The sequence below is a fragment of the Georgenia yuyongxinii genome (assembly GCF_006352065.1).
GTDB classification, from domain to species: domain Bacteria; phylum Actinomycetota; class Actinomycetes; order Actinomycetales; family Actinomycetaceae; genus Georgenia; species Georgenia yuyongxinii.
On record NZ_CP040915.1, the window covers coordinates 3,940,388 to 4,166,986 of the forward strand.

209 protein-coding genes, 5 pseudogenes and 2 riboswitches (1 of these 216 running past the window's edge) are annotated in these 226,599 nt (G+C 72.0%); of the genes and pseudogenes, 95 read left to right on the forward strand and 119 right to left on the reverse strand.

Annotated features, from left to right (window positions below; all coding sequences use genetic code 11):
• Positions 1-436, reverse strand: the 5' end (the start) of a protein-coding gene (gene pdhA / locus FE374_RS17945) for a pyruvate dehydrogenase (acetyl-transferring) E1 component subunit alpha (RefSeq protein WP_139930780.1). The gene continues 713 nt to the left of window position 1, outside the view; 436 of the gene's 1,149 nt are visible here — the first part of the coding sequence; it begins with the start codon at positions 434-436; its stop codon lies beyond the left edge, outside the window.
• Between the two features lie 313 nt (positions 437-749).
• On the opposite strand from pdhA, the gene FE374_RS17950 reads away from it, so the two are divergent.
• A complete protein-coding gene (locus tag FE374_RS17950; protein WP_139930782.1) occupies positions 750-1,679 on the forward strand; it encodes a YwiC-like family protein in 930 nt (309 codons plus the stop codon).
• Between the two features lie 106 nt (positions 1,680-1,785).
• Positions 1,786-1,971 carry a hypothetical protein gene (locus tag FE374_RS17955; protein WP_139930784.1) on the forward strand — a complete coding sequence of 62 codons (186 nt, stop codon included), beginning with the start codon at positions 1,786-1,788 and terminating at the stop codon, positions 1,969-1,971.
• A gap of 10 nt (positions 1,972-1,981) precedes the next feature.
• On the opposite strand, the gene hisC is transcribed toward FE374_RS17955, so the two are convergent.
• On the reverse strand, positions 1,982-3,088 hold the full coding sequence (gene hisC / locus FE374_RS17960) for a histidinol-phosphate transaminase (RefSeq protein ID WP_139930786.1): 1,107 nt from the start codon (positions 3,086-3,088) through the stop codon (positions 1,982-1,984).
• A 110-nt stretch (positions 3,089-3,198) separates the two neighbouring features.
• Between hisC and FE374_RS17965 the strand changes: the two genes are divergently transcribed.
• Positions 3,199-3,579 (forward strand): phage holin family protein, encoded by a 381-nt coding sequence (locus FE374_RS17965; protein WP_139930788.1) that lies wholly within the window; start codon positions 3,199-3,201, stop codon positions 3,577-3,579.
• A 19-nt stretch (positions 3,580-3,598) separates the two neighbouring features.
• On the opposite strand, the gene FE374_RS17970 is transcribed toward FE374_RS17965, so the two are convergent.
• Entirely contained in the window at positions 3,599-5,242 is a 1,644-nt protein-coding gene (locus tag FE374_RS17970; protein ID WP_139930790.1) for a hypothetical protein, read from the reverse strand.
• The gene (locus FE374_RS17975; protein ID WP_139930792.1) at positions 5,239-5,505 is read right to left on the reverse strand and encodes a hypothetical protein; all 267 of its coding nucleotides are present in this window, start codon (positions 5,503-5,505) and stop codon (positions 5,239-5,241) included. The genes FE374_RS17970 and FE374_RS17975 overlap by 4 nt, the downstream gene beginning before the upstream one ends.
• Positions 5,506-5,679: 174 nt before the next feature.
• Here FE374_RS17975 and FE374_RS17980 point away from each other — a divergent pair, with 174 nt between their 5' ends.
• Positions 5,680-6,471, forward strand: a complete 792-nt coding sequence (locus tag FE374_RS17980) for a fructosamine kinase family protein (RefSeq protein WP_230978383.1) — start codon at positions 5,680-5,682, stop codon at positions 6,469-6,471.
• A 175-nt stretch (positions 6,472-6,646) separates the two neighbouring features.
• Here the strand turns inward: FE374_RS17980 and hemQ are convergent, their stop codons facing one another.
• The 3 genes from hemQ to FE374_RS17995 all read right to left on the reverse strand — a co-directional run bounded on the left by hemQ (position 6,647) and on the right by FE374_RS17995 (position 9,985).
• The gene (hemQ, locus tag FE374_RS17985) at positions 6,647-7,366 is read right to left on the reverse strand and encodes a hydrogen peroxide-dependent heme synthase (RefSeq protein WP_139930797.1); all 720 of its coding nucleotides are present in this window, start codon (positions 7,364-7,366) and stop codon (positions 6,647-6,649) included.
• 112 nt (positions 7,367-7,478) lie between these two features.
• A complete protein-coding gene (locus FE374_RS17990) occupies positions 7,479-8,594 on the reverse strand; it encodes a ferrochelatase (RefSeq protein WP_139930799.1) in 1,116 nt (371 codons plus the stop codon).
• Entirely contained in the window at positions 8,591-9,985 is a 1,395-nt protein-coding gene (locus FE374_RS17995; protein ID WP_139930801.1) for a glutamyl-tRNA reductase, read from the reverse strand. The genes FE374_RS17990 and FE374_RS17995 overlap by 4 nt, the downstream gene beginning before the upstream one ends.
• Before the next feature lie 38 nt (positions 9,986-10,023).
• On the opposite strand from FE374_RS17995, the gene hemE reads away from it, so the two are divergent.
• The 6 genes from hemE (at position 10,024) to hemL (ending at position 17,164) form a co-directional block, all read left to right on the forward strand.
• The gene (hemE, locus tag FE374_RS18000) at positions 10,024-11,079 is read left to right on the forward strand and encodes a uroporphyrinogen decarboxylase (protein ID WP_139930803.1); all 1,056 of its coding nucleotides are present in this window, start codon (positions 10,024-10,026) and stop codon (positions 11,077-11,079) included.
• Complete coding sequence (locus FE374_RS18005; protein ID WP_230978384.1) at positions 11,076-12,488, forward strand: protoporphyrinogen/coproporphyrinogen oxidase; 1,413 nt, start codon at positions 11,076-11,078, stop codon at positions 12,486-12,488. Before hemE ends, FE374_RS18005 begins: the two co-directional genes overlap by 4 nt.
• A 167-nt stretch (positions 12,489-12,655) precedes the next feature.
• Positions 12,656-13,783 carry a hydroxymethylbilane synthase gene (hemC, locus tag FE374_RS18010; RefSeq protein ID WP_139930805.1) on the forward strand — a complete coding sequence of 376 codons (1,128 nt, stop codon included), beginning with the start codon at positions 12,656-12,658 and terminating at the stop codon, positions 13,781-13,783.
• Positions 13,780-14,583, forward strand: a complete 804-nt coding sequence (locus FE374_RS18015) for a uroporphyrinogen-III synthase (RefSeq protein WP_139930807.1) — start codon at positions 13,780-13,782, stop codon at positions 14,581-14,583. The genes hemC and FE374_RS18015 overlap by 4 nt, the downstream gene beginning before the upstream one ends.
• Before the next feature lie 69 nt (positions 14,584-14,652).
• Positions 14,653-15,684: a porphobilinogen synthase gene (gene hemB / locus FE374_RS18020; protein ID WP_139930809.1), complete on the forward strand. Its 1,032-nt coding sequence runs from the start codon at positions 14,653-14,655 to the stop codon at positions 15,682-15,684.
• A gap of 109 nt (positions 15,685-15,793) precedes the next feature.
• A complete protein-coding gene (gene hemL, locus FE374_RS18025; protein WP_139930811.1) occupies positions 15,794-17,164 on the forward strand; it encodes a glutamate-1-semialdehyde 2,1-aminomutase in 1,371 nt (456 codons plus the stop codon).
• Positions 17,165-17,168: 4 nt separating this feature from the next.
• Here hemL and ligD read toward each other — a convergent pair whose 3' ends face one another.
• The 4 genes from ligD to FE374_RS18045 all read right to left on the reverse strand — a co-directional run bounded on the left by ligD (position 17,169) and on the right by FE374_RS18045 (position 20,203).
• Positions 17,169-18,131: a non-homologous end-joining DNA ligase gene (ligD, locus tag FE374_RS18030; RefSeq protein WP_139930813.1), complete on the reverse strand. Its 963-nt coding sequence runs from the start codon at positions 18,129-18,131 to the stop codon at positions 17,169-17,171.
• A 97-nt stretch (positions 18,132-18,228) separates the two neighbouring features.
• The gene (locus tag FE374_RS18035) at positions 18,229-19,080 is read right to left on the reverse strand and encodes an HAAS signaling domain-containing protein (protein WP_139930816.1); all 852 of its coding nucleotides are present in this window, start codon (positions 19,078-19,080) and stop codon (positions 18,229-18,231) included.
• An 86-nt stretch (positions 19,081-19,166) separates the two neighbouring features.
• Positions 19,167-19,517 carry a PadR family transcriptional regulator gene (locus FE374_RS18040; RefSeq protein WP_139930818.1) on the reverse strand — a complete coding sequence of 117 codons (351 nt, stop codon included), beginning with the start codon at positions 19,515-19,517 and terminating at the stop codon, positions 19,167-19,169.
• 95 nt (positions 19,518-19,612) lie between these two features.
• Positions 19,613-20,203, reverse strand: coding sequence for a histidine phosphatase family protein (locus FE374_RS18045; protein ID WP_230978385.1), 591 nt, complete (start codon positions 20,201-20,203; stop codon positions 19,613-19,615).
• Positions 20,204-20,391: 188 nt separating this feature from the next.
• Between FE374_RS18045 and purB the strand changes: the two genes are divergently transcribed.
• On the forward strand, positions 20,392-21,828 hold the full coding sequence (gene purB, locus FE374_RS18050) for an adenylosuccinate lyase (protein ID WP_139930822.1): 1,437 nt from the start codon (positions 20,392-20,394) through the stop codon (positions 21,826-21,828).
• 70 nt (positions 21,829-21,898) lie between these two features.
• Here the strand turns inward: purB and FE374_RS20135 are convergent, their stop codons facing one another.
• On the reverse strand, positions 21,899-22,027 hold the full coding sequence (locus FE374_RS20135) for a hypothetical protein (RefSeq protein WP_269142048.1): 129 nt from the start codon (positions 22,025-22,027) through the stop codon (positions 21,899-21,901).
• Positions 22,028-22,152: 125 nt separating this feature from the next.
• Between FE374_RS20135 and FE374_RS18055 the strand changes: the two genes are divergently transcribed.
• Positions 22,153-22,839, forward strand: a complete 687-nt coding sequence (locus FE374_RS18055) for a DedA family protein (RefSeq protein ID WP_230978602.1) — start codon at positions 22,153-22,155, stop codon at positions 22,837-22,839.
• A gap of 86 nt (positions 22,840-22,925) precedes the next feature.
• Here FE374_RS18055 and FE374_RS18060 read toward each other — a convergent pair whose 3' ends face one another.
• Positions 22,926-23,852 (reverse strand): Ppx/GppA phosphatase family protein, encoded by a 927-nt coding sequence (locus tag FE374_RS18060; RefSeq protein ID WP_139930824.1) that lies wholly within the window; start codon positions 23,850-23,852, stop codon positions 22,926-22,928.
• A 103-nt stretch (positions 23,853-23,955) separates the two neighbouring features.
• Here FE374_RS18060 and FE374_RS18065 point away from each other — a divergent pair, with 103 nt between their 5' ends.
• From FE374_RS18065 to FE374_RS18080, 4 genes are all read left to right on the forward strand, one after another.
• Entirely contained in the window at positions 23,956-25,509 is a 1,554-nt protein-coding gene (locus tag FE374_RS18065) for a hypothetical protein (RefSeq protein WP_139930826.1), read from the forward strand.
• A gap of 291 nt (positions 25,510-25,800) precedes the next feature.
• On the forward strand, positions 25,801-26,082 hold the full coding sequence (locus FE374_RS18070; RefSeq protein ID WP_139930828.1) for a metal-sensitive transcriptional regulator: 282 nt from the start codon (positions 25,801-25,803) through the stop codon (positions 26,080-26,082).
• Between the two features lie 29 nt (positions 26,083-26,111).
• Positions 26,112-26,357: a heavy-metal-associated domain-containing protein gene (locus FE374_RS18075; RefSeq protein ID WP_139930830.1), complete on the forward strand. Its 246-nt coding sequence runs from the start codon at positions 26,112-26,114 to the stop codon at positions 26,355-26,357.
• Positions 26,358-26,411: 54 nt separating this feature from the next.
• Entirely contained in the window at positions 26,412-28,841 is a 2,430-nt protein-coding gene (locus FE374_RS18080; protein ID WP_168205746.1) for a heavy metal translocating P-type ATPase, read from the forward strand.
• Positions 28,842-28,926: 85 nt separating this feature from the next.
• Here the strand turns inward: FE374_RS18080 and FE374_RS18085 are convergent, their stop codons facing one another.
• Positions 28,927-29,340 carry a type II toxin-antitoxin system VapC family toxin gene (locus FE374_RS18085; RefSeq protein WP_139930832.1) on the reverse strand — a complete coding sequence of 138 codons (414 nt, stop codon included), beginning with the start codon at positions 29,338-29,340 and terminating at the stop codon, positions 28,927-28,929.
• Positions 29,337-29,573 carry an AbrB/MazE/SpoVT family DNA-binding domain-containing protein gene (locus tag FE374_RS18090; RefSeq protein WP_139930834.1) on the reverse strand — a complete coding sequence of 79 codons (237 nt, stop codon included), beginning with the start codon at positions 29,571-29,573 and terminating at the stop codon, positions 29,337-29,339. Before FE374_RS18090 ends, FE374_RS18085 begins: the two co-directional genes overlap by 4 nt.
• Before the next feature lie 202 nt (positions 29,574-29,775).
• On the opposite strand from FE374_RS18090, the gene FE374_RS18095 reads away from it, so the two are divergent.
• From FE374_RS18095 to FE374_RS18105, 3 genes are read left to right on the forward strand one after another with little or no spacing between them, the layout of a single operon-like run.
• Positions 29,776-30,387 carry a hypothetical protein gene (locus FE374_RS18095; RefSeq protein WP_139930836.1) on the forward strand — a complete coding sequence of 204 codons (612 nt, stop codon included), beginning with the start codon at positions 29,776-29,778 and terminating at the stop codon, positions 30,385-30,387.
• A gap of 39 nt (positions 30,388-30,426) precedes the next feature.
• Positions 30,427-32,433 (forward strand): sensor histidine kinase, encoded by a 2,007-nt coding sequence (locus FE374_RS18100; RefSeq protein ID WP_139930838.1) that lies wholly within the window; start codon positions 30,427-30,429, stop codon positions 32,431-32,433.
• Entirely contained in the window at positions 32,430-33,062 is a 633-nt protein-coding gene (locus FE374_RS18105) for a response regulator transcription factor (protein WP_139930840.1), read from the forward strand. The genes FE374_RS18100 and FE374_RS18105 overlap by 4 nt, the downstream gene beginning before the upstream one ends.
• Positions 33,063-33,082: 20 nt before the next feature.
• Here FE374_RS18105 and FE374_RS19595 read toward each other — a convergent pair whose 3' ends face one another.
• Positions 33,083-33,475: an HAD family hydrolase gene (locus tag FE374_RS19595; protein WP_223173575.1), complete on the reverse strand. Its 393-nt coding sequence runs from the start codon at positions 33,473-33,475 to the stop codon at positions 33,083-33,085.
• 131 nt (positions 33,476-33,606) lie between these two features.
• Positions 33,607-34,125, reverse strand: a pseudogene (locus FE374_RS20350) (hypothetical protein); the annotation flags it as partial.
• Between FE374_RS20350 and FE374_RS18115 the strand changes: the two are divergent.
• From FE374_RS18115 to FE374_RS18140, 6 genes are all read left to right on the forward strand, one after another.
• Positions 34,040-34,792 carry a CPBP family intramembrane glutamic endopeptidase gene (locus FE374_RS18115; protein WP_456319104.1) on the forward strand — a complete coding sequence of 251 codons (753 nt, stop codon included), beginning with the start codon at positions 34,040-34,042 and terminating at the stop codon, positions 34,790-34,792. The pseudogene FE374_RS20350 and the gene FE374_RS18115 sit on opposite strands and share 86 nt — an antisense overlap.
• 208 nt (positions 34,793-35,000) lie before the next feature.
• The gene (locus tag FE374_RS18120) at positions 35,001-37,730 is read left to right on the forward strand and encodes a lysylphosphatidylglycerol synthase transmembrane domain-containing protein (RefSeq protein WP_139930845.1); all 2,730 of its coding nucleotides are present in this window, start codon (positions 35,001-35,003) and stop codon (positions 37,728-37,730) included.
• Between the two features lie 270 nt (positions 37,731-38,000).
• Complete coding sequence (locus tag FE374_RS18125; protein WP_139930847.1) at positions 38,001-39,560, forward strand: DUF2079 domain-containing protein; 1,560 nt, start codon at positions 38,001-38,003, stop codon at positions 39,558-39,560.
• On the forward strand, positions 39,550-39,999 hold the full coding sequence (locus FE374_RS18130; RefSeq protein WP_230978386.1) for a CrcB family protein: 450 nt from the start codon (positions 39,550-39,552) through the stop codon (positions 39,997-39,999). Before FE374_RS18125 ends, FE374_RS18130 begins: the two co-directional genes overlap by 11 nt.
• Positions 39,999-40,361 carry a fluoride efflux transporter FluC gene (locus tag FE374_RS18135; RefSeq protein ID WP_139930851.1) on the forward strand — a complete coding sequence of 121 codons (363 nt, stop codon included), beginning with the start codon at positions 39,999-40,001 and terminating at the stop codon, positions 40,359-40,361. Before FE374_RS18130 ends, FE374_RS18135 begins: the two co-directional genes overlap by 1 nt.
• A gap of 81 nt (positions 40,362-40,442) precedes the next feature.
• Positions 40,443-41,072: a copper resistance CopC family protein gene (locus FE374_RS18140; RefSeq protein ID WP_139930853.1), complete on the forward strand. Its 630-nt coding sequence runs from the start codon at positions 40,443-40,445 to the stop codon at positions 41,070-41,072.
• Positions 41,073-41,159: 87 nt separating this feature from the next.
• Here the strand turns inward: FE374_RS18140 and FE374_RS18145 are convergent, their stop codons facing one another.
• From FE374_RS18145 to FE374_RS18155, 3 genes are all read right to left on the reverse strand, one after another.
• Positions 41,160-41,714 carry a gluconokinase gene (locus FE374_RS18145; protein ID WP_230978387.1) on the reverse strand — a complete coding sequence of 185 codons (555 nt, stop codon included), beginning with the start codon at positions 41,712-41,714 and terminating at the stop codon, positions 41,160-41,162.
• A 123-nt stretch (positions 41,715-41,837) separates the two neighbouring features.
• Positions 41,838-42,311, reverse strand: a complete 474-nt coding sequence (locus FE374_RS18150; protein WP_139930855.1) for a VTT domain-containing protein — start codon at positions 42,309-42,311, stop codon at positions 41,838-41,840.
• 10 nt (positions 42,312-42,321) lie between these two features.
• On the reverse strand, positions 42,322-43,017 hold the full coding sequence (locus FE374_RS18155) for an SGNH/GDSL hydrolase family protein (RefSeq protein ID WP_168205747.1): 696 nt from the start codon (positions 43,015-43,017) through the stop codon (positions 42,322-42,324).
• A 70-nt stretch (positions 43,018-43,087) separates the two neighbouring features.
• Between FE374_RS18155 and FE374_RS18160 the strand changes: the two genes are divergently transcribed.
• Positions 43,088-43,573: a YdeI/OmpD-associated family protein gene (locus tag FE374_RS18160; protein WP_139930859.1), complete on the forward strand. Its 486-nt coding sequence runs from the start codon at positions 43,088-43,090 to the stop codon at positions 43,571-43,573.
• Between the two features lie 11 nt (positions 43,574-43,584).
• Positions 43,585-44,127, forward strand: coding sequence for a DUF488 domain-containing protein (locus FE374_RS18165; protein ID WP_139930861.1), 543 nt, complete (start codon positions 43,585-43,587; stop codon positions 44,125-44,127).
• Here FE374_RS18165 and FE374_RS18170 read toward each other — a convergent pair.
• Both FE374_RS18170 and FE374_RS18175 read right to left on the reverse strand, forming a co-directional pair.
• Complete coding sequence (locus FE374_RS18170) at positions 44,117-45,127, reverse strand: Gfo/Idh/MocA family protein (protein WP_139930863.1); 1,011 nt, start codon at positions 45,125-45,127, stop codon at positions 44,117-44,119. The two genes, FE374_RS18165 and FE374_RS18170, sit on opposite strands and share 11 nt — an antisense overlap.
• Positions 45,128-45,182: 55 nt before the next feature.
• Complete coding sequence (locus FE374_RS18175; RefSeq protein WP_139930865.1) at positions 45,183-45,848, reverse strand: histidine phosphatase family protein; 666 nt, start codon at positions 45,846-45,848, stop codon at positions 45,183-45,185.
• A gap of 102 nt (positions 45,849-45,950) precedes the next feature.
• Between FE374_RS18175 and FE374_RS18180 the strand changes: the two genes are divergently transcribed.
• Complete coding sequence (locus FE374_RS18180) at positions 45,951-46,553, forward strand: protein-L-isoaspartate O-methyltransferase family protein (RefSeq protein WP_139930867.1); 603 nt, start codon at positions 45,951-45,953, stop codon at positions 46,551-46,553.
• Positions 46,554-46,698: 145 nt separating this feature from the next.
• Here FE374_RS18180 and FE374_RS18185 read toward each other — a convergent pair whose 3' ends face one another.
• Positions 46,699-47,646, reverse strand: coding sequence for a helix-turn-helix transcriptional regulator (locus FE374_RS18185; protein WP_179957390.1), 948 nt, complete (start codon positions 47,644-47,646; stop codon positions 46,699-46,701).
• Positions 47,647-47,715: 69 nt separating this feature from the next.
• Here FE374_RS18185 and FE374_RS18190 point away from each other — a divergent pair, with 69 nt between their 5' ends.
• On the forward strand, positions 47,716-48,756 hold the full coding sequence (locus tag FE374_RS18190) for an ATP-binding cassette domain-containing protein (protein ID WP_223173578.1): 1,041 nt from the start codon (positions 47,716-47,718) through the stop codon (positions 48,754-48,756).
• A complete protein-coding gene (locus FE374_RS18195; protein WP_139930872.1) occupies positions 48,753-49,538 on the forward strand; it encodes an ABC transporter permease in 786 nt (261 codons plus the stop codon). The genes FE374_RS18190 and FE374_RS18195 overlap by 4 nt, the downstream gene beginning before the upstream one ends.
• 358 nt (positions 49,539-49,896) lie before the next feature.
• Here FE374_RS18195 and FE374_RS18200 read toward each other — a convergent pair whose 3' ends face one another.
• The 3 genes from FE374_RS18200 to FE374_RS18210 form a co-directional block, all read right to left on the reverse strand.
• Positions 49,897-50,916, reverse strand: a complete 1,020-nt coding sequence (locus tag FE374_RS18200) for a glycine betaine ABC transporter substrate-binding protein (RefSeq protein WP_139930874.1) — start codon at positions 50,914-50,916, stop codon at positions 49,897-49,899.
• A gap of 166 nt (positions 50,917-51,082) precedes the next feature.
• A complete protein-coding gene (locus FE374_RS18205) occupies positions 51,083-51,790 on the reverse strand; it encodes an ABC transporter permease (RefSeq protein ID WP_139930876.1) in 708 nt (235 codons plus the stop codon).
• A complete protein-coding gene (locus FE374_RS18210) occupies positions 51,787-52,452 on the reverse strand; it encodes an ABC transporter permease (protein ID WP_139930878.1) in 666 nt (221 codons plus the stop codon). Before FE374_RS18210 ends, FE374_RS18205 begins: the two co-directional genes overlap by 4 nt.
• A gap of 56 nt (positions 52,453-52,508) precedes the next feature.
• Between FE374_RS18210 and FE374_RS18215 the strand changes: the two genes are divergently transcribed.
• On the forward strand, positions 52,509-53,522 hold the full coding sequence (locus tag FE374_RS18215) for an ABC transporter ATP-binding protein (RefSeq protein WP_139930879.1): 1,014 nt from the start codon (positions 52,509-52,511) through the stop codon (positions 53,520-53,522).
• Positions 53,523-53,569: 47 nt separating this feature from the next.
• Here FE374_RS18215 and FE374_RS18220 read toward each other — a convergent pair whose 3' ends face one another.
• The 8 genes from FE374_RS18220 to FE374_RS18255 form a co-directional block, all read right to left on the reverse strand.
• Entirely contained in the window at positions 53,570-54,790 is a 1,221-nt protein-coding gene (locus tag FE374_RS18220; protein ID WP_139930881.1) for a pyridoxal phosphate-dependent aminotransferase, read from the reverse strand.
• Positions 54,791-54,941: 151 nt separating this feature from the next.
• Positions 54,942-55,661: a DUF3618 domain-containing protein gene (locus FE374_RS18225; protein WP_139930883.1), complete on the reverse strand. Its 720-nt coding sequence runs from the start codon at positions 55,659-55,661 to the stop codon at positions 54,942-54,944.
• Positions 55,658-56,110 carry a phage holin family protein gene (locus tag FE374_RS18230; protein ID WP_139930885.1) on the reverse strand — a complete coding sequence of 151 codons (453 nt, stop codon included), beginning with the start codon at positions 56,108-56,110 and terminating at the stop codon, positions 55,658-55,660. The genes FE374_RS18225 and FE374_RS18230 overlap by 4 nt, the downstream gene beginning before the upstream one ends.
• Positions 56,107-56,952 (reverse strand): hypothetical protein, encoded by an 846-nt coding sequence (locus FE374_RS18235; RefSeq protein ID WP_139930887.1) that lies wholly within the window; start codon positions 56,950-56,952, stop codon positions 56,107-56,109. Before FE374_RS18235 ends, FE374_RS18230 begins: the two co-directional genes overlap by 4 nt.
• A gap of 150 nt (positions 56,953-57,102) precedes the next feature.
• Complete coding sequence (locus FE374_RS18240; protein WP_139930889.1) at positions 57,103-57,336, reverse strand: hypothetical protein; 234 nt, start codon at positions 57,334-57,336, stop codon at positions 57,103-57,105.
• Between the two features lie 151 nt (positions 57,337-57,487).
• Entirely contained in the window at positions 57,488-58,426 is a 939-nt protein-coding gene (locus FE374_RS18245) for a carbohydrate ABC transporter permease (RefSeq protein ID WP_223173579.1), read from the reverse strand.
• A complete protein-coding gene (locus tag FE374_RS18250) occupies positions 58,423-59,379 on the reverse strand; it encodes a carbohydrate ABC transporter permease (protein WP_139930892.1) in 957 nt (318 codons plus the stop codon). Before FE374_RS18250 ends, FE374_RS18245 begins: the two co-directional genes overlap by 4 nt.
• Positions 59,380-59,382: 3 nt before the next feature.
• Positions 59,383-60,786, reverse strand: a complete 1,404-nt coding sequence (locus FE374_RS18255; RefSeq protein ID WP_139930894.1) for a type 2 periplasmic-binding domain-containing protein — start codon at positions 60,784-60,786, stop codon at positions 59,383-59,385.
• Between the two features lie 293 nt (positions 60,787-61,079).
• On the opposite strand from FE374_RS18255, the gene FE374_RS18260 reads away from it, so the two are divergent.
• The 7 genes and pseudogenes from FE374_RS18260 (at position 61,080) to FE374_RS18285 (ending at position 68,656) form a co-directional block, all read left to right on the forward strand.
• Entirely contained in the window at positions 61,080-62,603 is a 1,524-nt protein-coding gene (locus FE374_RS18260; RefSeq protein ID WP_139930896.1) for an FAD-dependent oxidoreductase, read from the forward strand.
• Positions 62,604-62,747: 144 nt separating this feature from the next.
• Positions 62,748-62,909: pseudogene (locus tag FE374_RS18265) on the forward strand (DUF255 domain-containing protein); the annotation flags it as partial.
• 251 nt (positions 62,910-63,160) lie between these two features.
• Positions 63,161-63,922 (forward strand): helix-turn-helix transcriptional regulator, encoded by a 762-nt coding sequence (locus FE374_RS18270; protein WP_168205748.1) that lies wholly within the window; start codon positions 63,161-63,163, stop codon positions 63,920-63,922.
• Positions 63,923-64,613: 691 nt separating this feature from the next.
• Positions 64,614-65,357: a S1 RNA-binding domain-containing protein gene (locus FE374_RS18275; protein WP_139930900.1), complete on the forward strand. Its 744-nt coding sequence runs from the start codon at positions 64,614-64,616 to the stop codon at positions 65,355-65,357.
• Between the two features lie 2 nt (positions 65,358-65,359).
• Positions 65,360-65,530, forward strand: coding sequence for a hypothetical protein (locus FE374_RS19310; RefSeq protein ID WP_168205749.1), 171 nt, complete (start codon positions 65,360-65,362; stop codon positions 65,528-65,530).
• Between the two features lie 478 nt (positions 65,531-66,008).
• Positions 66,009-67,577, forward strand: a complete 1,569-nt coding sequence (locus FE374_RS18280) for a DUF3696 domain-containing protein (protein ID WP_139930902.1) — start codon at positions 66,009-66,011, stop codon at positions 67,575-67,577.
• A complete protein-coding gene (locus FE374_RS18285) occupies positions 67,574-68,656 on the forward strand; it encodes a hypothetical protein (protein ID WP_139930904.1) in 1,083 nt (360 codons plus the stop codon). Before FE374_RS18280 ends, FE374_RS18285 begins: the two co-directional genes overlap by 4 nt.
• A gap of 45 nt (positions 68,657-68,701) precedes the next feature.
• On the opposite strand, the gene FE374_RS18290 is transcribed toward FE374_RS18285, so the two are convergent.
• Together FE374_RS18290 and FE374_RS18295 are read right to left on the reverse strand one after the other, a co-directional pair.
• On the reverse strand, positions 68,702-68,983 hold the full coding sequence (locus FE374_RS18290; RefSeq protein ID WP_139930906.1) for a hypothetical protein: 282 nt from the start codon (positions 68,981-68,983) through the stop codon (positions 68,702-68,704).
• 5 nt (positions 68,984-68,988) lie between these two features.
• Positions 68,989-69,237, reverse strand: a complete 249-nt coding sequence (locus FE374_RS18295) for a helix-turn-helix domain-containing protein (protein WP_139930908.1) — start codon at positions 69,235-69,237, stop codon at positions 68,989-68,991.
• Positions 69,238-69,342: 105 nt separating this feature from the next.
• On the opposite strand from FE374_RS18295, the gene FE374_RS18300 reads away from it, so the two are divergent.
• Complete coding sequence (locus tag FE374_RS18300; protein WP_168205750.1) at positions 69,343-70,059, forward strand: helix-turn-helix domain-containing protein; 717 nt, start codon at positions 69,343-69,345, stop codon at positions 70,057-70,059.
• Here the strand turns inward: FE374_RS18300 and FE374_RS18305 are convergent.
• Together FE374_RS18305 and FE374_RS19600 are read right to left on the reverse strand one after the other, a co-directional pair.
• Positions 69,996-71,801 (reverse strand): ATP-dependent DNA helicase, encoded by a 1,806-nt coding sequence (locus FE374_RS18305; protein ID WP_223173580.1) that lies wholly within the window; start codon positions 71,799-71,801, stop codon positions 69,996-69,998. The genes FE374_RS18300 and FE374_RS18305 overlap by 64 nt on opposite strands.
• A 127-nt stretch (positions 71,802-71,928) precedes the next feature.
• Positions 71,929-72,543, reverse strand: a complete 615-nt coding sequence (locus tag FE374_RS19600; protein WP_223173581.1) for a relaxase domain-containing protein — start codon at positions 72,541-72,543, stop codon at positions 71,929-71,931.
• Positions 72,544-72,892: 349 nt separating this feature from the next.
• On the opposite strand from FE374_RS19600, the gene FE374_RS18310 reads away from it, so the two are divergent.
• From FE374_RS18310 to FE374_RS18320, 3 genes are read left to right on the forward strand one after another with little or no spacing between them, the layout of a single operon-like run.
• Positions 72,893-75,592: a DNA methyltransferase gene (locus tag FE374_RS18310; RefSeq protein WP_179957391.1), complete on the forward strand. Its 2,700-nt coding sequence runs from the start codon at positions 72,893-72,895 to the stop codon at positions 75,590-75,592.
• The gene (locus FE374_RS18315) at positions 75,589-77,568 is read left to right on the forward strand and encodes a DEAD/DEAH box helicase (RefSeq protein ID WP_139930914.1); all 1,980 of its coding nucleotides are present in this window, start codon (positions 75,589-75,591) and stop codon (positions 77,566-77,568) included. Before FE374_RS18310 ends, FE374_RS18315 begins: the two co-directional genes overlap by 4 nt.
• Positions 77,565-78,755 carry a GIY-YIG nuclease family protein gene (locus tag FE374_RS18320; RefSeq protein WP_139930916.1) on the forward strand — a complete coding sequence of 397 codons (1,191 nt, stop codon included), beginning with the start codon at positions 77,565-77,567 and terminating at the stop codon, positions 78,753-78,755. Before FE374_RS18315 ends, FE374_RS18320 begins: the two co-directional genes overlap by 4 nt.
• Positions 78,756-78,844: 89 nt before the next feature.
• Here the strand turns inward: FE374_RS18320 and FE374_RS18325 are convergent, their stop codons facing one another.
• Entirely contained in the window at positions 78,845-79,975 is a 1,131-nt protein-coding gene (locus tag FE374_RS18325) for a hypothetical protein (protein WP_139930918.1), read from the reverse strand.
• A 168-nt stretch (positions 79,976-80,143) separates the two neighbouring features.
• On the reverse strand, positions 80,144-81,262 hold the full coding sequence (locus tag FE374_RS18330; RefSeq protein WP_223173582.1) for a site-specific integrase: 1,119 nt from the start codon (positions 81,260-81,262) through the stop codon (positions 80,144-80,146).
• Positions 81,263-81,674: 412 nt separating this feature from the next.
• Between FE374_RS18330 and FE374_RS18335 the strand changes: the two genes are divergently transcribed.
• On the forward strand, positions 81,675-83,648 hold the full coding sequence (locus tag FE374_RS18335) for a thioredoxin domain-containing protein (RefSeq protein WP_139930922.1): 1,974 nt from the start codon (positions 81,675-81,677) through the stop codon (positions 83,646-83,648).
• Between the two features lie 192 nt (positions 83,649-83,840).
• On the opposite strand, the gene FE374_RS18340 is transcribed toward FE374_RS18335, so the two are convergent.
• A complete protein-coding gene (locus FE374_RS18340; protein ID WP_139930924.1) occupies positions 83,841-84,566 on the reverse strand; it encodes a hypothetical protein in 726 nt (241 codons plus the stop codon).
• 146 nt (positions 84,567-84,712) lie between these two features.
• Between FE374_RS18340 and FE374_RS18345 the strand changes: the two genes are divergently transcribed.
• The gene (locus tag FE374_RS18345) at positions 84,713-85,564 is read left to right on the forward strand and encodes a DUF2231 domain-containing protein (protein ID WP_168205751.1); all 852 of its coding nucleotides are present in this window, start codon (positions 84,713-84,715) and stop codon (positions 85,562-85,564) included.
• Positions 85,565-85,615: 51 nt separating this feature from the next.
• Here FE374_RS18345 and ctaD read toward each other — a convergent pair whose 3' ends face one another.
• The 12 genes from ctaD to FE374_RS19320 all read right to left on the reverse strand — a co-directional run bounded on the left by ctaD (position 85,616) and on the right by FE374_RS19320 (position 96,826).
• Entirely contained in the window at positions 85,616-87,406 is a 1,791-nt protein-coding gene (ctaD, locus tag FE374_RS18350) for an aa3-type cytochrome oxidase subunit I (protein ID WP_139930928.1), read from the reverse strand.
• Positions 87,407-87,557: 151 nt separating this feature from the next.
• Entirely contained in the window at positions 87,558-88,667 is a 1,110-nt protein-coding gene (locus FE374_RS18355; protein ID WP_139930930.1) for an NAD(P)/FAD-dependent oxidoreductase, read from the reverse strand.
• A complete protein-coding gene (locus tag FE374_RS18360; RefSeq protein ID WP_139930932.1) occupies positions 88,664-89,182 on the reverse strand; it encodes an isoprenylcysteine carboxyl methyltransferase family protein in 519 nt (172 codons plus the stop codon). Before FE374_RS18360 ends, FE374_RS18355 begins: the two co-directional genes overlap by 4 nt.
• Positions 89,179-90,273 (reverse strand): type III polyketide synthase, encoded by a 1,095-nt coding sequence (locus FE374_RS18365; RefSeq protein ID WP_139930934.1) that lies wholly within the window; start codon positions 90,271-90,273, stop codon positions 89,179-89,181. The genes FE374_RS18360 and FE374_RS18365 overlap by 4 nt, the downstream gene beginning before the upstream one ends.
• A 47-nt stretch (positions 90,274-90,320) precedes the next feature.
• Positions 90,321-91,121, reverse strand: coding sequence for a UbiA family prenyltransferase (locus FE374_RS18370; protein ID WP_139930936.1), 801 nt, complete (start codon positions 91,119-91,121; stop codon positions 90,321-90,323).
• Positions 91,122-91,180: 59 nt separating this feature from the next.
• Positions 91,181-92,062, reverse strand: a complete 882-nt coding sequence (locus tag FE374_RS18375; RefSeq protein ID WP_139930938.1) for a prenyltransferase — start codon at positions 92,060-92,062, stop codon at positions 91,181-91,183.
• On the reverse strand, positions 92,059-92,415 hold the full coding sequence (locus FE374_RS18380; RefSeq protein ID WP_139930940.1) for a lycopene cyclase domain-containing protein: 357 nt from the start codon (positions 92,413-92,415) through the stop codon (positions 92,059-92,061). Before FE374_RS18380 ends, FE374_RS18375 begins: the two co-directional genes overlap by 4 nt.
• Positions 92,412-92,786 carry a lycopene cyclase domain-containing protein gene (locus FE374_RS18385; protein WP_139930942.1) on the reverse strand — a complete coding sequence of 125 codons (375 nt, stop codon included), beginning with the start codon at positions 92,784-92,786 and terminating at the stop codon, positions 92,412-92,414. The genes FE374_RS18380 and FE374_RS18385 overlap by 4 nt, the downstream gene beginning before the upstream one ends.
• Positions 92,783-94,513, reverse strand: coding sequence for a phytoene desaturase family protein (gene crtI, locus FE374_RS18390; protein ID WP_168205752.1), 1,731 nt, complete (start codon positions 94,511-94,513; stop codon positions 92,783-92,785). The genes FE374_RS18385 and crtI overlap by 4 nt, the downstream gene beginning before the upstream one ends.
• Positions 94,510-95,367: a phytoene/squalene synthase family protein gene (locus FE374_RS19315; protein ID WP_168205753.1), complete on the reverse strand. Its 858-nt coding sequence runs from the start codon at positions 95,365-95,367 to the stop codon at positions 94,510-94,512. The genes crtI and FE374_RS19315 overlap by 4 nt, the downstream gene beginning before the upstream one ends.
• Entirely contained in the window at positions 95,364-96,377 is a 1,014-nt protein-coding gene (locus tag FE374_RS18395) for a polyprenyl synthetase family protein (RefSeq protein ID WP_168205754.1), read from the reverse strand. Before FE374_RS18395 ends, FE374_RS19315 begins: the two co-directional genes overlap by 4 nt.
• Complete coding sequence (locus FE374_RS19320; RefSeq protein ID WP_168205755.1) at positions 96,374-96,826, reverse strand: NUDIX hydrolase; 453 nt, start codon at positions 96,824-96,826, stop codon at positions 96,374-96,376. The genes FE374_RS18395 and FE374_RS19320 overlap by 4 nt, the downstream gene beginning before the upstream one ends.
• Positions 96,827-96,917: 91 nt before the next feature.
• Here FE374_RS19320 and FE374_RS18400 point away from each other — a divergent pair, with 91 nt between their 5' ends.
• Complete coding sequence (locus FE374_RS18400) at positions 96,918-97,427, forward strand: MarR family winged helix-turn-helix transcriptional regulator (RefSeq protein WP_139930946.1); 510 nt, start codon at positions 96,918-96,920, stop codon at positions 97,425-97,427.
• Here FE374_RS18400 and FE374_RS18405 read toward each other — a convergent pair.
• From FE374_RS18405 to FE374_RS18415, 3 genes are all read right to left on the reverse strand, one after another.
• Complete coding sequence (locus tag FE374_RS18405) at positions 97,402-98,238, reverse strand: tryptophan-rich sensory protein (RefSeq protein WP_230978389.1); 837 nt, start codon at positions 98,236-98,238, stop codon at positions 97,402-97,404. The genes FE374_RS18400 and FE374_RS18405 overlap by 26 nt on opposite strands.
• 8 nt (positions 98,239-98,246) lie before the next feature.
• A complete protein-coding gene (locus tag FE374_RS18410; protein WP_139930948.1) occupies positions 98,247-99,770 on the reverse strand; it encodes an SDR family oxidoreductase in 1,524 nt (507 codons plus the stop codon).
• Positions 99,771-99,875: 105 nt separating this feature from the next.
• Positions 99,876-102,194 (reverse strand): MMPL family transporter, encoded by a 2,319-nt coding sequence (locus FE374_RS18415; protein WP_230978390.1) that lies wholly within the window; start codon positions 102,192-102,194, stop codon positions 99,876-99,878.
• Between the two features lie 135 nt (positions 102,195-102,329).
• Here FE374_RS18415 and FE374_RS18420 point away from each other — a divergent pair, with 135 nt between their 5' ends.
• Positions 102,330-102,809 carry a MarR family winged helix-turn-helix transcriptional regulator gene (locus FE374_RS18420; protein ID WP_230978391.1) on the forward strand — a complete coding sequence of 160 codons (480 nt, stop codon included), beginning with the start codon at positions 102,330-102,332 and terminating at the stop codon, positions 102,807-102,809.
• 195 nt (positions 102,810-103,004) lie between these two features.
• Positions 103,005-103,481, forward strand: a complete 477-nt coding sequence (locus FE374_RS18425; protein WP_139930951.1) for a pyridoxamine 5'-phosphate oxidase family protein — start codon at positions 103,005-103,007, stop codon at positions 103,479-103,481.
• 23 nt (positions 103,482-103,504) lie between these two features.
• On the opposite strand, the gene FE374_RS18430 is transcribed toward FE374_RS18425, so the two are convergent.
• On the reverse strand, positions 103,505-104,236 hold the full coding sequence (locus tag FE374_RS18430) for a glycosyltransferase family 2 protein (RefSeq protein ID WP_230978392.1): 732 nt from the start codon (positions 104,234-104,236) through the stop codon (positions 103,505-103,507).
• The gene (locus FE374_RS18435) at positions 104,233-104,877 is read right to left on the reverse strand and encodes a hypothetical protein (RefSeq protein ID WP_230978393.1); all 645 of its coding nucleotides are present in this window, start codon (positions 104,875-104,877) and stop codon (positions 104,233-104,235) included. The genes FE374_RS18430 and FE374_RS18435 overlap by 4 nt, the downstream gene beginning before the upstream one ends.
• A gap of 265 nt (positions 104,878-105,142) precedes the next feature.
• Between FE374_RS18435 and FE374_RS18440 the strand changes: the two genes are divergently transcribed.
• The 7 genes from FE374_RS18440 (at position 105,143) to FE374_RS18470 (ending at position 112,784) form a co-directional block, all read left to right on the forward strand.
• Positions 105,143-107,728: a DMSO/selenate family reductase complex A subunit gene (locus tag FE374_RS18440; protein ID WP_139930953.1), complete on the forward strand. Its 2,586-nt coding sequence runs from the start codon at positions 105,143-105,145 to the stop codon at positions 107,726-107,728.
• Between the two features lie 14 nt (positions 107,729-107,742).
• Positions 107,743-108,381 (forward strand): DMSO/selenate family reductase complex B subunit, encoded by a 639-nt coding sequence (locus tag FE374_RS18445; RefSeq protein WP_139930955.1) that lies wholly within the window; start codon positions 107,743-107,745, stop codon positions 108,379-108,381.
• A complete protein-coding gene (locus FE374_RS18450; protein WP_139930957.1) occupies positions 108,381-109,415 on the forward strand; it encodes a dimethyl sulfoxide reductase anchor subunit family protein in 1,035 nt (344 codons plus the stop codon). The genes FE374_RS18445 and FE374_RS18450 overlap by 1 nt, the downstream gene beginning before the upstream one ends.
• Entirely contained in the window at positions 109,415-110,014 is a 600-nt protein-coding gene (locus FE374_RS18455) for a hypothetical protein (RefSeq protein ID WP_139930960.1), read from the forward strand. The genes FE374_RS18450 and FE374_RS18455 overlap by 1 nt, the downstream gene beginning before the upstream one ends.
• Before the next feature lie 9 nt (positions 110,015-110,023).
• Positions 110,024-110,674: a TorD/DmsD family molecular chaperone gene (locus FE374_RS18460; protein WP_139930961.1), complete on the forward strand. Its 651-nt coding sequence runs from the start codon at positions 110,024-110,026 to the stop codon at positions 110,672-110,674.
• Positions 110,675-110,790: 116 nt separating this feature from the next.
• Positions 110,791-111,846 (forward strand): YihY/virulence factor BrkB family protein, encoded by a 1,056-nt coding sequence (locus FE374_RS18465; protein ID WP_139930963.1) that lies wholly within the window; start codon positions 110,791-110,793, stop codon positions 111,844-111,846.
• A gap of 119 nt (positions 111,847-111,965) precedes the next feature.
• Complete coding sequence (locus FE374_RS18470; RefSeq protein ID WP_139930965.1) at positions 111,966-112,784, forward strand: FHA domain-containing protein; 819 nt, start codon at positions 111,966-111,968, stop codon at positions 112,782-112,784.
• Positions 112,785-112,850: 66 nt separating this feature from the next.
• On the opposite strand, the gene FE374_RS18475 is transcribed toward FE374_RS18470, so the two are convergent.
• Complete coding sequence (locus FE374_RS18475; RefSeq protein ID WP_139930967.1) at positions 112,851-113,960, reverse strand: PQQ-dependent sugar dehydrogenase; 1,110 nt, start codon at positions 113,958-113,960, stop codon at positions 112,851-112,853.
• A 60-nt stretch (positions 113,961-114,020) separates the two neighbouring features.
• Between FE374_RS18475 and FE374_RS19325 the strand changes: the two genes are divergently transcribed.
• The 3 genes from FE374_RS19325 to FE374_RS18485 all read left to right on the forward strand — a co-directional run bounded on the left by FE374_RS19325 (position 114,021) and on the right by FE374_RS18485 (position 117,304).
• On the forward strand, positions 114,021-114,182 hold the full coding sequence (locus FE374_RS19325; RefSeq protein WP_168205756.1) for a hypothetical protein: 162 nt from the start codon (positions 114,021-114,023) through the stop codon (positions 114,180-114,182).
• A gap of 192 nt (positions 114,183-114,374) precedes the next feature.
• The gene (locus tag FE374_RS18480) at positions 114,375-115,670 is read left to right on the forward strand and encodes a zinc-dependent alcohol dehydrogenase (RefSeq protein ID WP_139930969.1); all 1,296 of its coding nucleotides are present in this window, start codon (positions 114,375-114,377) and stop codon (positions 115,668-115,670) included.
• Positions 115,667-117,304: an NAD-dependent epimerase/dehydratase family protein gene (locus FE374_RS18485; RefSeq protein WP_139930971.1), complete on the forward strand. Its 1,638-nt coding sequence runs from the start codon at positions 115,667-115,669 to the stop codon at positions 117,302-117,304. The genes FE374_RS18480 and FE374_RS18485 overlap by 4 nt, the downstream gene beginning before the upstream one ends.
• A gap of 48 nt (positions 117,305-117,352) precedes the next feature.
• Here FE374_RS18485 and FE374_RS18490 read toward each other — a convergent pair whose 3' ends face one another.
• On the reverse strand, positions 117,353-117,562 hold the full coding sequence (locus FE374_RS18490) for a hypothetical protein (protein ID WP_168205757.1): 210 nt from the start codon (positions 117,560-117,562) through the stop codon (positions 117,353-117,355).
• A 74-nt stretch (positions 117,563-117,636) separates the two neighbouring features.
• Here FE374_RS18490 and FE374_RS18495 point away from each other — a divergent pair, with 74 nt between their 5' ends.
• Positions 117,637-118,686, forward strand: a complete 1,050-nt coding sequence (locus tag FE374_RS18495) for a zinc-dependent alcohol dehydrogenase family protein (RefSeq protein WP_139930976.1) — start codon at positions 117,637-117,639, stop codon at positions 118,684-118,686.
• Entirely contained in the window at positions 118,683-119,051 is a 369-nt protein-coding gene (locus tag FE374_RS18500) for a DUF5655 domain-containing protein (protein ID WP_139930978.1), read from the forward strand. The genes FE374_RS18495 and FE374_RS18500 overlap by 4 nt, the downstream gene beginning before the upstream one ends.
• Positions 119,052-119,072: 21 nt before the next feature.
• Here the strand turns inward: FE374_RS18500 and FE374_RS18505 are convergent, their stop codons facing one another.
• The 3 genes from FE374_RS18505 to FE374_RS19995 form a co-directional block, all read right to left on the reverse strand.
• Positions 119,073-120,176: a type IV toxin-antitoxin system AbiEi family antitoxin domain-containing protein gene (locus tag FE374_RS18505; protein ID WP_139930980.1), complete on the reverse strand. Its 1,104-nt coding sequence runs from the start codon at positions 120,174-120,176 to the stop codon at positions 119,073-119,075.
• A gap of 224 nt (positions 120,177-120,400) precedes the next feature.
• The gene (locus FE374_RS18510) at positions 120,401-121,270 is read right to left on the reverse strand and encodes an ATP-grasp domain-containing protein (RefSeq protein ID WP_223173583.1); all 870 of its coding nucleotides are present in this window, start codon (positions 121,268-121,270) and stop codon (positions 120,401-120,403) included.
• 117 nt (positions 121,271-121,387) lie between these two features.
• The gene (locus FE374_RS19995) at positions 121,388-122,224 is read right to left on the reverse strand and encodes a DNA polymerase subunit beta (protein WP_139930982.1); all 837 of its coding nucleotides are present in this window, start codon (positions 122,222-122,224) and stop codon (positions 121,388-121,390) included.
• 60 nt (positions 122,225-122,284) lie between these two features.
• Here FE374_RS19995 and FE374_RS20000 point away from each other — a divergent pair, with 60 nt between their 5' ends.
• Complete coding sequence (locus FE374_RS20000) at positions 122,285-123,400, forward strand: carboxylate-amine ligase (protein ID WP_139930984.1); 1,116 nt, start codon at positions 122,285-122,287, stop codon at positions 123,398-123,400.
• On the opposite strand, the gene FE374_RS18525 is transcribed toward FE374_RS20000, so the two are convergent.
• Complete coding sequence (locus FE374_RS18525) at positions 123,397-123,867, reverse strand: lipocalin-like domain-containing protein (RefSeq protein ID WP_168205758.1); 471 nt, start codon at positions 123,865-123,867, stop codon at positions 123,397-123,399. The two genes, FE374_RS20000 and FE374_RS18525, sit on opposite strands and share 4 nt — an antisense overlap.
• A gap of 303 nt (positions 123,868-124,170) precedes the next feature.
• Between FE374_RS18525 and FE374_RS18530 the strand changes: the two genes are divergently transcribed.
• A complete protein-coding gene (locus FE374_RS18530; RefSeq protein ID WP_139930988.1) occupies positions 124,171-124,662 on the forward strand; it encodes an RNA polymerase sigma factor in 492 nt (163 codons plus the stop codon).
• A 106-nt stretch (positions 124,663-124,768) separates the two neighbouring features.
• Positions 124,769-126,217 carry a hypothetical protein gene (locus FE374_RS18535; protein ID WP_139930990.1) on the forward strand — a complete coding sequence of 483 codons (1,449 nt, stop codon included), beginning with the start codon at positions 124,769-124,771 and terminating at the stop codon, positions 126,215-126,217.
• 71 nt (positions 126,218-126,288) lie between these two features.
• Here FE374_RS18535 and FE374_RS18540 read toward each other — a convergent pair whose 3' ends face one another.
• A complete protein-coding gene (locus FE374_RS18540) occupies positions 126,289-127,359 on the reverse strand; it encodes a YihY/virulence factor BrkB family protein (protein WP_168205759.1) in 1,071 nt (356 codons plus the stop codon).
• Positions 127,360-127,513: 154 nt separating this feature from the next.
• On the opposite strand from FE374_RS18540, the gene FE374_RS18545 reads away from it, so the two are divergent.
• Positions 127,514-129,070 (forward strand): patatin-like phospholipase family protein, encoded by a 1,557-nt coding sequence (locus FE374_RS18545; RefSeq protein ID WP_168205760.1) that lies wholly within the window; start codon positions 127,514-127,516, stop codon positions 129,068-129,070.
• Between the two features lie 16 nt (positions 129,071-129,086).
• Here the strand turns inward: FE374_RS18545 and FE374_RS18550 are convergent, their stop codons facing one another.
• Together FE374_RS18550 and FE374_RS19330 are read right to left on the reverse strand one after the other, a co-directional pair.
• A complete protein-coding gene (locus tag FE374_RS18550; RefSeq protein ID WP_168205761.1) occupies positions 129,087-129,929 on the reverse strand; it encodes an SDR family oxidoreductase in 843 nt (280 codons plus the stop codon).
• A complete protein-coding gene (locus FE374_RS19330; protein ID WP_168205762.1) occupies positions 129,926-130,141 on the reverse strand; it encodes a DUF169 domain-containing protein in 216 nt (71 codons plus the stop codon). The genes FE374_RS18550 and FE374_RS19330 overlap by 4 nt, the downstream gene beginning before the upstream one ends.
• Positions 130,142-130,342: 201 nt before the next feature.
• Between FE374_RS19330 and FE374_RS20140 the strand changes: the two genes are divergently transcribed.
• Together FE374_RS20140 and FE374_RS19335 are read left to right on the forward strand one after the other, a co-directional pair.
• Complete coding sequence (locus tag FE374_RS20140; RefSeq protein ID WP_269142050.1) at positions 130,343-130,468, forward strand: hypothetical protein; 126 nt, start codon at positions 130,343-130,345, stop codon at positions 130,466-130,468.
• Positions 130,469-130,858: 390 nt separating this feature from the next.
• On the forward strand, positions 130,859-130,996 hold the full coding sequence (locus FE374_RS19335; protein ID WP_168205763.1) for a hypothetical protein: 138 nt from the start codon (positions 130,859-130,861) through the stop codon (positions 130,994-130,996).
• 71 nt (positions 130,997-131,067) lie between these two features.
• Here FE374_RS19335 and FE374_RS18555 read toward each other — a convergent pair whose 3' ends face one another.
• A complete protein-coding gene (locus FE374_RS18555; RefSeq protein WP_139930998.1) occupies positions 131,068-131,565 on the reverse strand; it encodes a GNAT family N-acetyltransferase in 498 nt (165 codons plus the stop codon).
• A gap of 162 nt (positions 131,566-131,727) precedes the next feature.
• Between FE374_RS18555 and FE374_RS18560 the strand changes: the two genes are divergently transcribed.
• Positions 131,728-132,051 (forward strand): antibiotic biosynthesis monooxygenase family protein, encoded by a 324-nt coding sequence (locus FE374_RS18560; RefSeq protein WP_139931000.1) that lies wholly within the window; start codon positions 131,728-131,730, stop codon positions 132,049-132,051.
• Between the two features lie 115 nt (positions 132,052-132,166).
• Here FE374_RS18560 and FE374_RS18565 read toward each other — a convergent pair whose 3' ends face one another.
• The 3 genes from FE374_RS18565 to FE374_RS18575 form a co-directional block, all read right to left on the reverse strand.
• Entirely contained in the window at positions 132,167-132,832 is a 666-nt protein-coding gene (locus FE374_RS18565; protein ID WP_139931002.1) for a CYTH domain-containing protein, read from the reverse strand.
• 100 nt (positions 132,833-132,932) lie between these two features.
• Positions 132,933-133,502, reverse strand: coding sequence for a TetR/AcrR family transcriptional regulator (locus FE374_RS18570; protein WP_139931004.1), 570 nt, complete (start codon positions 133,500-133,502; stop codon positions 132,933-132,935).
• Positions 133,495-134,328 carry an alpha/beta fold hydrolase gene (locus FE374_RS18575; RefSeq protein ID WP_330998426.1) on the reverse strand — a complete coding sequence of 278 codons (834 nt, stop codon included), beginning with the start codon at positions 134,326-134,328 and terminating at the stop codon, positions 133,495-133,497. Before FE374_RS18575 ends, FE374_RS18570 begins: the two co-directional genes overlap by 8 nt.
• Positions 134,329-134,528: 200 nt before the next feature.
• On the opposite strand from FE374_RS18575, the gene FE374_RS18580 reads away from it, so the two are divergent.
• Complete coding sequence (locus FE374_RS18580) at positions 134,529-136,178, forward strand: FAD-binding dehydrogenase (RefSeq protein WP_139931006.1); 1,650 nt, start codon at positions 134,529-134,531, stop codon at positions 136,176-136,178.
• 72 nt (positions 136,179-136,250) lie between these two features.
• Positions 136,251-136,883, forward strand: coding sequence for a 1-acyl-sn-glycerol-3-phosphate acyltransferase (locus FE374_RS18585; protein ID WP_139931708.1), 633 nt, complete (start codon positions 136,251-136,253; stop codon positions 136,881-136,883).
• Between the two features lie 83 nt (positions 136,884-136,966).
• Here FE374_RS18585 and FE374_RS18590 read toward each other — a convergent pair whose 3' ends face one another.
• Entirely contained in the window at positions 136,967-137,170 is a 204-nt protein-coding gene (locus tag FE374_RS18590; RefSeq protein ID WP_139931008.1) for a cold-shock protein, read from the reverse strand.
• Positions 137,171-137,474: 304 nt separating this feature from the next.
• On the opposite strand from FE374_RS18590, the gene FE374_RS18595 reads away from it, so the two are divergent.
• Positions 137,475-137,924: a GNAT family N-acetyltransferase gene (locus FE374_RS18595; protein ID WP_223173585.1), complete on the forward strand. Its 450-nt coding sequence runs from the start codon at positions 137,475-137,477 to the stop codon at positions 137,922-137,924.
• A 100-nt stretch (positions 137,925-138,024) separates the two neighbouring features.
• Here the strand turns inward: FE374_RS18595 and FE374_RS18600 are convergent, their stop codons facing one another.
• Positions 138,025-138,522 carry a methylated-DNA--[protein]-cysteine S-methyltransferase gene (locus FE374_RS18600; protein WP_139931012.1) on the reverse strand — a complete coding sequence of 166 codons (498 nt, stop codon included), beginning with the start codon at positions 138,520-138,522 and terminating at the stop codon, positions 138,025-138,027.
• A gap of 107 nt (positions 138,523-138,629) precedes the next feature.
• Here FE374_RS18600 and FE374_RS18605 point away from each other — a divergent pair, with 107 nt between their 5' ends.
• Positions 138,630-139,541 carry a cation diffusion facilitator family transporter gene (locus FE374_RS18605; protein ID WP_139931014.1) on the forward strand — a complete coding sequence of 304 codons (912 nt, stop codon included), beginning with the start codon at positions 138,630-138,632 and terminating at the stop codon, positions 139,539-139,541.
• Positions 139,542-139,618: 77 nt separating this feature from the next.
• On the opposite strand, the gene FE374_RS18610 is transcribed toward FE374_RS18605, so the two are convergent.
• Positions 139,619-140,107 carry a GNAT family N-acetyltransferase gene (locus tag FE374_RS18610; protein WP_139931017.1) on the reverse strand — a complete coding sequence of 163 codons (489 nt, stop codon included), beginning with the start codon at positions 140,105-140,107 and terminating at the stop codon, positions 139,619-139,621.
• 102 nt (positions 140,108-140,209) lie between these two features.
• On the opposite strand from FE374_RS18610, the gene FE374_RS18615 reads away from it, so the two are divergent.
• Complete coding sequence (locus FE374_RS18615; RefSeq protein ID WP_139931019.1) at positions 140,210-140,770, forward strand: alpha/beta fold hydrolase; 561 nt, start codon at positions 140,210-140,212, stop codon at positions 140,768-140,770.
• A gap of 104 nt (positions 140,771-140,874) precedes the next feature.
• The gene (locus tag FE374_RS18620; protein ID WP_139931021.1) at positions 140,875-142,383 is read left to right on the forward strand and encodes a gluconokinase; all 1,509 of its coding nucleotides are present in this window, start codon (positions 140,875-140,877) and stop codon (positions 142,381-142,383) included.
• A gap of 67 nt (positions 142,384-142,450) precedes the next feature.
• Here the strand turns inward: FE374_RS18620 and FE374_RS18625 are convergent, their stop codons facing one another.
• The 8 genes from FE374_RS18625 to FE374_RS18660 form a co-directional block, all read right to left on the reverse strand.
• Complete coding sequence (locus tag FE374_RS18625) at positions 142,451-143,137, reverse strand: response regulator (protein ID WP_139931023.1); 687 nt, start codon at positions 143,135-143,137, stop codon at positions 142,451-142,453.
• The gene (locus FE374_RS18630) at positions 143,134-144,951 is read right to left on the reverse strand and encodes a DUF4118 domain-containing protein (protein ID WP_168205513.1); all 1,818 of its coding nucleotides are present in this window, start codon (positions 144,949-144,951) and stop codon (positions 143,134-143,136) included. The genes FE374_RS18625 and FE374_RS18630 overlap by 4 nt, the downstream gene beginning before the upstream one ends.
• Before the next feature lie 77 nt (positions 144,952-145,028).
• Entirely contained in the window at positions 145,029-147,041 is a 2,013-nt protein-coding gene (locus FE374_RS18635) for an APC family permease (protein ID WP_139931025.1), read from the reverse strand.
• A 237-nt stretch (positions 147,042-147,278) separates the two neighbouring features.
• Positions 147,279-150,104, reverse strand: coding sequence for a vitamin B12-dependent ribonucleotide reductase (locus tag FE374_RS18640; RefSeq protein WP_139931027.1), 2,826 nt, complete (start codon positions 150,102-150,104; stop codon positions 147,279-147,281).
• 502 nt (positions 150,105-150,606) lie between these two features.
• Positions 150,607-151,446 (reverse strand): ECF transporter S component, encoded by an 840-nt coding sequence (locus FE374_RS18645; protein WP_223173586.1) that lies wholly within the window; start codon positions 151,444-151,446, stop codon positions 150,607-150,609.
• Complete coding sequence (locus tag FE374_RS18650) at positions 151,443-153,137, reverse strand: ABC transporter ATP-binding protein (RefSeq protein ID WP_139931029.1); 1,695 nt, start codon at positions 153,135-153,137, stop codon at positions 151,443-151,445. The genes FE374_RS18645 and FE374_RS18650 overlap by 4 nt, the downstream gene beginning before the upstream one ends.
• Positions 153,134-154,234 carry an energy-coupling factor transporter transmembrane component T gene (locus FE374_RS18655; RefSeq protein ID WP_139931031.1) on the reverse strand — a complete coding sequence of 367 codons (1,101 nt, stop codon included), beginning with the start codon at positions 154,232-154,234 and terminating at the stop codon, positions 153,134-153,136. The genes FE374_RS18650 and FE374_RS18655 overlap by 4 nt, the downstream gene beginning before the upstream one ends.
• A gap of 32 nt (positions 154,235-154,266) precedes the next feature.
• On the reverse strand, positions 154,267-155,010 hold the full coding sequence (locus tag FE374_RS18660) for a hypothetical protein (RefSeq protein WP_139931033.1): 744 nt from the start codon (positions 155,008-155,010) through the stop codon (positions 154,267-154,269).
• A 135-nt stretch (positions 155,011-155,145) separates the two neighbouring features.
• Positions 155,146-155,222: riboswitch (cobalamin riboswitch) on the reverse strand.
• A gap of 116 nt (positions 155,223-155,338) precedes the next feature.
• Between FE374_RS18660 and FE374_RS18665 the strand changes: the two genes are divergently transcribed.
• A complete protein-coding gene (locus FE374_RS18665) occupies positions 155,339-155,893 on the forward strand; it encodes a cob(I)yrinic acid a,c-diamide adenosyltransferase (RefSeq protein ID WP_223173587.1) in 555 nt (184 codons plus the stop codon).
• 249 nt (positions 155,894-156,142) lie between these two features.
• A riboswitch (cyclic di-AMP (ydaO/yuaA leader) is annotated at positions 156,143-156,293 on the forward strand.
• The gene (locus tag FE374_RS19340) at positions 156,290-157,060 is read left to right on the forward strand and encodes a C40 family peptidase (protein WP_168205764.1); all 771 of its coding nucleotides are present in this window, start codon (positions 156,290-156,292) and stop codon (positions 157,058-157,060) included. It overlaps the preceding riboswitch by 4 nt.
• On the opposite strand, the gene FE374_RS18680 is transcribed toward FE374_RS19340, so the two are convergent.
• The 3 genes from FE374_RS18680 to FE374_RS18690 form a co-directional block, all read right to left on the reverse strand.
• A complete protein-coding gene (locus tag FE374_RS18680) occupies positions 157,044-159,239 on the reverse strand; it encodes a heavy metal translocating P-type ATPase (protein WP_139931037.1) in 2,196 nt (731 codons plus the stop codon). The genes FE374_RS19340 and FE374_RS18680 overlap by 17 nt on opposite strands.
• Before the next feature lie 114 nt (positions 159,240-159,353).
• Positions 159,354-160,610, reverse strand: coding sequence for a sensor histidine kinase (locus FE374_RS18685; RefSeq protein WP_139931039.1), 1,257 nt, complete (start codon positions 160,608-160,610; stop codon positions 159,354-159,356).
• Positions 160,607-161,263 carry a response regulator gene (locus tag FE374_RS18690; protein ID WP_139931041.1) on the reverse strand — a complete coding sequence of 219 codons (657 nt, stop codon included), beginning with the start codon at positions 161,261-161,263 and terminating at the stop codon, positions 160,607-160,609. Before FE374_RS18690 ends, FE374_RS18685 begins: the two co-directional genes overlap by 4 nt.
• Before the next feature lie 151 nt (positions 161,264-161,414).
• Here FE374_RS18690 and FE374_RS18695 point away from each other — a divergent pair, with 151 nt between their 5' ends.
• Entirely contained in the window at positions 161,415-162,635 is a 1,221-nt protein-coding gene (locus FE374_RS18695) for a heparan-alpha-glucosaminide N-acetyltransferase domain-containing protein (protein ID WP_139931043.1), read from the forward strand.
• A 33-nt stretch (positions 162,636-162,668) separates the two neighbouring features.
• Here FE374_RS18695 and FE374_RS19610 read toward each other — a convergent pair whose 3' ends face one another.
• From FE374_RS19610 to FE374_RS18715, 4 genes and pseudogenes are all read right to left on the reverse strand, one after another.
• Positions 162,669-163,016, reverse strand: a complete 348-nt coding sequence (locus FE374_RS19610; protein WP_223173588.1) for a hypothetical protein — start codon at positions 163,014-163,016, stop codon at positions 162,669-162,671.
• Between the two features lie 209 nt (positions 163,017-163,225).
• Positions 163,226-164,026: pseudogene (locus FE374_RS18705) on the reverse strand (slipin family protein); the annotation flags it as partial.
• Positions 164,023-164,805 (reverse strand): hypothetical protein, encoded by a 783-nt coding sequence (locus FE374_RS18710; RefSeq protein WP_179957335.1) that lies wholly within the window; start codon positions 164,803-164,805, stop codon positions 164,023-164,025. The gene FE374_RS18710 and the pseudogene FE374_RS18705, both read right to left, overlap by 4 nt.
• Positions 164,805-167,195: a nitric-oxide reductase large subunit gene (locus FE374_RS18715; RefSeq protein WP_139931713.1), complete on the reverse strand. Its 2,391-nt coding sequence runs from the start codon at positions 167,193-167,195 to the stop codon at positions 164,805-164,807. The genes FE374_RS18710 and FE374_RS18715 overlap by 1 nt, the downstream gene beginning before the upstream one ends.
• Before the next feature lie 401 nt (positions 167,196-167,596).
• Here FE374_RS18715 and FE374_RS18720 point away from each other — a divergent pair, with 401 nt between their 5' ends.
• Entirely contained in the window at positions 167,597-168,154 is a 558-nt protein-coding gene (locus FE374_RS18720; protein WP_139931045.1) for a TetR/AcrR family transcriptional regulator, read from the forward strand.
• A gap of 100 nt (positions 168,155-168,254) precedes the next feature.
• On the opposite strand, the gene FE374_RS18725 is transcribed toward FE374_RS18720, so the two are convergent.
• The 5 genes from FE374_RS18725 to FE374_RS18745 form a co-directional block, all read right to left on the reverse strand.
• Positions 168,255-168,707: a SufE family protein gene (locus tag FE374_RS18725; RefSeq protein ID WP_139931048.1), complete on the reverse strand. Its 453-nt coding sequence runs from the start codon at positions 168,705-168,707 to the stop codon at positions 168,255-168,257.
• The gene (locus tag FE374_RS18730; RefSeq protein ID WP_139931050.1) at positions 168,704-169,603 is read right to left on the reverse strand and encodes a sulfurtransferase; all 900 of its coding nucleotides are present in this window, start codon (positions 169,601-169,603) and stop codon (positions 168,704-168,706) included. Before FE374_RS18730 ends, FE374_RS18725 begins: the two co-directional genes overlap by 4 nt.
• Before the next feature lie 86 nt (positions 169,604-169,689).
• Positions 169,690-170,532: an aldo/keto reductase gene (locus tag FE374_RS18735; RefSeq protein ID WP_139931052.1), complete on the reverse strand. Its 843-nt coding sequence runs from the start codon at positions 170,530-170,532 to the stop codon at positions 169,690-169,692.
• A gap of 121 nt (positions 170,533-170,653) precedes the next feature.
• Positions 170,654-171,343, reverse strand: coding sequence for an aspartate/glutamate racemase family protein (locus tag FE374_RS18740; RefSeq protein WP_139931054.1), 690 nt, complete (start codon positions 171,341-171,343; stop codon positions 170,654-170,656).
• A 4-nt stretch (positions 171,344-171,347) separates the two neighbouring features.
• On the reverse strand, positions 171,348-172,334 hold the full coding sequence (locus FE374_RS18745) for an ornithine cyclodeaminase family protein (protein ID WP_223173590.1): 987 nt from the start codon (positions 172,332-172,334) through the stop codon (positions 171,348-171,350).
• A gap of 197 nt (positions 172,335-172,531) precedes the next feature.
• Here FE374_RS18745 and thiD point away from each other — a divergent pair, with 197 nt between their 5' ends.
• The 3 genes from thiD (at position 172,532) to FE374_RS18760 (ending at position 175,377) form a co-directional block, all read left to right on the forward strand.
• Positions 172,532-173,332, forward strand: coding sequence for a bifunctional hydroxymethylpyrimidine kinase/phosphomethylpyrimidine kinase (thiD, locus tag FE374_RS18750; protein WP_139931056.1), 801 nt, complete (start codon positions 172,532-172,534; stop codon positions 173,330-173,332).
• Between the two features lie 258 nt (positions 173,333-173,590).
• Positions 173,591-174,028: a YciI family protein gene (locus FE374_RS18755; RefSeq protein ID WP_139931058.1), complete on the forward strand. Its 438-nt coding sequence runs from the start codon at positions 173,591-173,593 to the stop codon at positions 174,026-174,028.
• A gap of 62 nt (positions 174,029-174,090) precedes the next feature.
• Complete coding sequence (locus FE374_RS18760; RefSeq protein WP_223173591.1) at positions 174,091-175,377, forward strand: RNA polymerase sigma factor; 1,287 nt, start codon at positions 174,091-174,093, stop codon at positions 175,375-175,377.
• 24 nt (positions 175,378-175,401) lie between these two features.
• Here the strand turns inward: FE374_RS18760 and FE374_RS18765 are convergent, their stop codons facing one another.
• Positions 175,402-175,761, reverse strand: coding sequence for a hypothetical protein (locus tag FE374_RS18765; protein WP_139931060.1), 360 nt, complete (start codon positions 175,759-175,761; stop codon positions 175,402-175,404).
• Positions 175,762-175,851: 90 nt separating this feature from the next.
• On the opposite strand from FE374_RS18765, the pseudogene FE374_RS20435 reads away from it, so the two are divergent.
• A pseudogene (locus FE374_RS20435) lies at positions 175,852-176,459 on the forward strand (alpha/beta fold hydrolase).
• Between the two features lie 36 nt (positions 176,460-176,495).
• Here the strand turns inward: FE374_RS20435 and FE374_RS18775 are convergent.
• From FE374_RS18775 to FE374_RS20145, 4 genes and pseudogenes are all read right to left on the reverse strand, one after another.
• Positions 176,496-176,792 (reverse strand): annotated as a pseudogene (locus tag FE374_RS18775) (DUF4180 domain-containing protein); the annotation flags it as partial.
• An 88-nt stretch (positions 176,793-176,880) separates the two neighbouring features.
• Complete coding sequence (locus FE374_RS18780; protein WP_139931062.1) at positions 176,881-178,539, reverse strand: FAD-dependent oxidoreductase; 1,659 nt, start codon at positions 178,537-178,539, stop codon at positions 176,881-176,883.
• 162 nt (positions 178,540-178,701) lie between these two features.
• Positions 178,702-179,028 (reverse strand): type II toxin-antitoxin system PemK/MazF family toxin, encoded by a 327-nt coding sequence (locus FE374_RS18785; protein ID WP_330998427.1) that lies wholly within the window; start codon positions 179,026-179,028, stop codon positions 178,702-178,704.
• 3 nt (positions 179,029-179,031) lie between these two features.
• On the reverse strand, positions 179,032-179,265 hold the full coding sequence (locus tag FE374_RS20145; RefSeq protein WP_139931064.1) for a ribbon-helix-helix domain-containing protein: 234 nt from the start codon (positions 179,263-179,265) through the stop codon (positions 179,032-179,034).
• Positions 179,266-179,407: 142 nt separating this feature from the next.
• On the opposite strand from FE374_RS20145, the gene FE374_RS18795 reads away from it, so the two are divergent.
• Positions 179,408-180,028, forward strand: a complete 621-nt coding sequence (locus FE374_RS18795; protein WP_139931066.1) for a GyrI-like domain-containing protein — start codon at positions 179,408-179,410, stop codon at positions 180,026-180,028.
• Positions 180,029-180,055: 27 nt separating this feature from the next.
• On the opposite strand, the gene arr is transcribed toward FE374_RS18795, so the two are convergent.
• Entirely contained in the window at positions 180,056-180,481 is a 426-nt protein-coding gene (gene arr, locus FE374_RS18800) for an NAD(+)--rifampin ADP-ribosyltransferase (protein ID WP_139931068.1), read from the reverse strand.
• Between the two features lie 78 nt (positions 180,482-180,559).
• On the opposite strand from arr, the gene FE374_RS18805 reads away from it, so the two are divergent.
• Both FE374_RS18805 and FE374_RS18810 read left to right on the forward strand, forming a co-directional pair.
• Positions 180,560-181,957 carry a cryptochrome/photolyase family protein gene (locus tag FE374_RS18805; protein ID WP_139931070.1) on the forward strand — a complete coding sequence of 466 codons (1,398 nt, stop codon included), beginning with the start codon at positions 180,560-180,562 and terminating at the stop codon, positions 181,955-181,957.
• 261 nt (positions 181,958-182,218) lie between these two features.
• Positions 182,219-182,818, forward strand: a complete 600-nt coding sequence (locus tag FE374_RS18810) for a DUF1349 domain-containing protein (RefSeq protein WP_230978395.1) — start codon at positions 182,219-182,221, stop codon at positions 182,816-182,818.
• Between the two features lie 148 nt (positions 182,819-182,966).
• Here FE374_RS18810 and FE374_RS18815 read toward each other — a convergent pair whose 3' ends face one another.
• From FE374_RS18815 to dnaB, 10 genes are all read right to left on the reverse strand, one after another.
• The gene (locus FE374_RS18815; RefSeq protein WP_139931074.1) at positions 182,967-183,671 is read right to left on the reverse strand and encodes an L-ribulose-5-phosphate 4-epimerase; all 705 of its coding nucleotides are present in this window, start codon (positions 183,669-183,671) and stop codon (positions 182,967-182,969) included.
• Positions 183,668-185,395, reverse strand: coding sequence for a ribulokinase (araB, locus tag FE374_RS18820; protein WP_139931076.1), 1,728 nt, complete (start codon positions 185,393-185,395; stop codon positions 183,668-183,670). The genes FE374_RS18815 and araB overlap by 4 nt, the downstream gene beginning before the upstream one ends.
• A 56-nt stretch (positions 185,396-185,451) precedes the next feature.
• The gene (locus FE374_RS18825) at positions 185,452-186,444 is read right to left on the reverse strand and encodes a DUF4432 family protein (RefSeq protein ID WP_168205765.1); all 993 of its coding nucleotides are present in this window, start codon (positions 186,442-186,444) and stop codon (positions 185,452-185,454) included.
• A gap of 23 nt (positions 186,445-186,467) precedes the next feature.
• Entirely contained in the window at positions 186,468-187,475 is a 1,008-nt protein-coding gene (locus tag FE374_RS18830; RefSeq protein WP_139931080.1) for an ABC transporter permease, read from the reverse strand.
• On the reverse strand, positions 187,472-188,512 hold the full coding sequence (locus FE374_RS18835) for an ABC transporter permease (protein WP_168205766.1): 1,041 nt from the start codon (positions 188,510-188,512) through the stop codon (positions 187,472-187,474). Before FE374_RS18835 ends, FE374_RS18830 begins: the two co-directional genes overlap by 4 nt.
• On the reverse strand, positions 188,505-190,022 hold the full coding sequence (locus FE374_RS18840; RefSeq protein ID WP_139931084.1) for a sugar ABC transporter ATP-binding protein: 1,518 nt from the start codon (positions 190,020-190,022) through the stop codon (positions 188,505-188,507). Before FE374_RS18840 ends, FE374_RS18835 begins: the two co-directional genes overlap by 8 nt.
• Before the next feature lie 62 nt (positions 190,023-190,084).
• A complete protein-coding gene (locus FE374_RS18845; protein ID WP_139931086.1) occupies positions 190,085-191,128 on the reverse strand; it encodes a substrate-binding domain-containing protein in 1,044 nt (347 codons plus the stop codon).
• A gap of 78 nt (positions 191,129-191,206) precedes the next feature.
• The gene (locus FE374_RS18850; protein ID WP_139931089.1) at positions 191,207-191,941 is read right to left on the reverse strand and encodes a cupin domain-containing protein; all 735 of its coding nucleotides are present in this window, start codon (positions 191,939-191,941) and stop codon (positions 191,207-191,209) included.
• A gap of 162 nt (positions 191,942-192,103) precedes the next feature.
• Positions 192,104-193,147 (reverse strand): LacI family DNA-binding transcriptional regulator, encoded by a 1,044-nt coding sequence (locus FE374_RS18855; protein ID WP_139931091.1) that lies wholly within the window; start codon positions 193,145-193,147, stop codon positions 192,104-192,106.
• A gap of 1,318 nt (positions 193,148-194,465) precedes the next feature.
• On the reverse strand, positions 194,466-195,821 hold the full coding sequence (gene dnaB / locus FE374_RS18860; RefSeq protein ID WP_139931093.1) for a replicative DNA helicase: 1,356 nt from the start codon (positions 195,819-195,821) through the stop codon (positions 194,466-194,468).
• Between the two features lie 308 nt (positions 195,822-196,129).
• Between dnaB and FE374_RS18865 the strand changes: the two genes are divergently transcribed.
• Together FE374_RS18865 and FE374_RS18870 are read left to right on the forward strand one after the other, a co-directional pair.
• On the forward strand, positions 196,130-197,512 hold the full coding sequence (locus tag FE374_RS18865) for an MATE family efflux transporter (protein WP_139931095.1): 1,383 nt from the start codon (positions 196,130-196,132) through the stop codon (positions 197,510-197,512).
• A 124-nt stretch (positions 197,513-197,636) separates the two neighbouring features.
• On the forward strand, positions 197,637-198,113 hold the full coding sequence (locus FE374_RS18870) for a VOC family protein (RefSeq protein WP_139931097.1): 477 nt from the start codon (positions 197,637-197,639) through the stop codon (positions 198,111-198,113).
• A gap of 173 nt (positions 198,114-198,286) precedes the next feature.
• On the opposite strand, the gene rplI is transcribed toward FE374_RS18870, so the two are convergent.
• The 5 genes from rplI to FE374_RS18895 all read right to left on the reverse strand — a co-directional run bounded on the left by rplI (position 198,287) and on the right by FE374_RS18895 (position 202,261).
• Complete coding sequence (rplI, locus tag FE374_RS18875; protein ID WP_139931099.1) at positions 198,287-198,739, reverse strand: 50S ribosomal protein L9; 453 nt, start codon at positions 198,737-198,739, stop codon at positions 198,287-198,289.
• A 15-nt stretch (positions 198,740-198,754) separates the two neighbouring features.
• The gene (gene rpsR, locus FE374_RS18880; protein ID WP_123915777.1) at positions 198,755-198,991 is read right to left on the reverse strand and encodes a 30S ribosomal protein S18; all 237 of its coding nucleotides are present in this window, start codon (positions 198,989-198,991) and stop codon (positions 198,755-198,757) included.
• A gap of 59 nt (positions 198,992-199,050) precedes the next feature.
• The gene (locus tag FE374_RS18885) at positions 199,051-199,605 is read right to left on the reverse strand and encodes a single-stranded DNA-binding protein (RefSeq protein ID WP_139931101.1); all 555 of its coding nucleotides are present in this window, start codon (positions 199,603-199,605) and stop codon (positions 199,051-199,053) included.
• Positions 199,606-199,646: 41 nt separating this feature from the next.
• The gene (gene rpsF, locus FE374_RS18890) at positions 199,647-199,937 is read right to left on the reverse strand and encodes a 30S ribosomal protein S6 (protein WP_139931103.1); all 291 of its coding nucleotides are present in this window, start codon (positions 199,935-199,937) and stop codon (positions 199,647-199,649) included.
• Between the two features lie 203 nt (positions 199,938-200,140).
• On the reverse strand, positions 200,141-202,261 hold the full coding sequence (locus FE374_RS18895; protein WP_139931105.1) for a transglycosylase domain-containing protein: 2,121 nt from the start codon (positions 202,259-202,261) through the stop codon (positions 200,141-200,143).
• A gap of 683 nt (positions 202,262-202,944) precedes the next feature.
• Between FE374_RS18895 and FE374_RS18900 the strand changes: the two genes are divergently transcribed.
• Positions 202,945-203,673 carry a PadR family transcriptional regulator gene (locus tag FE374_RS18900; protein WP_139931107.1) on the forward strand — a complete coding sequence of 243 codons (729 nt, stop codon included), beginning with the start codon at positions 202,945-202,947 and terminating at the stop codon, positions 203,671-203,673.
• Positions 203,670-204,749, forward strand: coding sequence for an inositol-3-phosphate synthase (locus FE374_RS18905; protein WP_139931109.1), 1,080 nt, complete (start codon positions 203,670-203,672; stop codon positions 204,747-204,749). The genes FE374_RS18900 and FE374_RS18905 overlap by 4 nt, the downstream gene beginning before the upstream one ends.
• Positions 204,750-204,905: 156 nt before the next feature.
• Here the strand turns inward: FE374_RS18905 and FE374_RS18910 are convergent, their stop codons facing one another.
• Positions 204,906-207,761, reverse strand: coding sequence for a cation-translocating P-type ATPase (locus FE374_RS18910; protein ID WP_139931111.1), 2,856 nt, complete (start codon positions 207,759-207,761; stop codon positions 204,906-204,908).
• A gap of 195 nt (positions 207,762-207,956) precedes the next feature.
• Here FE374_RS18910 and FE374_RS18915 point away from each other — a divergent pair, with 195 nt between their 5' ends.
• Positions 207,957-209,270, forward strand: coding sequence for an MFS transporter (locus FE374_RS18915; RefSeq protein WP_168205767.1), 1,314 nt, complete (start codon positions 207,957-207,959; stop codon positions 209,268-209,270).
• A 347-nt stretch (positions 209,271-209,617) separates the two neighbouring features.
• Here FE374_RS18915 and FE374_RS18920 read toward each other — a convergent pair whose 3' ends face one another.
• Complete coding sequence (locus FE374_RS18920; protein ID WP_139931114.1) at positions 209,618-211,147, reverse strand: CCA tRNA nucleotidyltransferase; 1,530 nt, start codon at positions 211,145-211,147, stop codon at positions 209,618-209,620.
• Positions 211,148-211,159: 12 nt separating this feature from the next.
• Between FE374_RS18920 and FE374_RS18925 the strand changes: the two genes are divergently transcribed.
• The 7 genes from FE374_RS18925 (at position 211,160) to FE374_RS18955 (ending at position 222,034) form a co-directional block, all read left to right on the forward strand.
• Positions 211,160-211,684, forward strand: a complete 525-nt coding sequence (locus FE374_RS18925) for an NUDIX hydrolase (protein ID WP_139931116.1) — start codon at positions 211,160-211,162, stop codon at positions 211,682-211,684.
• The gene (locus FE374_RS18930; RefSeq protein WP_139931118.1) at positions 211,681-213,954 is read left to right on the forward strand and encodes a DUF6049 family protein; all 2,274 of its coding nucleotides are present in this window, start codon (positions 211,681-211,683) and stop codon (positions 213,952-213,954) included. The genes FE374_RS18925 and FE374_RS18930 overlap by 4 nt, the downstream gene beginning before the upstream one ends.
• 2 nt (positions 213,955-213,956) lie before the next feature.
• On the forward strand, positions 213,957-217,952 hold the full coding sequence (gene murJ / locus FE374_RS19615) for a murein biosynthesis integral membrane protein MurJ (protein WP_223173592.1): 3,996 nt from the start codon (positions 213,957-213,959) through the stop codon (positions 217,950-217,952).
• Positions 217,953-218,097: 145 nt separating this feature from the next.
• Positions 218,098-219,096, forward strand: coding sequence for a thioredoxin-disulfide reductase (trxB, locus tag FE374_RS18940; protein ID WP_139931120.1), 999 nt, complete (start codon positions 218,098-218,100; stop codon positions 219,094-219,096).
• 28 nt (positions 219,097-219,124) lie between these two features.
• A complete protein-coding gene (gene trxA / locus FE374_RS18945; protein WP_139931122.1) occupies positions 219,125-219,451 on the forward strand; it encodes a thioredoxin in 327 nt (108 codons plus the stop codon).
• Between the two features lie 177 nt (positions 219,452-219,628).
• Positions 219,629-220,987 carry an aminotransferase-like domain-containing protein gene (locus FE374_RS18950; RefSeq protein WP_139931124.1) on the forward strand — a complete coding sequence of 453 codons (1,359 nt, stop codon included), beginning with the start codon at positions 219,629-219,631 and terminating at the stop codon, positions 220,985-220,987.
• 105 nt (positions 220,988-221,092) lie between these two features.
• The gene (locus FE374_RS18955; RefSeq protein ID WP_139931718.1) at positions 221,093-222,034 is read left to right on the forward strand and encodes a D-alanine--D-alanine ligase family protein; all 942 of its coding nucleotides are present in this window, start codon (positions 221,093-221,095) and stop codon (positions 222,032-222,034) included.
• An 80-nt stretch (positions 222,035-222,114) separates the two neighbouring features.
• Here FE374_RS18955 and FE374_RS18960 read toward each other — a convergent pair whose 3' ends face one another.
• Positions 222,115-223,548 (reverse strand): ParB/RepB/Spo0J family partition protein, encoded by a 1,434-nt coding sequence (locus FE374_RS18960; protein WP_139931126.1) that lies wholly within the window; start codon positions 223,546-223,548, stop codon positions 222,115-222,117.
• On the reverse strand, positions 223,545-224,558 hold the full coding sequence (locus FE374_RS18965; protein ID WP_330998428.1) for a ParA family protein: 1,014 nt from the start codon (positions 224,556-224,558) through the stop codon (positions 223,545-223,547). Before FE374_RS18965 ends, FE374_RS18960 begins: the two co-directional genes overlap by 4 nt.
• Positions 224,559-226,599 lie beyond the last annotated feature (2,041 nt).

The window sequence follows — 226,599 nt, forward strand, 5'->3', positions numbered from 1 at the left end:
GGGCGCCGATGACGAGGGTGTAGAGACCGAAGTTGTGCGCCTTGGGGTCCCAGCCGCCGTGCCGCACGCCGCGGAAGAGCGGCAGCGTCTGGCGCAGGTCCATGCCGCGCACCAGCCCGACGCCGAGCTCACGGTAGGAGGGAAAGGCGAAGTCGCGTGGCGCGAGGGCGTAGGCGGAGCCGATCTGCGCGGCCTCCTGGCCCAGGCACGGTGCCCACAGGCCGAGCTCGCCCTTGCGCTGCAGGGCGGTGGCCTCGGCGTCGAACGCGCGGGTGAGCACCATGTCGCGGTACATCGCGCGCAGGTCGTCGGCGCTCAGCGCGGCGACGTACTCCGAGTACTGGGGTTCCTCGTGGACGAACCCCTGGGGATCGAGAATCTGGACCATGTCATCGGTCCGTGACCCTGTACCCAGCATCTTCTCGAGCTGCTCCATCGAACGGGACCTCCTCCGCGGCGGCGTCCGGTCTGGACACCTGGTGTGTGCGCCTGCCGGCCCGCCACCGGGGGTGGTGGCGACGGGCCGGCAGGAAGCGACCCTGGGATGGTGGGCCACGCAACCTACGCAAGCGTAGGCTACGGGACCGTAAGTTTCAGTTGTGGGCACTCTACAAAGATCGTGGCAGATCCATTGTGGGCCCGCATCATCTGTGGGAGGAAGCCACAAAGGCTGTGCCGGGGTGGGCGACATCACGGTGGAGGGACCAACGTCGCAGGTCATGGTTGCGCGGCGGAGTTAGGGTCCGGCCGTGCCCCGTCCGCCCGTCTCCGCTCCCGTCCCGGTCCCGGTCCCGGTGCGCAGCCGGCGCCGACGCAGCCCGGGCTGGGTGCCGGACCAGCACGGCGCCTGGGCGATGATCACCGTCCCGCCGCTCGTGGGGATGGCCCTCTCGGGGCCGGCCTGGGCGCACGTGCCGTTGCTCGGCCTGTGGTGGGTGGGCTACTTCGCCTTCTTCGCGACCGGGCTGTGGCTGCGCAGTCGCCGGAAGGCGCGCTACCTGGCGCCGGTGCGCGCCTACGGGCTCGCCGTGCTGCCGTTCGCCGCGGCGCTGATGGTCGTGAGCCCGTACCTGGTGCGGTGGGCGGTCCCCTTCGCGCCGCTGGTGGCGATCACGCTCTGGTGCTCGGCGCGGCGCCGTGACCGCTCGCTGCTCAACGACGTGGTCACGGTCGGGGCGGCGGGGTTGATGACGGCGGTGGCCTACGACGCGGGCACGGGGGGTGCCGGCGGGCTGTGGGGCACCGGGTGGCTGGCGGGGGCAGGGTGGCTCGGCAGCGGTGGCGGCGGGCTCGGCGCGGCGGCGGCTCACGCCCTCCCGGGGTCCTCCCCCGACGGGAGCCTCAGCGGCTGGGCGTGGGCGTGGCTGGTGACCGCGCTGCTCACCGCGTACTTCCTCAGCACCATCGGCTACGTGAAGACGAACATCCGCGAGCGGGGGAACCGGCGCTTCCTGCTCGGCTCGGTCGGCTACCACGTGCTGGTCGCCGTCGTCGTGGGCGCGCTGGGCCTGGCTGGCGTGGTGAGCGGGTGGCACGCCGCAGTGTGGGCCGCACTGCTCACGCGCGCCGTGGTCGTGCCGGTGGTGGCCCAGCAACGTGGGCGGCCGGTGCGGCCGCTGGTGATCGGCGTCGGGGAGATCGTCTTCTCGGTGCTGGTGGCGCTGACCCTGCTCGGCTGACCACCGGGGGCAGTGCCGCAACGGGCCCCTGGCTGTGGGGGCTGTGCAGCCGCTGGCGGCGGCGTAACCTGGGGCCACCGTCGGCCCGCCCCGTCGGAGGTGGCCCATGTGGTACTGGATCATCGGCGCCGTGCTTCTCATCCTGGTTGCAGCCGGGCTGTGGTTCGACCTCGGGAGCCGGCTCGGTTGGCGGTCCGAGAAGACGCAGGGGCCCGACCCTCAGCTCGCCGAAGACCTGCGGGACATCCGGCGGGACATCGAGCGCGGCCGGGACGGCTGGGGCGCGTTCTGACGAGCTGGACTCAGGCGAGCTCGAGCACGCCGTCGACGGATCGCTGAACCCACTCGGCGGCGAGCTCGAGGAAGAGGTCGTTGCCCTCGGGCTCCCCGACGGACACCCGCACGCCCTCGCCGGCGAAGGCCCGCACAAGCACGCCGTGCCTGCGGGCGTGGTCGGCGAACGCGGCGGTCCGCCGGCCCAGCCCGAGCCAGACGAAGTTGCCCTGGGCGTCCGGCAGCGTCCAGCCCTGGCTGGTCAGGGCCGTGACCACCCGCTCTCGCTCGGCGACGACCTCCGCGACCCGCTCACGCACCTGCTCATCGGCGCGCAGCGCGGCGCGCGCGGCGGCCATCGCCATGGAGTTGACGCCGAAGGGCGTGGAGACGGCTCGAAAGCCCGTGGTGAGGCGGCGGCGGGCGAGGGCGAACCCCACGCGCAAGCCCGCCAGCCCGTACGCCTTGGAGAAGGTGCGCAGCACCACAAGGTTCTTGTGGTCGGCGAGCAGGGCCGGGCCGTCGGTGCGATCGGGAAGGGTGACGAAGTCGATGTACGCCTCGTCCAGCACCACCATGACCGACGCGGGCACCGCGGCGAGGAACTCGCGCAGCTCCGTCTGCGTCAGGGCCGGCCCGGTGGGGTTGTTCGGGCTGCAGAGCAGGACGGCGCGGGTGCGGTCGGTCACCGCGGCCGCCATGGCGGCCAGGTCGTGCCGGCCGGCGGCGTCCACAGGCACCTGGACGGCACGAGCCCCCGCCACCTGGACCGAGATCGGGTACGACTCGAAGGAACGCCAGGCCATCACCACCTCGTCGCCGGGCTCGCACACCGCCGTCAGGACGTGCTGCAGCACGGCGACCGAGCCGTTGCCGACCGTCACGCGCTCCGCCCCCACGCCGAACTTCTCGCCGATCGCCTCGGTGAGCTCGGTGGCGTACATGTCCGGATACCGGTTCAGGTCCGCGGCGGCGTCGACCATCGCCGCGCTGACCGCCGTCAGCGGCGGGAAGGCGATCTCGTTGCTGGAGAGCTTGTACAGCTGCCGGCCAGGTGCGGGGCGCTCCCCCGGCACGTAGGACGGGAGGGTGTCGACATCCGGGCGCAGGCGGACAGAGGAGCTCTTCGTGGCCATGGTCCAAGTGTGCACCTGACGGCGCGCTGGTCGGTCGTCGGTCCATGTCCCGGCCGGATGCCTGTCCACGTCCGGGGCCCGGTGTCGGCGGTCGATGGCACGATCGGCACATGCGCTTCGTCGTGCGGTTCCTCGTCAACGCCGCCGCCATCTGGCTGTGCACGCTCGTGGTGCCGGGCATCGCCCTGCCCCAGACGGGCTCGACCGGGGCGCTGCTCGTCAACCTGGCGGTGGTCGCGCTGATCTTCACGTTGGTCAACATGCTCGTGCGGCCCGTGGTGAACCTGCTCTCGCTGCCGCTGTACATCCTCACCTTGGGGTTGTTCTGGATCGTGGTGAATGCGCTGATGCTGATGCTCACAGGCTGGATCAGCCGGTTCACCGACTACGGCCTCGAGGTCGACGGCTTCTGGACGGCGGTGCTCGGTGGGCTGCTCATCGCCGTCGCCAGCTGGCTGCTGCACCTGCTCGTCCCGGGCGACAAGCGCTGAGCCCCGCGGCGAGCTGCGCTCACCGGGTCCGGACGATCTCGAACAGCAGTGACTCGGTGTGGGCGCCGGGCACGCCGGTGCCCATGGCCGCCCGGTTCCTGGCCAGCCAGTCCTGGACCCCGGCGTCGTCGATGTCGTCGAGGCGTTGCGCCGCCCGGACGTAGTTCGGCAGCAGGTGCGGTGCGCCCAGGCGAGCCGGCTCGCCGGAGTGCACGGCCACCGTGACGTGGTTGGCGGCCGGCTCGTTCGGGTAGCCGTCCAGGCCCACCGTGGGGTCGTTGACGTCCTCGAGGCTGAGCACGGCGACCGAGGGCGGCAGCTCGACGGCGGCGATCGGGCTGCCGGCCGTCAGGACCGCCTGGACGTCGAAGCGGGCGGTGAACACCGGGTCGGCCACCAGCCGTGCCGCCACCAGCCCGCCCTGGCTGTGCACCGCCATCGCGACCGGCTCACCGGGCGCGATGCCGGCCTGGTCCATCGCGGTGGCCACGCCGATCTCCATGTCGCTCACCACACCGGCCATCGTCCGCAGGTTGGTGTCGTTGTCCATCGGATTGCGTCCGCCGCCGAGCTGCTCCTGCGTGCCCGGGACGACGACGGTCCAGTGGCGCCGTCCGTCCGGAGCCGTCGTGCGCAGCACCTCTACCGCCCCCGCGTTGGCGGCGCGCGCCTGCGCCTCCAGAGCGCCGATGCGAGCGAGGGTCTGGGCAGGCGTGCCGGGTGGACGGCGCACGGGCTGCCCGACGCGCGTGGCCACGACCGCCGTGCCCATGGTGGCGCCGGTCGCCCCCACCGCCAGTCCAGCTGTGGCGAGCGGGGCGGCCACGGATTCCTCGGGCAGCACGGTCGGGGCGGTCACCCAGGCACCGCCGTGCCCCGGTAGGCCGCCCAGCAGGTGCAGCGGCGGGACCTGGGCGACGCTCACGCCGTCGAGCTCGCGTCCGGCGTGCGCCACGAGCGAGACGTTCTCGAGCATCGGCACCAGGCCCAGCGCGGTGCGCTCGACGGCGGTGCGCTCGCGCACGTCCACCCAGTGCATCCCCAGGAACATCCCGCCCATGACGGACTCCGGCCGCGACCACTGCAGCCGGCCGGCGAGCGCGCGGACGTGCTCCTGGGCGACGACAGCGTCGAGCAGCCCTGGGTTCCCGAGCCGCGAGTGAGCGACGGCGGCATGGCCGACGACCGCGGCCACTTCGAGCGCGGTCACCGCGCCACGCACCTTGGGCGGGGCCAGGAGATGGGCGCCGTAGCGCCACCACGGCGGATTGAAGCCCCGGTATGCGCGGGCGTCGGCCTCCTCGTACCACTGCTGCTGCACCTGGAGATCGGCGGCGAGGGAACCGGCCCGGTCGGCGAGCTGCACCATGGACAGCCCGCTGTGAACCACCGCCCGAAGCTGCTCGGTGAGGGCGAACACCGCCGGCACGGGCGGCACGTAGTAGACCAGCGTGCCGACCGCCCGCGTAGCGGCGATCGCGTCCTGGACCAGCGCGGCGGCCCGTCGCATCCGGCCGGCCAGGGCGCCGAGCTCGGCGGTGTCGACTGTGGTCGCGCGCCCGCCGGTGATCATCACCCGGGTGGCCCACGGGCTGGCCCAGGGCGACGGGACGGGGGCAACCCAGGGGGCGCCTGGTTCGCCAGGACCGGTCGCCGGGCTCATGGGCCGGCGCCGCCCGCGAGCGCCGCAGCACGCTGCCGGTCGGCCAGCGCGACGACGGCGTCCGCCTGCCGGAGGCCGGCCATCACCTCCTGCGCGTGGTGCAGCAGGGCGGTGAGCGCGGTGGCATAGGCCTCGGCGCCCGCCCCGCGCCACTGCACCGGGAACGCGGCGCGCAGCTCCGCCTGCGCCAGGGCCATCGTCGAGATGGCGGCCAGCACCTGCGTCCGCGCGGGTGAGATCTCACCCGGCCACGACTCGTTCACGGGTTCCTCCTTCGACGGCGGACCGGCTCGCCAGTGGCTCGGTGGCGGTCGATGGGGCAGTGGCGGCGCGGTGGCTCGTCTCGGGACGTTAGGCGCGGGCGGCCGACGCTCGCGTGCCCCTGCCTGCCGGTTGTGGACGGGCTGTCATCGGGGCGCCTCGACCAGGATGAGGGCGTGAGCAGCTTCCGCAAGGGTGACCACGGCGAGCCGGACTCCGTGCGCTTCGAGGCGGCCGGCCTCCGCTGGCTCGGTGAGGCGGAGGGCGGCGTCGCCGTCGCCGACGTTTTGTCAGAGGGGCCCGGCTGGCTCGAGACCGGGCGGGTGCACCAGAGCGGCGCGACCGCCGCCGCGGCCGAGCAGCTCGGGCGGGCCCTGGCACGTACCCACGCGGCCGGAGCCCCGCACCTGGGCTGCCCGCCTGCGGGGTGGACCGGGGAGGGCTTCATGGGCAAGGCGCAACTCCCGCTGCGGGGGACGCCGGGCACCGATTCCTGGGGCGAGTTCTACGCGGCCGACCGGGTCCTGCCGTACCTGGCCGGCGCCGTCGCCAACGGGGCCATCGACACCGCCGGGGAGAGGACGGTGCGGCGTTGCGCCGATCGGCTGGCCACGGGCGAGCTGGATGCGCCCCAGCCGCAGCTGGTGACCGGTCCGGCCGCGCGCCTGCACGGGGACCTGTGGGGCGGGAACGTGCTGTGGGGCGAGCGGGACGGGATCGTGGCAGCCACCCTGATCGACCCTGCGGCGCACGGCGGGCACGCCGAGTCCGACCTCGCCCAGCTGGGCGTGTTCGGCGCGCCGTACCTGGCCCGGGTCGTCGCCGCCTATGACGAGGTCTCCCCGCTCGCGCCCGGCTGGCGCGAACGGGTCGGGCTGCACCAGCTGCACATGCTCATCGTGCACGCCGCCCTCTTCGGCGGTTCCTACGGGCCGCAGACGGTCCGCACGGCGGCCCGGTACGCGTGAGCGCGGGACGTGGCCCAGGCGGGGTCACCGCACGGGCGGGCGCTCTCGCCGTCCGCGGGTCTTGGCGGCTCGCGCGCCCGGTAAACCGCCCGCGCATGCCGCAAACGACAGCGTGCGGCGGAAGCGGCCGCTCGTGACCGACAGCGTGCAGCTCGAGCGGCCGCCCGCGACGCCGTCAGGCCCGGGGCTGGCGCTCCGCCCACTCGGTCAGCGCGACCCGCGGGCCGGTGAAGAACGGGATCTCCTCGCGCACGTGCCGGCGGGCGCCGACGGCGCGCAGCTCGCGCATGACGTCGACGATGCGGTGCAGCTCGGCGGCCTCGAAAGCGAGGATCCACTCGTAGTCGCCCAGCGCGAACGCCGAGACCGTGTTCGCGCGGACGTCGGGGTAGTCGCGGGCGGCCAGGCCGTGCTCACGCAGCATGGCGCTGCGCTCGTCGGCCGGGAGCAGGTACCACTCATAGGAGCGCACGAACGGGTAGACGCACAGGTAGGCGCCCGGTTCCTCGCCCGCGAGGTAGGCGGGCACGTGCCGTTTGTTGAACTCGGCCTCGCGGTGCAGGCCGACCACCGACCACACCGGCTCGAGGAACGCGCCTAGGCCCGAGGCGAGGAGGCGGTGGTAGGCGTCCTGGACCGCCTCGATCGTGGGGGCGTGCCACCACACCATGAGGTCGGCGTCGGCGCGCAGCCCGGCGACGTCGTACCAGCCACGCACCACCACGCCGGAGCCGGCCACCGCCTCCTCGGCGGCGGCCACGAGCGCCGCCCGGTCCCCGGCATCCGCCGGCAGGGGCGCGGCGGCGGCGAAGACGCTCCACATCGTGTAGTCGATGCCGGTGTTGATGCTCTCGACGTCGGCGCCCTCGCCGATGCGCGGGACGGGCTGGCTCATGCATGCTCCTTGGTCTGGCCGCGTCCTCGTTGAACGCGGCGGTGGGCGGTGGTGTCTCGGCGATGACTTCTCGCCGAGAAGATGACATCTCGCGCGACTGGGATAGGCGCACCTAGGGCGCGGGGGTGGGGGCCTCGCAGGCGGCGGGCACGCCGGAGTCGACGCCGGCGCGCAGGCGGCAGCAGCCGGGCCGGCACGCACCGGGCCACGGGGCCAGCGCCCCGGCGGTCTCCCGCCCGGTCGACTCGCCACGCTCGGCGGCCGCCCGCTCGAGGAGCAGGTCGACCAGCCCAGTGACGAACTGGGGGTCGGTGCCGGCGGTGGCGGCACGCTCCATGCGCATGCCGAGCTCCTCGGCGGTCTCCTTGGCCTCGGTGTCGAGGTCGTAGATGACCTCCATGTGGTCCGAGACGAACCCGATCGGCGCGAGCACCACCTGCTGGGCGCCGTCGGCGTGGAGCGCCGCCAGGGTGCGGTTGACGTCGGGCTCGGTCCAGGGGGTGTACGGCGTGCCGGACCTCGAGCAGTAGGCCAGCTCCCACGGGACCCGGTGGCCGAGCCGCTCGCCGGCCTGAGTGGCGATGACCCCGGCGACGTCGAGGTGCTGGGCGGAGTAGCTCGCCGGCGAGACCACCCCGGAGGCCACCTCCATGGGCGTGGGGATGGAGTGGGTGACGAAGACGAGCGGCGCCTCGGGCGACGGCGCGGCCCCGAGCCGCTCGTACGCGGCGACGACGGCGTCGGTGTTGGCGGCGACGAACCCGGGGTCGTTGAAGTAGGGGCGGATCTTGTCCACGTCGAGGTACCGCCCCTCCTCGGCCAGGGCGGCGAGGGAGGCGGCGATGTTCTCGCGGTACTGCCGGCACCCGGAGTACGAGGCGTAGGCGCTGGTCACCACGGTGAGGACCCGCCGCGCGCCGTCGTCGTGCAGGTCGCGCAGGACGTCGGTGAGGTACGGGTCCCAGTTGCGGTTGCCCCACACGATGGGGATGCCCACACCGCGGCCGGCAAGGTCCTCGCGCAGGGCGGCGAGCAGCGCCTTGTTCTGGTCGTTGATGGGGCTCTTGCCGCCGAACGCGTAGTAGTGCTCGCCCACCTCCTCGAGGCGGGAGTCGGGGATGCCGCGGCCGGCGGTGACGTTGCGCAGGAAGGGCACCACGTCCTCGGGCTTCTCGGGCCCTCCGAAGGAGAGGAGCAGGACGGCGTCGTACGGGGTGAGGCTGGTCATCTGGCTCGTTCCGGCTCGGCCGGCACGGTCGCCGGGGGCGGCGCCTCCGCGGAGGCGAGGGTGGGGTCGGGCGCGGCCACGGCCACGCCGAGCACCTGCTCGAGGGCGCGCAGGTGCTCCTCGGTGCGGCCCTCCCGGCCGGCGGCGCGAGCCCGCACCGTCGGCTCGTGGACGAGGCGGGCGGCCAGCCGGCGCAGCGCCTGTGCGGCGCGCTCGGCGCTCACGGCCCCCTCGGCCGGGAGCCGCTCCAGCTCGGCGTTGACGGCGTCCGCGACCCGGCTGCGCAGGGCCACGACGGCGTCGTCCATGCGGCGTTCGGCGACGGTGCCGTCGAAGGTGCCGATCCCGTCGGCCACGATCGCGCGGGCGCGCTCCACCTCCACGGCGGTGGCCCGTGGCGCGTGGTCACGGACGGTGGGCAGGTCGACGAGGACGACGTCGTCCAGGCCCGCGGCGGCCGGGTCGACGTCGGGGCGCAGCGCGAGGTCGACCAGGACGAGCGGGCCGGCTGCACCGTCGGCGCGGCGTGCGCGCACCCCGGCGGCCACCGTGGCCGCGTCGAGCACGGGGCTGCCCGTGCCGCGGCAGGTGACCACGAGGTCGGCCCGCCGCAGCGCGGTGACCAGGTCCGCCTCGGCGGTGGCCACGCCGTGGGAGGCGGCGAACGCGGGCCCGCGGCCGGAGGCGGACCACACCACGACGTCGGTGGCGCCGCGCTCGCGCAGGGCGGCCAGGGAGGCGCCGGCGTAGGAGCCGGTGCCGACGAGCAGCACGCGGCGGCCGGCCCAGCTCGCGGCGGGCACGGGGTGGTCGTCGGTGGGCCAGGTGCGCTCGGCCCGCTCGCAGGCGTGGCCGGCGGCCCGCGCGGCCGCCAGGTCCAGGGCGACCGCCACCACGGAGCGGCCCGCACGGGCCAGGTCCGTCGCGACGGCGACCTGGCGGGAGGTGCGGGTGGCGTGCTGGAGCGTCTGCTCGAGCAGGGTGGAGGTGGTGCCCTCGGTGCGGGCGGTGGCCAGCGCACGGCGCACCTGACCGGCGATCTCCCGCTCGCCGACCACCATGGCGTCCAGCCCGGCGGCCACCTCGAACACGTGCCGGACCGCCTCGTCCCCGGTCGCGGGCCGCATGAGCCGGGCGACCTCGTGCTCGGGGGTGCCGCTGGCCCGGGCGACGGCGGCGCGGGCGGCGCGGACGGCGACCTCGGGGTCGTCCGCGTCGAGGTAGAGCTCGTACCGGTTGCAGGTCGCCAGGACGACGGCGCCGCGGACGGCAGGCCGGCCGGCCACGACCTGTCGGCCCACGTCCGGGGCGCCGACGCTCAGCCGCTCGATGTCGGCGAGGTCCAGGTCGTGGTGGTTCGCAGAGAGAAGAAGGAGCACCACGGCATCCATAGTGAACCATTTCGTCCGGCGCCAGGCACAATGGCCCGGTGACAAATCCTTCACCCGCCACTGCGGATGTCCCGGAGAATGCAGTCCCGCCGCTGGTCAGGGCGTATTTTGGGGAACGGCCGGACCGCCTGCCGGTGTGGTTCATGCGACAGGCCGGACGGTCGCTGCCGGAGTACCGGGCCGCCCGCGAGGGGGTGGGCATGCTCGAGTCGTGCCTGCGCCCCGAGCTCGCCGCGGAGATCACGCTGCAGCCGGTGCGCCGCCACGGGGTGGACGCCGCGATCTTCTTCTCTGACATCGTCGTTCCCCTGAAGCTCGCGGGTGTCGACGTCGAGATCGTGTCGGGGGTGGGCCCGGTGGTCGCCGAGCCGGTGCGCACCCGGGCCGACGTCGACCGTCTCGTCCAGCACCGTCCGGGCGACCACGACGCCGTCACCGAGGCGGTGCGCCTGACGGTGGCCGAGCTCGGCGCCACGCCGCTGATCGGCTTCGCCGGGGCGCCGTTCACGCTGGCCGCGTACCTGGTGGAGGGCCGCCCCTCGCGCGACCATCTCGCCGCCCGCACGATGATGCACGCCGACCCCGAGGCCTGGCGCCTTCTCATGCGCTGGACCGCCGACATCACGGGCGCGTTCTTGCGCGCGCAGGTCCTGGCCGGCGCCCGGGCCGCGCAGCTGTTCGACTCCTGGGCCGGCGCCCTGTCCCTGGCGGACTACACCGGCCATGCCGCGCCGTTCAGCGCCCGCGCGCTGGCACAGGTGCACGAGCTGGGTGTGCCGGTCGTGCACTTCGGGACCGGCACGTCCGAGCTGTTGGGAGCCATGCGGGACGTGGGCGCCGACGTCATCGGGGTGGACTACCGCCTCCCGCTGGACGAGGCCGCCCGGCGGCTGGGCGGGACCACGCCGTTGCAGGGCAACATCGACCCCGCGCTGCTCGCGGCGCCGTGGGAGGTGCTCGAGGCCCACGTGCGCGCGGTGGTCGAGGCGGGCCGCGCCGCCCCGGCGCACGTGGTCAACCTCGGCCATGGTGTGCCGCCGAGCACGGACCCGGGGGTGCTGACCCGGGTCGTCGAGCTCGTGCACCAGCTGTGAGCCGGGCCGCGGGCGCCGGCACGGCGGGCGGCGAGCGGGCCGACGTCGTCGTCGTGGGGGGCGGCATGGCCGGGCTGACGGCGGCGCACACGCTGACGCGCCACGGGCTGCGGCCGGTGGTGCTGGAGGCAGGTGACGACGTCGGGGGCCTGGTCACGGCGGGGACCATCGGCGGCTTCGAGATCGACCTGGGCGCGGAGGCGTTCGCGCGGCGCCGGCCCGAGGTGGCCACCCTCGCCCGCGAGCTGGGGCTGGCGGTGGACCAGCCGGCGGGCGGCTCGTGGGTGTGGTCGCCCGCCGGCGGCGGACACGCGGTGCCCATCCCGGCCGAGTCGATCCTGGGCATCCCGGGCCGCCCGGACGCACCCGAGGTGCTGCGCGCGCTCGGGCCCGACGGCGCCGCCCGCGCCGCGCGGGACGCCGAGCTGGACCCGGCCGTCGGTGCCGACGCGCCGGACCTGGCGACGCTTGTGCGGGCCCGGATGGGTGAGGCGGTGCTCACCCGCCTGGTCGGCCCGATCGCCGGCGGCATCCACAACGCCGACCCGGCCGACCTGGCGGTGGACTCGGTGGCGCCGGGGCTGCGCGCGGCCCTGGCCGCGTACGGCTCCCTGGCCGCCGCGGTGCGGGCGCTGCGGGCCGCCGCACCGCCGGGTGCGGCGATAGCGACGACGGTCGGCGGCCTGTTCCGCCTGCCCCGCGCCCTGGCCGCCGCGGTGGTGGCCGCGGGCGGCCAGGTCCGCACCGGCACCCGCGTGCGCGGGGTGCGGCCGGTGCCCGGCGGCTGGGAGGTGACGGCGGAGGACGGCGTGCTGCGCGCCGACCGTGTGGTGGTCGCGACCCCCGGCCCGGCGGCCCTGACGCTGCTGGCCGACACCGTCGACGTCTCCGACGTGCATCTGCCCACCGGCAGCACCATCACGCATGTGACCCTGGTGGTCCGGGCACCTGAGCTGGACGCCGCCCCGCGCGGCGCCGGGCTGCTCGTGCCCGTGGGCGCCGGCGTGCGCGCCAAGGCCCTGACGCACGCCAGCGCCAAGTGGCCGTGGCTGACCGCCGTGACTGGGCCGGGCACCCACGTGCTGCGAGTCTCCTACGGCCGGCCCGGCGAGCCGACGGAGGACGTCGACCCGGCCACGGCACTGCGCGACGCCGCCACGCTGCTCGGTGTCCCGCTCGGGCCGGCGGCACTCCTCGACGCGCGGGTGGTGCGGCGGGCGGGCATCCTTGCCGCCGCGACCCCGGACCACGTGGCGCAGGTCGAGCGCGTGGTCGGCCGGGTGCACCAGCTGGGCGGGCTCGACCTGACGGGCGCCTGGGTGGCCGGGACCGGACTGGCAGCCGTGGTCGCCCATGCCCAGCGGATCGCGGCCCACGACGAGCGCCTCCCCCGGCGCGCGACCGCCTGAGCCGGCCGTCCACCGCCCCTGCGGGCGCCGGACGACCTGCCGCCGTGCCTGCCAGCATCTGGCACACGCACCCGGGCCCGCATTACGTGACAATGTGTCAGAACATTTCCGGACAGGCCCACCAAGAATGCGTGAGCCAGCCCACCACAATGTCCTGACGAATTGTCATGAAAAGCCGCTGCCTCGACTTTTGTCCTTCCGGTGCGCAAACTGATGCGGTGAGCACGTCAACCCCTCTGCGTATCGGCACCCGGGGCAGCGAGCTCGCCCTCACCCAGACGACCACGGTGGCGGAGTCGCTCGCAGCCGCCTCTGGCCGCGACGTCGAGCTCGTCACCATCCGCACCGAGGGAGACCGGTCCACCGCGTCTCTCGCCAGCCTCGGCGGCACCGGCGTGTTCGCGGCGGCGCTGCGCGAGGCGGTGCTGGCGAGCACCTGCGACGTGGCCGTGCACTCGCTCAAGGACCTGCCCACCGCCCCTGTGACGGGGCTGAGCATCGGCGCCCTGCCGGCCCGGGCGGACCACCGCGACGCCCTGTGCGCCCGGGACGGCCTGACCCTGGCGACGCTGCCCGCGGGCGCCCGCGTGGGCACAGGGTCCCCGCGCCGCGCCGCTCAGCTCCGCCTCGCCCGGCCGGACCTGGAGGTCGTGGACATCCGCGGCAATGTCGGCACCCGGCTAGGACGGGTGGGCGCCGACCTGGACGCGGTCGTCCTCGCCCAGGCCGGCCTGGTCCGGCTCGGGCTGCTGGACCACGTGACCGAGACTCTCGAGCCGGACGTCATGCTGTCCGCGCCGGGCCAGGGCGCACTGGCGGTCGAGTGCCGAACCGCGGACCTGGCCGGCCCGCTCGGCGAGACCCTGCGCACGATCGATGACCCGTCCACCCGCCTGGCCGTCGTGGCCGAACGCACATTGCTGGCCGCGCTCGAGGCGGGCTGCGCCGCGCCGGTCGCCGCCTGGGCCCGTGTGGTGCCCGGCACGGCGGCCGAGCCCGCCTCCCTCGTGCTCCGCGCCGGCGCCTTCGACCCCGCCGGCCGCGACGCCCGCGTCCGCACCGCCGTCGTGGACCTCCCCGGGTCGCCGGAACGCTCCGGGGCCGCTGCCGACGGCGTCGAGACCGTCCAGGGAGTCGGCGACTCGCTCGCCCAGGACCTCGGCCGGACGACCGCTCTCCGGCTCCTCGACGACGGCGCCGCCGAGATAGCGGGGCTGCCGACGGCCGGCGGCGCGCTCGCCGCCGCGGGCCAGCCCGACGTGCCCGGTGTGCTCGACGGCGACGCCGGCGCATGACGGATCGAGCGCCCTCGCACCCCACCAGCGACCTGCGCGGCGCGCACGTGCTGCTCCCGCGCGCACTCCCGGACGACCCGCTCGCCGCCGCCGTCCGCGCGGCCGGGGGCGTGGCGGTGCCGACCGAGCTGGTCCGGTTCGCCGTCGCGCAACCCTCGGACCTCCTCGACCAGGCGCTGCGGGCGCTGGGCGAGGGCGCACACGCCTGGCTCGCCGTCACCAGCGCAACCACGGTCGAGGTGCTCGCCGGGCGCGCCGCCGACCTGGGCACCACCTTGGCGGCGCTGACCGAGCGGGTGCAGGTGGCCGCCGTCGGCCCCGCAACGGCCGCCGCGCTCCAGAGTGCCGGCGTGCACGTGGACCTGGTCCCGCCCGGGGAGTCCAGCGCCGCGACGCTCCTGGACGTCTGGCCGGCGGCCGAGGAGCGCGCCCTGGTGCTGCTGCCGCACTCGGAGATCGCCGGCCCCACGCTGGCGAGCGGGCTGCGGGAGCGCGGCTGGCTCGTGGACGAGGTCGTCGCCTACCGGACGGTGCCCGTGCGAGAGCCGGACCCGGCCGTGAGCGCGGCGCTGGCCGCGGGGCGCATCACCGTCGTACTGCTCACCTCAGGCTCGACGGCGCGTGCCCTCGTCGCGCTGTACGGCGTCCCACCGGCACGGGTGTGCGCGATCGGCGCCAGCACCGCCCAGGCCGCCGCCGAGGCGGGCCTGACGGTGCACGCCGTCGCCGAGGCACAGACCCCCGCGGGGCTCGTCGCCGCTGCCACCCACCTCATCGCCGAGATGTCCTCCTCTCGGTGACATGTCATCGACATCTCGCCGAGGCGTGGACATCTCGGCAACGCTTTGGATGATCGGAACGGAGCACCTGTGACCACCTCCCCCGCCACGCAGGCCGCGGCGCAGACCACCGCCACCCGCCGGGTCGAGCCGCGCCCGGCCGAGCGCCCGCGCCGACTGCGCGCCACCCCGGCGCTGCGCCGGCTCGTCGCCGAGCACCGCACCGACCCGGCGGACCTGGTGCTGCCGATGTTCGTGCGTGAGGGCATCGACGCACCCGTGCCGTTGGCGTCCATGCCGGGCGTCGCGCAGCACACCATGGACTCGCTGCGCCGGGCGGCGGTGGAGGCCGCCGAGTCGGGCGTGGGCGGGCTGATGCTCTTCGGCGTGCCCGCGGTGCGCGACGCCGTCGGCTCGGGGGCCACCGACCCGGACGGCATCCTCAACGCCGGGCTGCGTGCCCTGGTCGAGGAGGTGGGGGACGCCGTCGTCGTCATGTCCGACCTGTGCCTGGACGAGTTCACCGACCACGGCCACTGCGGGGTGCTCGACACCGCCGGGCGGGTGGACAACGACGCCACCTTGGTGCGCTACCAGGACATGGCGCTGGCGCACGCCGCCACCGGGGCCCACGTGCTGGGGCTGAGCGGGATGATGGACGGTCAGGTCGCCGCCGTCCGGGAGGTGCTGGAGGCCGACGGGCACACCGACACCGCGATCCTCGCGTACTCGGCGAAGTACGCCTCCGCGTTCTACGGCCCCTTCCGCGACGCCGTCGACTCCCAGCTGCGCGGGGACCGCAAGACCTACCAGATGGACCCGGCCAACGGCCGCGCGGGACTGCGCGAGGCCACCCTCGACCTCACCGAGGGCGCCGACATCGTCATGGTCAAGCCCGCACTGAGCTACCTCGACGTCCTGGCCGACGTCGCCGAGCTCTCCCCCGTCCCCGTCGCGGCGTACCAGGTCTCCGGCGAGTACGCGATGATCGAGGCCGCCGCCGCGCAGGGCTGGATCGAGCGGCGGCGCGCCATCGAGGAGTCCGTGGTGAGCATCCAGCGAGCCGGCGCGGACTTCGTGCTGACCTACTGGGCGACCGAGCTCGCCGGCTGGCTGCGCTGACGCCGCGGCTTCCGCACGGCCCCACCTGGGACGGCGGCTCAGGATCGCCGCCCGCGGGCCCACGTCCCATCCTCTGCCGCTCCATCGCACTCGTCACCAAGGAGTAAATATGACCGCCGACCCCATGCACGAGCTGTTCGAGCGCGCCCGCGCCGTCATCCCCGGCGGGGTGAGCTCCCCGGTGCGCGCGTTCGGTTCGGTGGGCGGCGACCCGCGGTTCATCGCGTCCGCCCGCGGGCCGTACGTCACGGACACGACGGGGCGGGAGTACGTGGACCTGGTGATGTCGTGGGGGCCGGCGCTGCTGGGGCACGCGCACCCCGAGGTGGTGGCGGCCGTGCAGGACGCCGCCAGCCGGGGCCTGTCCTTCGGGGCCCCCACCGAGGCCGAGGTGGAGCTCGCCGAGGCCGTGCGTGGCCGGGTGCCCGCCGCGGAGAAGGTGCGGTTCGTCTCGACCGGCACCGAGGCGACGATGACCGCGGTGCGCCTGGCGCGCGGTGCCACCGGGCGTGACCTCGTCGTCAAGTTCGCCGGGTGCTACCACGGGCACGTCGACGCGCTGCTCGCCGAGGCCGGCTCCGGCGTCGCCACCTTCGCCCTGCCCGGCTCGGCCGGGGTCACCACGGCCAGCGCCGCCGAGACCGTCGTGGTGCCCTACAACGACCTGCCGGCCCTCGAGGCCGTCTTCGCCGAGCGCGGCGACCGGATCGCGGCGGTCATCACCGAGGCCGCGCCGGCGAACATGGGCGTGGTGCCGCCACAGCCCGGCTTCAACGCGGCGCTGCGCCGCCTCACCACCGAGCACGGCGCCCTGCTGATCCTCGACGAGGTGCTCACGGGCTTCCGGGTCGGCCCGTCCGGGTGGTGGGGGCTCGACGGCGTCGCGACCGACGGCGCTACGACGGCGGGGGGCGGGACGACGGCGACCGGCTCAGCCCCGTACGTCCCGGACCTGTTCACCTTCGGCAAGGTGGTCGGCGGCGGCATGCCGCTGGCCGGGCTCGGCGGGCGCGCCGAGATCATGGACCTCCTCGCCCCGACCGGCCCCGTCTACCAGGCCGGCACCCTCTCTGGGAACCCCCTCGCCACCGCCGCCGGCCTGGCCACGCTGCGCCTGGCCGACAGCGCGGTGTACGCACACGTGGACGAGGCCGCCCGCACCCTGGGCGACGCCGTCGCCGACGCGCTGGACGCCGCCGGCGTCGCGCACCGCGTGCAGCGGGCCGGCAACCTCTTCTCGGTGATGTTCGGCGAGGCCGCGGCCCGCGACGGCGTGCGCAGCTACGCCGATGCCCAGGCGCAGGAGACCTTCCGGCACCCGCCGTTCTTCCACGCGATGCTCGACGCCGGGGTGGCGCTGCCGCCGTCGGTGTTCGAGGCCTGGTTCCTCTCCGCCGCCCACGACGACGCCGCGATGAGCCGGATCCTCGAGGCGCTGCCGGCCGCGGCCCGGGCGGCGGCCGAGGCGCGCCCCGCCTGACCGGTCAGTCCGCCTCGGGCGGCGCCTGCGCACCCTCGGCCTCGTCCCGCTCGGCCCAGTCCAGGAGCGGGGCGAGGTCGAAGACGGCGGCATCGATGCCCGCGTGGAGGTCGCCGAGCTTGGCGTAGCGGGCGGGCATCGTGGCGACGGTGAAGTCGCGCGGGTCGCAGTCCGGCACCTCCTGCCACGTCAGGGGGGCCGACACTGTGGCCTCGGGCGTCCCGCGGATCGAGTAGGCGCACGCGATCGTGTGGTCGCGAGCGTTCTGGTTGAAGTCGACGAAAACCTTGGCCGGGTCGCGGTCCTTGCGCCACCACGTCGTCGTCGCCTCCTCCGGTGTGCGTCGCTCGACCTCGCGGGCGAAGGCGAGCGCGGCCCGGCGCACGTCATGGAAGCCGTGCTCGGGCTTGATGCGCACGTAGACGTGCAGGCCGTCCCCGCCCGTGGTCTTGGGGAAGCCGGTGGCGCCGAGCTCGTCGAGCACCTCGCGGGCCACGCCCGCCACGCGGCGGACGGTGGCGAAGTCCGTGGAGTCGCCCGGGTCGAGGTCGATGCGCCACTCGTCGGGCTTCTCGACGTCGGCGCGGCGGCTGTTCCACGGGTGGAACTCGACCGTGGACATCTGCACTGCCCAGATCACCTGCGCGAGCTCGGTGACACACAGCTCGTCGGCGTCGCGGTCGTAGCGCGGGAAGTGCACCCGCACGGTCTGCACCCAGTCCGGTGCGCCGTGCGGCAGCCGCTTCTGGTGGACCTTCTCCCCGGTGATGCCCTCGGGGAAGCGGTGCAGCATGCAGGGGCGCTCGCGCAGGGCGTTGACGATGCCGTCGCCGACGGCGAGGTAGTAGGTCGCGAGGTCGAGCTTGGTGTGTCCAGGGCCGGGGAAGTAGACCCGGTCGGGGTTGCTGATCCGGACGACGCGCCCGCCGACCTCCAGCTCGGTCGCGGGTGAGGTCGCCTTGGCCATGGGACTACCTCACCACCGGCCGCGGAACGGCGCCACGGGGCCGCCGGAGACGGCGGTCCCCTCCTCGCGCCCCTGGGCCCGGTGTGCCCCGCTCGACCTAGCGCGCGACCTCGCGCACTCGCGCCTGCCGGGCGCCATCACGCCAGATCCGGACGATCACCACGACGGCCGCGACGGCCGCCGCGACCGCCAGTCCCACGAGGAGCGCCGCACGGCCGGCACCGGACGGCACGAATGTCGCCACGGCGATCGCCACACCGTTGGCGAGCACCAGCCCGGGCACCACTGCCGCACCCACCCACTTCTGCCGTACGGACCACAGCGGGGAGCCCGCGAGCAGGATCATCGCGACGAGCCACGGCGCCGCGACGAGCGGCAGGGGCACGAGCACGCTCCATGCGAGGTCGTAAGAGGTCGGCAGCAACGGGTTCGCGGCTTCCTCGAACTCCTGGGCGGTGGGACCAGCTAACCCCCCACCGGACACGTCCGCCGTCACTTCCACCGACGACGTCACCGCGGAGAACGACACGATGGCGCCGAGCACCAGGACGTAGAGCCCGGCTGTCACAAGCAGCAGCAGCCCTATGGTCGGCGGGACCCATGCCCGCGCAAGGGCGGGCGGCGGAACGTGATCGACCTGCGGCGCCCCGGGGTGGGCCGGCCGAGGTCCGTCCGCCGACCAGGCGGCCTCGGGCCAGCCTGCGTCGACCCGGTCTCGGCGCCCGTCCTCGAGCGCGGCGGAGGCGACCTCCTCGGGCGCGCCGAGCTCGAGCAGCACCTGTTCCACCTCGTCGGAATCCCACGGACGCGCACCGAGCACCGCCTCGATGTGTTCGCGCACCCCGCCGAGAACCTCCGCGCGCAGGGTCGGCTCCACAGGCCGGAGCATGCGCCCGAGATCATCGAGGTACGCCGCGACCAGCCCGTCCGCCTGCATACGTGCTTCCATCGTCCCGCTCCCACCTTCGTGTCCGGCGCCGTCCCGGCGACCGGGACCTGCCGTGCTTCCCTGAGGGTTCTGTGACGACGGGTCGGTCATGTCGGTCCCGCTTCCTGCTCGAGTGTGGCGTCGACCGCGTCGCGGAAGGGGTGCCAGGCGCGGGTGAAGGCCGCCAGGGCGTGCTCGCCGTCGTCCGTGAGCACGTAGTAGCGCCTGGGGGGCCCGGCGGTGGACTCCTGCCAGGTGGTCTGGACCAGCCCCGACTTCCGTAGGCGGGCGAGCAGCGGGTACAAGGTGCCCTCGCCGCTCATGAGGATCCCGTCACGAGTGAGGGTGCGGGCGATGTCCAGGCCGTACCGGCTACCGCTTTGCAGCAGCGCGAGGACGCAGTACTCGAGCGCTCCGCGACGGAGGTTCGAGAGGATGCTCTCCTCACCCGGTACCATGCGACACAAGGTAGTGCTCGCCAGCGGCCTCACACAAGGGCCTCACCAACGTGGGTTCGTCGGGTAACCCTGAATCGTGGCCCGTTGCGACCTGCTCAGGACGTCGGCGGCACGTTCCAGTGCTGCAGCACCGGCAACCCGCGCTTGTCGGTGAGCACCCCACGGTGCGCGGCATCGATAAGGAAGCCGACGCCGTGCTCGGGACCCAGCCCGAGCCAGCGGGCGACGAGCACGCGCGACGTGTGGCTGTGCCCGACGACCAGCACGTCGCCGCGCTCGAGCTCGGCACGCACGCGGACCAGCACGCGGTCCACCCGGGCGCCGACCGCAGCGGCATCCTCGCCCCCGGGTGCGCCGTCGGTGAAGAGCTCCCACGGCCCGAGCCCCGCGGCCTCACGCTCGGCGAGGTACTCCGCCGTCGTGCGGCCCTCGAGGTCGCCGTAGTCCCACTCGGTCAGATCCTCGACGACCTCGATCTCCTCGATACCCGCGAGCTCGGCCGTCCGCCGCGCCCGCTGACGCGGGCTGACCAGCACGGCGGCGAAGGCGCGCTCTCCGAGGTCGTCGAGGAGGTGCCGGGCCTGCTGCTCCCCGCGGGCGGTGAGCGGGATGTCCGTGGTGCCCGTGTGCTGCCCGGAGACGCTCCACTCGGTCTCACCGTGCCGGACCACGATCAGCTCGGACACGTCGGCCTCCCTCGTATGAGTGGACGCCAGCATGGCCCTGCCGACACCACGGCGCCATGGGTGGCGCCGCGACAATGGCACCCGGCACCCGGATCGCCCAGGCTCGAGGCTCGAGGCTCGAGGCTCGAGGCTCGAGGCAAGCACGGACCGACCGACGCGCCCGGCGCTGCGGCTGGAATGATGGCGCCATGACTGCGCGCGTCGACCTGGCCACCCTGACCCCACCGATCGCCCTGGGCCCCCTCGACGGGCGCTACCGCAAGGTGGTCGCGCCGCTGACGAACCACCTCTCCGAGGCGGCGCTCAACCGCGCACGGCTCCACGTGGAGGTCGAGTGGCTCATCCACCTCACCGACCAAGGCGTGCTGCCCGGAGCGCCGCGCCTGAGCGAGGCTGACACGGCCTACCTGCGGGACGTCGTCGCGACGTTCGGCGCCGAGGCCGTCGCCGAGCTGGCCGAGATCGAGCGCGAGACCCTGCACGACGTCAAGGCCGTGGAGTACTACCTCAAGCGGCGCCTCGACACCGCGCCCGCCACCCTCGGCGCGGACACCGCGCTCCCCCAGGTGCACGAGATCGTCCACATCTTCTGCACCAGCGAGGACATCAACAACCTCGCCTACGCGCTGACCGTCAAGGACGCCGTCGAGCAGGTGTGGCTGCCCGCCGCCACGGCGATGACCGACGACGTCGCCGCGCTGGCCCGCGAGCACGCCGACGCCGCGATGCTCGCCCGCACGCACGGCCAGCCGGCCACTCCCACCACGCTGGGCAAGGAGCTCGCCGTGCTCGCGCACCGGCTGCGCCGCCAGCTGCGTCGGATCGGTGCCGCGGAGTACCTCGGCAAGATCAACGGCGCCACGGGCACCTACGGTGCGCACACCGTCTCGGTCCCGGGCGCCGACTGGGAGGCCGTGGCGCGCGGGTTCGTCGAGCACCTCGGGCTGACCTGGAACCCGCTGACCACCCAGATCGAGTCGCACGACTGGCAGGCCGAGCTGTACGCCGACGTCGCCCGGTTCAACCGGGTCCTGCACAACCTCGCCACCGACGTGTGGACGTACATCTCGCTCGGGTACTTCGCCCAGCGGCTGTCCGCACAGGGCTCCACCGGCTCCTCGACCATGCCGCACAAGGTCAACCCGATCCGGTTCGAGAACGCCGAGGCGAACCTCGAGATCTCCTGTGCGCTGCTCGACACGCTCGCGGCCACGCTGGTCACCTCGCGCCTGCAGCGCGACCTCACCGACTCGAGCACGCAGCGCAACATCGGCGTCGCGTTCGGCCACTCCCTGCTCGCGATCGACAACGTCCGGCGTGGTCTGGCGGGTCTGGACGTCGACGGCGCCGCCCTGGCGCGCGACCTCGACGCCAACTGGGAGGTGCTCGGTGAGGCGGTCCAGCAGGCCATGCGGGCGGCGTCCATCGCCGGGGCCACCGGCATGGAGGACCCCTACGAGCGGCTGAAGGACCTCACGCGTGGACGCCGGGTGGACGGGCCGGGGATGCGCGAGTTCATCGCCGGGTTGGGCCTGCCCGACGACGTCGAGCAGCGGCTGCTCTCGCTGGAGCCCGGCAGCTACACCGGCATCGCCGCGGCGCTGGTGCGCCACCTCGACGGCTGATCTCAGTGCCGGTCCGGGTTCGCCGCCCGGGCAGCGCTCCGCCGGCTCGGCCCGCCGGCCCGACCCGCGGTCAACGGTTCGCCTCGAGCGACGCCGCGACGGCGGCGACGAACCTCTCGAGATCACCGAGATCCTCAAGACGCGATCGGAGGTCTTCGACGATCTTCGTCCGCAGCGCCGGTGCGAGCGCTGCCGTCATGGCGTCAATGTGTTCCACGGTCCGGTGAGAGCGCGACGGTTCTGCGAATCGTCGGGGCTGCGACGGCGTCGGGCACCCGGAGTGTGATCCACGACGACGACAGCATCGCGCCGGCCCCCGTACCGTTGGCCTACGTGACTTCCCTGCTAGCCGCCGCGGCCACCTCCGACACCCAGCTCGACGGCATCGCCGCATGGGCGGTCTCCGTGATGGAGACGCTCGGCGGCTTCGGCGCCGCGCTGCTCATCGGGCTGGAGAACCTGTTCCCGCCGCTGCCGAGCGAGGTCATCCTGCCGCTGGCGGGGTTCACGGCGTCCCAGGGGTCGCTCGGCCTGGTCGAGATGATCCTGTGGTGCACCGCGGGCTCCGTGGTCGGCGCCTGGGTGCTGTACGGCATCGGAGCCCTGCTGGGTCGCGAGCGGACGCGGGCGATCATGAACTGGCTCCCGCTGGTCAAGATCGAGGACGTCGACAAGACCGAGGCCTGGTTCCACCGGCACGGCAAGGGGACGGTCTTCCTCGGCCGGATGATTCCGATCTTCCGCAGCTTGATCTCGATCCCGGCCGGCATCACCCGGATGCCGCTGCTCCTCTTCACGGCCCTGACGCTCGCCGGGTCGCTGGTGTGGAACACCGTCCTGATCGTCGCCGGCTACGCGCTCGGCGAGAACTGGCACATCGTGGACCAGTACGTCGGGGTGTTCTCCCGCGTCGTCATCGTCGCGGTGATCCTGGCACTCGCCTGGTTCGTCATCGCCCGGGTGCGCAGCATGCGCGTGCACAAGCACTCCGGCGACGACACCGCCGCCTGACGGCCCGGTCCGCAACGCCGTCGGGCCGGCGACCGCCTGACGGCCCGGCCCGCGCCGCCGCCGGGCTGGTCCGGCGCGCCGCCGGCTCAGTTCAGCTGGTCGAGCCGTCGCAGCAGCACGCCCTCGCGCAGCGCCCAGGGGCAGGTCTCGATCTCGTCGACGCAGAGCACCTTCATCGCCCGCTGGGCCACCAGGCCGCCCGCGACGATCTGGTAGGTCCTCTCCGGCGTGATGCCGGGCAGCTCCACCCGCTGCTCGGCCGGCAGCTTCGCCAGGCGGGGCGTCCAGTCCTTGAGGTCGGCCAGCTGCATGCGCCGGCGCTCCTCCGGGCCCACCACCGCCACCCGCTGCCCGGCCAGCCGCGCCAGGGAGCGGAACGTCTTCGACGTCGCGACCACGTGGTCCGGCCTGGGCTGCTCGGCGATGGCCCGCGCCACCGGCGCGAGCGCCGTCTTGATGTGGGCCTTCAGCGCGGCGAGCTCGTCCTCGGTGGGCGGGTCGGTGGGCAGGAACTCGCGGGTGAGGCGGCCCGCTCCGAGCGGCACCGACACGGCGAAGTCCGGGATCTCGTCGATCCCCATGGCGATCTCGAGCGAGCCGCCGCCGATGTCGAGCACGAGGAGCCGGCCCGCGGCCCACCCGTGCCAGCGGCGCGCCGCCAGGAACGTCAGCTCGGCCTCCTCCCGCCCGCTCAGCACCTGCAGCGGCACACCGGCCACCTCCTCCAGGTGGGCGAGGACCTCCGGACCGTTAGCCGCCTCACGGATCGCCGAGGTCGCGATCCCCATCATCTCCTCCGCCCCGAAGCGGTCGGCGGCCTTCGCGGCCGCGGCGACGGCCCGGGACAGGGCGTCCACGCCGGCCTGGACGATGCGCCCGTCATGTCCTAGGTAGCGCATGAGCCGCACGGCGGTCCGCGCCTCGGTCGCCGGGTCGGGGCGCCCGTCGCGCACGGCGTCGACGACGGCGAGATGGACGGTGTTGGACCCGATGTCGAGGACTCCCAGGCGCATAGGCGCCACCGTATCGGCGCCCGGCTCGGCGCCCGGCCGCGGTCCGCGCCTCACAGCACGTAGGGTCGGAACAGACCCCGTTCCCGATCCCGACAGGTCCGCCATGAGCACCGTCATGCAGAAGGCGATCACGCCGCAGATGTCCGCCGCGTACCTCGAGCGCGGTCTCGATCGGGTGGCCGGCTTCGTGCTGCCGGCGGCCGCCGCCTCCGCGGTGACCACCGCAGCCGCCTTGTTCGAGCTGCACGGCCTGGGCTTCCCCGGCTCACCCTTCTCCCCCGACCGACCGATCGACATCCTGCACCTGCCCGTCTCCCCCACCGCCACGCTGCTGCCGGCCACCGGCGGCACGGACGCGGCCTCTCGTCAGGCCAACGGGGGCAAGTTCCTCGACCGCCCGCCGTTCACCGGAACCGGGTTCGCCACCACCGGCGAGGTCGTCGCGCCGCTGTCCTGGCTCGAGCACACCAGGATCAGCCCCGGCGCCCGGTTGTGGCGGTTCGACCCCGGGGCCGCAGAGCCCGAGCTCGTCGGCACCTACCACGGGGTCGCGTTCGGCTGGCAGAACCACCTGGCCGGGGACGAGCTGCACGCCCTGCCGCCGTCGAAGTTCGTCGGGCACGTGGCCAAGCTCGAGCTCGGCGCCTTCGCGGCGGACGTCAAGACGGACGACGACGGCGGCCCCACCGTCGTCACCCTCGTCACCATGTCCGAGCAGGCGGAGCAGCACGGGTTCACCCGTACCAAGGCGGGCACCTGGGCCAAACAGGTCCTCGCCGCCGACGTCGAGCTGTTCGAGATCCACGCGGGGGCCCGCTGGCACGGCATCCCGGTGCGCATCGTGGACCAGGGTCCCGCGCCCGACGGACAGCAGATGTGCCGCATCACCTCCCTCGCCCACGACGCCGACGTGGCCGAGCGCCTCCTCATGGACAAGGTCGACGCGGGCGTGTACGAGACGACGGCGCCGCTCGCCGACCTGGACGACGTGGTGTACGCCCAGCGCGTGCCGAAGGCGTGGGCGAAGGAGGGCCAGCTCAGCCAGGCTCGGGCGGCCGCGCCGGGCGCCGCCGGAGCCACAGCCGCGACCGGTGCTGCCGCAACCGCGGGCGTGGGCGGGGCTGCCGCAACCGCGGGCGCCGCCGGAGCCGGTACCGGTACCGGTACCGGTACCGGTACCGACGCGACCGCACGGCCCCAGACGGCCGCCCGCGGGCCCGCCTCGAAGCACTCCGCCACGCTCCAGCTGATCGCCTTGGGTCTCGCCCGCGTCGCACCCACCGGGTGGACCCGCGTGCGCGTGCTGTGCCGGATGGTGGGCTCACGCGGGGAGATCCTCGCGGCCGCCACCAACCCCGAGGGCAAGGAGCTCATGCTCCCCGGCCTGCCGGAGGATGTCACCGCGGCCATGTCCCAGCTGCGGCACGCCGGCTACGAGCAGGGCCGGGGCACCTGGTACACCGCGATGGTCACGCTCGTCCCCGACGGCACACTGACCCTCAACGTGGACTACACCAACGAGCCTCGCTGGAGCGGGCAGAGTGGCCCCCTCGACCCTGTGGAGTTCGCCGAGGACGCCAAGCGCTACCCTCGCGACGCCGAGCACACGCCGGAGTGGCTCCAGGCCCGCCTCGCAGAGGCCGGCGCGGCGGAGTAACCCCACCCAACCCAGCGCCACCCAACCCAGCGCGCGAGATGTCATCTTCTCCGTGAGATGTCATGTTTTCGCTCTGCGCCGACAGACCATGTGCTCGTCTGCGGGTCTGCGCGGAGCGTCACGACCTGTCCCGACGGGCGTGACGCGTCGTACCCCCCACCCGGCGAACGACGGGACGTAAGTCCTCCCATCGACATACCCCTCCCCCGTATCGTTGTCACCGATACCCCCTGGGGGTACATTTCGGTTGAGCGTGGTCCGCCCTGGGCCGCCCGGACCTGAGGAGCTGTCGTGCCCGGTTACAGCGGGACCAAGGAGCAGTACACCAAGCGGCTGCGTCGCATCGAGGGCCAGGTGCGCGGCATCGCGCGCATGGTCGACGAGGACGTGTACTGCATCGACGTGCTCACCCAGATCTCGGCGGTCACCAAGGCGCTGCAGGCGGTCGGCATCGGGCTGGTCGAGGACCACCTGGGCCACTGCGTCGTCGACGCCGCGCGGTCCTCCCACGAGGAGGGCCAGGCGAAGGTGACCGAGGCCGCCGAGGCGATCGCCCGGCTCGTCCGTTCCTGACCACCCACCCTGACGAACAAGGAGCACACATGAGCACCACCGAGATCGACCGCACCACCGTCGTCGACGTCGAGGGCATGACCTGCGGCCACTGCGTGCAGCACGTCACCACCGAGCTGAAGAACCTCGACGACGTCAAGAACGTCTCCGTCGCGCTCAACGCCGGCGGCGTCTCCCAGGTCACGGTCGTCGCGGACGTCGTCCTCGACGACGCCGCCCTGCGCGCCGCCGTGGACGAGGCCGGCTACACCGTCGCCGCCATCCACCGCGACTGACGCCGGCGGCCCGCCGCCCGACAGTCCCCCGTTCCGCACCCGAGAGAGGCCCCCGTGACCACCGCAACCGAGACCGGCAGCGCATCGCTCACCGTCGTCGGTGAGGTCGACATCAGCGTCGAGGGCATGACCTGCGCGTCGTGCGTCAACCGGGTCGAGAAGCGGCTGGCCAAGGTGCCCGGGGTCCGCGCGATGGTCAACCTCGCCACCGAGTCCGCCCACGTCGAGCTCACCTCTGACGTCCCCGACAGCGAGCTCCTCGCAGCAGTCGAGGCGGCCGGCTACACCGCGACGGTGACGGGCTCGCGCCGGCGGACCGCCGACGCCGCGGCCGCCCCGACCCCGGCCGGCACCGCGGCCGCCGCACCGGACGCCACCGCCGACACCTCCTCCCCCGCCGAGCGCCGCGCTGCCGACCTCAAGCGCCGGCTGCTCGTCTCCGCCGTCCTGACCGTGCCGGTCACCGCGCTCTCCATGGTCCCGGCCGTGCAGTTCCCGGGTTGGCAGTGGCTGGTCATGGTGCTGGCGCTGCCGGTGGTCACCTGGGGCGCCTGGCCCTTCCACGCCTCTGCCGCGCGGGCCGCGCGGCACGGCGCCTCGACCATGGACACCCTGGTGTCCCTCGGTGTCGCGGCGGCGACGCTGTGGTCGCTGTGGGCGATCACCCTCGGCGGCGCGGGCGAGATCGGCATGCGCATGCAGTTCTCGCTCTTCCCCGCCCAGGGCGGGATGCACGCCACGCCGGAGCTGTACTTCGAGACGGCCGCGGTGGTCACCACGTTCCTCCTCACCGGCCGCTACGCCGAGTCGCGCTCACGCCGCCGGGCCGGGGACGCCCTGCGGTCGCTGCTCTCCCTCGGCGCCAAGGACGTCGCGCGGGTCACCCTCGACGCCGGCGGGAACCGCACCGAGACCCGGGTGCCGATCGACGCGCTCGTGGTCGGCGACCTGTTCGCCGTCCGCCCGGGCGAGAAGGTGGCCACCGACGGCGTCGTCGTCGAGGGCACCTCGGCCCTGGACACCTCCCTGCTCACCGGCGAGCCCGTGCCGGTGGACGTCGGCGCGGGCGACGAGGTGGTCGGCGCGACCGTCAACACCTCCGGCCATCTGCTCGTGCGGGCCACCCGGGTGGGGGAGGAGACCACGCTGGCGCAGATCGGCCGCCTGGTCACCCAGGCGCAGACCGGGAAGGCGCCGGTGCAGCGCCTGGCCGACCGGATCTCCGCGGTCTTCGTCCCCATCGTCATCGTGCTGGCGCTGGGCACTCTCGCGGTGTGGCTGCTGCTGGGCAACCCGGTGCAGTCCGCCTTCACGGCCGCCGTCGCCGTCCTCATCATCGCCTGCCCGTGCGCCCTCGGGCTCGCGACCCCCACCGCGCTGCTGGTGGGCACCGGCCGCGCCGCACAGCTCGGCATCCTCATCAAGGGCCCGGAAATCCTCGAGTCCACCCGCCAGGTCGACACCATCGTGCTGGACAAGACCGGCACGGTCACCGAGGGCCGCATGGTCCTCGGTGAGGTCCTCGCCCCGTCCGAGGTGCACCGCCACGTCGTCGGCGCCGCCGCCGACACCGGCACGGACGACCTGCGCGCCCAGGCCCTGTGGCTCGCCGCCGCCGCGGAGGCGGGCAGCGAGCACCCCATCGCCCGGGCCATCGTCGAGGCGGCCCAGGCCGGGGCGCAGCGGGCCGGCACCGCGCTGGCGCCCGCCACCGACTTCACCAACCACGCCGGGCGCGGCGTCGCGGCCACGGTGGACGACGGCGGTACCTCCCGTCGCGTCCTCGTCGGCCGCCCGTCCTGGCTCGCCGAGCAGGGCGTGGCCGGTGCGGGCGAGGACGACGAGGTGGTCCGTGCGCACCGCCACGCCGAGCGCGACGGCGCGACCGCCGTCGTCGTCGCCTGGGACGGTCGGGCGCGCGGCGTGCTGACCGTGCGCGACGCTGTCAAGCCCACCTCGGCCCAGGCGATCGTCCAGCTCGAGGAGCTGGGCCTGACCCCGTACCTGCTCACCGGCGACAACCGCGCCGCCGCCGAACGGGTGGCCGGCGAGGTCGGCATCGCCGCCGAGCACGTGATCGCCGAGGTGCTGCCCGAGCAGAAGCTGCAGGTGGTCAAGGACCTGCAGGGCCACGGCAAGGTGGTGGCCATGGTCGGCGACGGCGTCAACGACGCCGCAGCGCTGGCCCAGGCCGGCCAGCGTGGCCTCGGGCTGGCGATGGGCACCGGGACCGACGTCGCCATCGAGGCCTCCGACATCACCCTGGTGCGCGGAGATCTGCGGGCCGCCGCGACAGCCATCCGCATCTCCCGCGGGACGCTGCGGATCATCAAGCAGAACCTGTTCTGGGCGTTCGCCTACAACGTCGCCGCCATCCCGCTGGCGGCGCTGGGGCTGCTCAACCCGATGATCGCCGGCGCTGCGATGGCGGCCAGCTCGGTGATCGTGGTGGGCAACTCGCTGCGGCTGCGCCGGGCGGGCTGAGCCTCCCCCCGCCCGCTTCCACCCGCGAGATGTCAACTTCTCCGCGAGATGTCACGGCATCTCGCCGAGAGGTTGCTCTCTGTGCCTAACCGACCACGATCACCCGCGCGCCGACGACCTCGTACGTGCCCTTCGCACGCGCGTCCCGGGTAGCCAGGGTCGCGCCATTCTCTGCCGCGGCCAGTGCGACCAGCGCGTCGTAGACCGCGCCGCCCGCCACGTCGGCACGGCTGAGGACGTCCGGCAGGCGGGCGGCGGTGCCGGGCCGCAGAAGCAGCGGTGGCCCGAACCGCTCGCGTAGCAGGCGGGCCGCATTCGCGGGACTCACCCGCAGATCACCGGGAAGCCGGGTCAGGACCGAGTACGTCTCCGCGAGCGCGTGACCGCTTAGTGCCACGTCCCGGCCGTCCCACCAGCGCGTGACGAGCTGGTGCGCGCTGTGACTCTGCACCAGCAGAGGAATCGCGACGCTGGTGTCGAGCGCGAGCGGCGCGCTCATCTCCGGCCGGTGTCGAGCAGCCGGAAGACGTCCTCATCGTCGATTGCCGTCTCGCCCGCCACGACGAGCGCCCCCGCCTCCTCGACCAGCCGGGCAGTGCGCCCGGTCGGCACCACCTGCAGCCCTGCGCCGTAGCGCGAGATGTCCACGGTCGATCCCTCGCGCAGGCCGAGCGCGTCACGAAGTGGCTTCGGCACCACGATGCGCCCGACGGAGTCCACGGTGGCCTTCATGGGAATACGCTACCAGCGAGATCCCAGTGAGCGGCCGCGAGCCGCCGGGCCGGCGCGGAAGAGGCCGGAAGAGACCGCGAGAGGCGGGAACCATCGGGAGCTGAGCCCCATGCGGCCGGGAATGCCACCCGGGCAGTGTGAGGCACGGCCGGTGACACCCGGCCGCCGGCGCCCGCCGGCATCCCGAGACCCGGAGGTCACCGTGAACCGCTCTCCCGCCGTGCCCCTCACCCTCGCCGGCGCGCTGCTGATCGCGACCGCCGCCCCGTTCGCGCTGGAGCTCACCAGCGGCGACGAGAAGTTCAGCACCACGGCGCTCAGTGGGATGTACCTCGTCCGGATGGCCCTCGCGCTGATCGGCACCCTGGCCCTGCTCGTGGCCATCCCCAGGCTTCGCGCCCTTCCTGGCACCGGTGGTCACCTGCCCGGCTGGTCGCTGGATGCGGCCCTGATCGCCACGGCCCTGACGGCAGCCACACAGTTCGTCCAGCTCTTCGTCGTCCGCTGGTTGGGTGACATCGATCCGGACTTGCTCGACATACCGATGGGCGGCGTCCTCATGGCTTCGATGGTCGCTTCCTGGGTCCTGTACCTCTTGGCCTGGACCATCGTGGGCGGCCTGGCGCTACGTCGGCAGGTAGTGCCCGTCCCGGCCGGCGTCCTGCTGATCATCGGCGCCGTGCTCCAGCCGGTATTCGGTCCCCTTGCCGCGCTGCCGTTCGGGGCGGCACTGCTGATGACTGCACGCGCCGCGCGGGGCTCGACCATCCAGGTCACGGACGCGTCTGCGGCCCCGATCGCCTCCCGTTCCTGACGAGTCGCCCTACAGTTCGGGCGTGCAAAGGGTGTTTACGTGAACCGGGCCGCCGTCGGCGTCGTCCTCGGCATCGACGCCGTGGCGTCGCTCCTGGTGGTGGTCACGCTGGTGACGATGCCGGCGTCCGCGGAGTCGCCCGGCGCCCGGGTCACCCAGCTGGCCTTCGTGCTGGGCACCCTGGGACTGGCCGTCGTCGGCGCCCTCGTGGTGCTAAGACGGCCGGACCAGCACCACATCGGGTGGCTGCTCCTCACGGTCGGTGCCCTGGGCGGCGCCGGCCGGGCCGTCACCGCCCTCGCCCTCCTCGATCCGGCCAGGACCGGGGCGGGGCTGGCGTGGGTCACGAACTGGGCATGGGTGCCCGGCACGACGGCGGTGCTCCTGCTGCTCCTGCGCCTGCCGACGGGCGTGCTGCCCCGGCCGCGGTGGCGATGGGTGGAGCGGGCGGTGCTGGGCTGGGGCGGCGTGACGCTCGTGGTCACCGCCGTGGTCCCCGGTCCGCTGGCCGTCACGCCCCTCGGCCGCGACAACCCCGTCGGTATCGTCTCGGCGCCGTGGCTCACGGACCTGCTCACGCCGGTCTTCCTCGCCCTCCAAGCGCTGGTGGTGGTCTGCGCCTCCGCGCTGGTCGCCCGGTACCGGCAGGCAGATACCGAGGAACGCGCGCAGCTGCGCTGGGTAGGGGCGGCCGTGGCCATCCTCGCCGTCGCCGCGCCGCTCGCGGCGATCAGCTCCGCCTGGGCGGTGGTGGAGGGGGCGGCGTACCTACTGCTGCCCGCGGGGCTCACGGTGGCTGTCCTGCGTCACCGCCTCTACGACCTCGGCCTCGTCGTGCGCCGCACCCTCGTGCACGGCGTGGCCGCGGCCCTCCTCATGGCGCTCTACGTCGCCACGGTGACAGCCGGTCAAGCACTGCTGCGCGGCTGGGCGCCCGACGTGCTGGCGGCGGCCGTCGTCGCCGTCGCGGCGGTCCCGGTGCTCACCGCGGTGCGGCGGGGCACCGAGCGCCTGATCTTCGGCGACCGGCACGATCCGGACCGTGTGGCCAGCGAGCTCGCTGAGCGGCTCTCCGCCACCCCACAGGCACTGCTACCGCAGGTGGCCGAGGAGGTGGGGCGGACACTGCGCCTGCCCTATGTCGCGATCGAGCTGTCCGACGGCACCGTTGCGGCCTGCTGGCCCGGGCACGGGTCCGACGCCGAGGGGCTGCGAGTGCCCCTCCGGCACGCGGGCAAGACCGTGGGCCACCTCGTGGCGGGGCGACGAAGCCCCGCCGAGAGGTTGGACGGCCGGGACCGCCAGCTGCTCGAGCGCGTGGCGGCGCACGCGGGACTCGCGGTGCACTCCGCGCTGCTGACCGTGGCGCTGCACCGGACGACCGAGCGCCTCCGGCTCGCCCGCGCCGACGAGCGCGTCCGCCTGCAGCGCGACCTGCACGACGAACTCGGGCCCGCCCTGGGCGCCATCGCCATGCGCGCCGAGGCGGCACGGAACCTGGTGCGCTCCGGCACCGACCCGGCCCTGGTCGACGACGTGCTCGCCGGGGTCCAGGACGGCGCGGAGGTCGCGGTGGCGGAGGTGCGCCGGATCCTCGCCGAGCTGCCGCCGCAGGTCCTGCAGGAGCAGGGCCTGGTGGCTGCACTCGAGCACGTCGCGCGGACGGCACCGCCTGGACTGCGGGTGGAGCTGGAGGTGGAGGAGCTGGGAGCCCTCCCGCCCGCCGTCGAGCTCGCGATGTACCGCCTCGCCGCCGAGGCCATGCGCAACGTGGTGCGGCACGCCGGGGCCACGACGGCGACGGTCCGCGTGCGCCGGTCGGCTGACGAGGTGGAGCTCCTGGTCGTCGACGACGGCGTAGGCCTGCCCGGGCAACCGCTTGAGGGCGTGGGGCTCGGCTCGATGCGGGCCCGGGCCGCCCAGCTCGGCGGCCGCCTGGAGATCCGAGCGGCACGCGGCAACGGTGAGGCACGGCACGCGGCCGCCGCCCTGGCCGCCGCGACGGGCACGGTCGTCCATGCCCTCATCCCGCTGGAGCAGCCATGACGCTGCGCGTGCTGCTCGCCGACGACCACCCGCTCTTCCTCGACGGGCTACGCCTGCTGCTGGAGACCGCCGGCCTCCAGGTCGTCGGCACCGCCGCCGACGGTGCCACCCTCCTTCAGCTCGCCGAACGGGTGGAGGCAGACGTCGCCGTCGTCGACCTCGACATGCCGGGCACCGACGGGGCCGCCGCCACCGAGGTCCTGGTGGCCGCCCACCCCGACCTCGCCGTGCTGGTGCTGACGATGCACGACGACGCCGCCTCGGTGCACCGGGCGTTGCGGGCCGGCGCCTGCGGGTACGTGCTCAAGGGCGCCGGGCACGGCGCCGTGGTGCGGGCCGTGCGTGCCGTGGCGGAGGGGGACGTCGTGATCTCCGGTGACGTGCGCGGCGCGGCCCTCTCGTCGCAGAACCAGCCGGGTGCCCGGCCCTCCACCGTCCTCCCCGCGCTGACCGACCGGGAGCACGAGATCCTCTCCCTGGTGGCTCGCGGGGACGGCAACGCCGCCATCGCTGCGCGGCTGCACCTCTCCCTCAAGACCGTGCAGAACTATGTCAGCGCCCTGCTCATGAAGCTCCAGGTGCCCAGCCGCGCCGCCGCAGTTGCGCTCGCACGGGACGCCGGTCTCTGAGAGCCGGGGGCGGCGGCGCGCTAGCGCGCCGCGACCAGCCCCTCGAGCAGGTCGACCGTCACCTCGTCGAGGCCGCCCACGCTGACGGCCGCCAGCGCGAGGGCGTCCGCGGCGGGCGGAAACGCCTCGTGCGGCACGGCGACGACCACCATCCCCGCGGCCGCCGCCGAGCGCAGGCCGTTGCTGGAGTCCTCGATGGCCACGGTGCGAGCGGGGTCCACGCCGAGCAGCTCGCAGGCGCGCGCGTACCCGTCCGGGGCGGGCTTGCCGGCGGCCACCTCCTCGGTGGAGACGGTGACCCGGAAGTGCTGGGCGATGCCGAGGGCGTCGAGCGAGGCGTCGATGAGCCGGCGCGGAGAGGATGACGCCAGCCCGAGCGGCCACCGCTGCGCCAGCCGCTCGACCGTCGCCACCGCGCCGGGCCGGGCAGGGCGGGCAGGTGGACGCGGTACCGCTCCGCCATGGCGGCGATGGTGCGTTCGGCGACGTCGGCGGCGTCGCCACGCACCCCCACCGTGGCGGCCATGTAGTCGGACCACTCCGGCGTGCTCATGCCCATCATCGCCTCGGTCGCCTCGCCGGGCCACGGCACGCCGTCCTCGGCGGCAAGCTCGCGCCGCACCTCGTCCCAGATGGTCTCGGTGTCGGTCAGCACGCCGTCCATGTCGAACACAACGGCGGCGACGGGCGAGGGGGTCTGCTCAGGCATGCACCCATCATGCCGATCGCGCTGCTCGGCCATGACGCCGAGCTCCGCTGACCACGTCCGGCCGGGGGCGGGGGACACTGGTCGGGTGAGCCCGCACGATCCTGCGTCCGCCGCCACGACCGCCGCTGCCACCGGCGCCGCTCCGGCCGTCGGCGCTCCCGCCATCGACCCCGGCGTGGGCAATGGGGAGGCGGCGGCGTTCCCGGAAAGTGCGGCTGCCCCGGACGGGGCGGTGTCCCCGGACGGTACCCGCCGGCCCTCCGGCCGAATACGCGCCCGGCTGCGCACCGAGGTGCTCATCGTGCTCGGGCTGTCGCTGGGACAGTCGGCGACGTACGCGGTCGTCAACATCATCGCCCGCCTCACGGCCGGGACACCCCTGGGGCAGCAGACCGCGGCACTGAACGTCTCCCGCTCCGCCCGCCCGTACCTGGACCTGACCTACCAGCTTCTCGGCATCGGCTTCGCTCTCGTGCCGGTCGCACTCGCGCTGTTCCTCCTCGCCGAACCCGGCCGCCGGGCCACCGCACGGATCGGGCTCGACCTGCACCGCCCGTGGCGCAACCTCGCCGCCGGCGTCGGGCTCGCCGCCCTCATCGGCATCCCCGGGCTGGCCGTGTACCTGCTCGGACGCACCCTGGGCCTCACCGTCGAGGTGCAGGCGTCCGCGCTCAACGCGCACTGGTGGACCGTGCCCGTCCTCATCCTCGCCGCGCTGCAGAACGCGCTGCTCGAGGAGGTGATCGTGGCCGGGTACCTCATCGAGCGGCTCGAGCAGCTCGGTTGGCGCCACGGCGCCGTCGTCGCGGCGAGCGCGCTCATGCGCGGCGCGTACCACCTCTACCAGGGCTTCGGCCCGTTCGTCGGCAACGCCGTCATGGGCGTCGTGTTCGCCGAGTACTACCGCCGCCGACGGCGGACCATGCCCCTCGTCGTCGCGCACACGCTGATCGATTTGGTGGCCTTCGTCGGCTACGCGCTGCTGCCGGCGGGGGTGCTGGCCGCGCTCGGCCTGGCCTGATCCCTTCGCCGAGATGTCATCTTCTCCGCCAGATGTCATGACCTGTCGCGGAGCACATGACATCTCGCGAGGGAGGCGGCCGACGGAGCACATGACATCTCGCGACGGAGGCGACCGACGGAGCACATGACATCTCGCAACCTCGGCGGGCGGTCGTGACGGGCTGTCGCGACCGGTCGGCGAAGGCCCGGCCCGTAGAATCCGGGCCATGACGCAGCAGCTGGGCGAGGGCGGCACGACCGTGCCCGCGAGCGCCCCGCGCGAGGAGAGCTCGCCGCGCCGCCTCGTGCTGCTGGTCGACGCCCCGCAGGCGCGGGTGCGCCGGCCCGGCGACCTGCTGGCCCTCATCGCCAGCGCGCTCGGCATCGTCTTCGTGCTGGTCCTGGCGGTCTACGCCAACGCCACCACCGAGGGCGTGACCGAGGACGTGCAGTCCGCGGTCGCCGACATCCTGCGCCAGGCCCTCCTGCTGCCCGTGACGGTCCTCGAGGGCATCGTGACGCTCTTCGTCCCGATCGTGGTCCTGGTGGACCGGCTGGTCCGGCGCAGCTGGCGCTCGGCACTGGAGGCCGCCATCACCGCGGCCGTCGCGGCGCTGCTGGTGGTCCTCGCCCTATGGCTGCTGAACGCCTTCGCGCCGCCGTCACTGGCCAACGGGCTGTCGATCACCAGCGATGGTCGCACCGTCATCGCGCTCAACCCCTACGTGGCTGCCCTCTCCGGGCTGCTCACCGCGGTGGGCGACCGCTCCCACAGCCGGCTGCTCACCTGGACCTGGGGCCTGCTGTGGGTGGTGCTCGGCCTCGCGGTGGTGCAGGGCGAGCAGACCCTGCCCGGCGCTGTCGTCACCGTGCTGCTCGGCCGCACCGCCGGGCTCGGCATGCGCTACGCCTCGGGGGTGCTGCACGAGCGCGCCACCGGCATCTCCCTGGTCCGTGGGCTGCGGCGGTCCGGCCTGGACCCGGTGCGGGTGGTCCGGATGGACCCGCTCGTCACCGGCACGCACGCGCAGGCATGGACGGTGACCACCTCCTCCCCGATCGGCTACACCGAACGGCTGCGCGAGCCCCACGCCGAACGCGTCACGCCCGTCGACCACGAGAGCTGGCCCCACGAGCGCCGCGGGCAGCCGCACGCCCACGACCAGCCGCAGACGCCGGCGGACCTCCTCGCCGCCGTCGACCGGGAAGGGGCGGCGGCGGGCGACACCATCGTCCCCGACGTGCTCACCGACCCCGAGAGGGTCCTCGCCGAGGCCTCCTCCTCCGCGGGCCTGACCCGAGACCTCGAGGGTGTGCACCGGCTCTACGCGGTGTGGGACGTGCGGGGCCGCCGACACGACGTCATCGTGCTCGACGGCGACCGTCACGTGGTCGGCTACCTCACCAGCCTCTGGGACAGCGTGCGGCTGCGCGGGCTCGCCCGGCACCCGGCGCGCACCCTGCGGGAGGCGGGCAACCGGGCGGCCCTGATGTCGCTCGCCACGCAAGCCGTCGGGGTGCGCACGCGGCCGCTCATCGGGATCACCGAGTCGCGGGACTCGGTGCTCATCGTGACCCAGCACCTCGCGGACGCCCGGCGGCTGGACGAGCTCGTCCCTGACGAGATCGACGACCGCCTCCTCGACCAGGTCTGGGAGCAGGTCCGCACCGCCCACGCCCGCGGCATCGCCCACCGGGACCTGCACGCCGGTTCGGTGCTCGTCGACCCGTCCCGGGACGTGTGGATCGTGGACTGGGAGGGCGGGGAGATCATCTCCTCCGAGCTGGCCCGGCGCATCGACCTCGCCCAGCTGCTGGCCATGCTGGCCGTGCTGGTCGGCGAGGAGCGGGCGCTCGCGTCGGCCGAGCGCGCCCTCAGCCGGGACCAGATGGCCTCCATGGCGCCGCTGCTGCAGACAGTGGCACTGCCGGGCCGCACCCGGGACGCCGCGCGGAACCACCGCGACCTGCTCGCCACGCTGCGGCAGCGCCTGATCGCGCTCGTGCCCACCGCCGACGTCGCCCCGCTCCAGCTCAACCGGTTCTCCCCGCGCACCGTCATCACCGCCACGCTCGCCGTCGTCGCCATCTGGGTACTGCTGAGCTCGCTGAACTTCCGCGAGGTCGCGAACGCGGTGACGAGCGCGAACCCCGCGTTCATGGTGCTGGCCTTCGTCATGGGTCTGCTCACCTTCGTCGGCTCGGCGGTAAGCCTCGCCGCGTTCTCCCCCGGACGGCTCGGGCTGTGGCGCACCACACTCGTCCAGGTCGCCGCCTCGGTGGTCTCCCTCGTCGCCCCCGCGGGTATCGGCCCGGCCGCCCTGAACCTGCGGTACCTCAACAAACAGCGGATCACCACACCGATAGCGGTCGCGAGCGTGGGCCTGGTGCAGCTGTCCCAGTTCGTTACCACGGTGCTGCTGCTCGTCGTCGTCGCGCTGGTGACCGGCTCCGTCGGCACGCTCAGTGCGCCGTCGCCGACGGTGCTCGCCGCCGTGCTCGGCGGGCTCGCGCTGGTGGGGGTCACGCTCCTGGTCCCCCGGGTGCGGGCCTGGGTGTGGGCCAAGGTCCAGCCGACGCTGCAGCAGGTGTGGCCCCGACTGGTGCAGGTGGCGTCCGACCCCCGCCGGCTGCTCGCCGGCATAGCCGGGAACCTGCTCGTGACCGTCGGGTACGTCACCGCGTTCGGCGCGTCGCTCGCGGCTTTCGGGCACACCCTGCCGCTGACCAACCTGGCGATCACCTACCTGGCCTCGAACTCCATCGGCTCCGTGGTGCCCTCACCCGGTGGTATCGGGCCCGTCGAGGTGGCGCTCACCGGCGGTCTCACCGTGGCGGGGATCCCCTACGCGACGGCCCTGTCGGTCGCGCTCCTGTTCCGCGTGCTGACGTTCTGGGGCCGCGTGCCGCTCGGCTGGGCGGCCCTGCGGCACCTGCAGCGCCGCGACGTCATCTGAGTCGCGAGAGGTATCAGCGCGGCACCGGCGCGCCCTGGGCCCACGATTCGCACCAGGTCATCGGTTTGCCCGGTCCGGGACCCGGCGATTCGCCCCCGGGCGACGACCGAGGGTTCCCGGGCCGACCGAGGGTGGCCGGCCACCCTCGGTCGGCCCGAACACCCTCGGTCGGCGCGGGTCGATGACACCCGCGGGTACGCTCGACCCGCGCCGCGGATCCTCACCGGTCCCGGCGCACGCAGAACTGCTGAGAGTGGACGGAGGACGGCGATGACCACGGAGCCGTCCGCAGCCGAAGAGGCGCGTGACCGCCCCCGCCCCGTGAGCCCGGCCGTCCGCGACCATGCCGCCGGGCCCCTCACACGGGCCCACCATGCCGCCGGGCCCCGCACCCGAACGGACCATGCCGCCGCGCCTCGCACCCGGGCGGACCGGTGGATTCCCTGGGCCCTGGCCACCGCCGTCGCCGCGCTGTACTCCGCGTTCGCGGTGACCCAGTGGCGGCTGCTGGAGTCGCCGTCGTGGGACCTGGGCATCTTCACCCAGCTGGCCAAGGCGTACGCCCACCTCGAGGCGCCGATCGTCACCATCAAGGGCGAGGGGTTCAACCTCCTCGGCGACCACTTCCACCCGCTGCTGGTCCTCCTCGGCCCGGTCTACCGGCTCTTCCCGTCCGGGCTCAGCGTGCTGATCCTGCAGGCGGTGATGCTCGGGCTGTCAGTCGTGCCGGTGACCTCGGTGGCCCGCGAGCTGTTAGGCCGGGGCCGGGGCACCGCGCTCGGCGTCGCCTACGGGCTCAGCTGGGGGCTGCAGGGCGCGGTCGCCGCCCAGTTCCACGAGATCGCGTTCGCGGTGCCGCTGCTCGCCTTCGCGCTCGCCGCGTTCCTGCGCCACCGGTGGTGGGCGTGCGCGCTGTGGGCGGCGCCGCTGGTCTTCGTCAAGGAAGACCTCGGGCTGACGGTCGCGGCGCTGGGCCTGGTGATGGTCTGGCGGGGCTGGCGCTCGGCGCACGACGGCGGCCCGCTCCTGCCTGCCCTGCGTGGCGACCGCCAGGCCCGGATCGGCGCGGGGCTGACGGTCTGGGGCGCCGCCTGGTCGGCGCTGGCGATCCTGGTGATCCTCCCGGCGCTGAACCCCGGCGGCCGGTGGGACTACGTCGACCGCCTCGCGGCGCAGGAGGAGCGGTCCGTGCTCCAGGCCCTCCTGGATGCGTTCGTCCCGGGCGAGAAGTACCTGACCGTCCTCCTGCTCGTCGCTGCGGCCGGCATCGTGGGCATGCGCTCGCCCCTGGTGTGGCTGTGGGTCCCGACGCTGGCATGGCGGTTCCTCGGCACCGTCGAGCACTACTGGGGCTGGCAGTGGCACTACTCCGCGATCCTCATGCCGGTGGCGGCGGCCGCGATCGTCGACGCCGTCGCTCGGCATCCGAGGGTGCGCACCGGCGCCGCGAACCTGGGCGTCGCCGTCGCGCTCACGACGACCGTCCTCATGCTGCCGGTGCTCCCGCTCGCCCGGCTGGTCCAGCCGCAGACGTGGGAGCTGCCCGACCGGCACGACGCCGCGATGGCGGCGGTCGACGCCGTCCCCCGCGGGGCCACGGTCGAGTCGGACATCTACCTCATGGCCTACCTCGTGCCGCGGGCGCGCGTGTACTGGGTGGGGAACACGAACCCGGCGCCAGAGTACGTGCAGCTCGACACGCTCAGGCGCACGTGGCCCGACCATGACATCACCGACGCCGCGTCCTTCGCCGAGGGCCGGCACCCCGGCACGGTCTACGAGCTGGTGCTCGATGCCGACGGTTACCAGGTGGCCAGGCGTGTCGGCTGAGCGGCCCGGCGAGGACGCCGTGCCCTCCTTCCGGCCGACCTACCTGCGGCCAGAGGCGTGGGTGACCGTCGGCGTCGGTGGTGCGGCGGGCACGCTGGCCCGGTACGGCACGGGTCTCCTCGGTGCCGACGCGCTGTGGCCGACCGTCGCGGTGAACCTGGTGGGCGCGTTCCTGCTCGGTGTGCTCCTCGAGGTCTACGCACACCACGGCCCGACGCCTAGCGGGGACCGGCTGCGCCTCCTGCTGGGCACCGGGTTCCTTGGTGGCTTCACCACCTACAGTGCGTTCGCGCACCAGGTCACGGCGCTGATCGGCGGCGAGGTGGTGGCCGGGCTGGTCTACGGCGTCGGCCTCGTGCTCGCCGGCCTGGCGGCCGCGGCCGCCGGTGTGGCGGTGGGCGGCGCGCTGGGCCGGGGCCGCGGCCGCGGCCGCGGGTGATGGTGCTGCTGATCGCCCTGGCGGGCGGGCTGGGCGCGGTGTGCCGGCTGGTCGTGGATGGCATGGTCCGCGCCCGCACCTCCCTGGGTGACCCGGACGGCATCACCCTGGTCAACGTCACCGGCTCGTTCGTGCTCGGCCTCGCGACGGCGCTGCTCGCCGCCGGCGGCGGGGCGCTGGCCGTGGTGGGCGCCGGGTTCTGCGGCGGGTACACCACGTTCTCCACGGCCATGGTCGACGGCGTGAACCTCCTCCGTGACGGGCGTGTGGGGCGCGCCCTCGTCACGGTCGGGGGCACGCTGGTGGCGAGCGTCGCCGCGGCCGGGCTCGGCCTGGTGGTCGGCGGGGCGCTCGCGGGCTGAGAAGCGGCGGGGTCCCGTGCACGACCGGCCGCGCGCCGGCCGGACGGCGGGAGCCTCCGCCACATTGCCTACAGTGGTGTCATGTCCACCCGTCTCGTGCGCACCTTCCCGTCGTTCCCCGCCCTGCTCGCCGCGCTGCTCACCGCGCTGGTCCTGCTCGGCGTGGCCGCGGCCCCGGCGGCCCAGGCGCACGACGCGCTGACGGGGTCGAGCCCGGCCTCCGGTGAGACGCTGGACGCGGCACCCCAGGAGGTCACGCTGACCTTCAACAACGACCTGCTCGACGCCACCCAGGCGATCGTGGTCGCGGATGCCGGCGGGCAGACCGTGGCCGAGGGCTCGCCGACCATCGAGGGCGGCACCGCCACGTTCGCGCTGCCGGCGCTCGCCGGCGGGGACTACACCGTCACCTGGTCCGTGGTCTCCTCAGACGGGCACCGCATCGACGGCGAGTACGGCTTCACCGTCACCGCGGCCGCCGCGGAGCCCACCACCGCACCCGAGCCGACGGCGTCGGCCGAGCAGACCGCCGCCCCCGAGATGGTCAGCGGGCAGGACGACGCGACCGCAGGCGCGGCCACCGAGGAACCGTCCGACAACACCGACGGCGGCCAGTTCCTGCCGCTGTGGCTGGTGCTGCTGCTCTCCGTCGGGGCGCTCGGCGGCGTCGTCGCCGTCGCCGTGCGTTTCTGGCGCTCGAACGATCGCTGAGTCGCGTGGGGGCCGGTCGCGGGTCCGGGGGACGCAGGTCGGCCCGCGGACGGATGCGGGACCACCTCGGCCCCGTGACGCTCGGGCTCAGTAGTCCTTCAGCTCGCCGAGCACCTCGGCGAGCACCTCGGGCGGGGTGCCGGTGGAGGTCACCTTGAAGCCGGCCTCGTCGTCCTCGAGCTCCTCGAGGGTGGCGACCTGGGAGCTCAGGAGGCTGGCCGGCATGTAGTGACCCTCGCGCGTCTGCATGCGCTCGGCGGTCAGGTCCACGGGCGGCGCCATGTGCACGAACACCGTGTTCCCCTCGGCGCCGCGCAACACGTCGCGGTACTTCTTCTTCAGCGCCGAGCAGGTCACCACGGTGGAGCGGCCGGCGCGGGCCTCCGTCGTCATCCAGTCCTGGATGGACTGCAGCCAGGGTGCGCGGTCGTCGTCGTCCAGCGGCGTGCCGGCGTGCATCTTGTCCCGGTTGGCCTGGCTGTGGAACTCGTCGCCCTCGGCGAACACGTAGCCGAGCTTGCCGGCGAGCATCATCGCGAGCGTGGTCTTGCCTCCGCCGGAGACGCCCATGACGATGACGTGCCTAGGGCCGCGGGAGCGCTTGGGCAGCGGGGACATCTCGGTGGCGGGGATCTCGGTCATGGCGCGTCGACTCCGAATCGCAGGGGCGGGACTTCCCCGAAACCTACTCGGCCCCTGGGACGCGGGCCATGCCTTGCCAGCAGTTGCAGCCCGCCATCGTGGCGACGTGGGTCACAACCGGCGTCATCGTCCCGCGAGCTCCCCGGGCAGGAGCTCCGGGGCGAGCACCAGCAGCCAGAACCGCAGGAACCGGCCCGCCAGCGAGATCACGGCAAAGAGCCACCACCGCATGCCCACCGTGCCCGCCAGCACCGAGACGACGGCGTAGGGCGGCACCCCGGCGAAGGCGCTGACCGCCGTCACGGCGCTGGGACCCCACGCGTGCGCGCGGCACCACGCCTCCACGGCCGTCATGCGGGTGGCCCACCGGCCACCGGCCGCGCCCCGGCGGCGCACCCGGGCGACGTCGAGCACACCGCGCCCGACGAGGTAGAAGAGCATCTTGCCCGCCACCTGGCCGGCCGCGCCGCTCAGCGCCAGCCATACGGGCGCGACGTCCCAGGCCAGGGCGACGCCCACAAGGTACGCCTCCGCGGGCAGCACGACCACGACGGCCGCGAGCAGGCAGTACAGGAAGCTCGTGAGGAGCACGGTCACGCCGGTGCACTCAGCCGATCAGCGCCGGCGCCAGCACGGCCGCCCACCGGGCGTACCCGGCGGGACTGGGGTGCAGGCCGTCGGCGGAGATCAGGTCCGCCGGCAGCGGGAGGGTGTCGACCGGCACGTACGTCGCCCCGGTGGCGACGGCGGCCGCCCGGGTAGTGGCGCCCATCCACCGGGCCTTGGCCACCAGCACGGGCACGATCGGGCGGGGCAGCGCGGGGATGGCCCGCAGGTCCGGCAGCCCGCTGACCACCACCCGGGCGTCCGGGCACCGGTGTGCCACCGCGCCCAGCAGGGCGAGGACGTCACGTTCGAAGGTGCCGCGCCGCCACGTGCGCTGGACGTCGTTGACGCCGATCAGCACCGCCACGTGGGTTGGCGCCCACGCCGGGTCGGCGAGAGCGGGCACCAGGTCCCGGGCGACGACGCGGGCGGTCGCGCCGCCGCACCCGTGCACCCGCCAGCTCACCGCGCGCCCGGTGGCCCGACCGAGCTCGTGGGCGAGGTGCCCGGCCATCGACGTCTCGTGGGTGGGCGCGCCGTGGCCGGCGGCGGTGGACTCCCCCACGACCGCCAGCCGCAGCGCCGGGGTGGTCCCGGGAACGGTGCCCTCGAGCGGGCCGGCGGCCGCTGGGAGGGCGACCCGGCGTACTCGCGGCGGCGGTGGGACCCGGCGCTCTCGCGCCGGCGGTGCGGTCATGGCGCCATGATGCCCTGTGCGGGCGACCGGCCGGTGCCCGGCCCGGTCGCGACCCGGATAACGTGCGGTCATGCCCTCCTTCCGTGACCCCGGACCGCAGGAGTTCGACGCCGTCATCGTCCGGGCGGACACCACCGGCTCCTCGGCCTTCGTCGAGTTCCCGGGGGACGTCCCGGAGCTGTTCGGGGTCAAGGGCCGCGTGCCCGTGGCCGCCACGTTCGACGGCGTGCCGTACCAGGGCTCGCTCGTCACCTACGGCGGTCCGCACCTGATCCTGGTGCGCTCCGACGTCCAGGCCCGGCTCGGCAAGGGCCCCGGCGACACCGTGCGGGTGGCGCTTCGGCTCGACACGAGCGAGCGCGTGGTCGAGCTCGCCGAGGACGTCCGGGCGGCCCTGGAGGCGGACGGCGTGCTGGCCACCTTCCGGGCGATGTCCTTCTCCCATCAGCGCGAGTACACGCAGTGGATCGAGGAGGCCAAGCGGCCCGCCACGCGCGCCGGACGGATCAGCAAGACCGTCGCACGGGTGGGCGAGGGGCGACGGCTGAAGGGCTGATCGGGGTGCCGGTGCTGCTGACGGTCGGTCACGGCGCGCTGGGCCGCGCCGACCTCACGGCGCTGCTCGCCGCGGCGGGCGTGGCGGCGCTCGTCGACGTCCGCCGGTTTCCCGGCTCGCGCACCAACCCGGACGTGCGCCGTGAGGCCCTCGAGGACTGGCTGCCCGCGGCGGGCATCGTCTACCGCTGGGAGCCGGGCCTGGGCGGGCGGCGCCACCTGGCCCGCGAGGAGAAGGACGCGTCCCCGGACATGTGGTGGCAGGTCGAGGCCTTCCGCGCGTACGCCGCCTGGACCCGGGCGCCGGAGTTCCGCGGCGCGCTGGCCGACCTGCTGCGGCAGGCAGCGGCCACCCGCACCGCCGTCATGTGCTCGGAGGCGGTGTGGTGGCGCTGCCACCGCCGGCTGATCGCCGACGTCGCGGTCCTCGCGCACGGGACCGAGGTGCACCACCTCATGCCGGACGGGCGGCTCCGCGCCCACATGGTGGCCGACGGCGCGCGGCTCACCGGTCCCGGTGAGGTGGTGTGGGACGGCGGGGACATCAGAAGCTGATGCCGTGCTCTGCGCGGTAGCCGGCGAGCACCGTGTCCACGAACCGGGCGGTGCGCAAAGCACTTTGCCCCGTGCTCGGTGAGGTGCCGTGCCCGGTCAGCTCGTCGACCACCGCCTGGATGAGCGGCTGCTGGACCACCTCGGGATACGGGGCGTCGATGTGGCGCTCGCCGTCGGCGGTGCGGAGCACGAGGGGCTCGGTGCCGAAGGAGGAGAAGGACAGCGACCCGGCGGAGCCGATGATCTCCACCTCGTCGCGCTGCTCGGCGGCGGTGAAGGACCACAGCCCCACCCCCTGCACGCCGGAGGTGAAGATGAAGGTCGCGGTGACCACGTCCTCCGCGGGATAGCCGCCGCCCTGGTTGCCCGCCGCGCCGCTGACGGCGCCCACCGGGCCGAGGAGGTGGTCCAGGAGGTCCAGGGTGTGCGAGCCGAGGTCGACGAAGAGGCCACCGCCGGAGATCTCCGGCTGCACACGCCAGGGCAGGTGGTCGGGCTCCCACATGCCGGGCGTGCCGAGGGTGCGGACGCTGACGGCGCGCGGGGTGCCGATGGCGCCGTCGTCGAGCAGCTGTCGCACGGTCGCGAACCGGGGCATGGCGCGGCGGTAGTAGGCCACGAACAGCGGCACTCCGGCCCGCTCGCACGCCGTGATCATCTCCTCGCACTCGGCGGCGGTCCGCGCCATGGGCTTCTCCACGTACACCGGCTTGCCGGCCGCGGCGACGCGCACGGCGTAGTCGCGGTGACTGTCGGGCGGGGTGGCGATGTAGACGGCGTCCACCTCGGGATCGGCGATCAGCGCGTCGGCGTCGTCGTACCAGCGCGGCACACCGTGCCGGCGGGCGTAGTCGGCGGCCTTCGTGCCGTCCCGGCGCATGACGGCGACCAGCTCGGACCGCTCCGCCCGCTGCAGCCCGGGGCCGCTCTTGCGCTCGGTGACGTCACCGACGCCGATGATGCCCCAGCGGACGGTCTTGAGTGTGGTCGTGGTTCGCACAGGAGCAACCTACGGCAGGCCGCCCGAGCGGTCGTTGACCCGGTTGCCGCCGCCGTCAGTGGACCTCGACCGGCTCCCCGGCGGGACCGTCGGTGGCGGAGCTGTCGAGCGCGAGCCCGCCGACCGCCCGGTCCTCCCAGGTCAGGGCGGTCCACCCCTGCGCGGGGCCGCCGTCGAGGACGACGACGCCGGTGTTGCCGAGCGGGTTCGTGGCCACGAAGTCGACGGAGACGTTGTCCGTGCGCGCCGCCGTCCACGCGCGGATGGCGGCGCCGTGACTGACCAGGACCGCCGTCGCCGCGCCGGTGGCGGCCACCTCGGCGACCACGTCGTCGTAACGGCCAAAGAACTCTGCCCCGCTCTCCCCGCCCGGGATGCGTGAGTCCAGCCCGCCGTCGTGCCACGCGAAGATGCCCTCGAGGTACGCCCGCACCGAGGCGTCGTCCCCGCGCATCTCCAGGTCACCGGCCGTCACCTCACGGACGCCGTCCCGGACCATCACGTCCAGGCCACGAGCGGCGGCGAGCGGGGCGGCGGTCTGCTGGGTGCGCACCAGAGTCGAGGCCCACACCGCCTCGACCGGCTCCTCGGCCAGCGCCGCCGGCAGCGCCGCGGCCTGGCGGCGGCCCAGCTCGGTCAGATCCGCGCCGGGCGCGGCGGTGTCGAGCAGGCCACCGACGTTGGAGGAGGTCTGTCCGTGCCGGACCAGGATGAGTCGCATGCCCTCCATCCTCGCCCGGCACCCGGCGGGGGTGAAATCCCCGCCGGTCATGAGATCGAGCACCATGGTGCGGGCGCGGCCGGTGGGCGGGACGATGAAGGTATGAGCCGGCGCAGGCGGCTGGACGGGTCGGTGGCGGCCCGGGTGGTCGATGCGATGGACGCCGTCGACCGCCGCGACTTCCTGCCCTCCTCCCAGCAGCGCTTCGCTCGGGCCGACCTGCCGCTGCGCATCGGTCATGGCGCCACGTGCTCGCAGCCCAGCACCGTGGAGGTCATGCTCGAGCTGCTCGACGCGCGCCCGGGTGACCGGGTGCTCGACGTCGGCTCCGGGTCGGGATGGACGACGGCGCTGCTCGCCCGGCTCGTGGCGCCCGGCGGCGCGGTGGTCGGCGTGGAGATCGAGCCGGACCTGGTCGAGATGGGGCAGGCGAACCTGCTCGGCGCGGACGTCGCCGCCCGCATCGAGCAGGCGGTGCCGGGTCACGTCGGCCGCCCCGAGGACGCCCCGTACGACCGGATCCTCGTCTCGGCGGAAGCCCGCCACGTGCCCCGCGCGCTCGTGGATCAGCTCGCCGACGGCGGTCGTCTGGTGGTGCCGGTGCGTGGTGAGCTCGTGGTGCTCGACCGGGCCGGGGCCGAGTCGACCATCCGCCGCTACGGGACGTTCCAGTTCGTCCCCCTGCGAGCCGCGGGCGACGACTGAGACCCTCCCTCTGTGTGTTCCCGGCGAGATGTCATCTTCTCCGGATCAGTTCCCGGCGAGATGTCATCTTCTCCGCGAGATGTCATGACATGTCGCGGAGAAGATGACATCTCGCGACTCCCGTAGGACCTGCGGGGCTGGGCTCTCAAAGCGCCCGAGCGAGCCGTTCCCGGAACGCCACCAGGGCGGCGGCCACCTCCTCGGAGCACGTGAGGGTCCACTCGAGCTCCGGCGGGATCCACAGCAGGCCCATGAGCAGCTCCGCCGCCGAGCTGCCGCCGATCGGCCAGTCCACCGTGCCGTCGGTTCCCTCGGTCGCCTCGCTCGCCCAGACCCCGAAGTGCGCGCGCACCTGGTCGATCGTGGCCCGCAGGTGCACCACGGCCTCGTGCCGCTGGCGGACCGCGGAGTGAGCCGCCTGCACGAACTCGGCGGCATCGGCCGCGGGCAGGTCACGAGGGGCGAACCGCACCCCGGTGCCGAGCAACGAGCCCATCCGGTCGATCCGGAAGGTCCGCCAGTCGGCCCGGTCGACGTCCCAGGCGACGAAGTACCAGCGGCGCCCCTGCGGGACGAGCGAGTGCGGCTCGACGAGACGTGAGGACTCGACGCCGTCGCGGTCGGCGTACCGGAACCGCAGCCGTTCGTGGTCACGGCAGGTCAGCGCCAGCTGGGCCAGCACGTCGGCGGCCACGGTGGGCTCCGCTCGCACCGCCGGGACCGTGTGCGCCTGGATCGCCGCGACGCGCCGGCGCAGGTGCCGCGGCAGGACCTGTTCGATCTTGGCCAGCGCGCTGAGCGAGGTCTGCTCGCCATGGCCCACACCCTGGATGGCCGCGGTGCGCAGGCCGACGGCGATGGCCACCGCCTCGTCGTCGTCCAGGAGGAGCGGCGGGGTGTTGCTGCCGCTCTCGAGCTGGTAGCCGCCCGCCCCACCGGGGCGCGCCGCCACCCGGTAGCCGAGCTCGCGCAGCCGGTCGATGTCACGTCGCAGCGTGCGGTCCGTCACGCCGAGCCGCTGGGCGAGCTCGGCACCGGACCAGAAGCGGTGCGTCTGCAGCAGGCTCAGCAGCCTCAGCGCCCGCGGTCGGATCCGACATAACGGGAAACCTACTCGCCGTCGCGGACAGGATCTGTCCTAGACGGTGCCTAGCGTCGAGTCATGGTCACGGAACCGATCATCAGCGCCCGGCAGCTCACCAAACACTTCCGCGGGCCGGGCGGCAAGGACGTGGTCGCCGTGAGCGACCTGACGATGGACGTCGCCGAGGGGTCGCTCACCGCGTTCCTCGGGCCCAACGGGGCGGGGAAGTCGACGTCGCTGCGGCTGCTGACCACCTTGCTCGCGCCCACCGACGGCAGCGCCCGGGTCTGCGGGTTCGACATCGTCACCGAGCCCGAGCAGGTCCGCGCCCGCCTGGGCTATGTCGGGCAGAAGAACGGCGCGGGCCTGTACCAGCGCGTCCGCGACGAGCTCGTCTCCCAGGGGATGCTCTACGGGCTCGGCCGCGCCGAGACCCGGCGCCGCGTGGACGAGGCGGTCGACGCGCTGGACCTCGGTGAGGTGGTGGACCGCAAGACGATGCAGCTCTCCGGTGGGCAGAAGCGCCGGGTCGACATCGCGCTCGGCCTGATCCCCGCACCGCGGCTGCTCTTCCTCGACGAGCCGTCGACGGGTCTCGACCCGCAGTCGCGGGCGCACCTGTGGGAGCACATCCTCGAGCTGCGCCGCCGGTACGGCATGACCCTGTTCCTCACCACCCACTACCTCGACGAGGCGGACCAGTTCGCCGAGCGCGTCATGATCGTCGACCACGGCCGGATCATCGCCGACGACACCGCCCCGCACCTGAAGGCGAACCTCGCCGGGGACCGGATCACCCTCACCATGGCCGGCCCGTGGGACGGCGCTGACGAGCTCGTACACCGCGCGGCGCGCGCCACCGGCGTGGGGCCTCCGACGATCCAGGCGACGCCGACGGCGAACGGTGCGCGCGCCGTCGTCCATCTCGACTCCGGCGACCGTGCGCTGCCGCACCTCATCCGCGAGCTGCAGGGGGCCGGCCGGCGGGTGCTCGCCGCCGACCTCGCCCGGCCGACCCTCGACGACGTCTTCCTCAACCTCACCGGGCGCAGCCTTCGCGAGGAAGGCCGGCACGAGCCTGTCCCAGAGCAGCCTCAGACCGCAGGAGTCCCGCGATGACCACCACGACCCCCACCGTCGCCCGCCCCTCCGGCGTGCTGCGCGACTCGCGCAACGTCTTCCTCCGAGAGCTGCGGCCCATGCTGCGCGACCCGTTCAGTCTGGTGTTCTCCCTCGTGCAGCCGCTGATGTTCGTGGCCCTGTTCGGCCCGCTGCTCGGTGGCATGAGTGGGCTGCCCATCGCCGAGGCGTTCCAGTGGTTCGTCCCGGGCATCGTGATGATGATCGCGCTGTTCGGCACGGCGATGACCGGCTCGAACCTGCTCTACGAGATTCAGAGCGGCGCGCACGAGCGCATGCTGGTCGCCCCGGTGGCCCGGTCGGCGCTGCTCGTTGGCCGCGCGGTCAAGGAGATGGTGCCGCTGGTGGTCCAGGCGGTGGTTATCTCCGCCGTCGCGGCGCTGTGGGGGTTCCGCCCCTCGCTGCCCGGGATGGTGGTGGGGCTGGGAGTGCTGGCGGTCTTCGGGGTCGGGCTCGGCGCGCTGAGCTACGCCCTGGGCATCGCGTCGCGGGAGCGGGATTGGATGTTCTGGGGCGTGCAGCAGGGCCTGCTGTTCCCGCTGATGCTGCTTTCGGGCATGTTGCTGCCGCTGGAGACCGGGCCGCGCTGGATGCAGGTGCTCGCCCTGTTCAACCCCTTGACGTACATGGTCGAGGCGGAGCGGGCCCTGTTCAACGGCGCCTTCGGCGATGCCGCGGTCTGGCAGGGCGCAGTGGCGGCGGCGCTGACGGCGGCCGTGGGCCTGTGGGTGGGCATCCGCGCGATGCGGCACAGCATCTGACGCATGGGCGGCGTATCGGCCGACCTCGAGGCCCGTGACGCCCCGCTCGAGTACTGGTTCGCCAAGCTCGACAGCGGTGACGTGTCGCTCCTCGTCGACTTCATCGTGCGTCGGTGGACGGGAACGGCGCAGGTCCGCATCTGCGCCTGGGTGCGCGGCGCGGGCCGCGTCCTGCACAGAGGCGCGACTAGCACCTGGCGCGCCGGCGGCCCGGTCGTCGTGATTGAGGACAACGTGCTTGCGGAGCGGACCACGAGGGGCCAGGTGGACGACGTCGCGTGGGACCTGGCCTTCGAGCCGGGTCTCGCACGCATCGTGGTCGAGGCGACCCGCCGCGGCGGGCCCGCCAGCGAAGGCCTCAGTCTGTCGAGAGGGCGGCATCCGAGGAGAACACCATGCCGAGTGCGACCTCTCCGCTGGTCAGCGCCTGCTTGGTCAGCGGCCCTCCCGCGTCCAGCGAGACGAACTGAGCGATGTCGAGGCCGTAGGTGTCCTCGAGGCCCGGCTGGCAGAAGGGGCGGTCGGGGCACTCCGGAGGGCCGCCGAGTACCAGCCCGCTGCACGCCTTGCCCAGCTCGGTCAGCGTGCTCACCCCGTGCTCGTCCGCGAAGGCCGCGGTGACGGCGTAGGCGTTCTGGTCGGCGGCCTCGGAGGGCTGCCCGAAGCTGAGGCCGACCTCTTCCCCCAGCGTCCGCAGGTTCTCCACCGTCGCGTCGAGGTCGGGGCTCGCCAGGGGGTTGTCGGTGGTGGCGTCCGGGCCGTTGACCTTCTTGTTGAGAAACTCTGTGAGTGTCCCGGCGTACTCGGGCACCACGGTGATCTCGCCGGACTCGAGCGCCGGCTCGTAGGTCTCGCGGTTGCCGATGGTGCGCACCTCCGCGGAGTAGCCGGCGTCGCGCAGGGCGAGGGCGTAGAGCTCGGCGAGCGTGGCGGACTCGGAGAAGTTCGCCGCGCCGACGACCACGTCCCCGCTGCCCGAGGTGTCGGTGACCTCGATGCCCTGCTGCTCGTAGAAGGCGGCGGCGGCCTGGCTCGAGGTGCTGCGCTCGACGTCGACCTGCCGGTTGAGGTCGATCAGGGTCGGGGTGTCGAGGGCTGCGGAGACGGCGTCGAGCGCGGCCACCATCGCTGGCTGCTCGGCGTCGGCGTGGAAGGCCGGGATGACGTTGTCCACGGTCTGCAGGTTCTGGTCGTCCTCGAGGACGACCATCTTCTCGTCGGCCATCGGCTCGCACGCCATGGCCGTGCTCGTCGTCGCTTCTCCTGACGCCGCCGAGCTGGGAGCCTCGCCGCCGGCGGAGCCGGGGTCCCCACAGGCGCTCAGCACGAGCAGGGCAATACCGCCCAGTGCGGGGACGAGGGTACGGTTCCTGCGCATCGGACCTCCGGTGTGCGTAGCCACGCCAGGCAGACGTCGGCGGAGGTCATTGGACCGTGCCAGCGCGGCTCGCGCAACCTTTTCCGCGTGTGCGCCGGTCAGGGCACCGCACGAGGTAGCCGACGAGGTCCTGGGTCAGTCATCTACCCGAACCGGCCATCGCCGCTCAGGCGTCGGTGGCCTGCCGGGTCCCCCGCACGCTGGGCCCCGCCACCCGCACCGGCCGCGGGGTGAGGGTGCGCTGCAGCAGGGCCAGGCCCCACTCCAGGCCGAGGCACAGCACGACCACCAGCAGCGCGCCGGCGAGCGCGTTGCCGAAACGTTGCGTGGCGATGCCGTTGGCGATGATGAGCCCCAGCCCACCCCCGCCCACGAGCGAGGCGAGGGACACGGTGGCGACCACCTGCACGGCCGCGGTTCGCAGCCCGGCGCCGATCAGCGGCATGGCGAGCGGCAGCTCCACCGCCGTCAGCAGCCGCAGGGGCGACATGCCCATGCCCACACCGGCCTCCCGTGCGGCGGGCGAGACCACCTGCACACCGGTGTAGGTGTTGGACAGGATCGGCGGGACCGCGAAGATCGCGACGGCGAGGATGGTGGGCAGCTGACCCAGCCCGAGCCCGGCGGTGAACACGAACAGCAGCGCGAGCGTGGGGATCGCGCGGGTGAGGTTCGCGACCGCGACCACCAGCGAGCCGTGCCGGCCGGTGTGGCCCAGCCACAGCCCCAGCGGCAGCGAGACCACCGCGGCGAGCAGCACGGCCACGAACGTCATCCACAGGTGGTCGCCCAGCAGGTCGAGGATGCCCGAGGGCCCCGTCCAGCTCAGCGGGTCGTTGAGGTAGCGGACCGCGTCGCCGAGCACCCCGCTCACGCCGACCTCCGGCGCACCCAGGGCGTCAGCGCCCGTCCAGCCGCGAGGAGCAGCAGATCCGCCACCAGGGCGATGAGCAGGCACAGCACCGCGGCGGTCATGATCTCCGCCCGGTAGCTCGAGTTGAAGCCCCGGTACATGAGCTGGCCCAGCCCGCCGTAACCCACCACCACCCCGACCGTCACCAGCGCGACCGTGGAGACGGTCGCGAGCCGCACCCCGGTGAGGATGGCCGGCAGCGCGAGCGGGAGCTCGACGGCGAGCAGCCGGCGCGCGGAGGAGTAGCCCATGCCGCGGGCGGCGTCGCGCACCTCCGCGGGGACGCCCTGCAGGCCCACCAGGGTGTTGCGCACGAGGACGAGCAGCGCGTAGAGCGTCAGCCCGATCAGCACGGTCGTGCGCCCGATGCCGGTGAAGGGCACCAGCAGCCCGAACAATGCAAGGGACGGGACGGTGTAGAGCACGGCGGTGGTGCCGACCGCGGCGCTGCCGAGCGCGGGCACCCGGTGGGCGAGCACGGCGAGCGGCAGCGCGACGAACAGGGCGATCACCATCGCCTGGACGGTCAGGCTGACGTGCTGGGCCGTGTACTGCGCGATGTCGGACCAGTTGTTCGCCAGGTAGCTCCCGGAGAACCACGGGTTGTCCGCGACTGTCGACATCGGCCTCACCGGCCAGACGCTACCGGCGCCCCGCCGTGCGCCGGTAGCGTCGGAGGATGCCGTCCGTTGCCCTCGGTGCTGCCCTGATCCGTTTTGAGGCCGCCGCCAAGACGTATGCGGACGGCACGGTAGCGGTCGCCGGCCTCGACCTGGAGGTGCGCGAGCACGAGCTGCTCACGCTCGTGGGCCCGTCCGGGTCGGGCAAGTCGACCCTGCTGCGCATGGTCAACCGGCTCGTCGAGCCCACCGGGGGCCGGGTGGTCGTCGAGGGCCAGGACGTCATGAGCCAGGACCCCGTGCTGCTGCGCCGCGGGATCGGGTACGTGATCCAGGACGTCGGGCTCTTCCCGCACCGGACCGTGAATCAGAACATCGCCACCGTCCCTGGCCTGCTGGGCTGGGACCGGCGGCGCACGCAGGACCGGGTGCGGGAGCTGCTCGGGCTGGTGGGCCTGGACCCCGCGGTGCACGGTCCGCGGTACCCGCACGAGCTGTCCGGCGGGCAGCGCCAGCGGGTGGGGGTGGCCCGGGCCTTGGCGACCAACCCCCGGGTGATGCTCATGGACGAGCCGTTCGGCGCCGTCGACCCGGAGGGCCGGCGGGCGCTGCAGGTGGAGTTCCGCCGCATCCACGACGAGCTGGGCACCACGGTCCTGCTCGTCACCCACGACATCGACGAGGCGGTCCTCCTCGGTGACCGGGTCGCGGTGTTCAGCCAGGGTGGGCGGCTGGAGCAGGTCGACACCCCGGTGCGCGTGCTCACCCGGCCCGCCACGCCATTCGTGGAGCAGTTCATCGGCGGCGCACGGGCCGTGCGCCTGCTCTCGCTCGCCACCCTCACACGCGCCGACCTGGAGCCCGGTGCAACGGCGCCCGGCGCGTCTGCGGCCGCCGCCACCCGGCCCGGCGGCACCCTTCGGGTGGGCGACACCCTGGAGCGGTGCTTCGCCGCCCTGGCCGCCAGCCCCGACGGCGTCGTCGCCGTCGAGGGCGACGACGGCGAGCCGGTGGGCGCCCTCACGCTCGCCGGCCTGCACGGCGCGTTGCGTCGCTCGGCCCGGGCCGGCTGACCTCCGCGCCGCCTACCGCGGGTTCGGGCAGGTCGTACTGCCCGGCCCTACCCGCCCAGCCGGGCCAGGCCGCGCGCGGCCTGCTCCAGCGTGGCCTCTTGCTTGACGTAGGTGAACCGCACGTACGAGCGCAGCTGCCGGGCCACCTCCCCGCCCGGCGTGCAGAACGCGGTGACGGGGATCGCCACCACGCCGGCCCGCTCCGGCAGGTCCCGGCACAGGTCGACGGCGTCCTCGTAGCCCAGGCCCGCGCCGTCGGCCACCACGAAGTACGTACCGCGCGGCACCACCGGAGCGAAGCCGGCCTCGGTGAGCGCACCGCACAGCAGGTCCCTGCGCTGCTGCAGCGACCGGGCCAACCCGGTGACGTACTCACCCGTCCGGCCCTCCTCGTCGGCGAGGCCCACGGCGACGGCGTGCTGGAACGGGCCCGAGGCAACATAGGTGAGGAACTGCTTCACGGTGCGGACGGCGGTGACCAGCTCGGCCGGACCGTGGAGCCAGCCGACCTTCCAGCCGGTGAAGGAGAAGGTCTTCCCGGCCGAGGAAATGGTCACGGTGCGTTCCGCCATGCCCGGCAAGGTAGCCATCGGGACGTGCCGGGCGCCGTCGTAGACGAGGTGCTCGTAGACCTCGTCGGTGACGACGACGGCGTCGTGCGCGATCGCCGCCCGGGCGATGAGGCCCAGCTCGTCGGCGGTCAGGACCGTGCCGGTGGGGTTGTGTGGAGAGTTCACGAGCACCAGGCGCGTGCGCGGGGAGAACGCGGCCTCGACGTCCGAGGCATCGAGGCGGAAGCCCTCGGGGGTGGGGCGCAGCGGGATGGTGCGGTGCGTAGCACCGCTCAGAGCGATCGCGGCGGTGTAGGAGTCGTAGAACGGCTCGAGGGTCACCACCTCGTCGCCCGGTCCGGCCAGAGCAAGGATCGTTGCGGCCAGCGCCTCGGTGGCGCCGGCGGTGACGAGGACCTCCGTGGCGGGGTCGACCTCCAGCCCGTAGCAGCGGCGCTGGTGGGTGGCGACGGCGTCGAGGAGAGCCGGGATCCCGGGGCCGGGCGGGTACTGGTTGTCGCCGCGCTCGATCGCCGCGATGGCCGCGGCCTTCAGATGCGCCGGCCCGTCGACGTCGGGGAAGCCCTGACCGAGGTTGACCGCCCCGGTGCGGGTGGCGAGTGCGGACATCTCCGCGAAGATCGTCGAGGAGACGGCACCGTCGGGGGCCAGCAGGCCCACCGCGCGCGCCACGTCCGTCCAGTGGCCGTGAGACATGGCGTCGATTCAACCCCGCCGAGCCGGGCGGCGCCCGCGCGGCCGAGGTGCGGACATCACACAGGGGATCGGCGGCCCGCACGCCGACCGTCGCCCGCGGTGTGCGTTCGCACCGCGCGGGCGACGGTCGACGGCTCCAGGACGGGAGGCGTCAGTACGTGCCGCCGGTACCAGCACCGGTGCCCGTGCCGTACCCGGTGGTCCCGGTGTCGGTCGAGCCACGGGACTCCTGGACCGCGTCCTTGGCCTGCTTGGCCTGGTCAGTCACGTTCTCCTTCGCGTGCCTGGCCTCGCCCTGCACCTCGTCCTTGGCGGCGGCGGCGGTGTCCTTGACCTCCGCTGCGCCGGACGTGGCAGTGGCCTTGAGGTCTTCGGCGGCCTGCTTGGCGGGCTCGCGCAGGTGCTCGGCCATCTCCTGGCCGGCACCCTTGACCTCGTCCTTGACCTGGCCAAGGGCGTCGCTGTCCTTGACCTGGCCGACCATCTCGCGTTCCTTGCGGGTGGAGGGGATGAGGCCCGCGGCGAGGAGCCCGACACCGAACGCGACCATCCCCGCAGCCCAGGGGTTGCCCTGGGCCTGGCTGCGTAACCGCTGGGGTGCGGCCGAGGCGGTGTCCGCCATCGAGCTCGCAGAGCCGCGCACGCTGTCCGTGGCGCTGTCCTTGGCGCCCATCACACGGTCCTTGGCATCTTCGGCCACACCGAACACCTTCTCCTTCGCGCCGCTGAACGCGTCCTTGACCTTCTCGGTCTGGCGTTCGGCGATCTTGCTGGGGCTGACCTTCTCGGTCAGGGCGTCGACGTTGTCGCTCAGGTCGGCGCGGGTGCGCTCGATATCGGCGCGGATCTGGTCCGGGTCGTTCGTCGTCATGATCGTTCCTGTCCCTTGAGAGCATCCGGAATCTTCTTGACCGTGTCTGCGGTCTGGGGCAGCCCCTCGGTCTTCCGCAGCTGCTTGCGGCCCATCGACGCCAGGATCAGCGCGATGACCGCCCAGATGATCGCCACGATGAGGGCGGCCCAGCCCAGCGCCGGGGTGTCCCCCGTTCCGAGCAGGGCACCCAGTGCCCACCACAGGGCAAGCGAGAGGAAGAGCAGCACGAAGTGGGTGGACCACGCGGCCCCGCCCAGCATCCCGGCGCCCTTCCCGGCGTGCTTCGCCGACTGCGCCGTCTCCGCCTTGGCCAGCGCGATCTCCTGGCGGATCAGCGTGGACAGGTCCTTGCTGATCTCGCCAAAGAGCTCACCGACCGAGGCGTCGGTCGGCTGCGTGCCCGGTGAGCCGACGACCGGCTGGGGAGGCTCGTACTGGGTGCTCATCGCGTGCCACCTGTGCCGTACGTGCCTGGCACCGTCCCCTCCCCGGAGCCGGTGGCGGAGGTGCCGTAACCACCCGTGGCCGGCGTGCCGTAGCCAGGCTCGGTGTAGCCCGGCTCCGTGGTGCGCGTGCCGTACGTCGGCGCATACTCGCTCACTCGCTCACCACTCGTCGCGGTGCCGTAGCCGTAGGCCGCACCGCGCGCCGGGTACGCCCGGCCGGCGCCGCCGTCGTCGTCGGACGAGGAGCTCTCGTCCTTGAGGCTGCGCGCCACGCGCCCGGCCACGAGCCCGAGGCCGGCGGCGATCGCGAGGAACGCACCGGGACGACGGCGGGCGAAGCTGCTCACCTCGTCGAGGACGTCTCCCGGCTCGCGGTCCTCGAGCCAGTCGCCCACCCGGCCGAGATAGGAGGACACCTGCCGGGCGATGTCGTTGGCCAGCCCCTGCTCCTGCACCTCACCGGACGCCATCGAGCTGAGCTCGCTCGAGAAGGACCGGATACCGCCGGCCAGGCGCTGCTGCTGCGAGCTCGCCTGGTCGGCCAGCTCGCTCCGGCTCTGGTCGAAGAGGGCCCTGGCTTGCGAGCGCGCCTCCCCTACCGTCTCCATCGCCTTGTCCTTGGCGACACCTACGGTCTCCTGGGCCTTCTCCTTGGCTGTGTCGGTGACGTCGCGGGCGCCTTGACCCGCCTGCTGCGCGACACCCGCGGCTTCGCCCTTGACGGTCTCGGACGTGCTCGAGGTGGTCGAGGACGCGCCCGTGGTCACCGGGTAGGTCGGCGGCGTTGCCGCCGTGCCGAGGGGATCCGGCATGCCGGGGTCGCGGTTCAGGTTCTCTGTCATGGTCGATCAGTCCTTCCGCTGGGATCTCCAGGTTCGTGCTCTGTGCGAGTGGTGCCTGGTTTGTCAAGAGTGCGTGAAAGTCGGTGCTCGCGCCTCTTGAGCGGCACATGCCGGCGGGCGGGGCCTTGGTGCCGCAGGCCGGGATCCCGCTCAGACGCGGTCCGCGATGCCCCGTTCGCCGCTGCTCCGCGCGCAGCTGGCGCAGCAGTAGATGTCGCCCTCGGACTCCACCCCGTGGCCCAGGATCCGCACCCGGCACCACGCACAGACGGGGGCGAGGGCCTGGGCGGCGCACTCGAAGCTGTCGTAGGTGCCGGTGCGGTCTCCTTTCGTCACCGTGAACGTCTTGTCGTAGTCGTTCCCGCACGTGTCACACCTGGCCATGGCCGCCTCCTCGACGAGTCGCTCGTTGCGGCCGGGACACCGTCGTCCCGACCGGTACCCGGCTGGTGCCCTCAGGGTCGCCCTAGGTTCTCGACGGCGCATCCCGGCCCGCCCGCCCTCCCGCGAGCGTGGGATGTCATCTCTTCGTCCTTCAGCCCTTCAGCCCGGTGGTGGCGATCCCCTCGATGAAGTGCCGCTGCCCGAGGAAGAACATGATGATCATCGGCACCGTGACGATGACCGAGGCGGTCACGAGGATCTCCCACTGCCAGTTGCCGCCGAACCCGAACTGGTCGACGAGCGCCTTGAGCCCCCGGGGGATCGTGAACTTGTCCGAGTCGCGCAAGTAGATCAGCGGGCGCATGAGGTCGGTCCACGACGCCTGGAACTCGAAGAGCAGCGTGACCACCAGGGCCGGTTTGGTCAGCGGCAGCGCGATGCGCCGGAAGATCGCCCAGTTGCCGGCGCCGTCGATCCGGGCCGCCTCGAACACCTGCCGGGGCAGGCCGAGGAAGAACTGGCGCAGCAGGAAGATGTAGAAGGCGCTGCCGAACAGGTTGCCCGCCCACAGCGGCGTGAGCGTGTTGACCTGGCCCAGCGAGTTCCAGATGAGGAAGGTGGGCACCATGGTGACCGCGCCCGGCAGCATCATGGTCGCGAGCACCAGGTAGAACAGCGCGTCGCGGCCGGGGAAGCGGAAGTAGGCGAACCCCCACGCCACGAGCGAGCTGGAGAGGGTGACGGCCACCGCCGCGAGCACGGTGACGAGCACGGTGTTGCCGAGCCACAGCAGCATCGGGGCCCGGTCCCAGACGTCGATGTAGTTCTGGAAGGTGAAGGTCTCGGGGATGAGCTTGTTGTCGAACACCTCCGTCCGGGGCTTGAACGAGGCGCTGACGAGCCAGAGGAACGGGTAGACGAAGACGACCGTCAGGGCGCACAGCGCAGCGCCGACGAGCGCCCGGCCCACCCGCGTGCGCGCCTGGCCCCGGGGCATGGCGGCGGCGACCTCGCCACCCCGGTCCGTCGTGGCCGCGGCCGCCGCCACCTCGACGACGGGGGCGGTGGCCTCCAGCGGACGGCTACTCATCGCTGCTCCCCCTCCAGGTACACCAGCCGCTTGGACACGCGCAGCTGGACGAGCGTGACGACCAGGATGATCACGAAAAGCAGCCAGGCCATGGCCGAGGCATAGCCCATGTTGAGGAACTGGAACGCCTGCTGGAACAGGTAGATCACGTAGAACAGGGCCGCGTCGTTGCCGTAGGTGGTGTTGCCCGCACCGAAGAACGCGGTGTATGTCTCTGTGAAGGTCTGGAACGCCGCGATGGAGTTGACCACGAAGACGAAGAACATGGGCCCGGAGATCATCGGCAGCGTGACGCTGACGGTGCGCCGCCAGAAGCCCGCGCCGTCCACGCGGGCGGCGTCGTAGAGCTCTTGGGGCACGTTGCGCAGCGCGGCCAGCAGGATGATCACCGAGGAGCCGACGGACCACAGGCTCATCGCGATGATCGCCGGCTTGACCCACTGCGGGTCGGTGGTCCAGTTGGGTCCGTCGATGCCGAAGACGCCGAGCACGTCGTTGATCAGGCCCTCCTGGCCGTTGAAGAGCAGGAGGATCAGGACGCCGACGGCGACCAGCGGGGTCATGTTGGGCAGGTAGAACGCGGTGCGGAAGAATCCCGCGGCGCGGCCGGCCTTGTCGAGCAGCAGCGCCAGCCCGAGCGAGATGAGCACCAGCAGGGGCACCTGGAAGACGGTGTAGACGAAGGTGTTCCACAAGGAGATGCGGATCTTGGGGTCCTCGAGGAGCTGGCGGTAGTTGTCCAGGCCGACGAAGCTGGGGTCGTTGATGACGTCGTAGTCGGTGAAGGACAGATAGGCGCTGTAGATCACCGGCCAGGCCGTGAAGACGAGGAATCCGACGATCCACGGGCTGATGAACGCCAGCGCGGCCCACATCTCTCGTCGTTCGTTGGGAGTGCGCACCCGGCGCGCCCGGCCCTTGCGGGGCGCGCCGGCGGCGACGACGGCGGTCATGGCCTACTCCTCGCGGTTCTCCCAGGCGGCCCAGGCGTCGTCGAGCACCTTCTGGGCCTCCTCCTGGGCCTGGGCCAGGGCATCCGCCGGCTCCGCCTGCCCGTTGAGCACGCTGTTGACCGCGTCCTGCCAGGCGCTCTTGAACTCGGCGTCGGCCGGGTTGGCCGGAAGGGAGAACGTGGAGTCGTTGGCCGTGTACATGGCTTCGACCGCCCCGTCCCACACTTCGTTGCCGCTCGGCGTGACGAGGCCCCGGACCGCCTCGTCGGCGGCCGTGTTGCCGGTCAGGATCCCGGTGAACGCCAGCCCGTCCGCCTCCCGGGCGGTCTTGCGGGCCTCGGCCGCGGCCACCCAGGTGTCCACCTCGGTCATCACCTTCATCCACCGGCACGCGGCGGCGGGGTTCTCGGTGCCGGACGGGATCGCCCAGGCGTTGCCGGACGCGTAGGCGATGGGCTCACCCTGCTTGTCGCGGACGGTGTCGAAGACCATCGGCACGTCCGGCGAGGCCTCGTTCAGGACGTTGATGTACCACTGCTCCATGGGCATCGCGCCGAGCACGTCGGTGGCGAACTGGTTGCCCTCGCCGAAGAAGTCGGCGGAGTCGCGGTAGGCCTTGACCTCCCCGAAGCCGCCCTGGCTGTCGTAGATGCTCACGGCCCACTCCAGGGCCTCCGCCACGGCGGGGTCGTCGAGCTGGGCGGTCCTGCCGTCCTCGGAGATGAGGTCGGTGCCGTTGGCGTGCGCCCACAGCGGGAGGAACTCGGGCAGCTTGGTGTCGTAGCCGATCACCTGCAGGGAGCTGCCCTCCCCTTGGTGCAGCGCCTCGTTCGCGGCCGAGAGCGCCTCCCAGTCCGTGCCGTTGACGTCGTCGACGCTGAGCCCGGCGGCGTCCAGCAGCTTCTTGTTCGCCATCGTGAGCTGGACCGTGTTGAACTCCGGGACGGCGTAGACCTCGCCGCCGAACGTGACCTGGTCCAGCGCCGCGGGAATGAACTCGTCCGTGGCGATGCCCTCGCCGTCGATGCAGGCCGTCAGGGGCACGATCGCGCCGCGCGAGGCGAACGTGCCGATCTGGTCCCGGCTGGCGTAGATCAGCTCCGGCGGCTGGCCCGAGCCGAGCGCGGTGAGGAACTGCTGGATGTCCAGCGCCCCCTCGGTGAGGGTCACCTCGACGTCGCCGAGCGCCTCGACGGCGAGGTCGTGACGGGTGGTGGCGACGTCGTCGCCGAGCCCGAAGCCCATGATGTCGAGCGTGCCGCTGAGATCGGCCTCGGGGTCGAAGGTGGCGGCGTCCCCGCCCTGCTCGCTCTCGCCGTCGGAGCTGTTGGTGCCCTGGGCGCACGCCGCGAGCGCCAGGCCCCCCGCGGCCGTCAGCGCGACCGCCCGTGTCACACGCCTGCTCATTGGTTCCTCCTCAGTTCCCCGTGCTGTGGCATTCCGAGCCGTTTCCGTGCGGATTTCGTGAAGGTAAGCCGGATCGCGCAGTCGCGCGACCGGAGCACCGGCCTACGAGCTCGGGCCGCGACGTCACTTGGGACAACCCGGCCCGCGAGCGCCTTCGTCCTTTGCGGTGACGCGGATGCGGCGGACACCTCGCCGCCCTACCGTTGGCCGCATCCCCGGCGGCCGAGCCGGCCTCCGGCCACGGCCGTCGGTGCTCGTTGACGAGCCGCACCCGCCAGGGAACGGAGTGAGCGATGACCTCGCTGTGGCTGGACCGTCCGGACCTCCCCGTCTACCCGCGTGTACCCGTCGGCCGCTCGTTCGGCATCGTCGTGGTCGGCGGCGGTCTGACAGGTCTGACGACCGCCCTGCTCCTGGCCCGCGCCGGCTGCTCGGTGGCAGTCCTCGAGGCGCGCCGGCTCGGTGCCGTCACCACCGGCAACACCACCGGGAAGGTCACCGTGCTCCAGGGCACCAAGCTCGCACGCATCGCGCGGCGGCACTCCGCCCACACGGTGGGCGCGTACGTCGAGGCGAGCCTGGAGGGCCAGCAGTGGCTGCTGCGGTACTGCGCCGACCACGGGGTCCCGGTGCAACGCCGCCCCGACCTGACCTTCGCCCAGACCGAGGAGGGCCGTGACGCCGTCGGGGACGTCCACGACGCCGCCCGGGAGGCCGGGTTGCCCGTGGAGTGGGTGGAGGACGCGGGCCTGCCGTTCCCCACCTACGGTGCGGCCCGCCTGGCGGACCAGGCCCAGCTCGACGCCGGCGACCTGCTGGTCGCGCTCGCCCAGGACGTCGAGCGCCACGGCGGGGAGATCTTCGAGGGCTCCCGCGTGATGGGCGTCCACGCCGGCCACCCGTGCCGGCTGCGCCTGCACGCCGGTGAGGTGCGCGCCGATCGTGTGGTGCTCGCCACGGGCACCCCGATGCTGGACCGCGGCGGGTTCTTCGCCCGGCTGGAGCCGAACCGGACCTATGGGGTGGCCCTGGACGTGCCCGGCCCGCTCCCGTCCGTGATGGCGATCGCGGGCGACCAGCCCTCCCGGTCGCTGCGCACCGCGCCGGTCACGGGCGGCGAGCGGCTCGTGGTGGCCGGCGGCAGCCACCCCGGCGGCCGCGCCGCGTCCCCGCGCGAGCGCATCCGGGAGCTGACGCGGTGGGCGGCCACGCACTTTCCCGGTGCCACCGCGACCCACGTCTGGTCCGCCCAGGACTACCGCGGGATCGACGAGCTGCCCTCGGTCGGGCCGCTGGTGCCCGGCTCGGACCGGGTGCTGGTGGCCACCGGCTACGACAAGTGGGGGCTCACCACGGGGGTCGCCGCCGCGCTCGCGCTGACCAGCACCATCCTCGAGGGCCAGATGCCCTGGGCACGTGCGCTACGGACGTGGCGCCCCAACGCACTCACCGGGCTGGACAAGGCGGTGCGGTTCAACGCCGACGTCGCCGCCCGCCTGGCGGCGGACCGCACCGCCCCCCGGGTGCACTCCTCCGCCGTCGTCCCGCCCGAGGGGCAGGGACGGGTCGAGCTGGACGGGCAGCGCCTGGTCGCGGTGAGCACCGTGAACGGGCGCACCCGGCGTCTCTCCGCGGCGTGCACCCACCTCGGTGGGGTGGTCGCCTGGAACGACGCGGAGTGCTCGTGGGACTGCCCGCTGCACGGTTCGCGCTTCGCGGCGGACGGGACCGTGCTCGAGGGGCCGGCCGTGTCCGACCTACGCCGCCTGGACCCGACCTCCCCACGGGACGACGGCGGCGCCGGCGGCGACATCTGACCGTGACTCCCAGGCCGTGCGGGGGCGCCCGGACGGAGGTGGCCGCGCCGCCCGGCTGTCAGACTCGTGGCACCGCGGCGGCACGGCCGGGTCGGCGGACCAGCCGGCACTTGACGGCCGCGCGTCCTACGGAAGGTGGTCACGATGGCGAACCGGCTCGCCGGGGCGACGAGCCCCTACCTGTTGCAGCACAAGGACAACCCGGTGCACTGGCAGGAGTGGGGCGATGCGGCGTTCGCCGAGGCCCGTGAGCGCGACGTGCCCGTGCTGCTGTCGGTCGGCTACGCCGCCTGCCACTGGTGTCACGAGGTGAAGCCGTCGATGGCTGTTGGCGGAATCTGACGAACCCGCAGGTCAAAGGGGCCGCGGCGGGTCGCCCGGGTTCATCCAAGACCGCCCTGGGACACCGATTTCAGGGCCTCGTGCATCACTCTCGTGTATCACTCGGGCGCTCCTGCGACGCGTCGAGGTACCTAACACGTCCTGGCGGACGTGTTAGGTCTAGCGCGACTTCTTAACGCGTTGCATATTTGCAACGCTGCCATTGGATGTGTCGCATGGACCTTGCGGAGCGCACCTCGACCCTGCGCCGGGCGAACGGGTTGAGCGCCCGTCAGCTCGCGGCGATGGTCGGCGTCGCCCCGACGACGGTGACCCGGATCGAGTCCGGGGCGGTGAGTCCGTCGTTCGACCTGGCGCAGGAGATCCTGGCCGTCCTGGGCGAGCCGATCGGCTTCACTGGAGTTGCCGACGTAGCCGCGATCGCTGCCGCACGGCTCGCGCTCGACCCGTCGCTCGGCGTCTCGGTCACGCCCGGAGTCGAAGCATGGCGACAGCGCTGGACGCGGATCGGGCTGGTCGATGACCAAGGTCGGGTCGTGCCAGGCAAGGAGTCGGATCTGCTGTTCAGTGCCGGCCGTGCCGCCCGGCTCACCCGTCGCCGCGAGGCAAGGCACTTCAAAGCTGGGCCGAGTGCGTACGACGTTGCTGAGGCCCTCGGCACGGCTGGTGTCGCATACGCCCTGACAGGTGACGCCGGGGCGAACCTCTACCGCTCCAGCGCGGGGGAGGCCTGGCCGGTGCTCTACGTCGAGGACGTCGCGCGCGCCGCCACAGCGGCCGGGCTCGTGCCGAAGGAGCCGGGCTCCTTCGGGATGAGGGTCACCCTGATCCCGTTCGACGGCGTGAGTGAGCTTGGCCGGATGGTGATCAACGACATCACTGTCGCCGCGCGCGATCAGGTGATCCTCGATACCTACGGCGGCATCGACCGCATGGCCGAGCAGGCCGACATCCTGCTGGGACGGCGAGTGCCATGACAGGGCTCAAGACGCCTCGCACCGAGATCGAGTGGAGCCGCCGCGCGGTCATCAACGTCTTGGCGTCCTCGCGGTCCACGCAGAGTCATTGACGTTGGTAGGCGCGCACGCCGTCCTGCTGCGGACGATGGAGCTCGATGTGCCGCGTATGCCGACGGGTGACGGCGACCTCGGGGTGACGCCCGGCCTGGTCGGCGGGACTTGACAAGGGTGTTACATTTCTCGACTTTGCATTTTCCGGCCAGCAACCCTGCTGGCCCCGTTCGCAGGAGTCGAGATGGCGAAGAGGACCGGGGGATACGGCGGCCGCAGCAGCGACACGCCCCGCGGTGCCTCAGCGTCCTCTTCCCTGCAGCGATCCTCCAACTCGCGCATGTGGTCGCAGCCCGCGACCACGAAGCAGGTAGCCGCGTTGAAGGCGAACGGCAACTTCGACGGCCAGTACTACAGCAAGGGACGTGCTGGTCAAGCCATCGGCCGGTCCGTACGAAGCGCGGCAGGCAATCCCGGCTCGCCTTCCCGCTCGGCGGGCGAGTAGATCAACTTCCTCAATGACGCAGTAGGCCACCACCTGATTCGCCAGCAGCAGGATCAGTCGCTGGCTCCGACCGCCTCGTTCCGCGAGGCCTCACGTGAAGTCGCGATCGCGACCACCCCAGACCACAACGTCGTCCTTGAGGAAGGAACCACCATGTCCCAGCTTTCTCCCGTCCGAAGTGTCGCTCACGAAAACAGCATCGCCTCCGTCGCAGCGCTCTCGGCCAGCATCGCTGCCGGCTCCACGCCGTTCGCCTACGTCCCGGAACTAGTGACGACGCTCCTCCCCCCACTGGTCGAGAGCAGCGACCCGTCACAGGTCCGGGCACTCGAGAAGGCGTTGACCGTGGCCAAGGGCACCCTCGCCAAGTCGCTGGCTCGCGCTCGGAACGAGCTGGTCGGAATCCTCCGCGAAGCACCCTCCGGCGTGTTCGCCTCTCCCAAGGCCAAGGCTGACGAAGTTCTGTGGCTCGCCTGCTCTGCCGACCTCGAGCAGCAGTTGATGCATGCGACGCAGTCCCGGAGGGGCAAGACTCAGCCCTCGAAGGTGATTGACGAGATGCTCGCCCAGGTCCGCCATCGGGTGGACCTCGCGCTGATCGAGGCCCAGGACATGGTCGAGATCGCCAAGATCCAGGCGGCGCTGTCCCCTGCGCCGGCGCGAGGCTACGAGCCGTGCTGGGGTGAGGTTACCGGCGTGAAACCGTTTGGAGCTTTCGTTCTCCTGCCGTCCGGCGAGTCCGGCCTCCTGCACGTCTCTGAGCTGCATCCGCTCAACGGCGGGCGCCGCGTCGATGACGCGGCGCTCCTCGTCAATGTTGGCCAGTCCATCTACGTCCGGGTGACCGGCAAGAACGAGAAGGGCCAGCTCAGCTTCGCCCCGGTGAGTGAGGCCTGATCATGCTCACGCTCTGGATCCAGTCCGCTCTCGGAGACTTCATGTCCAAGGCCATTGCGCCAGCCGCCGTCCATGCCGCTTCGCGGGTAGTGCCCGCCGAATACATGCCCGCAGTGTGTGAGGTTGTCGAGAAGCTCTTCAACCCCGCCGCCGTGCGCGTCGTCGGCAGTTGAAGTGACAGCTGATGACATACCTCACGCTCCTCGTCGTCCTCTGCCAGACTGGTGTATGTCTGGCGATACCCCGCCGCACCCATGGCCGGCTCACGCGACTGCGGCGGCGAGTTCGATCACGGCTCGTCCAGATACGGTTGACGGTCGGGGGGTCGCCGCGGCTATACACCATCGAAGGGGCCCAACGCAGGCGGCACGGCATCAGTGTCGAGCATGTCGAAGCCGCGTTCGTGCATTTCTCGGCTACGCGGGGCTCCCGACGGAGCGGGGTTGGTCGCTTCGAGCGGGAATCCGGGCGAAACATGCTGGGTATGGGCGAATAAAGTCCCGGGGCGACCACCTGTGGTCATGAAGATTGAGGTCGTTTCCGTTCCGTCGCGACCCCGCATGGGTGGCAGCGGCCTTCAGGTCACCGGACGCGTCCGTGCCGTCCGACTGCGGAACCTGAATAGTCTTGCCAAGAACGAAGGAGTTTCGCATGCCTGACCCACACGATCCTGAGCAGGAGCAGGAGCAGGAGCAGGCGGTCGGCTCCAGGCTCGGACCTGACTGGGTCGGGCTGGATCGTCGCCGCATGACCATCCGGCAGGATGACTACGTCCGGCGGATGCGCGATGCCGCTATGCGCGAGGCCGAAGAACTCAAGCGGGCAGAGGAGGCTTTCCGCAGATTCGATGCAGACCTCAGTGATGAGGAGTCGTCGGCGCATCGAGGTGTGGCGAAGGACGCACGGCCAGACGATTCGGACGATCCGGCAACGCCGCAAAAGCGTCGTCGCCCGAAGTTGCTTGTTACACGGTTCCACGCAGAGAATCTGAAGTCTCTCGCGGGCCGCCACGAGGTGCCGCTTGCACCACTGACTCTTGTCTACGGGCCGAACTCGGCCGGTAAGTCTACGGTTCTCAATGGTCTGCGGCTCTTCATGCATGCGGTTGATGCCGGGCGATTCGATGCGCTAGGGCTCTGGCGCCGCGCCTTTCCTGATGTGCGGCCCGAGAGTGTGATCACCTGGGAGCGTCAGGGTGAGGACGTTCCGTTCTCCCAGACGCGCACCCTCAAGCTCGGTGTGGACTATCGGATCTCGGGTTCAGACTCAGTTGCGACGGCTGAGCTCGGATTCCAGTCGTCTGACGTCGGCCCTTGGCAGTCGTCGGCGATGGGGGCCAACTTGCAGGAGCTGACACACAAGGAGTTCTTCCTGAACTACGAGGCTGCGGATCGTGTGGACAGCAGTTCCTACGGCAACGTTGAGCCGAAGTGGGAGGTCAGGGAGTGGACCGGTGCGGAAGCCGCCGGCGCGGACCCGCGGGATGTGGACCACGACCTGTTCGGCCACGCCAACGCTGAACTCAAGCGAGCCCTGTTTCGCCTCGCGGGACAACTGACACATTTCGGTCCACATCGAGGCGCCCCAGAGGGCAAGTACACGCCCGTGGGACTCGACGACATCGCGGGTCCCGACACTTGGGGTGTGGCCGGCGCTCCGAGTCGGCGGATCGCTGGCTTTGAAGTGCAGGAGCTGCTGAACCAGGCGCTTGAGCAACTTGAGATCGACCATCGATTCGAGCCCGTGTTCCGAGCTGAGGGCGGCACGGTCAGCATCAGCGACTGGCAGCTGGTTGACAGCCGATCTGGTGCGCCAGTCTCGTTGGCAGAGGTCGGCTACGGGGTGAGTCAGCTCCTTCCCATCATCGATGTCTGTCTTCGTGCGACCCAGCGGATCATCTGCATCGAGGAACCTGAACTCCACCTGCACCCCCGACTTCAGGCCAAGCTAGGGAATCTGCTTGCGCTCTCGGTTCTTCGGCGGGGCAACCAGCTCATCGTCGAGACTCATTCGGAAAGTCTCTTGCTTCGCGTGCGGCGCCTTGTCCGGCAGGGCAAGCTCCATCACGACGACGTGGCCGTGCTGTACGTGGACAACATCGACGGCGAGGGTGCACACGTCCGCCGGCTCCGGCTGGGCGAGCAGGGTGAGCTTCTCGACCCGTGGCCCACTGGCTTCTTTGACGACACTCTTGAGGACGTCCTTGGAGGCTGGGGGTGATCACCCGGATTGCGTTCGACGCCCTAGCACTCCAACCCGCCACCGGGGGTGCCCTGGAGCAGCGGCTTCAAAGCCGACGGCTAGCGGAGACCGTACGGGAATTCGGCCTCCTGTCGTTGCTGGGCGAACACGACGCAAGGGAGCTACTGACTGTCCTCGAGCGGTTGGCGGAATCACTTGGATACGACTTCTGGCGACCACTGATCCGGGCGCTGGCGAACGGCGGGCCAGATGTCCTACGGGCGTGCCCTCCGAACCATGCATCGACGCGCGAGTTACTCAAGTCGGGAGATCTTGACGGACTGCGCTCCAACGCCGACCTTGTCGTCGTGAACAGCACCGGGGGCCCCGTGTCGGGCCTCACGGGTGCTCAGATTACGAGCCTCTATGAGTTGGCGGGGTTCGCGGATGCGGGAGGCAATCTCGAACTCGCTCTGGCAAACGCTGCCGACCAATGCAACACCGTCACCTCGATCAAGAGGCTGAGAAGCGAAACAGTCATTCCAAGGGGGACGCCGAGCACGACCCTCTGGGAAACGTACTTTTCGCCACTCGCACGCGTGTCCTCTGAAGTGAACATCTTCGACCGATACTTGTTCTCGGGCCTTCACCGAACTGGCCGTCAGCGCGCCGACTACCTCCTGTGGCTCTTGAACGCTCTAGATCGCAACCTCCCTCAGGCCGCGTCCGTCAACTTGTTCGCCTGTTCCGGCCAAGAGGTGCTTCGCAAGAGCACCCGGAGCCACCCCACAAACCCATACACGGTTCACGACATCTCGGCAACGCTCCGGCATCTCGACCTTTGGAACCGCCCTGGCCGCCTACACCTCTACCTGTTTGACGACCTCCACCACGATCGCCACATCCGGTTCGGATGTGGCAGCGCCGTCATGCCCCAACAGGGCTTCGACCAGTTGTCGTTTCCCCGGGGGACGTTGGCGAAGAACTTCAGCTACACCTTCGTCTCCGGGGGGCAGAGCCTGAGCGCTCGTGCGGACGAAGAAGCACGGGCGAGGAGAAGCGGGCGACATTGGGTGCTTCGCTCAAAGAGGGGCGGATTCGAAGCCGTTGCGCCGTAGAACCCAGACCGGTCGACCAACATTGTGGCCGCGCATGAGCGCCACTCACGCTGACCGGCGCCGTCGCTTGGGCTGGGGGAGCAGGTCGGTGACGGTCGTCGGCTCGCGGTCGGGCGCAACGAGCGTGTCCACGGCCACTTCGGCCAGGGCCATCCGCCTCTCCTCCCGGGCAAGGAGCTGGTCGAGCCTCCAGCGGTCGGGGTGTGTCATCACCGGCGGCGGCACCACCCTCCGGTCCTTGAGGTTCTGGTACCCCTTCGTCTTGCCCCAGCCGTAGCGCGCCATCACCTCTCTCGCGGTGAGGAAGACGTGGCGCGGGTCGTCCATGGTTCTCACACCGCCTTGGGCCGAGAGATGACAGGCCGGGCGGCAAGGCGTTGCTCGCGGATGAAGCGACGCAGGTCGGCGACGGTCGTGTAGAGCCGCCGGCCGATCTTGAAGAACTCCGAGCCAGTGCCCACCTGGCGCCACCAGCGGACGGTGTTCGCCGAGGTCCTCAGGATCTGGGCGACGTCCTCGAGCGTGAGCAGCTCGTCGTCGTGGCGCTCATGGAAGGGGACATCGCTGGGGTGATTGTTCATGGTTCCTCCTGCTCGGCGAGGGCCCGCGACAATTGTGGGCAACAGGTAGGTGTGCGTACCGCACCAAGCCGGGGCCAAATACGTCCGATCGGATATCGTGACTGGATGGACCGGCCCTTCTTGCTTGAGACTGCGCGCAGGGCACGCGGCCTGACGCAGGCACGCCTCGCGTCGTTGTCGAGCACCTCGCAGGCGACGCTGTCGGCGTACGAGCGTGGCCTGAAGTCGCCGTCGATGAAGGTCGCGTCGCGGATCCTGGCCGCGACGGACCACGAGCTGTCGTTACGCACGCGCGTCGACTGGGTTGAGCACCACCCGAAGGGGATCGTGGCGTTCTGGGCGCCCAGCATCCTGTGGTCGGTGGAGCCGCCCACGTGCTTCGCGACGCTGCACATCCCGGACCTGATCCAGGACACCGGGATGCGCACGTGGAACATGCGCGAGCGCGAAGAGCGGCGGGGCGTGTACGAGCAGCTCATCCGCCGTGGGCTGCCTCAGCAGATGATCCGGTGGGTCGATGGCGGCCTCCTCGTCGACGTCTGGGACGAGCTCGATCTCCTCGGCCCCGTGCGTGACGCATGGGAGCCGGCGATTCGGCTGGCCACCATGCCCTCGGATGTGGACGGGCTGAGTTTCTTCTTCCGCGAGAACCCGGAGATCGCGCCGGGCGCACGGGTCCGGGGATACGAGCGGTTGCCCTCGTCTCCCCCGCTACCGCCACAACGGTGGCGATCCGCCCGACTTACCCCGCCCGGCAGTCACAGTCCGAGATCACGGCTACGCGAGGAGGCCGGCGACCGGCGGCCGAAGCCGTCCTCGTGACGTCGAGCCGCCGCGCGGCGTGGGGCAGGTCGCGCCGGCGCGTTGGGGCCGTAACGGTCGACGGCGTCGGCAGCGGCGCCCCGTGCGTAGGTCGGACCGAGGTCGGCGCGGTCGCGACCGAACGCGGCGATCCACTGGCTCCGCGCCTCCTCCACCGACTCCGCGACGACGTGGGCGACATTGCGCTCGCGGCCACGGGTCATGCCGACGTACGCCGACGCGGCCCCGGTGTGCTCGCCGACCAGGACGTGCGGGACCGGGACCGTCGCACTTTGTGCGCCGTAGGCCGTGGTGGCATAGGCGAGCTCGACGTTGGCACGCACATACTGGGGCGCGAGCACCCGCTTGCCCGCCTCGCCGTGAACGGTCAGGGCGCCGTCATCGCAGGCGAGCACAGTCCAGGTCTCTCGGTTGGCGACGTCGGTGTCGTGGTCGTTGCGGCGGGTGGCGATCCGGTCGCCGACTCCGATCCGCTCGCCCGAGGCGGTGACCAGTCGTTCGGTCACCTCCCCCATAGCCTTGCGGACCTGATGGGCGAGCCCGTTGATCTTGGCAACCTGCTCGCGGGTGTCCGCGACGACGAGCTCGCCGTACGTCGTGCGCACTGCGAGCTCCTGCTGACGCTCGACCTCACTGGCGTGGATCACCACCTCGCCGCGGCGCACGAGTTCGTCGAAGACGTCACCGGGCTTCTCTCCCGATCGCATCCACAACGACAACTCGGCGTAGGCGGGGTCGGCGAAGCGGCGGACGGTGTCGAGCTGCGTGACTCCGTAAGGCGCGTACCGGACGGCGAGGTCGAGTACTCCGCCACGCCCGATGGCGGGAAGTTGGTGACGATCACCGACCAACATCACCCTGGCCACGGTCTCGTCGGCGAGACGGAGGAGCGCACGTGCGGTGTCCTGATAGAGCATCCCGGCTTCGTCGACCACCAACAGGTCACCACGATCCAGAAGGGCCGAGGGCGACGGGGTGGATGCCACACGGTTCCACTTCCCGTCGTCATCCCAGCGGAACCCGTGCTGGTGCAGCAGCCAGGCCACCGAGTGCGCGGAGGTGCCGACCTCGGTGGCGGCGACCTGAGCGGCCTTGCGGGTCGGCGTCACCATCAGCATCCGGTAGCCCTTGGCCTCGATCGGCTCCCGTGTCGCGGCGAGCCGGGTGGTCTTGCCGGCGCCAGCCGCCCCTTCCACGATGGTGATCGACCTGGTCTCGGCCCGCTGGGTGATCCGGTCGACTATCTCGTGCTCGACAGCCAGCACGTCCGTCGACGTGAGTGCGCGCACGTGCTCGGGCACGTCGGTGCGGCCGAGCAGAGGTCGTGACGCGGTGACGATCCGGGACGTCAGGTCCTCGGCAAGCTCGCGTCGGACCGTGCCGTCGATGGCACCACCGGTGGCGGCGATCAACCACTCGGCCTCCCCCCGAGCATCGGCGGCATTCCAGGCCGAGCGTCGCGCGCCGAGCCGGACGAGCGCGAGGTCGACCAGAGCGTCGCGGTCGACCAGCCCGGGCCGCAGCATCGCAGGGTCACCGGCAACTGACGACGCTGCACCCGCGACACCGGGCGCGCGGCAGCCCAGCTCGTGCAACTCCTCGACCCACCGTTGCCGCAGTTCCTCGCCCGAGGTCGGTACGACCTTGTCGGGGCGGGCGTCGGCCCACGCCCGGCGATCCCACGCCCGCCGCAACGCCGGCCCGGGCTCCTCACCGGGATGGTGCACGCCACTGGGCTTCATAGGTATCGACGTTGGTCTCGATCTGGCGTGCCCGTGCGCTGAACGCACCGGCATAAGGCACCAGCTGGGCGACCTCGCCGGTCTCCGCGTCGAGGGTGAGTCCGTGCGAGGCGAGCGCTGCCCGGAACTAGGGGTTCGTCATCACGGCCGCGTGACCGATCCCGTTGATCGCCTCGAGGCTGTCGCGCACACCGACGGTGTGGATGCCTCGCCACGCGCCGTCGGCGAACACCCTGGCGTTGATCTGGAGATGCAGGTGCCGGTGAGGGCCGCCGGCCCTGGATGTGAAGTGGCGGACGACGGCGGCCTCGATCTGCTCGACCGGCACCTGCACCTGCCGGCCCCGTGACCCCACCCGGGTCGTCGCGTGCGAGGCAAGCCAGCCGATGATCTCCTCAGCCGCCGCCATCTGGGCGGCGTCATAGGCCGCTTCGACCTCCGGGTGAAGCGCCGCGGCGAGCGACCACGTCTTCGGTCCGTTGACGGTGACCTCGACGAAGCGCACCGCATGATCGTCCTTGCGCAGCCACCCCTTCCCCGCCCCGGTCTCGACCTCGATTCCAGCGACCCACTTCTCGTACGTCTCGCCGTCCATGTCGCCCCGGCGATCAACACCCTCCGAGGAGCCCACGAACCGCATCGCGATACCGCTGCCCTCAGCGAGGTAGTAGTCGTCCGCATACGACCGGTCGGCCTCGACGTAGTGCCGCGCCGCTGCGGCTGCGCCGCGGTAGACCTTCATGCCACCGTGCATCGAGACCACCCCCTCGACAACCGTCAACAACCACGAACCCGCTGATCAGAGCGACGACTGCGTCCACCCCGCTACCTACTTTCGTAGCATGCGTGCCGCTTCTTAAGGTGGGCGAAAGGGCGATCTGGAGGGTGGATTTAGGAGCCGTTCGTGGTTGTTAGTTAGCGTTGAGGGACGAGGTGTTGCGGGAGGCGAGAGGCAGGAGGGCGATGGGCACCCGAAGGCTGGGTGCGACAGAAGACCGGCGATGTCGGCCCCCGCTGGCAGGATCGGGATCAAGAGGCCGCTATGCGCTGGTGACCACTCCAACCCGACCGACGACTGAGAAGATGATTCGATAGTGAAGCTCAACCTGAAGGCCGTCGAGGAGCGGGTCGCCCCCCTCGGCGGGCGGCCGTCGTATGACCGCGAGTTCATCTTCGAATTGCTTCTCGCCTACGGCCGATCGCGGGGCAACGTCACACGCCTGCGCAACGGGTCGCTCAACGTTGCCGACGACCCGACAACTGAGGTCGCTCAGAAGAACGTCGTGTACTTTAAGGAAACGACCGGCGACCCGCTGGCCGTCATCGACGCGCTGCGAACCGCGCCAGCGGTCGTCCGCTACCGCCCGCGCTTCGTCATCGTCACCGACTACTCAGAGCTGATCGCCGTCGACACGAAGACCGGCGAGAACCTGATGGTGCCGATCGCAGACATCGACCAGCACTTCACGTTCTTCCTGCCCTGGGCCGGCATGGAGAAGGCTCAGTACGTGGCTGAGGCGCACGCTGACGTCAAGGCCGCTGAGCGGATGGGCAAGCTTTTCGACGAGTTGCTCGCCGCGAACCCTGAGATCCTCGGCGACTCCTTCGGGAGGCACTCCCTCAACGTCTTCTTCACCCGGCTGTTGTTCTGCTTCTTCGCCGAGGACACGGGCATCTTCGGTGAGAACCAGTTCACCAACGCGGTCGGCAGTCACACTCAGGCTGACGGGTCCGACGTCGCTGACTTCCTGACCGATCTCTTCAACGCGCTGGACACGCCCCACGCCGGCGACAAGCCACAGCACCTTCGAGGGTTCCCGTACGTCAACGGACGGCTGTTCACGATCGCTGCCGAGCACAGGGTCCCGAAGTTCACGAAGAAGGCCCGCGAGTTGCTGATCGAGTCCGGCACCTTGATCTGGCGCGAGATCAACCCCGACATCTTCGGCTCGATGTTCCAGGCGATCGTCACCCCGGGCAAGCGGTCGGACCTCGGTCAGCACTACACATCGGTCCCGAACATCCTTAAGACTATCGAGCCTCTGTTCCTCAACGGGTTGAAGGATGAGTTCGACGTTGCGTACGACTCGCGGCGCAAGCTCGAAGGACTCTTGAACCGGATCAGCGAGATCAAGGTCTTCGACCCTGCCTGTGGATCAGGAAACTTCCTGGTCATCGCCTACAAGGAACTGCGACGCCTCGAGCACGCGATCCTCGAGCGGCTCGCCGAGGTCGACGTGAACCACCAGATGCTCTACGTCGAGTCGAAGATCAACATCGAGAACTTCTACGGCATCGAGCTCGACGACTTCGCCGTCGAGGTCGCGATCCTCGCCCTGTGGATCGCCAAGCACCAGATGAACGCCGAGTTCAAGGAGAAGTTCAACCTCTCCATCCCGCTGATCCCACTCAGGGAGACCGGTCAGATCCGAGAGGGGAACGCCGCACGGATCGACTGGCAGTCAGTGTGTCCCAACGACGGCGATGAGGAGATCTACCTCATCGGCAACCCGCCGTACGCCGGCGCCAAGACTCAGACCAAGGACCAGAAGGCCGACTACGACTACGTGTTCGGAGGACGTCCGTACTCGAAGAACCTCGACTACATCGCGCTGTGGTTCATCAAGGGTGCCGACTACATCGAAGGCACGGAAGCTTCGCTCGCCTTCGTGACGACCAACTCGGTCGCCCAAGGCGAACACGTCGGTCTGATGTTCCCGATGATCTTCGCCAAGGGCATCGAGGTCGGCTTCGCCTACACCTCGTTCAAGTGGGAGAACAACGCCAAGCGCAACGCGGGCGTGACGGTGGCGGTGATCGGGTTGAGGAACAAGACGTCGTCGCCGAAGTACCTATACACCGACGACCTCCAAATCGCTGCCACCAACATCAACGGATACCTAGCAGACGGTGCTGACGTCGTGATGGAGCGTCGGCGCAAGCCATTGGGAGCCCCGCGGCCCGACATGGTGTTCGGATCAATGCCACGTGACGGCGGCGGCCTCATCTTGTCGCCTGACGAGCGGAGGCAGATGATCGAGGCGGACGGCCGCAGCGAGGCGTTCATAAAGCGCTATATGGGGTCGTCCGAGTTCATCAATGACGGTGAGCGCTATTGCCTATGGGTGCCCGACGGCCAAGCTAGTTTGGCACGGTCGATTGCCGCGATCGGCACGCGACTCGATCGCGTGGCGGCGGAGCGTTCGACGAGCAAGGCGGGAAGTACGGCGGCATTTGCTGCCCAGCCGCACCGGTTCGTTCAGATCAGCTACAAGCCCACGGACTCGATCATCGTGCCTCGCGTTTCGTCGGCTCGTCGTGAATACATTCCGATCGACTATCTCGGCCCAGACACCGTCATCTCGGATGCGGCCTTCGGCGTGTATGACGCAGAGCCCTGGCTGTTCGCGCTGCTGACGTCGAGAATGCACATGGCCTGGGCGCGGTCAGTGGGTGGCCAGTTGAAGACGGACTATCGTTACTCGAACACGATCGTCTACAACAACTTCCCCGTCCCTCCGCTCAGTGATGCTGCCAGGGAGCAGTTGATTCTGGCAGCGTTGCGAGTGTTGGACGTCCGCGAGTACCACTGCGAGAAGAACCTTGGGGAGCTCTACGATCCCGACCTCATGCCGGCCGACCTTCGCTTGGCGCACGCCGAGGTCGACGCGCTGGTCGACTCGATCTACTCGAAGCGCGGATACGAGTCCGACGAGCAGCGATTGTCGGACCTGTTCGCTTTGTATGAGGCGATGACCGCGGACGAGGGCCCGAAGGGGACGAATAGGTGAACAAGTTGCTCAACGTCGTGGACGTGACCTACGCCCAGACCGGGGCGTCGGTCAACACGGACGCCTTGGGGATGCGAGAGATGCAACAGCGCGTCTTCGCCCAGCGCGATGCCCAGCACCTTCTGGTCAAGGCGCCCCCAGCGTCGGGCAAGTCCCGCGCGCTGATGTTCGTCGCCCTGGACAAGCTGTACAACCAGGGCCGCCAGAAGGTCATCGTCGCCGTCCCCGAGCGCTCGATCGGCGCGTCGTTCTCCGCGACCAGCCTGACCAAGTTCGGCTTCTTCGCCGATTGGGAGGTCAAGCCCGAGCACAACCTGTGCGACCCCGGCTCTTCGCAGGGCAAGGTCGGCGCCTTCATCGACTTCTTGAACGGCCCCGGTGCAGTCCTGATTTGCACTCACGCGACCCTGCGGTTCGCGTTCGAAAAGCTCGCTCCCGAGGCGTTCGACGGTACGGTGCTTGCGATCGACGAGTTCCACCACGTATCCGCCGACGTCGAAGCCAACCGCCTCGGTGCGCTGCTGCGGGAAGTGATGAACGGGTCCGACGCACACATCGTAGCGATGACCGGCTCCTACTTCCGCGGCGACTCTGTGCCGGTGCTGTCCGCCGAGGATGAGGCAAGGTTCACGCCGGTCACCTTCAACTACTACGACCAACTCAACGGCTACGAGCATCTGAAGTCGCTCGGCATCGGCCACCACTTCTACCAAGGCCGCTACACCGACGCGATCGGCGAGGTGTTCGATCTGGGCAAGAAGACAATCATCCACATCCCCAACGTGAACTCAGGCGAGTCCACCAAGGACAAGATCGAAGAGGTCGGCTTCATCATCGACTCGATCGGCCACGTCGAGTCCACCGACCCCGAAACCGGGATCATCAGCATCCGCCGCGCCGACAACGGCGCGATCGTTCGAGTAGCCGATCTCGTCGACGACACCGATCAGAAGAAGCGTGCCGACACCCTGCACTATCTCTCCACCTTCGCCTCCAAGGATCGCGACGGCGTGGACGTCATCCTCGCGCTAGGGATGGCGAAGGAAGGCTTCGATTGGCCGTTCGCGGAGCACGCCCTCACGGTCGGCTACCGAGCGTCCCTGACCGAAGTAATCCAGATCATCGGACGCGTCACCCGGGACAGCCCCGGAAAGGCGCACGCCCAGTTCACAAACCTGATCGCCGAACCCGACGCTTCGCAGGGCGAGGTGAAGGTGTCGGTGAACAACATGCTCAAGGCCATCACCGCGTCGTTGCTGATGGAACAGGTGTTGGCACAAAACTTCACCTTCAAAACCAAGCGCACCGGTGACGACGATGGGCCGAAGGCCCCAGGGGTCATCAAGATCAAGGGCTTCAAGGAGCCGTCCTCGGACCGCGTCAAGCAGATCGTCGAGACCGACCTCAACGATCTGAAGGCGACGATCCTGCAAGATGACACGTTCGCGCGTGCCGCGGCAGGCTCGGTGGATCCCGAGACGACCAACAAGGTACTGATTCCGAAGATCATCCGCGAGCGGTATCCCGACCTGGACGAGTCGCAGGTCGAGGAGGTTCGGCAGCAGGTCGTCGTGGACTCCGTGATCAAGAACGGCGAAGTTCGCGAGGTCGGTGACAAGCGGTTCATCAAGATGGCCGAGAAGTTCGTCAACATCGACGACATCAACATCAACCTGATCGACTCGGTCAACCCTTTCCAGAGGGCCTTCGAGGTAATGTCCAAGTCCGTCACGCCGAGCGTGTTGCGGATCATCTCGGACGCGATCACCGCGACGCGGGTGGAGTTCACCGACGAGGAGGCATTCGCGCTGTTCCCGAAGATCCAGGTCTGGGCCAAGGTCAACGGGCGGAAGCCGAACGTACGCAGCGAGGACCCGACCGAGAAGCGATACGCCGAAGCGTTGCTGTACCTGCAGAAGAGGAAGCAGCAGCACCTTGCAGATCAGCGAGCAGCGCAGATGGCAGACGAAGCATGAACGGCGAAGCCAGCGTGGGTCCGGTCGACTTCCAGTTCCCGGGCAGCATCGAGGCGCTGCTCGATGCTGACGTCGATGGTCTGCTCGATGCGCCCGAGAAGCCGAAGAAGGTCACCGCCACCGACCGGTTAGAGCGCGCGTTCCTGGAGATCGTGGAGTTTCGTCGCAGCCACGGACGGATTCCGGATTCGCAGACCCGTGAGATCGCTGAGCGCAAGCTCGGCGCGAGACTCGAAGGCATCCTCGCGAGTGTGGAGAAGTCGGCTGCGTTGAAGCCTGTCGATGAGTTCGGGCTTCTGAAGGTCCCCGATGCCCCTGCCTCGCTAGATGACCTGCTGGAGGGGGACGAACTCGACTTGCTCGGCGACGATTCCGGGCTCCTCGACGTCTCCGACCTGCCGGTTCGTCGTCAGCAGTTCGACACAGGTGACGTCGCCCGTCGAAAGCCCGCCGAGGACTTCGAAAAGTACGATCCGCTGTTCAAACAAAAGCACGCTGAGCTCCGCGACGGAACGAGCCGGCTTCTCCCATACCCCGGTTTGGGTCACATCGCGCCGGGCGCCTTCTTCGTCCTCAACGGCGTAATGCTGTTCATCGCCGAGGTCGGCAAGACCGAGTACAAGAAGTCGACCGTGCGTGAGAACAAGCGCGAACGGCTGCGCTGCATCTTCGAGAACGGCACCGAGTCGGCGATGTATCGGCAGTCGCTTGCAATCCGGCTAAGCGACGAGGACGGTCAGATCGTGGTAGCCCACGACGTCGCGGAGATCTTCAGCGAAGATGAGGCAAGCGGTCACATCTACGTCCTTCGCTCGCTAAGCGACGACCCGCAGATCGCTGGCGTGAGTGACCTTCACAAGATCGGCTTCTCGCGCGGCCCGGTCGAGGAGCGGATCGCCAACGCCGCGAAGCAGCCGACCTACCTGATGGCGCCGGTCGAGATCGTCGCCGACTATACGGCCTACAACATCAGGATCTCAGCCCTGGAGAACCTGCTGCATCGGGTGTTCGCCGAAGTCCGGCTCGACATCACCCAGATCGACCTCAAAGGTCGCGATTACGACCCCTCCGAGTGGTTTGTTGTGCCGCGCTCGGTTATCGATCAGGCGGTGGAATTGATCATCTCCGGTGGGATCGTCGACTATGTCTACGACTCAAGTTCGCGCTCCCTGCGTCATCGACGTTGAAGGACGGCCACTGAGCCCTCCTCGAATGGGATTCGTATGGAATGACCTGCCGCTTTCAGCGGTGAATTCGGATTGCGGCGTCAGAGGTCTTAGCCGAAGACCCCCCAGCGCCTACCGCTACGCATGGAGAAGCTCGTTCCCTGCGTCTTCGAAGCGTTGCGCCAAGCTCGAGCGCCGGCATCGGAATGAACGGTGAGTACGTAATGGAGGGCGTCGCCACGCGCGGCCTTCGTGAAAAGCAGGACCCGATCGTCGTAGGACGTCGGCCACGGTGACTCAGGAACTGGCAACGTGATGACATCCATTGAGTTGTCGCTGAACCGGATGGGAGCAGGAGTCGACATTGTCTGGTCCCGCGGATGCTCGATGGTGACTGTCACGAGAGCGGAGTTTTTCGGAACCTCGTCGGCGGATCCGCCGAAGAAGACCCGCATCAGTGCCGACATGTTGAGCTGATTTCCGGGGCGAGATGGCCCGCGGTTCCGGCTTATCCCTCCCTTGCCTTCGATCCAGAAGTTGGTTGCGGATGTCAGGGCGGTGAGCTGCTCTGGACTAAGTCCATATCGAGTGCCAACCCGGCCGGACACATCTGCGACATCGTCGTTTCGCGCAACTTCAGTCTTGGGGAGGGCGGCGAATCCACGACGGTACTCGCCGATGATGGTGGACAAGGGGGTGGCACCAGCCCAACAGTTCTCGAACCAAGCCTCGCCGGCGCGGATGGCTGCGTCGACAGTCTTCTCGGCCTTGTTTGACGGCTTGCGCACGATTTGTAGCGTGCCGGCTTCGTGACCGAACACAAGGCCGTTCCGCGACAGGTTTCCTGATCCGACGAGATGGCCTCTAACTGACGATCCGTGCACCGAGAACCACTTCGGGTGCCACGGCACGAAGGGGACGCAGCCCCGCCGATCAACCACTCTCTTTCCGTCGTGAACGCGGACCTCGGCCGGCAGCGCCGCAAGACGTTCGAGTGCCGTTGGATCCGAGCGATACCAGTCAATGCTCACCAGAAAGCGTTTAGTGACGCCAGTCCACTCGGCGTCAGCACCGCTCGATGAGATGTTGGAGATCAGCGTGTCAACGCCGGTGTCCGTGACGTAGGCTACCGCCGCGTCGAACGCGGCAGCGCCGACGCGGACAAGGTCGACGATGGCGTCGATGTTGCTTACCCGGGCTCCGGTCCTGCCCGGTTGGCCAATCATCCGCTGCTCGAGCATCACGTTCTCCGTCTCGGAAGTGCCGTTGGAGCGTATGGCCTCGTGGCACGTCGCCGTGGCGGTTTCGGCAAGAGGAGATTGGTCCGGCCTGTGTGTTGTGCACGCGCGTCATCTCGAGGTCTGCTGGCCCTTGGCCTGCGACCAGAATGTTCCGGCGATACCCAACCGCTAAATGTCCGCCAACTTGGCAACCGAGTCGCGGAGGGCGTCTTCGCCAGCGCGGACGTAGTGGTTGAGGACGGTGGTGAGCTTGTCACCGAGGTACTGGGCGACGACCTCCCAGGACTCGCCGAGCTCGTCGTGGAACCACCTGGTCGCAGCGTGGTGGCGGAGGTTGCGGTAGACGATGGTGCGTGGCCAGGCATTGTTGGGATCGTTCTCGTCGACCCAGGCGCGGACGCGGTGCCAGCGATCGTTGTGCAGCTCAGGCTTGACCGGCAGACCGGTGACGGAGTCGATGAACAACCACAACTCGTCCTCGGGCGGGACGGGGTAGTTCCACCAGGCGAGGTTCTTGTCCTTCTCCCGCGTCGCCAGTGACGATCGGCGTTGCCGTTCGGCTTCCTGCGCGTTGACGACCTGCTGGAGCGAGGCGCCAGCGGAAAGTCCAAACACTTCCTTGACTCGCGGTAGAAGTTCCTCCCGCATCAGAGACTTCGGCAGCGGCACCTCGTGGAGAGTGTGGTTCTTCACCGGGCCACGGAAACCGGCCTGGCCGCGCGGCGTGATCCACGAGCCGTTCACGAGGACGTAGCCACGGTCGAAGAAGACGTCGATCGCGCGGAGCGCGTTCTGCTCGCCGAGCCGAAGGCCGCCGAAGCCGGCCACGCGGATTTTGGTGCCAAGCAGGGGAAGGCGGGTCATCTGCGGGTCCGTGCCGTCGGGCCCGCACAGCTCGTCGGCCGCAGCCGCCATCGCCTTCACCTGACGAGTCTCGGGGCGCAGCCGCGGATCGACGTACTGCGCCGTCGCCCCATGGAGCACGTTGGCGCGGCGGATCTCCAGGCCGTCGAGCGGGTCGACGCTGCGATCGAGCCAGCCCAGACGCCACGCCAGCTTGCGCATCGCCGCGAGCTGGCCGCGCAGGTCCTCGCGGCCGCGTTGGGAGAAGAGCGTCTTCGACCCCTTCTCCATCACCTTGCGGCTGTGCTCGACCCGCCACTTCGTCACCGGTACGTCGCCGATGGTGGGGATGATGTGTGCGTTGAGCCGCGAGATGCGCTGCTCCATCGTCCTGGGCTGTTTGCCGCGCTCGATGCTGTCCTTGAGGTACACCTCGCCGAGCATCCGGATCGTCCGGGACGCGCGAACATCCGCGCCCGGCGGGGTCTCGGACTCGGTGTCGAGCGCAGCCTCGGCCTGGGCGAAGATCGTGCGCGCCTCCTCCTCGGATCTCGCTCGCCGCAGCACGCGCTTCCACGGCTCACCCTCGCCGGTGGGCGCCCGGAACATCACCTGGTACTTCGAGCCACCGGCATCCGGCGCGTACAGGCGCACCCGCCACGGTCGCGCGCTTCCGCCCAGCGTGCGCGGCTTGCCTTGTGCGAGCAGCGTGGGCTTACTCCGAGGCGGCACCGGGCGTCCCTTCTAGGCTGGACGGGTGGGAGCCGCGCCAGGCTCCCCGGACTCAGTCCGTGTATCACTCTCGTGTATCACTAACGGCAAAATGATACACGTGCCACTCGTCAGGAGTCAGAGGATGCCCAACCGTCTCGCCACCGCGACCAGCCCGTATCTGCTCCAACACGCGCAGAATCCCGTAGATTGGTGGGAGTGGGGACCGGAAGCGTTCGCCGAGGCGAAGCGTCGTGATACACCAATACTCCTGTCCGTGGGCTACGCGGCCTGCCACTGGTGCCATGTGATGGCCCACGAGTCCTTCGAGGACGCCGACGTGGCCGCCGCCCTGAACCGCGACTTCGTCGCGGTCAAGGTCGACCGGGAGGAGCGCCCGGACATCGACGCCGTCTACATGCAGGCCACCACCGCGCTGACCGGGCAGGGCGGCTGGCCGATGACCTGCTTCCTCACCCCGGACGCCGTGCCGTTCTTCTGCGGCACCTACTTCGCCAAGCCCCAGTTCCTCGCCCTGCTGGCGGGGGTCAGCGAGGCGTGGACCGCGCGTCGCCCGGAGGTGCTCGCCTCGAGCGGCAAGATCGCGGAGTTCCTCGGCCAGGCCGCCGCCGTCGAGCCCGCCGCGCTGGACGCCGCCGCCCTCGACGCGGGGGCCACGCGGTTGCGGGCTGGGTTCGACTCCCGGCACGGCGGCTTCGGCGGCGCCCCGAAGTTCCCGCCCTCGATGGTCCTGGAGTTCTTGTTGCGCCACCACGCCCGGACCGGCTCGCCGTCGTCCCTGGCGATGGTGGAGCGGACGACGACGGCGATGGCCCGCGGCGGCCTGTACGACCAGCTCGCCGGCGGCTTCGCCCGGTACGCGGTGGACGCGTCGTGGGTGGTGCCGCACTTCGAGAAGATGCTCTACGACAACGCCCAGCTGCTGCGCGTCTTCCTGCACCTGCACCGCCTCACCGGCTCACCTCTGGCCGCACGCGTGGTGCGCGAGACCGCCGACTTCCTGCTGCGAGACCTCGGCACGGAGGAGGACGCGTTCGCCTCGTCGCTGGATGCGGACGCCGCCGGCCGGGAGGGGTCGACCTACGTATGGACCCAGGCCGAGCTGGTGGCGGTGCTCGGCCCGGACGACGGCGCGCGTGCCGCCGCGGCGTTCGTGGTGACCGACACCGGCACGTTCGAACGGGGCGCGTCGACCCTGCAGCTGCCCGCCGACCCGGAGGACGCCGACTGGTGGGCGTCCACCCGGGCGCGGCTCCTCACCGCCCGGGCGGAGCGCCCCCAGCCGGCGCGCGACGACAAGGTCGTCACCTCCTGGAACGGGCTGGCGATCGCGGCACTGGCGGAGGCCGGGACGCTGCTGGGCGAGCCGCGCTACACCGCTGCCGCACGGGCCTGCGCCGAGCTGGTCCTCGATAGGCACCTGGTGGACGGCCGGTTGCGGCGGGCGTCGCGGGACGGGGTCGTAGGCCGCGCAGCGGGCGTGGCGGACGACTACGGCAACCTCGCCGAGGGTCTGCTCGCCCTGCACCAGGCGACCGGAGAGCCACACTGGCTCGGCGCCGCCGGTGATCTGCTGGAGACAGCCCTGACCCGCTTCGCTGATCCAGCGGGCGGCTTCTTCGACGTCGCCGACGACGCTGAGGCCCTGGTGGCCCGGCCCAAGAACCTCGCCGACAACGCCGAGCCGGCCGGCACCTCCGCCCTCGCGGGGGCGCTGCTGACCTACGCGGCGCTGACCGGTTCTACCCGGCACCGCGCGGCCGCCGACGACGCACTCGCCGCCGCCGGCCTGCTGGCCGCGCAGGAGCCGCGGTTCGGCGGCTGGACGCTGGCCGTCGCGGAGGCGGCACTCGCCGGTCCGCTGCAGGTCGCCGTCGTCGGGGACGACGACGCCGCCCATGAGCTGGCTGCCGCGGCGTGGGCGAGCAGCTCCCCGGGGCTGGTCGTGGCCACGGGTGCCCCCGATGCGCCGGGGGTGCCGCTGCTGGCCGACCGGCCACTGGTGGGCGGGTCGTCGGCCGCCTACGTGTGCCGCGGGTTCGTCTGCGACATGCCGGTCACGACGACGACGGAGCTGGCACAGGCGCTGGCGGGGTAGCCGCACCCAGCGCATCACCTGACTCGCTCACCGGCTGGGGATCGCGCCGAGACATGCCGGTTACGCCGAGACCTGCTGGTGGAACAGCAGGTCTCGGTCGGAAAGTGCAGGTCTCGCCGCATCGATGAGTGCTCCTTCCGTGAGCGCCGGCACACAGTCACAACCGTGTCCCCAGTGCGCACGCCGGAGCCGCTAGACCGGGCCGGCCGCCCGCGCCCACCGGTAGGCGTACCGGCGGGCCCGGTCGGCCCACGGGTAGGTGGCCAGCCCGTCCGGACAGTGCCGGACCGGGTCGAAGCGCACGGGCGCGTCGGCGGTGCCCGCCTGGTCCCAGACGAGATCGGCGCATGGGTGCCAGGGGCCGCGCGGCGTCGCCCACCGGAGGGTGAGGTGGCGGGGCTCGCCGGTGGGCTGGGCGCTCAGCAGCACCGGCCCGGCGGCCGTCGCGTAGGGCATTAGCGACCCCAGTGCCCCACCCAGTGGCCGACGGCGCACGGTGAGCATGTAGCGCCCCCAGGGTCCGGTGCCGGTCGAGGCGAGCAGCAGGTCGTTCGGGCCGGACAGCCCGGGCCAGCGCAGGGCCAGGCCCTGGATGTCGGGCCACCCCTGCGGGAGGCCGACGGCACGGGAGAACCGGGCCAGCACCTCGTGGGTGCCCCGCCGGCCGAGTGCGCCGAGCCAGACCGGGCCCGCACGGACCGTGAGCCGTGCGGGCACCACGACACCGCGGGGATGCAGGGGCTTGCCGCGGCGCAGCACGGCGACGGCGGCCAGCGACGCCCCGAGGGCCAGCCCGGCAAGCGTAGCCACGCCGGCGAGCGCAAGGTGCGGCGGCGTGCGAGGTGCCCGGAGGGCCGGCGTCTGCTGCGCGGTCGTCGATGCGGGGGTGCCGGTGGTGGACGGCGGCTCGTCAGGCATGACCACACCGTGCGGCCAGGGGGAGAGTCCGGCAACCGGACGGGCCCACGCGTGAGATGCACGGCAGCGCGCCCTCGCCGTCCTCAGGATGCGACCACGCTTCCCGAGCTCCATCCTCGGTACACCCGACGATCGTGGAGGCAACGATGGGCTCTTCGTCTACCGACCGCTCGCCCGTTCTCGTGAGAGTCGTGCGGGGGATCGAGCAGAGCTCGAAGATCGACGACGGTGTCCGGGCGTACCAGTCGCTGGCCCGGCCCGTCGTGGCGAACCCCACGGTCCGGGACCTGCTCCACGGCCGGCCCCTCGGTCACGCCCTTCATCCCATCCTGACCGACGTCCCGATCGGAGCGTGGGTCAGCGCCACGATCCTCGACGTCCTCGGTGGCCCCGGCGCCAGGCCGGCCGCCTCCAAGCTCCTCGGCGTCGGCATCCTCGCGGCCGGGCCGACGGCGCTCACCGGTCTGGCCGAGTGGGCCGACGCTGACCGGCCGAGCCAGCGCGTCGGTGTCGCGCACGCCACGGCCAACGTCGTGGCCCTGAGCCTGTACTCGACGTCATGGGTGCTGCGGCGGCGGGGCAAGCACAACGGTGGCGTCGCCGTGGGCCTGGCCGCCGGTGTCGTGCTCGCCTGGAGCGGGTATCTCGGCGGCCATCTCGCGATCGCCCGCAGATCGGCACGCACGACCCCGCGTTCGACTCCGGCGGTCCCGGCCAGTCCGCCGACGAAGGCCCGCACGCGGGGCCCTACACCACCTCGCTCCCGCCGGGTCAGACCGGTGTCCATTGAGGAGCAGCTCGCCGTCGCCGGGTTGGACGAACTGCCGGTCCTGCGGCGCCTGAACGAGATCGTCGAGCTGCAGGAGGCCGTCGGGAAGGTGTACCTGCGGTCGGGAAGGTGTACCTGCGCTAGAGCCGCGGGGCAGTGGTTGGCCCGCCAGCTGTGCCAGTACGGGCACCTGGCGGCGCGCGAGGAGCGGCTCGGGCGGCGCGCGTAGGCGGGCGGGTGCGTAGCTGGGCGGTCCGGCGGGCGCGATCTAAAGCGCTGCCTAGAGCGCGCTGCCGGGCGGTTCCCCGGGGTAGTTCTTGCGGTCGATACGCTCGCGCACCACCGCGGCCCGGCCCTTGGTCTCGGGGCCCGCGAGTGCCGACTCGAGCGCGTCCTGGTTCGGCGCCGTGACGTCGAGGGCCGCGACCTCCGGGTGGTTCAGGTCGAAGGCCGGCCGCTCGGAGCGGATGCGCGGCAGGAACGTGAAGTTGTGCCGCGGGAACGGCGAGGCGGTCGCCCATTCCAGGGAGTTGCCGAAGCCCCAGGGGTCGGCCACGTGGACGGTGCGCGGGCCACGCTGGGTGATGTAGACGTTCCACAGGAACGGCAACGTGGACAGTGCGATGAGCACCGACCCCACGGTGGAAATCTGGTTGTAGACGGTGAACCCGTCCTCGGGCATGTAGTCCGCGTAGCGGCGCGGCATGCCCTGTGCGCCGAGCCAGTGCTGGATGAGGAACGTGGTGTGGAACCCGATGAACAACAGCCAGAAGCTGATCTTGCCCAACCGCTCGTTGAGCATGCGGCCGGTGAACTTCGGCCACCAGAAGTAGAAGCCCGCGTACATCGCGAACACCACGGTGCCGAAGACGACGTAGTGGAAGTGGGCGACGATGAAGTACGTGTCGTGGACCTGGAAGTCCATCGGCGGGCTTGCGATGATGATGCCGGTCAGCCCGCCGAACAGGAACGTCACCAGGAAGCCGAGCGTGAACAGCATCGGCGTCTCGAACGTGAGCTTCCCGCGCCACAGGGTGCCGATCCAGTTGAAGAACTTCACCCCGGTGGGCACCGCGATCAGCATCGTCATCAGCGAGAAGAAGCTCAGGGCCACGCCGCCGGTGGTGAACATGTGGTGCGCCCACACCGTCATGGACAGCGCGGCGATGGCGATCGTGGCGAAGACCAGGCCCTTGTAGCCGAAGATCGGCTTGCGGGAGAACACCGGGATCACCTCGGTGACGATCCCGAAGAACGGCAGCGCGATGATGTAGACCTCGGGGTGCCCGAAGAACCAGAACAGGTGCTGGTAGAGCAACGCCCCGCCCGCCTCGGGGTTGTAGATCTGGCCGCCGAGCACCCGGTCCACCGCCATACCGAACAGGGCCGCGGCGAGCACCGGGAAGGCCATGAGCGCCAGCAACGAGGTGATGGTGATGTTCCAGGTGAAGATCGGCATCCGGAACATCGTCATGCCCGGCGCCCGCAGGGTGATGACGGTGGCGAGGAAGTTCACGGAGGCAAAGATCGTGCCGAAGCCCGTCATCGCCAGGCCGAGGACCCACAGGTCACCGCCGAGCCCGGGTGAGAACAGCGGCCCGGACAGCGGCATGTAGGCGGTCCAGCCGAAGCTCGCGGCCCCCTTGGGGGTGAGGAAGCCCGCGATCACGATGAGGCCACCGAAGAGGAACAGCCAGTACGCGAACATGTTCAACCGCGGGAACGCCACGTCCGGCGCGCCGATCTGCACGGGCACGAGCACGTTGCCGAACCCCACGAACAGCGGCGTCGCGAAGAGCAGCATCATGATCGTGCCGTGCATCGTGAACAGCTGGTTGTACTGCTCGTGGGACTGCACGATCTGGATCCCCGGGGCGAACAGCTCAGCCCGGATCAGCAGGGCCAGGACACCGCCGATCATGAAGAACCCGAACGAGGTGATGAGGTACATGTACCCGATCACCTTGTGGTCGGTGGAGGTGATCCACTTCAGGATCGTGCGGCCCCACTGCTGGCGGTGCGGCGCCAGACCCGGGACGGCCTCCACCCGGGGGCCGGTGACGGTGGCCATCAGGCGCACCTCTCCGCAACGGGGCGCGGGCGCCGGAAGATCGAACCGGTCAGGACAGCGGCCATGCTGATCACCTCGAGTCGTGGCGGGCGCCGTCTACCGCGCCGTCCGCCACCGGTCTGAGCGGTGCGGTGCTGAGGTTCAGTTCACTCTACGGCCCCGCCGTGGGCCCGCAAGGCGGGCTGCCACCCCGCCTTCGGCGAGGATATCGCCGCCGACCGACAGAGGGAATGGTGGGGACGTCAGGGCGGCCCAGCTCGGCGACGGCGGCGGTGAAGACCGCCGGCAGCGCGCGGGCGGCGGGGACCAGGGCGCGGCGCGTCGGCGGGGCGGAGGCGGCGAGCAGCAGCGTCTCGGTGAGCAGGCGGTATCGGCGCCCGATCTGGCGCCACCGCGCCTCGTAGTCCTGCGGCCGGCCGGCGGCGAGGGCGCGGACGGCGGCCTCGGCCTGGGCGAGCGCGAGCGAGATGCCCTCGCCCGTCAGGGCGTCGACGTACCCGCCGGCATCGCCCACCAGCAGCACCCGGCCGGCCACCCGGGACCGCGCACGCTGGCGCAGCGGCCCGGCACCGCGCACGGCGGACGTCGGCTCCCCGGCCAGCCGCTCGCGCAGCTCGGGGAACGCGGCGAGGTGCCGGTCGTAGGGCAGGCGCCGGGCGGTGAGGATCGCGACGCCGACCTCGTCCTCGCCCACCGGGGTCACGTACGCCTCGGCGTGCTCGGCCCAGTGCACCTCGACCAGGTCCGTCCACGGCGCGATCCCGACGTGGCGGCGCAGCCCGTACCGGCGGGGGCCACGGCTCGGCACGTCCAGCCCGAGGCTGCGACGCAGCGGCGAGTGCAGCCCGTCTGCGGCGACCAGGTACCGCGCGGGCGTGCCGTCGACCAGGACCGCGCCGTCGTCCTGGCGTACCTCGCCGACGGCGCGCGGCTCGATCCGCACCCCGGCCGCCTCGACCGCCGCGAGCAGCGCGCCGTGCAGGGCCAGACGGCGCACGCCGCGGCCCGGTGCGCCCGGGAACGGGGCCTCCGCCGTGGTGCCGCCGGCCAGGTAGCGGATGCCGCGGAGCGGCCGGCCCGGCGGGTCCACACCCAGCCGGGCGAGCCGGGCGACGGCGGCCGGCATCAGGCCCTCGCCGCAGGCCTTGTCGATGGTGCCGGCGCGGGGCTCGCGCACCTCCACGCTCATCCCGGCCCGGGCGGCGTGCAGGGCGGTGGCCAGCCCGGCCGGCCCGCCGCCGGCGACGACGAGGTCGATCATCGCGCCGCCAGCAGGGCCCGGTTCTCTGCGCGGATCCGCACGGTCAGCAGGGCCGCGTTGGCCGCGGTGAACACGAGCGCGGTGACCCAGGCCGTGTGCACCAGCGGGAGGGCGAAGCCCTCCACCACCACCGCCACGTAGTTCGGGTGCCGGAACCACCGGTACGGGCCCCGGGCCACCAGCGGCAGGCCCGGCACCACGATGATGCGGGTGTTCCAGCGCGGGCCCAGGGTGGTGATGCACCACCAGCGCAGCACCTGGGAGCCGACGGCCAGCGCCAGCATCGGCCAGCCCAGGGCGGGCACGAACGCCCGGCCCGCCCACCACACCTCTGCGAGCGCGCCCAGCAGCAGCGCCGTGTGGAGCACGACCATCACCGGGTAGTGCCCGAACCCCGTCTCCACGCCGCCGCGGGCGAAGCTCCACCGCGCGTTGCGGGTGGCGACGACGAGCTCGGCCACCCGCTCGAGCCCCACCAGGAGCACGAGCGCCGTGAACCATAGGTGCGACGTCATGCCTGCAGCAGGACCAGCTCGAGGCTGAACCCTGGCCCCATGGCCATCATCACGCCGGGGGCGCCGGGCTCGGGCGGGCGGTGGTCGAGGGTGTCCCGCAAGATGTGCAAGACCGAGGCGGAGGAGAGGTTCCCGACCCGGCGCAGCGACTCGGTGGTCAGCGCGAGCGCGTCCGGGTCGACGCCAAGGGTGACGGCGAGGGAGTCGATGACCTTGGGCCCGCCAGGGTGGCACACCCACCAGCCGACGTCCTCGACGGCCAGGCCGTGCTGGGCCAGGAACGCTGCGACGTCGCCGCCCACCCGGTCGCGCACGAGGTCGGGGACCTCGACGCCCAGGACGATCCGGAAACCGGTGGGGCCCACGTCCCACCCCATGGCCTCCTCGGTGCCCGGGTAGATCCGGGAGCGGCTGGCGACCACGGACGGCGCCGTGCCGGTACCCGATCGTCCGTCCGGTGCGTCGCCGCCGCCGGCCAGCGGGTGCTCCGCGCCGACCGCGACCAGGGCGGCGGCGCCGTCGCCGAACAGGCCCGAGGCGACCAGGTTCGCCGTCGAGGTGTCGTCGCGCTGGATGGTCAGCGAGCACAGCTCGACGGCCACCAGCGCGGCGACCGCACCGGGGTGGCCGAGGAGGTAGTCGTGCAGGCGCGCGGTGCCCGCGGCCCCGGCCATGCAGCCCAGGCCGAGCATCGGCAGGCGCACGACGTCGTCGCGCAGGCCCAGTCGGGCTCCGATGCGCGCCTCGAGCGAGGGCACGGCGAGCCCGGTGATCGTGGTGGAGACGATGAGGTCGACGTCGCTCGGGGCCAGCCCCGCCCGGTCCAGCGCCCCGGTCAGGGCCCGGGCCCCCAGCTCCACGGCCGCCTCGATGAACGCGTCGTTCGCCTGGCCGAAGTCCGTCAGCTCGGCGTAGCGCTCCAGCGGGAGGGCGAGGTAGCGCTGGTCCACCCCGGAGCTGGCGTGCACGCGGCGCAGCAGGGCGTCGGTCCGGCCCGCGGCGCCGATCATCCCGGCGACGGCGTCGGTGACGACGTCCTGGGCGTAGCGGTGCTCGGGGAGGACCGCCTCGACTCCGACCAGGTGGGTCATCGGCCGAGCGTAAGTCGGCCGGCCGACCTTCGCCGGGTGAACGGCGGTCATCGCGCGGCCAGCATGACGACGTCCAGCAGGGCCAGGACCATCGCGGCCCGGAACGGGGCCTTGCCGCCGGTCCGCAGCGCCGCGCCGGCGAGCACGACGGCGGCGCCGCCCGCCGCCCCGGCCCACAGCGGCGTCGACCCGGCGGGCCCCAGGACGATGACCGCGGTGGCGGCCACCAGGCAGCCGAGCGCGCACAGTCCGCTGGCCCGGCCCCCGAGGCGGTGCGGCAGGCCGCGCACGCCGGTGGCGGCGTCGTCGTCGAGGTCGGGCAGCACGTTGAGCAGGTGCGCGCCCAGGCCCAGCAGGCCACCTGCCGCGACCATCCAGCCCGACGGCAGCTGCCAGGGGTCGAGCGCGAGCCACACGAGCACCGGCAGCGAGCCGAACGCGACGGTGTAGGGCACGAAGGACCACACCGTGCGCTTGAGCCCGAGGTTGTACGCCCAGCCCGACCCGACGCCGAGGACGAGGTGTACGAGCCCGGAGAGCAGCCCCGCGGCCAGCGAGGCGACCGTGCACACCGCGAGGACCAGCACCACGGCGCGGCGCACCAGCCCGCGCGGCAGCTCACCGGTGGCGATCGGCTTGTCGGCCCGGCCCACGCGGGCGTCGCGGTCGGCGTCGAGGAGGTCGTTGGACCAGCCGATGGACAGCTGCCCGGCCAGCACCGCGGTCACCAGCACCGCTCGGGTGCCCGGCTCGAGGCCGGCGACGACCGTCAGCACGGCGACCACGGTGGTGACCGCGAGCGTGGGTGCGAGGTGGCTGGCCCGCAGCAGCGCCAGGGTGGTGCGCATGGCAGCAGACCCTGGCACCTGGCGCGCCCGCGGGGAAGGAGCTGGTTGAGAGTCGCGCTTCACGTCAGGGCCATCCAGATGAGCAGCTGGGTGACGGCGAACCCGCTGACCGGGTTGAGCCACAGGAACCGCCGCCAGCCCGCGTGGGCCTCCTCGCACCGCTCGTCGGGCAGCGCCCGGAACGGCGCGATGGACACGAGGTAGGGCACCACGAGCAGGGCCGCGAGCCCGGCCGGCCACCCGGCCGTGAGCATGACCAGGCCGGCGAGGGCGTACGTGGCCATCGACGCGCGCACCGTGCGGGCCGCGCCGAGCCAGGTGGCCACCGAGGCCAGCCCGGCCGCCCGGTCCGCGGCGACGTCCTGCACGGCGCCGAACGCCTGCGAGGCCATCCCCCACAGGAAGAAGGCGGCGAGCGTGGCCACGAGGGGTGCCGTCACCGGAGCCTCGACGAGCGCCAGCGCGACGACCGCGGGGCTGACGAAGTGGGTGCTGGAGGTGATCGAGTCCAGCACCGGCCGTTCCTTGAACCGCAGCCCGGGCGCGGAGTACGCGATGACCGCGAAGACGCTGACGGCGAGCACCGCCGTCGACGCGGCCGATCCGAGCAGCACGAGCGCGACGAGGAAGGGCAGGTTGGTCACGGCGGCCGCGACGAGGGTGAGGCGGTGCAGGCGCCGGTCGAGCACCACCCCCTCGATGCCGCCCTTGCGGGGGTTGCGGAGGTCGGACTCGTAGTCGAAGACGTCGTTCACCCCGTACATGAGGAGGTTGTACGGGACCAGGAAGTACAGCGTGCCCAGCACCCAGGTGAGGTCCACACCGCCGCCGGCGGCGAGGTAGGCGGCGGCGAACGGGTAGGCGGTGTTGATCCAGCTGATGGGGCGGGAGGACGCGACCAGCTGGCGGGCCGCGGCGGAGGCCGTCGTCGTGGTGGTCATCGCTCCCCCGGGCGGTGCGCGGCGGGCGCGGCGGGCGGGGCGGGCGCCGGCCGCTGGGCCGGACGGGCCAGCTCCCACAGCGCCGGCAGCGCCAGCCCGGCGGCGAGCGGCCAGGCGAGGTCCTCCACCGGGGCGCGCAGCAGGGTGGGGCCGGCCAGGGCGGGTGCGTGGAAACGGAAGAGGTCGGCGGCGATCATGAGGGAGTCGAAGACCACCGTGAGCGCGAGGAGCACGACGATGACGACGGCGGTGCGCGCCCACCAGCGCAGTCCCAGCCGGCGCCGGTGCGTGGCGACCGCGGCAAGGAGCACCGGCGGCAGGAGGAACAGGCCCGCGAGGCCGAGGTAGGTCATCGTGCCTCCTCCCCGATCCGGGCGGATGCACGTGTCCGGGCGGTCCGGGCGGTCCGGGCGGTCCGGGCCCGCGCGGCCACGGTCACCAGGCCGTGCAGCACGAGCGTGAGGTAGGCGAGGAAGACGATGAAGAAGAGCTCCTCCAACGGCAGCTCGGGGGCAAGCATCGCCCCGGTCATCGCGGCGCTGTCGCCACGCCGGTAGAAGCCGGCCGCGATGGCGGCCACGTCCCAGACGAGGAAGAAGGCCGTCCCCGCCGCGAGCACGACGGCGCCGCGGCGGGCGTCGGCCCACAGCACGAGCCGGTAGCGGCGGTCGAGCACCACCATGCCGGCCATTGAGACCACGAGGGCGCCGAGGTAGAGCATCATCGCCGTCCCGTCCGCACCACGGCCGGCTGGGCTGAGGGGTCCGGGGCGGCCGGCTGGGCGGCGAGGTCCTGTGCGGCCGGTGCGGCGACCTGCCCGCCGGGCCTGTTGTCCGCGCGCACCCGCTCGGCCGCGAGCTCGGCGCTGATCAGGCACATGGGCAGCCCGATGCCCGGGATGGTGCTGGAACCGGCGTAGTACAGGCCGGCGACCCGCCGGGAGACGTTGCCCGCGCGGAAGAACGCGCTCTGCCCCAGGGTGTGCGCGGGGCCGAGCATGCCGCCGCGCCAGGCGTGCAGGTCGCGGGCGAAGTCCGCCGGGCCGACCGTGCGCCGCACGACGATCCGCTCGCGCAGGTCCGCCATCCCCGCCCACGTGGCCACCTGGTCGATGGCGGCGTCGGCGATCGCCTCGACGGCCGCATCGCCCGCGCCGTCGACGCCTCCGGCACCGAGCCCGGGGTCGGCGGGGACGGGCACGAGGACGAAGAGGTTCTCGTGGCCCTCCGGTGCCACGGACGAGTCGGTCGCGGACGGCCGGCACACGTAGACCGACGCCGGGGCGGGCACGCGGCCGGCGAAGATGGCGTCGAAGTTCTCCCGCCATTCGCGGGTGAAGAACAGCGAGTGATGGGCCAGGTGCGGCAGGTGCCCGCGCACGCCGAGGTAGACGAGCACGGCGCCGGGGCCGGAGGTGCGCCGTCTCCACCACCGCTCGGGGTAGGTGCGCAGCGACGCCGGCAGCAGGGCGGTCTCGACGTGGTGCAGGTCCGCCGCCCCGACGACGACGTCGGCCGGGATCTCCCGGGCGGTGCCGGCGGCGTCGGTGTAGCGCACGCCGGTGACCCGCGCGCGCCGTCGTCCCCGCACCGGCTCGGTGGTGACGGCGGTGGCCGTGGCGCCGGTGTGCAGCCGGGCCCCCGCCCGCTCGGCGACGGCGGCGACGGCCTCGATGAGCCGGGTGAACCCGCCCTGCGGGTAGCTCACCCCGCCTGCGAGGTCCAGGGCGCTCATGAGGTGGTACATGCTCGGGGTGCGGTCGGGTGAGGAGCCGAGGAAGACGGCCGGGTATCCCAGGATCTGCCGCAGCCGGGGGTCGGTGAACCGGGCGGCCACGAACGACTCCAGGGAGCGCAGCAGCAGCGGCGGGAGCCGGTGCGCCCGGCGCAGCACCCGGGCGGTGAGGAAGGGCCGCAGCGACGTGAAGCTGGTGTAGAGGAAGGACCGCAGGGCGAGGTCGTAGGTGTCCCGGGCGGAGTCGAGGTAGCGGCGCAGCCGCATCCCGGCGCCGGGCTCGAGCCGCTCGAAGGTGGCGACATTGGTGGCCAGGTGCGGTGAGACGTCCACCGGGTCGGCCTCACCCTCGAAGAAGACCCGGTAGGCCGGGTCGAGCGTGCGCAGGTCGAGCTGCTCGGTCGCGGACGTGCCGAGCAGGCGGAAGAACCGGTCGAACACCTCGGGCATGAGGTACCACGACGGGCCGGTGTCGAACCGGAACCCACCGGACGCCCAGGAGCCGGCGCGCCCGCCCACCTCCGGCTGGCGCTCGAGCAGGTCGACGTCGTAGCCGTCGCGGGCGAGCAGCGCGGCGCTCGCCAGCCCGGCGATGCCGCCGCCGATGACGACGGCGTGACGGCGCTGCGCGCCGTCGGCGATGGCGGTGGCGGGGGTCTGGTCGGCAGCGGTGGTGGTGTCGGCGGGGGCGTCACCGATGGGAGCGGCGGGGGTCATCGGCGTCCCTCCAGGACCACGGCGCGGGCGATGATGGCGGCCTTGACCGGATCGGGCACCCGCACGCGAGTCTGCGCGAGGCGGGCGGCGGGGGTGGCGCGCAGGCGCCGGGACAGTGCGGCGAACAGGTCGTGGGCCGCCCGGACGGCGCGCCGGCTGCTCCCCGGCAGGCGGGGGATGACGGCCCGCGCGGCCCGCAGGTCGGCGTCGATGTCGTCGAGCAGGGCGTCCCGGTCGGCGTCGCCCAGGCGCGTCACATCGACACCGGGGAAGTAGCTGCGGCCCCGGTCGTCGTGGTCCTCGGCGAGGTCGCGCAGGAAGTTGATCTTCTGGAACGCGGCACCGAGGGCGGCGGCGCCGGGGGCGAGGTCGCGGTGCGTGGCATCGTCGCCGCCGACGAAGATCCGCAGGCACATCAGGCCGACCACCTCGGCCGAGCCGTGCACGTATGTGGCGAACGAGCCGGCGTCGTGCTCGCGCACGGACAGGTCCGCGCGCATGGACGCGAAGAAGGGCTCGACGAGGTCATGGCCGATGCCGTACCGGCGGGCCGTGAGGGCGAAGGCGTGGACCACGAGGTTGGCGCTGTGGCCGGTGCGCATCGCCTGGTAGGTCTCCTCCTCCAGCACCGTGAGCACGTGGGCACGCTGCCCGGCGGGCCACTGGCCGGGCTCGTCCACGATCTCGTCGGCCACGCGCACGAGGGCGTAGACGTCGCGGACGTGGGTGCGCACCGGCTCGGCGAGCAGGCGGGTGGCCCACCCGAAGGACGTGGAGTACCCGGCGATGACGACGGCGGCGCTGGCGTGGGCGACGGCGTCGTACCGGGCCGCCGGGGCCAGCGGGGGGCTCATGCCGCTCTCCGCACGGCAGTGGCGGCCAGCCAGGCCTGCAGGCCCGGCTCGAGACCGACGGCGTCGGCGACGCCGCGCGCCGCCTCGGCGTACCCGGCGGCCAGGTCCTCGATGAACCCCCGGGAGCCGCACTCGTCGAGCAGCTCACGCACGCGGGCGGCCTCGGGCTCGCCCAGGGCCGCGTCGCCGATGAACGGGGCGATCTGCGGCCACCACGGCGTGGTGCGGGCGTGGGCGACGAGCGGGGTGCACTTGCCGGCGCGCAGGTCGGAGATCGTGGACTTGCCCGTCACCGCCTCCTCGCCGAAGACGCCGTCGAGGTCGTCGCGCAGCTGGAAGGCCACGCCGAGCAGGCGGCCGAGCTCCCCGAGCCGGTCGCAGGTGGCGGCGTCGGCGCCGGCGAGGACGGCGCCGGCCCGCATCGGCAGCTCGAAGGAGTAGACCGCGGTCTTGTGCTCCTCCATGGTGAGGATGGTCCCGAGGTCGGCGCCGTCGGTGCCCAGGCTGAGCCGGACGTCGGCGAGCTCACCGGCCGCGCTGACCCGGAGGGCGTGCTCGAGCAGGTCGAGCAGTCTGGTGACGACGTCCGGTGCCGCGCCGCACCCGGCGACGAGGCGTACCGCACCCGCCAGGGCGAGATCGCCGGCGAGGATGCCGGCGGCGTCGCCGTACCCGGCGGCCCGGCCGGGGTCGGCCCCGGCCGATGCGGCCCGGGCGGCGAAGGTGCCGGAGACGTTCGGGCGGCCGCGCCGGACCCGGTCGCCGTCGATGACGTCGTCGTGGACGACGAAGGCGGTGTGGAGGAGCTCCATCGCGGCGGCGACCTCCGCGGCCCTCTCGAGGTCGGTGCCGCCCAGCGCCTCGTGCACCGACAGGAGCAGCATCGGACGGAAGCGTTTGCCGCCCTCGGTGGCCAGCTCGAGGGCGTCCCAGAGCTCGGCGTCGTGGTGGTTGGTCTCGCGGCGCTCGGCGAAGAACCGGCGCAGCGCGGCGTCCAGAAGCTCGCTCATCCCGCCAGCTCCAGGCTCAGACCGACCGGGTCGACGTCGGCAAGCCGTCGCACGTGCGTGACCAGTGCGGGGCTCAGCGCCCACGGCGCGACCACGACGGCACGGCCCAGCTCCTCGGGGTCGACCCATCGGTGGGCCACGAGCCGGGACAGGTCGGGGTCGGGCTCGGCGAGGCCCACCTCGGCCAGGTAGACGGGTGGGGAGGTGGACGTGCTGGGAAGCACGCACACCGCGTTGGCCAGGGGCAGCGCGAGCTGCGCGCCACCGAGGCGGGCGATCGCGCGGCCCATCGGCTCGCCCCGAGCCGCCTGGCCGTCGAGGGGGTGGCTCCACAGGCCTGCCCAGCCGCGGCGGACGAGCAGCAGCCGCCCGGTCTCGTCGACGACGAAGCAGGAGAAGTCCCGGGTGGGTGTTCGGTGCACGGTGTCGTACCCGAGCGTGGTGGTCATGGCCCCTCCTGGTGTCGGGTGGTGCTGGCGCCAGACATTACTAGCCAAACTAGTAAAATGCTAGAGAAGGTTTCTCGTGTAATCTCTCCCCATGTCCGACGGGCCCGCGTACTGGTACCCCGGCGGCGACCACGCCGTCGCCGTCCTGCGCGCGCTGCGCACGTTCCGCCGCGCGGACGAGGAGATGCGCCGCCGCATGAGCGCGGACATGGACATGAACGTCAGCGATCTCCAGGCGCTGCAGCTGGTCATCGCCGCGGAGCGGTCCGACACCGCGGCGACGCCGCGGATGCTGGCCACACGCCTGGGAATCTCGACCGCCTCCACCACAAAGCTGCTCGACCGGCTCACCGCCTCCGGGCACCTCGTGCGCTCGCCCCACCCCCGCGACCGACGGTCCGTGGTGGTGCACGCCACCGCCCACGCGCACGAGGAGGTCCGTGAGCGCCTGGGACACATGCACGAGCGGATGGCCCAGATCGCGGCCGCGGTCCCGGAGCACTGCCGGCCGGCCGTGACCGAGTTCCTCACCGAGATGGCCGCCGAGCTGGACCGGGCCGGCACCGTGGCCCCGCTCACGCCGGGTCCCCACCCCGCCTGAGCGTGCCCCGGGGGTGTGGTGCCCGGAGGCGCGTCGCCACGGTCGCGAGGACCACGACGACGGCGGCAGCCGCCGCGGCGACCGCCGTCGTCGCTGAGGTGAGCCCGCCGTCGGAGCGCCCGACGGCGATCCACGCCAGCCCCCACCCGAGCGCCGCGGCCACGGCGAGCCGGCCATGGCCGTAGAGCGCCAGGGCCACGCCGACGGCGGCCGCGACGGCGAGCACCGCCGTCGCCCACCACTGGGGCGACGCTCCGCCGTCGACCCCTGAGCCCGCGAGCGCGGCGGCGATGTTGGCGCACGTGGCGACGCACACCCAGCCGAGGTAGAGGCCGAAGGTGCCGTCGGCGACGACTGTCTCGACCCGGCTGCGCGCCCTGACGGCGACCAGGCGGACGAGGATCAGCGCGAGCACCGCCAGCAGGGCGACGATGACGAGCACGCTGCCCCACACCTGCCCGGCCTGGACCACCAGGATCCACGCCGCGTTGAGCACCATGGACATCGCGGCGGGCCACGCGAGGCGCCGGGCGTCCGTGTGGTCCCACCACTGCCAGAGCGTGTACGCGGCGAGACCGGCGTAGATGACGCTCCAGATGCTGAAGGCTCCTGAGCCGGGGGCGAGGTGGGTGGCGTCCGCCGAGAGCAGACCACCGGCCGCGTCGGCGATGGGCGTGCCACCGAACACGCCCACGCCGACCATCGTGCCGAGCAGGCACAGCAGGTACGCGACGGTCACCGCCACCTTCCGCCCGAGCGAGCCGGTGCCGGTCCGCCGGCCGCTCACGCGGCCGGTCTGCTGGCCGCTCACCGGGCCGCTCACAGGTCGCCTCCGGGCGGCGTGGTGGGCGCGGGGCGGCGCCCGGTGTCCCGCGCGGCCGCCTCGGCGGCGCGGGCGATGTTGCGCTGCATCCCGCCGAAGACGATGCCGTGGAAGGGCCACACGGCCCACCAGTACGCCTGGCCCAGCAGCCCGCGGGGGTGGTAGATGGCCCGCTGGCGGAACACGGTTTGGCCGGCGTCGTCCTGCTCGGCGGCGAGCTCGAGCCAGGCGAGCCCGGGCAGGCGCATCTCCGCCCGCAGCCGCAGGAGGCGACCGGGCTCGATCTTCTCCACCCGCCACCAGTCCAGCGGGTCGCCCTCGGTGAGGCGGTGCGGGTCGCGGCGGCCGCGGCGCAGGCCCGGCCCGCCGAAGAGGCGGTCCATCACCCCCCGGGCCACCCAGCCCAGCCGCCAGGAGTACCAGCCGTGCGCCCCGCCGATCCCCTCGATGACGCTCCACAGCGCCGCGGCGTCGGCGTCGACGACGGCGGTGCGCTCGTCGACCTGCAGGCTGCCGCCCGCCCAGTCCGGGTCCTCCGGCAGCGGGTCGGACGGTGCCCCGGCCGTGGCGGCCGAGGCCCAGCTGGTGCGGACGTCGAGGTCGCGGACCTTCGCCAGGGCGAGCTCGACCGACCGGTCGAAGCCGACGAGACCCTCCGACGGGTCGGGCACGTAGGCGGCGATGTCGCGCTCCTTGGCCACCACCTCGTGGATCAGGGAGCCCACCAGCGGGCGGGCGATGCCGGACGGCACCGGGGTGACCAGGCCGACCCACAGGCTGGCCAGCTTGGGGGTGAGCACCGGGACGGCCCGGATGACGCGCGGCGGCAGGCCGGCCACGGCGGCGTAGCGCTGCATCATCTGCCGGTAGGTGAGCACCTCGGGCCCGCCGATGTCGAAGGCGCGGCTCACCTCGGGCGGCATCGCGGCGGAGCCGACGAGGTAGCGCAGCACGTCGCGCACCGCGATGGGCTGGATGCGGTTCTCGACCCAGCGCGGGGCCACCATGGCCGGGAGCCGCTCGGTGAGGTAGCGCATCATCTCGAACGACGCACTGCCGGAGCCGATGATGACAGCGGCCTGCAGGACGGTGGTGGGCACCCCGCTCGCCAGGAGGATCTCCCCCACCTCGCGGCGAGAGTCCAGGTGGGGCGAGAGCTTTCCCGACGCCGGGTGCAGGCCGCCGAGATAGACGATGCGGCCCACGCCTGCCTCGCGGGCGGCGACGGCGAACGTGCGTGCCGTGGCCCGGTCCCGCTGCTCGAACTCCGCTCCGGTGCCGAGGGCGTGGATCAGGTAGTACGCGACATCCACCCCTGCCATGGCCGCGCGCAGCTCCTCGGCACTGCTCGCGTCGGCCCCGACCACCTCGACGTCCTTGCGCCACTCGCGCCCGTCGAGGCGCTCCGGCCGGCGCGCCATGGCCCGCACCCGGTACCCGGATGCGAGGAGCTCGGGCACCAGACGCCCGCCGATGTACCCGGTGGCGCCGGTGACCAGGGCGAGGGGGCTGCTGGTCATGGGGCCACCCTGACACCGTGCGATTCTTCGCGCGACGGGAGCCGGGTCAGGGAGGGGCGCACCTGCCCGACCGTGCGTGGCACGGTCGGGCAGGCGGCCGCGTCGTCACCGGTTAGCGTCGGCCGTCACTCGCGGGCCACCGACCGGGGACTGGACCGGACGGTCGTCCGCCGGGACGCGCCGCGTCCACGGCCACCAGGTGGTTCGGCCGATGTCATGGATCACGCCGGGGACGAGGAAGCTGCGGACCACGAAGGTGTCGATGAGCACGCCGGCACCGACGATGAACGCCAGCTGGACCAGGAACAGCAGCGGGATGATCGCCAGCGCGCTGAACGTCGCGGCCAGGACCAGGCCGGCGGAGGTGATCACGCCGCCGGTGACCGCCAGACCCCGGCGCACGCCCTCGCGGGTGCCGTGCCGCAGCGACTCCTCCCGCACGCGGGTCATGAGGAAGATCGAGTAGTCGATGCCCAGCGCGACGAGGAAGACGAACCCGTAGAGCGGCACGGTCGCGTCTGCGCCCGGGAAGCCGAGCACGTGGTTGAACACCACCGCGGACAGGCCCATCGTCGCCCCGAAGGACAGCAGGTTGGCGGCGAGGAGCACCAGCGGGGCCACCACGGCGCGCAGCAGCAGCACCAGCATGACGAAGATGACGACAAGGACCACCGGGATGATCGTGCGCAGGTCCCGGGCCGCCGTCTCCTGGGTGTCGAGCCGTTGCGCGGCGGCGCCGCCCACGAGCGCCTCCGGCTCCGCCTCGTGCACGGCCGCACGCACATCGGCCACCGTCGCCAGCGCCTCCTGCGACTCCGCCGCGTCCTCGAGCACCACCTGCACCTGGACCTGGCCGTCCACGACGACCGGCGCACCGCCACCGCCGGCACCGGGCGCCTGACCACCGGCGGGCGGACCACCGGCCGCCCCGGGCGCCGCCTCGGTGAGCAGCGCCGCACTGACGACGCCGTCGACACCCTCTGCGGCCGCCCGGACGGCCTCGCCGGAGCCCTCGGGGGTGATGACCACCGTCGGCTGGACCTCGCCGACCTCGAAGTGCTCGGCCAGGACCACCTCGCCCGCCACCGCCTCGACGTCGCTGAGGAAGATGTCGGTGTCGGACGTGCCCTCGGCGCGCAGCGTGGGCACGAACGCCGCCGCGCCGGCCAGCACCAGGGCGGTGACCACCCAGACCGGGCGGGCGTGGCGCGTGACGAAGCCGGCGACCCGCTCCCACAGTCCGGGCCGGGCAGGGGACGGCTGAGCGGCAGAACCCTGGGAGATCTCATGACGGCCCGGGGCGTGCACGTAGCGAGGCATGCGCGGCCAGAACACGTAGCGCGAACGACGGCCCGCCACGAGGAGCATCGCCGGTAGCAGGGTGAGGGCGGCGAGGACGGCCGAGGCGATCCCGATGGCGCCGACCGGCCCGAGGCTGGAGTTGGACCCGAGGTCGGACAGCAGCAGACACAGCAGCCCGACGATCACCGTGCCCGCGCTCGCCAGGATCGGCTCGAGGGAGGCACGCCAGGCGACCCGCATGGCGGCCGCCGGGTGCTCGTGCCGGGTGAGCTCCTCGCGGTAGCGCGCGACCAGCAACAGGGAGTAGTCGGTGGCGGCGCCGATGACGAGGATCGAGAGGATGCCCTGGCTCTGCCCGTTCAGCAGCAGGACGTCGTTGGCCGCGAGCGGCTTGACCACCAGCGCCGCCAGGCACAGCCCGAACACGGCCGTGAGCAGGACAGCGAAGGGCAACGACGGCGAGCGGTAGACCGCGACGAGGATCACCAGCACCACGACCAGCGCGACGCCGAGGAGGATGCCGTCGATACCGCCGAACGCGGAGACGAGGTCCGCGACGAACCCGGCCGGCCCGGTGACCCAGACGTCCAGGCCCGTCCCGGCGAGCTGGTCGGCCCCGGCGGTGCGCAGCTCGTTCACGACGACGTTGACGAGCCGCTCCTCGTCCGCACCGACGAGCTCGTTGGCGCTGTCGCCGTCGAGGGAGACCGGGACGAGGACCGCCTCGCCGTCCTCGGAGGGGACTGCGACCGCGGGCGCGGTCAGCACGTCGGCGAGCGTGCCGCCACCCGGAAGGGGCAGGTCCGGCAGCGACTCGGCGAACGCCTGGGCCGCGCCCAGCTGCGCCTGGGTCAGTGCCCCACCGTCGCTCGCGGTGGCCACGACGAGTGCCGGCAGGGTGGTGGAGTCGGTAAAGGCCCGCGCGGCCTCGTCGGCGCGGGTTGACTCCGCGGAGGCCGGCAGGAACGCGGCCTGGTCGTTCTCCTGCACCTGGGAGAGGGTCCCCTGGGCCATCCCGCCCAGGCCGCCCACCCCGAGCCAGACCAGCAGCACCACGATGAGGGCCACGGCTCGACCGACGGCGCGCCGCCGCGTGCCCTTCTGCGATTCGGTGTGGGTCACGACAGCCTCCGGAGCAAGATACTCAGCACGCTGATGAATTATGCCCGGTCATGGGCGCAGCGGCACGCGGGCCGCCGCACGGGGCCCGTCACAGCGCCACACGTGCGCCCCGGCCGCTTTGGGAGGATGGGACCCGTGAACGAACCACGAGCCGAGTCCGTCACGCCGACGGCGGGACCGGGCGTGGGCGCCGCCCCGGCCGCGTGGCCCACCGGCCGGCTCCTCTCGGCGGCGGCGCGGCAGGTCGAGCGGGCGTGGGACGCCTACCTCGAGCGCTGGTCGCTGACCCACGCCACGCTGCCCGTGCTTGCCGTGCTGGCCGGCGGCCCGCACTCCCAGCGGGAGATCGCGCAGGCGCTGAAGGTCACCGAGCAGACCACGAGCCGCATGCTCGGCGGGCTCGAGCGCACCGGCTACGTGCGCCGTGAGCGGCACGCCACCGACCGGCGCCGGCACGTCGTCGCCCTGACCGAGACCGGCCGGACGACCCTCGGCGCGCTCGACGACCCCGCCACCGTCGAACGCCTCGTGGCGGCCTCCCTCAGCGCCGAGCAGGTCGGCGAGCTGCGCGCGCTGCTGCTGCACATGCTCGAGGGCGGCCCCCCGACCGCCTGAGCCCACTGCCCCCCTACACGGGCCGAGCCCGACCGCCCGAGCCGAGGCGAGCCGCGACCGCACGGCACGGCACGGCCGAGGCCCGGGTGCGCGGCGCCGCGGCAGCGTCCACACTTCTGAGCGTGCCGGCCCGGGATCGTGCCGGCGCGGTCGGGCGTCCACCGCCCGCCGATGCCGAACGACCGAAGGAGTGCCATGGCCGACGACGAAGCCAAGAAGGTTGCCGAGCTCGTCAAAACCATCCGGATCGCGATGCTGACCACCACGTCCGTCGACGGGGGCCTGCGGTCCCGGCCCCTGGCCACCCAGGAGGTGGAGTTCGACGGCGACGTGTACTTCATCGTGGAGCGTGACTCCTCGGTGGTGGCCGACGTGGCGACCCACCCGCAGGTGAACGTCGCCTACGTCGACGACTCGACCTGGGTGTCCCTCTCCGGCGTGGCGCGGGCGGTCGACGACACGGCCAAGCTCGCCGAGCTGTGGAACACCTTCACCGACGCCTGGATGAAAGGCGGCCCGGACGACCCGTCCAACCTGCTGCTGCACGTCGACGCCCGGTCGGCCGAGTACTGGGACGCGCCGGGCGCGAAGGTCGTCCAGCTCGCCAACCTCGTCAAGGCCAAGGTCACGGGCCACCGGGTCGAGGGCGACACCGGCAAGGTGGAGATGTAGGCGGCCGCGTCAGCGCGCGGGCATCAGCCCGTCGCACGCGCCAGGCGCTCAGCCCACCGGCGCCAGGGCGGCATGCCCTGCCAGTTCACCGTCAGGGTGCGGAACGCCCGGCGGAACCTGCGCCGCATCTGCGCGCCACCCCTCAGCGACCGCGCCGAGACGCCGACCACGAGCCGCCTGTCCAGGCGGATGGTGGCAACGGGACCGAGCGCGAACGCGAGGTCCAGGTCGTCGTGGAGCTCGGCGTCGTCGCGGTGCACCCTGGCGCGCACCCGCAGCCAGGCCGTCCGCCGGACGGCCATGCCCGAGCCCCACAGGGCGTGGTGCCCCAGCGCCGCGTGGCACAGCACGTAGTAGGCGCCCAGATAGGCGGCAGCGGTCAGGCGGCCGCCGCGGCCGTGCTCGTAGAACCGGCCCACCCCGGTGACCGCGTCCACCCGATGGTCGGACAGGGCCGCCGTCACCCGCGCCACCCAGTCCGGGGGTGGCACGGAGTCCGCGTCCAGCCGCGCGATGATCTCGGCGCGGGCGTGGTCGTACCCGGTGGCCGCCGCGGCCGGGATGCCGACCCGCGGCTCGTGCACCACCCGCGCGCCGTAAGTGCGGGCGACCGCGGCCGTGGCGTCCGTGGAGGCGTTGTCCACGACGATCACCTCCGCCGGCGCCAGCGTCTGCCGCGCGAGCGCACGCAGGCACCGGTCCAGCATCGCGGCATCGTCCCGGGCGGGGATGACGACGCTGACCGACCCGCTCACCTCGGCCCCCGCACGGCACGGTGGCGTTCCCGCACGGCACCGCGGGCCAGGACCAGCCCGGCGAGGACCGCACCCAGGCCGCCCGCGGCGAGGTCACCGATGGTGTCCTCGTACCCGACGCCCACGCCGTCGTCGACGTAGGTGTGGCCGTACCACTCCCCCAGCTCCCACAGCACGGCCAGGGCGATACCGACGGCGACCGTGACGACGATCAGCCCGACGCCGCCACGCGGGCCCGCCGGCACCTGCAGCAGCCGGGCGCGGGTGATGCCGACGACGGCGACGGCGGCGAGCACCCCGGTGGCGCCCACGTGTGCGACGACGTCGAGCCACGGGACGCGCTCGTACCCGCTCAGCACCGCCGCCCACGCCACGAGCAGCAGGACGGCGCCGGTGGCGGCCTGCAGCGGTGCAGGGGCCGCGACGAGCCGGGCGACGACGAGACCGAGCAGCACCAGGGCGAAGACGGCGACGGCGACGCCGTCGACGAAGGCCACCGCGACGAGGCTCACCACGGTCAGGGCCGCGGCCAGATCGGCCACGGCACGCGCCCACCGCGGCCCGGTCACCACCAGCAGCCGCAGTCCCTCCCTGCGGGGGGCGACCGTCGCACGCAAGACGGGCACGTCGAGATCAGTCATCCCGCCAGTGTCGGCGGCGAGAAGTGCGCTCGCCATCCGGGCGCCGGCCCGGGCGGACCGTGTCAGGGAGCCGGTGGTTCCTGGCCGTGCTGGCGGTCGTCCGGGCGTGGAAGGTGCTCGAAGCCGTCGTGCACGGCACCTCCCGGGTGGCCGGGACAGCGCAACGAGACCTGGACCACACGGGTCACACCGGACATTGGTCCCACAGTTCACGCCCCCAGACCTGGTGTGCTGGTCACATCGTTCTGTTCTGGGAGGCGACCTGATGTCCAACACCACCCTCGCGGGCCCCCGCACCGCCGGTGCGGCGTGCGGCCCCGACCGCCGCACCTTCCTCAAGTGGTCCGCCGTGACGGGCGGCGCCGCAGCCCTCGTCTCCACGGTCACCGACCTGGGGATGCCCGTCCCGCACGCCGGGGCCGCACAGGGGGAGGGCATGGCCGACGCCGACCGCACCGTCTGGTCGGCGTGCACGGTCAACTGCGGGTCCCGGTGCCCGCTGCGCCTGCAGGTCAAGGACGGCACGATCGTGCGCGTCCTGCCGGACAACACCGGCGACGACGAGCTCGGCAGCCAGCAGGTGCGCGCCTGTGTCCGCGGCCGCGCCATCCGCCACCGCATCTACAACCCCGACCGGCTCAAGCGCCCGATGAAGCGCAAGCCCGGCACGAAGCGGGGCGAGGAGCAGTGGGAGGAGATCTCCTGGGAGCAGGCCCTCGACGAGATCACCGACAAGATGAAGGGGATCAAGGCCGAGTACGGCAACGAGGCCTTCTACATCAACTACGGCACCGGCACGCTCGGCTCGACCATGGCCAGCTCCTGGCCCCCGGACGCCACCGCCTTCGCGCGCCTCATGAACACCTGGGGCGGCTACCTGGACCACTACTCCGACTACTCCACCACGGAGATCACCTCGGCCTACCCGTACTTCTACGGCACATGGGTCAACGGCAACTCCTTCGACGACGCCGCCAACGCCAAGCTCCAGGTCATGTTCGGCAACAACCCGCTGGAGACCCGGATGTCCGGCGGTGGCCAGCTCATGGTCACCCAGGCGACCAAGCGGGAGAGCGGGGTCCGCACGATCGTCGTCGACCCGCGCTACTCCGAGACGGCGGCGGTGCTCGGTGACGACTGGGTGCCGGTCCGCCCGGGCACGGACGCCGCCCTGATCGCCGGGCTGATCCACGTCATGCTCGAGGAGAACCTGCAGGACCAGGCGTTCCTCGACAAGTACTGCGTCGGGTTCGACGAGCACACGCTGCCGGAGGGTGCGCCGGCGAACGCCTCCTACCGGGCGTACATCGAGGGCAACGGCCCCGACGGCGTCGAGAAGACCCCCGCGTGGGCGGCGGACATCACCGGGGTGCCCGCGCAGCGCATCCGCCAGCTCGCCCGTGAGATCGCCGGCGCCAAGCCGTGCGCCATCACCCAGGGGTGGGGCCCGCAGCGGCACGCCAACGGCGAGAACAACGCCCGGGCGATCTTCCTGCTCGCCTGCGTCACCGGCAACGTCGGCGTTCCCGGCGGTGGCACCGGCGCACGTGAGGGCGCCCAGGCGCTGCCGTTCGTCAAGCCCTTCAACACCGGCGTGCCGAACCCGTCCGAGAAGATCATCTCGGTGTTCTCGTGGCTCGACGCCATCGACCACGGCCCGGAGATGGACACCTTCAACGCGGGCGTCTGCGAGAAGGTCGCCCCCGGCGTCCGCGCCAACAAGGTGCCGGTCGACGAGAACGGCGAGCCCACCAACATCAAGCTCGACGTGCCGATCAAGATGGTCTGGCAGTACGGCGGCAACTCGCTCGTCAACCAGACCGGCGACAACAACCGCTCCGTCGAGATCCTCCAGGACGACACCAAGTGCGAGCTGGTCGTCGTCTGCGACATCCAGTACACCGTCTCGGCCCGCTACGCCGACTACATCCTCCCGGGTACCTCCACCGCCGAGGAGTCCGACGTCCACCCCGGCGAGAACGCCGGGCCGATGGCGTACGGCATCATCTCCGAGCAGGCGATCGAGCCGCTCTACGAGTGCCGCAGCATCTTCGACATCTGCACCGAGATGGCCAAGCGCCTGGGCACCGAGCCGCAGTTCACCGAGGGCAAGAGCCGCGAGGACTGGCTGCGCGAGACCATCGAGGCCACTCGCGAGAACGACCCCGACCTCCCCACGTACGACGAGTGGAAGAAGATCGGGATCTTCCGCAAGAACCTCGGTCCCTTCGTCTCGATGGCCGATTTCCGGGAGGACCCGGGCGCCAACCCGCTGCCGACGCCGTCGGGCAAGATCGAGGTCTACTCCGACCGGCTCGCGAAGATGTCGGAGAAGTGGGAGTTCGGCGTCTTCCGGCCGGAGCTGCCCGGCGACAAGCTCGTCCCCCTGCCCGAGTACGTCGAGACGTGGGAGGGAGCGCTGGCCGCCCGCGAGTCCGCGGACCACCCGCTGCAGGTCATCGGGCACCACTACAAGGCGCGGACGCACTCCTCCTACGGCAACGTGGACTGGCTCAAGGAGGCGCACCGGCAACAGGTGTGGATCAGCCTGCCCGACGCCGCGAGCCGCGGCATCGAGAACGGCGACGAGGTCTTCGTCTACAACGACCGCGGCACGGTCCGGCTCGAGGCGAAGGTGACCGAGCGCATCGCCCCGGGAACCATCTCCATCCCGCAGGGCGCCTGGTACGACCCGCGCCCGGCGTCCGAGGTGACCCCACCGTCGCAGGCCAACGCCGACCACCCCGTGGACACCGCCGGCTCGGTCAACTCCCTGACCTCGCTGCACCCCTCGCCGCTGGCGAAGGGCAACGCGGTCCACACCACCATCGCCAACGTCGTCAAAGCGTGAAAGGCAAAGGTCCGATGACTGACTCTCTGACCGAGGCCGGGGCCGGCTACGGGTTCTATTTCGACCAGTCGGCGTGCACCGGCTGCAAAGCCTGCTCCGTCGCCTGCAAGGACAAGCACGACCTGCCCGTCGGCATCTCATGGCGGCGCGTCGTGGAGTACTCCGGCGGCTCCTGGAAGATGGAGGGCAACACGTTCACCCCGAACGTGTTCACCTACTACACCTCCATCTCCTGCAACCACTGCGAGAACCCCGTCTGCATGCAGGTGTGCCCCACCACGGCGATGTCCCGCCGGGAGGACGGCACCATCTACGTGGACGAGGACAAGTGCGTGGGCTGCCGGTACTGCGAGTGGGCCTGCCCCTACTCCGCCCCGCAGTTCAACCCCGAGAGCGGGCACATGTCCAAGTGCGACATGTGCTACGACTACCGCCAGAACGGGCAGGACCCGGCCTGCGTCACGGCGTGCCCGTCCCGGGCCCTGGACTGGGGACCGATCGACGAGCTGCGCGAGAAGCACGGCCACGTCGATGCCGTCGCACCCCTGCCCGACCCCTCGGTCACCCGGCCGCACCTCGTGATCACCCCGCACCGAGACGCCCAGCCCTGGCAGTCCGGCACCGGGAAGATCAACAACCCCGAGGAGATCTGATGAACGTCCACGAGCTGCCGATGATCCTGTTCACCGTGATCGCCCAGGCCTGCGTGGGCACGTTCATCGTGCTGGGTGTGCTGCAGCTGGCCGCGTCGGCGCGCTACGGCGCCCGCACCGCGGAGCGGCTGACGGAGCCGGTCGTCTACGCGATCGGGCCGGCGCTGGTGCTGGGTCTGGCGGTGTCGACGCTGCACATGAACGACATCACCAACACCCTCAACGTCTTCCGCCACGTCGGTTCCTCGTGGCTCTCCCGCGAGATCGTCTTCGGCATGGCCTTCGCCGGCCTGGGTTTCGCCTACGCGCTGGTCCAGTGGTTCAAGATCGGGACCTTCCGCCTCCGCCAGCTCCTCGCCGGCGTCACCGCCCTGGCGGGCATCGCGCTGGTCTGGTCGATGTCGCAGATCTACTACTCGCTGATCACCGTGCCCGCGTGGCACACCCCCGTCGTGCCCTTCCACTTCTTCGCCACCACGCTGATGCTGGGGGCCTTGGCGGTGGCCTGTGCCCTCATGATCACCACCGCGGTCCGCCGTCGGGGCGCCACCCGGCGTGCCACCGCCGAGCCCGGCGATGGCGGCCTAGAGCTGGTCCCCGCGGCCGAGACGGGCCGGGGCGGAGCGCTGGCCACCGCGGTGCGCGCCCGCGTGAGCGAGATCAACGAGCCGACCACGAACATCGAGTGGGAGCTGACCACGCGGACGGTCCGGTGGCTGGCGCTGGCCAGTGCCGCCGTCGGCGTCGCCATCCTGATCTCCTACCCCCTGCACGTCGCGGCGCTCGCCACGGATCCGGCCGGGGCAGCCTCGGCCGAGGTGTTCTCCGGGGCGTTCTTCGTGGCCCGGCTGGTGCTGCTGGGGCTCGCCTCGGTCATCCTGGCCATCTTCACCTACCGGGCCGCCTCGCGGGCCGCGCTCGAGCGGCCTCAGGTCATCGTCGCCCTCATCACCGCGGCGTTCGTCGTGGCCGTCGTCGCCGAGCTCATGGGTCGCTCCCTGCACTACGCCTCCATGATCCGCATCGGCATCTGATGACGCTGACGGACCGGGCGGTCGGGGTCGGGACCGCCGGGTTCGTCCTCTCCCGGTTGCTCCTCGAGCCGCCCAGCCGGGCGCTCGCGGAGCACTTCGGGAATCCGCAGATGCGCGGGACCTGGCCGCTGGACGACGCCGACAGCCGCGCCGCCCTCGACACCCTCGCCGCCGACCTCTACGAGGACCTGCTGGAGGACCACACGGCACTGTCCCGTGTGGTCTCCCTCCAGGAGGCGGCCTGGCGCGACGACGAGGACCCGGCGCGGCTGCGCGCGGACCTGGTCGCCGCCTACGAGGCGGGCGGCCTGCGCCCGCTGCCGGCGGACGACCACGTCGGCCACCAGGTCGCCCTCCTCGCGCACCTGGCCACGCGCCTCGGCGGCGCCGGGGCCGGTGCAGCGGCGACGGCGCGGGCCGCCGCCCTGGCAACGCAGGAGCTGCGCGAGGCGCACCTCGACCGGGTGATCGACCCCATCCTCGACGGCATCGCGCGGCACGCCCAGACCCGGCTGTACCGTGCCGTGCCCGGACTCGTTCGCGGCTTCCTCGCCGCCGACAGCGCCCTGTGCGCCGTCGTCCTCGACGACCTCACGTAAGGAGACCGTGTGCTAGACCTCGCCCTGCTCGACATGCTGGCCGCCGGCTTCACCGTGCTCGCCCGGTTCCACCAGGACCCGCCCGACGAGGTCAGCCTCGCCCGCTTCTGGGAGCTGCTCGACGAGTGGCCGCTCACCGGCACCCCCGGGGCCGAGGAAGGTCTGCGGCGCATGCGGGAGGCCCGTACGGCGGGTGAGGACCCGGCGGCGATCCGGTCCGACCATGCCTGGCTGTACGGGACGCTCGCGACGGCGCGGGTGGCCCCCTACGAGTCGGTGCACCGCGGACAGGAGGGGCTGGTCTTCGACGAGCACACCCTGCAGGTGCGCCAGGCCTACCGGACCCTCTCCCTACGGGCGCCGCAACCCAACCGCGAGCCCGACGACCACATCGGGCTCGAGCTGGACTTCATCGCCCAGTCCTGCGTGCGGGCACTGGAGGCCCAGGACCAGGGGTCGACGAGCGATGCGGAACGCTACGTCCGGCTCGGCGCGGACTTCTTCCGAGACCACCTGGGCGTTTGGGCGCCGCAGATGCTCACCCGTGTCGCGCTCGAGGCGCGGACCGGGTTCATGAGCGGGCTCGCCCATCTCTCGCTCGGCGCGCTGGAGTCCTACGCGCGCTTCGCCGCTCTCACGGCGCCGAGCGAGCGCGAGTAGCACACCCTTGTCGGGACCCGCGACGCACCACGGAACGGGGCGCCGTCGAGTTGCCGGGCTCCCGCGTCGGGCACACGCTGATTCCCCGCGCCCGCCGAGAAGTCCCGGAGGACCCCATGACCACGCACAACGACCTGCGCGAGGACCGCCCGCACGAGGACCACCCGGCGAAGCCGGACTCGCCCTCCGAGATCAAGAAGCCGGCTTGGGGCTACGTGCTGCGCAAGAGCTTCCGGGAGTTCCTGGCCGACGAGTGCACCGACATCGCCGCGGCGCTGACCTACTACGCCGTCCTGTCCATCTTCCCGGCGGTCATCGCGCTGGTGTCCATCCTCAGCCTGGTCGGGCAGGAGCAGGTCACGACGACCATCCTGGACATGCTCGAGGGGGTCGTCCCGTCGGACACGATGGAACAGATCGGGCCGGTCGTCGAAAAGCTCACGCAGCCACCCGCCCCGGGGCTGGGCCTGCTGATCGGTCTGCTGATCGCGCTGTGGACGGCGTCGAACTACGTCAACGCCTTCGCACGCGGCATGAACCGCATCTACGAGGTGACCGAGGGGCGCCCCGTCTGGAAACTTCGACCGCTCACCTACGGGCTCACCGCGGTGCTGCTCGTGCTCGTCGCCATCGCCGCGCTCATCCTCGTGGTCAGCGGCACGCTCGCGCAGACCATCGGTGACCTCATCGGACTCGGCCCGACCGCGCTCACGGTGTGGAACATCGCCAAGTGGCCGGTGCTGCTGCTCATCGTGATCCTGATCGTCGGGCTGCTGTACTACTTCACCCCGAACGTCAAGCAGCCGAAGTTCCGCTGGATCAGCCTCGGCGCCGTCATCGCCATCGTCATCGCCGCGCTCGCCGTCCTCGCTTTCAGCTTCTATGCCTCGAGGTTCGGCAGCTACAGCGCGACCTACGGCGCGCTGGCGGGCGTCATCATCTTCCTGTTGCTGCTGTGGATCGTGAACCTGGCCCTGCTCTTCGGGGCCGAGTTCGACGCCGAGCTGGAGCGGGGGCGGGAGCTCCAGGGTGGCATCGAGGCCGAGGAGAACCTTCAGCTGCCGCCGCGTGACACCCGCGCGAGCGACAAGAAGGCCGCGAAGGCGAAGGAGGACGTCAAGCGCGGGCGCGAGCTACGCGAGAAGTTCGGGTCCGACCGCCGGGAGGGCTGACTTCCCCGGTGCCACTTGGGCGAGCGGTCGACACACTCCGGACGGGGTGCCCCCCATGGTCGCGAGTGCTTCACTTCTTCCAGGGGATCCGCGGCTCGCCTCCTGGGAGAGTGGTCGGGATGACGTCGGAACCAGGGGGATCCGAGGTTGCGTTCCTCGACGTGCTCAGCTGGGACCCGTTGCGGGCGGGCCGGATCCTCATCAGCCAGGATGTGGTCGTGGGCAGTGCCGAGCCGGCCGACCTGTGCTTCGCCGACCCGCTGCTCAGCCCCGCCCACGCGGCGATCCGTTACCGGGGCGGCGGGGTCTTCCTTGAGGACTTGGGTTCGACCGCCGGGACATTCGTGAACGGCGTCGCCGTCACGGACGCCCAGGAGCTCCACACCGGCGACGTCATCACCCTCGGCGAGGTCCGGCTGCGGTTCGGTGCCGACGCGGCGGCCGCCGCTCCTGCGAGCCCGGAGCCCGCGCCGGTGCTCGCCGACAGCCCGGTGACGGACGACCTGCTGGCTCCGTTCGACACCGGGCCCGTGACCAGCGGCGTGATGGCGCCCGGCCAGTACGCCGACCTCGTGGTGAGGCGCCGCGACGAGCTGCTCGCCCAGATGGACATGACCCGGCGCCACGGCCGCCGGCTCATCTGGGGCGGTGCCGTTCTCGTCGCGGTCGGCGGCCTGGTCTTCCTGGCAGGGGTGCTGGCGTTCCTGCAGCTCACCGGCGGCGTCCTCGACCGGTTCGGCCGGCCGCCGGACATCTTCGGCTGGGAGCTGGCGGGGGTGCTGACCGGGCACGTCGGCTGGGCGGTCGCCGGGGCCGGTCTGTTCGGCATCATCGTGGGGGTCGCCCTGCACCAGCTCGCCAGCTGGCGACGGCGTCGGCTCGACCGGGAGGTGCCGGTGCCGCCGTCGGCGTGGCTGGTTCGCGGCGAGCTGCGCTGACCCCGTGCGTGAGATGTCGACTCTACGGCGACGGTGTCGTGACAGCTGATCCGTGAAACTGCCTTCTCACCCCAGCGTCGCCGGATCGAGCACGATCACCTGGTCGTCGCCGGGTCGGGGGTTGCCCCGGAAGACGTTGCTGGTGAGCACCCACAGCCGTCCCTCGGCGTCGACCTCGACGGCGCGCAGGCGGCCGTAGGTCCCCTCGAGGAGCCGCTCGGGCTCACCGGTGTTCTCGCCGTCGAGCGGCACCCGCCACAGCGACTCGCCCCGCAACGCCGCCAGGTACACCGCGCCGCCGGTGATCGTGATGCCGCTGGGCGAGGCGTCGGCGGTGCGCCACTGACGCAGCGGGTCCACGAACCCGTCCCGCCCACCCTGACCCTCCACGACCGGCCAGCCGTAGTTGCTCCCCGGCGTGATGAGGTTGAGCTCGTCCCAGGTGTTCTGGCCGAACTCGCTGGCGAACATCCGGCCCTCCTCGTCCCACGCGATGCCCTGCACGTTGCGGTGCCCGAGCGACCACACCGGCGAACCGGGCGCCGGGTTCCCCGGGGCGGGGTCGCCGTCGGCGTCGACGCGAAGGATCTTCCCGCCCAGCGAGGTGGGATCCTGCGCCCGCCGCGGGTCGCCGGCGTCGCCGGTGGTGACGTAGAGGAAGCCGTCGGGGCCGAACGCGAGCCGGCCGCCGTTGTGGTTGCCGGCGCGGGGGATCCCGTCGAGGACGACGGCGTCCGGCACCAGCACGCCGCCGACGAGACGCATCCGGACCACCCGGTTGTCCTCGGCGGCGGTGAGGTAGACGAACACGTTCCCGTCCTCGGCGAAGCCCGGGGAGACGGCGATACCGAGCAGCCCGCCCTCGCCGCCGGGGACGACGCCAGGCACGGTGCCGACGGATCGCAGCTCACGTCCCTCGGCCACCTGCACCACCTCGCCGCTGTCGCGAAGGGTGACCAGTGCGGAGCCGTCGGGCAGGAACGCCAGCCCCCAGGGAACCTCGAGGTCGGCGGCGACGACGGCCGGCTCGGCCCGGGAGGGGGTGGTGGCATCAGGCTCGGGTGCCGCCGTGGGGACTGGCGTGGTGGCCGTGGGCGGGGCGGGCGAGGGCGGCGGCTCGGTGCCGCACGCCGCGAGCACCACGGCGGTGGCGACGACGGCAGCCAGTCTGCGCATGCCACATTGTGGCGGCCGTTCCCGGATGCGAGCCCTGGTTGGGGGTGCAACCGTGAACCCATGAGCGAGAACACGCCCAACCCGTCGGAGCAGCCGTACGACCCCAGCAAGGATCCCGACGCCGACCCGGGCAGCCTCGGGTCCCGCGAGGTGGCCGACCAGCCCGACCAGGCCGAGGGCGAGGACCCGGGCCACAAGGCCACCGAGACCGGTAACGCATGAGAGCTCTCGCCGGCGCGCCGCCCCCCTCGGCGACATGTCATCTTCTCCGCGAGATTTCTCTGCCGGACAGGTCGCCTCGGCGGCGGCACATCGACGGCACGTGACAGGTCACGGAGGAGATGACATCTCGCCGAGAAGTGGACATCTCGCCGAGACGGTGACAGGACACTTTCAGCCCCCGAGGAGGCCACGTTGCGCGCACTGACCTGGCAAGGCACGGAGAAGGTCCGCGTCGAGGACGTCCCGGACCCCGTGCTCAAGGACCCGACCGACGCGATCGTGCGGGTCACCTCCACCGCGATCTGCGGCTCGGACCTGCACCTGTACGGCGTCCTCGGCGCGTTCATCGACGCCGGCGACGTCCTGGGCCACGAGGCGATGGGCATCGTGGAGGAGGTCGGCGCCGCGGTGCCGGACCTGCGGCCCGGCGACCGGGTGGTCGTCCCGTTCAACATCGCGTGCGGCACCTGCTGGATGTGCACTCGCGGCCTGCAGTCGCAGTGCGAGACCACCCAGGTGCGCGATCAGGACAAGGGGGCGGCGCTGTTCGGCTACACCAAGCTCTACGGCCAGGTCCCCGGTGGGCAGGCGGAGTACCTGCGCGTGCCCCAGGCGCAGTACGGGCCGATCATCGTGCCCGACGACGGCGGCCCCGACGAGCGCTACCTGTACCTCTCCGACGTGCTGCCCACCGCCTGGCAGGCCGTGGACTACGCGGACATCCCGCTCGGCGGCTCCGTCGTCGTCCTCGGTCTCGGGCCCATCGGGCAGATGAGCGCGCGGATCGCCCGCCACCGCGGCGCCGGCAAGGTCATCGCCGTCGACCGCGTTCCCGAGCGGCTGGCCATGGCTCACCGGCACGGCGCGGACACCCTCGACCAGCGCGAGGTCGACGACCTGCCCGAGACGGTGCGAGGCCTGACCGGCGGCCGCGGGCCGGACTCCGTGATCGACGCCGTCGGCATGGAGGCGCACGGCGCCCCGTTGGCGGAGGGCCTGCACAAGGGCATCGCGTTCTTGCCCGACGCCATCGCCAAGCCGATGGTCAAGCACTTCGGCGTCGACCGCCTCACCGCGCTGCACCTGGCCATCACACTCGTGCGCCGGGGCGGCACGGTCTCCCTCTCCGGCGTCTACGGCGGCGCCGTCGACCCGATGCCCATGATGGAGCTCTTCGACAAGCAGGTCACCCTGCGCATGGGGCAGGCCAACGTCCGGCGCTGGATCGACGACCTGGTACCCCTCGTGAGCGACGACGCCGACCCGCTGGGCGTGCTCGACCTGCGCACCCACCGGCTACCGTTGGAGGACGCCCCGGCCGCCTACGAGATGTTCCAGAAGAAGGAGGACGGCTGCATCAAGGTGGTCCTCGACCCCGCCCTGCCGGCCACGGGTGCGACGGACGCGGACATCGCCGGGGCCACCGCCGTGGACGTGGCCCCCGGTCAGCCGGAAGGAGCGGGGCCCGTGGCCCCGGAGCAGCCGTGAGGGTCGCCGTCGTCGGGGCGACCGGCAACGTCGGCACCGCCGTGCTCCGAGCCCTGGCCGCGGAGCCGGCGATCACGTCGATCCTCGGTATCGCCCGCCGCCTGCCGGACACCGGCGCCCACCCCTACGCCGCGGCGGAGTGGGTGCCGATGGACATCGCCCCGTCCACGGACGACACCGTCGCCGATGACGCGGTCATCGACCGTCTCGCCACCGCCCTGACCGGGGCGGACGCCGTCATACACCTGGTGTGGGCCATCCAGCCCAACCACGACCGCGAGAAGATGCGGCGCACCAACGTCGAGGGCACCCGGCGGGTGGCCGAGGCCTGCGCCCGGGCCGGGGTGGGCCAGCTCGTCTGCGCCTCCTCCTGGGCGGCGTACTCCCCGGTGGACGACGACGTCCCGCGCGACGAGTCGTGGGCGACCGGCGGCATCCCCTCCAGCCACTACGGGGTGGACAAGGCCGCCCAGGAGCGGGTGCTCGACGAGCTCGAGGCCGCACACCCCGAGCTCGTGGTAACCCGGATGCGCACGGCGCTGATCTTCCAGGCCGACGCCGGCGCGCAGATCGCGCGGTACTTCCTCGGGCCGTGGGTGCCGCTGGCCGTGCTGCGGCCCGGCGCCCTGCCGGTGCTGCCGCTGCCCAGCCACCTGCGCCTGCACGTGGTCCACGCCGACGACGCCGCTCAGGCCTACCTGCAGGTTGTCCTGCAGCGCGCCCGCGGCGCGTTCAACGTGGCCGCCGACGAGGTGCTGTGGCCTAGCGACCTCGCCCGCATCCTCGACCACGGCCGCGGCGTGGAGATCTCCCCGCGGCTGATCCGCCCGCTGGTCCACTTCGCCTGGCGGGCGAAGCTCCTTGCCTCCGACGCGGGCTGGCTGGACATGGCCATGGGGGTGCCGGTCATGGACGGCTCCCGCGTGCGGGAGGTGCTCGGCTGGCGCCCGCGCCACGACGCCGAGGAGACCCTGCGGGAGATGCTCGGGGGCATCGTCCGCCGGGAGGGCAACCCGAGCCCCAGCATGCGCCCGCACGACAAACAGTTCCGCGACGCCGCCGACATCGGCGGCCGCCACCGTGAGCACACCATCCCGGGAGACGTCATGGCCGCACACATCCCCCCGCACCTCGACGGCCGACTGCTCGGGCTGTACCTCGCCGACCACCTGGCGGGGGCGACCGGGGGCAGCAACCGGATCGAACGGATGGCCAAGGCGTACGCCGACACCTCCATGGGACCCGAGCTCGCGAGTCTCGCGGCGGAGATCGTCGAGGCCCGCGAGGCGCTGCGCAGCGTGATCGAGGCGCTCGGCCTGCCTCAGCGCCCGCTCCGGCAGGCCGCGACCTGGGTGGGTGAGCGCGTCGGACGGCTCAAGCTCAACGGCCGGGTGGTCACGCGGTCCCCGCTCACCCCGGTGCTCGAGCTCGAGATCATGCGCAGCGCCGTGAACGGGCAGTTGGGGCTGTGGCAGACCCTCACGGACCTCGCCGACGATCTGGCGCTGCCGCGCGAGCGGTTCGAGGAGCTCGCCAACGGGGCGCGGGGCTTCGACGCCCGGCTGGAACGGCTGCACGAGACAGCCCGGGCCACGGCGTTCACGGTCGGCACGAAGGTGGGCGCTGGCTCCTGAGGCTCGAGGCCCGGCCCGCGCCGCGCGGCTAGCGTCCGCGCGACGCCGTCAGTGCGGGTCCGGCTCCGCCCGCAGCACGTCCGCCACCTCTTCCTCCGGGCGCGGCGGGACGGTCTCGTCCTCCTCCAGCAGCACCGGGTCCTCGAAGTGGGCGTCGTGCGTCGCTCTCGGTACGGCGTCGTGCGTCGCTCCCGGTCCGCTTGGGTTCTCGCTCGGCGGCACGGTCGGTTCCCCTGCGTGCCCGGTCTGCTCTGACATGGCGGCCTCCCTCCCGGCCAGCGTAGGACGGTGGCCGCCCGGCGGCGCGCACAGGCCCCGCCTAGGATCGCCAGGTGCGTGCGACCACGATCTACGGCCCCGGCGACATCCGCCTCGAGGAGGCCCCGGACCCGACCGTCCGCCAGCCGGGCGACGCCGTCGTCCGCGTGACGGCCGCCTGCGTGTGCGGCTCGGACCTGTGGCGCTACCGGGGCGTGGTGCCCACCCGCAAACCCACCCGGATCGGCCACGAGTTCGTCGGTGTTGTCGAGGAGGTGGGGGCGGAGGTGCGCTCGCTCGCGCCCGGCGACTTCGTCATCGCCCCCTTCGCGTACAGCTGCGGCGAGTGCGTCAGCTGCCGGCACGGCATCCAGACCTCCTGCGAGCGCGGCGGCTACTGGGGCGGCCCGGACCGGGACGGCCTCCCCGTCGACGGTGGCCAGGGCGAGTACGTCCGGGTGCCGCTCGCGGACGGCACGCTGGTGGGCGTGCCGGAGGTGCCCGACGACGACCTTTTACCCTCCCTCCTCACCTTGACCGACGTCATGGGCACCGGCCATCACGCCGCGCTGCGTGGGGGCGCGGGCCCGGGCCGGACCGTCGCGGTGGTCGGCGACGGTGCGGTGGGGCTGTGCGCAGTGCTCGCCGCGCGTCGCCTGGGCGCCGAACGGGTGGTGATCTTCTCCCGGCACCCGGACAGGCAGGCGGTGGCCCGGCAGTTCGGCGCCGACGACGTCATCGCGGCCCGGGGCGAGGACGGCGTCGGTGAGCTGCGCGACCTGCTCGGCGCGCCCGGTGCCGACGTGGTGCTGGAGGCCGTGGGCAACCAGGACGCGATGGAGCAGGCGATCGCGGCCGCCCGGCCGGGCGGCAACGTCGGCTACGTGGGGGTGCCGAACGGCATCTCGCACCTGTCGTTGCGCCCGTTGTTCAACCGCAATGTCAACCTCCTCGGCGGCGTCGCCCCGGTGCGGGCCTACCTGGAGGAGCTGCTGGCCGACGTGCTGGACGGGACCATCGCGCCGTGGCGGGTCTTCGACAGCACGATGCCCCTCGACGACGTCGCCGCGGCCTACGCGGCGATGGACGACAGGACGGCGATCAAGGTCATGCTGCGGCGATGATTCCCGAGCCCCGGACCGCGGAGGAGTTCTTCGACGGTGCCGATCGGGGCCTGCGGATCCATGTGGCCGTGGCCGCCGCCGACGCCGCGCTGGGCCCGCACGGCGACCGGGTCTCCCGCAGCCAGATCGCCTTCCGGCGCCGCCGCAGGTTCGCCTACGTGTGGCGGCCCGACCGCTATCTGCGCTCCGACGTGCCCGCCGTGCTCTCCATCGCGGCGTCCGAACGCTGGCAGTCGGCACGGTTCACGGAGGTGGTCCGTCCCTCACCGCGGGTCTGGATGCACCGCCTCGAGCTGCGCGAGGTCGCCGATGTCGACGCCGAGGTCGGCCGGTGGCTGGCCGCCGCGTACGCCGCGGCCGGGTGAGCGGCCGGGGCGGTCGCTCGCTCAGCAGCGCCACCAGATGGCCGGCGAAGCGGTGTCCGTCGACCGTCGACCGTCGGCGTCACCTGGTGGGACCGGGCAGCAACGCTCCCACCGGCCGGAGTCCGTGGACGAACGTGGGCGGGAAGGCGCTGCACAGGCGACGAAACGTCGCCTGCTCGGCGCGTAGATCCTCGGCGACGAACCGTCGAATCGCGTCACCCTGCTCGCGCAGGGCGTGTTCCCGCAGCTTCTCGGCCACGACGGCCGTCGCGGCGTGCTCGCCCGTGGCCCGAGGTACTTCACCCGGCCGTCGAACTCCGCGTGAAAGGTGATGCTGCGGAGGACTGAGCCGGCGCCGTCGAGCTCGCGAAGGATCCAGCCCAGGTCGCTGAAGAACACCCCGCGGGAGGTCTCGACGCGCAGCTGCGCCACAGGCATGGGCAGACCTCGAGACAAGGCGATCCAGCGCAGCACGGACTCGGGAGCGGACTCGGCGAACGGGTCCGCGTGTGCCAACACGGCCCGCGCCGTGCGGATACCGCGGTGCCCCCTGCGCCGGACGAGGCGGATCTGCAGCTGTTGGCGCACCTCGCGGATGCGGCGGAGCGAGTCCGGACGGTGCCACCGGTCCGGGCGAGTGAGGATTCGCAGGCCGCTGTCGGCGACGACGAGTCCGTCGCGCGGGTGAAGCGTGAGGGCGCAGTCCTCGATCGTCCGCTCGAGCGTGGTCACCGGTAGGCCGCTGATGGTGGTGACATCCGCGCCCGAGAGGGGGACCGAGTGCCGCCGCAGCATCGGAGAGCGCGAGTTGGCCGCCCGCGCCTCTTGGCAGACGTGCACGTCGTCGTCCATGGTCCACAGTGCGCACCCGTGGAGCTGTGCAGCGGTCGTGTGGCTCAGTACGTGCCCGGACGAGAGCTGGCTGGCGACGGCGACGCACCGCCCCAGCAGCAGGCGTTCGCGCAGCGCCCAGGGGGCCTCGCCAGGCATCGCTTCGATGTACGCGCCGCGCCGCACCTGAATGAGCCGTCCCTCCTTGAGCGCGGCCCGGATGGCACGCTCGCCATAGTCGCGGGTGAAGTAGACAGCGGGCAGGTCGGGGCAGTGAGGCGTGGCGGTTGTCATCGCCGCAGCGTGCACCGCCGGACGACGCCGCCGTCGGCGCGGGGCATGACCTGTGGACACCGAGCGCTGCGGACCGACTCGTGGATGCGGCGAGACCTGCACTTTCCGACCGATACCTGCAGTTCCACAGGCAGGTCTCGGCGCAGCATGCAGGTCTCAGCGCGATGGGAAGATGCCGTGACGGTCCAGGCGGCCGAGGGCGCGAAGTTCTGGGGGCGCAGCCGTCATGAGCAGCTCAGCAGCGCCACCAGATGGTCGGCGAAGCGGCCCGCGGAGCCCGGGGCGTAGGGGAGGAAGAGCTCGGGCTCGATGAGCTCGAGCTCCATCAGGGCGGGGGCGCCGTCGTACTCGACCAGGTCCACCCGGGCATAGGTGACCTCCCCGGGCACGGCCGCGAGCGCGGCGCCCGCCACGGCGAGCTCGGCCGCTGTCGGCTCCACCTGGACGGTACGCGCCCCGTAGGCGGTCTGGACCCGGAAGTCGCCCGCGGCCGGGACCTTGCGGACGGTGTGGCTGTGCACGCCTCCGAAGTAGAGCACCGAGATCTCCCCGCGGGTGACGACGGACTCGACGAACGGCTGGACCATCGCGTCACCGACCGCGGTCAGCTGCCCAAGGTGAGCGAGAGCTTTGGGCGCGTCGGCCGCCACCCGCAGCACTCCGACCGCGCCGGCGGACACGGCCGGCTTGATGACCACCTCGCCGCCGAACCCGGCGAGCGTGGCGACCAGCTCCCCGGCCGATGCGCCGCGGCGGGCGAATTCGGTGGGCACCACCGGAACCCCGGCGGCGGCGAGCTCAGCAAGGTAGCCCTTGTGGGCGTTCCAGGTCAGGACGTTCGGCGGGTTGACCACCGGTGACATGGCGGCCGCCGCGTGTGCCCACTCGAGGAAGTCCTGGGGCTGTTCGGTGTAGTCCCAGGGGCTGCGGACCACGGTCAGCCCGGCGGTGGTCCAGTCGGTGTCCGCACCCCAGGGCACCACGTCCGCCCGGACGCCACGCTCGGTGAGCGCGTCGACCAGCAGGTGGACCTCGGGGTCGGGCTCGGGCATCGTGCGGCCGGTGACCAGGAGGACGGCGGGGGTTGCGGGCATGGCAGGACCTCACCACGCGACGGCCCGGCCGCGCCAGCTCGTTCCGATGTTCGGCGAAGTTTGTCTGACCCCTGACATGTCGCGGAGTAGATGACTGACGCCGTGCGGCCGCCGATCTCAGGCGTGGATGCGCTTGGCGACGTCCCTGATGAGGATGGTGCCGCCGTCGAGGGCCACCTCGAGCGACTCGGCACCCGTCTCCAGGCCTGCGAGGATGCCGTGCGCCCGGGCGGCGAAGCCCTCCGGGGCCGCGGGCAGCCGGTCCGCGGCCGCGATCGCGCCCTTCTCGTTGACGAGCCACTGCCCCGCTCGACCGTGGATGGCGTGCGCGCACAGCAGGAACGCCCGCGACAGGCACCCCGCCACATAGGTGACGTCCCGGCGGGCGACGGCCTTGTGCGCGACCTCCACGAGCAGGGTCGCCTCCCACAGGCCGCGCACGAGGGCCTCGCCGAGCGCCGGCGGGTACTTCCGGAACTGCCCCTGCCAGGTGGTGAGCTCGCCGGTGGGGTCGGCGAGCACGGCGCCGACGGCGAGCTCACCGACGTAGGCGAAGTCGGGCACCCCGAGCGGGTGGCCCGCCTCGTGGTGGAAGCCGTGCTCCCCGCGGCGCAGGCCCTCCCAGACCCGGGCCACCGTGTCCAGGTCGCGGTAGACCCACGTCGCCGGAACTCCACCGATGCGCAGCCAGGCCCCGCCGTCCACCCAGTCACCCCATGCGCCCGGCTCGGTCACGGTCGCGGCCGGGCTGTCCAGGTCCCGGGCGATCCCCGCCAGGCTGCGGACGTCGAGCGGCGGGCGGTAGTAGAGACCGAGGTCGACATCGCACTCAGGGTGGTGGTCGTTACGGGCCCGGCTCTCTCCGAGGACGACGCCCACCACCCCGCCGACCACCACCAGGCGGCCGGCAAGGTCTCGCAGCACCTCGCGATCGAGGGCGGTGCCGCTCGTCACGATGTTGATTCTGCTCCTGGACCCCGCACCTTGGCGACTGGGCTGCTCCACACTGGACACGTGCGCACCGTGGGGGTCGAGGAGGAGCTGCTGCTCGTCGAGCCCGGCACCGGCCACGCGCTGGCCGTGGCGCACCAGGTGATCGCCGACGTTCGCGCCCATGGCGCCGTAGGGCGGGCCGGCGAGCCGGGCGGCCGGCTCGTCCACGAGATGGCGGAACAGCAGGTCGAGATCAACTCCCGACCGCACACGAACCTGACCGTACTCGAGGAGGAGCTGCGGGCCTGGCGGCACCGGGCCGTGACCTCTGCGCACTCCGCGGGGGCCGAGGTGGCCGCGCTGGCTACGTACCCCGCCGAGGTGCGGCCGCAGGTGGCCGGCTCCGCACGCTACGAGGACATGGTCGACCGGTTCGGGCTCACCGGGCGTCAGCACATGACCTCGGGCTGCCATGTCCACGTCGGCGTCGGCAGCCGCGAGGAGGCCGTCGGAGTCGTGGACCGCATCCGGGTCTGGCTGCCCGCGCTGCTGTCACTCTCCGCGAACTCACCCTTCTGGCAGGGCGAGGACACCGGCTTCGCGAGCTTCCGCTGCCAGCTCATGCTGCGCTGGCCCTCCGCCGGCCCGACCGAGCTGTTCGGGTCCGCGGCCGCCTACGACGCCGTGGTGGCACGAATGGTCGAGACCGGCGTCCTGCTCGACGGCGGGATGGTCTACTTCGAGGCGCGGGCCTCGCACCGGTTCCCCACGGTGGAGATCCGCGCCGCCGACGTGTGCCTGGACGTCGCGGACACGGTGCTGGTGGCCGCCCTGTGCCGGGGACTGGTGGAAACTGCCGCGCAGGCGTGGGCGGCCGGGGAGCCGCCCGCGCCGGTCCCGGTCGCGCTTCTCCGGCTGGCGACGTGGCGCGCCAGCCACGACGGCCTCGAGGGCGAGCTGCTGGACCCCTTCACCGCCAGTCCGCGGCCGGCTGCCGACGTCGTCGCCGCCCTCCTCGAGCACGTCGGTCCGGCGCTGCGGGCCTCCGGCGACGAGGCACTGGCCACGGAGCGGTTGGCGGCGGTGCTCGCGCGCGGCACCGGTGCACGCCGGCAGCGGGCGATCCTGCGCCGCACCGGGAGCCTCGCGGCGGTCGTGGCCGACGCCGCGCGGGTGACAGCAGGCGAGGCGGGCTAGTCGCGGGAGGCGCTCAGCTCGCCGTGGTCGGACACCCTCGGCTCGGCGCGTCGCCAGACCAGCCGCTGCTGCGGCGTCGCGCTGAGCGGGTGAGTCGTGAGGGTGAGCAGGTCGCCGTCGACCTCGAGGAGGAACTCCTCACCGAAGCCGTGACCCGGCACCGGCGACATCATGTGGGCGAGACGCCCCGTCCGCTCATCGAGGTGGAACGGGCCCGCGCTCGCCACGTGCGAGGCGCCCGCCCCGCCGTCGGCGTCGTCGGCCGCGGCGCGGATCCGGACAGAGCTGTAGCCGTCCGGGGTGAAGAGCAGGAGGCCGTCGGGGTCCTCACCCAGCAGGGTCGCCGTGCCGTCCGCGACGTCCTCGGTCCAGCTGACCAGGGCCCAGGCGCCCACGAGCTGCTCGGCGAGGCTCGGCCTGCGCCGGTCGCTGCGGTCTCGCACTCGGCCCTCGTTCACGTCCGACATTCCTGCCCCCTCCTGTCCTTCGGCCCGAGCGGCACGGGCGGTGCACTGTCTCCCCCGCTGCCCCAGGGCGCGACAGCCGCCGCGCCTGGGCATCCTTGCACCTCGGGACGCTCCTCGCCCGGAAGTCGGCACATGATGGACGCCGCGCAGGTGTCCGGCACGGCCTCACACGGGCCCTGAATTGCACGGTGCGGTCCCATGCGATCCGGCGTCGCCCGGCGCGTCGACGGGCCGTGCACCGAACCCCGGACACCACACCTGCAAGATGTGGGGCGAAGACGACACAAACGTAGCGTGAGGACCATGACGCAGGGAGCGACGGTGCGGGACGACACGTGGTTCGACGCGCTTTTCCGCTCACACGCCACACAGGTGCACCGCTACCTGGCACGCCGGGCGCCGCGGGACGCCGAGGACCTCGCCGCCGACGTGATGGCGATCGCCTGGCGCCGGCGGGCAGACCTCCCCGAGGGGGCCGAGCTGCCCTGGCTGTACCGCACCGCGGCGTACGTGCTGGCCAACCACCGCCGCAAGCACGTCTTGGTGCCGACCGACCACGAGCCCGCCGACGCCGATGACGTCGACCCCGCCGATCTCGTCCTCGCCGACGACGCAGTCCGGGCGGCGCTGACGGCGCTGAGCCCGCGGGACCGGCGCATCCTCCTGCTCCACGCCTGGGAGGGTCTGGGCGGGGAGGAGCTCGCCGTCGTGCTCGGCATCAGCCGGGGCGGCGCCGACGCCGCGCTCTCCCGGGCCCGTGCGCGCCTGGCCGCCGTCTGGGACGAACGGGCCTGACAGCCCGGCCCCGCAGCTCCAGCCACGCAAGATCGGCTCGCCCCGGCACACAAGCCGGATGAAAGGGCCCGTCCGCGAAAGAGCCCCGTCCGCGAAGGAGATCGACATGAACGAGCGTCCCGACCCCCGCGAGGTGAGCGCCCTCGAGCGGCTGCGCCGAGCCGACCCCGCCGCCTCCACCACGCCCGACCTCGAGCGGCTCAGGTCCGCGGTGGACGCGAGAATCGCCGCAGATGCGGCAGCCGGGCCGGGCGTCGCCCAGTCCCACGGGCCAGGCGTCGCCCGGCATGACGTCGGCGCCGCTGCGTCGCACGGCGCGGTCACGGACCTCGCCGCCGAACGGACCCGGCGATCCGCGCGCACTCGGTGGATGCAGGTGGCCGCGGCGGTGGCGGGCGTGGCCGTCGTGGGCACGGCCGGCTTCGCTCTCGGGCGCGCGGAGGCCCCGGCGGCCCACACCGCCGCGCCCGCGATCACGCTGGCCGGCGGCAGCGGCGACGGCGGGGCGGAGATCGCTCGCGACGCCACGGGCATGACCACCGACATCTTCCCCAGCCCGTGGCCGCCGGCACGCACGGTGTTCCGGTCCGCCGGGCTCTCCGACGCCTCGGGCACCGCGACGGCCTGGACCTTCGACGCCGGCGCCGCCTTCACGGCCGAGCGGGTGGCCGCAGTGGCCGCAGCGCTCGGCGTGAGCGGGGAGCCGCGCCTGCAGGACGGCATGTGGCAGGTCGGGCCCAACGACGGCACCGCGCCCTCGCTCCAGCTCTATCCCGACGGGCAGGCCAACCTCAGCTACTACGACCCCACCGCCGACCCCTACACCTGCCGCGAGACGCTCCCGGCGGACGGCGGCGCACCGGCCGGGGACGGCGAGGGCTCCGTCGGCGCCGAGACGTGCACCACGCCCGACCTCGGCCCCGCTCCGGGTGCGGACACGGCGACCGCCCGCACCCGCGACCTGCTCGCGACCGCCGGCCTCGATCCGGCCGCCTTCGAGTACGAGGTGGCGGACAATGCTGACGAGCCCATGACCACCGTGATGGCGCACCAGGTGGTGGACGCGCAGCGCACCGGGCTGCAGTGGTTCGTCGCCCTCAGCGGCAAGGGCGTGCAGTCCGCGTCGGGCGCCCTCGCGCCGCTCGTCCCGCTCGGCGAGTACGCGGTCGTCAGCCCCACCGAGGCGGTGGCCCGGCTGACCGATCCTCGCTTCGGTTCCCTCGGTGGCATCTCGATCCTGGCCGAGTCGGCCGCGCTGCGGGCCGACCAGGCACCCGCGGCCGACGGTGCCGCCGCCGAGCAGGCGCCGGCCCCGGACGACGCCATCTCCACGGAGCCCGCCCAGCCCCAGGGACCCCCCGCCGCGGCGACGCCCGGTGCGCCCGTGGCCTGGCCGGTCCGCGAGGTGACCCTCACCCAAGCCCGGCTCGGTGTCGCGCAGTACACCGCGCCGTCCGGCACCACCTTGCTCGTACCCGCCTACGAGCTGAGCTCCGGGCAGGAGAGCTGGTCCGTGGTGGCGCTGGCAGAGGCGGCGCTGGACCTGGCGCCCTGACGGGCACCGTCGCCGCGACCCGCAGTTCCGCGATCAGCTGGTCCACCTCGACGTCGCTGCCGGTGAACCCGCTACGTGCCTGCGGAGCGGTCGGACTCGTCCTCGTCGTGGAACCACCCGTGCGACTCGCGCAGGCTGCGTGAGCGCTCCTCGTCCGAGCGGCGGCGGCGTGCCGAGCGCTCGATGGCACGGGCGTCACGCACCGTCATCTGCACGCCGCTGTCCGCGCGGACGCCGGCCTGCAGCTGCCGGGCGCGCTCGATCTCGGCGTCGAGCTCGGCGCCGAGCAGCAGGGACATGTTGATGATCCACAGCCAGATGAAGAACACGACGATGCCGGCGAGCGCAGAGCCGTACGTGATGTCGAACCGGCCGAAGATCTCCACGTAGAAGCTGAACGCGTAGGAGGCCACCGCCGCCAGCACGAGGGCGAGCACCGCCCCGGGCGAGAACCACCGGAACCGGGGGTGACGCACGTTCGGAGTGGCGAAGTACAGCACCGCCACGACCAGGGTCGCGGCGGCCAGCAGCACCGGCCAGCGTGCCGCCTCCCAGACGGCCACGGTCACCTCACGCAGCCCGAGCACTTGCCCGACGGCGCGGGTCACCGGCCCGGAGACGAGCAGCAGCAGGGCCACCAGCGCCGCAAAGACCACGAGGAGCACGGTGGTGACCAGGTGCCACAGGGTCAGCTTCCACAGCGGCCGCCCCTCGGCCACCCCGTAGATCTGGTTCATCGCCCGGCCGAACGAGCCGACATAGCCGGAGGCCACCCACAGCGCCGCCAGCAGTCCGAGCACCAGCGAGAGACCCGCACCGGGGTGGCTGAGGACCGCGAGGACCGGCTGGCTCACCGTCTCCAGGGCCTCGTCGTCCGGGGCGAGGATCTCCAGGACGTCCAGCACGGCCTGGGTACTTGCGCCCTGGCCCAGGACCGCGAGCACCGACGCCATCGCGACAGCGAGCGGCGGGATCGACACCACGCTGAAGAAGGTCAGCCCCGCCGCCCGGTCCCAGCAGTCGTCGGAAAAGAAGTCCCGCACGGCCTTGCCGAGCATGAAGCGGCGGGAGGGCCGCCGGCCCACCACCGGCCCGTCCGGGCGACGTACGGGCAGGTCGGGCTGCTCCACGTCCTGCACCATGCGCACCTCCGACGACGTCGACGGCGGCCTCCGCGGCCCGGGACCCGAAGATCCGGGGACTCGGGACCCGAAGACCCGGCACCAACGTAAGCACGGCCCACCCACGTCCGCGCGGCGGCGAGGTGCGGCGCCGTCCACCGTTAGCCTGTGGCGCATGAGGTGGACCCTGCGACGCCCGGAGGTCCGGGCGGACGTCGTGGGACTGGTGATCAGCGGCGGCGGTTCCCGTTCCAGCTTCCAGATCGGCGCGCTGCGCTACCTGTACGACCGCCAGGGCATCACCCCGACCGTCTTCACCGGTACCTCGGCCGGCTCCATCCTCGCCGCGGTCCTTGCGCAGTCGGCCGAGCCCGCCGGCCAGCGTCGGGCGCTCGCCGAGCTCGAGCGTATCTGGCTCGCGATGCGCCAGGACTCGGACATGTTCACCGAGCAGGAGTGGTACGCCACGCTGCGGGAGCGGGGCCCGGCCTGGGTCAAGGCTTTCTCCCGCCAGCAGCGGCGGCGCGGCACCCTCGGCCGCACCTTCGCCCGCGTCGCGAGCATGACGGGCGGCCACACGTCCGACACGGCCGCGGTGAACGCGGGGGACACGGGGGACGCCGCGGAGTCGACGACCACCCCCGACTCCGCCGCCACCCCCGACTCCGCGGACGGCTCGACACCCGACGCGCCGGCCGGTCCGCGCGCGGCCGTCGAGTCCGACCAGCCGACGGCGGGCAGCACCTGGAACCCGATCAACGTGGTCGAGCTGCTCTACGCCCTGCGCGAGGCAGGCCGGGCCCGGCCGGACCTGGAGGTCATCGTGCGGGGGGCCCAGCGGGAACGGTCGATGTACAGGCCCGGCCCGATCGTCGAGCAGCTGCTCGACCCGGCGGTCTTCGTGCCCGAGCGGGTGGCGACCTCCGGTGTGACGCTGCGGGTCGCCGTCGTCGCCCTCGAGTCCGGCGAGCTGCGCTACGTCACCGAGACCGGGGCGCTCGTGGACCGGCACGACGGCCCGGTGCCCGGCACCGCCCCGGTCCCGCTCGTCGACGCGCTCTACGCCTCGTGCGCGATCCCGGCGGTATTCCCGCCGGTGCGGCTGGGCGAGGAGCACTACGTCGACGGCGGGGTGCGGGAGACCCTGCCGGCCGAGATCGCCGTCGAGCACCTGGGGGTCACCCGGTGCTTCGCCGTCGTCGCCTCACCGCCCGGGGTGCCGCACCAGGAGAGCTACGCGGAGAAGGACATGCTCACCATCGTGCTGCGCAGCACCGCGGGGATCATGTCCGACGAGGCCCTGCACGACGAGGTCAACTACGCCCGCCGGGCGGGGGCCACCGTCATCGCCCCCGAGCTCGACGTGCACGACGCCCTGACGATCGATCCGGGCCTGGTCACGATCGCGATGGACTACGGCTACCTCCGGGCGGCCGAGGTGTGCGCGAACTCCTCGGAGGAGGAGCGTCAGCTCGTGCGTGACCTGGTCACGCTGCGCCGGGAGGTGTGGGCGCTGGAGAGCGACCTCCTCGGTCCGGCGGCGGGCGAGGACGCCGCCGGTCCAGCCGTCGCAGAGCCGGACCTGGCCGAGCTGGTGGCCCTCAAGCACCGGCTGCGCGCGCTGGTGGACCAGGCGCCGCAGGCGTGGCTGCCGCCAGGAGCGCAGGACTGGTGGCGCACCTACGAGCGGCATCCGTGGGAGCCGCCGGTCGCGCCGACCTGGGCGGGCTGAGCACTGCGCCGGTCGGTCAGGAGCGGGCGAGCAGCTCGGCGAGGGATGTGGCCGGGTGGCCTGTCAGGCGCCGGACGTCGTCGGTGACGCCGGCCATCTCGCCGGCGGCGATCGCCGTGTAGGTGCTCACCCAGGCCTCGACCTCCCACACGGGTGCCCCGTAGTGCGCCCGGGACGCGAACGCCTCCTCGACCGTCTCCGCCACGTACCGGACCTGTCGGGCCAGGTGCTCGCGGAGGATCGCCGCCACCTCGGTGAGGGTCAGTTCCTCGGGTCCGGTGAGGTCGTAGACGTGCCCGTCGTGGCCAGCGGGGTCGCGCAGGATCGCGGCTGCGGCGTCGGCGATGTCGTCCTGGGCGACCGCGGCCACCCGGCCGTCGCCCGCGGGGCCGCGGATCACGCCGTCCCTGCCCATGAGGGCGGTCATGAAGTCGAGGTAGAGGTTGTCGCGCAGGGCCACGTATCCCAGACCGGAGGCGCGCAGGTACCCCTCGGTCTCCCAGTGCAGTCGGGCGTGCGTGAAGGTCGCCTGCGGCGCCGCCCCGAAGAAGGAGGTGTACACGATGCGCCGGACCCCGGCGGCGACGGCCGCGTCGATGAACGTGCGGTGCTCGGCCATCCGGTCGGGGGCCTCCGTGCCGGAGACCATGAACACCGTCTCCACGCCCTTGAGCGCGGCACGGGATGCTGCGGGGTCGGCGTAGGTGGTGACAGCGACGTCCGCCCCGGGCAGCTCCGGGGCGCGGGCGGCGTCCCGGACGATCAGGCGCTGCGCGATCCCGGCCGCGGCGAGACGCCGCACCACCCGGCCACCGAGGCGGCCGGTCGACCCGGTGACGGCGACGGCGGGCGCGCTCACCGGCCGGCGCTCATGCCGGCTCCCCCGCCGTAGGGCCTTCCTCCTGCGCCTGGGACATCCCTCAGGCCTACCACCGCGGTACCGCTCGCGCACGACGAGGCTCGGGCAGCGACGTCGGACGGCACGGGGCGGCCCAGAGCGGCGGACCAGAACTGCGCGAGCCGCGAGGCATCGGCGGCGTCGAAGGTGAGCGCGTGCGAGGTCAGTGCCACGCGGCTCAGCGTAAGGGAGCGGTTCTTGTGGGTCTGCGGTGACGCGATCGTCCATGGCCGTACCGGGACCGGTGCGGGTTCCGCCGTCGGGCCCTGTCAGTGATGCTGACCTGGCTCTGGCCAGGCCGACCTTTGGTCAGTTCTCCCGTTCCTCAGTGCGGGGCATAAATACGTTGCGGTCGTCACCGAGGTTCTGGTGCGATGTCTGCCATGTTCACCGATCACCTCGACATGACGCGCCGCACCGGCCGCGAGGTCGTCGGCAGCGCCATCCGCGGGATCACCCCCGCCGGCACCGCAGGCCACGCCTGCGTGACGACCGCCTGACGTTCGGGCGGGGACGGTCGCAGCCGACCGACCCCCGCACCCACGCGGCCCGGGCTGCCCGGTGTGGCGTGGCCCAGGCTCGCCTGGCCTCGCCTCGCCTGGCCTCGCCTCGCCTCGCCTCGCCTGGCCGCGCTGCACCCGCAGCGCCTCACGCACTGCGCCTCACGCACAGTGGCGCTCCTCCGACCGCAGGGCACTCGCTTGCCCGCGGCACCATGCCCAATCTCCCAGCGACCGCCCGGCGCTGGGTCCACGACCGGAGAAAGGCGCTTCCATGGCCCACAAGCCCGCACCCCACACCACGCGGCGCGGCGCGCCGGTGGCCCAGCCGCCGACCACGCTGCGCACCCCGATCACCCCCAAGCACCAGTTCACGAGACGGAGAACCTGATGGAATGGCTCGAGCTCCACGACCTGAGGGCGCTTGACCTCATCCGCGAGGCGGAGGCGTCACACCAACGGCGCAGCTCCCCTCGGGGGCAGCGCTCGACGATCTTCGTGCGCCGCCGCCGCAACACCGGTCTGTGAGCCTGCTCTGCGAGGCACACACCGCGACCGCCGGCCCGACACCCCGGGCCGGCGGTCGCTGTCAGTGCGCGCTACGTGGCCGAAGCCAACGGCAGCGCGTAGCGCGCCTCGGTGCGGAGCGCGTCCGACGGCAGTTCCTGCACCTCGCCGGTGGCCACGAACCCCAGCTGTTCGTACAGCCGGCGGGCCGCCTCGTTGTCGTCGACCACGAAGAGGGTGAGCCGCTCCGCGCCCTCCGCGGCGGCCGCGTCCAGCACCGCGTCCACCAGGGCGCGCGCGACGCCCGAGCGCCGCGCCTCGGGCGCGACCCACATGGAGACGAGCTGTCGCTCCCGGGGCCGGCCGTCCTCGGCGTAGTAGGACACCAGCCCGACGACGGCGTCGGCGCGGCACGCCACGAACGAGCGGCCCGCGCCCGCCCGTTCCTGCCAGACGGCGTCGGTGAAGGCCTCCTCGCGGGCGAGCGTGGAGGTGAAGGCGGCCGGGTCGGCGTCCAGGGCGCGCAGGCGCACCGCCTTCAGGGTGGGCCAGTCCTCGCCGCCGACGCGGCGCACCGTCACGGCGGTCACGTCACCGGGGTCTGCTGGTGCAGCACGAGCCGGGGGACGCCGTCGCGCAGCACGTAGGTGTCTCGAGGTCGAGCATGGTTTTCACCGTAGGGCGGCGGGCCTCGGCCCGCACGACGTCGGACCCAGACTGTCCGGTACTGCCGGGAGGGGCAGGATGAAGCCATGAGCATCGTGAAGATGAACGCCATCACCGTCCCGGCCGACAGCGGCGACGAGCTCGCCCGGCGCTTCGCCGCGCGAGCCGGCGCACTGGACGGCGTCGACGGCTTCCTGGGCTTCGAGCTGCTCCAGCCGACCGACGGGCGCACCACGTGGCTCGTCGTGACCCGCTGGCTGGACGAGGCCACCTACGACGCGTGGGTCGCCTCGGCCAACTTCGCGGCCGGGCACGGCCGCGGGGACGACGGCGAGGGCCGGCCTCGTCCGCTGGCGGTCGCCTCGGAGGTGTGGAGCTTCGCCGTCGCCGGCGGCAGCTCGGAAGCCTGACCCTCCCCTTCTCGGTGAGATGTCATCGTCTCCGCGAGATGTCATCGCACCGATTCGCGCCGGTGACATCTCACCGGGACCTTGACGTCTCGCGCTGGGGCGAGGACGGCCGGGATCAGACGTCCGAGGGCAGCCCCAGCTCGTTGTGGCCGAAGTCCTGGAGGAACCGCGGCCCGGTGAGCGCGACCTCCCGCTCGAACGCCCCGCGCCACCTGCCGTAGGGCGAGCCGGCCAGGGCGTCGTTGGCGAATCGGGGATCGTCGGTGACCTCGGTCAGGCAGAAGTCGGGGATCGCGAGGTCGGTGACCGGGCCGCCGCGCTCACACTCGGCCACCACGAGCGGGGCGTTGTCGCCGAGGAACTCGTCGATCACCCACCCGTCGACGCCCAGCCACACGGAGTGCCGGTACTTCACCACAAGTGCTCCGCCGCGGCGGACCATGGCCAGGCCGACCATGGGGTCAAGCTCGCGCTCGGCCTCGTAGCGGGTGCCGCCGACGTAGGGCCCCTTGGCGGTCAGGGCGCAGAACGTCACCGTGCCCTCGAGCGCGCTCAGAAGTCCGTCCGTATCGACCGCGCCGCCTACCGGGTCGGGTGCGTACACCCCGCCGACGGCTCCGGCCGGTGCCTCCAGCCGGATGCGCAGTGCGTAGCCGTCGGCGGCGAGGACGTAGCTCTGGACGATGAGGGCGGGCTCAGGTTCGGTGCGGACGACGGCGGGCAGCTCCCGCACGAAGAACTTGCGCTCGAACTCGAAGTCCCCGTAGCCGGTGTCGCTCATGGATCGAACGTACCCGGGGCCGCCGCCGGTCGGGGCGCTCACGCGCGGGCGGTCACGCGTGGTCATGCGCCCGCACGCACGCGCCCGGTCACGACCTCGGTCAGGCGCGGGCGCTCAACGCCCCGAGCGCGGCGTCGAGGCCCGCGACCATCCGGGTGAAGGTCTGCTCGACGTCACGCGCCATACGAAACCCGCCCCCCGCCTCGAGGGTGACGAAGCCGTGCAGCGCGCTGCGCAGGATCCGCACGGCGTCGACCAGGTCATCACCCGCCAGCCCGTACCCGGCCAGGGCCGCGTTGATCACCTCGAGCAGCGCCCCACCGGCGGCGGCGAGCTCGGGCTCGTCCGGTCGTGCGGCGCGGACGACGGCGGGATAACGGCCCGGGTGGGCGCGGGCGAAGTCGCGGTAGGCACGGGCGAGCGCGTCCAGCTCCTGACCCGGGGCGTCCTCGACCGCCGCGGCGAGCGACTCACGTAGCCCGCTCAGGGCGCGCACGGCGATCCGGGTGCGCAGGTCGTCCGCGTTGGCGACGTGCTTGTACAGGGAGGGCAGCCGCACCCCGGCCCGCTGGGCGACCGCCGCCAGGGTGAGCCCGTCCCAGCCCATCTCGTCGGCGATCTCGCAGCCGAGGTCGACGACGCGCTCGGGGTTGAGCCCCGCCCTAGGCATCCGCGCCGTCCCTCAGCACCCGGCGCACCAGGAACTTGGCGACGGCGGGGGCCACCTCGGCGGCGTCGTCGGCGTGGGGGTAGTGCCCGGACTGCGGGCGAAGCAGCACCTCGGCCCCGCCGAGCCGGCCGGCGAGCCACCGCGTCTCGGCGGCCGGGTCCTTGAAGTCCGGGTCCTTGCCGCCCATCACCACCAGTGCCGGTGCCTGCACGCCGGCGAGCCGTGCCTCGACGGGGGCGTGGGTGGTCTGGGCGACGGTGTCGCGGAAGGCGCGCCAGTAGGCCGGCCGGCGCAGGGCGGCGTCATTGCGGGCGCGGTAGCCGGCGTGGTCGGCCGGGGGGCGGCCGGCCAGGAGGGAGGTGTGGTACCACGACCACACCCGCGGTCCCCAGGGGCGCAGCAGGGCCACGCGCATGAGCGTCTTGACAAGCCCCGCGCCACCGCCGTCCCGGGCGAACGGGCCGAGCAGGACGAGCGCGGCGACGCGGTCCGGCCGCTCGGCGGCCGCCCACAGCGCGGCACCGGCGCCCATCGAGCTGCCGACGAGCACCACGGGCCGGTCGGGCGAGAGCGCGTCCGCGAGCGCCAGGGCGTCCTGGCCGGTGGGGAGGTCGCCGTACTCGGTGAAGGTCGGGTCGGACTCGCCGTGGCCGCGCAGGTCCGTCGTGGCCACCGCGAAGCCGGCACCCACCAGCCCGGGCACGAGGTGCCGGAAGCCCTGACGCAGGTCGCCCATGCCCGGCAGCGCGAGGACCAGCGGCCCGGTGCCCGTGAGGTCGTAGGCGATCCGGCCGCCCGGCCGGTCGAGGTACATGGTGGTGGTCATGGCTTCTCTCCTGTCGACGTTACAGGCTAAGTCTATTAGCCACAGCGTCGGTTCGGCAAGGGATCCACCTGGCCGCATCGACCTGACCGCCCGCCCAGGGCCGCCGCAACACGGCCGGCCGCCGCTACGCTGACGCGCATCGTGCCCGGTCCAGCCGGGCGATCGCCCGGACCCAGCCGGGCCGGCACCGAGGAGCGCCGATGGACGCCGACGTCGTCGTCGTAGGAGCGGGCCTGGCCGGGCTCGTGGCCACCGCCGAGCTGGCCGCGGCCGGCCGCCGCGTGGTGCTGGTCGACCAGGAGGGCACCGCGAACCTGGGCGGACAGGCGTACTGGTCCTTCGGTGGCTTGCTCCTCGTGGACTCGCCGGAGCAGCGGCGCCTGGGGGTGCGCGACTCCCTCGACCTTGCCTGGCAGGACTGGGAGGGCACCGCCGGCTTCGACCGGCCCGAGGACTACTGGCCGCGCCGGTGGGCCCGGGCGTACGTGGAGTTCACCGCCGGGGAGAAGCGGGCGTGGCTGCACGGCCTGGGCGTGCGGTTCTTCCCGGTGGTCGGCTGGGCCGAGCGCGGCGGCTCCGGCGCGACCGGGCCGGGCAACTCGGTGCCCCCCTTCCACATCGTCTGGGGCACCGGACCGGGGGTGGTGGCACCGTTCGCCACGAAGGTGCGGGCCGCCGTCGACGCCGGACTGGTGCGCCTGGCCCCTCGGCACCGGGTGGACGCCCTGACGATCACCGACGGTGTGGTCGACGGCGTGCGCGGCACCGTGCTCGAGCCCGACGACGCACCGCGCGGTGCGCCGTCGTCCCGCGTGCCGGCGGGCGAGTTCGAGCTGCACGCGGATGCCGTCGTGGTCACCACCGGCGGCATCGGCGGAGACCAGGAGCGGGTGCGCCGGTACTGGCCGGCCCGGCTGGGCCCGCCGCCGGCGCACATGCTCACCGGCGTGCCCGCGTACGTGGACGGCCGGATGCTCGACATCGCCGCCACCGCGGGCGCGCACCTCATCAACCGCGACCGCATGTGGCACTACACCGAGGGCATCACCAACCACTCACCGGTCTGGCCGGGCCACGGCATCCGGATCCTGCCCGGTCCGTCCTCGCTGTGGCTGGACGCCACCGGGCGCCGCCTGCCCGTCCCGCTCTATCCCGGCTTCGACACCCTCGCCACCCTGGCGCACCTGCGCCGCACCGGGCACGACCACAGCTGGTTCGTGCTCACCCAGCGCATCATCGAGAAGGAGCTCGCCCTCTCCGGCTCCGAGCAGAACCCGGACCTGACCGGCAAGAACCTGCGACTGCTGGCCCAACGGGTGCGCTCCGGCGCGCCGGGCCCGGTGGAGGTCTTCAAGGACCGCGGGGCGGACTTCGTCGTCGCCCCCATGCTGCCCGAGCTGGTCGCGGGAATGAACGCGCTGACGCCGCGGCCGCTGCTGGACCGCGCCGACGTCGAGCGCGAGGTGCTGGCCCGGGACCGGGAGATGGCCAACCCGTTCACCAAGGACCTCCAGATCGTCGCGCTGCGACAGGCCCGCACCTACCGCGGCGACAAGCTGGTGCGGGTGGCCGCCCCGCACCGGCTGCTCGACCCGGCCGCGGGCCCGCTCATCGCCGTGCGGCTGCACGTGCTCACCCGCAAGACCCTCGGCGGGATCGAGACCGACCTCGACGCGCGCGTGCTGCGTCCCGACGGCACCGCGCTGCCCGGGCTCTACGCGGCCGGGGAGGTGGCCGGTTTCGGCGGCGGCGGCATGCACGGGTACCGCTCGCTCGAGGGCTCGTTCCTCGGCGGGTGCCTGTTCTCCGGGCGGACGGCGGGCCGGGCGGTGGCGGCCGCGACGTCCTGACCTGGGGCGGGGGACCCGCAAGGCACGACGGCGGAACCGCCGTCGTGCCGTAACGTCGCCCTGGTGAGGACCATGCGCCGGGCCCTGGCCCGCATCTACTGGGGCGTGAGCCGGTGGACCTTCCGCGGCACGACACTGCCGCGCGAGGGTGCCGGGATCCTGATCGGCGCCCCGCACACGTCCAACTGGGACTTCGTGCTCATGCTCGCGATCACCTGGCGGCTGGGGATCTCGGTGCGGTTCCTGGGCAAGCACCAGCTGTTCCGGCGGCCGTTCGGGCCGCTCATGCGGGCGCTCGGTGGCATCCCGGTGGACCGGCGTGATCCGTCCCGGCTCGTCGACGAGCTGGTCGGTCGCATCAGCGCCGGCGAGCGTTTCTACCTCGTCATCACCCCTGAGGGGACCCGGGGCGCCACCACCGTGTGGAAGTCGGGGTTCTACCGTGTCGCCCGCGCCACCGGCATGCCCGTCACGCTGGGCTACGTCGACCGCTCGACGATGACCACCGGGCTGGGCCCCACCCTGCACCTGACCGGTGACGTCGCCGGGGACATGGACCGGATTCGCGCGTTCTACGCGGGCAAGACCGGTGTGCGGCCGAGCCTGGGGTGCGAGCCGCGCCTGCGGGACGAGGGCACCCATGATGACGAGAGCGCCCAAAGTGCGGGCCTCACCGACAAGGGGCCGCACTCGGACCTCCGCTGACGGAGCCGGCGTACGCGAAGGCCCCGGCACCATCGGTGCCGGGGCCTTCGTGCGTGGAGGTCAGTCCACTCAGATCCTGGGGATCAGAGCGGGCGGACGTTCTCGGCCTGCGGGCCCTTGGGGCCCTGCGTGACGTCGAACTCGACCTTCTGGTTCTCGTCCAGCGAGCGGTAGCCGCTGGAGGTGATCGCCGAGTAGTGCACGAACACGTCGGCGGAGTTGTCGTCGGGCGCGATGAAGCCGAAGCCCTTTTCCGCGTTGAACCACTTCACGGTTCCGGTTGCCATGGTGTCTCTCCTTCTGAAGCTCAAACAGCGCCGGGGATTCGGCGGCTGCTTGTCACGGTGTTTCGTCGTCTGCTCCACGAAGGAAGAGCAACCCTGCTGGCTGCGGGGGCCGTACAAACTCTGATGCACTGTAACTGTGGCCACGAGCCTACGGCATGGGCGGGGGCGGCGCGAGTGTGTTGAGCCTCACGTCTTCGAACGGCGTGCGGTCGGCGTCGGCTCATCCCGCACATCATCTCGCGCCGGCCCCGGCACCGCGCTGCGGGAGGCGCCAGCTCCGGGCCTGGTTCGTACCATGGCGAGCGTGCAGATCGTGCCCCGTCACCGCGCAGACCCCGCCCTCACCGCGCTCCTGGTCGCCGCGGTCGACGAGCTCAACACCCGGTACCCGGAGGAGCCCACCAGCCATGACCTGGACCCCCGTACCCGGTTCCTGATGGCCGACGTCGAGGGCCGGGCGGCGGGCTGCATCGCCCTGGTGCCGCTGGAGCGGGCAGTCGGTGAGGTCAAGCGGATGTTCGTGGCGCCGTCGTTCCGGGGCCGTGGCATCGCCACCCGGCTGCTCGCCGGCCTCGAGGTGCGCGCGCGGGCAACCGGGATGGTCAGGCTGGTGCTGGAGACGGGCGTCCGGCAGCCCGAGTCGGTAGCCCTGTACGAGAAGGCCGGCTTCGACCCGGTCGCGCCCTACGGCAGCCACGTGGGCAGCCCCCTCAGCCTGTGCTTCGCGAAGGACCTTGCCGACGGCGCAGCCTGAGCCGGATCCGCACGGCGGCCGGGCCACCGTGGAGACCGTGGCGGCCGGGCCACCGTGGAGACCGTGGCGGCCGGGCCACCGTGGCGACCGTGCCATCGAATCAGAACAGCAGCTGCTCCCGCGCGGCCGGGGGCCGCTCGAGGTCGAGCAGGAACTGCTTGCGCGGCAGTCCGCCGGCGTAGCCGGTGAGGCGACCGTCGGCGCCGATCACCCGGTGGCACGGCACGAGAATGGAGATCGGGTTGCGCCCGTTGGCCCCGGCGACGGCGCGAACCGCCTGCGGGGTCAGGCCCAGCCGGGCGGTGAGCTCGCCGTAGGAGCAGGTCTGTCCGTACGGGATCTCGGCCAGGGCGGACCAGACCGTGCGCTGGAACTCGCTCCCCCGGGGCCGCAACGGCACGGTGAACTGCTGCCGCTCCCCCGCGAAGTACTCCGCCAGCTGTCGCCGTGCCGCCGGGTGGGCGGCGTCGTCGCGCTGCCCGAACCCCGCCACGTCCGGCACGTGGCGGCCCTGGTGCATGTACAGCCCGCTCAGCGCGTCGTCCTCGCCCACGAGGGTCAGGGGGCCGATCGGTGAGTCGACGAGCGCGTACGTCATGGTTCCTCCTCGGTGCTCACACCGTAGACGTCCCGGGCGCGGATTCGGTGAGGTGCTGGGCGGCAGGGGATGATGGCAGGCGAGAGCCGGACCGGTAAGGAGGCGCGGTGAGCGGCCACACGCACGACCATGCGGAAGCCAACCGCACCCGCCTGGCGATCGCCTTCGGCATCACCGCCACGGTGCTCGTGGCGGAGGTGGTCGGGGCGTGGTGGACCGGCAGCCTGGCACTGCTGGTGGATGCCACCCACATGCTCACCGACACCGCGGGACTGGGGCTGGCGCTCGTCGCGGCCTCGCTGATGCTGCGCCCGCCGACCTCCCGCCGCACCTGGGGATTCCGCCGGGCCGAGGTGCTGGCCGCGGCCGCCCAGGCCACCTTGCTGCTCGCCGTCGGGGTCTACGCGCTCATCGAGGGCGTCCGCCGGCTGATGGACCCGCCGGACGTGCCGGCCACCGGGCTGCTCGTGTTCGGGGTGATCGGCCTGCTGGCCAACCTGGTCGCCATGGCGGTCCTGGCCGGCGGGCGGTCCGCGAGCCTGAACCTGCGGGCCGCGTTCCTCGAGGTGGTCAACGACGCGCTCGGCTCGGCCGCCGTCATCGTCAGTGCCGTCGTCATCGCCGCGACCGGGTGGACGCGCGCCGACGCCGTCGCCGCCCTCGTGATCGCGGCCCTGATCCTCCCGCGCACCCTGATGCTGCTGCGCGAGAGCACCAGCGTGCTGCTCGAGTCCACACCCCGGGGGCTGGACCTCGACGACGTCCGGGCCCACCTCCTGGCCGTGCCGCACGTGCGCGCGGTGCACGACCTGCACGCCTCGCAGATCGCCTCCGGCCTGCCGGTGCTCACCGCGCACGTGGTCATCGACGACGACTGCTTCCGCGACGGGCACGCCGCCGAGCTGCTCGGCCAGCTGCAGAGCTGCGTGGCCGAGCACTTCCCGGTGAGCGTGGCGCACTCCACGTTCCAGCTCGAGCCGGTCGATCACCGCCCGCACGAGGGGCACGTGCATCCCTGACGGCGGCGCTCCGTCCGGTGTGGCCGGCCCGTGCGTCAGAGTTCGAGCGTCAGAGTTCGAGCGTCAGAGCTCGTGAATCACAGCCAGCGGTGCATCACGTGCAGGCCCACGTAGCTGCCGTCCGGACGGCGGAACGCACCCGGGACGGTGCCGACGATCGAGAACCCGAGCGATTGCCACAGCCCGACCGCGCGCTCGTTGGACGACACGACCGCGTTGAAGACCACCGCCCGGTACCCGTCGGCGCGGGCGGCGGCAAGGACGTGCTCTGCGAGCGCGCGGGCGATCCCCTTGCCGGCGTGGCCGCCGTCGACCATGAAGCCCGCGTTGGCGACGTCGGCCGCACCCCCGCCGTAGTTGGGGTGCGTCTCGGCGGTGCCGACCACCTCGCCGTCGAGCATGGCGACCACCGTGCGACCCGGCAGACGCTCGTGCAGCCACTTCACCCGGAGGGTGCGCTCGTCGGTGTCGGTGTCCCAGGTGTAGGTCTCACCGGCGCGGACCACCGGTTCCATCACGGACCAGATGCGCGGCCAGTCCGCCGCCGTGGCCTCGCGGATCTCCATGGCCGGGAGGATAGCGGGGCGGGAGACGCTTCCCGCCGAGGAAAAACCCAAACTCACGCGCGCCGTCGGATAAGGGACGCGTCCGGGGGATAGCCTCAAGCAGTGAGGATCTTCGATGGGGACGCCGGCCGCGTGGCCATCATCTTCCCTGGGGCTGGTTACACCCCCGACCGCCCCCTGCTGCACTACGCCCGCACGATCGTGCGCGACGCCGGTTGGTCCGGTCGGGACGTGTGGTGGCCGGAGCTGCCGGACGAGGGCAGCGACGCCCTCGGCACGATGGTGCGCGACATCGCGTGGCGCGAGCTCCACTCCAACGCCTCTCCCACCCAGCGCCTGGTGATCGGCAAGTCGCTGGGCAGCCTGACGGCGCCGCTCGCCGCGGACCTGAACGTCCCCGGCATCTGGCTCACCCCGTTCATGCGCAACCCCGACGTGCTCGACGGTCTCGTTCGCCAGCAGGCGCCCACCCTGCTCATAGGGGGCACCGCGGACCGGCTCTGGGACGGCGACGCCGCCCGCCGCACCGGGCACCAGGTGCTCGAGATCGAAGGTGCGAACCACAGCCTGGAGTTCGCCGGGGACGCTCGCCGCTCCGTGACCGCCCTGGCCGACGTGGTGGCGGCCATGGCGCAGTTCGTCGCCGAGCTCGACCCGGCCTGACCTGCTGGTCTGCCCTCCCCTTCCCGCCGGCCTCATCCGCCGGCGTGAGGCGGCCCTCACGCACCATAACTACGCTGAGGCCCACGCCAGCCACCGGAGGAATCATGGGGAAGCACGGCATCATCGTCGATCCCGACGAGGCCCGCGAGCCGTTCGTGCTCGCGCTCGATGTGGGCTCGACGGCGTCGCGCGGCGGCCTCTACGACGCCGCCGGACGGCCGGTGCGCGGCCTCCGTCACAAGGTGCCGCACCAGTTCGCCACCGCCGCGGACGGGACGGCGGAGATCGACCCCGAGCAGGTGGTCTCGGAGCTGGCCGAGATCATCAACGCAGTGACAAGCCGCCGTCCCGGGCTCCGTGTCGCCGGCGTCGCGCTGGACACCTTCGCCTCCTCGCTCGTCGGGGTCGACGACGCGGGCACCGCCCTGACCCCCTGCTACACCTACGCCGACTCCCGCTGCGCGCCCCAGCTGCGCACCCTGCGCGCCGAGCTCGACGAGCCCGTGATCCAGCAGCGCACCGGCACCCGCCTGCACACGAGCTACCTGCCCGCGCGGCTGCGGTGGTTGCGCGAGACCGCCCCGGCCGTCTTCGCCCGCACCTCACGCTGGCTCTCGCTCGGGGAGTTCGTGCACCTGCGGCTGCTCGGCACGGCCGCCGTCGGGACCTCCACGGCGGCGTGGACCGGCATGCTCGACCGGCGCACCGGAGTGTGGGATGCCGAGATGCTTGCCGTCGCGGGCGTCGACGCGGCACAGCTCTCCCAGATCCACGACCCGGACCGCCCCCTCGAAGACCACGGCGGAGCCGGCGGGCGGTGGCCGGCGCTCGCGGACGCCGTCTGGCTCGCCCCCGTCACCGACGGCTTCGCCAGCAACATCGGCATCGGCGCGGCCGACGAGTCCACCATCGCGGCGGCAGCGGCGACCTCCGGCGCCATGCGGGTGATGCTGCACGGCCACCCCGAGACCATCCCCGCCGGCCTCTGGAGCTACCGGGTGGACTCCTCGCGCACCCTGCTCGGCGGCGCGCTCAACGACGTCGGCCGGGTGGTCAGCTGGCTGGAGCACACCCTCGCACTCGACGAACGTGACACCGCCGCGCTCGACCGGGACGCGACCCTGCTCGCGGACCCGGACGCCGCCGCACCGGTGGTGCTGCCCTACCTCACCGGCGAGCGCAGCACGGGGTGGGCCGCCGACGCCCGTGCCCTCTTCGCCGACGTCTCCGCCGCGACGACGGCGCCACTGCTCTACCGCGGCGCCATGGAGGGCGTGGCACTCGCCTACGCGCGGGTCGCCGAGCAGCTCAAGAAGGCGGGCGGGCGCCCCCAGCGGATCCTCGCGGGCGGCCGGGTGACCACGGACCGACCCGGCTGGCTGCAGATCCTCGCGGACGTGCTGGGCGCGCCGGTGGAACAGGTCACGATGAAGCGGACCACCATGCACGGCACCGCGCTGCTCGCGCTGGACGTCGTGGCCCCCGGGGTGGAGCGTGCCGCCGTCGAGATCGGTGCCTCGTACGAGCCGCAGACCAGCCGCGCCGCGTACTACGAGGACCGGGCCGCGAGGTACCAACGCCTGTACGACGCGGTCGTCGCGCCGCACCACTGAGCGTCACCGTCCCCGGCTCACCGGCAGCCGCTCGGCTCCGCCGGGCCCGGCTCACCCCGACGGCGCGCTACGCCGTCTCGAAGGTGTAGCCCATCCCCGGCTGGGTAAGGATGTGGCGCGGGTGGGCGGGATCCGCCTCCAGCTTGCGGCGCAGCTGGGCGGTGTAGACCCGGAGGTACCCGGTCTCGGTGCCGTAGCCGGGCCCCCACACCTGCTGCAGGAGCTCACGACGGCCGACAAGCTTGCCCCGATTGCGCACGAGGACCTCGACGATGGCCCACTCGGTCGGCGTCAGACGTACCTCCTCGCCGGCGCGCAGCACGCGGCGCCGCGCCAGGTCGATGGTGAGCTCTCCCGCCTCGATGACGGCCTCGGAGGCGTCCCCCGGGGCAGCCCGCCGGACCGCGGCCCGAAGCCGGGCGAGCAGCTCGTTCATCGCGAACGGCTTGGTCACGTAGTCATCGGCACCGGCGTCGAGCGCCCCGACCTTGTCCTCACCGTGCTGGCGCGCGGAGAGGACGACGATCGGCACCCGGCTCCAGCCGCGGATGCCTGCGATGACGTCCATGCCGCTGAGATCGGGCAACCCGAGGTCGAGCAGGACGACGTCGGGGTGCCAGCTCGCCGCGAGGTCGAGGGCGCGCCGCCCGTTGGCCGCCGTCGCTACGTCCCAGTCGTGGGCCCGCAGGTTGATGGCCAGCGCATGGACGAGGCCGGGTTCGTCGTCGACGACGAGCACTCGGGGATCGCTCATGGTGTGCCCTGTGCGAGGGGGACGCTGAGCACCATGGTGAGCCCGCCGCCCGGGGTGTCCTCGGCCCGGATCGATGCACCCACGGCGGTAGCCAGCCCGTCCGCCACGGCCAGCCCGAGACCTAGGCCGCCGGGAGCGGAGTCGCCGAGCCGCTGGAACGGCTCGAACATGTGCGCCTTGCGGTCCTCGGTCAGCCCGGGGCCGTGGTCGACCACACGCAGCTCCATCCGCCCGCCGGCCGCCGCGGCGGCGAGCCGCACCGGTGCGCCGCCCGAGTGGCGCACCGCGTTGGAGACGACGTTGGCGACCACGCGCTCGAGCAGGCCCGGGTCGGTGCACACCAGCGGCAGCGTGTCCGCCATGTCGAGGCGCACGACCCCGGGGTCGAACCCGTCGGTGGCCAGCGGGACGATCTCATCGAGGCTCGCGCGTCGAAGGACCGGCCGGACGCTCCCGGTCTGCAGTCGGGAGAGGTCGAGAAGGTTGTCGATGAGCCGCTCGAGCCGGGCAGTGGCCGCGACGAGTGTGGCGACCAGCTCGTCGGTGTCCCCGGCGCTGAGGCGGACGTCGCCCGAGAGCAGTCCGTCCAGCGCGGCGCGGATAGTGGCCAGCGGGGTGCGCAGGTCGTGGGAGACGGCGGCGAGGAGCGCGGTCCGCGCGGCCTCGGCCTGCTCCAGGACGCGGGCCTGCTCGGCCTGCTCACGCAGCCGGCGGTGCTCCAGCAGCGCGCCGGCCTGCGCGGCGAACGCCTCGAGGACCCGGCGGTCCCGGGCCAGGACGCGCCCGGTCAGCGCGAGCACCCGGCGCTCGTCGACGCGGACCACCGCGTCGGCCTCCTCCGGCGCGCCGACACCGGTGCCAGCCGTCGCGAGGGTGCGCCACCGAGGGCCCGCGGCCGAGGTCCCGGCCGCGACCTCCGTCTCGGCATCGAGCAGCGCGGCACCGGCGAGGCCAAACGTCTCCCGCAGCCGCGCCACCAGCACCGCAGCGGTGTCGTCGCCGAGCACGGAACGGGACAGCTCGGCGAGCGCCGAGGCTTCAGCTCGGGCGCGGAACGCCTGAAGGGTCCGTCGTCCGGCCAGGTCCACCACGGAGGCCACGGCCACCGCCACGGCGAGGAAGACGACGAGGGCCAGGACGTTCTCGCTGTCGGCGATGAGGAGCTGCCCGGTCGGGGGCGTGAAGAAGTAGTTCAGCAACACGAAGCCGAGCAGCGCGCTGCCGACGGCCGGCGCGAGACCGCCGACGATGGCCACCGCCACGGTGAGGGCGAGGAACAGCAACACCTCGATGGGCAGCCCCACCGCCGCGTGCAAGAGACGCAGCAGCACGGTCAGCGCGGCCGGGCCGACCACCGCCAGCAACCAGCCGGCGACCACGCGCCGCGCTGACAGCGGACTCTCGCGGGCGGCCCGGCGCCGCCCGGGGCGCCGTGGGAGCGGCACCAGCTGCACATCGATCGCACCGGCACGCCGCGCCACGGCGAGCCCGGTGCTCGGCGCGAGCGCCTGACGCAGCCGCCCCGCCGCCGGCAGGCCGACGACGACCATCTCCGCACCGACGGCACCCGCGAAGTCCGCCACCGCCGTCGCGACGTCGTCACCGATGACGGTGTGGAAGCCGGCCCCGAGCCGCTCGACCTCCCCGCGCAGCGTCGCCAGGGCGGCGGGCGCGGCCCCCGGGCGGCCGTCCTGCGTGAGCACGTGGACCACCTGAAGCTCGGCCGGGGCGCCCGCGAGCTGCGCGCCCCGGCGCACCAGGGTCGCGCTGTCCGGGTCGCCGGCGACCGCGACGACGACGCGGGCTGTCGTCACGGTCCCATTGTCGCCCGGCACGGCCCAAGACCGGCCCCCTTCCGACCCCTCCACCGGTGCCGGCGGCAGCAGCGTTGTCACGCGGTCCCCCGGCGCGCCCCGTCTGCGCCCGGGTGTGCCGGCCGGTCGAGGCGGTCCTCCTCGTGCAGCTGGAAGGGGACCGACGCCATGACCACCCCGGGCGTAAACAGCAGCCGGGCCTTGAGGCGCAGGGCGCTCTGGTTGTGCAGCGCCTGCTCCCACCAGTGGCTGACCACGTACTCGGGCACGAAGACGACGACGAGGTCGCGCGGGGCCTCCCACCGCACGGAGCGGACGTAGTCCACCACCGGCCGGGTGATCTCCCGGAACGGGGAGCCGAGCACCGTGAGCGGGACCGGGATCTCGAACTCCTCCCACGCCTGGCGCAGGGCGGCCGTCTCGTCCGAGTCGATGTTCACCGTCAGGGCCTCGAGCGTCGTCGGTCGGGTGGCGCGGGCGTAGGCGATGGCCCGCATGGCGGGCTCGTGCAGCTTGGAGACGAGGACGATGCCGTGCACCCGCGGCGGCAGGGCACGGGACACGGAGGGGTCGAGGACGGTGATGTCGCGCGAAACGCCCTCGTAGTGCCGGGCGATGCCGCGCATGCCGAGGAAGAGCACCGCCATGAGCAGGACTGCGATCCAGGCGCCGTGGGTGAACTTCGTGACGAGCACGATGACGAGCACCACCGAGGTGAGGACCCCACCGAAGGTGTTGATCGCGCGTGACCGGCGCATGTGGGCCCGGACCTGCCGGTCCCGCTCGCCGAGCAGGTGCCGGCCCCAGTGCCGCACCATCCCGAACTGACTGAGGGTGAAGGAGACGAACACCCCGACGATGTAGAGCTGGATGAGCCGGGTGACCTCGGCACCGAAGGCGATGATGAAGGCGCAGGCCCCGGCGGCCAGCAGGACGATGCCGTTGGAGAAGGCCAGCCGATCGCCCCGGGTGTGCATCTGGCGGGGCAGGAGGCCGTCGCGGGCGAGGACCGAGCCGAGCGCCGGGAAGCCGTTGAAGGCCGTGTTCGCGGCGAGCACGAGGATGAACCCTGTGGTGATCGTGACGAGGACGAACAGCACCGGCACGCCGTGGAAGACGGTCGCAGCGATCTGGCTGATCACCGGGTCCTGGGCGTAGCCGTGCCCCACCGGCCGGCCGTGAAGGAGCAGCTGGGTGGCAGGGTCCTGGGCGAACCGCAGGCCGGTCGCACCTGCCAGCAAAAGGATCGACATGAGCATGGTCGCGGCGATGAGGCCCAGGAGAAGCAGCGTCGTCGCCGCGTTGCGGGACTTCGGACGGCGGAACGCCGGCACCCCGTTGCTCACGGCCTCGATGCCGGTCAGGGCCGCGGAGCCGGACGAGAACGCCCGCAGCACGAGGAAGCCTCCGGCAAGCCCGGTCAGGCCCTGGCTGAACGCGGCGTTCGGGGCGATCGTGAAGCTGGCCGAGGCGGCGGTGTGCATCGTCCCGGTGACCAGCTGCCACACGCCGACGAGGAGCATCAGGCCGATCGACCCGATGAAGGCGTACACGGGGACAGCGAACGCGGTGCCCGACTCGCGCACGCCCCGCAGGTTGAGCACCGCCAGCACGACGACGACCGCTACGCCGAGCACGACCTCGTGCCCGCGGGCGGCCGGAATGGCCGCGGCCAGGTACTGCATCCCGGAGGAGACCGACACCGCCACGGTGAGCACGTAGTCCACGAGGAGCGCGCTGGCCACCACCATGCCCGCCCGGGCACCGAGGTTCTCCCGCACGACGGCATACCCGCCCCCGCCTGAGGGGTAGGCATGCACCGTCTGCCGGTAGGAGGCGACCACCGCCATCATGACGACGACAACGGCCACGCCCACCCAGGGCGCCAGTGTCACGGCGGCCATCCCGGCGAGGGAGAGGGTCAGCAGGATCTCGTCGGGGGCGTACGCCACAGACGAGAGCGCGTCGGAGGCGAACACGGGCAGGGCGATGCGCTTGGGCAGCAGCGTGGCATTCAACCGCTCGCTACGCACCGGCCGGCCCACAAGGGCCCGCTTGACGAGATCGGGGACGCTCTGGACTGCGGCCATGCTGCCGTTGTGTCACATCCGGGACTGCCCGACGGCGTTGCTACCGGGATCCTGACACCCGCCCGCCGGATCCTGACGGAGTCTTGACACGCCGCCCTGGTCTGCGCCGATCATCCGCGGCGGAGCGCTTGGGGGTTCAGTGACATGACCTCGGCCGGTCCCTGGTGGCCCAGGCCCGAGACCCCGGGCGAGATGACATCTCACGGAGAAGATGACATCTCGCCGGGATGCGGCGGTTCAGCTGCAGCCGGAGGTCGACCCGCAGTTCTCGCACACGTAGCAGCTGCCGGCGGGGCGCATCTTCGTCCCGCAGGACATGCACAACGGCGCGTCGGCGTGCTGGCCCTGCTGCAGCTCGAGCAGCTCGGCGGAGGAGTGCGCCGGTGAGGGCACGGCAGCGTCGACCCCCGCGGTCTGGTTCAAGGTCTCCAGCTCGGCCGCGACGTCGCTCGCGTCGTCGTAGGCACCGCTCTCCTCGTAGGAGCCGGTCTCGGCGTACCGCTTGCGCTCCGCGGTCGTGTGGATGCCCATGCCGGCCCGGGTCTCGTAGGGCAGGTAGTCCAGGGCGAGGCGCCGGAAGATGTAGTCCACGATCGACTGCGCCATCCGGATGTCCGGGTCGTCGGTCATGCCCGCCGGCTCGAAGCGCAGGTTGGTGAACTTCTGGATGAAGATCTCCAGCGGCACCCCGTGCTGCAGCCCGATGGAGACGGCGATCGAGAAGGCGTCCATGACCCCCGCCAGGGTGGAACCCTGCTTGCCGAGCTTGAGGAAGACCTCGCCCAGGCCGTCGTCTGGGTACGACCCCGCGGTCATGTAGCCCTCGGCCCCACCGACCCGGAACGAGGTGGTGATCGAGGGGCGGGACTTGGGCAGGCGGCGGCGGACCGCGCGCTGGGGCTCGGTGGGCTCCGCCGTCGGCGCGGGCTTCTCGGCCTTCTTGGCAGCCTTGCCGTCGGAGAGCGGCTGGCCGACCTTGCAGTTGTCGCGGTAGACCGCCAGGGCCTTCAGGCCGAGCTTCCAGCCGTCGAAGTAGACCTGCTCGATGTCCTCCACGGTGGCCGTCTCGGGCAGGTTGACCGTCTTGGAGATCGCGCCGGAGAGGAACGGCTGGACGGTGGCCATCATCTGCACGTGCCCCGTGGGCGCGATGGAGCGCCGGCCCATGGCGGTGTCGAAGACCTCGTAGTGCTCGAGCTTGAGTCCCGGTGCGTCGACGACGTGCCCGTGGTTCGCGATGTGCTCGACGATCGCCTCGACCGTCTCCTCGGCGTATCCCAGCCGCCGCAGCGCGCGGGGCACGGTCTGGTTGACGATCTGCATCGAACCGCCACCGACGAGCTTCTTGAACTTCACCAGCGAGAAGTCGGGCTCGATGCCGGTGGTGTCGCAGTCCATCATGAAGCCGATGGTCCCGGTCGGTGCGAGCAGCGAGGCCTGCGCGTTGCGCCAGCCGCCGGCCTCGCCGAGCTTGAGGCCGGTGCGCCACTGCTCGAGGGCGGCGGTGCGGATGGCGGCGTCCATCGCGTTGACGGTGCGCAGGGCGTCGTTGGCCGCGGCGTGCTTGCGCATGACCCGCTGGTGCGCCTCGGCGTTGCGGGCGTAACCGTCGTAGGCGCCCAGGACCCCGGCGAGCTCGGCGGAGCGCCGGTACGCCGTGGCCGTCATGAGCGAGGTGATGGCCGCGGCCAGCGCCCGGCCGCCGTCGGAGTCGTAGCCGTGGCCGGTGGCCATGAGCAGGGCGCCGAGGTTGGCGTAGCCGATGCCGAGCTGGCGGAAGGCGCGGGTGGTCTCGGCGATCGCCTCGGTGGGGAAGTCGGCGAAGCTGATGGAGATGTCCATCGCGGTGATCACGAGCTCGACGACGGCGACGAACCGTTCGGCGTCGAAGGTGTCGTCCTCGCGCAGGAACTTCAGCAGGTTGATCGAGGAGAGGTTGCACGAGGAGTTGTCCAGGTGCAGGTATTCGCTGCACGGGTTCGAGGCGGTGATGCGACCCGACTCCGGGCTGGTGTGCCAGTCGTTGATGGTGTCGTCGTACTGCAGGCCCGGGTCGGCGCACTCCCAGGCCGCCTGGGAGATCTTCCGGAAGAGCTGCTTGGCGTCGACGGTCTCCACCACGTGGCCGTCCTGGCGGGCCTTGAGGTCGAACGTGCCGCCGTCCTCGACCGCGCGCATGAACTCGTCGCTGACACGGACGGAGTTGTTGGCGTTCTGGTACTGGACGGAGACGATGTCCTTGCCGCCGAGGTCCATGTCGAAGCCGGCCTCGCGCAGGGCGCGGATCTTGTCCTCCTCGCGTGCCTTGGTCTCGACGAACTCCTCGATGTCCGGGTGGTCCACGTCGAGCACGACCATCTTGGCCGCGCGCCGGGTGGCGCCGCCGGACTTGATGGTGCCCGCGGAGGCGTCTGCGCCGCGCATGAAGGAGATGGGCCCGGAGGCGTTGCCGCCGGAGGAGAGCAGCTCCTTGGAGGAGCGGATGCGGGAAAGGTTCAGCCCGGCGCCCGAGCCGCCCTTGAAGATCATTCCCTCCTCGCGGTACCAGTTGAGGATCGAGTCCATCGTATCGTCGACCGAGAGGATGAAGCAGGCGCTGACCTGCTGAGGCGCCGGGGTGCCCACGTTGAACCACACCGGGGAGTTGAACGCGAAGTACTGGTTGAGCAGCAGCCAGGTGAGCTCGTCGGAGAAGACGGCGGCGTCGTCTTCCGTGGCGAAGTAGCCGTACTCCGTGCCGGCGCGCGTGTAGGTGCTGACCACGCGGTCGATGAGCTGGCGCAGGCTCTGCTCGCGGGCGTCGGAGCCGACGGCGCCGCGGAAGTACTTGGTCGCGACGATGGTGGAGGCGTTGACGGACCAGGACGCGGGGAACTCGGTGCCCCGCTGCTCGAAGATCGTCTCGCCGGTCTTCCAGTTGGTCTGGACGATGTCGCGACGCTCCCACTCCACCTCGTCGTAGGGATGGGCGCCGGCGGTGGAGAACACGCGCGGGATCGCCAGGCCCTTCGCCTTGGAGGTGCGTGCCGAAGCCTTCCGGCCCGACGCGGGAGTCACGGACATCTCGTCTCCTTCTGGGTTCCTATCGGCGTTGCGGAGGGGACCGTTACGTCCCCATTGTCCGCCCGTTCTGACGCCGTGTCACCACAAGATCTTGGGTCGAATCGATTGCTGGGCCACTATATGTAGTGGTTCTTCCTGGATGCGGGATCTGGCGCGGCGTGGTGGGTGAGAAGGGCCACCGGACCCGTGTCCGGCCTCGGGTGGCGCCGTCTCCCGGACGACGGGTCGGCCGGTTGGCGTGCGTCCCGCACCGTCTCTCGGACACGGCGTCAACCGGTCGACGCCCTCCCGTACCGTCCCACGGTTGCTGCGCAAGCCACTGCCGGGATTGCTGACCGTGGTTTGGCTCAGCTGAACTCAGGTCGGCGTGGCCGACGGCGTCGGCGGACCTGACGTCGATTCGGCGAGCCCGGCGTCAGGTCGGCAGACCTGACAGGGCCCGACGGCGCAACTCGCCGGGCGGGCGGAGGCGGCCGGCGGACGAGTGCGCCGGCGTCGATGGTCAGGCGGGTGGGAGTTTCGCGGGGGCGAACGCCGCCCGGGTGGCGGCTCGGCGCAGCGTGGCCAGCACCGGCCGGCCGAAGAGGAGGACGCCGGCCGCCGTCGTCACCGCCCGGCCGATGTCCCAGGCGAGCGAGGTGGTGAGGGAGTAGAGCAGGAATCGACGCAGGTTCTCCCCCGCCGGGTCCCCCGCCGCGAACGACAGGTCAGTGCCCAGGCCGAGCTGGAACGGCCAGAAGGACAGGTTCATCGCTACCCCGAAAGCCACTGCGGCGACCACGGCGTAGCCCGCGAGCATGGCCAGTTCCGCCGTGCCGCGGGCACGCCGAGGCAGCAGGCCGGCCCCCAACCCCACCCAGGCGGCGCCGAGCATCTGGAAGGGCAGCCACGGCCCGACCCCACCGGTGAGCAGCGCGGAGGCGAAAAGGGTCGTCGCGCCCAGGACGAACCCGAAGCCCGGCCCGAACACCCGGCCGGCGAGCACGAGCAGGAAGAAGACCGTCTCCACGCCGGCCATGCCGGCGGCAAGCGGGCGCAGCACCGCACCGACCGCGGAGAGCAGCCCCAGCACGGCGATCGCCTTCACGTCGAGGGCACCCTCCCCGAGCCCGACGAACAGCACGCCCAGCACCGCCACGAGCACCACCGCGAGCACCAGCGGGGCGTCCGTGCCGGTGCCGAGCACGGCGCCCGGGTCAACGAGCAGCGGCCAGCCGAACGCCAGCAGGCCCACCACCGAGGCGAGCGCGAGCGCCACCGCCGTGCGCGGGGTGACGGGCACGGCCGTCACACGCTGCACCAGGCGCGATGTGCGCTCCACCGGGTTCGGGGCGCGGCTCATCTGCGGGCCTCCACGAGCAGGCCGCGGACGCCGTCGACCGTGAGCACCGGGACCGGGTGGAGGATCTTGGCGACCTGCGGGGAGAACGTCGGGGAACCGGGGAGCACCTCGCCGGCCGGGGCGTCGACCACAACCTCGCCGTCGGCCAGCAGGAGCACGCGGGCGGCGCAGCCCGCCACGAACTCCACGTCGTGGGTGGACAGCAGGACGGCGCAGCCGCTGTCCGCGAGCGCAGTGAGGGTCCGGGTCAGGGCAGCCTTGGCGGCGTAGTCGAGGCCGCGGGTGGGCTCGTCGAGCAGGACGACGTCGGGCCGGCCGGCCAGCTGGACGGCCAGGGCGAGGGCGAGGCGTTGTCCCTCGGAGAGGTCGCGGGGATGACGCGATCCGGGCACACCGGGAGCGACGCCGTCGAGCAGCGCCCGGGTGGCGCCCGGCGCGGCATCGGCCTGAGCGTCGGCGGTGGCGCACTCGCCGTCGACGGTGGGCAGGTAGAGCAGGTCGGCCGGGGACTGCGGCACGAGCGCCACGTGGCGGCGTGCCTCGCCGGGCCGCATGGCGGCGGGGTCCGCGCCGCGCGGGCCGAGCTCCGCCGTCGTCAGCCGGACCGTCCCTCCCGACCGAGGGCCCTGTCCCTGCAGCGCCCACAGCAGCGACGACTTGCCCGAGCCGTTGCGGCCCATGAGCGCGACCACCTCGCCGCGGTGCAGGTCGAGATCGACGCCGCGGACGGCGTGCACGGCGCCGTGGTGGACGTGCAGACCGCGGGCGCGCAGGAGCGGCTGCCCGGCCGGTGTGGGCGCACCGGGTGCGAGAGGCTGCTGCGCACCGGGCGCGAGCGGGGACGTACGGGGCGCGGGCGGCGCGGCGGACGCCGTCGTCCCGAGCAGTCGCTCGCGGAGCGGACCGGCCTGGCGCCGGGCGTCCCGCACCGACAGCGGGAGCGGGTCCCAGCCGGCCAGCCGACCCAGCTCGACCACCGGCGGCGCGACCACGGCGGTGGCCAGCACGGCGGCCGGCTCGCCCTGCGTGACGCCGCCGTCGGCGTCCAGCGCGATGACCCGGTCGGCCAGCTGGACCACGCGCTCGAGGCGGTGCTCGGCGAGCAGCACGGTGAGGCCGAGATCGTGCACGAGGCGGGCGAGCGCCGCGAGGACCTCCTCTGCGGCCGCGGGATCCAGCGCCGAGGTCGGCTCGTCGAGCACCAGCACCCGGGGCTGGGCGGTGAGCACCGCGCCGATGGCCACCCGCTGCTGCTCCCCGCCCGAGAGGGTGCGCAGCGGCCGGTCGCGCAGCGGGGCCAGGCCGAGCAGGTCGAGCACCTCCTCCACCCGCTTGCGCATGACGGCCGGGCCGACGCCGAGCTGCTCCATCGCGTAGGCGAGCTCTTCCTCCACCGAGTCGGTGACGAACCCGGCGAGCGGGTCCTGCCCGACCACACCGACGACGTCGGCCAGGTCACGCGGCAGGTGGTCACGCGTGTCGCGGCCCGCCACGACCACGCGACCGGTCAGCAGGCCGCCGGTGAAGTGCGGCACCCGCCCGCACGCGGCGCCGAGCAGCGTGGACTTGCCCGAGCCGGTCGGCCCGACGACGAGGCACAGCTCCCCCTCCCGGACGTGCGCGGTGACCTCGCGCAGCGCCGGCGTGGTGGCGCCGGCGTAGGTGACCGAGACGTCCTCGAACCGGATCACCGGCTCCTCCTCATGAGCAGCGGCACCAGCGCGCAGGCGGCGGCCAGGACGGCGGCCGGCGGCAGTGCCAGGAACTGGGCGGTGCCGGCGGGCGGGTTCGAGGCCCCCGGGTCGGCTGCGGCCGCCACCGCCACGATCAGCGCTGCGAGAGCGCCCGCGCCGGCCACGAGGGCTTCCGTCGCCCGCCAGGGGTCGGGGCGGTAACGGGTGCGGCGCACGCGGCGGCCGGCGGCGAGCGAGGCGGCCACCGCCACGGCGCCGCCCAGCGACAGGAGGGGCACGCCCATCCAGGCGGGTGACGTGGCATCGAGCAAGCCGTAGGTGCCCAGCACCGCGGCGACGAGGGCGAGCAGGAGCGCCGCCCCCACGCGGCGGTCGCCGCCGGGGTGGCTGGCCCGGGCGTACCCGCGCGAGTCCATCGAGGCGGCCAGCTCGAGCGCATGGTCGAGCGCGTCCTGGAGCACCGGCACCAGCAGGGCGACGGCGGGGCGGAGCCCCCGGCCGTCCAGCCCGCGCAGCCGCTGCGCCCGTCGCACCCGGGCGACGGCGGAGACCAGCTGAGGGGTGACCGTCACCGCGACGACCACCGCGGTACCGAGGTGGTGCAGCGAGGCGGGCAGGCATCGCAGCGCCCGTTTGGGGTTCGCCAGGGCGTTCGCGGCGCCGAAGCACACCACGAGGGCGGCCAGGCGCAGGCCGCCGACCGCCGCGTCGAGCAGCCCGTACAGGTGGACGGGTCCCAGGAGCTCCATGCCGCGCACCCACTCGGGCAGGGACACGCTGGGCAGCTCGAGCACCACCGGCCCGGCGCCGTCGAGCCCGAACAGCACGTAGAACCCCATCCGCATCACCACGATGACGGCGCCGAGCACGAGGTAGCCGCCGAAGGCGCGGGCCCACGGCGAGTCGTCGCGGCAGGCCATCACGACCAGGACGACGACGGCGAGCAGCAGCCCGAGAACCAGCGGGTTGGTGGTGCGACCGACCGCGACGGCCAGCCCCAGGGCCCACGCCCACCAGGCGAGCGGGTGCAGCGCGGCTCGGGCGGGTACGACGCGTGGCGCCGACCCGGCCGGGGCACGCTCCGCCGTCGTCATGACTGCCACCCGCCCGCCGTCGTCGTCTCGGCTCAGGCCCGACGTCGCCGGGCGACCACGCCCGCGACGACCAGCAGGACCACGGCCCCGGCGAGCGCGGCGACGGTGCCCCGGTTCGTGCCGGCGTCGTCCGAGGTGCCCGCCGCGGTGGTCGCCTCGGCGGGGGTCGCGTCGTCGGCGGCCGTCACCTCCGAGGGTGCGGGCGGCTCGGCGCCGTCCTGCGCCGTGGCCCCGGCGGCGGCCACCACCTCGGCCGGGGTGGCGCCGGGGGCGGTGGCACCGTCGTTGTAGCGCCAGCCCTCGAAGGTGCCCGGTGCCGGGTCCGCGGTGTCGGCGCCTTCGGTGCGGGCGGTCCACTCCCCCGCGGGCTCGGCCGACCAGTATGCCCAGTACCTGCCGTCGAACTCCGTGGGGCACGGGTCGGGCAGGCCGGCGATGGCGCAGATCATGCCCGGCTGGGAGTCGGTGGCGGGAAAGCCCGCCGCCTCGAGGGCCTCACGGCCGGTCGCGGGATCACCGGTGGCACAGCCGACCTCCAGCTCGCCGCCGAGATCGGTCAGGTCGACGACGACGCTGACCCCCTCCCCGGCCGCGCAGGCGCCCGCAGAGGTGGCGCCGGGCGGGGCCGAGGCGGTCACCGGTGCCGCAGCTGCGGCGAGCGCCGGCGCCGGTGCGGCCGCGAGTGCCGGCGCGGCACCTAGCGCGGGAGCGAGCAACCCGGTCGCGGCCAGTGCCGCGAGGATCCCGCGGTGCGCTCGGGTGGTGGTCGATGTCATGCACGTGCCTCTCGGGTGCGGTCGGGGACGCCCCGGCACCTGGCACCCGGCCCCGGCGCACGCCGGACGGCCGCGGGCACACGGCTCCGGGCTCGTCCGCAGACCTCGACGGATGGAGCCTTCTCGCCCCGGCCAGGCATCCCGGCTCGCCGGGGCGATAAGGCCGCCCGGCCTACGGTTGCGGGTCAGCGCCGGAATTCGACCGGCTTCCCCTGGGTCAGGACTGTCTGTTCTGTTGTTGAGCAGCTATCTTCCCCCATCTGCGTGGCTCAGCGGTATTCGGTCCCACCGTCCGCCCGGCGCGGGGAAGAGTGCCATGCTGCGTCGGGTGAGCCCCACGATCTACACCCGAACCGGCGACGACGGGACCACCGGCATGTTCCTCGGTGGCCGAGTGTCCAAGGCGGACGCGCTTGTGGACGCCGGCGGCGACGTCGACGAGGCCGTGGCCGTCCTCGGCGTGGCGCGCGCGGCCTGCGGCGACCAGTCCTTGGCCGAGGAGGTGCTCCGGTTGCAGCGTGAGCTGTTCGTGGTGGGCGCTGATCTTGCCACCCACCCGGAGCGGCGGCACCACCTGACCGACGGCGTCTCTCGGGTCACCGACGACATGGTCACCCGCCTGGAGGCCCTCATCGACGCCCTGGTCGTCGAACGTCCGCTGCGCCCGGTGTTCGTGGTGCCCGGCGCCACCGCGTCCGGGGCCGCCCTGGACCACGCGCGAACCGTGGTGCGCCGGGCGGAACGTCACGCGGTGGGCGCCCGCGCGGCCGGTCACGCGGTCAGTGCCGTGGCACTGACCTACCTCAACCGGGCCTCGGACCTTCTCTTCGTGCTGGCTCGACGGGCCGCGGGCGAGGTGGACGAACCACCGAGCCACGAGTGATCCGGCGTACCCCTACTGACGCAAAAGGTCCGATTTTTGTTGACAAGTGCTGCTGTGCGGGTGCTCGCGGCCGGGACAAAGGTCCCCTGAAAGCACGTCCAACGGGTGGTGACAGGTGCCGCCGTCGTGACCAATCGGTGACACGCGTTATTCGGCCGTAACTTTCCGCACTGAAGTTCCGGTAATGTCATGCCTGCTTCGGGCACTACCCGTCCCGAAGTCTCCGGGTGGAGTCCGAACCCTGCCGCCACCCGGGGTCGTACAAACCCGCGGCGGGGACGGGGGAACCAGTGTTCGCGGCCCGCAAGGGCCTTGGGGTGAAGTGCGGCCAGGACGGCGCACCGGGCGATCTCCTGCCCGAACCCGACAGCTCACCCCGGAGGAACTGGAGAGTCGATGAGCACCAGCACCACCGCGCGGCACCGCCGGGCCTGCCGTCCCTCGACGCCGCTGACCGAGCTCGGTCAGCGCATGGGTCCGGGCGCACGACGGGGTCTGGCCACCGTCGCCTCCTCCGGCCTGGTCCTGACCATTGCCGCCTCCTCGGCCACCGCCGCCGGCTCGGAGTCCACCGCGCTGCCGCGGGTCGACATCTCCGCCGCCGCCGCCGAGGCCGTCACCGCGATGATCACCACCCCCAGTGTCGTGGCCCCGGCCGACGTCACGTGGAGCGTGGAGACGCTCGAGGCGGTCGCCAAGGCCCCCCGCGTCGTCACCGTCGCGGTGGAACGCCCGGCCGCCGCCGCGTCCCGCTCCGGCGAGCGTCCGGCACTGGCCGAGGCCACCGAGACCGCCGCCGCCACCGAGGCGGCCCCCGCACCGGCACCGGCCGCCTCCGCGAGCGCGATCGTCAACTACGCCCGCCAGTTCGTCGGCACGCCGTACGTCTACGGCGGCGTCACCCCGGCAGGGTTCGACTGCTCCGGCTTCACCCAGTATGTCTTCGCCAACGTCGGCATCAGTCTGCCGCGCTCCTCCAGCGCCCAGGCCAACGCGGGCACGCGGGTCTCGGCCGCCGAGGCCCAGGCGGGCGACCTCGTCTGGTGGCCGGGCCACGTGGGCATCTACACCGGCAACGGCAACCACATCGCCGCCCGCCAGCCGGGTACCGCCCTGTACGAGGGTGCGATCCCGCACTCCAGCCCGGTGTTCATCCGGATCGGCTGACGCCCGACCGACCTTCACGGCGGCCCGCACCACTCGGTGCGGGCCGCCGTCGTCGTGGTGGCTCCGTCGTCGTGGCTCCGGGACTGAGGTCGAGTCGGCGCAGGAGCTGGGCGTTGGCGGCGACGACGATCGTCGAGACGGACATCAGGAGCGCGCCCACCTCCATGGGCAGGACGAACCCGACCGGGGCGAGCACGCCCGCGGCGAGCGGCACGGCGGCGAGGTTGTACCCGGCGGCCCACCACAGGTTCTGCTTCATCTTCCGGTACCCGGCGCGCGAGAGCTGGATGACCGACAGGACGGAGCGGGGGTCGTCGGAGGCGAGGACGACGCCGGCGGACGCGATCGCGACGTCGGTCCCGGCCCCGATGGCGATGCCGACGTCGGCCTGCGCGAGGGCCGGGGCATCGTTGACGCCGTCGCCGACCATCGCCACGGTGCGGCCCTGACGCTGCAGCTCGAGGACCTTCTCGCTCTTGTGCTCCGGCCGCACCCCCGCGAAGACCTGGTCGATGTCGAGCTCGGCCGCCACGGCTCGGGCCACCGGCTCGGCGTCGCCGGTGATCATGGCGACGTGGACGCCCAGTGCGTGCAGGGCGGCGACCGCCTCGCGCGACTCCTGACGGACCTCGTCCTCCAGGGCCAGCGCCCCGGCGACCTGCCCGTCGAGCAGGACGTGCAGGACGGTCGCGCCCCGGTCGGACCAGGCGGCGGTCTGCGGCAACGGGGCAAGGCCGTTCTCGGCAAGCAGGTTGGGCCCGCCGACGGCCACCCGTCGCCCGTGCACGACGGCACTGACGCCGACCGCGGTCGAGGCGGAGAAGTCGCTCGCGCGGGGCACGTCGAGAACACGGTCGACGGCCGCCGCGGTGATGGCGCGGGCCAGCGGGTGCTCGCTGTCGGCCTCGGCGGCGCCGGCCATGGCGAGGAGCTCGGCCTCGTCGAGACCTGTCGTGACGACGTCGTGCAGGGCGGGCGCGCCCGTGGTCAGGGTGCCGGTCTTGTCGAACAGGACCGCGTCGACGGTGCGCATCCGCTCCAGGGCAGCCCGCTCCTTGACCAGGACGCCCCCCTTCGCGGCGCGCTCGGTGGAGATCGAGACCACCAGCGGGATCGCCAGGCCCAGGGCGTGGGGGCACGCGATGACCAGGACCGTGATCGCCCGGATGATCGCGAAGTCAGGACTGCCGACAACGGACCAGATCGCGACCGTGATGGCGGCGGCCGTCAGGGCGAACCAGAACAGCCAGCCGGCCGCCTTGTCGGCGAGAAGCTGGGCGCGGGTGGTGGAGCCCTGGGCCTCGGCGACGAGTCGCTGGATGCCGGCCAGCGCTGTCGCCTCGCCCACGGCGTCGACCCTGACGCGCAGGGCGTTGTCGGTGGCGACGGTGCCGGCGACGACGTGGTCGCCGAGGCGGCGCCGGACGGGTCGGGACTCACCGGTGATCATCGACTCGTCGACGTCCACGGCACCCTCCACGACCTCCCCGTCGGCCGGGATCCGACCGCCGGGGCGGACGATGACGACGTCGCCGAGCCGGAGCTCCGATGGTGCGATGGTGACGACCCGGTCGCCCTCGACGCGTTCGGCCTGGTCGGGCAGCAGCGCGGCGAGGGAGTCCAGTGCCGAGGATGTCTGGGCGAGCGAGCGCATCTCGAGCCAGTGGCCGAGGAGCATGATGACCACCAGGAGTGCGAGCTCCCACCAGAAGTCCAGCTCCGGGGAGAGCAGGCCGAGGGTGGCGCCCCAGGAGGCGACGAACGCGACGGTGATCGCCATGCCGATCAGGAGCATCATTCCCGGCTTGCGTGCCCTGACCTCCGAGACAGCGCCGCTAAGGAACGGCCGCCCGCCCCACACATAGATGACGGTCCCCAGCACCGGCGCAACGAGGCTCAGCCCGGACAGGTCGGGGAGCGAATAGCCCACGATCGAGGCGAACATGTCGCTGAGCAGCACGGTCGGGACTGCGAGCGCGAGCATGATCCAGAACAGCCGGCGGAACATCCCGACGTGATCACCGTGGCCATGGCCTGAGTGGTTCGCGTGACCGGCGTGACCGACGCCCGCCGCATGCTCGGCGTGTGCCTCGCTGATGGGTTGCGCACCGGCGGGGTTCTCCCCCTCGCCTCTCGCGTGGGGGCCGGACGGCCCATCCTGTACGTGCGGAGCCCTCATTCCCCGCCCCTTCCGTCGCCTCACCACCACGATACCCCCTGGGGGTATAGGATCGCAGTCGTGGCGACCCCCGGCACTCGCCTCGCCGCGACACGAGCCGCCCGCTGCGCGGGATCAGTGCCCGGGCCGCTCAGGCCCACGATGTTCGGCGCCGGCGCCGCCGACGGCGGACTGCCTCTCGGCCGGGTCGGCGCCCGCCGAGGCCGGATCGACCCCCTCCACGACGGCGTCGGGCAGGACGGCGCGGATGAGGAACCCGCCGTCCGGGGTGGGGCCCGCCCACAGGGTGCCGCCGAGCAGCTCGGCGCGCTCGCGCAGCCCGACCAGGCCGTGACCGCTCTCCGGCAAGGGTGCCGGGGGCTCGCCCGCGGACGGGCCGTTGCGCACAGTGACGAGGAGTCCCGTGCCGTGCGGAGAGGCCTGCACACTCACGGACGCGCCGGGGGCGTGCTTGCCGACGTTGGTCAGCCCCTCCTGCACGGTGCGGTAGGCGGCCCGCTCGGTCGGCTCGGCCCAGGATCGGCCCGCCACCGCCGAGAGGTCCACCGCCACGTCCAGCCCGGACTCGCGCACGAGCCGGGGAATGTCGGTCAGCCGCGGCTGCGGGGCCAGATCCACCGGCGCGCCGCCGGTGGCGCGCAGCACGCCGATCATCCGCCGCAGCTCGTCCAGGGTGCGCACGCTCAGCTCGCGGATGGTGCCGGCGGTCTCGCGGGTCGTCTCGTCCGGAGCGGTGACCCGCAGCGCGCCGGCCTGCACGGCGATCAGGCTCACCTGGTGGGAGACGACGTCGTGCATCTCGCGGGCGAGGCGGGCCCGCTCATCGGCGAGCGCACGCTCGGCCTGCAGGTGCTCCTCCCGGGCTCGGCCGGCGGTGAGCTGTGCGAGCTGGTCCGCCAGCACCCGCCGGGTGCGGCTGAGCAGGCCCAGGCCGAGCGGCGCACCCACGTAGACGATCGTGTACACGAGGCCGAGCAGCTCACGGGAGCTGACACGTAAGTCGAACCGGGTGATCGGCCAGGGCAGGTAGTACCCGGCGGCGGTCAGGACGGCGCACACCACCAACGGCGTGCGCGCCCGGTCCCGGGCCGCCACGGTGTACAGCGCCACCACGGGGGCGACGAGCACGTAGGCGACCCAGAGCGCCGGCATCGTCAACGCGAAAGCGACGTACGGCCAACGACGGCGGACGGCGAGCCCGAGTCCGGCGACCACCGACAGCATGAGGGGATAGCCGCCCTCGCGGGCCGAGCTGAACACGGCGTCGGCCAGGGCCAGGGCAACCAGTCCGGCGTCGACCAGGACCTGCTTGACCGGTGTGCTCAGCGCCGGCTTGAGCGGCGTGCCGAGTGCCTTGAACGGCGTGCTCATCGCTCCGGCGCCGTCTGCGCGAGGCCGGCGTCGCGCGCGAGCACGGCCGCCTGGACCCGGTTCGCCACCGCGAGCTTGGTCAGCACGGCACTGACGTGGTCCTTCACCGTCGCGGGGCTGAGGTGGAGACGGGCGGCGATGTCGGCGTTGGGCAGGCCCCGCCCGATGAGGGCGAGCACCTCCCGTTCGCGCGGGGTCATCGTCGCGATCCGGGCGCGCACGGGCCCGGGGGTGCTGGCGCTGAGGTAGCCACCGATGACGGCGTCGGTGACCTTCGGCGAGAGGATCTTGCCCCCGGCCGCCAGGACCCGGACGGCATGGACGAGCTGCTCGGGCTCGGTGTCCTTGAGCAGGAAGCCGGCAGCGCCCAGGCCCAGGGCCTGGGCCACGTAGTCCTCGGTGTCGAACGTCGTGAGCATGGCCACGGCGGGCGGCTGCGGGCGTGCGACGAGGGCCCGCAGCACGGTGAGGCCGTCCACCTCGGGCATGCGCAGGTCCAGCAGGACGACGTGGGGGTGGTGGCGGTCGGCCTCCTCCACAGCGTGCACGCCGTCGCAGGTGGCGACCACCTCCAGGTCGGCCGCCGAGCTCAGGATCAGGCGCAGGCCGGAACGCACGAGGCCTTCGTCGTCGACGACCATCACGCGGATCACGGGCTGCCTCCCTCACGCCGTGGCCATGATCCCGCAGAAACCCCGCCGACGGGCGGGAAGGAGCCGGTAGTCCGCGCCCCCGCCGGTCGGCGGGGGTGCGCGCCGCCCGCCGGGGGATGTGCCGCGGCCGGAGGAGGTCCACGCTGGTGCCATGACCAGCACTGCGAAGACGGCGCCTGCCCGCACGGCGCCGGCACGGCCGCGGCTGGTCGGTGTCGACGCCACCCGCGGCGTCGCCCTGCTGGGCATGATGGCGGTGCACTCGCTCTGGGCGGTCGACGCCGCTGGCAACGAGACCTGGACCTACGCCCTCTCCGCCGGACGCGCGGCGGCCACGTTCGCCGTCCTCGCCGGCGTGGGCGTCGCGTTCATGACCGGCCGGCGGCAGGTCGGCCGGGCGGCCTTCCGGGGCGTCGCGGCGATGCTCGCTACGCGGGCGCTGGCGATCGGTCTGATCGGGCTCGCCCTGGGCTTCGCCGACTCTGACGTCACCGACGTCATCCTGGCGGCATACGCGGTGCTGTTCCTGCTGGCCATCCCGCTCGTGCTGCTGCCCACACGCACGCTGGTCGTGCTGGGGGCGGCGATCATGCTGCTGGTCCCGGTCGTCAGCCACCTCGTGCGCCCGGCGCTGCCGATGCCCACCGGGGCGAACCCGTCCTTCGCGATGCTGTTCACCAACCCGGCCGGGCTCCTCGGCGAGCTGACCCTGACCGGGGTCTACCCGGCGCTTCCGTGGCTGGCGTACCTGTGTGCGGGGCTGGCGATCGGCCGCCTCCACCTCTCCGCCCCCCGCGTCGCGCGGGGCCTGCTGCTCGGTGGTGCGGTTGCCGCCCTGGTCGGTTGGGGCCTCTCCCGCGTGCTGCTGGGCCCGGTCGGCGGGGCGGACGCGCTGTACGCCACCGCCCCGGCCGCGGGTCTCAGCCCCGACGACGTCACCGAGATCCTCGTGTGGGGCGGCAGCGGGACCACGCCGACGACCACCTGGTGGTGGCTCGCGGTCGACGCCCCGCACACGGCGACACCGTTGGACCTGCTCCACACCGGCGGCTGCGCCGTCGCGCTGCTCGGCGCGCTCCTGCTGGTCGCGGGCGTGCGCTCACCGGGCGTGCGGCTGGCGATCGCCCCGCTGGCCGCGGCGGGGAGCATGACGCTGACGCTGTACTCGGCGCACGTGGTGTTCCTCAGCTCCCCTCTGGACGTGCTGCCGGCCGTGCCCGGTTACCTGGCGCAGGTGGCGGCGGTGCTCGTCGTGGCCGTGCTGTGGCGCCGGGCGCGTGGACGCGGACCACTCGAGGCGCTCGTGGCTACGGCGGCCCGGCGCGCCCGCGAGGCCGTCACCCGGCCGACACCGCGGGTGCTGCCGCACTGACCACCGATCGACGCCTCCCCACCGAACGACGCGTCACCGCCCCCGGTTCGCGCGCAATAGGCGCAACCCGCCCACGAAGGCGACCACCGCCCCGACGCCGCCGAGCACCAAGCCGGCCCACAGCCACAGGTAGATCGGGTCGACGGCGGCGGTGTCGGTAGGCGCGCCCGCCATCGTCCCCCCGAGGAAGCCGAACAGCGGCGCGAGGACGGCTAGGACGGCGCCCAGGACGACGGCGCGTAGGCCGTGGTTCGAGCGAGCCGGCCGGTCGGTCCAGGGCTCGGCTGCTGCGGCGGTGGTCTGTCCGGTGCGGTTCGTTGCCGCCGAGTGCGGGGTCGATCCCGGGGGTGTCGTCGACGCCGAGGGCGTGGTCTCGTTCATGGGTGACCCCTTTCTGGGCGCTCCCGACCATCATGTGCCCGATGAGGTGCGGTCGCCGCCGCGGGCTGCGGTCCAGGCGTCGCCACCGGCTCAGGTGGCGGCGTCGGCTCAGGTGGCGGCGTCGGCTCAGGTGGCGGCGTCGGCTCAGGTGGCGGCGTCGGCTCAGGTGGCGGCGTCGGACTTTGCTCGGGCGACGCGGCTGGCCGCGCCGGCCGGTGGTGCCCGTTGCCCTGGGCGCCGGCGAACGTGTCCATCAGCTGCGGAAGCTTGCCGAGGAACGGGCCGATGATGTCGATCGGGAGCGGGAAGACGACGGTGGAGTTCTGGTCCGCGCCGAGCTCGAGCAGGGTCTGCAGGTAGCGCAGCTGCAGCGAGGCGGGACTGCGGCTGAGGGTGTCGGCGGCCTGCCGCAGCTCCTCCGAGGCCTGCAGCTCGCCACGGGCGTTGATGATCTTGGCGCGGCGCTCACGCTCGGCCTCGGCCTCGCGCGCCATCGCCCGCTGCATCGCCTCGGGGATTTCCACGTCCTTGATCTCCACCACCTGCACGTGCACGCCCCACGGCTCGGTCTGGGCGTCGATGCTGCGCGCGAGATCCTCGTTCAGGTCGGCGCGGTGGGCGAGCAGCGTGTCCAGGTCCGCCCGGCCCACCACCGAGCGCAGCGTGGTCTGGGCGATCTGAGAGGTGGCGACTGCGTGGTTCTCCACCTCCATCACCGACCGCACCGGGTCGGTGACCTTGAACAGGACGACGGCGTTGACCCGGGCGGGCACGTTGTCCTTGGTGATGACCTCCTGCGGCGGGATGGTCAGGGTGACCACCCGCAGGTCCACCCGCACCAGCTTGTCCACGCCGGGGAAGATCAGGCGCACGCCGGGCGTCAGCGGCGGGCGTAGCCGGCCCAGCCGAAACGCCACCCCGCGCTGGTACTCACGCAGCACCTTCACGGACGTGGCCAGCACCACCACGGCCACCACGAGGACGACCGCCACCACCACCTGCCAGGTCATCGCTTCCCCCTTCTGCTCCAGCCGCCGGGGACCTCGCCGTCCGGCGCGGTCTCGAACGCGCCCCACCGGGTGGTGAAGGCGTCGCGGTCGGCCCGCTCGGGGGCCATGGGCACGTCCGGCCGGCGGGTGCGGAGCTGCACGGGGACGGGCCCGGCGGTGCGCCGGTCGCTGCGGTACCCGGTCCGCCGGCGCGTCTCCCGAGCAGATGCCACCTCCCGGGCGGCGACCGTGTCGTCCAGGGTCACCACGGGCACGCCGTCGGGGAACCCGGCGGGGCTGCGGTGCAGGTGGGACCACAACGGCCAGCTGCCCGCCGCGATGACGACCACGGCCGCGCCGAGCACCAGCAGCTCGGACACGGTGCGACCGCCGATCATCATGGCCGCGGGCCACATCGCACCGAGGACGACGACGGTGCAGGCGACTGCCCGGTGGAACCGCTCGGCCTCCGAGCTGGGCCACGGGTCGACGTTGCGGCTGATTTCCCGGCCGTGCTCCGACGCCGTGCAGGTGGCCTTGACAGGGCAGGCGTTGCACACGGCCGGGCTGCCCCGGTACCGCATGACCCGGTTGCCCGGGTCGAAGGACTGCGGCCACAGCCACTGGTCCTCCGGGCACAGCCAGGCGTCGTGGTCCGCGTGGTAGGTGAAGGCGCCCGAGCGCCATGCCGTCGTGCGGGTCGCGGTGCGCCGGGCGAGGGCGTCGATCCCGTGGGCCACCGCCAGGAGGAAGACCCCGTAGCCGGCGGCGAGCCACACGAGGATGCCCACGTCACCCATCAGGTGCCCCCTCCGCCGTCGCGCCCCGGCCCGCCCGCCCCGGTGGCGCCGTCGTCGCGGCGGTCGGAGCCGTACCGCGGCCGCGCCTCGGCGATGGTCTCGCCGACCACGGCGCCGCGCTCGTTGACGACGGCGGTGACCGGCTGCTCCTCGACGAACAGCGCCTCCTGGGGCACCTCGAGCGTGGTGGACGGGATGCGGTGGCGCACCCCCAGCCATGTGATCCACAGGAACGGCAGCACCCCGCCGATGATCATCACGAGGTCGCCGGGCATCCGCAGCCACTCCAGGACGGCGTTGCCGGGCTGGGTGATGAAGTTCAGCGAGCGGGCCTCGAAGTAGCCGTCGTTGACGGAGTACCACAGCTGGATGACCCCCAGGGGCAGCAGCGTCGCGAACATCATCCACGCCAGCCCCAGGTTGAGGGACCAGAAGGAGATCTTGGCGAGCCGGTCGGGCCACTTCTCGGGCGGGATGAGGTAGCGCAGCGCGAAGAGCCCCAGGCCGACAGCCATCATCCCGTACACGCCCATCATCGCGCCGTGGGCATGGTTGGCCGTCAGGGCGGTGCCGATCTGGAAGTAGGACACGATCGGCAGGTTGATGAGGAACCCGAACACACCGGCGCCGAGGAAGTTCCAGAAGCCCACGGCCACGAGGAACATCACCGCCCAGCGATGCGGGAAGGGCGCGGAGCTGCGGAACTCCTGTCGCGAGCCCAGCTGGAGGAAGCTCCAGGCCTCGATGGTGAGGAACGTCAGCGGGATGATCTCCAGGGCGGAGAAGAAGGCGCCGAGGGCCATGTGCTCCACGGGGGTGCCGGAGAAGTACAGGTGGTGCATGGTCCCGATGACGCCACCGGCGGAGTAGAGGATGACGTCGAGGAAGATCACCTGCATGGCGATCTTCCGGCGGACCACGCCGAGCATCACGAAGATGTAGGCGACCATCACCGTGGTGAACAGCTCGAGGAAGTCCTCGACCCACAGGTGCACCACCCAGAAGCGCCAGAAGTCCGCGACGGTCAGGTGAGTCTGGTTGCCGGCGAGCAGGCCGACGGCGTAGAAGCCCGGGATGGCCAGGCCGGCGTAGAAGAACAGCCACGGCAGGTTGCCCCGGTGCTCCGTCTTCAGGCGGGCCCGGATCGCGCGCCAGATGATGGCGATCCACAGGAACATGCCGATCACGAGCAGCCCCTGCCAGATCTTGGGCAGGTCGAGGTACTCCCACTGCTGGTCCCACAGCGGCGAGCCGGCGACGGCCTTGACGCCGAAGATGCTCATGGCCTCCCCGACGAACGAGCCGGCGATGACCAGCGCCACGGCACCGAGCAGCCCGTAGGCCAGCCAGTGCTGCTTCTTCGGCTCGCGCCCGGAGATGTAGGGCGCGATGAAGATCCCGGCGGCCAGGAACGACGCCGCCGGCCACAGCACCGCGAGCTGCACGTGCCACGTCCGGGCGAGGTTGTACGGCAGCACCCGGGCGAGGTCGAGGCCAAAGAAGTCGGACAGCTCGGCGCGGTAGTGCTCGATGGCACCGCCCAGGAGCGTCTGACCGAGGAAGAGCAGCGCGACGACGAAGAAGAACCATGCGGTCGCCCGCTGGGCGGGGGTGACCGCCACCTCCCCGGGCTGCTTGAACGACAGCGCCGGCGCCTCCGTGCTGTGCCAGCCGACGTTGCGGCTCCACCGCCCGTAGAGCGCGAAGAGGGCGCCGACGCCGACCAGCAGCGCGGTCAGGGACAGCCCGCTCCACACGAGGATGTCCGCGGTGGGCCCGTTGGCCACCCGAGGCTCGGGCGGCCAGTTGTTGGTGTAGGAGTAGTCGTGCCCGGGCCGCTCGGCCGCGGCCGCCCACGCCGTCCACGCGAAGAAGGACGTGAGGGCGTGGATGTCGTCGGAGTCGGTGATCGCGTCGGGGATGAGGCCGTACTGCGTGGTGGGCGAGCCGAAGAAGTCGGCGTAGTGCTGCTGGACGGCGTCGAAGGCCTGGACCTGCAGGTCGGTGAACACCAGGGTGCCGGTCGCCTCGTCGTAGCGGTTCGTGCGGAACATCTCGACCAGCTCGTCGCTGGGATCCTGCGCGCCGGCGGCGCGCAGCTCGTCCTCCACGAAGGTGGCCGAGCGGCGCAGGTAGTCCGCGGTGTAGTCGGGCCCGAGGTAGCCGCCGTGGCCGACGATGGAGCCGTACTGCTGCAGGCCGCGGCGCAGGAAGATCGCCTGGCCGGTGCTGATGTCCTCACCGGTGAAGACGACCTGCCCGTCCTCGCCGACCACCTGCTCGGGCAGCGGCATCGAGTCGGTGTAGGTGCGCAGGGCCAGCAGGCCCATGACGAAGAAGCCGAAGAGCATCACCAGGGCCACGCCCTGGATCCATCCCTTGGAGACCATCAGCTCCGAGCGCTGACGGCCGGTGTTGGGCGCGAGCTGGACCACGGCACTTCCCCTCCAGGAGTCCCCCGGAGCGGAGCCACGCAGAAATCTGGCGGGCGTCGGTCTCGAACCTCGCGGCGCTCGTCACGCGGTCCCTGCCGACAACCGCGTCGGCGCTGGTAGGGGGCGAGTTCTTCAGGTTGTGGTGCGCGCACCGCGAACGTAGCGCAAAGGCTGGTGGGCGGGAAGTGGAAGAATTCCGGGGAAAGTCGCCTGCCGGACCGCGTGCGCGGCCCGATCGGCCCGTTTCCAGCGCTGCCAAGCGGTATTCGGACGTTCCTTGGCAGGAAGGTGCCGTGGCTGGTTCCGGCCGCGTCCTGACCATCCTGCCGCACCGGGATGATCCGATAATTTCGGACATGACCAAGACGAAGAGGGCGGCGGACCCGCGCCCGCGGCGCACCATCGGGGCGCTGCAGCGCGCGCTGGTGGAGCTCACGCAGACCGGCCCGCCCAGCACGATCGACATCACCGAGCTGTGCCGCGTGGCGGGGGTGCACCGGACCACGTTCTACAAGCACTTCACCGACGTCTCCGAGCTCGCCGGCACCGTGGTGGAGGACCTGCTCGATCACATCGACTCGGCGCCGGCGCCCGGCAGCTACCGCACGTGGCTCGGCGAGCTGCTCGAGCACGTAGCCGAGCGGCGCGCCGTCTACGCCCCGGTCCTCGGCCGGGACGGCGACCCGGCCGTGGTGAGGCGCGTGTGCGACCGGCTCGTGCACCGCACCGCCCAGCTGCTCGGCGACGGCGACCCCTGCCCGCACCGCGACGAAGCGTTCTGCCGCACCCTCGCGTTCGCCGCGTACGGGCTCATCGAGGCCGTGATCGCCGATGAGAACCTCGACGGCCCGGCCTCCGTCGACGCCACGGTGGCTCGGCTCCCCGGGGCGCTCCGTCGGGAAGACGCCGCCTAGGTGTACTGCCCTCGGTAGCCCGGCGCCACGACCGGCTCCGGCGCTCCGGCGACGGGCGGCGCGTGCGGCTACGCGGCTACGCGGCTACGCGGCTACGCGGCTACGCGGCGATCTTCTCCCGCACCTGGCGTTTGATGCGGCCCAGCATCCCGGCCATGCCGCGCAGCCGCAGCGGGCTGACCACCTCGGCCAGCCCCAGCTGGTTGTAGACGTCCGATGGCACGGCGAGGAGCACTTCAGCGGTGAGCCCGTCGAGCCCCTCGTGGAGGATCCCGGCGAACCCGCGCGTGGTGGGCGACTCCTCCGGCGCTGAGAAGTACAGATGCACGGTGGCGTCATCCCCGGTGCCCTCGACCTCCGTGAGCAGGAAGATCGGCGACTGACACTCCGGGACCGGCTCGAGCAGCTCGGGGTGGTCGGCGTACCGCTCGGGCAGGGCGGGCAGACCACGGCTGAACTCCAGCAGCAGCTGCAGCCGGTCCGCCGGGGCCAGCGCCTCGAAGTCGGCGATGATCTCGGCGAACGACGCCGGCATGTGTGTGGCCGTGCTCATCGCCCCGGCACCTCGCCCGGCTCCAGGCCGGTGGCGATGGGCGCCCGGACCGCGTTGCCCCACTCCGTCCAGGAGCCGTCGTAGTTGCGGACGTCCGGGAAGCCGAGCAGGTGCTGGAGCACGAACCAGGTGTGGCTGGAGCGCTCCCCGATCCGGCAGTAGGCGACCACCGGCTCGGCGGGGTCCAGGCCCTGCTCCTGCTGGTAGATCACCGCGAGGTCGTCGCGGGCCTTGAACGTGCCGTCCTCGTTGGCCGCCCGCGCCCACGGCACGGACTTTGCCCCCGGGATGTGCCCGCCGCGGAGGGTGCCCTCCTGGGGGTAGTCCGGCATGTGGGTGCGCTCGCCGCTGAACTCCTGGGGCGAGCGCACGTCGACGAGCTGCCCGCCGAGGAACTCCATGACGTCGTCCTTGAACGCGCGGATGCCCGTGTCGTCCCGGGGCATCTCCGGATAGTCAGTGGGCGTGGGGCTGACGGTGTCGGTGGTCATCGGGCGGCCCTCGGCCTGCCACTTGGCGCGGCCGCCGTCGAGCAGGCGCACGTCCGGGTGCCCGAAGAGGGTGAACACCCACATGGCGTAGGCGGCCCACCAGTTGCTCTTGTCGCCGTAGATCACCACGGTGGTCTCGCGCGTGATGCCCTTGGCGGCCATCAGCCGCGCGAAGCCGGCGCCGTCGACGTAGTCGCGGGTGACGGGGTCGTTGAGGTCGAGGTGCCAGTCCACCTTCACCGCGCCGGGGATGTGCCCGGTCTCGTACAGCAGCACGTCCTCGTCGCTCTCGACGACGACGAGGCCCTCGTCACCGAGGTGGTCGGCGAGCCAGCGGGTGCTCACCAGGCGCTCGGGGTGCGCGTAACCCGCGAACTTGGGGTCGTCGTCGTGGGGCAGGGCCATGGGGTACGTCCGTCCTTCGCTCGGGTGCTGGTCCGATCCTCTCATCCACGGCCGGTGGTCAGCGGTTGGCGGTCACCGGTCAGAGGTCAGCGGACCTGGCTGAATGCCGCGACCGCGGGGTCGGCGCCGATCCGGGCGGCCGAGTCGAGCGCGGTGATGGCCGCCACCTCCTCATCGGTGAGCGCGAAGCCGAACAGGTCGATGTTGGCCGCGATGCGCTCTGCGGTCACCGACTTGGGGATGACGATGCGGCCCTGCTGAACATGCCAGCGCAGCACCACCTGCGCCGGGGTCACACCGTGTGCGGCGGCGATCCGGGTGACCGGTGCGGCGTGGAGGTCCGCCCCCTGCCCGAGCGGTGAGTAGGCCTCGACGGCGGCGCCGGCCTGACCGGTGGCGTCGAGGGTGTCGCGCTGCTGGAACGTGGGGTGCACCTCGACCTGGTTGACGGCGGGCGCGACGTCGGCCTCGGCCAGGAGCCGGCGCAGGTGCTCGGGCAGGAAGTTGGACACCCCGATGGCGCGGACCGCGCCGTCGGCGAGCAGCTTCTCCAGGGCCCGCCAGGTCTCGACGTACCGGTCCTTCGACGGCACGGGCCAGTGGATGAGGTACAGGTCGACCACGTCCACGCTCAGGGCGGTGCGTGAGGCGTCGAACGCGCGCAGCGCGGCGTCGTACCCCTGATCCCCGTTGCGCAGCTTGGTGGTGACGAAGAGGTCATCCCGGGGAACCCCCGTAGCCCGCAGCGCGGCACCCACGCCGGCCTCGTTGTAGTAGGCGGCGGCGGTGTCGACGTGGCGGTAGCCGGCTTCCAGCGCGCCCTCGACCACTCGCTGCGTGGTCTCCGCGGGGATCTGGAAGACGCCGAGACCCACCTGAGGGATCTCGACGCCGTTGTTGAGCGTGATGGCGGGAACGGTGAGGGTCATGCCTCCATCCTTACCGCCTGCCGCCCACATCCCGCGCACCGAGCCCGCGTGTCCGCGGGTCGAGACGGCAAAGGCTCCGAGGGCGCGAGAGCCGCCCGGGTCAGTCCGGGGCGCCGCCCGCTCACTCGAGGGCGAGCTCGGCTGCGCGAAGCGCGTGGGCACGCATGGAGTCGACCAGCGGCAGCGGGCTGTCCTCCGGGCTGAGGAGGAGCTCCAGCTCGGTGCACGCCAGCACGACGGCGTCCGCGCCCTCACCGGCGAAGCCGTCGAGCACCCCGCGCACCATCTGACGGGACGCGTCGGTGACCACACCCTGGGTGAGCTCGTCGAAGATCACCCGGTCGACCAGCTCCCGCTCCGCCGGGCCGGGCACGATGCAGGTGACGCCGTGCCTGGCGAGCCGGTCGGCGTAGAAGGACTCCGCCATCACCCATCGCGTGCCGAGCAGCCCGAGCCTGCGGTGACCCGCGGCGACCGCAGCGGCGCCCACGGCGTCGGCGATGTGCAGCAGGGGGACGTCGACCGCCGCCTCCACCGGATCGGCGACCTTGTGCATGAGGTTCGTGGCGATCAGCACCACCTCGGCCCCGGCGCCCTCGAGCCGGCGGGCGGCGTCCGCGAGCAGCTCACCGGCACCGTCCCAGTCCTCCCGCAGCTGCAGGCCGCGCACCTCGTCGAAGTCGAGCGAGCACAGCAGCAGCCGGGCGGAGTGGTGCCCGCCGAGGCGGCGCTGCACCTCGGTGTTGATGACCTTGTAGTACTCGGCGGTGGAGTACCAGCTCATCCCGCCGATCAGGCCGATGGTGCGCATGTTCCTACCTCCCGGTGATCCGGCAGAAGATCTCGGCGGCGACCACGAGGTCCTGCCAGGGCATCCCGGTGCCCTTGAACAGGCGCGGCCCCTGGACGGGCAGGTGTGCCCGGCTGGTGACGACGTCGGCGAGGGTGACCAGGCGGTCCGGGGTCAGCACGCCGGCGGCGACCGGCATCACGATGTCCCCCGCCTCGCGCAAGGTGCTGGCGCGCGACTCGACCACCACCGCGGCGCGGGCGACCAGGGCGTCGTCGGTCTCCCGGGCGTCGGGGAAGTGCGAGCCCATGGCGACGACGACGGCGTCGTCCTTGACCAGGGCGCCGTCGAACAGCGGGGTCGTGGCGCTGGTGCAGCAGCAGACGATGTCCGCGTGCGCCACGGCATCGGGGTCCCCCGGGGCCGCGGTCCGCACGGGCAGGCCGGCGGCGGCGACCTCGACGGCGAGGGCGTCCACCCGCCGGGGGCTCCGCCCCACGAGGGTGACCTCGGCGATCTCACGGACGGCGGCCATGGCCGCGACGTGCGCGCGGGCCTGGGGGCCGGTGCCGAACACCGTGAGCCGGGCCGGGCCGGTGGCCGTGTCGGGGGTGAGGTGGCGCACCGCGAGCGCGGAGGTGGCCGGAGTACGCAGGTTGGTCAGGGCGATGCCGTCCACGACGGCGGCCGGGCGCTGATCCTCGCCCTCGAACAGCAGGTAGGCGCCCTGGATGAGCGGGAGGCCACGGGCCGGGTTCTCGGGCGTGCTCGAGAGGAGCTTGACCCCGGCGAACGCGCCGAGGGTGGACGGCATGATCAGCAGCTCCCCGGCGGCCGTGGTCAGCCGGGAGCGGGGCGCGTCCCGCTCGGGGTCGAGCCCGCCGCGCAGGGCGGCCTCGAGGGCATCGATTGCGTCGCGCACCGAGGTGGTCGCGGCCACGTCCGCCGCGGAGACCAGGGTCATGCCGGCGAACGTCACGTGCGCGGGCGGTGCGGTGACGGCGTCGGACATCGGTGCTCTCCTCCCGGTGCGCCCGGTGAGGCGCGTGCGCCGCCGGCGACGCGGACGCACCCCAACCGTCTCACGTACCGGGCCGTGGGACGGTACGGGCCGGCCGCCGCGGTGGCCGGGGACGTAATCTGAACGGTCGGTCACCGATACGTCGGTCACCACCCCGCAGACGGACGCACACGACGGAAGGACGCCCCGTGGTCAACCTTGCCTATGTCATCGCCGGCTCGGAGGCGACCGGTGGCGCCGGGATCCAGGTGGACCTCAAGACGTTCCAGCAGCTCGGTGTCTACGGGGTCGGCACGCTGACGTGCATCGTCTCCTTCGACCCCAAGAACGGCTGGACGCACCGGTTCGTCCCCGTCCCGCCGGAGGTCATCGCGGACCAGATCGAGGCCGCCACCACGGCGCACGCGCTCGACGTGGTCAAGATCGGCATGCTCGGCACCCCCGCGACCATCGACGTCGTCGCCGAGGGCCTGCGCACCCAGCCGTGGCGCCACGTGGTGCTGGACCCGGTGCTCATCTGCAAGGGTCAGGAGCCCGGCGCGGCCCTGGACACCGACAACGCGTTGCGCGAGCAGGTGCTCCCGCTGGCGACGGTCGTGACGCCGAACCTGTTCGAGGCCCGCACGCTCGCCGGCATGGACACCATCGCGTCGGTGGAGGACCTCACCGAGGCCGCGCGCCGGATCCACGCGCTCGGCCCGGCGTACGTGCTGGCCAAGGGCGGCGTGGAGCTGCCCGGCGACGACGCCGTGGACGTGCTCTTCGACGGCGAGGAGGTGACGGTCTTCTCCGCGCCGAAGGTGGGCCAGGCGCGGGTCTCGGGTGCGGGCTGCACCCTGGCGGCGGCGGTGACCGCGGAGCTGGCCAAGGGCGCGGACGTGCGCTCCGCCGTCGGCCTGGCGAAGGACTTCGTCACGGCGGGCATCAAGGGCCGGGTCGCGGCGAACACCCCGTTCGATACCGTGTGGCAGGGCGCCTACGCCGGCTGACGGCACGGCGGCCCGCCTCCTGAGGTGCCGGCATCGGCGGCCGGGCTGCTCGCCGTGGTGAGTGGCCTGCCGTGGGTGCTGCGGGAGCGACGCGTGCTGCCGTTGCAGGGTGGGGGCCCGGTTCCGGGCCCACGCTTCCCACCACCGTGCCCGGACCGGCAGAGTCAGGTCCGGGGCGTGTCGAGATCCGCGTTCCCCGTTCGACGTAGGAGTGCACAGGCCCCACAGCCGGGGCAACCACGACACGAGGAGCACGTCATGCGCGTGATGGTCATGATTCAGGGCACCGGCGCCGACGAGGCGAAGATCGGCCCCACCGAGGAGATGCTCGCCGCGATGGGCGCGTACAACGAGCGGCTGGTCAAAGCCGGCATCATGCTCGACGGGCAGGGCCTGCGGCCCACCTCGGACGGTGCCCGGGTGGTGTTCGAGGGCGGCACGACCTCCGTGGTCGACGGCCCGTTCACCGAGGCCAAGGAGCTCATCGCCGGGTACTGGATCTGGCAGGTGCGCAGCCTGGAGGAGGCCGTCGAGTGGGCCCGGCGCTGCCCCGCCGACCCCGGTGGTCTGCGGCAGGTCCTGGAGATCCGCCCGATCTTCGAGATGGACGACTTCGGCGAGGAGTACACCCCCGAGCTGCGCGCGCGTGACGAGCGGCTCGCCGCCGAGATCAAGGCTCAGCACCCCGGCGCCTGACGGTGGGGCGCGGGGCGTGCTCGCCCCGCGCCTCGCCGGTCGCCAGGAAAGGAGATCGAGGCGTGGTCGACGCGCGGCGCACCGTGGAGGCGGTCTGGCGGATCGAGTCCCCCCGGCTCATCGGCGCGCTCACCCGCCTGGTGCGCGACGTCGGGCTCGCCGAGCAGCTCGCCCAGGACGCCTTCGTGCTGGCCCTGGAGCAGTGGCCGAAAGACGGCGTGCCACGGAACCCGGGCGCCTGGCTCATGGCGACCGCCAAGCACAAGGGCATCGACCTGGTGCGCCGGGAGAGGTCCCAGGACGCCAAGTACGCCCAGGTGGCCGCGGACCTGTCGGTGTCGGGTGCAGGCACCGCTCCTCCACCCGACGCGGTCGCTGCGGAGGCGGTGCGCGACGATCTCCTCGCCCTGGTGTTCGTCGCGTGCCACCCGGTGCTGCCGCGCGAGTCCCGGGTGGCCCTCACCCTGCGCCTGCTGGCCGGGCTGAGCACCGAGGAGATCGCCCGCGCCTTCCTCGTGCCCACCGCGACGACGGCGCAGCGCATCTCACGGGCCAAGCGGACCTTGGCCGAGGCCGGGGTGCCGTTCGAGGTGCCTCAGGAGGACGAGCTGCCCGCCCGGCTCTCCGCCGTCCTGGAGGTGGTGTACCTCCTGTTCAACGAGGGCTACGCGGCGACGTCCGGGGAGGCGTGGATCCGCGCGGACCTCGCGCAGGAGGCGATGCGCCTGGGCCGGGTGCTCGCCGGGCTGCTGCCGCGCGAGCCGGAGGTGCACGCGCTGGTGGCACTCATGGAGCTGCAGGCGTCCCGGTTCCGCGCGCGGACCGGCCCTGGCGGCGAGCCGGTGCTGCTGGCCGACCAGGACCGGTCCCGCTGGGATCGCACGCTCATCACCCACGGGCTGGCCGCGCTCACGTGTGCCACCGACCTGCACCGGCCGCTCGGCCCGTACGCGGTGCAGGCGGCCATCGCGGCGTGCCATGCCCGCGCGCCACGATTCGAGGACACCGACTGGGAGGGCATCGTCGCGCTGTACGACGCCCTCGCCCAGCTGGCACCCTCGCCGGTGGTGGACCTCAACCGGGCGGTCGCCGTCCTGCATGCCGACGGCCCGGCGGCCGCGCTGGAGGCGATCGATGCCATCGCGGACCACCCGAGGCTGGCTCGCTACCACCTGCTCGGTGCCGTCCGGGCGGACGTGCTCGCCCGGCTGGGCCGGCGTACCGAGGCGGCCGAGGAGCTGGAGCGGGCCGCCGGGCTGGCCCCCACCCAGCGCGAGCGCCGGCTGCTGCACGAGCGGGCCGCGGCGCTGACGACGGGCCTGGCGGCGGGAGCGGACCGCGAGCCCTGACGCCTGGCGGAGAACGGGTTCGTGTCAGCCGGCATGGAGCCGCGCCGCCAGCGCTCGCTCGGCCTCGGTGAGCACGCCGGTCGCGGTGCGGCGCACCTGCCAGGTGGTCACCGTGCCGTCCGGGCCGCGCAGCCGGCCGGCCGCGAGCGCGGTCTCGATGCGCCGCCGAACCTCGTCCTCGTGCCCGGGCTCGGTGACGAACACGGTACGGACGCGCAGGTCGACGCCGTCGGGCAGGACGGCGGTGTGGTGCGGGGCGAGCGGGCACGGCGGCTCGTGGTCCCAGTGGCCGCAGAGCGCGACGGTGATGGCGGCGCCGGGGGCGCGGGTGTCGGTGTCCGGTGCCAGGACCAGGACGGCCTCGTGGACGAAGGGCTCTCGCACCACCACAGTCTTCCCGCTCTTGAGCGCGTCCACGCCTTGGTGGCCCGGGCCGCGGCTGCGGGCTCACCGGCCCGCCGCTACCCTCCCGGTGTGCACGAGACGGACGTGGCGGTGACGGACGGGCGCACGCTTCATGTGTACGACGCCGGCGCGTCGTCCCCGCTGCCCGGGCGGGACGTCGCGTCGGCGGCCGACGACGTCGCGCGGATCACCGACGCACTCGGCCTGGACCGTTTCGCCGTCATCGGGCACTCCGGCGGTGCGCCGCATGCGCTCGCCTGCGGGGCGTTGCTGAGCGACCGGGTGCTGGGCGTGGTCGGCGTCGCCGCGGGTTCACCGCGGCCGACGAGGCCGCGCTGTCCGGGGAGTGGGCGTGGTTCCTCGACGTCGTACGCCCTGCCGTCGCCGCGGGTCCGGCCGGGCTTATCGACGACGACCTGGCGTACGTGGGCCCCTGGGGGTTCGATGTCGCCGGGATCGCCGTGCCGGTCCTGCTCCTCCACGGCGAGGACGACACGGTGGTGCCGGTCTCTCACGCCAGGTGGAACGCGCGCCGCATCCCGGGGGCAGAGCTCTGGGTTCGCCCGGACGCCGGGCACATCTCCGTCCTCGACGGCGGAGCCGCCGCCCTGGCGTGGCTGGCGGAGGTCGACGAACGCACGCCGGACCGCCGCAAACGGGGACCAGCCGCCCCGTGAGGAAGCGGGAGCCGGGTCAGGGGTCAGCCGGTCCGCGAGCTCGCGCGGGTGGTCGAGGAACCAGACGTGGGAGCCGCGGTTGGACTCGCGGACGAAGTCCCCCAGCGCCTCGCTGGCGGTGACGTGCGCCGAGATGTCCCCGAGGACCGCCAGGCGCATGCGGTAGTGGTCGAAGAACTCCGGGGCGAGCCGGTCGGCCGGCACGGTGACCAGCTCGGCGCCACCGGCCCAGGCCTCGCCGATGACGTCGAGCGCGTCCTGGGCCGCGCGGATGAGCGGCCCGGCCTCGGGCAGGTGCAGGACGACGGTGCCGTTGACGGTCTCCAGGGTCATGCCTCGCGACCCTACGCATCACAGACGCCGCCGGGCCAGGACATTGCTCCGCATGCGGCCGGCCTCGCCAGCTGGAGTCCCACCTCACCTACGAAGCGGCGAGAAGCCTGTGGACCTGCTGGATCGCGATCGACCCCTCCCCGACGGCGGACGCCACCCGCTTGACGGCCCCGTGCCGGACGTCCCCGGCCGCGAAGACGCCGGGCATGCTCGTCTCGAGCGCCAACGGGCGGCGCCCCAGCGCCACCGATGCCCGGGCGCTCAGGTCTGCGCCGGTCACGACGAAACCGTCGGAGTCCCGTTCCACGGTCGACGGCAGCCACTGCGTGTGTGGCTGCGCCCCGATCATGAGGAACAGGTCGTGCGCCTCGACCGTCTCCGCCCCGCCGTGGCGATCACGCAGCACGAGGTGCGCGAGCCAGCCGTCTCCACCGCCGTCGACCACCTCGGTGCCGGTCCGGACCGCGACGTTCGGCGTCGCCTCGATCTGGCGCACCAGGTAGTGCGACATCCCCGCGGCGAGGGACCCCGCGCGGATCACGAGAGTGACGCGGCGCGCGTACTCGGCCAGGTGGAGGGCCGCCTGCCCCGCGGAGTTGGCGCCGCCGACGACGTAGACCTCCTCCCCGGAGACGAGCGGCGCCTCGGCGGCGGCCGCACCGTAGAAGACGCCGGCACCGCGCAACGCCTCCAGGGCGGCGACGTCGAGGTGGCGGTAGGCGGCTCCCATGGCGAGGACGACCGTACGTCCGGCTGCGACGCCTCCGGTGGCCAGGCTGAGGACGGTCCGGCCCGACTCCCAGCGCAGGGAGCTGACGCGTTGCATCAAGGCGAACCGGGCCCCGAAGACCCACGCCTGCTCGTAGGCCCGCCGGGCGAGCTCGCCGCCGCTGAGGCCGCGGGGGAAGCCGAGGTAGTTGCGGATCGAGGAGCTGGATGTGGCCTGCCCCCCGATGCCGCCTGCGTCGATGACCAGGGTGCGCAGGCCCTCCGAGGCGCCGTACACCGCGGCGGACAGGCCGGCGGGTCCGCAGCCGACGATGACGAGGTCGTGCTCCTCCCCATCGGCGTCGACGGTCGTGCCGGCCGCTACTGCGATCTCCGCGTCGCTGGGATCCTCCAGAACCCGCCCGTCGGGCAGCACCATGAGCGGCAGCCTCGTGCTCGCACCGGCCGCTGCGAGCAGGGAACGCCCCTTCTCGGAGTCGGCCAGGTGGAAGCGGTGCGGCATCGCACAGCGGCCGAGCACCTCGCGCAGCTCGTAGGCGCGCCCGGACCACGTCTCGCCGATGACGTCGATCGTGTGGGGCGCGCTGTGGCGGGCCTCGGCCCAGGTGTGCAGGAAACCCGAGACGGCCTGGTGGAACTGCTCGTCCGGCGGTGCTGCCGGTCGGACCAGGTAGTGGTCCATGTGTCCGGTGGCGATCGCCTCGAAGACCGCTTCACCGGTCGCGAGCACCCCGACGTGGGACCAGCCGACCAGCAGTGCTCGCCGGGCGTGCGGGAAGAACCGGTGCACCTCCGCGAGCAGTCGCGTGCCGGGCTCGCCCGCGAGGGTCTCGCCCGCGAGCACGAGGGCGACCTCCTCGCCGTCGGCCACGAGCTCCTCGAGAGCGCCGAGCGCCTGGTTCCGCGAGCGCAGACAGATGACGCGGTAGTCGCGCTCGTACCGGTTGCGGAGCTCACGCTCGACGGCGTGCAGCAGGCCGGGGTCGTCGTCGACCGCGATCAGCAGCGGGCCGCTCATGGCTGCTGGTCGTGGTGCCGGGCACGTCCCACCCACACGCGTCAGATCGTAGGAGGGGAGGCCCGGCGGCGCCAGGGTGGGTCACCGGGCCGGTCTCACATCGTCAGCACCGCGTACGAGACTCGATAGGCGCCTGCCTTGCATCGGGATCGTGGCGGCAAGTCAGGCGCGGTCCGCGCGAAGCAGTGGCAAGTCGAGGTCATATGCCAGCACGACGGCCCGGGCGAGCTGCTTCTCCTGGTCTGCGGTCAAGAAGCCGATCGTGCGTCCGACCAGTTGCGAGGGGACGGTGACGACGTTGTCGAGCGAGGCCACGCACTCGTGGTCGAGTCCGTTGTGCGGGCCCAGCCGGACCTCGCTAGTCAGGCCCTTGATGGTGGAGGTGACGGGTGCGACAGTGACCTTGGTCATTGCCGAGCGGGCTGCTTCACGAGTGAGCACGACGGCTGGTCGGGCCTTGTCGAGGTGCATCAGGCAGATCTCATGCACGGCTCACTCCTCGAGGTCGACCCGGCCTACGGTCCAGTTCACGAGTGGATCGAGGTCGTCCGCCGGTCCCTTCTCTCGAAGACTGGCAGCGTCCTGCTCTGCGAGGAGCAGCCGCATCTCGCGCTCCAGGGCGCTGGCAACCAGGCTGGCACGACTCGTGGCCTTGCCGGAGGCCACGGCTCGGTCGAGGAAGGCGACCATCTCGTCGGGGAGCCGGACGGCGATCTGGGTGCTCACAACTCCATGATACCGGCGTGAATCCCAAGTTGGTATGCTCTGGCGGCTCAGGCATGGTGGTCAGGCGTGGCCCCCTACGGAGCCCAAAACGGCCGCCAAGGATCGGGCCGGTTGACCGTCACCGAGGCAGGAGACGTCCCTTGTGAAGGCCGACCTCAAGAAAGAGATCGCCACCTACACCGCTCCGCACGGACGGTTCGCGATCGTGACCGTGCCCGCGTTGCAGTTCCTCATGATCGATGGGCACGGCGACCCCAACACGTCCCAGGTGTACGAGGACGCCGTGACGACGATCTTTCCGGTCGCCTACAAGCTGAAGTTCCTCAGCAAGGGCGACCTGGGTCGTGACTATTCGGTGATGCCGCTCGAAGCCCTCTGGTGGTCCGACGACATGGCATCCTTCACCAGCGCCCGGGACAAGTCGCGCTGGGACTGGACGCTGATGAACCTGGTCCCCGCCTGGATCACGCCAGCACACCTCGCCACCGCATGCGGGACGGTCGCTCGCAAGGGCGGCGCGCTGCTGCTCGAGGACGTCCGCCTCGAACGCCTCGACGAGGGCCTGAGCGTGCAAACCCTCCACGTGGGTCCGTACGACGACGAAGCGCCGGTCCTCGACGCGATGCACAACGAGTTCATACCCGCCCATTCCCTGCGCATGACCGGGAAGCATCACGAGATCTACCTCAGCGACTTCCGCCGCACGCCGGCGAGCAAGCTCAAGACGATCCTGCGTCAGCCCGTCGGGGGTGCCGGCGCGTAGGCGCCCGATCGACAGCTGCTGGTGGGCCTATTCGTTGATCGCCTCGATACCCAGCCGCTTGAGTTCCTCGAGATGGTCCAGCATGGCCTTGACGATCCGCGGGGGGTGCCCCGTCCAGTTCTGCACCTCACCGACCACCCGCAGCGGCTGCCGAGTGCGATATGACCTGGTCGGGTTGCCCGGGAACTTCTTGTCGGTGAGGTTCGGGTCGTCTTCGATGGGGCCGGTGGGTTCCACGCGGTAGATCCGCCCGCGCCCTTCGCCTGTGGCCAGCTCCGCTCCCCAGGTCGCCGCCTCAAGGGTTGCGGTCAGGTAGATGAAGTTCGCCTTCTTCCGCTCGCCGTAATTGGAGCTGTAGCCAGGTTCCAGGAGGTCTCCGACCATCAGGTCAGCTCTGGTGCCGTGGTAGTAGGGCCCGGGGTCCTGCTCTCGCGGGGCGTCGGCACGGTCCATCCGCCGAGCCTGCACGAGCCGAAGGGTTGCCCGCACCCCGACGCGCGTGTTGCTGGCCGGGCCCCGAGGATGGCGGTCATGACCGCGTTGCTCTGGCTCCGTCGGGACCTTCGGCTGCACGACCTCCCGGCGCTGCTCGCGGCGCACGAGTCGGACGGCGACGTCCTGCCGGCGTTCGTCGCGGACCCGACATTGCTGGCCTCGGCGGGGCCGGTGCGCCGGGCCCACCTTGCCGCGGCGCTGGGCGCCCTCGACGCGTCGTACGACGGCGCGCTGGTGGTCCGCGTGGGTCGCCCCGAGACCGAGGTCCCGGCCCTCGTCCGAGAGATCGGCGCCGCGAGCGTCCATGTCAGCCGGGAGAGCACGCCGTACGGGCGGCGCCGCGACCGCCGGGTCGAGCGCGCCTTGGGGGATGTCCCGCTCGTGGCCACCGGCACGCCCTACGCCGTCGGCCCGGGGTTGGTGCGCAAGGCGGACGGCGCGCCGTTCCAGGTGTTCACCCCGTTCTCCCGCGTGTGGCGGGAGCACGGCTGGCCCTCGCCCGCACCGGTCCCCGCCCGCCTGGCGTGGCACCGGACGGTCGAGTCGGCACCGCTGCCCTGGGACGAGGACCCGGCCACCGCCGTCGTGCCCACCGGTGAGGCCGCAGCCCGAGCTCGGTGGGAAGAGTTCCTCGAGGACGACCTCGCGGACTACGACCGCAACCGTGACCGCCCGGACCTGGATGCCACGTCGCAGATGTCGGTGCACCTCAAGAACGGCACGATCCACCCGCGCACGATGCTCGCAGACATCGCTGCCCACCCGGCAGGAAGGTCGGAGGGCGCCCGGCGGTTCGTCGCCGAGCTGTGCTGGAGGGAGTTCTACGCCGACGTGCTCTGGCATCGCCCGGACTCCGCCTGGGACGACCTGCGTGATGACCTGCGCGGCATGGCGTACGAGGACCCGGCAGGTGCCGCGGCGGCCCCCGTCCGCGCATGGCAGGAGGGCCGGACGGGGTATCCGTTCGTCGACGCCGGCATGCGCCAGCTCCTCACCGAAGGGTGGATGCACAACCGGGTACGGATGGTCGTGGCGAGCTTCCTCGTCAAGGACCTGCACGTGTGGTGGCCGCACGGCGCGCGGTACTTCCTCGAGCACCTCCGCGATGGCGACATCGCCTCGAACAACCACGGCTGGCAGTGGGTGGCGGGTACCGGCACGGACGCCGCGCCCTACTTCCGCGTGTTCAACCCGGTCACCCAGGGCGAGCGGTACGACCCCGAGGGAGTGTACGTGCGCCGGTACGTGCCCGAGCTGGCCCACATCCCGGGCGTCGCGGTGCACCAGCCGTGGCGCGTGCCGGATGGTCTGGACCACGGGTATCCCGAGCGGATCGTCGATCATGCCTCGGAGCGGGCGGAGGCGCTGGGGCGCTACGAGGCTGCGCGTGCGACCAGACCCGCAGGTGTACGCAGGAGCGCCAGCACTTCCTAGTGGAGCATTGCCGTTTGCCTACGATGCACTGATCCTGCAAAAAGGCGGCCGCTCTGAGCACGGTTCTGCATCTGTGGTGGGACGTTGTTCCCGCAAGAAACTTGCCGCGCGCGGCGGCGAGGTCGCCCGGCAATATGATCCGCACCATGAGCGAGCAGGACGGTCAGCCCGCCGCGCGACCGAAGCAAGGCGACTGGCGGCGAAGCGGGGCCCCGCGGTTCTCAGGCTCGACGCCTGTCCGGGCCACTGAACGTCAGCACTTTGCCGTTCCCGCTCACCCCGTCGGACGTCGATGTCTGGCGGCACGACGATCAGAGCGGCCGAGTGATAGTCGAAGCACCTCCACGCACCGACCTCTACGTCAATCCGGGCGGCCAGGGCTCTGCAGATGCGGAGTCGATGCTCAACGCAGCGACCCTTGTCGGGACGCCCCCCGGCGGCGATTTTCAGTTCAGCGCGCGGGTGAGTCCGGACTTCCGAGCGCAGTTCGACGCCGGGGTGCTGCTGCTGTGGATCGACGAGCCGCACTGGGCCAAGTTCTGTTTCGAGTTCTCTCCCGCGTCAGATCCCATCGTGGTCTCGGTCGTCACTCGAGTTGTCTCCGATGATGCCAATGCCTTTGTCGTTCAGGACCGGTCGGTGTGGTTGCGCATCTGCCGCGTTGATCACGTCTATGCGTTCCACGCATCGAGCGACGGCACCCGGTGGCAGCTGATCCGCGTCTTCGGAATGGGAGACGCGGTGTCCGAGCACCGCAAGGGTTTCGAGGCCCAGTCACCTAACGGGGACGGCTGCACCGTGACCTTCAACGAGATTCGATTCTCCCGCCAGAGTCTCGCGGATCTTCGCGACGGTTCCTGACATTCGCGGCGTTCGCAGGCATGGAGCGGTCGTCGTCGCTCGTCCGGGCCGTGAAGGCGCCGAACCCCGTCATGCGGGCGCAGCGCAGTCGGTCGCCCCCCGGACCGCACCCCTGCGCGGCGCCGGTGTCGTTCTGGCGGAGTCGGGGTCAGTGCTGGCCGTAGACGTTCTGGTAGCGCTCGAAGAGACTCGCCACCTGCGCGTCGGGGATAGGAATTGGCTCGCCGAGCTGGCGGGAGATGTGCACGGTGCGAGCGACCTCCTCGCACATCACCGCGGCCTTGACCGCGGCGCGGGCATCCTTGCCAACGGTGAAGGGGCCGTGGTTGCGCATGAGCACGGCCTTCGACCGGGAGCCCCGCAGCGTCTCGACGATGCCGCGGCCGATGGAGTCGTCCCCGATCAGCGCGAACGGGCCGACCGGGATGTCCCCGCCGAACTCGTCCGCCATCATCGTCAGCACGCACGGGATCGCCTCACCGCGCGCGGCCCACGCGGCGGCGTAGGTGGAGTGAGTGTGCACCACCCCGCCCACCTCGGGCATGTGCCGGTAGACGTAGGCGTGCGCGGCGGTGTCGGAGGACGGCTGCAGCGACGCCGCCGTGCCATCGTCGATCTTGGCGCCGTCCAGGTCACATACCACCATGACCTCCGGTGCGAGGTCGTCGTAGGAGACCCCAGACGGCTTGATGACGAACAAGTCGGTGCCCGGCACCCGTTCGGACACGTTGCCGGCCGTCCACACCACCAGCTCGTAGCGGGGCAGCTCCGCATGCAAGGCGGCCACCCTCTCGCGGGTCGCCGCGATGGCCTTCTGGATCTCGGAGGAGAGTTCAATCAGCACCGTAGTCATCGCGCACCTCCCAGGAGTTCGGCCACGTCCGCGTCGACGTCCTGCACCGTGACATTCCGAGCCAGGGCCTTGCGGCGCAGCCGCTTGAGTCGGCGCATGACGTCGTTGCCGCCGCGGCCGAAGTGGTCGTGCAGAGCGGTGTACTCCGCGTACAGGTCGTCGTAGGCCAGCGCGGCGTCCTCGTCGGGCGTGTACGCGGCGACCGTGCGCCGCCCCATCGCGCGGGCCGCGGTTCGCACGTCCGGGTACGCCCCGGCCGCCACGGCGGCGTGGATCGCCGAGCCCAGCGCCGGGCCCTGCTCGGACATGATGGTGGACAGCGGCAGGCGGGTGATGTCGGAGTACATCTGCATGAGGAACCGGTTCTTCAGCAGACCCCCGGCCACGACCAGCTCCCTCACCGGTACCCCGGCGCCGTCGAAGGCCTCGACGATGGTGCGGGTCCCGAACGCGGTGGCCTCGAGCAGGGCCCGGTAGACCTCCTCCGGGCGTGTGGCCAGCGTGAGGCCCAGGACGAGGCCGCTCAGCTCGTGGTCCACCAGGACCGACCGGTTGCCCGAGTGCCAGTCCAGCGCGACCAGGCCGTGCCCGCCGACCGGCAGGGCGGCGGCCTTCTCGGTCAGCAGCTCGTGCACGGACAGGCCGCGCCGCTGTGCCTCGGCGGTGTACTCGGACGGGACGGCGTTGTTGACAAACCAGGCGAATATGTCCCCGACTCCGGACTGGCCGGCTTCGTAGCCCCAGACGTCCTCGATGATGCCGCCCTTGACGACGCCGCACATGCCCGGCACCTCGGCCAGGCGCTCACCGTTCATCACGTGGCACGTCGAGGTGCCCATGATCGCGACCATCTGGCCCGGTTCCACGGCGTTCGCGGCCGGCGCGGTCACGTGCGCGTCGACGTTGCCGACGGCGACGGCGATGCCTTCGGGCAGCCCGGTCCAGTCGGCCGCCTGCGCTGAGAGCCGCCCGGCGGTGTGGCCGAGCTGGCCGATGGTGTGCTCGACCTTCTCGGCGACGAAGTCGGTGAAGTCGGGGTTGAGCTGGCCGAGGAACTCCCGCGACGGGTATTGCCCGTCCTGGTAGATGCCCTTGTACCCGGCCGTGCACGCGTTGCGAACGTACTCCCCGGTCAGCTGCCAGACGATCCAGTCCGCCGCCTCGACCCAGCGGGCCATCGCGTCGTAGACCTCGCGGTCCTCCTCTAGCAGCTGCAGGCCCTTGGCGAACTCCCACTCCGAGGAGATGAACCCGCCGTAGCGCTTGATCCACTCCTCGCCGCGGGCATGGGCCAGCTCGTTGATGCGGTCCGCCTGCCCCTGCGCGGCGTGGTGCTTCCAGAGCTTGACGTATGCGTGCGGGCGCCCGGCGAACTGCTCAAGCTCACACAGCGGCGTCCCGTCCTGCGTCGTCGGCACCATGGTGCACGCAGTGAAGTCCGTCCCGATCCCGACCACGTCTGCGGGGTCCACCCCGGCCGCCTCGATCGCCGCCGGCACCGCGACCTTGAGCACCTCGACGTAGTCCGCCGGGTTCTGCAGCGCCCACTCCGGCGGGAGCTCCTCGTCCTCGTGCGCCGACAGCACCCGGTCCATCACCGCGTGCGGGTACTCGTGCACCGCGCTGCCCAGCTCCACACCGTCCGACACCCGCACGACCACCGCACGGCCGGACAACGTCCCGTAGTCGATCCCGACGACCAGCGCGGTGCTCTCGTTGATCATTTGCTGTCTCCTTGTGATTCGGATTCGTGCGGGCATTGCTCGTGCGAGGGTGGACTTCAACGTCCGGCGCGAACTACCGTCCGGTAGGACCGCTCCTGGCCGGGTTCGAGCCAGATCACTTCGCCGTCGTGCTCGGCCTGTTTGCGGCCGAAGTCTCGCGAGGTTGATGGTTCGACGCCCAGCACGTTGACACCGGGTGTCGCGTCGCGCCAGAGAACTAGCTGGTCCCAGCTGGCGGTGTCCTGTTCGACGCGTACCCAGGCGCCGTGGGGTGAGCGGACCTCTACCGCCGCGACCGGTCCGGGGTGCGGGCGGCAGTGGAGCACCACTTCGGGTGCAGTGCCATCGGCGATATCGAGGGTCCACGGCAGGGGGACGGTAGTTGGACCGGAGCGGTCACGCTCGCCGACAGGGTCCGCGGTCGCGGTCACGACCGTCCCCGGCACCACCACGGGTGCTCCGAGGTTGACGTGGTGGCGGAACATGTGCCCGGCAGGCACCCACCCCGGGTTGCGGACGGTGTCCTCGATACGAAGCATCGGTTCGGCTGTGCTGGCCACGAGTCGCCGGCGCAGCGCGAGCGTCGGTGTGCCGAGGGCGGCCTCGATCACGTCGCCGGTGACCTCGAGGGAGAGTACGCCGTCGTCGTCGACGAGCGACCATCGCACGTTCTCGGCGGGGATGTGGCCGACTCGCCCGTGCAGTGGGTGGTGTACTCCATCCACGGTGGACGGTGCACCGGTCGAGGCCAGCCCGCACGTGGTGAGCAGGCCACCGCCGAACGTGTGGACCCAGCCCGTGCTGCCGGACTTATAGCGGGCCGAGTTGATCGGGCCGCGCGCCGAGCGCCAGGCCAGGGGTAGCCCGGCGGCGTCCGCCCAGCCGATGTCCATGGCTCGGTCGAGGAGCAGATCGAAGGAGATGCCTGCAGGGTTGCGCACCGTCAGGATAGGGCTGCCGCGGCCTGGGCCCTCGTCGAGCACTGCCCGGGTGACCGACACGAGCTGGTCCGGTGCGCCGAGCAGGCGCCGTAGCGTCGGCTCGAGCATCACTGAGTCTGCACCGAAGCCCATCAGCCGGCCCCGCGCACCTCAACGGCCGACGACCGCCGGGCTCCGACTGCGATGGCGGCGACGAGGACGGCTCCGGTGAGGACGTACTGCCAGTAGGACGCGACGCCCAGCAGGTTCAGTGCGTTGGCCAGCACTGCAAAGAGCAGCGCGCCGACCACCGTTCCGAACATTGTGCCCCGCCCGCCGCGCAGTGCCGTGCCGCCGACGACGACGGCTGCGATGACGTCCATCTCGAAGCCCATGGCCATGTTGCCCTCGGCTGAGGACAACCGGCCTGCCATGAAGATCCCCGCCAGGGCGAAGCACACGCCGGCTACGACGAAAACTAGAACCTTCGCGTGGTTGACCGGTAGCCCGGCGAGCACGGCGGCCCGCTCGTTGCTACCGAATGCCCGCAAGGTGCGTCCGAAGTACGTTCGGCTGAGCAGCAGGTAGGACGCGACCGCCACCATGATGAATAGCAGAAACGAGATCGGCAGCCAGCCCACCGTGCCGGTGGTCGCCGCCCGGTAGTTGCTCGACGTGATCGGCACGACCTTTCCGGAGGTCCAGATAAACGCCAGACCGAGGAAGAGGTACAGGGTGCCGAGCGTCGCGATGAACGGCGCGATCCGCACGTAGGTCACCAGTAGCCCGTTGACCAGGCCGAGCACGACGCCGATACCGAGGGCGAGTGCCATCGCTGCCCCGATGGTGGTGTGGGGCAGCACGGTTGCCACGGCGATCGCACTGACCGCGATGACCCCACCGACCGACAGGTCCAGCAGCCCACCGGCGATGAGCAGCGTCATGCCGCATGCGGCCAAACCCACGAACGACGCCTGGAAGAGGACGTTCTCGATGTTGCCGGGGCCCCAGAAGGACGGCTTGGTCAGGCCGACGCCGATGGCCAGGACCACGAGAACGGCAAGGAGGTACTGCCGCGAGGCGAAGTGGAGGGCGCTCTGCAGCTGCCCCGGTCCGCGATCGACCCGGGCGGAACGGTTGATGGTGTCGGTGGTGGTCACGAAAGCCTTCCCTCCAGCATTCGGCGGACCGCGGCACGCTGCGCACCGTCGACGCTCAGCGCGAAGATCAGCAGCAGCCCGAGCGCGACGTACTGGTAGAACGACGGGACGTTGAGCAGGTTGAGGCCAGAGTTGATCATCGCCAGCAGCAGCGCGGCAACGAACGTCCCGACGATGTTGGCGCGCCCGCCGGCCATGGACGTGCCGCCCAGCACCACAATGGCGATGGCTTGCAGCTCGAGGCCGGCAGAGACCGAGCCGTTGACGACGCCGAGTTGGCTGGCCAGAAGAACCCCCCCGACGCCCGCGGACGCGCCGGCGACAAGATAGCTGAGCAGGAGCACGCGGTTGACGCTGATGCCCGTGTCCACGGCCGCTTCGGGACTGCCGCCGACGGCGACCACGTGCTTACCGAAGCGCATCCGCTCGAGCGTGAACCACATGGCCCCGCCGGCGGCGACCGCGATGAGGAAGGGCACGGGGATGCCGAGCAGCGAAGATGTCGCCACGTCCTTGAACCCGGCCGAGGCGATCATGATGGGGGCGCCTCCGGTGAAGAGCAGCACCGCCCCGCGGAAGACGCTCATGGTGGCAAGGGTGCCGATGAAGCCGGGCACCTTGGCCTGGGTGACGATCAGTCCGTTGACAAGGCCGAGCGCGGCGCCGACCGCGATACCTACGGCCGCTCCGACGAGCGGTCCCGAGGCGTTGACGGCGGCCGCCGCGACGCAGGCAGCCAGCGCCTGTGCCGATCCGACCGACAGGTCGATGCCGCGCACGGCGATGACTAGGGTCATCCCGTAGCCGACGATCGCGAGAATCGCGGCGTTGACGAGCATGTTCGTCACGTTCGAGGCCGAGGCGAAGTTCGGGACGATTGCGAGGCCGGCAATGAGCACGAGCAGAAAGGGCACGAGCACACCGGAGTTCTGCAGCAGGCGCCGGCGCTGGTCGGCACGGCGCGCCCGCTCGGCCGAGCGGTCCCGTTCTGCGGCGACGAGCTCATCAGCCGCGCGAACAGTGGCGGTCTCAGGCATGGTTGGTCTCCTGCGCGGTCTGGCCGACGGATGCGCCGACGATGTTCTCCTCGGTGACGTCCCTGCCGCGTAGCTCGGCGACATGGCGTCCGGCGAAGTACACGGCACAGCGGTCCGCAATCGCGGCGAGCTCCGGTGCATCGGAGCTTGACACCACCACGGCCACGCCGCTGTCGGCGAGCTGTTGGATGAGCTGGTAGATGTCGACCTTCGCCCCGACGTCTACGCCTCGGGTGGGTTCGTTCAACAGCAGCACTGAGCAGCCCGAGAGCAGGGCACGACTCAGAAGCACCTTCTGCTGGTTCCCCCCCGAGAGGTTGCCGACGAGCTGACGGCCGTGCGGCACCCTGATGCGCATCTGGTCCCGCAGTTTGAGGAACTCGGCTGACTCGTCGCGTGGTACCGGCAGCAGCCGGTTACGCCAGGGCAGGGCCCGGCGGTCACGGGACACCATGGCGTTCTCGGTCACGTCGAGGTGCGGCAGGATGCCCTCGCCCTTACGGTCCTCGGAGAGCATGAAGATTCCGTTGGCCACTGCCTCGCGACTGCTGCGCAGGCGGACCTGGCGACTGTCGACCCTGACGGTCCCACGCTGCGCGACGAGGTCACCGAAGAGTGCCCGGGTGAGTTCGGTGCGGCCGGAGCCGACCAGCCCGGCCAGGCCGAGGATCTCACCACGGCGGACTTCGAGGTCGAACGGCTCGGCGACGCCTGGAACCACCAGGTCGCGGACCTCGAGCCGGACGTCGACGGCACTCTCGTGGACGGCGGCGTGCTCGTAGGTCTGTGGCTTACGGCCGAGCATGTGCTCGACAAGGCGGGGCTCGTCGAGCTCGGCGGTGGGCTGGTGTGCGACGAGCTCACCGTCACGCAGCACGGCTACGTCGTCGCAGATGGTGAAGATCTCGTCGAGGTGGTGGGAGACGTAGACGATGGCCTTTCCCCGCTCGGCCAAGCGGCGAACGATGGTGTGAAGCTGGCTGATCTCTGCGGCGTTGAGGGCAGCTGTGGGTTCATCCATGATAAGGACGTCGAACTCACGTGAGAGTGCACGGGCGATCTCGACCATCTGCCGGTCACCCACGGTGAGCGAGCTCAGCGGGCGGTCCGGATCGAGCTCCATGCCGAGCTGCTCGAGCACCTCGACGGACCGCGCACGGGTACGTCCCCGGTGCACCACTCCGCCAGATGTGAGCTCGTGCCCGAGGAAGATGTTGTCGGCCACCGAGAGCTGCGGGACCTGCCGGAACTCCTGGCTGACCACGCTTATGCCGGCGGCCTGGGAGTCAGCCGAGCTCCGGAATCGCTGCTCGGCCCCCTTCACGATCACCGCGCCTCGCACGGGCTGCTCGATGCCACCGAGGATGCGGATGAGCGTGCTCTTGCCGGCCCCGTTCTCACCTACAAGTCCGAGGACCTGTCCTGCTCGGATCTGCAGGGACACACCCTTGAGCGCCCGGACCCCTGGGTACTCCTGAACGACGTCGTTGACCTGCAGCACTGTCGTCATCGCTTCTCTCCATCGGCGCGATGGGTGGGGGTGGCCGGAGCCACCCCCACCACGTGGTCGGCTCAGTCCTGCGCGGCGCGGGACGCGCGGAAGTCGGCCATGTTGTCGGCGGTCACGATCTCCACGGGGAAGAAGATCGTCTTGTTCTCGGCGTCGTCGTAGCTCGCGTCGTTCCCCTCGAGCAGGGCGAGGACGGTCTCAACGGCCTTGACGCCCTGTCCGTACGGGTCCTGGGCAACGGTCGCACTCATCAGACCCTGTTCAATCAGGTCGAGGGCGCCGTCGGAGCCGTCGAACCCGATGAGGATGAAGCCGTCGGCCACGGACTTGCCTGCCGTCTCCATGGCACGCTGGGCGCCGATGGCCGAGTCGTCGTTGGCCGCGTAGATGACCTCTAGGTCAGGGTTGGCCGACAGCATGTCCTGCGCGGCGGCAAAGCCACCGTCGACGGTGTCGTTGCCGTCGAGGCTGGAGACGATCTCAAAGTTCTCGTGGTCGTCCACGGCCGCGACGAACTCGGCCACACGCTCCTCACCCACCACCGAGCCGGCGTGCAGCTCGATGACGCCGACCTTGTGGGGTCCGGGGACATCGCCGAGCTGCTCGATGACGTACTCGGCAGCCAAGGCTCCGCCGTTGGCGTTGTTGGACTGGATGTAGGCGTCATAGTCGCCGGCGGTGCCGATGTCGGCGATGACGACTGGGATCTTCGCGGCGTGGGCAGCGTCGATCGTCGCGGGTAGCGCGGTCGGCTGTACCGGGGTGACGATCAGACCCGAGATATCCTGGTTGATCAGGTCGAGCGAGCCGGAGACCTGCTGGTTCTGGTCGGACTTCTGGTCGACCACCACGACATTGACCCCGGCCTCTTCTCCACCGGCCTTGACGCCCGCGGAGTAGGACTGCCAGTAGGGGTTCTGCAGGTCGTAGACCGAGTAGCCGATGGTCAGCGGGTCCTTGGCCTCGAACTCCACGGAAGCGCTGGCGCCGGTGGCGTTGTCGCCACCATCAGCACTGTCGGCGGGCTCGTCGGCACCGCTGGCGCAGGCGGCCAGCATGAGGCTGGCGACGGCTGAGAGTGCAACGACTCTGGGGAGGTTGCGCATGGTGTCTCCTTTGACGTGATGGGTTGATTGTCTGGGTCGTGCTTGTGGCGATTTGGTGTGCTGGGTCGTCCGCTGGGGTCAGCGGATGTTCGTCGTCAGGCGCCCGGTGTTGGCGGCGGGGGCGACGAAGGCGTTGTCGTGCAGGCCGGCCCAAGCGGGCAGGGGCGTGGGCGTGTCGGCGGCGTGCTCGGTCGGCTCGTGGCTGTAGGTCGAGACTTCACGGACGACCAGCGGCGTCGGAGAGTCGGCCGGGCAGCGGAACGCGTGCAGATGCTTCCGGTGCATTACGAACTTGGGGTCACCGCTCTTGAGCCGAACGTGGCTGGTGAGCCGGGCATAGGTCTGCTCGCGGCCGGCGGGAAGGTCGACCCCGTCGGGCCACGGCGAGCCGGCGGGCATCGGGTTGAAGCTGAGGACCTCCTCGTCACCCACCTGGACGGGCGTGGGAGCGTAGAAGACCTCCATCTCGCCCATCACTACCTCGTAGCTCTCGGTCTTGCGCTGGTGGAAGTGGGGCGGGCAGAACTTGCCCGGGTGGACGATCATCAGCTTGTCGCACAGGCCGCTGTACTCCGACCCGTGGGAGGCGGATGCGGGCAGGCCATCGACAGCCGCCTCGTTGAGCGACTCAAATATCACCATGAGCTCGTGAGCCTCACGCGACCAGAGGCCGTTCTCGAAGGCTGCGTACTGGTCGTCACCGAAGACGATGCCAGCGCTGTCGTTGACCATGTCGCCCGAGATCGGGTAGCGAAGCGCCCGCGCGAGCGATGCTGCCTCGTTCAGCCACTCGTCATACTCACGCCGGGTCACGTATGTCCTGGGCACTGCACCCCTCCGTTGGATCGCAAGTCCGCCTCGGCCGTAACTGCCGGGCGCTGAGCAGGAGCCGGAGACTCTTGAACCGGTTCACTCCTGAACCGGTTCAAGAGTGCCGGTGATTGAGGGATGGTGTCAAACGGCGTCATCGAATCGTTACGGACGGCCCGCTGATGACTCCCGCACGACTAGCCGAGGTTCGAAGTCGACGTGGGCGCCCGGAGCGCGCGCACCTACGAGAAGATTCGCGGCCGCAGTACCAATCGCGAAGGACGGCTGATGCACGGTCGTCAGCGGCGGGTTCAGGGCCGGCGCGAAATCGGCGTCGTCGTAGCCCACCAGTGCGACATCTCCGGGGACGTCGAGGTGTCGCTCCTTCAGGGCCAGCAACGCTCCGAGCGCGAGCATGTCGTTGACGCACATCACCGCACTGATCTCGCGATCCTCAAGCAGCGGGCGGACCGCCGCCGAGCCCTCCGCCACGGTCAGGTCCTCCACCACGACCTCGGTCATCACCTCAGCCGGGTCCAGGCCGCGCTCACGAATGGCCGCCATGGCACCCTCACGCCGCTCGGCACACCACGAGACTCGGGATGGGCCGTTCACCATGGCGATATGCCGGTGCCCGAGGTCGAGAAGATGACTCACCGCCAACCGTGCGCCCTCGACGTTGTCCAGGCTCACCCAGGCCCCCAGCGAGCCCGGCTGCTGCCGCTCAAGCGCCACCACACCGAACGGACGGGCCTCGAACGAACGCCAATCTGCGGGCCTGTCTACGATCGGCGCAATGATCAGCCCATCCACGCCTTGCCGTTCGAGCGCCCGCAGCAGGCTCCGCTGACGATCAGGGTCCTGGTGCGTCGAGCCGACCACAAGCGTGAGCTTGTGCTCGTCAGCCACCGTCTCGACACCGCGCAGCACGGACGCCCAGTACGGATTGCCCACATCCGGCACGACGACACCGATCAACTTGGAGCGTCGGCTCCGTAATTGACCCGCCGCCCCCGAACCGACGAACCCGAGGGCCCGCATCGCCTCCTCGACCCGTTGCCGGGTGCTCTCCCCGACGATCGCGGGGTTGTTCAGCACGTTGGACACAGTGCCGAGAGAGACACCGGCGGCCGCAGCAACATCGCGTACACCGACAGTGCGCGAGCGCTCATCCGCGTCTTCCGGTGATGCCCCCACGAGCAGCGGCACCGCCCTTCGACGTCGTAGTGGATGCGGGTCTCAACGGTCTTCGTGACTGCGGGACTAGGTCGGGATATTACCTCGGCGCACCTGCACGAAATGTCCACAGCGAGACGGCGCCCGTCCCCCCGCACGTCGGCGCGGGCGACAAGCCATCGCGATGGCGGTCCAACGTCCCGTGCGTGCCTTCGCTCGACCCGCCTGACCTGATGAACCTCACGGCCTTGCCCGGCACGCTTGCGCGGAGCATGCCTGGGTGCCTAAGCCGAATGCTGTACACGACGAGGATCGCTATTCCGACGAAGGGAGAACTGCCGAAGCGGCCAACGTCCAGAGCTGGTCGCGGGATTGTCCTTGAGCCCGTTGAGAAAGTCGCGGCTGCATCAGGTTCTGGCTGATTCAGGGGCGCGCGCCAAATGGCAGGTCGTCACATTTTGCGGTCCGTCATCACATCACCCCGCTATCTCCAGAAGCCTCGTTCAACCCCGAGCCCGGCCGCTACGTGCGACGCCCACAACGTGAGTCACCGCGCCACTGTCGCTAATCCGAAGCGCCTAACTCTGTCAACGTCTCGCACTTCCTTGCAGGATCATCGGCGCGATTGCAGGTCTACAGACTCGGCACACCTTGCCGAGTGTTTTCCGTTCATTCAAAACACGCCGTTCGTGGCGGGGCGATTCTCCAACGCTGGCGCCTTGTCGTTGCTGCAAGAGCAGTCCGGCGTGGAGCGCCATGATCCCGGCGGCGGCGAGCCCGGCCCAACCGACGGCGGCATCCGTGCTGAGCACGTTTCGTCGCGACTGACGCATCGGGCCTGCCGGCAACGCAACGTGGTCGAGCGCGACTCAGATCTCTCGCGAATTGGTCCGCACCCTCGACCGCACTGTGGGCACCCCTCGCCAATGGCGTTGCCGCACCCGACCACCGCACGCACGGCGCTGAACCCGTACGGACAGGGGCACGCGGCTCGAGCCACACCCGTAGCAGCCGAGGACCGCAGAGGACCGCAGAGGACTACGGTCGCGTGGATTTCGACAACCAGGCGGCGGCCTCGACGGTCCGGGCTATCCGCGGCCGAGACTGTGAAAAGAGTGCAGCTGGTCTCAGGGTTCCATGTAGACCAGTACAGCTACCCAGTAGTAGGCGAGCACGTTAGGGCATCCGAGCGCCGCGCCGGGCAGCGGCCACAAAGGCCCCGACGGCTTGGGCCTGCCCTGCGGTACCGAACGCCTGTCGTGGCGGCCACGCTGCGGCCCTCCTCCCGGCGCCTCGATAGCATCCAGCCTCGCTGGACCTGGTCTGCAGTTTCAGGCAATCGTCGGCATTCTTACCGCGCCATATCCACGAAACGCGAGTAATGACCCTGGAATGCCACCACCACGGTGTCGGTCGGCCCGTTACGGTGCTTGGCCACGATGATGTCCGCCTCGCCGGCGCGGGGGGTCTCCTTGTCATAGGAGTCCTCGCGGTGCAGCAGGATGACGACGTCCGCGTCCTGCTCGAGCGAGCCTGACTCGCGAAGGTCGCTCATCATCGGCTTCTTGTCCGTGCGCTGCTCGGGGCCACGGTTGAGCTGGGCGACCGCGATGACCGGCACCTCGAGCTCCTTGGCGAGCAGCTTGAGGGCACGGGAGAACTCCGAGACCTCCTGCTGGCGCGACTCCACCCGCTTGCCCGAGCTCATCAGCTGGAGGTAGTCGACCACCACGAGCCGCAGGTCGTGCTTCTGCTTGAGCCGCCGGCACTTGGCGCGGATCTCCATGAGCGACATGTTCGGGCTGTCGTCGATGAACAGAGGCGCCTCGGAGACGCGACCCATGGCCTGGGCGATCTTCGTCCAGTCCTCGTCACGCATGTTGCCCTTGCGCATGTTCTGCAGCGGCACCGCCGCCTCCGCCGCGAGCAGACGCATGGTGAGCTCGGCGCGGCCCATCTCCAGGGAGAAGATCACCGAGGTCAAACCGTGCTTGATGGACGCTGACCGACAGATGTCCACTGCCAGAGTTGATTTACCGACGGCCGGCCTGGCCGCGATGATGATCATCTGGCCGCCGTGCAGACCGTTGGTCAAGGTGTCCAGATCTGCGAACCCGGTCGGCACGCCGGTCATGCCCTCGCCGCGGTTCGAGGCCTTCTCGATCTCGTCCATGGCGAGGTTGATCGTGTCCCGCAGGGGCACGTAGTCCTCACTGGTGCGCCGCTCGGTGACGGCGTAGACCTCCGCCTGGGCGCTGTTGACCAGCTCGTCGACGTCGCCGCCGTCGGTGGAGTAGCCGAGCTGGACGATGCGGGTCCCAGCCTCGACCAGGCGCCGGAGCACGGACTGCTCCCGCACGATGCGGGCGTAGTAGCCGGCGTTCGCCGCGGTGGGCACCGAGGAGATCAGCGTGTGCAGGTACGGGGCGCCGCCCACCCGGGCGATCTCGCCACGCTTGGCGAGCTCGGCCGCCACCGTGACGGCGTCCGCCGGCTCGCCGCGACCGTACAGGTCGAGAATTGCCTCATAGACCATCTCGTGGGCGGGCCGGTAGAAGTCGTTGCCGCGCAGCTCCTCGACGACGTCGGCGATGGCGTCCTTGGACAGCAGCATGCCGCCGAGCACACTCTGCTCGGCCGCCACATCCTGCGGAGGCGTCCTGTCGAAGGCCTCCCGGGACCCCACCTGCTCGTCGACGAGAGACAAACGACCTCCTCCATTTTCCGCACCTCGTACCACCTGGCACCAGGTCTACCGGCGGCCACTGACACCAGCCGACAGGCGGCGCGCAAAGAGCGCCCAAGCGGACGGTACGGCCCCGACCTGCCTGGTGGCCAAGCGCCCCTGTGCATAACAGACGACCTATCCTGTGGACGGCGTGTGGACGCCATCCTCAGGGTTGTGCACAGTCTGGGGATAACTATGTGGAGCAGGCCGTCCGCCATGACACCGGCGCCCGGAATCCGCCCGCCGGGACGTGCACAGACTGTGGACAGAAAGAAGTAGGCACATCCGTGGACGACACTCCGAAGGCCCGCGTCAACCCTCGACGCACACCTGAGGCGGAGCGGCCTAGCGGCAAGCTCCTGGACCGGCAGATCCTCGCCCTGGCTCTGCCTGCGCTCGGCGCGCTGGTCGCCGAGCCGCTGTTCGTTCTCATCGACTCCGTGATGGTCGGCCACCTCGGCACCGCCGAGCTCGCCGGGCTCGCGCTCAGCTCCACCCTGCTGACCACCGCCGTCGGCATCTTCGTCTTCCTCGCCTATGCCACCACCGCGGCCACCGCGCGCCGGATCGGCGCCGGCGACCGGGCCGGCGCCGTCGCCGCCGGCGTGGACGGCATGTGGCTCGGCCTGGGACTGGGCCTGGTCACCGCCGCAGCGGCGTTCGCCGCCGCACCGTGGATCGTCGACGCGATGGGCGCGCCGGACACCGTCGCCCCGCACGCCGTCGCGTACCTGCGCGCCTCCGCCCCGGGGCTGCCGGGCATGCTGCTCGTCCTGGCCGCGACCGGCACGCTGCGCGGCCTGCTGGACACCCGCACGCCGTTCGTCGTGGCCGTCGCCGGCGCGCTGTCGAACATCGGCCTCAACGCGGTCTTCATCTACGGGTTGGGGCTCGGCGTGGCCGGATCCGGGCTGGGCACCGCGGTCGCGCAGACCGGCATGGCGGTCGTGCTCGGCATCGTGGTCCTGCGCGGCGCCCGAAGGCTCGGGGTGAGCCTGCGCCCGCACGCCGCCGGCATCTGGTCCGCGGCGCTGATCGGTGCGCCGTTGTTCGTCCGCACGCTGACCCTGCGGCTCGCGATCCTGACCACGGTCGCGGTGGCCACCTCACTGGGCGCCGTCGCCCTGGCCGCGCACCAGGTGATCAACGCGATGTGGGGGCTGGCCGCGTTCGGCCTGGACGCCCTGGCGATCGCCGCGCAGGCGCTCGTGGGCCGCGGCCTGGGGGCCGGCGACGTGCCGCACGTGCGCGCCGTCATGCGCCGCTGCCTGCAGTGGGGCACGGGGGCCGGGGTGGCGCTCGGCGTCGTGTTCGCCGCAGCCGGATGGTGGCTGGCGCCGCTGTTCACCGCCGACGACGACGTCCGCCTGGCCGCTGCCGTCGGTCTCGCCGTGGCCGGGGCGTGCCTGCCGATCGCCGGCTGGGTCTTCGTGCTCGACGGTGTGCTCATCGGCGCCGGTGACGGCCGCTACCTGGCCCGGGCGGGCGTGCTCACGCTGGTGGTCTACCTGCCGCTGGCGTGGGCGGTCCAGCAGTACGCGCCCGACGGCGTCGCCGGGCTTGCGTGGTTGTGGGCGGCCTTCGGCGGTGCTTTCATGGCAGCGCGGGCGGTGACCACGGGGCTGCGGGCCCGCGGCACCGCGTGGATGGTGCTCGGCGCGGAGCGCTGAGTCGGGCGACCGCCCGGATGACGGGTGGCGTCCGGGCGACTCGTCGGGCGGGCCGGTGTCGAACCGCACCGCCCCGGTGCGACGCACGGGCACAGAGGGTCACCGACACGGAGAGGACGACACCATGCAGCGGATCACCCCGAACCTGTGGTTCGACACCGAGGCCGAGGAGGCCGCAAACTTCTACATCGCCGTCTTCGGGGAGGGCCGGATCACGGAGGTCGCCCGCTACGGACCGGATGCGCCCGGCCCCGAGGGCCAGGTCATGACGGTCGCCTTCGAGCTTCAGGGCCAGCGGTTCGTCGGCATCAACGGAGGCCCGGAGTTCTCGTTCACCGAGGCCGTCTCGTTCGAGATCACCTGCAAGTCCCAGGAGGAGGTCGACCACTACTGGGACGCCCTCGTCGAAGGTGGCCAGGCAGCCCCGTGCGGCTGGCTGAAGGACAAGTACGGGCTGTCCTGGCAGGTCACCCCCACCGAGCTCATCGAGATGATCACCGACCCGGACCCCGCCAAGGCGCAACGGGCCATGCAGGCCATGCTGGCCACCTTCGGCAAGTTCGACATCGCCGAGCTGCGTGCCGCGTACGACGGCGCCTGACGCCGGCCGGGGGTCGTGTGTCACCCGCCGCCGGGCACGTATGACATCGGACAGATACGGCAACGGCCCGGCTCCCTGGGGAGCCGGGCCGTTGTTCACCGTGCCGGGCATGACATCTCACGGAGAAGATGACATCTCGGCGCTAGCGGGTGCCGGTCAGGACCGGCGTGGTGTCACTTGCCGGGGACGACGGTGACCTCGAGGGACGCCTGGACGTCCTCGTGGAGGCGCACGTTGACCTTGTGCTCGCCGAGGGCCTTGATCGGGGTGGGGACCTCGATCTTGCGGCGGTCCAGCTGCGGGCCACCGGCGGCCTTGACGGCCTCGGCGATGTCCGCGGTGGTCACGGCGCCGAACAGGCGGCCGTTCTCACCGGAACGAACCGCGATGGTGACGGGGTTCGCCTGCAGACGGTCTCGTACGTCGCGGGCCTCCTCGATCGTGGCGATCGCGCGCGACTTGCGCGCCGCCTGGATCTGGTCGACCTGCTTCTGGCCGCCCTTGGTCCAGCGCGTGGCCAGGCCGCGGGGCACGAGATAGTTACGGGCGTACCCGTCCTTGACCTCGACCACGTCGCCGGCCGTGCCGAGACCGGAGACCTCGTGCGTCAGGATCAGCTTGGACATGAGTCGTCTCCTTTCTCAGCGAGCCGAGCTCGAGTACGGCAGCAGAGCCATCTCGCGGGCGTTCTTGACGGCCTTCGCGATGAGTCGCTGCTCCTGGACGGACACCCCGGTCACGCGACGGGCGCGGATCTTGCCGCGGTCGGAGATGAACTTCCGAAGCAGCGCGGTGTCCTTGTAGTCGATGTTGTCGATCTTCCCCGCCTTGAGCGGGTTGGCCTTCTTCTTCGGCTTGCGAAGAACGGGCTTCGCCATGGTGGTGCTCCTCGATGATCCGTGCGCGGGGTGGTGCCCCGCGAGAGAAAAGGTCTGACTTAGAAGGGGGGCTCGTCGTTGAACGCGCTCGAGCCGCCGCCCGTGGCCCAGGGGTCGTCCTGCTGGCCGCCGCCGGGGGCGTTGAAGCCGCCACCCTGCTGCGCGCCGGCAGCGGCGTATCCGCCCTGCTGGCCGCCGCCGAATCCGCCGCCCTGGCCGCCGCCGAAGCCGCCACCACCGCCGCCGCCGCGCGAGGCGCGGGTGACCTTGGCCGTGGCGTACCGGAGGGAGGGACCGACCTCGTCGACCTGCATCTCCACGACCGTGCGCTTCTCGCCCTCGCGGGTCTCGAAGGAACGCTGGACCAGACGGCCCTGCACGATCACGCGGGTGCCCTTGGTCAGCGACTCGGCGACGTTCTCCGCGGCCTCGCGCCAGACCGAGCAGCGCAGGAACAGGGTCTCCCCGTCCTTCCACTCGTTGGACTGGCGGTCGAAGGTGCGCGGCGTAGACGCCACGGTGAAGCTGGCCACGGCCGCCCCCGACGGGGTGAATCGCAGCTCGGGGTCCGCCGTCAGGTTGCCGACGACGGTGATGACGGTCTCTCCTGCCATGCTTTGCTCCCTGGGTCAGGTGGTGCTCGACGAGCGGATGCTCAGTGAGCGTCCGGGCGGATGAGCTTGGTGCGCAGGACGGCCTCGTTCAGGCCGAGCTGACGGTCGAGCTCCTGGGCCAGCTCCGGCGTCGTCTTCATATCGACGACGGCGTAGATGCCCTCGGAACGCTTCTTGATGTCGAAGGCAAGACGGCGCTTGCCCCAGATGTCGACCTTCTCCACGGTGCCGCCGCCGGTCTTGACGACCGTGAGCAGCTTGTCGAGCGACGGGGCGACCGTACGCTCGTCGACCTCGGGGTCGAGGATGATCATGAGCTCATAGCTACGCATGCTTGATACCCACCTCCTCTGGACTCAGGCGGTCACGGAATTTCCGTGACAGGAGGGTGATGCGTGTCCGGCCCCTACCCATCCGCGGGTGCGGCTGCGCGGGGACCAGCGACTTACTTTACCGTAGCGACGCCCTCCCACCGACCGCGACGCTCGTCACAGCCGCTGTGGACAGTCGCGCTGCGCCGCGTCGCATCGCACCGCTAGGTCCGGTCGCGCCCCTGTCCGATGAAGTCCTGCCACCGACCCTGACCCTGGGTGTCGGTTCCGGCGGGTGGCGCCACGGGCGGGGTCTGCTGACCGGGCGTCGGGCCGCCCGGCTGGGGGGTCGTGGGCTCGGTGGGCACCTCGGTCGGCGCCTCGGTGGGAGCCTCCGTGGTGGGCTCCTCCGTCGGTGCCTCGGTGGTCGGTTCCGGGGTGGGCGTCTCGGTCGTCGGCTCCTCGGTGGGCACCTCGGTGGTCGGCGCCTCGACGGGCGGAGCGACGGGGCGACGCGGGCGCGCGGAGGGCTCGGGGAAGTCCTCGACAGGCATGCCCTCGGTCGCGCCGACCATGTAGTCACGCCAGATCCGCGCCGGGTACTGCCCGCCGCCCATGAACACCGTCGACACGTCGCCGAAGCCGGTGAGGGACTCCTCGCTACCGTCCGGGCCCACCTGGTACATGTTGACGAACGTGGCCAGCTGGGGGACGTAGCCCCCGAAGTTCGCCGACTTCTGCCCCGTCGAGGTACCCGTCTTGCCGGCGACCGGGCGGCCACCCAGGGAGTTGCCGATGCTCCTCGCGGCGCTGCCGTCCTCGACGACGGCCTGCATGGCGAACGTCGCGTCCGCCGTGACCTGCTCGTCGAACTCACGCTCGCCCTGCCCGCCGCCGGTGTAGACGGTGTTGCCCGCGGCGTCACGGACGGCGTCGACGATGAAGGAGTCGTGGCGCACGCCCTGGGAGGCGAAGGTGGCGAACGCCGTCGCCATCTCCAGGGAGGTCGGGGAGGCCGGGCCGAGCACGTTCGAGATGTCCGCCGTGAGACCGGGCGTGTCCTGCGGGACACCGGCACGGACGGCGGCCTCGAGGGTCTTCTGCGGCCCGTACTCCTCGTTCAGCTGGCCGTAGACGGTGTTGACCGAGTTCTCCGTGGCCTCGATGAGGTTGATCCGGCCGAGCCCGCGCCCGTCGAAGTTACGCACGGTCCAGTCACCGATGTCCAGGCGGGCCGGAGCCTGGTAGGTGTCGTACAGGCTTGCACCCTGCTCCAGCGCCGAGATCAGCGTGAACGGCTTGAAGGTCGAGCCGGCCTGGGCGCGGTCCTGTGTGGCGGCGTTGCGCGGCTGGCTGACGTAGTCCGGACCGCCGTAGAGCGCGACGATCCCACCCGTGGCGGGGTCGATGGAGACCAGCGAGACCTTGTTGTTCTCGGGCCGGTCGTCGGGGAGGTTGTCCACCGCCTGGACGGCCGCGTCCTGGCTGCGCTGGTCGATGGTGGTGACGATGTCCAGCCCGCGGGTGTCGATCTGCTCCTCGGTCATGCCGGCGCGGTTGACGAGCTCCTCGCGCACCATCGTGAGCAGGTACCCGGTGGGACCGCCGTAGGTGTTCTCCGTGTTCCGGTCGATGGCGGTGGGGTAGACGGCGGCGTCCCGGTCCCCCTGGTCGATCCACCCGTCCTGCACCATGAGGTCGAGCACCCGGTTCCACCGCTGCTCCGCCCGCTCGGGGTTGACCGCCGGGTCCCACCGGCTGGGCGAGGGGATGATCCCCGCGATGAGGGCAGACTCTGAGATCGACAGCTCGGCGGCGGGCTTGTCGAAGTAGGCCTGCGCGGCCTTCTCGATCCCGTACGCGCCGCGACCGAAGTAGATGGTGTTGAGGTAGTTCTCGAGGATGGTCTCCTTCGACTGCGACCGGTCGATCTTCAGCGCGAGGATGGTCTCGTTGAACTTGCCCAGATAGCTGGTCGTGGTGCCGGTGTAGTACCGCTCGACGTACTGCTGGGTCAGCGTGGAACCGCCCTGGGTGGGCAGCCCCCGCAGGTTGTTCCACAGGGCGCGTACGAGACCCTTAGGGTCGACGCCGTTGTTCTCGTAGAAACCGGAGTCCTCTGAGGCGATGATGGCGGCGCTGACGTGCTCGGGCAGGGAGTCGAGCGGGACGGACTCGCGGTCGAACTCGGCGAACGAGCCCATGGGGGTCTCGCCGTCGGCGTAGTAGACGGTCGTGGCCTCCGCGAGCGCGAAGTCGTCCGGGGCGGGCACGTCCGTGGTCGCGTAGGCGAAGACGAAGACGCCGAGCACCGCGGCGATGCCGGTGAGAATCGTGCCGAGCACGACACGCCAGCTCGGCAGCCAGCGCCGGATGGGCCCCTTGCCCGATCGCGGGTAGTCGAAGAAGCCCTTGTTCTTCGCAGCCGGGCGCCGCCCACCCCCGCCGCGTCGGCTCGCGCCCGCGGCGCTTTGGCTGGCGGCGGCGGTGCGGCCCGAGGCTGCTGCACGACCGGACGCCGCGGTACGGCTGGACGCCGCCGTACGGCTGGCGGCGGGCCGCCGTCCCGGTGCCGCTCCGCCCCCGCCGGCCGCACCGCGGGCGCCCGACCCTCCCCCGCCCGTCGGGCGGCCCGAACCGCCACCGGCGCCACCGCGGCGATCATCCGAGCGCCCGGTGGGGTTCCAGTTCGGGGTGCGTGCCAAAAGAGGACTGCCTTTCGCCGTGCCACACCGGTGCCCGGCGCGGGTGGGGACGTCGCCCGCGGCGCCACGGCCCCGGGTTGTTCGCACCTTGGACCGGTCGCCCTACGGGCAGATCGTCCTTCAGTATGCGGCAGCCACCTTGCCGTAGACCATGTCCGCCGTCACATCTGGAGGCGTGTCACATCGCACCTGACGACGCGCATCGGTGGCCGCGATATATCGGTGCGATATATTGCGGTGCTATCCCAGGGCGAGTCGTCACGACCCGACCGGGCCGAACCAGCGCCGTCCCGGCGCCTTGGCACCACGAGAGGAGGCCGGCATTGGGCACACGGTCCCAGATGCTCGAGCTGGCCATCCTCGGCCGGCTCCGGGAGACCCCGACGCACGGCTACGAGCTGCGCAAGCACCTCAATGCAACGCTCGGCGCGTTCCGCACCCTGTCCTACGGTTCGCTCTACCCCGCGCTCCGCACGCTGACCGACCGCGAGCTCATCACGGCCGACGATCCCGCCGCCGCCCCGGGGCTGGCCGGGAAGCGGGCCCGCATCGTCTACCGGATCACCGGGGCCGGGCTCGCGCACCTGGAAGGCTCGCTCGCCACCGCCGGCCCGGCCGCGTGGGATGACGACGCCTCCTTCGACGTCCGCTTCACGCTGTTCGGCAGCACGGACGCCACCACCCGTCTGCGCATCCTCGAGGGCCGCCGTGCGCGCATGGTGGAGCGGATGGAGAACCTCCGGCAGTCCTTCGGCCGCACGTCGCGGCGCATGGACTCCTATACCGCCGAGCTCGCCCGCCACGGCCTGGAACAGGTCGAGCGGGAGGTGGCCTGGCTCGAGCGGGTCATCGACACCGAGCGCGGCACGCGTGGCGCGCTCGACTACGGCGACATCTCGCCGCCGGGCACGACCCGCACCTCCGGGCCGTCCGCACATCGGGGCGACGCGGCTTTGCCACCGGGAACCCGCCCGGCTGGCGCACCCTCCGCGGACGCCACCGGCGCTCCCGCCACTTCCAGGAACGAACCATTGAAAAAGGAGCAAGCATGAGTGCTATCCGCGTCGCCATCGTCGGCGTCGGGAACTGCGCGTCCTCGCTGGTCCAGGGCGTGCAGTTCTACGCCGACGCCGACCCCGAGAGCACCGTCCCTGGCCTGATGCACGTGCAGTTCGGCAAGTATCACGTACGTGACATCGAGTTCGTGGCTGCCTTCGACGTCGACGGCAAGAAGGTCGGCACCGACCTGTCCGAGGCGATCAACGCTTCCGAGAACAACACCATCAAGATCTGCGACGTGCCGCCGCTCGGTGTGCCGGTCCAGCGTGGTCACACCTTCGACGGCCTGGGCAAGTACTACCGCGAGACGATCGAGGAGTCGACGGCGGAGCCCGTGGACGTCGTCGCCAGCCTGCGCGAGACTCGTGCGGACGTGCTGGTGTGCTACCTGCCTGTGGGTTCCGAGCACGCCGCCAAGTTCTACGCCCAGTGCGCGATCGACGCCGGGGTGGCGTTCGTCAACGCGCTGCCGGTCTTCATCGCGGGCACCAAGGAGTGGGCCGACAAGTTCACCGCCGCCGGCGTGCCGATCGTCGGTGACGACATCAAGTCCCAGGTGGGCGCGACGATCACGCACCGGGTGCTGGCCAAGCTGTTCGAGGACCGCGGCGTGCGGCTGGACCGGACGTACCAGCTCAACGTCGGCGGCAACATGGACTTCAAGAACATGCTCGAGCGTGACCGCCTGGAGTCGAAGAAGATCTCCAAGACCCAGGCCGTGACCTCGAACCTGCACGGCCACCTCGAGCCGCGCAACGTGCACATCGGCCCTTCGGACTACATCGAGTGGCTCGACGACCGCAAGTGGGCCTACGTCCGCCTGGAGGGCACGACCTTCGGTGAGGTGCCGCTGAACCTGGAGTACAAGCTCGAGGTCTGGGACTCCCCGAACTCCGCGGGCATCATCATCGACGCGGTGCGCGCGGCCAAGATCGCCCTCGACCGGGGGATCGGCGGCCCGCTGCTGTCGGCGTCGTCGTACTTCATGAAGTCGCCGCCGGAGCAGCGCCCCGACGAGGTCGCGCGCCAGACGGTCGAGGCCTTCATCGAGGGCGAGCTCGAGCGCTGAGCGACTGAGCGGCTCTCGGCCTGATACGCGCCGCCTCGGAGGCCCCGTCACCCCACGGTGACGGGGCCTCCGGCGTCCGTCTCCCCGCTCGGCCTGGACGGCGGTCGCGCACGGCCTGTGGACGACGTGCGGATCCTGCTCAGGCGCTGCACGGGTTCAGGCCGCGTCGGGCTCCCCCCGCAGCCGCGCCCGCCAGACCAGCTTGCGGAGCTCGTCGAACCACAGCACGGCCGACGCCGTCAGCACAGACACACCCCAGTGCGCGAGGTCCAGCGAGGCGGTGCCGAACGCCGTCTGGAGGAAGGGCACCTCGACGATCGCGACCTGCAGCAGAGCCGCGAGCGCCACCGCCGCCCACAGCCACTTGTTGACGAACAGCCGGTGGAACGCGCTCGTGGTCTCCGAGCGGGAGTTGAACGCGTTGAACAGCTGCGCGAACACCAGCGTGGTGAATCCGGCGGTCCGGGCCACCTCGAGGGAGTCCGAGCCCTCGACCAGCCCGCCAGGCAGGAAGATGTCGATCGTCAGCAGCGTGGCGGCGGCCATGACCAGCCCGATGGACAGGATGCCCGTCCACATGCGGCGGTCGATGATCCGGTCGCTCAGCTGCCGGGGGCGGCGGGCCATCACATCGTCGATCTCGGGGTCCACGCCCATCGCGAGCGCCGGCCCGGAGTCGGTGACGAGGTTGATCCACAGGATCTGGGTGGCAAGCAGCGGCACCACCACCGCCTCGTCGGAAGCGCCGGCCAGCCCGATGACACCGGCGAGGACCACCCCGAAGAACACGGTGAAGACCTCGCCCATGTTGGACGAGAGCAGGTAGCGCAGGAACTTCTTGATGTTGTCGAAGATGACGCGGCCCTGCCGCACGGCCTCGACGATCGTGGCGAAGTTGTCGTCGCCGAGGATCATCTTCGAGGCTTCCTTGGTCACCTCCGTGCCGGTGATACCCATGGCGACGCCGATGTCGGCGGACTTCAGCGCCGGGGCGTCGTTGACGCCGTCGCCGGTCATGGCCACCACCTGCTGGTCGGCCTGCAGGGCGTCGACGATCTGCAGCTTGTGCTGCGGGGCCACGCGCGCGTAGACCGACGTGGTCCGGGTGACCTCACGCAGCTCCTCCGCGGAGAGCTCGTCGAGCTCGGTGCCAGAGACCGCGCGGTCGGCGGGCCGGGCGATGCCGAGATCGGCGGCGATGCGGGCGGCGGTGGTGGGGTGGTCGCCGGTGATCATCATGACCCGCACGCCGGCCCGGTGTGCCTCGGCGACGGCGTCGGCCACCTCGGCGCGCGGGGGGTCGATGATCCCCACGACCCCGACGTAGACCAGCTCCTGCTCGTCCGCCTCGTCCAGGCCGTCGCGTACGGCGGCCTCGTCCAGCCGGCGGTAGGCCACCCCGAGGGTGCGGAACGCCTCGGCGGAGAGCCGCTCGACGTCGTCAAGCGCTCGCGCGCGGCGTGTCCCGTCCAGCGGCACGACGTCGTCGCCCACCTGCACGGCGGCGCAGCGCCGGAGGAGGACGTCGGGCGCACCCTTGGTCACCACGGTCAGCGCGCCGTCGGGCGCGCCCCGCCCGACGAACGCGGACATCATCTTGCGCTCGGAGGTGAAGGGCACCTCGCCGTGGCGTTCGAACTCCCCGGCGCGTTCCACTGTGCCGTCGAGCTTGTGCGCGGCGACCAGGAACGCGGCCTCGGTGGGGTCGCCCTGGATCTTCCACTCGCCGTCGTGCTCACGCAGCTGGGCGTCGTTGGCCAGCAAGCCGCCGCCCAGGACCAGGCGGACCTCGTGGACGAGCGCGGGGTCGATGAGCTCGTGGCCGTCGTGCCGCGCCTCGCCCGCCGGCCGGTAGCCCACCCCGGTGAGCTCGACCTCCCCGGAGGCGGTGACGACGCGTTGGATGGTCATCTCGTTCTTCGTCAGGGTGCCGGTCTTGTCCGAGGCGATAACGGTCGCCGAGCCCAGCGTCTCCACCGAGTGCAGCTTCTTCACGACGGCGTTGCGCCTGGCCATCTGCTGCACGCCGATGGCCAGGACCACAGAGAGGATCGCCGGCAGACCCTCAGGCACGGCAGCGACGGCGAGGGAGACACCCAGCAGCAGCACGGTGACGAACTCGCTCAGGGAGGAGACGTCGTTGACGATCGCCGTGACCACCATGACGACCACGGCGATGACGATCACGCTGACGCCGAGGAGCTTGCTGACCGCGGCGATCTCCTTCTGCAGCGGCGACACGCTCTCCTGGGTCTCGTCGAGCATCGTGGCGATGGCGCCCATCTCGGTGCCCATGCCGGTGGCGGTGACGACGGCGCGTCCCACGCCCTGCGCCACGGCGGTGCCCTTGTAGACCATGTCCAGCCGGTCACCGAGCGGCGCCGGCTCGGCGAGGGTGGCGGGGTCCTTGAGGACCGCCTCGCTCTCGCCTGTGAGGGAGGCCTCGGAGACACGCAGGGCGTTGGCGGTGATCAGCCGCGCATCCGCACCGACGGCGTCGCCCTCGCTGAGGGCAAGGATGTCGCCGCGAACCAGCTCGGCGGCGGGCACGGTGCGCAGCTCGCCGTCGCGCAGCACCGTGGCGCCCGCGGCGGTCATGGACTGCAGGGCGGCGACGGCGTTCTCCGCTCGGCTTTCCTGAACGAAGCCGAGGACGGCGTTGAGCGCGACGACGGCGGCGATGACGATCGCGTCGATCGGCAGGCCGGCGGCGCCCTCGGCGCCCCACGCGACCAGCGAGATGACCACGGCGACGAGCAAGAGGTAGATCAACGGGTCCTGGAACTGGGCGAGGACCTTTCGCCACAGCGAAACGGGTGGCTTGCCGCGCAGCTCGTTGGGGCCGTCGCCCGCCAGCCGGCGGGCGGCCTCGGCCGTGCTCAGGCCGGTGGTGGGGTCGGTGCCCAGGTCACGCGTGACGTCGGCAGCGTCCCGCAGCGCGGGGTCGGGTGTCCCGGCCGCGAGGGAACCCGACCCGGTGGACCTCCTGCCGTCAAAGTTTGATGCATCCACCTATTCATCGTCGCGCCATCGGTCGGCATTTGCCAGCCCCGGACGTCCCGGGGCGTGCGGTGGGAGGGCTCACAGGGCCGGTCGAGTTCCGGAGGGCGTCGGATAGCCTGCCTCGGTGCCGATCCTCTTCCTCTGCGCTCCGGCGTCGTCCGCCGAGCGGACCCACGGACCGGCCATCTCGGCGGTGCGGCCCCGGTGAGCGTGCTGTCCGACCTGCGAGCGGTTGCCGTCCACCGCGACTTCCGCAAGCTCTTCACCGTCCGGCTGGTGTCCCAGTGCGGGGACGGCATGTTCCAGATCGGGCTGGCCACCCTGTTCTTCTTCAACCCGGCGAACATGGCGACCGCCACCAGCGTGGCCGCCGCGTTCGCCGTCCTGCTGCTGCCGTTCACCGTGGTGGGCCCGTTCGCGGGGCCGCTGCTGGACCGTTGGCGGCGGCGGCAGGTGCTGTTCCTCGGCAACGCCCTGCGCGTGGTGCTCGGCCTGGTGCTCGCTGTGCTGATGGCCACCGTCGGCGTCGGGCTGCCGGTGTACGTCCTCGCCCTGGTGACCCTGGGCGTGAATCGGTTCCTGCTCTCGGCGCTGTCGGCCGGCCTGCCGCGGGTGGTGCCCGGCGACCTGCTGCTCATCGCCAACACTCTCACCCCCACCCTCGGCGGCGTCTCCGCCGTGGTGGGTGCGGCCGTGGGGTTCCTCATCAACATGGTGATGCCGGCGGGATCCCTCAAGGACGGCGTGGTGCTGGCGGTGGCCGCCCTGCTCTTCGGCGCCGCCTCGTTGCTCGCACTCCGGCTGGGACCGGACCAGCTCGGGCCCGACCGGCGCTCCGGTGCGGCAGAGCTGCGGCGGGATCTGCGCGCGACGGTCGGCGACATGGTCGACGGCGCCCGCTACCTCGTCGCGCGCCGCACCCCGGGGATGGCCCTCGGCGTCATGGCCGTCCACCGCTTCCTCTACGGCGTCAACTTCATCGCCCTGCTGCTCATCTCCCGCAACCTGCTCTCCGACCCTGCCGACGCCGACACGGGACTGAAGACCTTCGGGCTGCTCACCGCGATCTCCTTCGCCGGCAACGGGCTGGCGATCGTGCTGACCCCGGTCGCGCACGAGCGCATGCGCCCGTCGGTCTGGATCGTCACCTGCTTGGGGATCGCCGCGCTGAGCCAGACGCTGCTGGCGCTCTCCCCTGCCCGGGCGGTGATCATGGCGGCCGCGGTGCTCATGGGGCTGGGCGTGCAGGGCGCGAAGATCGCGGTGGACACCATCGTCCAGCGCGACACCGACGACTCCTACCGCGGGCGCGCGTTCTCGCTCTACGACGTCCTCTACAACGCCGCCTTCGTGGCGGCGGCCGCGCTGGCCGCTGTCGCCCTGCCGGACACCGGGTGGTCGCGAACGACGTTCGCAGTGCTCACCCTGGTGTACGTGGCGGTGGCGCTGGCCTACCGGGGTGGGACCCGGCGGGTGGACGACCTTCCGGTGCCCGTGCTGGGCAGCGAACGGAGCTGACGCACGGCGCATCGCGACCGGCGTGCTGGCGGCTGGCGGCTGGCGGCCGGCGGCTGGCGGACCCCGCCAGGCTGACCCGCGCATTCGCAGCTCACAGCGTCGTGGGAGAGATGCGCTGCGAGACCCTGTCAGGTTCACTAACCCCGCGTCGGGTTCTCCGAAGTCGTGTCAGTTTCGCCGACCTTGTCGGCCGAGTCGACCTGAGTCCGGCCGGGCCGAACTGAGGTCAGCAATCCTGACAGGGCTCGCCACGCGAACCATGCGCCTGCAGGGGCCGGGGGGCACGGGACCGAACCGGGACCGGGGGCACGGGACCGAACCGGGCTGCGCCGTCGAGCACGCGACACTCAGCCGCGCGCGGCCCACCACGCATGGAGCGCCTCGCGGGCGGCGTCCTCGCCGATCGGGCCGCGCTCCATGCGCAGGTCGAGCAGGAACCGGTATGCCTCGCCCACCACCGGGCCGGCCGGGATGCCGAGGGCCGCCATGATCTGCTGGCCGTCGAGGTCGGGGCGGATCGCCTTGAGCTCCTCCTGCTCCCGCAGCTGGGCGATGCGGTCCTCGAGGTCGTCGTAGGCGGCGGAGAGCCGCATGGCCTTGCGCTGGTTCCGCGTGGTGCAGTCGGCCCGGGTGAGCCGGTGCAGCCGCTCGAGCAGCGGGCCGGCGTCGGTGACGTACCGCCGCACCGCGGAGTCGGTCCACGCGCCTTCGCCGTATCCGTGGAAGCGCAGGTGCAGCTCCACGAGGCGGCTGACGTCCTTGACGGTCTGCTTGTCGAACCGCAGAGCCTTGAGCCTGCGGGCGGTGAGCTTGGCACCGACCAGCTCGTGGTGGTGGAAGCTGACCCCGCCACCCGGCTCGAACCGGCGGGTGGCGGGCTTACCGACGTCGTGCATGACCGCGGCGAGGCGCAGCACCAGGTCCGGCGCCGGAACCGCCCCACCCGGTTCCGTCTCCAGCGCGATCGCCTGGTCCAGGACCGTGAGGGTGTGCTCGTAGACGTCCTTGTGCCGGCGGTGCTCGTCGACGGTGGCCTGCAGCTCGGCGAGCTCGGGCAGCACGACGTCGGCGACGCCCGTGTAGACCATGACCTCCAGCCCACGGCGCGGCCAGCGGGAGATCAGGAGCCGCTCGAGCTCGGCGCGGACCCGCTCGGCCGAGACGATCTCCAGCCGGGCGGCCATGTCGGTCATCGCCGACATGACCTCCGGCGCGACGTCGAAGCCCAGCTGGGCGGTGAACCGGGCGGCACGCATGATGCGCAGGGGGTCGTCGTCGAAGGACTGCGTGGGCGTGGCCGGCGTGCGCAGCACGTGCTCGGCGAGGTCCGTCATGCCGCCGGTGGGATCGACGAACTCCAGCGACGGCACCCGCACGGCCATCGCGTTGACGGTGAAGTCCCGCCGGGTCAGGTCGCCCTCCAGGCTGTCGCCGTACTGCACGGCCGGCTTGCGTGAGCCCACCTCGTACGCCTCGGTGCGGTAGGTGGTGACCTCGACGACGACGTCAGCCTTGCGGGCGCCGATGGTGCCGAACTCCTTGCCGATGTCCCAGCTGGTGTCGGCCCACCGGTCCAGGAGCCGCTCGGTCTCGTCGGGGCGGGCGGACGTGGCGAAGTCGAGGTCGTGGGAAACCTCACCGAGGAACGCGTCCCGGACCGGGCCGCCCACGAGGGCCAGCTCGTGCCCGGCGTCGGCGAAGACCTGGCCGAGCTCGAGCACCGCCGGCGGAAGTGACGCGAACGCCGCCAGCGCACGGCGCTGCAGGTCGACGATCCGGGAGGTGGCGGCGGAGCTGGTGAAGTCGGGGCTGAGCACCGCCCAAGACTGCCACGCCGCTCCGGTGGTGCCCACACACCCGGGCAATGCCCGGATCATTACAGTGGCCACATGCCTGCCGTATTCCCTGTGCCGCGCCCCCAGGTGCCGCGGCCACCCAGGAGCCGGCCGGTGAATGCGCGCTCGACCTCCCTTCCGGTGGTGGACGAGACCTCCGCCGGCGGCCTAGTCGTGGACGTGGTCGAGGGGCGGGCCTTCACCGCCGTGATCGCCCGCCGCAACCGCGCCGGGCGGCTGGAGTGGTGCCTGCCCAAGGGCCACCTCGAGGGCGTGGAGACGCCCGAGCAGGCCGCCGTCCGCGAGATCGCCGAGGAGACCGGCATCGACGGGCGCATCCTGCGCCACCTCGCGACAATCGACTACTGGTTCGCCGGCACCGACCGCCGCGTGCACAAGGTGGTCCACCATTTCCTGCTGGAGGCGACCGGCGGGGAGCTGACCATCGAGAACGACCCCGACCACGAGGCCGAGGACGTCGCCTGGGTGGGCCTGGACGAGGTCGCCTCCCGCCTGGCCTACCCGAACGAGCGCCGCGTGGTCGCGACCGCACGGGACGTGCTGGCCGGTCGCGCATGAACGCACGGGCGTGGGCACGCCCGGCCGCGGCAGTGGCCGCGGCGGTGGTGGCGCTGATGGTCGGGCCGGTGGCCGGCACATCGGCGACGGCGTCGCCCGCCGTCACGGCCTCGGCCCCCGCAGCCACGGTGCGCCCGACCACGACGCAGCCGGACGGACTGGCCTCGGACGAGCCGTCCGAGGACCCGGGCCTCGACGTCGAGATCACCGAGATCGGGCCGGCGATCCTGCGCCCGGAGGAGACCCTCCGGGTCACCGGCACCGTGACCAACCAGACCGACGAGGACCTCACCGCCCCCGCGGTGCAGGTGCGCATGCAGCGCTCGACGCCGGTCTCCCGCACGTCGCTGAACAGGTGGCTGGACCCGGACTCCACGTTCGGCACCGCGCTGGTCGCCCAGGAGGAGCTTCCCGAGCGGCTCCCCGCCGGCGCCACCGTGTCGTTCACCCTGGAGGTCCCGGCCGCGGACCTCCCGGTGCGCGCCGGTTGGACCGCCTGGGGCCCCCGCGGCATCGAGGTCGCCGTCACCGACGGCCAGGGAACCGCCCACGGCGTCGACCGGTCCTTCGTGCTCTGGTACCCCGACGTCGACGTCGAGCCCACCCCGGTCGGCGTGCTCGCCCCCGTCGCCGCCACCGCCGAGGAACGCACGCGGGCCCGGGAGTCCGGTGAGCCGCTGGCCACGGCGGCCGAGAAGCGCGTCCTGCCGCTGGTGGAGGCCCTCGACCGGCCCGGCGTGACGGCGCTGGTGGACCCGATGCTGCTGTCGCTCGGCGACGATGCCGCCCCGGAACCGGGGGAGGGCGCCCCGGAACCGGGGGACGGCGCCTCGGCGACGCCGTCGGCGACGGCCGGCGAGACCCCCACCGGGGACGACCACGTGAACACCGACGACAGCACGGCCACGGACGGCGCCGATCAACCCGCGGCCACGTCCCGCGTGCACGACGCCATCACCGCCCTCGCCGCGGCGGACGACCGGGAGGTCTCCCTGCTGCCCTGGGCCGACGCGGACGTCGCGGCGCTCGCCCACCTGGGGCGCACGGACCTGTTGAACCAGTCGGTGAACCGGGCCACGACGGCCGGGCAGGCCGCCGGCCTGGACGCCGAGGCCACCGTCGCCTGGCCGGCGACCGCAACCCCGGACCGGCAGACCCTGGAGGCAGCCGCGGACACCGGGGCGGCCGCCGTCGTGCTGCCCTCCGGCGCCCTCACCCCGGTTCGGAACCTCACCTACACCCCGGCCGGCCGAGCCGACGTGGTCCTGGCGGATGGCTCGGAGCTGGCGGCGCTGGTGGTGGACGGGCAGGCGTCGGCAGCGCTCGGCGGTGGGGTCCTGCCCGGCCTGGGAGGCACCGCCGCCGACGAGACCGAGCTCGATCCGCTCACCGCCCGGCAGCTGCTGCTCGCCGAGACCGCCGTGATCGCCCGCGAGCGCCCGAGTGACCCCCGGGCCCTCGTCCTGGCCCTGCCGCGCGGCTTCACCGGCGACCCCGTCGCCCTGGCGAGCACGCTCGACGCGCTCGCCGCCGCCCCCTGGGTCGCGCCGACCACGCTCACCGATCTCGTACAGCTGCCCGCACCGGTGCTCGAGCGCACGGGGCTGCCGCGCGTCGACGTCGCCGGAGGTGAGGTGGGCGCCGGGGACCTGCTGCGCATGCAGCGGGTGCGTGACGACGCCGTCGCGTTCGCGGCCATCACCGAGGACCCGGACGGCTTCGTGGCACCGTTCCAGGAGGCGCTGCTGACGGCGCTGTCGGCGGCGTGGCGCACCGACCCGGCCGGCCGCGACGCCCTGGTGGCGTCGGTGCAGGCCCAGGTCGGCGAGCTCGATGCCCAGGTGGCCGCCCTGCCCTCCTCCACCGTGAACCTCATCAACTCCTCGGCGCAGATCCCCATCCACGTGCGCAACGACCTGGACGTCGACGTCCAGGTCGAGGTGGTGCTCGAGCCGACCGACCCGCGCCTGCAGGCGCGCGAGGCCGTGCCGCTGGCCGTGCCGGCGGGCGCCCAGGCGACGGCGCAGGTGCCGGTGCGCGCGGTGGGCAGCGGCGACCTGCCCGTGAACGTCCTGCTGCGCTCGGATGACGGCACCGCCGTCGGGACCCCGGCGAAGCTGCAGGTGCGGGTGCGGGCCGACTGGGAGAACGTCGGTACCGCGGTTGTCGCCGGCGTGCTCGCCGTCATGCTCGTGGTGGGACTGGTGCGCACGGTACGGCGCGGACCGCGCATGGACCCCGGCACCCCGGTGCCCGACCCGGAGGGCTGAGTATGGACGAGCCCCGCTCCCGAGGTCTCGCGGGCTCCTCGGCGGTGATGTTCGCCGGCACGCTGGTCTCCCGGCTGCTCGGCGTGGTCCGCAGCCCGCTGCTCATCGGCGCCGCGATCGGCATCAACTACGGCGCGGCCAACTCGTTCTTCGTGGCCAACAAGCTGCCGAACATCATCTACATGCTCATCGCCGGCGGCGTCCTCAACGCCGTCCTCGTCCCGCAGATCGTCCGGGCGCTCAAGCAGCACGACGACGGCGGCCAGGCGTACGTCAACCGGCTCGTCACCCTCGCGGTCGTGGGCCTCGCGGCGGTGACGGCGCTGCTCACCGCGGGCGCACCCGTCCTCGTCTCGATCTTCGCCGACACGCTCGCGCCCCAGTGGTACGACCTCGCCGTCGCCTTCGGGTACTGGTGCATCCCGCAGGTGTTCTTCTACGGCATGTACACGGTGCTCGGGCAGATCCTCAACGCCCGCGGCATCTTCGGGCCGTACATGTGGGCGCCGGTGCTCAACAACGTCGTCGCCATCGCCGGCCTGGTGCTGTACCTGGCCGTCTTCGGCGGGGTGGGCACGACCGACCCGAACGACGCCGCGGTGTGGACGGCTGGCCGGGTCGCCCTGCTCGCGGGCACCGCCACCCTGGGCGTGGCCTCGCAGGCGCTGGTCCTGATCGTCCCGCTGCGCCGGGCCGGGTTCCGGTACCGGCCCGACCTCACCATGCGCGGGTCCGGCCTGGGCAGGGCCAGCCGGATGGCGATGTGGGTCTTCGCCACGCTGACCGCCGGGCAGGTCAGCACGGTGATGATCTCCCGCGCCGCGGCGCGCGCCACCGACATCAGCGACAACGCGCTGGACGTGGCCGGCAACGCCGCCTACGACACCGCGTACCTGGTGTACAGCCTGCCCATCTCCCTGGTCGTGGTCTCGCTGGTGACCGCCCTGTTCACGCGCATGGCCGGCAGCGCCGCCGGCAAGGACCTGACGGCGGTGCGTGCGGACCTCTCCCTCGGCCTGCGCACCGTGGGGGTGTTCACCGTGTTCGCCGCCGGCGGGCTCATGGTGCTCGCGCTGCCCGTGGTCCGGGTGATCACGGGCACGGTGTCCTACACCGAGGCGCAGTCGGTGGCCCGGGTGGTGGTGGCGATGCTCGTCGGGCTGGTCGGCGTCGGGGCCTTCACCGTGGTCCAGCGGGTCTACTACGCCTTCGAGGACGCGCGGCGCCTCTTCTGGCTGCAGCTGCCGATGATCGCGATCGTCGCGGCCGGCGCCGGGGCCGCGATGCTGCTCCCCCCGGAGTGGACCGTGGTGGGCATCGGGGCGGCGATGTCCCTGTCCAACACGGTGGGTGCAGCCGTGACCTATCTGGCGCTGCGCCGCCACCTGCCCAGTCTCGACGGCGGTCGGGTGCTGCGCACCCACCTGCGCCTGCTGCTCGCCGCGACGCCCGCCACGCTGCTCGGCTGGGGCCTGCTGCACCTCCTCGGTACGAGCTCGGACGACCTCAGCGTGATCGGGGCGCTGTGGCGCACGGTCGTCGTCGGTGGCGTGATGCTCATGGCGTACGTCGCCCTGCTCCGGCTGCTGCGTGTGGACGAGCTCGGCACCATCGCCCGCCCCGTGGGCCGGATGGTCGCCGCGGCGGGGCGGCGCGTGCCCGGCCCGGTCGGGACGCTCCTGGTGCGGTTCGGGCACCTGATCGGCGGGGCCCGCCCACCGGGGCGTGGGGTCGCGGACGGCCCCGGCCCGGACGACGGTGGACCGGCCGGACCTGGCGACGGCGGGCCCGTCGGACCTGGCGACGGCGGGCCCGTCGGTCCGCACGATCCCGACGGGGGGCCCGACTCGATGACCGCCGAGGAATCGGCACCGCTGCGTACACTCGGCCCCAACCGCCACCACGGGGCGGACGTGCGACCGGGTGAGGGGGGCGGCACGGTGCTGGACGCGGAGAGCGAGCAAGTCGGAACCGATCGCACGCTCGGCGGCCGGTACGCGATCCACGGCACCCCGTTGCGTGCGCGGGCCGGCGCCGTGGAGTGGCGCGCGCACGACACGATCCTCGACCGCGAGGTCCAGGTGCTCGTCCTGCCGCCCGAGGGCCGGCACAACGCGCTCGTGCTCGACGCCGCCCGCCGTGCCGCGCTGGTCGAGGACCACCGGCTGCTCCGCGTCCTGGACGTCGACGACGAGGACGCCCGACCCCACGTGGTCACCGAGAAGGTGCGCGGCTCAGACCTCGGCACGCTGAGCCGGCGTGGCGGTCTGCCGCCCGCCCAGGCCCGCGCCGTCATCGGCGAGGTGGCCAGCGCGCTGGAGTCGGCGCGCCGGCACGGGGTGCACCACCTGGCGCTGGCGCCGGAGAGCATCGTGGTCTCCGACGACGGCCACGTGCTCGTCACCGGTCTCGCCACCGACGCCGCGCTCGTCGGCGCCGGTGAGGACGACGAGTCCCCGCTCGCCACCACGCGGCAGGACGCGGTGGACCTCGTGCGCCTGCTCTACCTGGCGTTGACCGGGACGTGGCCGGAGCCACCCGGCGGCGAGCCGCCCGCCCCGGTGGACGAGCTGCGCCCCGGTGTCCCGCAGGACCTGGCCGAGCTGTGCGCAGGCACCTTGGCCGACGGCGGCGGACCCCACAGCACGGGCGAGCTCATCCGGCTGCTGGCCCCGTGGCCGGACGTGGACCCCGCGCTGATGCCCGGCCCGGTCCCACCACCGCCGCCACCGCCGGCGTCCGGGGTTGCCCCGGCGTCCGTGCCTGCCGCAGCTGACCCCTCGGTGCCTGCCGAGCCGGCCGCACCGCCTGTGCCGCCCCACACGTCCCCCGGCCAGGCGCACACCGAGGTCCCCGCCCCACCCCACACAGAGACCGACGACCGGTCGGCCACCACCAACGCCACTGACGGCCCGCGAACGGTGCTCCCGCACGCCGCCGCGGTCGAGCGCCCCGTCCCCCCGCCGGGTACGCCCCTGCACTGGGCACCCCACCGCCCCTCCACCACCGACGCCCCGGAGTTCAGCACCATCCTCGACGACGACCCCGAGACCTATCGCCCCGGCCTGACGGACACCCTCACGGGACTGACCGCCGTCGCGTCGGACGCGGCCCGCACCGCGGCGACATCGGTGGCGTCCGGCACCAGGCGCGTGGTCTCCCGGACCAAGGAGGTCTCGTCCGGCACCAGACACCTCGCAGACGGCGCGAGCGCCGCGGCCGGCTCCGCCGGCAAGGGCCTGAGGTCCACCCTGAGCGCCGGGCGCGAGCGACTCGGCGCCACGTGGGGCGAGCGGCGCGCACCGGGGGCCGGCACGGCCGACGACCAGCGCCGTCCGGTCGCTGGCGACGTGGACGGCCCCGAGGTGCCCTTCAAGGAACGCCGGATGGACCCGACGCCAGTGGTTCTCGTGGGGGTCGGCCTGCTCGTGCTGGTGCTGCTCTTCGTGGCGATGCGCATCCTCTTCGCGCCCCCGGCACCCGTCTCCCTCCCCGAGCCGTCGGCCGCCGCGACGCCCACCACCTCGGCGTCGCCGTCGCCCGCGCCGAGCACGGCCGCCCCCGCCACGGTGACACCCGTCGTCGCCTCGCTCGCACCGGTCGACCCGCAGGGTGACGGCGCCGAGAACCCCACCTTGACGCCGCTGGCACTTGACGGCGACACCGCGACCTGGTGGCGTTCGCGCAGCTACGTGAACCCGGCGTACGGCATGAAGGAGGGCATCGGGCTGGCCGTGTCGCTAGCGCAGCGTACGCAGGTCAGCCGGGTGGAGATCGACCTGCACGGCACCGGCGGCCTCGTGCAGGTGCGCTCGACCACACCCGGGGCCCCCACGGACGGCCCGGTGCTGGCCGAGGGCGAGATGGGCCCCGGCACCGTCCTCACCTTCACCGAGCCGGTCGAGACCGAGAGCCTCGTGCTGTGGTTCCCGCGCCTGCCCGTGGCGGACTCCGACGGGAAGAACCGCATCGAGCTGAGCGAGCTGCGCCTCGGGTGACGGCCGGCACGCCGCCGGACCCGGGAGTGCCTGGGTCGGGGGAACATCGGACACGTACGATCTGTTGTAGGAGACAGGACCGGGCCTCGCCACACCAGCGTGGGCCCGGCTCGTCCGCGAATCTCTACCTGAGCGAGGAACACGCATGACCGAGGAGACCAGCACGCCCGAGGTGCGGGACGTCATCATCGTCGGGTCCGGCCCGGCGGGCTACACCGCGGCGATCTACGCGGCGCGGGCCAACCTGCGCCCGGTGGTCTTCGCTGGTTCGATCACCGCCGGCGGTGCCCTGATGAACACCACCGAGGTGGAGAACTTCCCCGGCTTCGAGCACGGCATCCTCGGCCCCGAGCTGATGGAGCAGATGCAGAAGCAGGCGCAGCGCTTCGGGGCCGAGGTCCGTTACGAGGACGTCGTCTCCGTCGATCTGACGGGCGAGATCAAGACCGTCACCACCGACGACGACGAGACGTTCGCCGCGCGAGCGGTGATCCTCGCCAACGGGTCCGCGTACCGCAAGCTCGGCCTGGCCGAGGAGGAGCGCTTCTCTGGGCGCGGCGTGTCCTGGTGCGCCACCTGCGACGGATTCTTCTTCCGCGACCAGCACCTCGTGGTCGTCGGCGGCGGGGACTCCGCGATGGAGGAGGCCACGTTCCTGACCCGGTTCGCCTCCAAGGTGACCGTGGTCCACCGGCGCGACTCCCTCCGGGCCTCGAAGATCATGGCCGACCGTGCCATGAGCAACGAGAAGATCGAGTTCGCGTGGAACAGTGAGATCGCCGCGATCACCGGGGAGAACAAGGTCGGCTCCGTGACCCTGCGGGACACCGTCACCGGCGAGACCCGCGAGCTGGACGCCACCGGCGTCTTCGTGGCCATCGGCCACGACCCGCGCACCGAGATCCTCGCCGGTCAGGTCGACCTGGACGACGCGGGCTACATCAAGGTCGCCTCCCCCTCCACCGCGACGAACATCCCCGGCGTGTTCGCCGCCGGCGACGCCGTCGACCACACCTACCGTCAGGCCATCACGGCCGCCGGCACAGGCTGCGCCGCCGCGCTGGACGCCGAGCGATACCTCGCCGCCCTCGGCGAGGCCGCTGCCCCGGCCCCCGACGTCGCGCAGACCCCCGCCATCGCCTGACCGACCACCGCGTGCCCGAGGAGAACTCATGAGCAACGTCCCCGCCGTCACCGACGACACCTTCGACACCGAGGTCCTCAACTCCGAGGTCCCCGTCCTGGTCGACTTCTGGGCCGAGTGGTGCGCACCGTGCCGCCAGATGGCCCCGATCATCGACGAGATCGCCGGCGCCCACGGCTCGAAGATGAAGTTCGTCAAGCTCGACACGGACACCAACCCCGGCGTCGCGCAGCGCTACGGGATCGTCTCCATCCCCACGTTCAACGTCTACGTCGGCGGTGAGCTCGTGAAGTCGGTGGTGGGCGGTCGCCCGAAGAAGGCGCTCGTGGAGGAGCTCGACGAGTTCCTCAGCTGAGCTTCGTCGTTCCAGACTCGCGCCCCCGCCGGCCCACGCCGGCGGGGGCGTCGTCGTTCCCGCGGACGATGCCGTTCCGCACGGCGAGGCGGCGGCACGAGGCACAACGGCGCAGTGGCACACTGCAGGGACGGGTCGCGGCAGGCGCGGCAGGGACAACTCTCGAGGAGAACGACCATGAGCACTCCGGGTGCGCAGGCAGGCCACGGCGAGCACGGCACGCGGGGCACCGCTGCTGCTGCCGCCGCCGCCGGCACCCGGCTCGACCCCTGGTTCTCCAGCTACGCCGACCGCGCCCACGGCATGCGTGCGTCGGAGGTGCGCTCCCTCTTCGCCGTCGCGAACCGTCCCGAGGTCGTCTCGCTAGCAGGCGGCATGCCCAACATCGACGGGCTGCCGCTGGAGCACCTCGCCGAGATGACGGCCAAGCTGCTGCGCGACCGCGGTACGAAGGCACTGCAGTACGGCGGCGGACAGGGCGAGGAGGAGCTGCGCGAGCAGATCGTCGAGGTGATGCGCTACGACCACATCGCCGCCCACCCCGACGACGTCGTCGTCACCACCGGCTCACAGCAGGCGCTGGACCTGGTCACCGAGATCTTCGTCAACCCCGGCGACGTCGTCGTCGCGGAGGCCCCGAGCTACGTGGGCGCCCTGGGTGTCTTTCGTGCGTACCAGGCGGACGTGGTGCACGTGGCCATGGACGACGACGGCCTGGTGCCGGCCGAGCTGGAGCGCACCCTCACCGAGCTCGAGCGGGCCGGGCGGCGGGTGAAGTTCCTCTACACGATCCCGAACTTCCACAACCCGGCAGGCGTCAGCCTCTCCCTGGAACGGCGCCCCCAGATCGTGGAGATCTGCCGCCGGCACCACGTGCTCATCCTCGAGGACAACCCGTATGGCCTGCTGGGGTTCGACGCCGATCCCCTCCCCTCGCTCAAGAGCTACGACTCCGACGGCGTCGTCTACCTCGGGTCCTTCTCCAAGACGTTCGCGCCGGGCTACCGGGTCGGGTGGGCGGCCGCACCGCACGCCGTACGGGAGAAGCTGGTGCTCGCGAGCGAGTCGGCGATCCTGTCGCCGTCGAACATGGGCCAGCTCTCCATCGCCACCTACCTGTCCAGCTACGACTGGTACGGCCAGGTGAAGGAGTACCGGCAGATGTACCGCGCCCGGCGCGACGCCATGCTCGGTGCCCTTGCGGAGTTCCTCCCCGAGGCGAGGTGGACGGTGCCGGACGGCGGTTTCTACACCTGGGTGACGCTGCCCGCCGGCCTGGACGCCCAGGCGATGCTGCCCCGCGCGGTCACGAATCTGGTGGCGTACGTGTCGGGGACGGCGTTCTACGCCGATGGGCAGGGCCGGGACCACATGCGTCTCTCGTTCTGCTACCCGACGCCGGAGCGCATCCGCGAGGGCGTTCGCCGGCTGTCCAGCGTGGTGCGCGCCGAGGCAGAGCTCGTCGACATGTTCGGCACCTCGCCGAACACCCGGCGCAGCGAGACCGTCGAGATCCCGTCGCCGGATCAGGTGTAAGAGAGGAACGTGATGACCGACCCCGACCCGACGTCCGGGCCCACCCCCACGATCGACGCCCCCACTCCTAGGGGTGCCGACTCAAGCGGACGAGAGGTGGCCGATATGCCGACGGTGGCGATCTTGGCGGGTGGCCTTTCGCACGAGCGGGACATCTCCCTGCGGTCCGGCCGCCGTGTCGCGACGGCGCTGCGCGACCGTGGGCTGTCGGTGTCCGTCATGGACGTGGACGCGGGCCTGATCCCGGCGCTGGACCGGCTGCGGCCAGACGTGGTGTGGCCTCTCGTCCACGGGTCCACCGGGGAGGACGGCTCACTCCAGGACCTGCTCAACCTCCTCGGACTGCCGTACGTCGGCACGCTCGCGGCGGGCTGCCGGCTTGCGTCCAACAAGCCGGTGGCCAAAGCGGTGCTCAGGAGTGCCGGTCTACCGACGCCGAACTACGCAGCATTTCCGCAGTCGCTGTTCCGGGAGGTGGGCGCACAGGCCGTGCTGAACGCGGTGGAGGCGCGGCTCGAGGTCCCCTTGGTTGTCAAGCCCGCCAGCGGCGGCTCCGCGCTGGGCGTGAGCCTGGTGGAGAGCCGCGACCAGCTGCCCGACGCCATGGTGTCCTGCTTTGCGTACGGCGACGTGGCACTGGTCGAGACCGCCGTCACGGGCATCGAGGTGGCAGTCTCCGTCGTCGACCTCGGGGAGGGCCCGCGGGCGCTGCCTGCGGTCGAGATTGTCACCGAAGGCCCGTACGACTACGACGCGCGCTACAACGCCGGCCGCAGCGAGTACTTCGTGCCCGCGCGGCTGAACGAGGAGCAGACCCGGACGGTCAGCGACCTCGCCGTCGCGGTGCACACCACCCTGGGGCTGCGGCACCTCTCACGCACCGACATGATCCTCGATGTTGACGGCACGGCGTGGTTCCTCGACGTCAACGTGGCGCCCGGCATGACCGAGACCTCGCTCTTCCCGCAGGCCGCCCAGGCCGCGGGGGATGTCGACGACATCTACATCGGCATCGTGCGCGCCGCAGCCGTCGCTGCGCAGGTCTAGTCACACGCGCGAAGGCACGTCTACAGACAGCCACCAAGGCCCCGGCGATCAGGCGATCGCCGGGGCCTTGGTTGTCTGGGTCAGTTCTGGCTGCCGAGACCCTGGTCCGCGACCACCGGCGCCTCCCCAGGAGCAAGGACGTCCAGGATGCGGGTGAGGTCGTCCATGCTGGCGAACTCGATCGCGATGCGGCCCTTGCGCTGGCCGAGGTTGACCTTCACGCGCGTGTCGAACCGGTCAGCAAGCCGCGCGGCCACGTGGTTCAGCACCTCGCTGTGTGCTCCCGCCCGGGGTCGGCGGCGCATCTCCGGTGCCACCGGTTCGTCACCGAGCGCGACGATCTCCTCTGTCGCGCGCACGCTCAGGCCCTCTGCCACGATCCTCTGCGCGAGGCGCTCCATCGCCGCGCCGTCGGACAGGCCCAAGAGTGCGCGGGCATGCCCGGCTGAGAGCACACCCGCCGCGACGCGGCGCTGCACGAGGGGAGGGAGCTTGAGGAGGCGCAGCGTGTTCGAGATCTGGGGACGGGAGCGGGCGATGCGTGCGCCGAGCTCGTCGTGCGTGCAACCGAAGTCCTCGAGGAGCTGGCTATAGGCGGCGGCCTCTTCGAGCGGGTTGAGGTCCGCTCGGTGGAGGTTCTCCAGCAAGGCGTCTCGCAGGAGGTTTCCATCGGAGGTGTCCCGGATGATTGCCGGCACGGTGTCGTTTCCGGCCTGTTCGGACGCCCGCCAGCGCCGCTCACCCATGATGAGTTCGTAGCGAGCCTCGGGCGAGTCAGTGATCGGCGCAGTCAGTGGTCGCACCACAACCGGCTGCAGCACGCCGACCTCGCGGATCGAGGCGGCGAGCTCGTCGAGCTCTTCCTCGTCGAAGATCTGCCGGGGCTGCCGCGTGTTCGGGACGATCGCATTGACCGGAAGCTCGGCGAACGTGGCCCCGGGGACCGGGACGAGCCCATCGTCCTCTGCTGTCTCGCTCCCCGCCTCAGCCGGGCTGGTCTCGGCGTGTGCAGCGCCGGCGTCTGGCGCCGCTGCGGGCGAGTAGGTGGCGGCGGGCACCGCGCCACCGGTGGGTTCGGCGGGCGTCACGACGACCGGTGCCGCTTCGTTCACTAGCTCGCTCTCGGCCGACTCGGTGGCTTCAGCCTGAGCCGATGGGGCGGTCGAAGCGGCCGCCTTGGCCGGGCTGGCTCCGGTGCCGCTCTTGGCCGGCGTGGTCTTGCGGGCCTTGGCTGCACTGGCCGACCGTGACTTTGCCGCTTTGCTGGGCTGCATGAGCGCGTTCGCGGCTTTCCGCGCCGCGCTCGGGCCGTCTGCAGTCGGGGCGGGGTCTGCTGCCGGGAGGGCCGCATCAGGGGTGGCGAGCTCGACGACGGCCTCATCCCCGGACGACGCCGTCGTTGAGGAGGGTTGGAAGAACATGTCCGCGGGTCGGGAAGCGGTGGCCGTCTGCGTCGGACCGCTCGGGATCAGGGCACCGATCCCCCTGCCCAGGCCACGCCGCTTCTCGCTCATCGGTTGTCCTCCTCGGCCGAGGCCGCACTCGTGTCGTGATTCGTCTGCGTCGCGCGCGCCGCGACCTCCTGGGCCGCCTCCATGTAGGCGAGGGCGCCGGACGAGCCTGGATCGTAGGTCAGGACGGTCTGTCCATAGCTCGGTGCCTCAGAGATCCTCACCGATCGGGGGATCGTGGCCGCCAGTGTCTCGAGCGGGAAGTGCTCACGGACCTCGTCAGCGACCTCTCTCGCGAGATTGGTCCGCTTGTCGAACATGGTCAGCAGAATCGTCGACACATGTAGATTGGGGTTGAGGTGGCCTCGTATGAGCTCAATGTTGTTTAGGAGCTGGCTGAGACCCTCCAGGGCGTAGTACTCGCACTGGATCGGGATCATGACCTCGCGCGCTGCGACAAAGGCGTTGATCGTCAAGAGGCCCAGGCTGGGCGGGCAGTCGATCAGGACGTAGTCCAGCCGGTCGAGACCCTCGTGCGACCGCCAGTGCAGATACGCCTCGACGGCGGTTCGCAGACGGTTCTCCCGCGCCACTTTGGAGACAAGCTCGATCTCTGCGCCAGACAGGTCGATCGTAGCGGGCACGACCAGCAAGCCGGGGATCGCCGCACATTCCTGGACGACTTCAGAAATCGGAGTTCCCTCGATGACCACGTCGTAAGTGGAGGGCACCCCGGCGTGGTGATCGATGCCGAGTGCCGTAGAGGCGTTCCCCTGCGGGTCGTTGTCGATCACCAGAACATTGAGTCCTCCGTTGGCCAGTGCCCCGGCTATGTTCACCGTGGTGGTCGTCTTGCCGACGCCGCCTTTCTGGTTGGCGATGGTGAAGATCCGCGTCTCTGTCGGCCTATCAAACTTGGCGCCTTGAAGACGGATCCGCCGGCGCGAATCCTCGGCAAGCTGCGCGGCAAGGGGGGTGGTGTCATCGGCCTCTGGCACGCTTTGAAGTAGGGCGGCGCGTCGCAGTGCATCCGCGCCAGCGCGTTCCTGACCTGCAGTGATGCCCTGAGGCACGCCCACTTCGTCATGCGGAGGCACGTCGTCCCCTTCGTTCGATGGAGTAGCCCACGCTCAATGGTAATGGCGGCCGAGCGGTTCTTCGGCACGCCTGTGGGTGAGTCGGGTTTCACGTGAAACGCTCGTCACGTACCGCATAAGCGGTCTTCCGCGGGCTCCCATCACCGGTAGTTCGTACGGTCCTGGTCCGGCGTCCGCTCGGGTTAGCGGGCACGAGCGTAGGGATGTTTGGCGTCCCTGGTGCTCAAGCCCAGGACCGCTCCGCTCCTCCTCGACCACCCTCACGATCGGCCGCAGCCGCCCGGGTAGGGGCGCCGTGTTTCACGTGAAACACGGGTTATGAACCGCACGTACGGACTCCGAGATCAGATTCGCTCAACCACTTGTACCGTAGCGCGCGTGCTCGGTCGCGTCCTCGTGGCGCGGGCACAGCCCGAGAGCCTAGGTCCGACATACTGAGGGGCAGGCCGCAGTTGTGGTTTCACGTGAAACCCAGCGCCATCACGTCCTGGCCATCCATGCCGCTGCAGCAGGCCGGTCCCTCATTCGCTGAAGGCCCGCGCATCGACCGCCACTGGTGCTCCTGTAGAGGATCAGGTTCAAGGTTGCAGCGAATGGTCGCGGTGCAATTGTCAAACCGAAGTTTCGGCTACCCCCGCCAATACTCCGCTCTACCGGCGCATGCGGCGTTAAGGGAAGCCTCGACACGAGGACCGCGGACCGTCACCGGAGTTTCACGTGAAACGAGCGCAGCTCTTTCGTCTCGAAAGCGAGTACAGCCGAGATCTCGTCTCGGTCAGCTGCACCGCCACGGCGCGAGTCTTCACACCAGCACGCCCTGAGTGCCACAACGCTTCAGCATGCTCTGTTGTCGATCACCAAACGTGCGCCAACTACGGGCTGCATTCGTGTTCCACGTGAAACGACGCACACCTGCCAGCCTCGTGGAGCGTCACCGTAGCACCGCGCCCGGCCGGTGCCATCTTTAGGTGCATCCCATGGCCGGCTCATAAGATCCGACCCAGACTTACTCTGTTCGGCAGGGTCGGGTACCGCGCAAGGCATTCGGGCGAAAGCTAAACCCTGGCCGCGCGGCCACGCGTCTGAGCTAAACGGGCTCTACGTGCTGTTCCGAAGCGCATCCGGACTCCAAGTGGGCGCACAGCGCAGCGGCATTACGTCGGTTTCACGTGAAACAGACATCTCCGAGCGGGTCGTCGAGGTACAAATCCAGGAATTCAAGACTAGGGACAACAGGTGCGCCGTCTACCGCCTGCGAAGCCCTCAGTTGGGCAATTCTTGATCGGCCCGCTGAACTTCCCGTCCCTGCCCTTTATCATCGCTGACTGTGCCTTCAGTTCTCCGCCGCCGGAGTCGTGCTTGTCACGAACTCAAGCACCCATCGGCGCGATTAACGCCGCAGGGAGTCAGCCGTATCGAGACCGTCCGAGCGAGTTGGACCTTCGATCGCCGGCGTGCCGCGGTTCGGGTGAAACGTGGCTACGCCCGGGCGAACTGAACCGTTCGATCCTCGACCGGACCTAGTTTCACGTGAAACGTGGACGGCGATGTTGATCCACTGGACATGTAGGTCGACCAAAACCCCCCATGCTGGCACGGGCCCGTGTTGCTTCATAGGTGGCGCCGTTTGGCGATTCCGCGCCTTCCGGCGGCACACTCCAACGGCGGCGATACCGTCCCTCCTGAACGGGTGGTCCGTCGCCTCGGGAACGGGCCAACCGCACGGCGTGCTTCTTGGCAAAGTTCTGGGGCTGCTTGTACTCACGTCGAACCGGAGCCGCGGGGACATCTACCGCCGATCGGATGAACTTGGCTGGCTCAGGTCTCAAGGTGCCTCAATTCACCCGCCGCAAGACCTGCATCACGTGCCGAGTTCCGGGTGCGTCTATGAGTGGGGGCCCTGTCACGCGGCTTCAGCGAACGCGAGCTGCTCACCACCACGACCCTGAAGCCACGCCCACAAGAGGTGGCGACTCTCTTAACACTCGGACGGCGAGCGTCCAAACTCCTGCGTTGA

Excerpts from the sequence above, each read along its gene's own strand:
- FE374_RS17955 (WP_139930784.1), top strand. The coding sequence starts at position 1,786 with ATGTGGTACTGGATCATCGGCGCCGTGCTTCTCATCCTGGTTGCAGCC.
- hisC (WP_139930786.1), bottom strand. The coding sequence starts at position 3,088 with ATGGCCACGAAGAGCTCCTCTGTCCGCCTGCGCCCGGATGTCGACACC.
- FE374_RS17965 (WP_139930788.1), top strand. The coding sequence starts at position 3,199 with ATGCGCTTCGTCGTGCGGTTCCTCGTCAACGCCGCCGCCATCTGGCTG.
- FE374_RS17970 (WP_139930790.1), bottom strand. The coding sequence starts at position 5,242 with ATGAGCCCGGCGACCGGTCCTGGCGAACCAGGCGCCCCCTGGGTTGCC.
- hemQ (WP_139930797.1), bottom strand. The coding sequence starts at position 7,366 with ATGAGCCAGCCCGTCCCGCGCATCGGCGAGGGCGCCGACGTCGAGAGC.
- FE374_RS17990 (WP_139930799.1), bottom strand. The coding sequence starts at position 8,594 with ATGACCAGCCTCACCCCGTACGACGCCGTCCTGCTCCTCTCCTTCGGA.
- FE374_RS17995 (WP_139930801.1), bottom strand. The coding sequence starts at position 9,985 with ATGGATGCCGTGGTGCTCCTTCTTCTCTCTGCGAACCACCACGACCTG.
- hemC (WP_139930805.1), top strand. The coding sequence starts at position 12,656 with ATGAAAAGCCGCTGCCTCGACTTTTGTCCTTCCGGTGCGCAAACTGAT.
- FE374_RS18015 (WP_139930807.1), top strand. The coding sequence starts at position 13,780 with ATGACGGATCGAGCGCCCTCGCACCCCACCAGCGACCTGCGCGGCGCG.
- hemL (WP_139930811.1), top strand. The coding sequence starts at position 15,794 with ATGACCGCCGACCCCATGCACGAGCTGTTCGAGCGCGCCCGCGCCGTC.
- ligD (WP_139930813.1), bottom strand. The coding sequence starts at position 18,131 with ATGGCCAAGGCGACCTCACCCGCGACCGAGCTGGAGGTCGGCGGGCGC.
- FE374_RS18035 (WP_139930816.1), bottom strand. The coding sequence starts at position 19,080 with ATGGAAGCACGTATGCAGGCGGACGGGCTGGTCGCGGCGTACCTCGAT.
- FE374_RS18040 (WP_139930818.1), bottom strand. The coding sequence starts at position 19,517 with ATGGTACCGGGTGAGGAGAGCATCCTCTCGAACCTCCGTCGCGGAGCG.
- purB (WP_139930822.1), top strand. The coding sequence starts at position 20,392 with ATGACTGCGCGCGTCGACCTGGCCACCCTGACCCCACCGATCGCCCTG.
- FE374_RS20135 (WP_269142048.1), bottom strand. The coding sequence starts at position 22,027 with ATGACGGCAGCGCTCGCACCGGCGCTGCGGACGAAGATCGTCGAAGAC.
- FE374_RS18060 (WP_139930824.1), bottom strand. The coding sequence starts at position 23,852 with ATGCGCCTGGGAGTCCTCGACATCGGGTCCAACACCGTCCATCTCGCC.
- FE374_RS18065 (WP_139930826.1), top strand. The coding sequence starts at position 23,956 with ATGAGCACCGTCATGCAGAAGGCGATCACGCCGCAGATGTCCGCCGCG.
- FE374_RS18075 (WP_139930830.1), top strand. The coding sequence starts at position 26,112 with ATGAGCACCACCGAGATCGACCGCACCACCGTCGTCGACGTCGAGGGC.
- FE374_RS18085 (WP_139930832.1), bottom strand. The coding sequence starts at position 29,340 with ATGAGCGCGCCGCTCGCGCTCGACACCAGCGTCGCGATTCCTCTGCTG.
- FE374_RS18090 (WP_139930834.1), bottom strand. The coding sequence starts at position 29,573 with ATGAAGGCCACCGTGGACTCCGTCGGGCGCATCGTGGTGCCGAAGCCA.
- FE374_RS18105 (WP_139930840.1), top strand. The coding sequence starts at position 32,430 with ATGACGCTGCGCGTGCTGCTCGCCGACGACCACCCGCTCTTCCTCGAC.
- FE374_RS18120 (WP_139930845.1), top strand. The coding sequence starts at position 35,001 with ATGACGCAGCAGCTGGGCGAGGGCGGCACGACCGTGCCCGCGAGCGCC.
- FE374_RS18125 (WP_139930847.1), top strand. The coding sequence starts at position 38,001 with ATGACCACGGAGCCGTCCGCAGCCGAAGAGGCGCGTGACCGCCCCCGC.
- FE374_RS18135 (WP_139930851.1), top strand. The coding sequence starts at position 39,999 with ATGGTGCTGCTGATCGCCCTGGCGGGCGGGCTGGGCGCGGTGTGCCGG.
- FE374_RS18140 (WP_139930853.1), top strand. The coding sequence starts at position 40,443 with ATGTCCACCCGTCTCGTGCGCACCTTCCCGTCGTTCCCCGCCCTGCTC.
- FE374_RS18145 (WP_230978387.1), bottom strand. The coding sequence starts at position 41,714 with ATGACCGAGATCCCCGCCACCGAGATGTCCCCGCTGCCCAAGCGCTCC.
- FE374_RS18155 (WP_168205747.1), bottom strand. The coding sequence starts at position 43,017 with ATGACCGCACCGCCGGCGCGAGAGCGCCGGGTCCCACCGCCGCCGCGA.
- FE374_RS18160 (WP_139930859.1), top strand. The coding sequence starts at position 43,088 with ATGCCCTCCTTCCGTGACCCCGGACCGCAGGAGTTCGACGCCGTCATC.
- FE374_RS18175 (WP_139930865.1), bottom strand. The coding sequence starts at position 45,848 with ATGCGACTCATCCTGGTCCGGCACGGACAGACCTCCTCCAACGTCGGT.
- FE374_RS18180 (WP_139930867.1), top strand. The coding sequence starts at position 45,951 with ATGAGCCGGCGCAGGCGGCTGGACGGGTCGGTGGCGGCCCGGGTGGTC.
- FE374_RS18190 (WP_223173578.1), top strand. The coding sequence starts at position 47,716 with ATGGTCACGGAACCGATCATCAGCGCCCGGCAGCTCACCAAACACTTC.
- FE374_RS18195 (WP_139930872.1), top strand. The coding sequence starts at position 48,753 with ATGACCACCACGACCCCCACCGTCGCCCGCCCCTCCGGCGTGCTGCGC.
- FE374_RS18200 (WP_139930874.1), bottom strand. The coding sequence starts at position 50,916 with ATGCGCAGGAACCGTACCCTCGTCCCCGCACTGGGCGGTATTGCCCTG.
- FE374_RS18210 (WP_139930878.1), bottom strand. The coding sequence starts at position 52,452 with ATGTCGACAGTCGCGGACAACCCGTGGTTCTCCGGGAGCTACCTGGCG.
- FE374_RS18215 (WP_139930879.1), top strand. The coding sequence starts at position 52,509 with ATGCCGTCCGTTGCCCTCGGTGCTGCCCTGATCCGTTTTGAGGCCGCC.
- FE374_RS18220 (WP_139930881.1), bottom strand. The coding sequence starts at position 54,790 with ATGTCTCACGGCCACTGGACGGACGTGGCGCGCGCGGTGGGCCTGCTG.
- FE374_RS18225 (WP_139930883.1), bottom strand. The coding sequence starts at position 55,661 with ATGACGACGAACGACCCGGACCAGATCCGCGCCGATATCGAGCGCACC.
- FE374_RS18230 (WP_139930885.1), bottom strand. The coding sequence starts at position 56,110 with ATGAGCACCCAGTACGAGCCTCCCCAGCCGGTCGTCGGCTCACCGGGC.
- FE374_RS18235 (WP_139930887.1), bottom strand. The coding sequence starts at position 56,952 with ATGACAGAGAACCTGAACCGCGACCCCGGCATGCCGGATCCCCTCGGC.
- FE374_RS18240 (WP_139930889.1), bottom strand. The coding sequence starts at position 57,336 with ATGGCCAGGTGTGACACGTGCGGGAACGACTACGACAAGACGTTCACG.
- FE374_RS18245 (WP_223173579.1), bottom strand. The coding sequence starts at position 58,426 with ATGAGTAGCCGTCCGCTGGAGGCCACCGCCCCCGTCGTCGAGGTGGCG.
- FE374_RS18250 (WP_139930892.1), bottom strand. The coding sequence starts at position 59,379 with ATGACCGCCGTCGTCGCCGCCGGCGCGCCCCGCAAGGGCCGGGCGCGC.
- FE374_RS18255 (WP_139930894.1), bottom strand. The coding sequence starts at position 60,786 with ATGAGCAGGCGTGTGACACGGGCGGTCGCGCTGACGGCCGCGGGGGGC.
- FE374_RS18260 (WP_139930896.1), top strand. The coding sequence starts at position 61,080 with ATGACCTCGCTGTGGCTGGACCGTCCGGACCTCCCCGTCTACCCGCGT.
- FE374_RS18270 (WP_168205748.1), top strand. The coding sequence starts at position 63,161 with ATGGACCTTGCGGAGCGCACCTCGACCCTGCGCCGGGCGAACGGGTTG.
- FE374_RS18275 (WP_139930900.1), top strand. The coding sequence starts at position 64,614 with ATGTCCCAGCTTTCTCCCGTCCGAAGTGTCGCTCACGAAAACAGCATC.
- FE374_RS19310 (WP_168205749.1), top strand. The coding sequence starts at position 65,360 with ATGCTCACGCTCTGGATCCAGTCCGCTCTCGGAGACTTCATGTCCAAG.
- FE374_RS18280 (WP_139930902.1), top strand. The coding sequence starts at position 66,009 with ATGCCTGACCCACACGATCCTGAGCAGGAGCAGGAGCAGGAGCAGGCG.
- FE374_RS18290 (WP_139930906.1), bottom strand. The coding sequence starts at position 68,983 with ATGGACGACCCGCGCCACGTCTTCCTCACCGCGAGAGAGGTGATGGCG.
- FE374_RS18295 (WP_139930908.1), bottom strand. The coding sequence starts at position 69,237 with ATGAACAATCACCCCAGCGATGTCCCCTTCCATGAGCGCCACGACGAC.
- FE374_RS18300 (WP_168205750.1), top strand. The coding sequence starts at position 69,343 with ATGGACCGGCCCTTCTTGCTTGAGACTGCGCGCAGGGCACGCGGCCTG.
- FE374_RS18305 (WP_223173580.1), bottom strand. The coding sequence starts at position 71,801 with ATGAAGCCCAGTGGCGTGCACCATCCCGGTGAGGAGCCCGGGCCGGCG.
- FE374_RS19600 (WP_223173581.1), bottom strand. The coding sequence starts at position 72,543 with ATGAAGGTCTACCGCGGCGCAGCCGCAGCGGCGCGGCACTACGTCGAG.
- FE374_RS18320 (WP_139930916.1), top strand. The coding sequence starts at position 77,565 with ATGAACGGCGAAGCCAGCGTGGGTCCGGTCGACTTCCAGTTCCCGGGC.
- FE374_RS18325 (WP_139930918.1), bottom strand. The coding sequence starts at position 79,975 with ATGCTCGAGCAGCGGATGATTGGCCAACCGGGCAGGACCGGAGCCCGG.
- FE374_RS18330 (WP_223173582.1), bottom strand. The coding sequence starts at position 81,262 with ATGCTCGGCGAGGTGTACCTCAAGGACAGCATCGAGCGCGGCAAACAG.
- FE374_RS18335 (WP_139930922.1), top strand. The coding sequence starts at position 81,675 with ATGCCCAACCGTCTCGCCACCGCGACCAGCCCGTATCTGCTCCAACAC.
- FE374_RS18340 (WP_139930924.1), bottom strand. The coding sequence starts at position 84,566 with ATGCCTGACGAGCCGCCGTCCACCACCGGCACCCCCGCATCGACGACC.
- FE374_RS18345 (WP_168205751.1), top strand. The coding sequence starts at position 84,713 with ATGGGCTCTTCGTCTACCGACCGCTCGCCCGTTCTCGTGAGAGTCGTG.
- ctaD (WP_139930928.1), bottom strand. The coding sequence starts at position 87,406 with ATGGCCACCGTCACCGGCCCCCGGGTGGAGGCCGTCCCGGGTCTGGCG.
- FE374_RS18355 (WP_139930930.1), bottom strand. The coding sequence starts at position 88,667 with ATGATCGACCTCGTCGTCGCCGGCGGCGGGCCGGCCGGGCTGGCCACC.
- FE374_RS18360 (WP_139930932.1), bottom strand. The coding sequence starts at position 89,182 with ATGACGTCGCACCTATGGTTCACGGCGCTCGTGCTCCTGGTGGGGCTC.
- FE374_RS18365 (WP_139930934.1), bottom strand. The coding sequence starts at position 90,273 with ATGACCCACCTGGTCGGAGTCGAGGCGGTCCTCCCCGAGCACCGCTAC.
- FE374_RS18370 (WP_139930936.1), bottom strand. The coding sequence starts at position 91,121 with ATGCGCACCACCCTGGCGCTGCTGCGGGCCAGCCACCTCGCACCCACG.
- FE374_RS18375 (WP_139930938.1), bottom strand. The coding sequence starts at position 92,062 with ATGACCACCACGACGACGGCCTCCGCCGCGGCCCGCCAGCTGGTCGCG.
- FE374_RS18380 (WP_139930940.1), bottom strand. The coding sequence starts at position 92,415 with ATGACCTACCTCGGCCTCGCGGGCCTGTTCCTCCTGCCGCCGGTGCTC.
- FE374_RS18385 (WP_139930942.1), bottom strand. The coding sequence starts at position 92,786 with ATGATGCTCTACCTCGGCGCCCTCGTGGTCTCAATGGCCGGCATGGTG.
- crtI (WP_168205752.1), bottom strand. The coding sequence starts at position 94,513 with ATGACCCCCGCCGCTCCCATCGGTGACGCCCCCGCCGACACCACCACC.
- FE374_RS19315 (WP_168205753.1), bottom strand. The coding sequence starts at position 95,367 with ATGAGCCCCCCGCTGGCCCCGGCGGCCCGGTACGACGCCGTCGCCCAC.
- FE374_RS18395 (WP_168205754.1), bottom strand. The coding sequence starts at position 96,377 with ATGAGCGAGCTTCTGGACGCCGCGCTGCGCCGGTTCTTCGCCGAGCGC.
- FE374_RS19320 (WP_168205755.1), bottom strand. The coding sequence starts at position 96,826 with ATGACCACCACGCTCGGGTACGACACCGTGCACCGAACACCCACCCGG.
- FE374_RS18400 (WP_139930946.1), top strand. The coding sequence starts at position 96,918 with ATGTCCGACGGGCCCGCGTACTGGTACCCCGGCGGCGACCACGCCGTC.
- FE374_RS18410 (WP_139930948.1), bottom strand. The coding sequence starts at position 99,770 with ATGACCAGCAGCCCCCTCGCCCTGGTCACCGGCGCCACCGGGTACATC.
- FE374_RS18425 (WP_139930951.1), top strand. The coding sequence starts at position 103,005 with ATGGCCGACGACGAAGCCAAGAAGGTTGCCGAGCTCGTCAAAACCATC.
- FE374_RS18435 (WP_230978393.1), bottom strand. The coding sequence starts at position 104,877 with ATGACTGATCTCGACGTGCCCGTCTTGCGTGCGACGGTCGCCCCCCGC.
- FE374_RS18440 (WP_139930953.1), top strand. The coding sequence starts at position 105,143 with ATGTCCAACACCACCCTCGCGGGCCCCCGCACCGCCGGTGCGGCGTGC.
- FE374_RS18445 (WP_139930955.1), top strand. The coding sequence starts at position 107,743 with ATGACTGACTCTCTGACCGAGGCCGGGGCCGGCTACGGGTTCTATTTC.
- FE374_RS18450 (WP_139930957.1), top strand. The coding sequence starts at position 108,381 with ATGAACGTCCACGAGCTGCCGATGATCCTGTTCACCGTGATCGCCCAG.
- FE374_RS18455 (WP_139930960.1), top strand. The coding sequence starts at position 109,415 with ATGACGCTGACGGACCGGGCGGTCGGGGTCGGGACCGCCGGGTTCGTC.
- FE374_RS18465 (WP_139930963.1), top strand. The coding sequence starts at position 110,791 with ATGACCACGCACAACGACCTGCGCGAGGACCGCCCGCACGAGGACCAC.
- FE374_RS18470 (WP_139930965.1), top strand. The coding sequence starts at position 111,966 with ATGACGTCGGAACCAGGGGGATCCGAGGTTGCGTTCCTCGACGTGCTC.
- FE374_RS18475 (WP_139930967.1), bottom strand. The coding sequence starts at position 113,960 with ATGCGCAGACTGGCTGCCGTCGTCGCCACCGCCGTGGTGCTCGCGGCG.
- FE374_RS19325 (WP_168205756.1), top strand. The coding sequence starts at position 114,021 with ATGAGCGAGAACACGCCCAACCCGTCGGAGCAGCCGTACGACCCCAGC.
- FE374_RS18490 (WP_168205757.1), bottom strand. The coding sequence starts at position 117,562 with ATGTCAGAGCAGACCGGGCACGCAGGGGAACCGACCGTGCCGCCGAGC.
- FE374_RS18500 (WP_139930978.1), top strand. The coding sequence starts at position 118,683 with ATGATTCCCGAGCCCCGGACCGCGGAGGAGTTCTTCGACGGTGCCGAT.
- FE374_RS18505 (WP_139930980.1), bottom strand. The coding sequence starts at position 120,176 with ATGACAACCGCCACGCCTCACTGCCCCGACCTGCCCGCTGTCTACTTC.
- FE374_RS18510 (WP_223173583.1), bottom strand. The coding sequence starts at position 121,270 with ATGCCCGCAACCCCCGCCGTCCTCCTGGTCACCGGCCGCACGATGCCC.
- FE374_RS18525 (WP_168205758.1), bottom strand. The coding sequence starts at position 123,867 with ATGTCGGACGTGAACGAGGGCCGAGTGCGAGACCGCAGCGACCGGCGC.
- FE374_RS18530 (WP_139930988.1), top strand. The coding sequence starts at position 124,171 with ATGACGCAGGGAGCGACGGTGCGGGACGACACGTGGTTCGACGCGCTT.
- FE374_RS18535 (WP_139930990.1), top strand. The coding sequence starts at position 124,769 with ATGAACGAGCGTCCCGACCCCCGCGAGGTGAGCGCCCTCGAGCGGCTG.
- FE374_RS18540 (WP_168205759.1), bottom strand. The coding sequence starts at position 127,359 with ATGGTGCAGGACGTGGAGCAGCCCGACCTGCCCGTACGTCGCCCGGAC.
- FE374_RS18545 (WP_168205760.1), top strand. The coding sequence starts at position 127,514 with ATGAGGTGGACCCTGCGACGCCCGGAGGTCCGGGCGGACGTCGTGGGA.
- FE374_RS20140 (WP_269142050.1), top strand. The coding sequence starts at position 130,343 with ATGTCTGCCATGTTCACCGATCACCTCGACATGACGCGCCGCACCGGC.
- FE374_RS19335 (WP_168205763.1), top strand. The coding sequence starts at position 130,859 with ATGGAATGGCTCGAGCTCCACGACCTGAGGGCGCTTGACCTCATCCGC.
- FE374_RS18560 (WP_139931000.1), top strand. The coding sequence starts at position 131,728 with ATGAGCATCGTGAAGATGAACGCCATCACCGTCCCGGCCGACAGCGGC.
- FE374_RS18565 (WP_139931002.1), bottom strand. The coding sequence starts at position 132,832 with ATGAGCGACACCGGCTACGGGGACTTCGAGTTCGAGCGCAAGTTCTTC.
- FE374_RS18570 (WP_139931004.1), bottom strand. The coding sequence starts at position 133,502 with ATGCCTAGGGCGGGGCTCAACCCCGAGCGCGTCGTCGACCTCGGCTGC.
- FE374_RS18575 (WP_330998426.1), bottom strand. The coding sequence starts at position 134,328 with ATGACCACCACCATGTACCTCGACCGGCCGGGCGGCCGGATCGCCTAC.
- FE374_RS18580 (WP_139931006.1), top strand. The coding sequence starts at position 134,529 with ATGGACGCCGACGTCGTCGTCGTAGGAGCGGGCCTGGCCGGGCTCGTG.
- FE374_RS18585 (WP_139931708.1), top strand. The coding sequence starts at position 136,251 with ATGCGCCGGGCCCTGGCCCGCATCTACTGGGGCGTGAGCCGGTGGACC.
- FE374_RS18590 (WP_139931008.1), bottom strand. The coding sequence starts at position 137,170 with ATGGCAACCGGAACCGTGAAGTGGTTCAACGCGGAAAAGGGCTTCGGC.
- FE374_RS18600 (WP_139931012.1), bottom strand. The coding sequence starts at position 138,522 with ATGACGTACGCGCTCGTCGACTCACCGATCGGCCCCCTGACCCTCGTG.
- FE374_RS18610 (WP_139931017.1), bottom strand. The coding sequence starts at position 140,107 with ATGGAGATCCGCGAGGCCACGGCGGCGGACTGGCCGCGCATCTGGTCC.
- FE374_RS18620 (WP_139931021.1), top strand. The coding sequence starts at position 140,875 with ATGGGGAAGCACGGCATCATCGTCGATCCCGACGAGGCCCGCGAGCCG.
- FE374_RS18625 (WP_139931023.1), bottom strand. The coding sequence starts at position 143,137 with ATGAGCGATCCCCGAGTGCTCGTCGTCGACGACGAACCCGGCCTCGTC.
- FE374_RS18635 (WP_139931025.1), bottom strand. The coding sequence starts at position 147,041 with ATGGCCGCAGTCCAGAGCGTCCCCGATCTCGTCAAGCGGGCCCTTGTG.
- FE374_RS18640 (WP_139931027.1), bottom strand. The coding sequence starts at position 150,104 with ATGTCCGTGACTCCCGCGTCGGGCCGGAAGGCTTCGGCACGCACCTCC.
- FE374_RS18645 (WP_223173586.1), bottom strand. The coding sequence starts at position 151,446 with ATGAGCCGCGCCCCGAACCCGGTGGAGCGCACATCGCGCCTGGTGCAG.
- FE374_RS18655 (WP_139931031.1), bottom strand. The coding sequence starts at position 154,234 with ATGACGACGGCGGAGCGTGCCCCGGCCGGGTCGGCGCCACGCGTCGTA.
- FE374_RS18660 (WP_139931033.1), bottom strand. The coding sequence starts at position 155,010 with ATGACATCGACCACCACCCGAGCGCACCGCGGGATCCTCGCGGCACTG.
- FE374_RS19340 (WP_168205764.1), top strand. The coding sequence starts at position 156,290 with ATGAGCACCAGCACCACCGCGCGGCACCGCCGGGCCTGCCGTCCCTCG.
- FE374_RS18680 (WP_139931037.1), bottom strand. The coding sequence starts at position 159,239 with ATGAGGGCTCCGCACGTACAGGATGGGCCGTCCGGCCCCCACGCGAGA.
- FE374_RS18685 (WP_139931039.1), bottom strand. The coding sequence starts at position 160,610 with ATGAGCACGCCGTTCAAGGCACTCGGCACGCCGCTCAAGCCGGCGCTG.
- FE374_RS18695 (WP_139931043.1), top strand. The coding sequence starts at position 161,415 with ATGACCAGCACTGCGAAGACGGCGCCTGCCCGCACGGCGCCGGCACGG.
- FE374_RS19610 (WP_223173588.1), bottom strand. The coding sequence starts at position 163,016 with ATGAACGAGACCACGCCCTCGGCGTCGACGACACCCCCGGGATCGACC.
- FE374_RS18710 (WP_179957335.1), bottom strand. The coding sequence starts at position 164,805 with ATGGGTGACGTGGGCATCCTCGTGTGGCTCGCCGCCGGCTACGGGGTC.
- FE374_RS18715 (WP_139931713.1), bottom strand. The coding sequence starts at position 167,195 with ATGGTCTCCAAGGGATGGATCCAGGGCGTGGCCCTGGTGATGCTCTTC.
- FE374_RS18720 (WP_139931045.1), top strand. The coding sequence starts at position 167,597 with ATGACCAAGACGAAGAGGGCGGCGGACCCGCGCCCGCGGCGCACCATC.
- FE374_RS18725 (WP_139931048.1), bottom strand. The coding sequence starts at position 168,707 with ATGAGCACGGCCACACACATGCCGGCGTCGTTCGCCGAGATCATCGCC.
- FE374_RS18730 (WP_139931050.1), bottom strand. The coding sequence starts at position 169,603 with ATGGCCCTGCCCCACGACGACGACCCCAAGTTCGCGGGTTACGCGCAC.
- FE374_RS18735 (WP_139931052.1), bottom strand. The coding sequence starts at position 170,532 with ATGACCCTCACCGTTCCCGCCATCACGCTCAACAACGGCGTCGAGATC.
- FE374_RS18740 (WP_139931054.1), bottom strand. The coding sequence starts at position 171,343 with ATGCGCACCATCGGCCTGATCGGCGGGATGAGCTGGTACTCCACCGCC.
- FE374_RS18745 (WP_223173590.1), bottom strand. The coding sequence starts at position 172,334 with ATGTCCGACGCCGTCACCGCACCGCCCGCGCACGTGACGTTCGCCGGC.
- FE374_RS18755 (WP_139931058.1), top strand. The coding sequence starts at position 173,591 with ATGCGCGTGATGGTCATGATTCAGGGCACCGGCGCCGACGAGGCGAAG.
- FE374_RS18780 (WP_139931062.1), bottom strand. The coding sequence starts at position 178,539 with ATGAGCGGCCCGCTGCTGATCGCGGTCGACGACGACCCCGGCCTGCTG.
- arr (WP_139931068.1), bottom strand. The coding sequence starts at position 180,481 with ATGGACCGTGCCGACGCCCCGCGAGAGCAGGACCCCGGGCCCTACTAC.
- FE374_RS18805 (WP_139931070.1), top strand. The coding sequence starts at position 180,560 with ATGACCGCGTTGCTCTGGCTCCGTCGGGACCTTCGGCTGCACGACCTC.
- FE374_RS18815 (WP_139931074.1), bottom strand. The coding sequence starts at position 183,671 with ATGACTACGGTGCTGATTGAACTCTCCTCCGAGATCCAGAAGGCCATC.
- araB (WP_139931076.1), bottom strand. The coding sequence starts at position 185,395 with ATGATCAACGAGAGCACCGCGCTGGTCGTCGGGATCGACTACGGGACG.
- FE374_RS18825 (WP_168205765.1), bottom strand. The coding sequence starts at position 186,444 with ATGCTCGAGCCGACGCTACGGCGCCTGCTCGGCGCACCGGACCAGCTC.
- FE374_RS18835 (WP_168205766.1), bottom strand. The coding sequence starts at position 188,512 with ATGCCTGAGACCGCCACTGTTCGCGCGGCTGATGAGCTCGTCGCCGCA.
- FE374_RS18840 (WP_139931084.1), bottom strand. The coding sequence starts at position 190,022 with ATGACGACAGTGCTGCAGGTCAACGACGTCGTTCAGGAGTACCCAGGG.
- FE374_RS18845 (WP_139931086.1), bottom strand. The coding sequence starts at position 191,128 with ATGCGCAACCTCCCCAGAGTCGTTGCACTCTCAGCCGTCGCCAGCCTC.
- FE374_RS18870 (WP_139931097.1), top strand. The coding sequence starts at position 197,637 with ATGCAGCGGATCACCCCGAACCTGTGGTTCGACACCGAGGCCGAGGAG.
- rplI (WP_139931099.1), bottom strand. The coding sequence starts at position 198,739 with ATGTCCAAGCTGATCCTGACGCACGAGGTCTCCGGTCTCGGCACGGCC.
- rpsR (WP_123915777.1), bottom strand. The coding sequence starts at position 198,991 with ATGGCGAAGCCCGTTCTTCGCAAGCCGAAGAAGAAGGCCAACCCGCTC.
- FE374_RS18885 (WP_139931101.1), bottom strand. The coding sequence starts at position 199,605 with ATGGCAGGAGAGACCGTCATCACCGTCGTCGGCAACCTGACGGCGGAC.
- rpsF (WP_139931103.1), bottom strand. The coding sequence starts at position 199,937 with ATGCGTAGCTATGAGCTCATGATCATCCTCGACCCCGAGGTCGACGAG.
- FE374_RS18905 (WP_139931109.1), top strand. The coding sequence starts at position 203,670 with ATGAGTGCTATCCGCGTCGCCATCGTCGGCGTCGGGAACTGCGCGTCC.
- FE374_RS18920 (WP_139931114.1), bottom strand. The coding sequence starts at position 211,147 with ATGATCCGGGCATTGCCCGGGTGTGTGGGCACCACCGGAGCGGCGTGG.
- FE374_RS18925 (WP_139931116.1), top strand. The coding sequence starts at position 211,160 with ATGCCTGCCGTATTCCCTGTGCCGCGCCCCCAGGTGCCGCGGCCACCC.
- FE374_RS18930 (WP_139931118.1), top strand. The coding sequence starts at position 211,681 with ATGAACGCACGGGCGTGGGCACGCCCGGCCGCGGCAGTGGCCGCGGCG.
- murJ (WP_223173592.1), top strand. The coding sequence starts at position 213,957 with ATGGACGAGCCCCGCTCCCGAGGTCTCGCGGGCTCCTCGGCGGTGATG.
- trxB (WP_139931120.1), top strand. The coding sequence starts at position 218,098 with ATGACCGAGGAGACCAGCACGCCCGAGGTGCGGGACGTCATCATCGTC.
- trxA (WP_139931122.1), top strand. The coding sequence starts at position 219,125 with ATGAGCAACGTCCCCGCCGTCACCGACGACACCTTCGACACCGAGGTC.
- FE374_RS18950 (WP_139931124.1), top strand. The coding sequence starts at position 219,629 with ATGAGCACTCCGGGTGCGCAGGCAGGCCACGGCGAGCACGGCACGCGG.
- FE374_RS18955 (WP_139931718.1), top strand. The coding sequence starts at position 221,093 with ATGCCGACGGTGGCGATCTTGGCGGGTGGCCTTTCGCACGAGCGGGAC.
- FE374_RS18960 (WP_139931126.1), bottom strand. The coding sequence starts at position 223,548 with ATGAGCGAGAAGCGGCGTGGCCTGGGCAGGGGGATCGGTGCCCTGATC.